The sequence below is a fragment of the Arthrobacter sp. zg-Y769 genome (assembly GCF_020907405.1).
Taxonomy (GTDB): domain Bacteria; phylum Actinomycetota; class Actinomycetes; order Actinomycetales; family Micrococcaceae; genus Arthrobacter_B.
Genome location: NZ_JAJJOE010000008.1, coordinates 1 through 230,686, shown reverse-complemented (window position 1 = coordinate 230,686; position 230,686 = coordinate 1). Strand labels below are relative to the sequence as shown.

Annotated in this window: 203 protein-coding genes, 1 tRNA gene and 1 riboswitch (1 of these 205 cut by a window edge); of the genes, 131 read left to right on the top strand and 73 right to left on the bottom strand. The window is 66.5% G+C overall.

Going from position 1 to position 230,686, the window contains the following annotated elements:
- Nucleotides 1–97, top strand: the 3' portion of a protein-coding gene (locus tag LOC60_RS07660; protein ID WP_230024196.1) for an ABC transporter permease. The gene continues 2,057 nt to the left of window position 1, outside the view; only the last 97 of its 2,154 coding nucleotides appear in the window; its start codon lies beyond the left edge, outside the window; it ends in the stop codon at nucleotides 95–97.
- Between the two features lie 66 nt (nucleotides 98–163).
- On the opposite strand, the gene LOC60_RS07655 is transcribed toward LOC60_RS07660, so the two are convergent.
- Entirely contained in the window at nucleotides 164–1,399 is a 1,236-nt protein-coding gene (locus LOC60_RS07655; RefSeq protein ID WP_230024194.1) for an MFS transporter, read from the bottom strand.
- 252 nt (nucleotides 1,400–1,651) lie between these two features.
- On the opposite strand from LOC60_RS07655, the gene LOC60_RS07650 reads away from it, so the two are divergent.
- The 9 genes from LOC60_RS07650 to LOC60_RS07610 all read left to right on the top strand — a co-directional run bounded on the left by LOC60_RS07650 (nucleotide 1,652) and on the right by LOC60_RS07610 (nucleotide 8,071).
- The gene (locus LOC60_RS07650; protein WP_230024193.1) at nucleotides 1,652–2,380 is read left to right on the top strand and encodes a M15 family metallopeptidase; all 729 of its coding nucleotides are present in this window, start codon (nucleotides 1,652–1,654) and stop codon (nucleotides 2,378–2,380) included.
- A gap of 54 nt (nucleotides 2,381–2,434) precedes the next feature.
- Nucleotides 2,435–2,905, top strand: coding sequence for a hypothetical protein (locus LOC60_RS07645; RefSeq protein ID WP_230024192.1), 471 nt, complete (start codon nucleotides 2,435–2,437; stop codon nucleotides 2,903–2,905).
- Nucleotides 2,898–3,215, top strand: a complete 318-nt coding sequence (locus LOC60_RS07640; RefSeq protein ID WP_230024191.1) for a transcriptional regulator — start codon at nucleotides 2,898–2,900, stop codon at nucleotides 3,213–3,215. The genes LOC60_RS07645 and LOC60_RS07640 overlap by 8 nt, the downstream gene beginning before the upstream one ends.
- 94 nt (nucleotides 3,216–3,309) lie before the next feature.
- Complete coding sequence (locus LOC60_RS07635; protein ID WP_230024190.1) at nucleotides 3,310–4,470, top strand: NAD(P)/FAD-dependent oxidoreductase; 1,161 nt, start codon at nucleotides 3,310–3,312, stop codon at nucleotides 4,468–4,470.
- Complete coding sequence (gene sigJ / locus LOC60_RS07630) at nucleotides 4,404–5,384, top strand: RNA polymerase sigma factor SigJ (RefSeq protein ID WP_230024189.1); 981 nt, start codon at nucleotides 4,404–4,406, stop codon at nucleotides 5,382–5,384. The genes LOC60_RS07635 and sigJ overlap by 67 nt, the downstream gene beginning before the upstream one ends.
- 147 nt (nucleotides 5,385–5,531) lie before the next feature.
- Nucleotides 5,532–5,942 carry a hypothetical protein gene (locus LOC60_RS07625; protein ID WP_230024187.1) on the top strand — a complete coding sequence of 137 codons (411 nt, stop codon included), beginning with the start codon at nucleotides 5,532–5,534 and terminating at the stop codon, nucleotides 5,940–5,942.
- Nucleotides 5,943–6,052: 110 nt separating this feature from the next.
- Nucleotides 6,053–6,592 carry a hypothetical protein gene (locus tag LOC60_RS07620; protein ID WP_230024186.1) on the top strand — a complete coding sequence of 180 codons (540 nt, stop codon included), beginning with the start codon at nucleotides 6,053–6,055 and terminating at the stop codon, nucleotides 6,590–6,592.
- Nucleotides 6,593–6,791: 199 nt separating this feature from the next.
- Entirely contained in the window at nucleotides 6,792–7,619 is an 828-nt protein-coding gene (locus LOC60_RS07615) for an SDR family NAD(P)-dependent oxidoreductase (RefSeq protein ID WP_230024185.1), read from the top strand.
- 62 nt (nucleotides 7,620–7,681) lie between these two features.
- On the top strand, nucleotides 7,682–8,071 hold the full coding sequence (locus LOC60_RS07610) for a hypothetical protein (protein ID WP_230024184.1): 390 nt from the start codon (nucleotides 7,682–7,684) through the stop codon (nucleotides 8,069–8,071).
- Between the two features lie 427 nt (nucleotides 8,072–8,498).
- Here LOC60_RS07610 and LOC60_RS07605 read toward each other — a convergent pair whose 3' ends face one another.
- Nucleotides 8,499–9,041, bottom strand: coding sequence for a DUF4334 domain-containing protein (locus LOC60_RS07605; protein ID WP_230024183.1), 543 nt, complete (start codon nucleotides 9,039–9,041; stop codon nucleotides 8,499–8,501).
- Nucleotides 9,042–9,073: 32 nt separating this feature from the next.
- Nucleotides 9,074–9,982, bottom strand: a complete 909-nt coding sequence (locus LOC60_RS07600; RefSeq protein WP_230024489.1) for a sugar-binding transcriptional regulator — start codon at nucleotides 9,980–9,982, stop codon at nucleotides 9,074–9,076.
- 216 nt (nucleotides 9,983–10,198) lie between these two features.
- Between LOC60_RS07600 and LOC60_RS07595 the strand changes: the two genes are divergently transcribed.
- Nucleotides 10,199–11,974 carry a glycerol-3-phosphate dehydrogenase/oxidase gene (locus LOC60_RS07595; RefSeq protein WP_442860399.1) on the top strand — a complete coding sequence of 592 codons (1,776 nt, stop codon included), beginning with the start codon at nucleotides 10,199–10,201 and terminating at the stop codon, nucleotides 11,972–11,974.
- Nucleotides 11,975–12,090: 116 nt separating this feature from the next.
- Here LOC60_RS07595 and LOC60_RS07590 read toward each other — a convergent pair whose 3' ends face one another.
- Entirely contained in the window at nucleotides 12,091–12,705 is a 615-nt protein-coding gene (locus LOC60_RS07590; protein ID WP_230024182.1) for a malonic semialdehyde reductase, read from the bottom strand.
- A 181-nt stretch (nucleotides 12,706–12,886) separates the two neighbouring features.
- Complete coding sequence (locus LOC60_RS07585; protein ID WP_230024181.1) at nucleotides 12,887–13,378, bottom strand: CarD family transcriptional regulator; 492 nt, start codon at nucleotides 13,376–13,378, stop codon at nucleotides 12,887–12,889.
- 86 nt (nucleotides 13,379–13,464) lie between these two features.
- Here LOC60_RS07585 and hrpB point away from each other — a divergent pair, with 86 nt between their 5' ends.
- Together hrpB and LOC60_RS07575 are read left to right on the top strand one after the other, a co-directional pair.
- Nucleotides 13,465–16,101, top strand: a complete 2,637-nt coding sequence (hrpB, locus tag LOC60_RS07580) for an ATP-dependent helicase HrpB (RefSeq protein WP_230024179.1) — start codon at nucleotides 13,465–13,467, stop codon at nucleotides 16,099–16,101.
- Nucleotides 16,102–17,130, top strand: a complete 1,029-nt coding sequence (locus tag LOC60_RS07575; RefSeq protein WP_230024177.1) for an FUSC family protein — start codon at nucleotides 16,102–16,104, stop codon at nucleotides 17,128–17,130.
- Here the strand turns inward: LOC60_RS07575 and LOC60_RS07570 are convergent.
- The gene (locus LOC60_RS07570; protein WP_269440171.1) at nucleotides 17,111–18,055 is read right to left on the bottom strand and encodes a type I phosphomannose isomerase catalytic subunit; all 945 of its coding nucleotides are present in this window, start codon (nucleotides 18,053–18,055) and stop codon (nucleotides 17,111–17,113) included. The two genes, LOC60_RS07575 and LOC60_RS07570, sit on opposite strands and share 20 nt — an antisense overlap.
- 627 nt (nucleotides 18,056–18,682) lie before the next feature.
- Here LOC60_RS07570 and LOC60_RS07565 point away from each other — a divergent pair.
- The 4 genes from LOC60_RS07565 to LOC60_RS07550 all read left to right on the top strand — a co-directional run bounded on the left by LOC60_RS07565 (nucleotide 18,683) and on the right by LOC60_RS07550 (nucleotide 23,664).
- Nucleotides 18,683–20,263, top strand: coding sequence for a Na+/H+ antiporter (locus LOC60_RS07565; RefSeq protein ID WP_230024175.1), 1,581 nt, complete (start codon nucleotides 18,683–18,685; stop codon nucleotides 20,261–20,263).
- Nucleotides 20,264–20,274: 11 nt separating this feature from the next.
- On the top strand, nucleotides 20,275–20,601 hold the full coding sequence (locus LOC60_RS07560; protein WP_230024174.1) for a hypothetical protein: 327 nt from the start codon (nucleotides 20,275–20,277) through the stop codon (nucleotides 20,599–20,601).
- A gap of 163 nt (nucleotides 20,602–20,764) precedes the next feature.
- Nucleotides 20,765–22,282 (top strand): MDR family MFS transporter, encoded by a 1,518-nt coding sequence (locus LOC60_RS07555; protein ID WP_442860398.1) that lies wholly within the window; start codon nucleotides 20,765–20,767, stop codon nucleotides 22,280–22,282.
- 152 nt (nucleotides 22,283–22,434) lie between these two features.
- Nucleotides 22,435–23,664 carry an acyl-CoA dehydrogenase family protein gene (locus LOC60_RS07550; protein WP_230024173.1) on the top strand — a complete coding sequence of 410 codons (1,230 nt, stop codon included), beginning with the start codon at nucleotides 22,435–22,437 and terminating at the stop codon, nucleotides 23,662–23,664.
- Nucleotides 23,665–23,685: 21 nt separating this feature from the next.
- Here the strand turns inward: LOC60_RS07550 and LOC60_RS07545 are convergent, their stop codons facing one another.
- The 4 genes from LOC60_RS07545 to LOC60_RS07530 form a co-directional block, all read right to left on the bottom strand.
- Nucleotides 23,686–24,507, bottom strand: coding sequence for an SMP-30/gluconolactonase/LRE family protein (locus LOC60_RS07545; protein WP_230024171.1), 822 nt, complete (start codon nucleotides 24,505–24,507; stop codon nucleotides 23,686–23,688).
- Nucleotides 24,508–24,594: 87 nt separating this feature from the next.
- Complete coding sequence (locus tag LOC60_RS07540) at nucleotides 24,595–25,179, bottom strand: TetR/AcrR family transcriptional regulator (RefSeq protein WP_230024170.1); 585 nt, start codon at nucleotides 25,177–25,179, stop codon at nucleotides 24,595–24,597.
- A gap of 74 nt (nucleotides 25,180–25,253) precedes the next feature.
- Nucleotides 25,254–25,718, bottom strand: coding sequence for a GatB/YqeY domain-containing protein (locus LOC60_RS07535; RefSeq protein ID WP_230024169.1), 465 nt, complete (start codon nucleotides 25,716–25,718; stop codon nucleotides 25,254–25,256).
- 47 nt (nucleotides 25,719–25,765) lie between these two features.
- Nucleotides 25,766–26,368, bottom strand: coding sequence for a maleylpyruvate isomerase family mycothiol-dependent enzyme (locus LOC60_RS07530; RefSeq protein WP_230024168.1), 603 nt, complete (start codon nucleotides 26,366–26,368; stop codon nucleotides 25,766–25,768).
- 532 nt (nucleotides 26,369–26,900) lie between these two features.
- On the opposite strand from LOC60_RS07530, the gene LOC60_RS07525 reads away from it, so the two are divergent.
- The 5 genes from LOC60_RS07525 (at nucleotide 26,901) to LOC60_RS07505 (ending at nucleotide 31,620) form a co-directional block, all read left to right on the top strand.
- Entirely contained in the window at nucleotides 26,901–27,329 is a 429-nt protein-coding gene (locus LOC60_RS07525) for a Fur family transcriptional regulator (protein ID WP_230024167.1), read from the top strand.
- Nucleotides 27,330–27,479: 150 nt separating this feature from the next.
- Complete coding sequence (locus LOC60_RS07520; protein ID WP_230024166.1) at nucleotides 27,480–27,800, top strand: hypothetical protein; 321 nt, start codon at nucleotides 27,480–27,482, stop codon at nucleotides 27,798–27,800.
- An 86-nt stretch (nucleotides 27,801–27,886) separates the two neighbouring features.
- A complete protein-coding gene (locus LOC60_RS07515) occupies nucleotides 27,887–29,476 on the top strand; it encodes an ABC-F family ATP-binding cassette domain-containing protein (RefSeq protein ID WP_230024165.1) in 1,590 nt (529 codons plus the stop codon).
- Nucleotides 29,477–29,542: 66 nt separating this feature from the next.
- Entirely contained in the window at nucleotides 29,543–30,847 is a 1,305-nt protein-coding gene (locus LOC60_RS07510) for a cation:proton antiporter (RefSeq protein WP_230024163.1), read from the top strand.
- 38 nt (nucleotides 30,848–30,885) lie between these two features.
- Nucleotides 30,886–31,620 carry a YqjF family protein gene (locus tag LOC60_RS07505; RefSeq protein ID WP_230024162.1) on the top strand — a complete coding sequence of 245 codons (735 nt, stop codon included), beginning with the start codon at nucleotides 30,886–30,888 and terminating at the stop codon, nucleotides 31,618–31,620.
- On the opposite strand, the gene LOC60_RS07500 is transcribed toward LOC60_RS07505, so the two are convergent.
- The 5 genes from LOC60_RS07500 to LOC60_RS07480 all read right to left on the bottom strand — a co-directional run bounded on the left by LOC60_RS07500 (nucleotide 31,569) and on the right by LOC60_RS07480 (nucleotide 38,624).
- The gene (locus LOC60_RS07500) at nucleotides 31,569–32,129 is read right to left on the bottom strand and encodes a hypothetical protein (protein ID WP_230024161.1); all 561 of its coding nucleotides are present in this window, start codon (nucleotides 32,127–32,129) and stop codon (nucleotides 31,569–31,571) included. The two genes, LOC60_RS07505 and LOC60_RS07500, sit on opposite strands and share 52 nt — an antisense overlap.
- A gap of 171 nt (nucleotides 32,130–32,300) precedes the next feature.
- Nucleotides 32,301–34,568 carry an alkaline phosphatase gene (locus LOC60_RS07495; protein WP_230024160.1) on the bottom strand — a complete coding sequence of 756 codons (2,268 nt, stop codon included), beginning with the start codon at nucleotides 34,566–34,568 and terminating at the stop codon, nucleotides 32,301–32,303.
- A gap of 177 nt (nucleotides 34,569–34,745) precedes the next feature.
- A complete protein-coding gene (locus LOC60_RS07490) occupies nucleotides 34,746–35,366 on the bottom strand; it encodes an L-threonylcarbamoyladenylate synthase (protein WP_230024159.1) in 621 nt (206 codons plus the stop codon).
- Nucleotides 35,367–35,493: 127 nt separating this feature from the next.
- Complete coding sequence (locus LOC60_RS07485; protein ID WP_230024158.1) at nucleotides 35,494–37,047, bottom strand: HNH endonuclease; 1,554 nt, start codon at nucleotides 37,045–37,047, stop codon at nucleotides 35,494–35,496.
- A gap of 545 nt (nucleotides 37,048–37,592) precedes the next feature.
- A complete protein-coding gene (locus LOC60_RS07480; RefSeq protein WP_230024157.1) occupies nucleotides 37,593–38,624 on the bottom strand; it encodes a glycosyltransferase in 1,032 nt (343 codons plus the stop codon).
- 96 nt (nucleotides 38,625–38,720) lie between these two features.
- On the opposite strand from LOC60_RS07480, the gene LOC60_RS07475 reads away from it, so the two are divergent.
- The 5 genes from LOC60_RS07475 (at nucleotide 38,721) to LOC60_RS07455 (ending at nucleotide 45,323) form a co-directional block, all read left to right on the top strand.
- Nucleotides 38,721–38,954, top strand: a complete 234-nt coding sequence (locus LOC60_RS07475) for a zinc-ribbon domain-containing protein (RefSeq protein ID WP_230024156.1) — start codon at nucleotides 38,721–38,723, stop codon at nucleotides 38,952–38,954.
- 299 nt (nucleotides 38,955–39,253) lie between these two features.
- Nucleotides 39,254–40,891, top strand: a complete 1,638-nt coding sequence (locus LOC60_RS07470; protein WP_230024485.1) for a ribonuclease J — start codon at nucleotides 39,254–39,256, stop codon at nucleotides 40,889–40,891.
- A 158-nt stretch (nucleotides 40,892–41,049) separates the two neighbouring features.
- On the top strand, nucleotides 41,050–41,496 hold the full coding sequence (locus LOC60_RS07465) for an ester cyclase (RefSeq protein WP_230024155.1): 447 nt from the start codon (nucleotides 41,050–41,052) through the stop codon (nucleotides 41,494–41,496).
- 261 nt (nucleotides 41,497–41,757) lie between these two features.
- Nucleotides 41,758–43,809 (top strand): transglycosylase domain-containing protein, encoded by a 2,052-nt coding sequence (locus tag LOC60_RS07460; RefSeq protein ID WP_230024154.1) that lies wholly within the window; start codon nucleotides 41,758–41,760, stop codon nucleotides 43,807–43,809.
- 167 nt (nucleotides 43,810–43,976) lie between these two features.
- The gene (locus LOC60_RS07455; protein WP_230024152.1) at nucleotides 43,977–45,323 is read left to right on the top strand and encodes an alpha-amylase family glycosyl hydrolase; all 1,347 of its coding nucleotides are present in this window, start codon (nucleotides 43,977–43,979) and stop codon (nucleotides 45,321–45,323) included.
- Here LOC60_RS07455 and LOC60_RS07450 read toward each other — a convergent pair.
- Complete coding sequence (locus LOC60_RS07450) at nucleotides 45,320–46,069, bottom strand: SDR family NAD(P)-dependent oxidoreductase (RefSeq protein ID WP_230024150.1); 750 nt, start codon at nucleotides 46,067–46,069, stop codon at nucleotides 45,320–45,322. The genes LOC60_RS07455 and LOC60_RS07450 overlap by 4 nt on opposite strands.
- The gene (locus LOC60_RS07445) at nucleotides 46,066–46,776 is read right to left on the bottom strand and encodes a TetR/AcrR family transcriptional regulator (protein ID WP_230024149.1); all 711 of its coding nucleotides are present in this window, start codon (nucleotides 46,774–46,776) and stop codon (nucleotides 46,066–46,068) included. The genes LOC60_RS07450 and LOC60_RS07445 overlap by 4 nt, the downstream gene beginning before the upstream one ends.
- Before the next feature lie 196 nt (nucleotides 46,777–46,972).
- On the opposite strand from LOC60_RS07445, the gene LOC60_RS16190 reads away from it, so the two are divergent.
- From LOC60_RS16190 to LOC60_RS07420, 7 genes are read left to right on the top strand one after another with little or no spacing between them, the layout of a single operon-like run.
- Nucleotides 46,973–47,101, top strand: a complete 129-nt coding sequence (locus LOC60_RS16190) for a hypothetical protein (protein ID WP_269440167.1) — start codon at nucleotides 46,973–46,975, stop codon at nucleotides 47,099–47,101.
- A complete protein-coding gene (gene kdpF, locus LOC60_RS16395) occupies nucleotides 47,098–47,187 on the top strand; it encodes a K(+)-transporting ATPase subunit F (protein WP_442860397.1) in 90 nt (29 codons plus the stop codon). The genes LOC60_RS16190 and kdpF overlap by 4 nt, the downstream gene beginning before the upstream one ends.
- Complete coding sequence (gene kdpA / locus LOC60_RS07440; RefSeq protein ID WP_230024148.1) at nucleotides 47,187–48,848, top strand: potassium-transporting ATPase subunit KdpA; 1,662 nt, start codon at nucleotides 47,187–47,189, stop codon at nucleotides 48,846–48,848. The genes kdpF and kdpA overlap by 1 nt, the downstream gene beginning before the upstream one ends.
- Nucleotides 48,849–48,850: 2 nt before the next feature.
- A complete protein-coding gene (gene kdpB, locus LOC60_RS07435; RefSeq protein WP_230024146.1) occupies nucleotides 48,851–51,001 on the top strand; it encodes a potassium-transporting ATPase subunit KdpB in 2,151 nt (716 codons plus the stop codon).
- Between the two features lie 54 nt (nucleotides 51,002–51,055).
- On the top strand, nucleotides 51,056–51,664 hold the full coding sequence (gene kdpC / locus LOC60_RS07430; protein ID WP_230024144.1) for a potassium-transporting ATPase subunit KdpC: 609 nt from the start codon (nucleotides 51,056–51,058) through the stop codon (nucleotides 51,662–51,664).
- A gap of 3 nt (nucleotides 51,665–51,667) precedes the next feature.
- A complete protein-coding gene (locus LOC60_RS07425; protein WP_230024143.1) occupies nucleotides 51,668–54,202 on the top strand; it encodes an ATP-binding protein in 2,535 nt (844 codons plus the stop codon).
- Nucleotides 54,199–54,873: a response regulator gene (locus LOC60_RS07420; RefSeq protein WP_230024142.1), complete on the top strand. Its 675-nt coding sequence runs from the start codon at nucleotides 54,199–54,201 to the stop codon at nucleotides 54,871–54,873. The genes LOC60_RS07425 and LOC60_RS07420 overlap by 4 nt, the downstream gene beginning before the upstream one ends.
- 92 nt (nucleotides 54,874–54,965) lie before the next feature.
- Here the strand turns inward: LOC60_RS07420 and LOC60_RS07415 are convergent, their stop codons facing one another.
- Nucleotides 54,966–55,850 (bottom strand): LysM peptidoglycan-binding domain-containing protein, encoded by an 885-nt coding sequence (locus LOC60_RS07415; protein WP_230024140.1) that lies wholly within the window; start codon nucleotides 55,848–55,850, stop codon nucleotides 54,966–54,968.
- Between the two features lie 3 nt (nucleotides 55,851–55,853).
- Nucleotides 55,854–56,002, bottom strand: a riboswitch (cyclic di-AMP (ydaO/yuaA leader).
- A 557-nt stretch (nucleotides 56,003–56,559) separates the two neighbouring features.
- Between LOC60_RS07415 and LOC60_RS07410 the strand changes: the two genes are divergently transcribed.
- Together LOC60_RS07410 and ligD are read left to right on the top strand one after the other, a co-directional pair.
- Nucleotides 56,560–57,780 carry an MFS transporter gene (locus LOC60_RS07410; protein WP_230024139.1) on the top strand — a complete coding sequence of 407 codons (1,221 nt, stop codon included), beginning with the start codon at nucleotides 56,560–56,562 and terminating at the stop codon, nucleotides 57,778–57,780.
- Nucleotides 57,781–57,827: 47 nt separating this feature from the next.
- Entirely contained in the window at nucleotides 57,828–58,850 is a 1,023-nt protein-coding gene (ligD, locus tag LOC60_RS07405) for a non-homologous end-joining DNA ligase (protein ID WP_230024137.1), read from the top strand.
- On the opposite strand, the gene LOC60_RS07400 is transcribed toward ligD, so the two are convergent.
- Nucleotides 58,847–59,074, bottom strand: a complete 228-nt coding sequence (locus tag LOC60_RS07400) for a sulfurtransferase TusA family protein (RefSeq protein WP_230024129.1) — start codon at nucleotides 59,072–59,074, stop codon at nucleotides 58,847–58,849. The two genes, ligD and LOC60_RS07400, sit on opposite strands and share 4 nt — an antisense overlap.
- A 56-nt stretch (nucleotides 59,075–59,130) precedes the next feature.
- The gene (locus LOC60_RS07395) at nucleotides 59,131–60,186 is read right to left on the bottom strand and encodes a YeeE/YedE family protein (RefSeq protein WP_230024127.1); all 1,056 of its coding nucleotides are present in this window, start codon (nucleotides 60,184–60,186) and stop codon (nucleotides 59,131–59,133) included.
- Between the two features lie 261 nt (nucleotides 60,187–60,447).
- Between LOC60_RS07395 and LOC60_RS07390 the strand changes: the two genes are divergently transcribed.
- Complete coding sequence (locus LOC60_RS07390; RefSeq protein ID WP_230024124.1) at nucleotides 60,448–61,212, top strand: glycosyltransferase family 2 protein; 765 nt, start codon at nucleotides 60,448–60,450, stop codon at nucleotides 61,210–61,212.
- On the opposite strand, the gene LOC60_RS07385 is transcribed toward LOC60_RS07390, so the two are convergent.
- Entirely contained in the window at nucleotides 61,172–62,116 is a 945-nt protein-coding gene (locus tag LOC60_RS07385; protein WP_230024122.1) for an alpha/beta fold hydrolase, read from the bottom strand. The genes LOC60_RS07390 and LOC60_RS07385 overlap by 41 nt on opposite strands.
- Before the next feature lie 169 nt (nucleotides 62,117–62,285).
- Here LOC60_RS07385 and LOC60_RS07380 point away from each other — a divergent pair, with 169 nt between their 5' ends.
- On the top strand, nucleotides 62,286–63,098 hold the full coding sequence (locus tag LOC60_RS07380) for a lysophospholipid acyltransferase family protein (RefSeq protein WP_230024120.1): 813 nt from the start codon (nucleotides 62,286–62,288) through the stop codon (nucleotides 63,096–63,098).
- Between the two features lie 70 nt (nucleotides 63,099–63,168).
- Here the strand turns inward: LOC60_RS07380 and LOC60_RS07375 are convergent, their stop codons facing one another.
- On the bottom strand, nucleotides 63,169–64,008 hold the full coding sequence (locus tag LOC60_RS07375; RefSeq protein ID WP_230024118.1) for an SDR family oxidoreductase: 840 nt from the start codon (nucleotides 64,006–64,008) through the stop codon (nucleotides 63,169–63,171).
- A gap of 33 nt (nucleotides 64,009–64,041) precedes the next feature.
- Nucleotides 64,042–64,695 (bottom strand): SDR family oxidoreductase, encoded by a 654-nt coding sequence (locus LOC60_RS07370; RefSeq protein ID WP_230024116.1) that lies wholly within the window; start codon nucleotides 64,693–64,695, stop codon nucleotides 64,042–64,044.
- A 187-nt stretch (nucleotides 64,696–64,882) separates the two neighbouring features.
- Between LOC60_RS07370 and LOC60_RS07365 the strand changes: the two genes are divergently transcribed.
- Nucleotides 64,883–66,400 (top strand): carboxylesterase/lipase family protein, encoded by a 1,518-nt coding sequence (locus LOC60_RS07365; protein WP_230024106.1) that lies wholly within the window; start codon nucleotides 64,883–64,885, stop codon nucleotides 66,398–66,400.
- A 26-nt stretch (nucleotides 66,401–66,426) separates the two neighbouring features.
- Here the strand turns inward: LOC60_RS07365 and LOC60_RS07360 are convergent, their stop codons facing one another.
- Nucleotides 66,427–67,320, bottom strand: coding sequence for an arginase family protein (locus tag LOC60_RS07360; RefSeq protein WP_230024104.1), 894 nt, complete (start codon nucleotides 67,318–67,320; stop codon nucleotides 66,427–66,429).
- 85 nt (nucleotides 67,321–67,405) lie between these two features.
- Here LOC60_RS07360 and abc-f point away from each other — a divergent pair, with 85 nt between their 5' ends.
- The 9 genes from abc-f (at nucleotide 67,406) to LOC60_RS16295 (ending at nucleotide 78,095) form a co-directional block, all read left to right on the top strand.
- Nucleotides 67,406–69,043 (top strand): ribosomal protection-like ABC-F family protein, encoded by a 1,638-nt coding sequence (gene abc-f / locus LOC60_RS07355; RefSeq protein WP_230024103.1) that lies wholly within the window; start codon nucleotides 67,406–67,408, stop codon nucleotides 69,041–69,043.
- 333 nt (nucleotides 69,044–69,376) lie between these two features.
- Nucleotides 69,377–69,535 (top strand): hypothetical protein, encoded by a 159-nt coding sequence (locus tag LOC60_RS07350; RefSeq protein ID WP_230024101.1) that lies wholly within the window; start codon nucleotides 69,377–69,379, stop codon nucleotides 69,533–69,535.
- 133 nt (nucleotides 69,536–69,668) lie between these two features.
- Nucleotides 69,669–71,186 (top strand): carboxylesterase/lipase family protein, encoded by a 1,518-nt coding sequence (locus tag LOC60_RS07345; protein ID WP_230024099.1) that lies wholly within the window; start codon nucleotides 69,669–69,671, stop codon nucleotides 71,184–71,186.
- A 98-nt stretch (nucleotides 71,187–71,284) separates the two neighbouring features.
- Nucleotides 71,285–72,685, top strand: coding sequence for a dihydrolipoyl dehydrogenase (lpdA, locus tag LOC60_RS07340; protein ID WP_230024097.1), 1,401 nt, complete (start codon nucleotides 71,285–71,287; stop codon nucleotides 72,683–72,685).
- Between the two features lie 37 nt (nucleotides 72,686–72,722).
- On the top strand, nucleotides 72,723–74,309 hold the full coding sequence (locus tag LOC60_RS07335; RefSeq protein WP_230024094.1) for a DUF4389 domain-containing protein: 1,587 nt from the start codon (nucleotides 72,723–72,725) through the stop codon (nucleotides 74,307–74,309).
- A 14-nt stretch (nucleotides 74,310–74,323) separates the two neighbouring features.
- A complete protein-coding gene (locus tag LOC60_RS07330) occupies nucleotides 74,324–75,154 on the top strand; it encodes a hypothetical protein (RefSeq protein WP_230024093.1) in 831 nt (276 codons plus the stop codon).
- 131 nt (nucleotides 75,155–75,285) lie between these two features.
- The gene (locus LOC60_RS07325) at nucleotides 75,286–75,735 is read left to right on the top strand and encodes an acyl-CoA thioesterase (protein WP_230024091.1); all 450 of its coding nucleotides are present in this window, start codon (nucleotides 75,286–75,288) and stop codon (nucleotides 75,733–75,735) included.
- Between the two features lie 83 nt (nucleotides 75,736–75,818).
- On the top strand, nucleotides 75,819–76,979 hold the full coding sequence (locus tag LOC60_RS07320) for a glycosyltransferase (RefSeq protein ID WP_230024089.1): 1,161 nt from the start codon (nucleotides 75,819–75,821) through the stop codon (nucleotides 76,977–76,979).
- A gap of 12 nt (nucleotides 76,980–76,991) precedes the next feature.
- Nucleotides 76,992–78,095, top strand: coding sequence for a glycosyltransferase (locus tag LOC60_RS16295; RefSeq protein WP_230024087.1), 1,104 nt, complete (start codon nucleotides 76,992–76,994; stop codon nucleotides 78,093–78,095).
- On the opposite strand, the gene LOC60_RS07310 is transcribed toward LOC60_RS16295, so the two are convergent.
- Nucleotides 78,079–78,984 (bottom strand): glycosyltransferase family 2 protein, encoded by a 906-nt coding sequence (locus tag LOC60_RS07310; RefSeq protein ID WP_230024086.1) that lies wholly within the window; start codon nucleotides 78,982–78,984, stop codon nucleotides 78,079–78,081. The two genes, LOC60_RS16295 and LOC60_RS07310, sit on opposite strands and share 17 nt — an antisense overlap.
- A gap of 89 nt (nucleotides 78,985–79,073) precedes the next feature.
- On the opposite strand from LOC60_RS07310, the gene LOC60_RS07305 reads away from it, so the two are divergent.
- Nucleotides 79,074–80,180: a glycosyltransferase gene (locus tag LOC60_RS07305; RefSeq protein WP_230024083.1), complete on the top strand. Its 1,107-nt coding sequence runs from the start codon at nucleotides 79,074–79,076 to the stop codon at nucleotides 80,178–80,180.
- On the opposite strand, the gene LOC60_RS07300 is transcribed toward LOC60_RS07305, so the two are convergent.
- A complete protein-coding gene (locus tag LOC60_RS07300; RefSeq protein WP_230024081.1) occupies nucleotides 80,177–82,474 on the bottom strand; it encodes a glycoside hydrolase family 3 C-terminal domain-containing protein in 2,298 nt (765 codons plus the stop codon). The genes LOC60_RS07305 and LOC60_RS07300 overlap by 4 nt on opposite strands.
- Before the next feature lie 182 nt (nucleotides 82,475–82,656).
- Between LOC60_RS07300 and LOC60_RS07295 the strand changes: the two genes are divergently transcribed.
- Nucleotides 82,657–84,315: an ABC1 kinase family protein gene (locus LOC60_RS07295; RefSeq protein WP_230024079.1), complete on the top strand. Its 1,659-nt coding sequence runs from the start codon at nucleotides 82,657–82,659 to the stop codon at nucleotides 84,313–84,315.
- Nucleotides 84,316–84,385: 70 nt separating this feature from the next.
- On the opposite strand, the gene LOC60_RS07290 is transcribed toward LOC60_RS07295, so the two are convergent.
- Complete coding sequence (locus LOC60_RS07290) at nucleotides 84,386–85,732, bottom strand: MFS transporter (protein ID WP_230024077.1); 1,347 nt, start codon at nucleotides 85,730–85,732, stop codon at nucleotides 84,386–84,388.
- 257 nt (nucleotides 85,733–85,989) lie between these two features.
- Here LOC60_RS07290 and LOC60_RS07285 point away from each other — a divergent pair, with 257 nt between their 5' ends.
- From LOC60_RS07285 to LOC60_RS07275, 3 genes are read left to right on the top strand one after another with little or no spacing between them, the layout of a single operon-like run.
- The gene (locus LOC60_RS07285; RefSeq protein WP_230024075.1) at nucleotides 85,990–86,862 is read left to right on the top strand and encodes a shikimate dehydrogenase; all 873 of its coding nucleotides are present in this window, start codon (nucleotides 85,990–85,992) and stop codon (nucleotides 86,860–86,862) included.
- 19 nt (nucleotides 86,863–86,881) lie between these two features.
- The gene (locus tag LOC60_RS07280; protein ID WP_230024072.1) at nucleotides 86,882–88,762 is read left to right on the top strand and encodes a bifunctional sugar phosphate isomerase/epimerase/4-hydroxyphenylpyruvate dioxygenase family protein; all 1,881 of its coding nucleotides are present in this window, start codon (nucleotides 86,882–86,884) and stop codon (nucleotides 88,760–88,762) included.
- Entirely contained in the window at nucleotides 88,763–89,518 is a 756-nt protein-coding gene (locus LOC60_RS07275; protein WP_230024070.1) for an IclR family transcriptional regulator domain-containing protein, read from the top strand.
- Here the strand turns inward: LOC60_RS07275 and glsA are convergent.
- From glsA to LOC60_RS07260, 3 genes are read right to left on the bottom strand one after another with little or no spacing between them, the layout of a single operon-like run.
- Nucleotides 89,515–90,465, bottom strand: a complete 951-nt coding sequence (gene glsA / locus LOC60_RS07270; RefSeq protein ID WP_230024068.1) for a glutaminase A — start codon at nucleotides 90,463–90,465, stop codon at nucleotides 89,515–89,517. The genes LOC60_RS07275 and glsA overlap by 4 nt on opposite strands.
- Nucleotides 90,462–92,090, bottom strand: a complete 1,629-nt coding sequence (gadC, locus tag LOC60_RS07265) for a putative glutamine/gamma-aminobutyrate antiporter GadC (protein ID WP_230024066.1) — start codon at nucleotides 92,088–92,090, stop codon at nucleotides 90,462–90,464. The genes glsA and gadC overlap by 4 nt, the downstream gene beginning before the upstream one ends.
- Before the next feature lie 18 nt (nucleotides 92,091–92,108).
- Entirely contained in the window at nucleotides 92,109–93,488 is a 1,380-nt protein-coding gene (locus LOC60_RS07260; RefSeq protein WP_230024064.1) for a glutamate decarboxylase, read from the bottom strand.
- A 281-nt stretch (nucleotides 93,489–93,769) separates the two neighbouring features.
- Between LOC60_RS07260 and LOC60_RS07255 the strand changes: the two genes are divergently transcribed.
- The 4 genes from LOC60_RS07255 (at nucleotide 93,770) to LOC60_RS07240 (ending at nucleotide 97,897) form a co-directional block, all read left to right on the top strand.
- Nucleotides 93,770–94,180, top strand: coding sequence for an Hsp20/alpha crystallin family protein (locus tag LOC60_RS07255; RefSeq protein ID WP_230024063.1), 411 nt, complete (start codon nucleotides 93,770–93,772; stop codon nucleotides 94,178–94,180).
- 35 nt (nucleotides 94,181–94,215) lie between these two features.
- Entirely contained in the window at nucleotides 94,216–96,225 is a 2,010-nt protein-coding gene (locus tag LOC60_RS07250) for an MFS transporter (RefSeq protein ID WP_230024060.1), read from the top strand.
- 164 nt (nucleotides 96,226–96,389) lie between these two features.
- The gene (locus tag LOC60_RS07245; protein ID WP_230024057.1) at nucleotides 96,390–97,658 is read left to right on the top strand and encodes an inorganic phosphate transporter; all 1,269 of its coding nucleotides are present in this window, start codon (nucleotides 96,390–96,392) and stop codon (nucleotides 97,656–97,658) included.
- The gene (locus LOC60_RS07240) at nucleotides 97,655–97,897 is read left to right on the top strand and encodes a hypothetical protein (RefSeq protein ID WP_231713244.1); all 243 of its coding nucleotides are present in this window, start codon (nucleotides 97,655–97,657) and stop codon (nucleotides 97,895–97,897) included. Before LOC60_RS07245 ends, LOC60_RS07240 begins: the two co-directional genes overlap by 4 nt.
- 82 nt (nucleotides 97,898–97,979) lie before the next feature.
- On the opposite strand, the gene LOC60_RS07235 is transcribed toward LOC60_RS07240, so the two are convergent.
- Nucleotides 97,980–99,047 (bottom strand): alkene reductase, encoded by a 1,068-nt coding sequence (locus LOC60_RS07235; RefSeq protein WP_230024483.1) that lies wholly within the window; start codon nucleotides 99,045–99,047, stop codon nucleotides 97,980–97,982.
- Nucleotides 99,048–99,235: 188 nt separating this feature from the next.
- Here LOC60_RS07235 and LOC60_RS07230 point away from each other — a divergent pair, with 188 nt between their 5' ends.
- Nucleotides 99,236–99,772 (top strand): dihydrofolate reductase family protein, encoded by a 537-nt coding sequence (locus tag LOC60_RS07230; RefSeq protein WP_230024056.1) that lies wholly within the window; start codon nucleotides 99,236–99,238, stop codon nucleotides 99,770–99,772.
- A 144-nt stretch (nucleotides 99,773–99,916) separates the two neighbouring features.
- Here the strand turns inward: LOC60_RS07230 and LOC60_RS07225 are convergent, their stop codons facing one another.
- Entirely contained in the window at nucleotides 99,917–100,405 is a 489-nt protein-coding gene (locus LOC60_RS07225; RefSeq protein WP_230024053.1) for a PaaI family thioesterase, read from the bottom strand.
- 217 nt (nucleotides 100,406–100,622) lie between these two features.
- Here LOC60_RS07225 and polA point away from each other — a divergent pair, with 217 nt between their 5' ends.
- From polA to LOC60_RS07205, 4 genes are all read left to right on the top strand, one after another.
- Nucleotides 100,623–103,256, top strand: coding sequence for a DNA polymerase I (gene polA, locus LOC60_RS07220; protein ID WP_230024482.1), 2,634 nt, complete (start codon nucleotides 100,623–100,625; stop codon nucleotides 103,254–103,256).
- Between the two features lie 36 nt (nucleotides 103,257–103,292).
- Entirely contained in the window at nucleotides 103,293–104,624 is a 1,332-nt protein-coding gene (locus LOC60_RS07215; RefSeq protein ID WP_230024051.1) for a GNAT family N-acetyltransferase, read from the top strand.
- Between the two features lie 267 nt (nucleotides 104,625–104,891).
- Complete coding sequence (gene rpsA, locus LOC60_RS07210; protein WP_227921792.1) at nucleotides 104,892–106,364, top strand: 30S ribosomal protein S1; 1,473 nt, start codon at nucleotides 104,892–104,894, stop codon at nucleotides 106,362–106,364.
- 372 nt (nucleotides 106,365–106,736) lie between these two features.
- The gene (locus tag LOC60_RS07205; protein ID WP_230024049.1) at nucleotides 106,737–107,057 is read left to right on the top strand and encodes a hypothetical protein; all 321 of its coding nucleotides are present in this window, start codon (nucleotides 106,737–106,739) and stop codon (nucleotides 107,055–107,057) included.
- A gap of 89 nt (nucleotides 107,058–107,146) precedes the next feature.
- Here the strand turns inward: LOC60_RS07205 and LOC60_RS07200 are convergent, their stop codons facing one another.
- The 7 genes from LOC60_RS07200 to LOC60_RS07170 form a co-directional block, all read right to left on the bottom strand.
- Nucleotides 107,147–108,163, bottom strand: a complete 1,017-nt coding sequence (locus LOC60_RS07200; protein ID WP_230024046.1) for a LacI family DNA-binding transcriptional regulator — start codon at nucleotides 108,161–108,163, stop codon at nucleotides 107,147–107,149.
- Nucleotides 108,164–108,233: 70 nt separating this feature from the next.
- A complete protein-coding gene (locus LOC60_RS07195) occupies nucleotides 108,234–109,691 on the bottom strand; it encodes a GH1 family beta-glucosidase (protein ID WP_230024043.1) in 1,458 nt (485 codons plus the stop codon).
- On the bottom strand, nucleotides 109,691–110,596 hold the full coding sequence (locus tag LOC60_RS07190; protein WP_442860396.1) for a carbohydrate ABC transporter permease: 906 nt from the start codon (nucleotides 110,594–110,596) through the stop codon (nucleotides 109,691–109,693). Before LOC60_RS07190 ends, LOC60_RS07195 begins: the two co-directional genes overlap by 1 nt.
- On the bottom strand, nucleotides 110,593–111,594 hold the full coding sequence (locus LOC60_RS07185; RefSeq protein ID WP_230024041.1) for a carbohydrate ABC transporter permease: 1,002 nt from the start codon (nucleotides 111,592–111,594) through the stop codon (nucleotides 110,593–110,595). The genes LOC60_RS07190 and LOC60_RS07185 overlap by 4 nt, the downstream gene beginning before the upstream one ends.
- Before the next feature lie 56 nt (nucleotides 111,595–111,650).
- Nucleotides 111,651–112,964 carry an ABC transporter substrate-binding protein gene (locus LOC60_RS07180; RefSeq protein ID WP_230024039.1) on the bottom strand — a complete coding sequence of 438 codons (1,314 nt, stop codon included), beginning with the start codon at nucleotides 112,962–112,964 and terminating at the stop codon, nucleotides 111,651–111,653.
- Nucleotides 112,965–113,261: 297 nt separating this feature from the next.
- Nucleotides 113,262–114,434, bottom strand: a complete 1,173-nt coding sequence (locus tag LOC60_RS07175) for a class I SAM-dependent methyltransferase (protein ID WP_230024037.1) — start codon at nucleotides 114,432–114,434, stop codon at nucleotides 113,262–113,264.
- Nucleotides 114,427–115,104 carry an IMPACT family protein gene (locus LOC60_RS07170; RefSeq protein ID WP_230024035.1) on the bottom strand — a complete coding sequence of 226 codons (678 nt, stop codon included), beginning with the start codon at nucleotides 115,102–115,104 and terminating at the stop codon, nucleotides 114,427–114,429. The genes LOC60_RS07175 and LOC60_RS07170 overlap by 8 nt, the downstream gene beginning before the upstream one ends.
- Before the next feature lie 67 nt (nucleotides 115,105–115,171).
- Between LOC60_RS07170 and coaE the strand changes: the two genes are divergently transcribed.
- The 6 genes from coaE to LOC60_RS07140 all read left to right on the top strand — a co-directional run bounded on the left by coaE (nucleotide 115,172) and on the right by LOC60_RS07140 (nucleotide 120,682).
- On the top strand, nucleotides 115,172–115,792 hold the full coding sequence (gene coaE, locus LOC60_RS07165; protein WP_230024033.1) for a dephospho-CoA kinase: 621 nt from the start codon (nucleotides 115,172–115,174) through the stop codon (nucleotides 115,790–115,792).
- 87 nt (nucleotides 115,793–115,879) lie between these two features.
- A complete protein-coding gene (gene uvrB, locus LOC60_RS07160) occupies nucleotides 115,880–117,958 on the top strand; it encodes an excinuclease ABC subunit UvrB (RefSeq protein WP_230024031.1) in 2,079 nt (692 codons plus the stop codon).
- Nucleotides 117,959–118,122: 164 nt separating this feature from the next.
- Complete coding sequence (locus LOC60_RS07155) at nucleotides 118,123–119,463, top strand: hypothetical protein (RefSeq protein ID WP_230024029.1); 1,341 nt, start codon at nucleotides 118,123–118,125, stop codon at nucleotides 119,461–119,463.
- 5 nt (nucleotides 119,464–119,468) lie between these two features.
- Nucleotides 119,469–120,035: an NUDIX hydrolase gene (locus LOC60_RS07150; protein ID WP_230024027.1), complete on the top strand. Its 567-nt coding sequence runs from the start codon at nucleotides 119,469–119,471 to the stop codon at nucleotides 120,033–120,035.
- 37 nt (nucleotides 120,036–120,072) lie between these two features.
- Complete coding sequence (locus LOC60_RS07145) at nucleotides 120,073–120,540, top strand: hypothetical protein (RefSeq protein WP_230024025.1); 468 nt, start codon at nucleotides 120,073–120,075, stop codon at nucleotides 120,538–120,540.
- Entirely contained in the window at nucleotides 120,503–120,682 is a 180-nt protein-coding gene (locus tag LOC60_RS07140) for a hypothetical protein (RefSeq protein WP_230024023.1), read from the top strand. The genes LOC60_RS07145 and LOC60_RS07140 overlap by 38 nt, the downstream gene beginning before the upstream one ends.
- A gap of 100 nt (nucleotides 120,683–120,782) precedes the next feature.
- Here LOC60_RS07140 and LOC60_RS07135 read toward each other — a convergent pair whose 3' ends face one another.
- Genes LOC60_RS07135 through LOC60_RS07125 form a run of 3 tightly spaced genes read right to left on the bottom strand, consistent with a single transcriptional unit; the run spans nucleotide 120,783 to nucleotide 125,126 of the window.
- Entirely contained in the window at nucleotides 120,783–122,042 is a 1,260-nt protein-coding gene (locus LOC60_RS07135; protein WP_230024480.1) for an alpha/beta fold hydrolase, read from the bottom strand.
- A 47-nt stretch (nucleotides 122,043–122,089) separates the two neighbouring features.
- On the bottom strand, nucleotides 122,090–122,575 hold the full coding sequence (locus tag LOC60_RS07130; RefSeq protein WP_230024021.1) for a GNAT family N-acetyltransferase: 486 nt from the start codon (nucleotides 122,573–122,575) through the stop codon (nucleotides 122,090–122,092).
- 10 nt (nucleotides 122,576–122,585) lie between these two features.
- Nucleotides 122,586–125,126: a DEAD/DEAH box helicase gene (locus LOC60_RS07125; protein ID WP_230024478.1), complete on the bottom strand. Its 2,541-nt coding sequence runs from the start codon at nucleotides 125,124–125,126 to the stop codon at nucleotides 122,586–122,588.
- A 69-nt stretch (nucleotides 125,127–125,195) separates the two neighbouring features.
- Here LOC60_RS07125 and LOC60_RS07120 point away from each other — a divergent pair, with 69 nt between their 5' ends.
- Complete coding sequence (locus LOC60_RS07120; protein ID WP_230024019.1) at nucleotides 125,196–125,975, top strand: trans-aconitate 2-methyltransferase; 780 nt, start codon at nucleotides 125,196–125,198, stop codon at nucleotides 125,973–125,975.
- On the opposite strand, the gene LOC60_RS07115 is transcribed toward LOC60_RS07120, so the two are convergent.
- Together LOC60_RS07115 and LOC60_RS07110 are read right to left on the bottom strand one after the other, a co-directional pair.
- Nucleotides 125,950–127,368: an APC family permease gene (locus tag LOC60_RS07115; protein ID WP_230024017.1), complete on the bottom strand. Its 1,419-nt coding sequence runs from the start codon at nucleotides 127,366–127,368 to the stop codon at nucleotides 125,950–125,952. The two genes, LOC60_RS07120 and LOC60_RS07115, sit on opposite strands and share 26 nt — an antisense overlap.
- Before the next feature lie 91 nt (nucleotides 127,369–127,459).
- Nucleotides 127,460–128,098: an MBL fold metallo-hydrolase gene (locus LOC60_RS07110; RefSeq protein WP_230024016.1), complete on the bottom strand. Its 639-nt coding sequence runs from the start codon at nucleotides 128,096–128,098 to the stop codon at nucleotides 127,460–127,462.
- A gap of 73 nt (nucleotides 128,099–128,171) precedes the next feature.
- Between LOC60_RS07110 and LOC60_RS07105 the strand changes: the two genes are divergently transcribed.
- From LOC60_RS07105 to secG, 15 genes are all read left to right on the top strand, one after another.
- On the top strand, nucleotides 128,172–129,905 hold the full coding sequence (locus LOC60_RS07105) for an ABC transporter ATP-binding protein (protein WP_230024014.1): 1,734 nt from the start codon (nucleotides 128,172–128,174) through the stop codon (nucleotides 129,903–129,905).
- Nucleotides 129,902–131,851, top strand: a complete 1,950-nt coding sequence (locus LOC60_RS07100; RefSeq protein WP_230024012.1) for an ABC transporter ATP-binding protein — start codon at nucleotides 129,902–129,904, stop codon at nucleotides 131,849–131,851. The genes LOC60_RS07105 and LOC60_RS07100 overlap by 4 nt, the downstream gene beginning before the upstream one ends.
- Before the next feature lie 9 nt (nucleotides 131,852–131,860).
- Nucleotides 131,861–132,277 (top strand): GntR family transcriptional regulator, encoded by a 417-nt coding sequence (locus LOC60_RS07095; RefSeq protein WP_230024010.1) that lies wholly within the window; start codon nucleotides 131,861–131,863, stop codon nucleotides 132,275–132,277.
- A gap of 271 nt (nucleotides 132,278–132,548) precedes the next feature.
- Nucleotides 132,549–135,452, top strand: coding sequence for an excinuclease ABC subunit UvrA (gene uvrA / locus LOC60_RS07090; protein WP_230024007.1), 2,904 nt, complete (start codon nucleotides 132,549–132,551; stop codon nucleotides 135,450–135,452).
- A gap of 86 nt (nucleotides 135,453–135,538) precedes the next feature.
- A complete protein-coding gene (locus LOC60_RS07085; RefSeq protein ID WP_230024005.1) occupies nucleotides 135,539–136,237 on the top strand; it encodes an HAD hydrolase-like protein in 699 nt (232 codons plus the stop codon).
- Nucleotides 136,224–136,892, top strand: coding sequence for a lysophospholipid acyltransferase family protein (locus LOC60_RS07080; protein ID WP_230024003.1), 669 nt, complete (start codon nucleotides 136,224–136,226; stop codon nucleotides 136,890–136,892). Before LOC60_RS07085 ends, LOC60_RS07080 begins: the two co-directional genes overlap by 14 nt.
- A 97-nt stretch (nucleotides 136,893–136,989) precedes the next feature.
- Nucleotides 136,990–138,996 (top strand): excinuclease ABC subunit UvrC, encoded by a 2,007-nt coding sequence (gene uvrC, locus LOC60_RS07075; protein WP_230024001.1) that lies wholly within the window; start codon nucleotides 136,990–136,992, stop codon nucleotides 138,994–138,996.
- 81 nt (nucleotides 138,997–139,077) lie between these two features.
- Complete coding sequence (gene rapZ, locus LOC60_RS07070; RefSeq protein WP_230024000.1) at nucleotides 139,078–139,977, top strand: RNase adapter RapZ; 900 nt, start codon at nucleotides 139,078–139,080, stop codon at nucleotides 139,975–139,977.
- On the top strand, nucleotides 139,977–140,999 hold the full coding sequence (locus LOC60_RS07065) for a gluconeogenesis factor YvcK family protein (RefSeq protein ID WP_230023998.1): 1,023 nt from the start codon (nucleotides 139,977–139,979) through the stop codon (nucleotides 140,997–140,999). The genes rapZ and LOC60_RS07065 overlap by 1 nt, the downstream gene beginning before the upstream one ends.
- 10 nt (nucleotides 141,000–141,009) lie before the next feature.
- Nucleotides 141,010–141,990 carry a DNA-binding protein WhiA gene (gene whiA, locus LOC60_RS07060; RefSeq protein WP_227921727.1) on the top strand — a complete coding sequence of 327 codons (981 nt, stop codon included), beginning with the start codon at nucleotides 141,010–141,012 and terminating at the stop codon, nucleotides 141,988–141,990.
- 106 nt (nucleotides 141,991–142,096) lie between these two features.
- Nucleotides 142,097–142,723 carry a superoxide dismutase gene (locus tag LOC60_RS07055; protein WP_146362017.1) on the top strand — a complete coding sequence of 209 codons (627 nt, stop codon included), beginning with the start codon at nucleotides 142,097–142,099 and terminating at the stop codon, nucleotides 142,721–142,723.
- Nucleotides 142,724–142,961: 238 nt separating this feature from the next.
- Nucleotides 142,962–143,966, top strand: a complete 1,005-nt coding sequence (gap, locus tag LOC60_RS07050; RefSeq protein ID WP_230023995.1) for a type I glyceraldehyde-3-phosphate dehydrogenase — start codon at nucleotides 142,962–142,964, stop codon at nucleotides 143,964–143,966.
- Nucleotides 143,967–143,990: 24 nt separating this feature from the next.
- Complete coding sequence (locus tag LOC60_RS07045; RefSeq protein ID WP_230023993.1) at nucleotides 143,991–145,217, top strand: phosphoglycerate kinase; 1,227 nt, start codon at nucleotides 143,991–143,993, stop codon at nucleotides 145,215–145,217.
- A gap of 102 nt (nucleotides 145,218–145,319) precedes the next feature.
- The gene (gene tpiA / locus LOC60_RS07040; RefSeq protein WP_230023991.1) at nucleotides 145,320–146,135 is read left to right on the top strand and encodes a triose-phosphate isomerase; all 816 of its coding nucleotides are present in this window, start codon (nucleotides 145,320–145,322) and stop codon (nucleotides 146,133–146,135) included.
- A gap of 61 nt (nucleotides 146,136–146,196) precedes the next feature.
- Complete coding sequence (gene secG, locus LOC60_RS07035; RefSeq protein ID WP_230023989.1) at nucleotides 146,197–146,448, top strand: preprotein translocase subunit SecG; 252 nt, start codon at nucleotides 146,197–146,199, stop codon at nucleotides 146,446–146,448.
- A 119-nt stretch (nucleotides 146,449–146,567) separates the two neighbouring features.
- On the opposite strand, the gene pgl is transcribed toward secG, so the two are convergent.
- The 6 genes from pgl to tkt are packed head-to-tail and all read right to left on the bottom strand — an operon-like array spanning nucleotide 146,568 to nucleotide 154,832.
- The gene (pgl, locus tag LOC60_RS07030) at nucleotides 146,568–147,392 is read right to left on the bottom strand and encodes a 6-phosphogluconolactonase (RefSeq protein ID WP_230023987.1); all 825 of its coding nucleotides are present in this window, start codon (nucleotides 147,390–147,392) and stop codon (nucleotides 146,568–146,570) included.
- A complete protein-coding gene (locus LOC60_RS07025; protein WP_230023985.1) occupies nucleotides 147,389–148,324 on the bottom strand; it encodes a glucose-6-phosphate dehydrogenase assembly protein OpcA in 936 nt (311 codons plus the stop codon). Before LOC60_RS07025 ends, pgl begins: the two co-directional genes overlap by 4 nt.
- Nucleotides 148,321–149,865: a glucose-6-phosphate dehydrogenase gene (gene zwf, locus LOC60_RS07020; protein WP_230023982.1), complete on the bottom strand. Its 1,545-nt coding sequence runs from the start codon at nucleotides 149,863–149,865 to the stop codon at nucleotides 148,321–148,323. Before zwf ends, LOC60_RS07025 begins: the two co-directional genes overlap by 4 nt.
- Nucleotides 149,866–151,494, bottom strand: coding sequence for a glucose-6-phosphate isomerase (locus tag LOC60_RS07015; protein ID WP_230023980.1), 1,629 nt, complete (start codon nucleotides 151,492–151,494; stop codon nucleotides 149,866–149,868). It abuts the gene before it with no gap.
- Between the two features lie 6 nt (nucleotides 151,495–151,500).
- Entirely contained in the window at nucleotides 151,501–152,616 is a 1,116-nt protein-coding gene (gene tal / locus LOC60_RS07010) for a transaldolase (protein WP_230023978.1), read from the bottom strand.
- A 26-nt stretch (nucleotides 152,617–152,642) separates the two neighbouring features.
- Nucleotides 152,643–154,832, bottom strand: a complete 2,190-nt coding sequence (gene tkt, locus LOC60_RS07005) for a transketolase (RefSeq protein WP_230023977.1) — start codon at nucleotides 154,830–154,832, stop codon at nucleotides 152,643–152,645.
- Nucleotides 154,833–155,268: 436 nt separating this feature from the next.
- On the opposite strand from tkt, the gene LOC60_RS07000 reads away from it, so the two are divergent.
- A complete protein-coding gene (locus LOC60_RS07000) occupies nucleotides 155,269–156,207 on the top strand; it encodes a heme o synthase (protein WP_331460789.1) in 939 nt (312 codons plus the stop codon).
- 549 nt (nucleotides 156,208–156,756) lie between these two features.
- Here LOC60_RS07000 and LOC60_RS06995 read toward each other — a convergent pair.
- The 3 genes from LOC60_RS06995 to LOC60_RS06985 are packed head-to-tail and all read right to left on the bottom strand — an operon-like array spanning nucleotide 156,757 to nucleotide 159,484.
- The gene (locus LOC60_RS06995; protein ID WP_230023975.1) at nucleotides 156,757–157,770 is read right to left on the bottom strand and encodes a COX15/CtaA family protein; all 1,014 of its coding nucleotides are present in this window, start codon (nucleotides 157,768–157,770) and stop codon (nucleotides 156,757–156,759) included.
- Nucleotides 157,771–157,775: 5 nt separating this feature from the next.
- On the bottom strand, nucleotides 157,776–158,519 hold the full coding sequence (locus LOC60_RS06990; RefSeq protein ID WP_230023966.1) for an ABC transporter permease: 744 nt from the start codon (nucleotides 158,517–158,519) through the stop codon (nucleotides 157,776–157,778).
- Nucleotides 158,516–159,484: an ABC transporter ATP-binding protein gene (locus LOC60_RS06985; protein ID WP_230023965.1), complete on the bottom strand. Its 969-nt coding sequence runs from the start codon at nucleotides 159,482–159,484 to the stop codon at nucleotides 158,516–158,518. The genes LOC60_RS06990 and LOC60_RS06985 overlap by 4 nt, the downstream gene beginning before the upstream one ends.
- Before the next feature lie 112 nt (nucleotides 159,485–159,596).
- Here LOC60_RS06985 and LOC60_RS06980 point away from each other — a divergent pair, with 112 nt between their 5' ends.
- The 8 genes from LOC60_RS06980 (at nucleotide 159,597) to LOC60_RS06945 (ending at nucleotide 167,381) form a co-directional block, all read left to right on the top strand.
- Entirely contained in the window at nucleotides 159,597–160,388 is a 792-nt protein-coding gene (locus tag LOC60_RS06980) for a helix-turn-helix transcriptional regulator (RefSeq protein WP_442860394.1), read from the top strand.
- Nucleotides 160,388–161,863 carry a Fe-S cluster assembly protein SufB gene (sufB, locus tag LOC60_RS06975; RefSeq protein ID WP_230023960.1) on the top strand — a complete coding sequence of 492 codons (1,476 nt, stop codon included), beginning with the start codon at nucleotides 160,388–160,390 and terminating at the stop codon, nucleotides 161,861–161,863. Before LOC60_RS06980 ends, sufB begins: the two co-directional genes overlap by 1 nt.
- The gene (gene sufD, locus LOC60_RS06970) at nucleotides 161,863–163,197 is read left to right on the top strand and encodes a Fe-S cluster assembly protein SufD (RefSeq protein WP_230023958.1); all 1,335 of its coding nucleotides are present in this window, start codon (nucleotides 161,863–161,865) and stop codon (nucleotides 163,195–163,197) included. The genes sufB and sufD overlap by 1 nt, the downstream gene beginning before the upstream one ends.
- Before the next feature lie 104 nt (nucleotides 163,198–163,301).
- Nucleotides 163,302–164,072 carry a Fe-S cluster assembly ATPase SufC gene (gene sufC, locus LOC60_RS06965; RefSeq protein ID WP_230023956.1) on the top strand — a complete coding sequence of 257 codons (771 nt, stop codon included), beginning with the start codon at nucleotides 163,302–163,304 and terminating at the stop codon, nucleotides 164,070–164,072.
- A 23-nt stretch (nucleotides 164,073–164,095) separates the two neighbouring features.
- A complete protein-coding gene (locus LOC60_RS06960) occupies nucleotides 164,096–164,425 on the top strand; it encodes a metal-sulfur cluster assembly factor (protein WP_230023954.1) in 330 nt (109 codons plus the stop codon).
- A gap of 94 nt (nucleotides 164,426–164,519) precedes the next feature.
- Nucleotides 164,520–164,879: a hypothetical protein gene (locus tag LOC60_RS06955; protein ID WP_230023952.1), complete on the top strand. Its 360-nt coding sequence runs from the start codon at nucleotides 164,520–164,522 to the stop codon at nucleotides 164,877–164,879.
- Nucleotides 164,880–164,893: 14 nt separating this feature from the next.
- The gene (locus LOC60_RS06950; RefSeq protein ID WP_230023949.1) at nucleotides 164,894–165,454 is read left to right on the top strand and encodes an RNA 2'-phosphotransferase; all 561 of its coding nucleotides are present in this window, start codon (nucleotides 164,894–164,896) and stop codon (nucleotides 165,452–165,454) included.
- 193 nt (nucleotides 165,455–165,647) lie between these two features.
- Complete coding sequence (locus LOC60_RS06945) at nucleotides 165,648–167,381, top strand: HNH endonuclease (protein WP_230023946.1); 1,734 nt, start codon at nucleotides 165,648–165,650, stop codon at nucleotides 167,379–167,381.
- A 137-nt stretch (nucleotides 167,382–167,518) separates the two neighbouring features.
- On the opposite strand, the gene ypfJ is transcribed toward LOC60_RS06945, so the two are convergent.
- From ypfJ to LOC60_RS06925, 4 genes are read right to left on the bottom strand one after another with little or no spacing between them, the layout of a single operon-like run.
- Nucleotides 167,519–168,421, bottom strand: a complete 903-nt coding sequence (ypfJ, locus tag LOC60_RS06940) for a KPN_02809 family neutral zinc metallopeptidase (protein ID WP_230023938.1) — start codon at nucleotides 168,419–168,421, stop codon at nucleotides 167,519–167,521.
- Nucleotides 168,422–168,430: 9 nt separating this feature from the next.
- Nucleotides 168,431–169,084 (bottom strand): energy-coupling factor transporter transmembrane component T, encoded by a 654-nt coding sequence (locus tag LOC60_RS06935; RefSeq protein ID WP_230023936.1) that lies wholly within the window; start codon nucleotides 169,082–169,084, stop codon nucleotides 168,431–168,433.
- Nucleotides 169,081–169,785, bottom strand: coding sequence for an energy-coupling factor ABC transporter ATP-binding protein (locus LOC60_RS06930; protein ID WP_230023927.1), 705 nt, complete (start codon nucleotides 169,783–169,785; stop codon nucleotides 169,081–169,083). Before LOC60_RS06930 ends, LOC60_RS06935 begins: the two co-directional genes overlap by 4 nt.
- Nucleotides 169,785–170,453 carry a biotin transporter BioY gene (locus LOC60_RS06925; RefSeq protein WP_230023925.1) on the bottom strand — a complete coding sequence of 223 codons (669 nt, stop codon included), beginning with the start codon at nucleotides 170,451–170,453 and terminating at the stop codon, nucleotides 169,785–169,787. Before LOC60_RS06925 ends, LOC60_RS06930 begins: the two co-directional genes overlap by 1 nt.
- Before the next feature lie 254 nt (nucleotides 170,454–170,707).
- Here LOC60_RS06925 and LOC60_RS06920 point away from each other — a divergent pair, with 254 nt between their 5' ends.
- The gene (locus LOC60_RS06920) at nucleotides 170,708–172,306 is read left to right on the top strand and encodes an ABC-F family ATP-binding cassette domain-containing protein (RefSeq protein ID WP_230023924.1); all 1,599 of its coding nucleotides are present in this window, start codon (nucleotides 170,708–170,710) and stop codon (nucleotides 172,304–172,306) included.
- An 88-nt stretch (nucleotides 172,307–172,394) separates the two neighbouring features.
- Here the strand turns inward: LOC60_RS06920 and LOC60_RS06915 are convergent, their stop codons facing one another.
- From LOC60_RS06915 to LOC60_RS06905, 3 genes are read right to left on the bottom strand one after another with little or no spacing between them, the layout of a single operon-like run.
- Nucleotides 172,395–173,267 (bottom strand): SURF1 family cytochrome oxidase biogenesis protein, encoded by an 873-nt coding sequence (locus LOC60_RS06915; RefSeq protein ID WP_230023922.1) that lies wholly within the window; start codon nucleotides 173,265–173,267, stop codon nucleotides 172,395–172,397.
- Nucleotides 173,268–173,522, bottom strand: a complete 255-nt coding sequence (locus tag LOC60_RS06910) for a hypothetical protein (RefSeq protein WP_230023920.1) — start codon at nucleotides 173,520–173,522, stop codon at nucleotides 173,268–173,270.
- A 9-nt stretch (nucleotides 173,523–173,531) separates the two neighbouring features.
- The gene (locus tag LOC60_RS06905; protein WP_230023917.1) at nucleotides 173,532–173,918 is read right to left on the bottom strand and encodes a DUF3099 domain-containing protein; all 387 of its coding nucleotides are present in this window, start codon (nucleotides 173,916–173,918) and stop codon (nucleotides 173,532–173,534) included.
- A gap of 146 nt (nucleotides 173,919–174,064) precedes the next feature.
- On the opposite strand from LOC60_RS06905, the gene LOC60_RS06900 reads away from it, so the two are divergent.
- Both LOC60_RS06900 and LOC60_RS06895 read left to right on the top strand, forming a co-directional pair.
- Nucleotides 174,065–174,793, top strand: a complete 729-nt coding sequence (locus LOC60_RS06900) for a beta-ketoacyl-ACP reductase (protein ID WP_442860393.1) — start codon at nucleotides 174,065–174,067, stop codon at nucleotides 174,791–174,793.
- Between the two features lie 123 nt (nucleotides 174,794–174,916).
- The gene (locus tag LOC60_RS06895; protein ID WP_230023915.1) at nucleotides 174,917–175,690 is read left to right on the top strand and encodes an SDR family oxidoreductase; all 774 of its coding nucleotides are present in this window, start codon (nucleotides 174,917–174,919) and stop codon (nucleotides 175,688–175,690) included.
- Here the strand turns inward: LOC60_RS06895 and serB are convergent.
- Nucleotides 175,687–176,592 carry a phosphoserine phosphatase SerB gene (serB, locus tag LOC60_RS06890; RefSeq protein ID WP_230023907.1) on the bottom strand — a complete coding sequence of 302 codons (906 nt, stop codon included), beginning with the start codon at nucleotides 176,590–176,592 and terminating at the stop codon, nucleotides 175,687–175,689. The two genes, LOC60_RS06895 and serB, sit on opposite strands and share 4 nt — an antisense overlap.
- A gap of 82 nt (nucleotides 176,593–176,674) precedes the next feature.
- Here serB and LOC60_RS06885 point away from each other — a divergent pair, with 82 nt between their 5' ends.
- The 6 genes from LOC60_RS06885 (at nucleotide 176,675) to LOC60_RS06860 (ending at nucleotide 181,298) form a co-directional block, all read left to right on the top strand.
- On the top strand, nucleotides 176,675–177,463 hold the full coding sequence (locus tag LOC60_RS06885) for an ABC transporter ATP-binding protein (protein WP_230023905.1): 789 nt from the start codon (nucleotides 176,675–176,677) through the stop codon (nucleotides 177,461–177,463).
- A gap of 13 nt (nucleotides 177,464–177,476) precedes the next feature.
- Complete coding sequence (locus tag LOC60_RS06880) at nucleotides 177,477–178,280, top strand: TrmH family RNA methyltransferase (protein WP_230023903.1); 804 nt, start codon at nucleotides 177,477–177,479, stop codon at nucleotides 178,278–178,280.
- 93 nt (nucleotides 178,281–178,373) lie between these two features.
- Complete coding sequence (locus LOC60_RS06875; RefSeq protein ID WP_230023901.1) at nucleotides 178,374–179,297, top strand: hypothetical protein; 924 nt, start codon at nucleotides 178,374–178,376, stop codon at nucleotides 179,295–179,297.
- A 148-nt stretch (nucleotides 179,298–179,445) separates the two neighbouring features.
- Nucleotides 179,446–179,703, top strand: a complete 258-nt coding sequence (locus LOC60_RS06870) for a type B 50S ribosomal protein L31 (protein ID WP_230023899.1) — start codon at nucleotides 179,446–179,448, stop codon at nucleotides 179,701–179,703.
- A 118-nt stretch (nucleotides 179,704–179,821) separates the two neighbouring features.
- Nucleotides 179,822–180,898, top strand: coding sequence for a lipoate--protein ligase family protein (locus LOC60_RS06865; protein WP_230023896.1), 1,077 nt, complete (start codon nucleotides 179,822–179,824; stop codon nucleotides 180,896–180,898).
- A gap of 61 nt (nucleotides 180,899–180,959) precedes the next feature.
- Nucleotides 180,960–181,298 carry a cupin domain-containing protein gene (locus LOC60_RS06860; RefSeq protein ID WP_230023894.1) on the top strand — a complete coding sequence of 113 codons (339 nt, stop codon included), beginning with the start codon at nucleotides 180,960–180,962 and terminating at the stop codon, nucleotides 181,296–181,298.
- 34 nt (nucleotides 181,299–181,332) lie between these two features.
- Here LOC60_RS06860 and pepN read toward each other — a convergent pair whose 3' ends face one another.
- Both pepN and LOC60_RS06850 read right to left on the bottom strand, forming a co-directional pair.
- Nucleotides 181,333–183,942, bottom strand: coding sequence for an aminopeptidase N (pepN, locus tag LOC60_RS06855; RefSeq protein WP_230023892.1), 2,610 nt, complete (start codon nucleotides 183,940–183,942; stop codon nucleotides 181,333–181,335).
- Nucleotides 183,943–183,990: 48 nt separating this feature from the next.
- Nucleotides 183,991–185,037: a YeiH family protein gene (locus tag LOC60_RS06850; protein WP_230023891.1), complete on the bottom strand. Its 1,047-nt coding sequence runs from the start codon at nucleotides 185,035–185,037 to the stop codon at nucleotides 183,991–183,993.
- Nucleotides 185,038–185,222: 185 nt separating this feature from the next.
- Between LOC60_RS06850 and LOC60_RS06845 the strand changes: the two genes are divergently transcribed.
- Complete coding sequence (locus LOC60_RS06845) at nucleotides 185,223–187,988, top strand: cation-translocating P-type ATPase (protein ID WP_230023889.1); 2,766 nt, start codon at nucleotides 185,223–185,225, stop codon at nucleotides 187,986–187,988.
- On the opposite strand, the gene LOC60_RS06840 is transcribed toward LOC60_RS06845, so the two are convergent.
- The gene (locus LOC60_RS06840; protein WP_230023887.1) at nucleotides 187,967–189,403 is read right to left on the bottom strand and encodes an SDR family oxidoreductase; all 1,437 of its coding nucleotides are present in this window, start codon (nucleotides 189,401–189,403) and stop codon (nucleotides 187,967–187,969) included. The two genes, LOC60_RS06845 and LOC60_RS06840, sit on opposite strands and share 22 nt — an antisense overlap.
- Before the next feature lie 171 nt (nucleotides 189,404–189,574).
- Entirely contained in the window at nucleotides 189,575–190,819 is a 1,245-nt protein-coding gene (glgC, locus tag LOC60_RS06835; protein ID WP_331460788.1) for a glucose-1-phosphate adenylyltransferase, read from the bottom strand.
- A gap of 78 nt (nucleotides 190,820–190,897) precedes the next feature.
- On the opposite strand from glgC, the gene glgA reads away from it, so the two are divergent.
- Nucleotides 190,898–192,103, top strand: a complete 1,206-nt coding sequence (glgA, locus tag LOC60_RS06830) for a glycogen synthase (protein ID WP_230023884.1) — start codon at nucleotides 190,898–190,900, stop codon at nucleotides 192,101–192,103.
- Between the two features lie 93 nt (nucleotides 192,104–192,196).
- Here glgA and LOC60_RS06825 read toward each other — a convergent pair whose 3' ends face one another.
- Together LOC60_RS06825 and LOC60_RS06820 are read right to left on the bottom strand one after the other, a co-directional pair.
- Nucleotides 192,197–194,299 carry an acyl-CoA dehydrogenase family protein gene (locus tag LOC60_RS06825; protein WP_230023882.1) on the bottom strand — a complete coding sequence of 701 codons (2,103 nt, stop codon included), beginning with the start codon at nucleotides 194,297–194,299 and terminating at the stop codon, nucleotides 192,197–192,199.
- Nucleotides 194,296–195,024: a TetR/AcrR family transcriptional regulator gene (locus LOC60_RS06820; protein WP_230023880.1), complete on the bottom strand. Its 729-nt coding sequence runs from the start codon at nucleotides 195,022–195,024 to the stop codon at nucleotides 194,296–194,298. Before LOC60_RS06820 ends, LOC60_RS06825 begins: the two co-directional genes overlap by 4 nt.
- A gap of 94 nt (nucleotides 195,025–195,118) precedes the next feature.
- On the opposite strand from LOC60_RS06820, the gene LOC60_RS06815 reads away from it, so the two are divergent.
- From LOC60_RS06815 to LOC60_RS06800, 4 genes are all read left to right on the top strand, one after another.
- Nucleotides 195,119–196,456 (top strand): acetyl-CoA C-acetyltransferase, encoded by a 1,338-nt coding sequence (locus LOC60_RS06815; RefSeq protein ID WP_230023878.1) that lies wholly within the window; start codon nucleotides 195,119–195,121, stop codon nucleotides 196,454–196,456.
- Nucleotides 196,457–196,458: 2 nt separating this feature from the next.
- Entirely contained in the window at nucleotides 196,459–197,799 is a 1,341-nt protein-coding gene (locus LOC60_RS06810; protein ID WP_230023875.1) for a 3-oxoacyl-ACP reductase, read from the top strand.
- Between the two features lie 242 nt (nucleotides 197,800–198,041).
- Nucleotides 198,042–198,716, top strand: a complete 675-nt coding sequence (locus LOC60_RS06805; RefSeq protein WP_442860392.1) for a MaoC/PaaZ C-terminal domain-containing protein — start codon at nucleotides 198,042–198,044, stop codon at nucleotides 198,714–198,716.
- A gap of 93 nt (nucleotides 198,717–198,809) precedes the next feature.
- Entirely contained in the window at nucleotides 198,810–200,033 is a 1,224-nt protein-coding gene (locus LOC60_RS06800) for a kynureninase (RefSeq protein WP_230023871.1), read from the top strand.
- A gap of 7 nt (nucleotides 200,034–200,040) precedes the next feature.
- Here LOC60_RS06800 and LOC60_RS06795 read toward each other — a convergent pair whose 3' ends face one another.
- From LOC60_RS06795 to LOC60_RS06780, 4 genes are all read right to left on the bottom strand, one after another.
- On the bottom strand, nucleotides 200,041–200,433 hold the full coding sequence (locus tag LOC60_RS06795) for a universal stress protein (RefSeq protein WP_230023869.1): 393 nt from the start codon (nucleotides 200,431–200,433) through the stop codon (nucleotides 200,041–200,043).
- 37 nt (nucleotides 200,434–200,470) lie between these two features.
- Nucleotides 200,471–201,874, bottom strand: a complete 1,404-nt coding sequence (locus tag LOC60_RS06790) for an APC family permease (protein WP_230023867.1) — start codon at nucleotides 201,872–201,874, stop codon at nucleotides 200,471–200,473.
- 87 nt (nucleotides 201,875–201,961) lie between these two features.
- Entirely contained in the window at nucleotides 201,962–203,260 is a 1,299-nt protein-coding gene (locus tag LOC60_RS06785; protein WP_230023865.1) for a hemolysin family protein, read from the bottom strand.
- Between the two features lie 112 nt (nucleotides 203,261–203,372).
- Nucleotides 203,373–203,455: transfer RNA gene (locus tag LOC60_RS06780), tRNA-Leu, on the bottom strand.
- A gap of 193 nt (nucleotides 203,456–203,648) precedes the next feature.
- Between LOC60_RS06780 and LOC60_RS06775 the strand changes: the two genes are divergently transcribed.
- Nucleotides 203,649–204,971 carry a M20/M25/M40 family metallo-hydrolase gene (locus LOC60_RS06775; protein ID WP_230023863.1) on the top strand — a complete coding sequence of 441 codons (1,323 nt, stop codon included), beginning with the start codon at nucleotides 203,649–203,651 and terminating at the stop codon, nucleotides 204,969–204,971.
- Nucleotides 204,972–204,974: 3 nt separating this feature from the next.
- Nucleotides 204,975–206,123, top strand: a complete 1,149-nt coding sequence (locus LOC60_RS06770) for an acyl-CoA dehydrogenase family protein (RefSeq protein ID WP_230023861.1) — start codon at nucleotides 204,975–204,977, stop codon at nucleotides 206,121–206,123.
- A gap of 16 nt (nucleotides 206,124–206,139) precedes the next feature.
- On the opposite strand, the gene LOC60_RS06765 is transcribed toward LOC60_RS06770, so the two are convergent.
- A complete protein-coding gene (locus LOC60_RS06765) occupies nucleotides 206,140–206,373 on the bottom strand; it encodes a DUF5703 family protein (RefSeq protein WP_230023859.1) in 234 nt (77 codons plus the stop codon).
- A gap of 41 nt (nucleotides 206,374–206,414) precedes the next feature.
- Here LOC60_RS06765 and LOC60_RS06760 point away from each other — a divergent pair, with 41 nt between their 5' ends.
- The 3 genes from LOC60_RS06760 to mshC are packed head-to-tail and all read left to right on the top strand — an operon-like array spanning nucleotide 206,415 to nucleotide 208,914.
- Entirely contained in the window at nucleotides 206,415–206,732 is a 318-nt protein-coding gene (locus tag LOC60_RS06760; RefSeq protein ID WP_230023857.1) for a hypothetical protein, read from the top strand.
- Nucleotides 206,733–206,786: 54 nt separating this feature from the next.
- The gene (locus LOC60_RS06755) at nucleotides 206,787–207,611 is read left to right on the top strand and encodes an undecaprenyl-diphosphate phosphatase (protein ID WP_230023855.1); all 825 of its coding nucleotides are present in this window, start codon (nucleotides 206,787–206,789) and stop codon (nucleotides 207,609–207,611) included.
- Between the two features lie 22 nt (nucleotides 207,612–207,633).
- Nucleotides 207,634–208,914 carry a cysteine--1-D-myo-inosityl 2-amino-2-deoxy-alpha-D-glucopyranoside ligase gene (gene mshC / locus LOC60_RS06750; RefSeq protein WP_230023853.1) on the top strand — a complete coding sequence of 427 codons (1,281 nt, stop codon included), beginning with the start codon at nucleotides 207,634–207,636 and terminating at the stop codon, nucleotides 208,912–208,914.
- 16 nt (nucleotides 208,915–208,930) lie between these two features.
- Here the strand turns inward: mshC and LOC60_RS06745 are convergent, their stop codons facing one another.
- Nucleotides 208,931–209,815 carry a PAC2 family protein gene (locus LOC60_RS06745; RefSeq protein ID WP_230023850.1) on the bottom strand — a complete coding sequence of 295 codons (885 nt, stop codon included), beginning with the start codon at nucleotides 209,813–209,815 and terminating at the stop codon, nucleotides 208,931–208,933.
- Between the two features lie 103 nt (nucleotides 209,816–209,918).
- Here LOC60_RS06745 and LOC60_RS06740 point away from each other — a divergent pair, with 103 nt between their 5' ends.
- The 18 genes from LOC60_RS06740 to LOC60_RS06655 all read left to right on the top strand — a co-directional run bounded on the left by LOC60_RS06740 (nucleotide 209,919) and on the right by LOC60_RS06655 (nucleotide 230,597).
- The gene (locus LOC60_RS06740) at nucleotides 209,919–210,647 is read left to right on the top strand and encodes an HAD family hydrolase (RefSeq protein ID WP_230023849.1); all 729 of its coding nucleotides are present in this window, start codon (nucleotides 209,919–209,921) and stop codon (nucleotides 210,645–210,647) included.
- Nucleotides 210,644–211,798, top strand: coding sequence for a site-2 protease family protein (locus tag LOC60_RS06735; RefSeq protein WP_230023847.1), 1,155 nt, complete (start codon nucleotides 210,644–210,646; stop codon nucleotides 211,796–211,798). Before LOC60_RS06740 ends, LOC60_RS06735 begins: the two co-directional genes overlap by 4 nt.
- 77 nt (nucleotides 211,799–211,875) lie before the next feature.
- Complete coding sequence (locus LOC60_RS06730; RefSeq protein WP_230023845.1) at nucleotides 211,876–212,931, top strand: tRNA (adenine-N1)-methyltransferase; 1,056 nt, start codon at nucleotides 211,876–211,878, stop codon at nucleotides 212,929–212,931.
- A 105-nt stretch (nucleotides 212,932–213,036) separates the two neighbouring features.
- The gene (gene arc / locus LOC60_RS06725) at nucleotides 213,037–214,794 is read left to right on the top strand and encodes a proteasome ATPase (RefSeq protein ID WP_230023843.1); all 1,758 of its coding nucleotides are present in this window, start codon (nucleotides 213,037–213,039) and stop codon (nucleotides 214,792–214,794) included.
- Between the two features lie 14 nt (nucleotides 214,795–214,808).
- Nucleotides 214,809–216,404 (top strand): depupylase/deamidase Dop, encoded by a 1,596-nt coding sequence (gene dop / locus LOC60_RS06720; RefSeq protein ID WP_230024475.1) that lies wholly within the window; start codon nucleotides 214,809–214,811, stop codon nucleotides 216,402–216,404.
- A 40-nt stretch (nucleotides 216,405–216,444) separates the two neighbouring features.
- Nucleotides 216,445–216,645: a ubiquitin-like protein Pup gene (locus tag LOC60_RS06715; RefSeq protein ID WP_230023841.1), complete on the top strand. Its 201-nt coding sequence runs from the start codon at nucleotides 216,445–216,447 to the stop codon at nucleotides 216,643–216,645.
- A gap of 3 nt (nucleotides 216,646–216,648) precedes the next feature.
- A complete protein-coding gene (gene prcB / locus LOC60_RS06710; RefSeq protein WP_230023834.1) occupies nucleotides 216,649–217,473 on the top strand; it encodes a proteasome subunit beta in 825 nt (274 codons plus the stop codon).
- A 2-nt stretch (nucleotides 217,474–217,475) separates the two neighbouring features.
- Nucleotides 217,476–218,216, top strand: a complete 741-nt coding sequence (gene prcA, locus LOC60_RS06705) for a proteasome subunit alpha (RefSeq protein ID WP_230023832.1) — start codon at nucleotides 217,476–217,478, stop codon at nucleotides 218,214–218,216.
- Entirely contained in the window at nucleotides 218,216–219,577 is a 1,362-nt protein-coding gene (gene pafA, locus LOC60_RS06700; protein WP_230023829.1) for a Pup--protein ligase, read from the top strand. Before prcA ends, pafA begins: the two co-directional genes overlap by 1 nt.
- Before the next feature lie 149 nt (nucleotides 219,578–219,726).
- The gene (locus LOC60_RS16290; RefSeq protein WP_230023827.1) at nucleotides 219,727–220,704 is read left to right on the top strand and encodes an FKBP-type peptidyl-prolyl cis-trans isomerase; all 978 of its coding nucleotides are present in this window, start codon (nucleotides 219,727–219,729) and stop codon (nucleotides 220,702–220,704) included.
- Nucleotides 220,705–220,740: 36 nt separating this feature from the next.
- A complete protein-coding gene (locus tag LOC60_RS06690) occupies nucleotides 220,741–221,136 on the top strand; it encodes an FKBP-type peptidyl-prolyl cis-trans isomerase (protein ID WP_230023825.1) in 396 nt (131 codons plus the stop codon).
- A 97-nt stretch (nucleotides 221,137–221,233) separates the two neighbouring features.
- On the top strand, nucleotides 221,234–223,204 hold the full coding sequence (locus LOC60_RS06685; protein WP_230023823.1) for a helix-turn-helix transcriptional regulator: 1,971 nt from the start codon (nucleotides 221,234–221,236) through the stop codon (nucleotides 223,202–223,204).
- 43 nt (nucleotides 223,205–223,247) lie between these two features.
- The gene (locus tag LOC60_RS06680) at nucleotides 223,248–223,583 is read left to right on the top strand and encodes a hypothetical protein (RefSeq protein ID WP_230023801.1); all 336 of its coding nucleotides are present in this window, start codon (nucleotides 223,248–223,250) and stop codon (nucleotides 223,581–223,583) included.
- A 32-nt stretch (nucleotides 223,584–223,615) separates the two neighbouring features.
- A complete protein-coding gene (gene tatA, locus LOC60_RS06675) occupies nucleotides 223,616–223,927 on the top strand; it encodes a Sec-independent protein translocase subunit TatA (protein WP_230023799.1) in 312 nt (103 codons plus the stop codon).
- 5 nt (nucleotides 223,928–223,932) lie between these two features.
- The gene (gene tatC, locus LOC60_RS06670; protein ID WP_230023797.1) at nucleotides 223,933–224,760 is read left to right on the top strand and encodes a twin-arginine translocase subunit TatC; all 828 of its coding nucleotides are present in this window, start codon (nucleotides 223,933–223,935) and stop codon (nucleotides 224,758–224,760) included.
- Between the two features lie 71 nt (nucleotides 224,761–224,831).
- Nucleotides 224,832–227,681 (top strand): DEAD/DEAH box helicase, encoded by a 2,850-nt coding sequence (locus LOC60_RS06665; RefSeq protein ID WP_230023795.1) that lies wholly within the window; start codon nucleotides 224,832–224,834, stop codon nucleotides 227,679–227,681.
- Nucleotides 227,682–227,727: 46 nt separating this feature from the next.
- Complete coding sequence (locus LOC60_RS06660) at nucleotides 227,728–229,374, top strand: amidohydrolase (RefSeq protein WP_230023793.1); 1,647 nt, start codon at nucleotides 227,728–227,730, stop codon at nucleotides 229,372–229,374.
- A gap of 494 nt (nucleotides 229,375–229,868) precedes the next feature.
- Nucleotides 229,869–230,597 (top strand): polyprenol monophosphomannose synthase, encoded by a 729-nt coding sequence (locus LOC60_RS06655; RefSeq protein WP_230023791.1) that lies wholly within the window; start codon nucleotides 229,869–229,871, stop codon nucleotides 230,595–230,597.
- The last annotated feature ends 89 nt before the right edge of the window (nucleotides 230,598–230,686 follow it).

Below are 230,686 nucleotides of genomic sequence, written 5' to 3'. Positions count from 1 at the left end.
GGCCGTTATCGACCACTTCAAGCCGCCGCGGACCGAGGGGCACCCGGTTGACGCCGATGCCCCGGCCGGGCAGGAACGGGTTTCGGCAGGCGTCTAACCCGCATCGTAGAAAATTTGCCATGGGCCGCTGCACTGCAGCGGCCCATGGCCGTCTAAACGAACCTCACGCCGCCGCCGGCTGCTGGACTTCCGCCGGCTCGAAGACGCGGCTGGTCCGTGAAAAGCGGATGTACGCAACGCAGGCGATTTCAAGTGCTCCGCCAATGATGAGCACTGCCTTCGCGGCACCGAGCTGGTCCATTCCATCCGCCGTTGCCAGCACATCCACCAGCACTCCGCCCAGCAGGACTGCCACCGGGAAGAGCCCCTGGCCGAGCAGCCGCCGGCAACCGAAGACGATGCCCTGGATCTGTGTTGGTGTCCGTTCCTGCCAGAGCGCCGACAGCGGGGCATTGGTTACCTGCACCATCGCATTACGGATAAACATCCCCGGGATGACCAGCCAGAGGGTGGGAGCCAGCACCACCAGCGCGCGGCCGAAAAGCGACCCCAGGAACGTTGAGCCGCAGACCAGGTTGGCCCGGGAGATGGAGGTGCCGAATCGCGCGACCAGGGCAGCGCCGGCCATCAGCCCCAGGGCACTGGCGATATTGCTTGCGGATAGATTCCATTCCGGCGTCCCGGTACCCGGAAAGGAGAGGATAAAGACAATTACCACCGGTACGCAGAGGCCGCCGGCAAAGTTGTAGACGGCAAAGGCGAGTTGGAGCCGCAGTAAATCACGGCGCTCATTGATGAACCGGAAACCCGCTTTCACATTGCCGCCGAAATACTGCACTTTCCGTGCCCGGGGTTCCTCCGCCGGCCAGGCGAGGAGCAGTACCAGTGCTGCCCCCGCAAGGCTCAATCCGGCGTCGGCCAGGAAGACCGCGACGGGTATCCCGAGCGAATACAGGACGGCCCCGAGCAGCGGACCGAGCAGCACGGGAGCCGAATCAATGAGGCCCAGCATTCCATTGACCTTGGTGAGGTCCTTCTCGGTCCGCAGCACGCGGACGGACGCCTGCAGGGTGAGCGCCAGGGCCGTGGAGCAGATGGCCGTAATGAAAACGAAGACGAGCATCAGGGCCGTGCTGTGGAGGACGGTCGCCCACGCCATTGCCGCCATTGCGCCCGCATTGGCGAGGTTGACGGCACAGATGGAGGTACGGCGCGAAAAGAGGTCGGTCACCCCGCCGATCAGCGGTGCCAGGTAGATGGCGGCCGCCGAACCCAGGAACGTGGAAACGGCAAGAACGGCTGCACTGGCTGAGTTTTCGAAGAGGACGAGGGAGACAGCGAGCGAAGAAGCGGAACCGACTATCGCGAGAATCGCCTGAATGGTCCAAAGCGCGGTCAATGTGGAATTTGTTTTCCCGGCGTCGCTAATGGTGGTCCCTTCGGTGCGGCGGGGCGGAGAGCTGCATTGAATCGAAAAATCAATTTACCGATGGGTATTGCCCGAAACAAGGTTTTTGCTGCCCGGGCTTCCGGGCCTTGGCCCGCGGTGTGTTTTCCTGCGCCGGGGGCTTCGGTTGTAGCCGTGAAAGGAACGCGTCGATCCTCCCGGTCCGCCCGGGCCTGTGGGAAGGTGGGAGGGGAGGGAGGCACCATGCCGCGCCAGCACATCACCGCACACATCGCCATCCTTGGCTGTGTGTGCCTTGGCCTGCAGGCCTACCTCTTCCACCTCGACCAGCCGGTAAACGCCGGGACGGCACCGGCCGGTCAGGATTTCGACTCCCCGGGCAGCGTGTCCGTGGTCGTTAACAAGGAACGGCCGCTCCGGGACCCCGCCTATGTGCCAGGGGAACTGGCCGACGTCGGCGGCGTGGCCCTGCGCCGGGAGGCCGCCGATGCGTTTGCCCGGATGACCGCCGATGCCGCCGGGACGGGAGTTGTCATCACCCCGGTGAGCGGCTTTCGGACGGCGGACGCCCAGGGCGTGCTGCACGCCGACTATGCCGGGCGCTACGGGTCCGAGCTTGCCGAGTCGATTTCGGCCCTGCCCGGCCACAGCGAGCACCAGACCGGGCTCGCCGTCGACATCGGTGCAGCCGATCGGGCGTGCTCCCTGCAGGCCTGCTTCGAAGGGACCGGCGCGGGGGCCTGGGCAGCAGCCAATGCGCACCGGTACGGCTTCATCATCCGCTACCCCGCAGGTGCCGAGGCCATCACCGGCTACGCCTACGAGCCGTGGCACCTGCGCTATCTGGGCCCGGCTGCGGCCGCGGAGATCCACGATGCCGGCATCACACTGGAGGAATATGCGGGGCTGTACCGGCCGCCGGGAAGCCCGACAGCCCCGCCGCTGCATCCGCCGCTGGACGCCCTGCCGTAGGAGCCGCCCGTCAGTCCATTGACACCGGAAACGATGGACCATACTCTTTCCACCATGGAAAGTAACTTCCGCGATCCGAACGAGGCTGCTGCTCATCTCCGGAACCTCGCCGCCGACCGCGACACCCTGGCAGCGGGCGTCACTCCTCCCCGTGCACTGTTGGCGGCCATCGGCGCATTGGCTGCCTGCTGGGTGGCGGCGGCACTGGACACCCGGCCCGGAGCCGACTATCAATCGCCGTCCTGGACCTGGTTGCTCGTGGGACTGCTGTTCGTCATCCTGCACCTGATCCGCCGTGACACCGGGCTGAAGTTCCGCAGGCTGGGTGCGCGGGCGAATGGAGCAATCGCCCTGGCTGCGCTGGTCTGCCTGTTTCTTTTTTCCGTAAGCCTGGGCCTGGTGTCGCTGGGACTCGGCTGGGCCGTGATGCTCACCAGCCTTGCAGCGTTTGCGGCGGTTTACGGACTCACCGGAGTCGCGTTCCGTGCCGCTGTTGACCAGCTCCGCGCGGTTCCCCATGCCTGAGCCCCGGTTTGACGAGGTTGTGCATCCACCGACACGGCTGCGGATCTGCGGGTTGCTGCGTCCCCTGGAGCAGATGGACTTTGCCGTGCTCCGGGACACCCTGGAGGTTTCCGATGCCACGCTCTCGAAGCAACTTCGGATTCTCGGAGAGGCCGGATATGTGCGTCTGGCCAAGACGACGTCGCCCGAGCGCCGGGACGCCCGCCGGATCACCTGGGTGGCACTCACCCCGGCCGGCAGGAAAAGCTTCGACGCCCATGTGCTGGCCCTGCAGGAGATAGCGGGCACGGCTCCCGTCCAACCCGGGTGATTTCTCCGCAACCGGTCACAGAACCGCCTCGGACGGTGTCCCATGTGCAGCCGGCGCGGAAGCCGGAAGACACGCACAAGCAGGGAGTGCACTCATGGGCACCACAGCAGTCGTTCTGGGCGGGGGATACGCGGGGGTAATGGCGGCGAACCGGCTGGCGGCCAGCGGCCGCCCGGGACTCGACGTCGTCCTGGTCACGCCGGAAGAAAGGTTCGTGGAGCGGATCCGGCTGCACGAATACACTGCCGGAACACGCGCCGATGCCACCGTCGATTATGGGTCCCTCCTGCACCCGGGCGTGCGCCGGATCGCCGATGCGGCGGTCCGGATCCGGCCGGAGCGGCGGACGGTTCAACTGGCCGGGGGAACGGGGCTGGCTTACGACTATCTGCTGTACGCCGTGGGCTCGGCGGCGGGGACGGCACCGGACGGTGCGGTTCGGATGGAACACCTCGAAGGGGCCGCGGTGGCGCGCACTCAGCTGGCAGCCCTGCCCGCCGGAGCACATGTAGCGGTGGTGGGAGGCGGGTTGACCGCAGTCGAAACGGCCGCGGAGACCGCCGGGAACTTCGGCTCCTTACAGGTAAGCCTGCACAGCGCCGGTCCCGTGGTGCCGGGGCTCGGCGTCCAGACCCGCCGTTCCGTGGAGAAGAGCCTGCGCCGGGCAGGAGTGGAACTGCACAGCGGGACGCCGGTGCGTACCGACGGGGACGTGCGGACCGGCCTGGGTGCCGACGTCGTGCTGTGGTGCGCCGGATTCGGCGTGCCTGAACTGGCCGCGGCCAGCGGCCTTCCGGTGAACGACGGTGGACGGCTGAGCCTGGATCCGGCCCTGCGGGTACGCGGCCAGGACCGTATTTACGGAGCCGGCGATGCCGCCGTGATTGATGACCCGTTCTACGACTACCTGCGGATGTGCTGCGCGGCCGCCATGCCGATGGGGGCCGAAGCGGCAGGAAACATCCTCCGGGCACTGGACGGAAAGGATGGGATGCGGCACGACAGCGGATTCCGCGGCCTGTGCATTAGTCTGGGCCGCAGTGACGGAGCGGTTCAGTTCCTGTCTGCCGACGATTCACCGACCCGCTTTCACCTGCACGGCAGGACGGCAGCCGTCCAGAAGGAAATCATCTCCCGGATGACGCTGCGGTGGATCCGCGGTGAAGCGAAACGAAGCGGAGCGTACACATGGCCGACAGGTCCCCAGACGGGCAAGGCGACGACGGCCAATACCGCGCCGATGACACGGAGCTGACCGGTGCCCGCCCAAACCACGACGCCGAGTTCCTGAAGCACCGGGGCATGGTCTTCACCATTGCCTATGACGTCCTCGGCACCGTTGCCGATGCCGAGGACGTGGTGCAGGAGACCTATCTGCGGTGGCGTGGCGTGGCCGAACAGGTGGGAAACCCGCGGGCCTACCTGGCCCGGATCGCCTCCCGCCAGGCACTGAATTTCCTCCGCACAGCGTCCCGGCGGCGGGAGGACTACCCGGGTGAGTGGCTGCCCGAACCGCTGCCTACCGGCCCTGCCCGGCTGGCGGCAGATCCGGAGGCAGCGGCCCTGACCGCCAGCGAGGTTTCGACGGCCATGCTGGTACTGCTGCAGACCCTGAGCGGTCCGGAGCGGGCCGCCTTCATCCTGCACGAGGTCTTCGACTTCGGTTACCCGGAGATTGCCGCGTCCCTCGAGATGGGCGAGCCCGCCGTGCGGCAGACGGTTCACCGGGCCCGGACCCGCCTGAGGTCCGGCCCGCCGCGGACCGTGCCGGATACCGGAGAACACCGCGCCGCCGTCGAAAGTTTCCTGGCCGCCACCATGACCGGGCAGATCCAGTCCCTGCTGGACGTGCTGGCTCCGGACGTGGTCCTGGTGTCCGACGGCGGCGGGAAGGTCAGTGCCGCGCTTCGGCCGGTCTACGGCCCTGAGAAGGTGGCACGGTTGATGATCGGGTTGGCGGACAAGTACGGCGCCGGAGCCGTCGCCGAGTTTGTTGAGCTGAACGGGCTGCCGGCGGCCGCCTTCCGGGAAGAGGGAACGGTGACTACCGTGTTCCAGTTGGAACTGGTGGATGGCCGGGTGCAGGCGGTGTACGCGATGCGCAATCCGGACAAGCTGGTCCGGCTGCAGGGTCCGGCGCCGGATACCGGTCGGCTAGATGCCGGTTAGAAGTAGCTCGTGTACCTGACGAACGATTGCTTGAAGACGCGCTTCGAGAGGTATTGAAATGATTCGAGTACGACGTACTGCCGGAGTTTTGGTGCTGCTGCTGAGCCTCGCGGGTGCGCACGCGATTCGCCGGAGGCGGAGGTGGAGTTGACGTGGCAGGAAGCCAAGGCGCGGACGCAGGCATTGGAATTGGAAATCGTCAATTCGATTCCCAAAGAAAGAGTGGCCAAGGGTGATCAGAAGGCGACCGGTGTTTTGCTCGATTGCAGCGATACTCTGGTGAATTGGAACGGGGCAACCATTGTTACTTTGACTGCAGGGACTGATCTGGAGCGAGTCGTTAGGGCGCTTGAAGCGAAGTACCAGGGTAATCGGTTCAACATCAAAACGCGTGACCCCGCTCCATCGGGGGACTATGAAGTTCAGTTGCGTTCTCCAGACACCGCGGAAATCTACTTCATCGGAGCGGGATGGGATCCAGACAGGATCCTTATTACTTCGAGTTCGGAATGCTTCACCTGGGTCGAGAGCTGCAAGTATAAGCGTGGGAAGTTCTAGAAATCGTTGGAGTAGCCCGGTCAGCTACACGGTGCTCGAGTTTTATATGTTGGGGCGATGCCCAGCACGCATTAGTAATTGCTTGAAGACGCGCTCCGAGAGGTAATGAAATGATTCGAGTACGACGTACTGCCGCCGTTGTTGTGCTGCTGTTGAGCCTCGCCGGGTGCGCGGGCGATTCGTCAGCGGTGCCGGCAGATACGAGTTCATCGGAAGGGAAGACAACCGTGGCGGAAGAGTTGACCTGGCAGGAAGCCAAAGTCCGGACGCAGGCTATGGAACTGGAAATCGCGAATTCCCTTCCCGAAGGCAAAGTGGCCAAGGTTGATCAGCTGCCGACCGGTGTTTTGCTCGATTGCAGCGATACTTTGGTGAATTGGCACGGGGCAACCACTGTGACTTTGACAGAGGGGACAGAGCCGGAGCCTCTGGTCAGGGAGCTTGAAGCGAAGTACCGGGACAGCCGGTTCAACATCAAAACGCGTGACCCCGCTCCGGCGGGACACTACGAAGTCCAGTTGCGTTCTCCCGACACCGCAGAAATCTATTTCATTGGAGCGGGACGGGATCCCCATACGATCCGTATCGCTTCTGGTTCTGAGTGCTTCACCTGGGTCGATGAGGGCAAGTACAAGCGGGGGAAGTTCTAGAAATCTCTGGAGTAGCCCGGCTCAGCCCGGCCAGCCCGGCTGAGCCGGTACAGCTGGCTGCATGGCGACTGCGCTGCGGTTTTTGATGCGGCGCTCTTGGATCGGGCGGGTGAAAACCGCCTACCGTGTGTGCGGTACGCGCAGCTAAGGTAGGAACGGTGTTGCCGCCACGGCCGCGCTCTGAGGAAAGCAGGCTTTTGTGTCTCCCAAAACCATCGTGATCACCGGCGCAAGTGACGGAATCGGGGCGGCCGCGGCAAGGCAGCTCACGGAACACGGGCACCACGTAGTGGTGGTGGGACGGTCGCCGGAGAAGACCACCGCCGTCGCCAAGGACACCGGCGGCGAGTATTTCCTGGCTGACTTTGCAGACCTGGGCAGCGTGCGGACCCTGGCTTCGGAACTGCTCCAGCGTTACCCGCACATCGACGTCCTGGCCAACAACGCCGGCGCCGTTTTCGGCAATGAGCGGCAGGTCACGGGGGACGGACACGAAATCACCTTCCAGGTGAACTACCTCGCGCCGTTCCTGCTCACCCAGCTGCTGACCGACCGGCTGCTCGAATCCAAGGGCACGGTGATCAACACGTCCAGCATGGCCAACCGGTTGTTCGGCAACGTGGACCTGGACGATCTGGAGAATGAAAACGGGTACAACCCCAGCAAGGCCTACGGGAACGCCAAACTGGAGCAGATCCTGTTCACGGAGGAGTTTGACCGCCGGTACCGTTCGCATGGTGCAACTTCGACTGCCTTCCACCCGGGTGTGATCGGGTCGAGCTTCTCCAGCGCCGAGGGCTCGGCTATGCGGTCCGTCTACCAGTCGCCGCTGCTGCGCAGGCTGCTCCCGACGCCGGAAAAGGGTGCCCGGACACTGGTGTTCCTGGCCGAGGGAACCCCCGGAACGGACTATCCCACCGGCAAGTACTTTGTCCGGAGCAAGGTCGCGAAGCCCAACAAGCAGGCCGGGGACGCCGCCCTGGCCTTGGGCCTGTGGAACCGCTCGGTGGCGATGCTCGACGGCTGAGCCCGGATACCCGCCTCGGCCGTCTGTTAGGCTTCCCCAGATTATCGGGGGAGAGGCTGGGTATGAAGCAGATGGCGGCAGTGGGCCTATTGGTACTGGGCGCCGTGCTTTCGGGCTGTAGCGGCAGCGGGCACGGCAATGCGCACGACGAAGACGAAGAGCCCGCTTGCGTGGACGGTTTCGAGGGCTGGTGGAACTCCACCCCGGTCTCCGGCGATACCACTGGCCTGCCGGAGGAAACCGTGACCGTCGACACCGCCACCGGGAAGACCATCGACGCCTTCAACCGCAGCCGGAACGACGCCGGCAAGCCCACTGCCGTGTCCGATGTCAGCTTCCAGCCCGTCCGCGACGAAAGCTGGCCCGCCGATTCAGTAGTCGTGATTGACACCTCCACCGGCAAGGTTATTGAGACCATCGCGGTGGACCCGGGCACGCAGCTCTGCCACTAGGTGGCCTGGCCAGCACAGCACAGCGTCCCACGAAGTGGTGCAGGTGTTGCTGCTGGGGTCACCCCTGTCCCTTCCGCCCCAAAGGCTGGGGCGCCGTGCTGGTGGGAGCGGCTTTCCGACACAGCATCCCACGAAGTGGTGCAGGTGTTGCTGGTGGGGCCACCCGAGGTTACTTCCGCCCCAAAGGCTGGGACACCGTGCTGGTGGGAGCGGCTTTCCGACACAGCATCCCACGAAGTGGTGCCGCTGTTGCTGGTGGGGCCACCCGAGGTTACTTCCGCCCCAAAGGCTGGGACACCGTGCTGGTGGGAGCGGCTTTCCGACACAGCATCCCACGAAGTGGTGCAGGTGTTGCTGCTGGGGTCACCCCTGTCCCTTCCGTCCCAAAGGCTGGGACGCTCTGCGGCCTGGGAACGTGCCGGGGCGGCTAGCCGCTCTGCAACGCGAAAAAGAACGGAGCCCCGGGACCACGCAGGTCCATCGCGCCCAGGACGGTCCCGGCGTCGACCCGGCGGAAAACATCCAGCACCGGCAGGGCGTCGTAGATCATGGCCGCGCTCAACACCCCGCGGTACTCGGTCATCCGCAGCCGGGCGCCAGGCCGGCGGGTCCGTGCCAGCCGCAGGGCAGGACGAGCAGCCGCCAAGAGACCAGGATTCCGCAGCAAGGGGCCGAAGCGCAGGACGGCAGGAAGCGGGACCAGCGCCGGATTCACATTGAACTCGCCGCCGCCGGCTGCGGAAAACACCAGCGGGAAGACCTCGTCGGCGCCGTCGAACCGTTTCCCGTGCCAGCCCAGCGGTTCCAGCAGCCCGTCCAGCCGGTGCCCGGTGGGCACTTCGGTGCCCCGCCATGACCCGTACAGCTCCGGCACCTGCACCGGAGGCAGGGAATCAAAGAACTCCAGGGCGGTCCCGGCGTCGGTACCGCCCTGCAGCTCCTGCAATCGGAGGGTGGGTTCGTTATCCATGCTCGTGCCTCCTCGATCAGCTAAACCGGGTCCTACGACGACGCCAGCCGCCGCGCGGAATTCTCGTCCAGGATCAGATCCGTGACCAGCCCGGCACGCAGGGCACCCAGCAGGCTGAGGGTCTTGGTTTCCCCGGCTACCACGCATATCCGGCGGGGGACCTGGCGCAGCGTGGAGAGGTCGGGGCCGGTGCTGCGCTGGTTGAGATTGATCCCGTCCCAGGTGCCGTCGGCCCGGTAGAACATGGTGGCGACGTCGCCCACTACGCCCTCGGCCATCAGTTCATTCAGGTCTTCCTCGTCCAGGTAGGCGCCGTTGTAGACGTGGCTGGGTACGCCCGCCTCCATGGAACCCACCCCGAAAATCGCCGTGTTCATCCGGGCCTGCAGATCCAGCACCCGTTTCACGGGACGTTCCCGCCACATCGCTTCCTTGGTTTCCGCGTGGTCGAAGAACGCCGGTACGGGGAACTGGACCACGCGGGCGCCGTAGGCGTGGCCGAAGCGCTGCAGGATTTCACTGGCGTAGGTGATGCCCGAGGTGCGGAAATTGCCGGCCCCGTTCATCTGCACGATGGTGCTGTCATGGGTGTTCTTGATCGGCAGGTGCTGGCTCACGGCCGTCAATGTGGAACCCCAGGCGACACCGATGATCGCATCCGAATCGATGAGGGGTCCGATCAGGTGCGCTGCCTGCACGGCGACCCGCTGCAGCGTCTGTGCGGGGGAAACGGTTTCGGCCACGGGCACCACATGGGCCTGGATGCGGAAGCGCGAGGCGATCTCCTGTTCCAGCGCCGGTGCCCGGTCCGAGGGATTCCGGATTTCGATCCGGACCAGCCCGGTGCTGCGCGCATAGGAGAGCAGGCGGGAAACGGTGGAGCGGGAAATCCGCAGTTCCCGCGCAATGGCCTCCATGGTCAGGCTCTGCAGGTAGTACATCTGCGCCGCCCGCAGGGCATCCCGGTCGCGGCTTTCCTTTTCGCTCGCTGCCTGGCCCGGTCCGGAGGGATCCGGGAACCTGCCACTGACACCAATGTTCATTTGCCGTCCATCGACACAGCTTCGTACTCCATGAATCCATTATCGCAGGGTGCACGTATGTGCATTGGTTGGGTCCCGGACACCGCAGGCTTCGACCATTGAGAAGATATGGCAATGCAGCCACAGAAGCGTTTGGAGAGATACGTGGACAATTCCGTGAACCCCAGCAAGGCAAAGACCGCCGCCCGGACCCGTCCGGTGGTGCAGCAGCTGAAGGACCGGCCCAAGGCCTCGGTGCTGATCATCGGCGGCGGCATCAACGGCGTCGGCACCTTCCGTGACCTGTCGCTGCAGGGCGTGGACGTAGCCCTCGTCGAGCGCGGGGACTACTGCCAGGGCGCCTCGGGCGCGTCCTCCCACATGATCCACGGCGGCATCCGCTACCTGGAGAACGGTGAGTTCCGCCTCGTGCACGAGTCCGTCGTCGAGCGCAACGCCCTGCTCCGACTGGCCCCGCACTACGTCAAGCCGCTGCAGACCACCATCCCGATCACCACCACGTTCTCGGGCATCACCGCCGCACCGCTGCGCTTCCTGACGCACAAGCAGGGCAAGCACACCGAACGCGGCGCCGTGCTGATCAAGGCCGGCCTGCTGATGTACGACTTCTTCTCCCGCGGCGGCCGCGTGGCCCCCAAGCACAACTTCGTCGGCAAGAAGAAGTCCCTGCAGGAACTGCCGAAGCTCCGCCCGGACGTGAAGTACACCGCCACCTACTTTGACGCCTCGGTCCACAACCCCGAGCGCCTCACCCTGGACGTGCTGCGCGACGGCCTCGAAGCCAACCCGCAGTCCCGCGCCAGCAACTACGTCAGCGCCGTCGGCACCACCGACGCCGGCACGGTGCTGCGCGACGAAGTCACCGGCGAAGAGTTTGTCTTCGACGCCGACGTCGTCATCAACGCCACCGGCGCCTGGGTCGACGAAACCAACGACTCCTTCGGCAAGCGCACTTCCTTCATGGGCGGCACCAAGGGCTCACACATCGTCCTGGACCACCCGGAACTGCTGGAAGCCTGCGCCGGCCGCGAAATGTTCTTCGAGCACACCGACGGCCGCATCGTCCTGATCTACCCGATGGGCGACCGCGTCCTGGTGGGCACCACGGACATCGACGCCGACATCAAGGAGGCCTCGGTCTGCACGGACGAAGAGATCGAGTACTTCTTCGAACTCATCGCCCACGTGTTCCCGACCGTTGACGTCCGCCGCGACCACATCGTGTACACCTTCTCCGGTGTCCGCCCGCTGCCCAAGCACGACGACACGCAGCCCGGCTTCGTGTCCCGCGACTACCGGGTGGAAAAGCGCACGGACTACCGCGGCGGCCGGACCGTCACTAGCCTGTCGCTGGTCGGCGGCAAGTGGACCACGTTCCGTGCCCTGTCCGAGACGCTGGCAACCGAGGCAATGACTGCCCTGGGCGTGCCGCGGAAGACGACGACGGCGGAACTGCAGATCGGCGGCGGCAAGGACTTCCCGCGCACCGAGGCCGAGGAGCGCCTGTGGGTCAACCGCATGGCCTCCGACGTGGCCGACCGGAACCGCGTCCGCGTCCTGCTGACCCGCTACGGCACCCGCGCCGTCGACGTCCTGGACTTCCTGTCCCAGGGCGGCGACCAGCTGCTGGCCTCCACCAACGAGCTCAGCACCCGCGAGCTGACCTACATGGTGGAGAACGAGCAGATCACGCAGCTCGCCGACATCCTGATCCGCCGCACCTCGCTGGCCTTCCGCGGCCTGGTGTCCGACGCCATGCTGACCGAGCTGGCGGACCTGCTGGCCCCGCAGCTTGGCTGGGACGACGCCGAGAAGCGCCGCCAGGCTGAGTTCGCCCGCGACCTGCTGGTCACCATGCACGGCATGAAGATCCCGGCGCTGGCTTCCTAACCGGGGACTAAAGCAACAACGGCAGAGGGCGGACACCGATACGGTGTCCGCCCTCTGCTGCGTTCCGGTCCGACGGCCGCCACTGGTAGCCAGGGCGGCGGTCTGCTGTCTGCGGCCTAGAGCTCGGTGGTTACCGTCGCGTAATCCAGTCGAGGCAGTCGCGGGTGGCGCGGCTCGCCGGCAGGTACACCGATGTTGACGACAAGGAAGGACTGCAGGTTCAGGCCTGCGTGCAGGTCAGCGTCCAGCCCGGCGGCATCGAAACCGCCCATCGGCCCCGCGGCCAGGCCCAGTGCACGGACTGCCAGGAGGAAGTATCCGGCCTGCAGATGCGCATTGTCATTGCCCATCACGGCACTCAGCTCCGGGTTGGCGGCAAAGACTGCGCCCTGCTGTGGAGCCGGCGGGAAAACGGTGGGGAAGTGCTCAGGCCAAGTGCGGTCAAAGCTCAGCACGGCAACCATGGGAGCCGCGGCTGTCTTGGCCTTGTTGCCCTCTGCCATGTGCTGCACCAGCCGCTGCCGAGCCGCGGCGGAACGCACCCAGGTGATCCGCAGCGGCTGGATGTTCATCGCCGTCGGACCCATCTTGGTCAGGTCGTAGATGGATTGAAGCTGCTCGTCTGTGACAGCGGCCGGAGTGAATTCCGAGACCGTACGCGCGTCACGGAAGAGGAGGCCGAGGGCTGCGGCATCGATGGCGGGGATGGACTCCAGAGTGCCGTCGTTCATACGCAGCACACCTCCTTGGGGTAACGGTTCGTGTCTCCAGACACTTGACGCTTCAAGTAAACCGCGAAGGAGGCCAGAATCAGGGCGGCACCTATGGTGATGTCCATCACACCAAAGGGCGCGGAGGCAGCAGAAACGGCACGTCCCGCAGGACATGCCGTTCGGTAACGGACCCGCACGCCTAGGCGACGGCGGTGGACGGACGCCACACGGCGTCCAGTTTCTCCCCGGCCTCCCCTTCAGAGAGCCCGAGCGACAGGGAAATCTCCGTCAGCAGCGGCCGCCGGGCATGCCGGAGCATCTCCCGCTCGGCCTGCGACAGGCCGCGGTCCGCCTCGCGCAGCATGAGGTTGCGGACCACGGCCGCAATCACCATGGGATCACCGGTCGCCAGCTTCTCGGAGTTGTCCTTGAACCGGCGGGACCATTGGGGATCTTCCTTGTCCGCCGGAGCGCGAAGGACGCCAAAGAGCGTGTCAAGTCCCGCCCGGTCCAGGACCGGACGGAGGCCAACATGGTCCACCTGGTCAACGGGCACCCAGACCATCAGGTGGGAGGACTGGACCTCCAGGACAATGCAGTTCTTCTGCATGCGCGGATGCGTTTGGAAGGAGCTGACAACGGCGGGGCCGTGATGGGGGTGGACCAGGATCTGGCCTTTGGAAAATGGCAACTGCTACCTCCAGGGAAGAGGAAGGGCAGGGGCGAGTGACGGAACTCTTACATTTTACCGCTTCCCGCAGGAGGCAGAATGGAAGAGTGACTTCTCCGGCCTCCCCGCACCCAACCGATCCGCCGTTCGACCTTGCGGGCATCGGTGACGGTCTGGTCTTTGCCGAGTCGGTGCCGCAGCTCGCAGCGGTGCTTGGCGGCGGTGCCGGCGAAACGCACGGAGGAGGCACCGCCGTCGTGCAGGCTCCGCCGGGAACCGGCAAGACAACCCTGGTGCCGCCGCTCGTTGCCAACGTCCTGGCCGGCCGCGGCGCCCTGCCGCGGGTGGTGGTCACCCAGCCGCGCCGCGTGGCGGTCCGGTCCGCTGCGCGTCGGCTGGCCGCACTTGACGGCACCGCCCTCGGCGGACGGATCGGCTACACGGTCCGGGGCGAGAGCCGCAGCGGCCCTTCGACGCTGGTGGAATTCGTGACGCCGGGCATCCTGCTGCGCCGCCTGCTGGCCGACCCGGGCCTGGAAGGAACAGCTGCCGTCATCCTGGACGAGGTCCATGAACGGGGGCTGGAAACAGACCTGCTGCTGGGTATGCTCACCGAGGTCCGCCAGCTGCGCGAGGACCTGACCCTGGTCGCCATGTCGGCCACCCTGGACGCCCCGCGCTTCGCCGCACTGATCGGCGCGCCCGACGGCGGCGGGCCGGCTCCCGTGATCGGCTGCCCCTCGGCGCTCCACCCGCTGGAAACCCTCTGGGCGCCCCCGCCGGTGCCGCGGCTCGACGAACGCGGAGTAACCCGCGGGTTCCTGGACCATGTCGCGGACACCGCGCTGGAAGCGCATTCCCGCGCCGTGGCCAAAAACCCCGGGACCGATGCCCTGGTGTTTGTCCCCGGTGCACGCGAGGTCTCCGCGGTGGCGGGCCGGCTGCGTTCGCGGATTCCCGCGGGAACGGAAGTACTGGAACTGCACGGGCAGATTACTCCCGCCGAACAGGACCGGGCAGTCTCCGGCCGCGGCCCGGGCGAGCCGGCCCGGATTATCGTCTCCACGTCCCTGGCGGAGTCCTCCCTGACGGTGCCCGGCGTCCGGCTGGTCATCGACTCGGGCCTGGCCCGGGAACCGCGCCGGGACGCGATGCGCGGAATGTCCGGGCTCGTCACCCTGTCCTGCTCGCGTGCCTCCGCCGAGCAGCGGGCCGGCCGCGCCGCCCGGCTCGGCCCCGGAACAGTGGTCCGCTGCTACGACGACAAGGCATATGGTGCTGCGCCGGCGCACCAGACGCCGGAAATCGCCGTCGCCGACCTCACTGCCGCCGCCCTGGTGCTGGCGTGCTGGGGCGCTCCGGCAGGCGAGGGACTGTCCCTGCCGGATGCGCCGCCGTCGGCCGCCATGCGTGACGCCGTCGAGGTGCTGCGCGGGATCGGTGCCGTGGACGCCCAGGGGCAGGCAACCGCCCGGGGCAAAACGCTCGCTCGCGTGCCTGCCGACCCGCGGCTTGCCCGCGCACTGCTCGAAGGCGCCGGTGCGGTGGGCGCCCGGACCGCAGCCGAGGCCGTTGCCCTGCTCTCAGGGGACAACCGGGCACCCGGAGCGGACCTGACCCGCCTGCTGGCCGGGCTGCGGACCGGACGCGAACCGGGGGAACGGCGCTGGTCCGAAGACGTCAGGCGGTTGGAGCAGCTGGCCCGCCGGGACAAGGGAAACGCGCCGGCCGCGGCGGGGGTTTCCAGCGGCGAGGCCCTCGGCTACGTGATTGCCCTGGCCTTTCCGGACCGGGTTGCGCGGCGGGTTCCCGGGGCGGGACCGGAGCGTTACCTGCTCGCCTCCGGAACCCGTGCCGGTCTGCCGGCCGGCAGTTCCCTCACGGGACAGGACTGGCTCGCCGTCGCCGAGGTCACGCGGGCGGACGGACGCGACGCCGCCGGCACCGGTGCCGTAATCCGCTCCGCCGCACCGCTGGCCCTGGCCACCGCGGAGACAGCCGCCGAACACCTCGTCACGGACAGGGTGGAAGCGGACTTCGCCGGCGGCCGGGTCACCGCCCGCCGGGAACACCGGCTCGGCGTAATCCTGCTGGGCTCCACCCCGGTCCGCCCGTCCGCCGAGGAAGGCCGCGCCGCCGTCGCCCGCGCCCTGACGGCGCAGGGCCTGGACCTGATCGGCTTCTCCGCCGGCGCGGACGCGCTGCGCCGGCGGCTCGCCCTGCTCCACCGGGAGCTGGGGGAGCCGTGGCCGGACGTCAGCGAGCCGGCCCTGCTGGCCCGGCTTCAGGACTGGCTCGGCCCCGAACTGGACGCACTGGCCCGCGGAACCTCCACCAACAGCATCGACCTCACCGATCCGCTGCGCCGGCTGCTGCCCTGGCCGGACGCCTCCCGGCTGGGCGACCTCGTACCGGAACGGCTCGAAGTGCCCAGCGGTTCACGGGTCCGGATCGACTACCCGGATCCAGGGCACGACGACGGCAGGCCGGTGGTGGCGGTCAAGCTGCAGGAGTGCTTCGGCTGGGCCGAAACGCCGCGGCTGGTGGAGGGCCGCGTGCCCGTCCTCTTCCATCTGCTGTCCCCGGCAGGCCGGCCCCTGGCGGTTACCGATGACCTGGCGTCCTTCTGGTCCGGGCCCTATGCCCAGGTCCGGGCCGAAATGCGCGGGCGCTACCCCAAGCACCCGTGGCCGGAAGATCCGTGGTCCGCCAAGGCCACCGCCCGGACGAAGGCGCGAATGTAATTGCCCCTGCAGCACCACATCCGCAGTTTCCTCACCGTGCCGTCCGGGCGCGGCCACCGGGTGCCTGCCGTCCGCGTGGCACTGGGGGTGTTCCTGCCGCTGCTGGTCCTGATCCTGCTGGGCCGCACCGACCTGACCATGTGTGCCGTCTTCGGGTCATTGACCGGTATTTTCGGCCGCGCGGAACTGCACTGGCGGCGGCTGCAGCACCAGTCCCTGTCGGGGCTGCTGATGGTGCTGACAGTGGTGGCCGGCGTGTTCCTGTCCCTTTCCGGGGCGGATCCGTGGACCGTGGTGGGCGCAGGAACCGTGGTTGCCGGACTTATTGCGGTGGCCGCCAGTTATCTCCGGGTGCGGCCCGCCGGCCCGTTTACCTACATTTTCGCGTTCACCGCCACGTCCGCGGCACCGTTCTCCGGCCGGCTGCCGGAAGCGGCGCTGACCGTGCTGGGCAGCGTGCTGCTCGCCATAGCGCTGGGCTTTGCCGGCCGGCTGCATGCCCGGCGGCACACCCCGCGCGCGCTGCCGCCGTACCGTCCGCCGTCGTGGGGGCGGATTCTGCGCCACTCGGGCCGCTACGCCGCTGCGGTAGCTGCCGCAGGATCGGTCTCGGCCGGCCTGGGGCTGGGACACGGATACTGGGCGATGCTCGCCGCCTGTGCTCCGATCGCGGCGGTGGATGCGGCCGGGGGAGTAGTGCGTGCCGTGCACTTCATCCTGGGCACCTACGGGGGCGTGCTGTTCTCTGCGTTGCTGCTTCAGGTTCACTGGACGCCGGCCCGGTTGGCAGTGCTCCTGGCACTGCTGCAGCTGTGCGGGGAGATCTACGTGGCGCGGCACTACGGGCTCGCCATGGTGTTCCTGACCCCGGTGGCGCTGCTGATGACGGATTTCGCGGCTGGCGGTCCGGTGCTGGCGCTGGCCCTGGATCGGGCCGTGGAAACGACAATAGGGGCGCTCGTGGCGGTGGCGGTCATTGCCGCCACCACCCGCCGGGGCTCGAGGGCTGCTAGTTTCTCGACGCGCTGAAGAGCTGTGCCGAGCCCTGCACCTCGGCCGTCGTCGGGTCACCCAGATAGAGCATGCTGGCACCCTGCTCCAGGTACGTGTTCACGTCGCCCACCGTTACCACCGCTTCCCCCAGTGCGGCGAGCACAACGGTGAAACGTTCCAGCGGGATGGATGCGGTGCCGCCGTCGATCACGATCCGCCGCAGGTCCAGATCGTCACTCCAGAGCGGGATGCGTTCCTGGCACTCATCTATCCGCTCCACTTCAAGGGGTGCAGGGCCGGGCTGGCCGTCCCCCAGAACCTGCTGCAGCTCGGCAACGTCCACGTAGTCAGTGGTTAGCCCTGCCTTCAGGGCATTGTCCGAGAGGCCCATAACCACCATCGCCTGCCCGGACAGATAGCAGTGGAGGCAGCCCGCGGGCGTCACCATTGCCTGTCCGGGGTCCAGCTTGAGGAGATTCATGCAGATGGCTATGAGAATCCCGCGGTCGCCCGGGAAAAGCTGTACAAGCCGGCGAAAGACGGCAGCAGCATCTGCGGCAGGCCCCTCGGTTTCGGTCACGGCAGCCATGGCGGCCTTGGTTTCCCGGAGTGCGCGGGCAATTTCGGACGACTGCATGCGGAGGAGGGCGTGCACCGGTATCTCGTGCCGGAACGTCAATAACGCGCGAAGCCACGGAAGGTCCACCGCGTCGGCAATGGCCTGCAGTTCTTCCCTGCTGCGCTGTCCGGACAGGACCCGAAGGGGAGTGAGGGCCACCGCTACTTCGAACTTGGCATACCGGTCCTTATAGTTCCGGTTACCGGCACTCAAGGGGACTCCGCGGGTCTGTTCCCGGACGTAGCCTGCCAGGGCCTGGTCCGGCCTGGGGTGGAGCTGGATCGACTTGGGTACGTCCGCGTCCATGACATGCATCCGGAAAGGGACGGGGTGCACCGGCATTGCGTCCGGGTTGGAGAAATGATGCGGGTGGGCAGCAATAAGCCGATCAAGGGCACCGGGCAAATCATCGGGATCCCAGGCAATGACGGCGCCTGCAGCGGAACCAGGATGCTGTCCTTTGTCTTGGGCGTGCTCCCCGGCGGGGTGGGGACCGGCATTACTGCCTAATGCATTTATCGCAGCTGCCGGATTGTGGGTTTCCCTCACGCGTCCGTAGACGGCAGTCATGGGTGTCGCCCCTCCTTCCTCATGGCGGGAGGGGTCAATGCTGCTGGACGGGAGAAGGCTACCTTCAACTCAATTCACCGGTCCCTTGCCCTGTGCCGTTGCTGGACACCAGGGCGGCTTCCTTGGCACACGAATTTCCGTTCAATTTTACCGGGTTTCGGGTGTGGGGCGAAGGTTCCCCGGCTACCGGTTTTCCGTGATCTCGGTTACGTCCCGCAGAACTTCCCTCGCCTGCGGAGGGGATCATTCGTGCCGCGCCCGCACCGCAAACCTCCCCGTAACTCGATGCACTGAATGCAATAATTGACGAAATACTTACAAATCCGGAAGAAGCAGGGGCAGACATGGACAACGCGGCGAGGTCGGTTCGAAGCAAGCCCCGATCGGACGGCTGAGCCGGTGGATTTCCTGATACTCCTGATAGGACTGCTTTTCGGAACGGTCCTGGCCGCCGGCATCGGTGAACGCATCCGGCTTCCGTACCCCGTACTGATGCTGATCTCCTCGGCGCTCATCGCTTTCCTGCCGATCATTCCCGAGGTGCACATCAACCCGGAACTGATCCTTCCCCTGTTCCTTCCGCCGCTGCTCTTCGCAGCCGCGCAGCGCAGCTCCTGGTCGGTTTTCCGGCTGCGCTGGCGTTCCCTGGTACTGCTGGCCGTGGCACTGGTGGCAGTCACCGTGGCTGTGGTGGCCGGAGTCTCCTGGGCCATGGTGCCGGCGCTCGGGCTGCCCGCCGCAATTGCGCTGGGAGCCATTGTTGCCCCGCCGGATCCGGTGGCCGTGGAAGCGGTCGCCGGGAAGGTCCGGATGCCGCGGCGGCTCATCACGGTGCTGCAGACCGAAGGCCTCTTCAACGATGCCATCGCCATTGTCATCTTCCAGGCCGCCGTTGCAGCGAGCACAAGCGGCGGGCACGTGGGCTGGGACGTGGTGCCGGACTTCCTCATTGCCGCCGCCGGCGCCGTGGTGCTGGGCCTGGCGATGGCCTGGGTTGTCGGCAGCCTGAACCGCTTCGTGCCGAACCTGGTGGCCCGTTCGGCGTCCACCCTCGTTGCGCCCTTCGCCGTTTACCTGCTGGCCGAGGAAGTGCACTTCTCCGGAGTGGTCGCCGTCGTCGTTACTGCGTTGGAACTGGGCCGGCGTGCCCGTCCGCAGGACTCCGAGGAACGCCTGACCCGTACCGCGTTCTGGGACGTAGTGGAGCTGCTGACCACCGGTGCCGCGTTCGGCCTGGTGGGAATCGAGATGCGGTACATCATCGAGGACGAAGGGGCCCAGCTGCTGAGCTTCATCCCCGGGATCCTGGCAGTGTGTGCCGCGGTTCTGCTGGTCCGGTTCCTGTGGATGATGGCGATCTACCGGATGGGCGGGGCCGAGAAGAACCATGTCCCGGGTTCGCTGAAAGAGGTCCTGGTCCTGTCCTGGTGCGGTATGCGCGGTCTGGCGACCCTGGCGCTGGCCCTCGCCCTGCCGGGCACCACGCTCGCCGGCGAGGCACTGCCCGGACGCAACTTCGTGGTGGCCTGCGCGTGCGCGGTCCTGGTGGTGACCCTGGTGATACCGGGATTGACGCTGCCGTGGCTGATGCGGGCCCTGAAGCTGCCTAACGACCATAAAGAGGCCGACCGGATGGAACGCGAACTCGCGCTCCGGGCCGAACGGGTCGCCGTCGAGACCATGAAGCGTTCGGCAGCCATCCAGCAGCTGCCGCCGGACCGCCGCGCCGCCCTGGGCAAGCGGATGGCCTCGCTGCACTTCATGCTGGAGAGCGACGAAGAGGATGAATCGCAGAAAATGCTGGACCGGAAGGCAACCCTCGAGGTCATGGACGTGGTCCAGCGCGAAGCCATGGACGCTGCACGCCGGGAAGTACTCGAGGCCCGCCGCCAGCGCGGCATGGATCCGGAGGCCGTGGACCGTGTGCTGCGCCGCCTGGATCTGCGCACCGTCACCATGGACCGCCCGGATCGCCACTAGACTTCCCCAACATGAGCAAGAACGTGGAATCCTGGCCGCATCTCGGCGTTGCCTGGCTGGTGCAGTCGGCTGCGGCCGCGGTGCTGGCCGTCGCCGTCGTCGTGCTGCAGCTCTGGATCTTTCCCGAAACCGTCCAGGCGATAGTGCTGCTGGCCCTGATCCTGGCCTCGGCCCTCATGCTGCTTGTGTCCGCCCCGCTGGTTTTCGACTGGATCCGCAACCGGTTCCAGCGCCCCTGGGTGTCGCTGGTGCTCACGGCAGCGGCCGCAATAGCGGGCGGCTGCTGGCTGGTGGTGCTGTTTGTGCTGGGGTTCGGACTGCTGGTCACCGGATTCTAGCCGGCAGCCGGTTCAGCGCTGGGCGAATTTCCGGCCGGACACGCCGGGCAAACGGACACGTGGATCCCGGCCGCCGTCGGCCACCGCATAGGATTGCAGGCCAGGCCCGCTGAAGTGCCGTCCGTCCCCGCGCCCGGCGCATCCGCTGCGGCGCCCACGCACCATGAATAGGACTTTCGTTTCCTTGAGTATCGACCCCTCCGCAAAACCCGTGCCCAGTGCCGCAACTTCCCGGACCGCTGCAGCCAAGCCGGGCACCCTGGACCCCCGCACCAAGACCGTGATCGGGCTGCTGCTCGTCTCCTCGTTCGTGGTCATCCTGAACGAAACCATCATGAGCGTGGCGCTGCCCCGGCTGATGGCGGACCTGGAGATCACTGCAGGAACCGCCCAGTGGCTGACCACCGGCTTTATGCTGACCATGGCAGTGGTCATTCCCGCCACCGGCTTCCTGCTGCAGCGCTTTTCCATGCGCGGGCTGTTCCTGACCGCCATGTCCCTGTTCAGTGCCGGAACACTGCTGGCGGCGCTGGCACCCGGGTTCGGCACCCTGCTGGGCGGCCGGGTCATCCAGGCCGGCGGCACGGCCATTATGCTTCCCCTGCTGATGACCACGGTGCTCAACGCTGTTCCGGCACACCGGCGCGGCCAGATGATGGGCACCATTTCCATCGTCATCGCCGTGGCGCCGGCCATCGGGCCCACGGTCTCCGGCATCATCCTCAACGCCCTCGACTGGCGCTGGATGTTCTGGCTGGTTCTGCCCATTGCCCTGCTGTCACTGGCCCTGGGTGCCATGAAGGTGCAGAACCTCACCGAAACCAAGCGCGTTCCGTTCGATGTCCTCTCCATCGTGCTGTCCACCTTTGCCTTCGGCGGCCTCATCTTCGGCCTCAGCAGCATCGGGGAAGCTGCGCAGGGCAAGGAACTGATGCCGCTCTGGATCCCGCTTTCGGTCGGCGTCCTGGCCATGGCCGGATTCGTTATGCGCCAGCTGGTGCTCCAGCGTACCGACAGCGCCCTTATGGACCTGCGCACCTTCACCAGCAAGCCCTTCGTAGTCGCCATCCTGATGGTCCTGGTGTCCATGATGGCGCTCTTCGGCTGCCTGATCGTCCTGCCGCTCTACCTGCAGAACGTGCTGGGCCTGGACACGCTCCACACCGGCCTGCTGCTGCTTCCCGGCGGCGCCGTGATGGCCATCCTCTCGCCGATTGTGGGCAACCTGTTTGATCGTTTCGGTCCCCGCCCGCTGGTGATTCCCGGCGCCGTGGTACTCAGTGCCGCCCTGTGGGGAATGACGCTGCTGACCGACGAAACGCCTGTTGGCCTCGTGATCGTGATGCACTGCCTGTTGAATGCCGGGCTGGGCTTCATCTTCACTCCGCTGTTCACCTCGGCACTGGGCTCGCTGGACAAGTCCATGTACTCCCACGGCAGTGCCATCATCAACACGCTGCAGCAGCTTGCCGGTGCCGCCGGCACGGCCGTCTTCATCACGCTGATGACCACCGGTACGACGGCGGCCCTGGCCGACGGCGCGCCAGCGGCCTCCGCTGCCGCCTCGGGTGTGCACACTGCCTTCTTCTGGGGAGCCGTTGTTTCCCTGGTGGCGGTCGCGGCGTCGTTCTTCGTCCGCCGGCCCACCAACGAACTGCCTGGTGGCGTGGCTATCCACTAAGGATTCTTCCTCAGTGAGCGACAGGGACATCAGGACCTCGTCGCAGTCGCCGTCGGGCAGCCGCAGAGCTGCCGACGGCGCCCCACCCTTGACCTCCCCTGTGACGCCGGTCATACTAACTGAACGATTAGTTAGTGAACCCAGGAGTCCCCATGACCGTCACACAGTCCGAGCGTCCCGCTTTCGATCCCACGGCATTGGACGGGATCGACGCCGACCTCTACCTCCTCGACGAGCTCCTGGACGACGAGGCCCGCGACGTCCGGGACCGGGTCCGGGCGTTTGTGGACAACGATCTGCTGCCCGTCATCAACGACTACTGGGAACGGGCAGAGGTCCCGTTCGAGCTGGTGCCGAAGCTTGCGGCGCTGAACATCGCCGGGGGCACGATCAAGGGGTACGGCTGCCCGGGCCTGAGCCGGATGGCCGCCTCCACGGCGGCCGCGGAACTGGCCCGGGGTGATGGCTCCATCAATACGTTCTTCGGTGTGCACTCCGGGCTGGCCATGGGCAGCATCGACATGCTTGGGAGCGAGGAACAGAAGCAGCGCTGGCTGCCCGCCATGGCCCGGTTTGAGAAGATCGGCGCGTTTGCCCTCACGGAGCCCACCCACGGATCCGATTCGGTGTCGCTCGAAACCACCGCCCGGCGCGACGGCGATTCCTACGTCCTGAACGGCAACAAACGGTGGATCGGCAACGCGAGCTTTGCCGACATCGTGATCATTTATGCCCGCGACGAAGCCGACGGCGCAGTCAAGGCGTTCGTTATGGAAAAGGATGCCGACGGCAACCATCCCGCCGGGTACCGGGCCGACGTGATCACCGGCAAGATCGGCAAGCGTGCGGTGCTGCAGCCCGACATCGTCATCGAAGACCTCCGCATTCCCGCGGCGAACCGGCTTCAAAACTGCAACTCCTTCAAGGATGTGAACAAGGTGCTCGCCGCCACCCGCGGGGGAGTCGCATGGGAGGCACTCGGACACGCGGTGGCCGCCTACGAGATTGCCGTGGCCTATGCCAAGGACCGGGTGCAGTTCGGCCGGCCCATCGCCGGGTTCCAGCTGGTGCAGAACAAGCTGGCGAACATGCTTGCCCAGGTCACCGCGATCAAGCTGACCTGTTTCCGGCTCAACGAGCTCGGCGACCAGGGGAAGATGACCGGACCCATGGCATCGATGGCCAAGATGTTTGCCGCCCGGCAGGGCCGCTGGGTCTGCTCGGAGGCACGCGACATCATGGGCGGCAACGGCCTGCTCCTGGAAAACCATGTGGCCCGGCACCTGACCGACATGGAGGTGGTGTTCACCTACGAGGGGACCGACTCCATGCAGTCGCTGATCCTGGGCCGGCACATCACGGGGCTGTCCGCGTTCGCCTAGGGAGCGTCCCGGGGCAAGGACCTAACGGACCCGCAGGCCCAGGACCTGCCCCGTGCCGGAGGTGCCCGGATCCATCACCTCCGGCCACCGGGCCGTCAGCATAAACAGCAGTCCGCCGTCATTGCCGCCGATGGCGCAGGAGAAGCAGCCCTGGTCCAGTTCCACCGTTTCCACCACGGTCCCGCCCTCCCGGACGCGGACGCAGCGTTCGCCCGGCACCTCGGCGAACCAGATGCCGCCGGTTCCGTCCCAGCAGATGCCGTCCGGTGCGCTGCCGGAGACCGCTGCCCATTCCCCGGCAGGCGTGAGGCCGCCGTCGTCGTCGATGGCGAAGGCTGCGAGGCGGCCGGCGTTGGATTCGGCCACCACCAGCGTGCCGCCGTCGTCCGAAACGAGCATGCCGTTGGGAAATGCCAGCCCGTCGGCCACCTGTTCCACGGAGCCGTCCGGCCGGATGAGTGCAATGAGGCCGCTGGCCTGCGGGGCAGCCGAATAGTCGTAACCCGTGCCGTTGACGTAGATGTTGCCGGTGGGATGGACGGCGATTTCATTCCAGGGATAGCTTGAGAGGCCACTGAGGTCTGCGTGCGGGACCAGCCCGGCATTGGGCACTTCCAGCAGGACCGCTCCATCCGTGCCGGAAACCACCGCCATCCGCCCGTCCGGGAGCCAGTCAAAGCTGATCGGAAAAGACGGCACGGCCGTCACACGCCGCACAGAGCCGCCGGAGTCCAGCGCAGAGATGGTGCCGGCCATCCAGTCAGCGAACCAGAGTTCGTCGCCATGCCAGCGGGCCGATTCGCCCATGCCGATCCCGGAGACCAGCGTCGTCAGTTCAGCCATGCTGCACCTCGATTCCAGTGAGGATCCGGCTTCCAGTATGCCGCCGGTTCCGGGGCACAGGCTAGAGAGACGGGAGGTACTGCCTGATCACGACGCTCCGGCAGCGCCCAGCATTCGCAGCGCCAGCCGGCTGTGGTGTTCGCCGATCTCTGCGGCGGTCAGCCGGCCGTCGCCGCGGTACCAGCGGGCCACATCGACGCAGAGCGAGAGCAGGGCCAGGACGGCCAGGCCGGTGTCCTCGACGTCGAACACGCCTTCCCGGCGTCCGCGGTCGACGACGGCGCGGAACTCCGCGTCCACGGACCGGCGGATCTTCAGCACCTCGGCCCGGTGATCCTCGGTGAGGGCGGCAAGCTCGAAGTTGACCACGCTGGACTTGGTGCGGTTGGCTGCCTGCCACTGCACGAAGTCCCGAACCATGGTCCCCAGCTGCTGCACCGGATCGCTGCTTGAGGCGGCACCGGAGCGGACCAGTTCCAGGGTGCGCTCGTGCCCGTGCCGGGAGATGCTGTACAGCAGCTCCTCCTTGGAGCGGTGATGCACGTAGACGGCGCCGGGGGTTACCCCGGCCGCCGTCGCAATGTCCCGGGTGGTGGTGCCGTGGAAGCCCTTCGCCGCGAAGGCCTCCGTGGCGGAGTCCAGCAGGCGCTGGCCCGTGCCGGTTGCGGGCACCTGTACCTCCGGATTGTTGGATCAGCAGAATGAGCGTTCAGCAACCAGAGTAACAGCGGGGGATCACGCTCCGGTCAGGCCAGGCGGGACCGCACGATTTCGCTCACTGCCTTGCCGTCAAACCGTCCTGCCACCTTGGCGGTGACGGGTTTCATGACCTGTCCCATCTGCCGCATCGAGGGTTCCTCGCCGCCGGCCCGCAGAGCTGCGATGGCCTCCTCCACAATGGCTTCGACGTCGGCGCGGGACAGGGGCGCGGGCAGGTAGGCCTCGATGATCTCCGCCTCCGCGACCTCGGAGGCTGCGCGGTCCGCTTCGCCGGCTTCGGTGTAGATCCGGGCCGTGTCGCGTCGTTTGGCTGCTTCCTTCTGGAGCAGGGACACGATCTGGATATCGTCGAGCTCCACCGGAGATTTGCCCGACTTTTCCCGCGTGGTGATTTCACCCAGCACGTTGCGCACGGTGGTCAGGGCCGTCCGGTTGCCCGCTTTCATGTGCGTCTTCATGTCCGCCTGCAGCTGCTCTTTCAAAGTGCCCATGGTCCTCGTCCTTACGGTGATGTAATGCTTTCCTTTCCCATCGTCCCCTATGCGGGCAGGTCGAGCTCCACCGGGCGCCCGGACACGAAGAGCAGCAGGTCCAGGGCATCGGCTTCGACCTCGGCACCCGCACCCCAGTCCGCCCCGGTGCGGCGGTCGACCAGCCGCAGGCCCGCAGCCCGCTCACGTCCTCCGCCGAAAGCAACGGGGGTGCGGACCTGGTAGGCAAGGGCCTGGATAACGGCAGGTTCCGGATAGCTTCCGACGAGGCCGAGGGGTCGGCGGATGTCCTCTCCGTGCACGATCGCTTCAACAAGGCGGGTTGCCAGGTTGACCGGCGGCGTCCGGGTAAGTTCCGATACTTCCCTCAGTGCGCGGACAGTGTCCTGCGGGTCCTGCCGCTTTTCCCGAAGGACGCCGCGGTGGTTCTGCCGGTCGAAATCAAGGCGTGCCCCGAGCATGCCGCGGACGAACCCGACCCTGCCGGTGCGTGCCGTATCAATGAGATGGGCCAGGACATCGTGGACGCTCCACCCGGGACAGAGCGAGGGTACCTCCCATTGTTCGGGCCGCAGCGGGGAGAGGTCCGCCGCGAGGCGCCGCCGCTCAGCGTGAACGGCCTCCCAGACTGCTGCTGTGGACTTCGGCATGCCGGCTCCTTTGGAGGATAAGCACTCGGTGTGAAAGGAACTAATGGGGTTTTGCCCGTATCAATGCACTCCCGCATCGTACCGGTATGCCATGTTTTGTGGGTCTATGCAGCCGCCGGCCGAAACCGGGTCCCGGGACGCGTAGACACGTCGGCGGAAACAGCTAACCGGGCCCCTACCGGACGGGCCCACCTAGGGGGAAACGTACATGAAGAAGAAAGTTACGGCCGCGTCCGTCGCGGGCCTTGTCTCAATATTCGGTTTGACTGGCTGCGGCGGTCCGCGCCCGCATCAATCGAGCACACCTATCAGATCCGGGACGTGAACCTTGAGTTCGGTCCCCGGACGGATAAGTAACGAACCGCTCGCTAGGGCCTCCCGGGATTCGGGAAACGCCATCCCGGGAGGCCGTCCCGCGTCAGCTCGTCCTGCGGCAGCTCCTCCTGCGCCGCCCGTCACAGCGTCCGGAATCACAGCGCAAAAGGGGCATAGTTGTCTGGAGTGAATCAAAACAACTGGTAGTGTTTTTGGTATGCAGGAAGCGACGGATTCAGCACAAACCCTGGCCGGGAACATCCGGTCAGCGGGGCTGAAATCCACGTCACAGCGGGTTGCCGTCCTGGCAACATTGCAGCAGGCACCGCATTCCAGTGCCGACAGCGTCCTGGCCTCCGTCCGAAGGGAACTTCCGGGCATTTCCGCCCAGGCTGTCTACGGCATCCTGTCCGCCTTCACCGAAGCCGGACTGGCCCGCCGCGTTGAACCCGCGGGTTCGCCTGCACTGTACGAGTCCAGGGTGGGGGACAACCACCACCATCTGGTCTGCATCCGCTGCGGAGCCATCAAGGACGTCGACTGCGTGATCGGCCAGGCACCCTGCCTGACCCCGTCAGACGATTCCGGCTTTACCGTACTGGCCGCCGAAGTAACCTTCAGCGGCATCTGCAGCACCTGCGCATAGCAGGCGGATTCCTCCGCCGGCTAAGAGCGCACCACCGCCCATACCCACGGCGGGCACTATCAACGGCGACGCACCAACCGGGCTCATCCCTGCCCAAAACGACCTCGTCCCGGCCCGAGTCTCAGCCCAAGCATCAACTGAGGAGACACCTTGACCACCCTGATCAACCGAACCACCGCCGCCACCCACACGGCAGCTGCTGAGTCCGCCCCCGCCGCCACCCACACGGCAGCTGCTGAGTCCGCCCCCGCCGTTAGCGCCCCCTCCGTCAACGCCACGGCTGCCCGGACCCGCCGCCGGGGCACGTACACCACCCGCTATGACTGCACGCAGGGAACCCCGCGTTCCGAGGGCAGCTACGTCTCCACGGGCCGCCGCGCCGTCACCCGCCCCCGCAACATGGGCAGCTACGTTGACACCTCCGCGTACCTCAACCGCCGCCCCGAAGCCGGCTACACCCTCTGCGGCTAAGTCCGGGCCGGCAGGCCGGCCGCAGCCGGTAGGATGAATGGTCGTTGTCCCGCGGGGCGAGGAACCAACCCCTTTGAGAGGACACCATGAGCCTGATCCGGCTGCAGGACGTCAACACTTCCTTCGAGAACAAGCAGGTCCTGCGCGAAGCGTTCCTGCGTCTCGAGCCCAAGGACCGGATCGGACTGATTGGCCGGAACGGTTCGGGCAAGTCCACCATTCTGAAGCTGGTCCTGGACCAGGTGCAGCCGGACTCCGGCACCGTGACGGTGGAAGCGGGCGTGAAGATCGGCTACTTCTCCCAGTTCTCCGAACTGGACGGACAGTCCAGCATCGCCGAGGTCCTGGACTCCGTCTTTACCGAGATCAAGGACGTCGAGGCCGAGCTGGCCGGAATTGACGAAGCCATTGCCGCCGATCCGGCGGGCAGGGAAATGGACCGGCTGATCCGGCGCCAGTCGGAACTGTTCGAAACCATGGACCGGCTCGACGGCTGGGACTATCCCCGCCGCATCGACACCGTGCTCACCACGCTCGGGTTCACCGAAGCGCACCGCACCTGCCCCATCGACGCCCTTTCCGGCGGCTGGCGGAACCGCGCGGCGCTGGCGAAGATCCTCCTGGAACAGCCCGATGTCCTCCTGCTGGACGAACCCACCAACTACCTGGACGTGGCCGGCGTCGAATGGCTCGAGGGCTGGTTCCGCGACTTCCGGGGCGCGGCAATCATCGTCTCGCACGACCGGAAGTTCCTCGACGCCGTCGTCACCCGCATTGTGGAGGTGGAGAACTTCCACCTGCACGAATACCCGGGCAACTTTGCCGAGTACGTGGTGCAGAAGCAGTTCCGGCTGAAGAACCTCCAGGCGCAGTTTGTCCACGAGGCCGAACTGCTGGCCTTCGAAGCCGAAGGCATCGCGGACCGCCGCGAGGCCGCCAAGGCAGGCGGGCGGCTGAGCACCCAGCTGGCCCGCATCAAGAAATCCCGTGCGCCGCGGCCGGTGGATGAAATCATCACCGGCATCTATGACGGGCTGCACGTCAAGGACGTGCTGGGCCGCGTCCGCGGTGTCTCCAAGTCCTACGGCGAGAAGGTGCTCTTCGAGGACCTGAGCTTCGAGGTAAACAAGGGGGACCGGATCGCCGTCACCGGCACCAACGGCAGCGGCAAGACCACGCTGCTGCGCGTGCTCACCGGCGAAGAACAGCCCGACGCCGGAGATGTCGCCTGGCCGAAGGGCCCCGCCATGGTGTCCTACAACAGGATGCTGGCGGAACTCGACGACGCCGACACCGTCACCCACGCGGTCAACTCGCTGCCCGGATCCCTTGCCTTCAGCGCCACGAAAAAGTCCGTCAACCGGTTCCTGACGATGTTCCAGTTCTCCGAGGCGGACCTGACCTCCAAGATCGGCAACCTCTCCGGCGGACAGCGTGCCCGCGTTGCAATGGCCCAGTGCCTGCTCTCCGGTGCTCCCGTGCTGCTGCTGGATGAACCCACCAACCACCTGGACATGTCCAGCACCCAGGTCATGGAACGTGCCCTGCTGCATTTCCCCGGCGCCGTCATTGTGGTCAGCCACGACCGGTTCTTCACCGAAAAGATTGCCACCCGCTGGCTCGTGTTCGGGGCCGAAGGAGCGGACCCGGGGCAGGTCACCATCCGCGAGGCGTAGCGGACTCCGGCACCGGTTCCGGCGCGGCATCTGTCGGGGCGCCCGATGCCCCGGTAATGTCGGGGCGTGTTTGACGGACCCAGCCTTGTCTTTTTTGCAGCCGGCCTAGCAGTTTTCCTCGCAGCCGTGCTGCCCAAGGTGCTGCGCAATGTACCGGTTTCCATGCCCATGGTGTTCCTGGGTGCGGGGATCCTGGCGTTCAGCCTCCTGAAGGACCTGCCGGATCCGGATCCGGTGCGCTACGGAGAATTCACCACGCATCTCACCGAGGTGTGCGTGATCATTTCCCTGATGGGCGCGGGACTGGCCTTGGACCGGCCGGTCGGCTGGCGGCGCTGGTCCACTACCTGGCGGATGCTGGGCATCGCCATGCCGCTGAGCCTGCTGGGCCTGACCCTGCTGAACCTCTGGGTCCTTGGAGTCGGCCTGGCGGCGGCCATCCTGTTGGCCGCGGCCCTGGCCCCGACTGATCCGGTCCTGGCTTCCGAGGTCCAGGTAGGTGAACCCGCCGACGATGAGGAAGAGGACTCGGAGGGCGAAGCCGAGGACGAGGTCCGGTTCGGCCTGACCTCCGAAGCCGGGCTGAATGACGGCCTGGCCTTCCCGTTTGTGTACCTCGCCATCGGCATGAGCGTGGTGGGGACGGCGCCGTCGGACTGGTTCCCGCACTGGATCGCCGTGGACGTTTTCTGGCGGATAGGTATGGGCGTCCTCCTGGGCCTCGCCACGGGCAAGGTCCTGAGCCGCCTCTTCTTCTCCGCACGGCTCGAAAGCATCCGCCTCTCCAACCACTCCGAAGGCTTCGTGGCCCTGGCGGCCACCTTCCTGGCCTACGGGATCACCGAGATGCTGGACGGCTACGGTTTCATTGCCGTTTTCGTCTGCGCGGTCACCATCCGTGCCGCGGAACGCACGCACGGCTACCACCGGGTGCTCCACAGCTACGTGGAGCAGCTGGAGCGGCTGATGACCGTAGTCCTGCTGCTGCTGCTCGGCGGCGCCATTGCCCGCGGACTGCTCTCCGGCGTCGGCTGGCGCGAGGTGCTGGTGGCCGCCGCGTTCCTGCTCGTGGTCCGGCCCCTCGCCGGATGGCTGGGCCTGCTGGGCGGCAAGCCGGGCCCCCGGGAGCGGATGGCGATCGCCTTCTTCGGAGTCCGCGGTATCGGCTCCCTGTATTACCTCGGTTACGCGCTGGGTAAGGGGAACTTCGACGGTGCCGAGCAGCTCTGGGGGCTGCTCGGGCTGGTGGTGGCCTCCTCCATCGTGCTGCACGGGATCACGGCGGCACCGGTGATCAACCGGCTGGACCGCATCCGCCGGAAGACGGCCGTGGAACGCTTCGGCGAAGAACGGCCGGATACGGCGGTCTGACTCTTTCCGCCCGGCGGGGGCGCTGCTACTTTGGCGCCATGGAGGCGATTATCCACGGCGTCAAGGATCCCTGGCCCGCCGGTCCCCGGGTGGCCGGGCCCCTGCTGATGGCCCAGACCTGGGCCGCTGCTGTCTTCCTCCACTGGCGTATTGATCCCTCCGCCGCGGCGCCGTACATGCCGCCCGGCGTCGAACCGGATGTCTTCCACGGGTCCACCTGGGTAGGCCTGGTAGGTTTCCGTGCACCGGAGACCCGGCTGATCGGAAGGGTCCCCGTCCCGTATTTCGGCTCCTTCACCGAGGTCAATGTCCGCCTGTATTCACGCGGCCGGGACGGCAGCCGCGGGGTGCTTTTCCTGACCCTGGACGCCTCCCGGCTTGCACCGGTGCTGGCTGCCCGCTCGCTGCACATCCCGTACATCTGGTCCCGCTGCCGTCCCACGCGCTCCGGCTGGGGCCTGGGATACGACGTCGAGCGCTTCGGGAAGCAGGCCCGCTCGACTTTCGCCGTGGTCCCGGACTACGGCCGGCAGGCGAACGACTCCCTGTCCCTGCTGCTCACGGCGCGGTTCGGACTGCACGCGGTTTTCGCCGGCAGGACGGTGTTCATCCCCAACTCACACCGTCCGTGGCCGCTGCATCCGGCCCGGGTGACGCACCTCCACGACGAACTGGTGCCTGCCGCCGGCCTTCCCGTCGAAGGGCCGCCGGACACTGTGCATTACTCGCCCGGCGTCAGGACGCTGTTCGGGCGCCCGCGAAGGGTGGCCTGAGCCAGTTCCCGGCGCAGGCCCCGTTCACCCTGCCGCATAAGCAGCGCGTGGGCGGCGGTGAAGGCCGGCCGGGCCACGGGGGTGAGCACCCGCATCCAGGCCCGGGTGGGCCGGACCCGCCAGTCAATGTCCATCCGGGTCTGCTCCGGCTCCCTGCCTGCCTCGGCGGGATCGGCTGCCGGCACGGGGAACAGACGGATCCGTCCGGTGCCCGCCAGGTCTCCACCGGCGTCGAACTCTATGATCCGCGGCCGGACCGCGTTGGTGGGGCGGATGGTGATGGACAGCCGGTAGCCCAGGGAAGCGCGGAACTGCAGGCGGGCGGTAGTGGCCAGCAGTTCCGCAGTCGGATCTGTTGTTTCGGCGTCCGGGCAGGTGGCAAGTTCCTGGAGCGTGCAGCCGGGCCACCATTGCGGCCAGCTCATTTCCGGGCTGGCGACTGTCTGCCAGACCGCTTCAGGGGTCGCATCGAGCAGCCAGCTGGAGGGAAGGATATAGAGACCGGGCATCCCTTCAGCATGCCATCCGGGCTGTGTGCCGCCGAAACGGGGGGCCGTGCCGGGCGGGCGGCCGTCCCCGCCGGACCCTGCGCCGGACAGGCACGTGCCGGGACCGACGCTTCGGTCCCGGCACGGTGTCCGGTGTTTAGCTGTCCTTTGCTGCCGGAGTCCTTTCGGCACTCAGCGGCCGTAGGCCCGGGGAAGATCGAAGCCCCGCTCCGCCATCACTGCGCGCAGCCGGGTGGGGTAGTCGGTGATGATCCCGTCCACACCCAGGTCGATGAGCCGGTGCATATCGGCCACCTCATTGACCGTCCAGGGGATGACGGGCATCCCGCGCTCGTGTGCCTCGGCAATCATCTCGGCCGTGACCGTGGTGAAGATGGGGGAGAGCACGTCGTAGCCCTGGGCCGCGGCGGCAAGGGCCACGGAACCGCCGAAGTCGTCAATGTCGATCCCGCCCAGCTGCGGGGCCGCCCCCGGCTGGCCGACGCCCAGGTCCTCCGGGGTGCTCGCCAGGGCCACCAGTGTTAGCTCCGGTGCAATCCGGTCAACGAGGTTCAGGGTGGACCAGTCGAAGGACTGAATGGTGGTGCGGCGTTCCCGGTTGGCATCCCGGACCACCTCCACCACAGCCTCCGTCAGGGCGACACTGCGCGGTCCGCCGGCCTGGCCGTCTTCAACCTTTGTCTCGACGTTGAACCGGATGCCGCGTGCGCGGTACTCCCGGGCAAGGTCATAGACGTCGCTCAGCTCGGCAATCCGGTTGCCTTCAGCCACATCCTGCTCCGGGTAGCCCGGCAGCTGAACGTAGCCGCAGTCCAGGGTCTGCACCTGGGCCAGGCTCAACTCCGCCACGCGGTCGCCCACATAGGGGAACTCCGGGTCCCCGGCCGTGGCCGGTGCGGTGTCGGCGCACTTTGCGGCCAGGATGATGTCGTCGTGCCAGACAATCACCCGCCCGTCCTCGGTCAGGACTGCATCCAGTTCCAGGGTGGTCACCCCGAGTTCCAGCGCACGTGCGAAGGCGGTCAGCGATTCTTCGGTGTTCTCACCACGGCCGCCGCGGTGGGCCTGGAGGTCAAAGTCGCGTTCCGTGCCGGAGCGCATGACGGAGACCATCACATCGAAGATGCGGGTGTTTTCGTACACTCCGGTCAGCATCTCGGCGCCCGGTCCCATGGCCGTCAGTGGTACGTCGTCGCCCGTGTGGCCGCCGGTGGTCCAGTCGATCTGGAATTGCTGGTCCGAGTTGGCGACGTCGAACGGCCCTTCCTGCACCGGGCTGTCCGGGTTGGAAGCATCGCCCAGGGGTTCGATGGTCATGCCGCCGGTCTGGTGGTCGCCCACCGTGATCAGCAGGGTGTTCCCGTCCTGCTCGGCGAACTCCTTGGCCAAGGCCACCGAGTTGTCGAATTCGATGCCGGACTCGATGGTCAGCGCGCCGTTGTTGACGTGGCTCATGGCATCGATGCCCTCTTCCTCCACCATCAGGAAGAAGCCGTTGTCATCCGGGTTGTTGTTCAGGACGTCGATGGCTTTCCGGGTCATCTCGGTCAGCGGAACCGTGGGTTCGTAAGCCTCTACGACGTCGTCTCCGTACTGGAACATTTCCTCGTTGGCGAAAAGACCGAGCAGCATGTCGCCCTCTGCCGCCTGCAGGCCGGGCAGGTCCCAGACGTATTCATACCCCAGGTCCTGCGCCTCTTCCACCAGGTTGCCCTCGGTGCCGGCGCTCTCCTCGGACTCGTCCTCCGCGGGGTTGTCGGGCAGCCGGCCCGGGTTGCCCGCCGGGTACCAGTAGTCCTCGCCGCCGCCGAGGATGACTTCCGGGTGGGAACTGCGCAGGTACTGGGCGGCGATGGCGCTCTGTTCGTCCCGGTCCAGCACGTGGGAGCCGAAGGCTGCGGGGGTGGCATCCGTGACCTGGGCCGTGGTGACCAGTCCGGAGGACTTTCCGAGCCGTTCGGCGATTTCGAGGGCCGAGGCCACAGGCTGCTGCTGCAGGTCCACCCCGATGGCGCCGTTGTAGGTCTTCACTCCCGTGGCCATGGATGTGGCGGCAGCGGCCGAGTCAGTAATAAAGGTGCCCGGATCTGCAGAGTTGGTATGGACCCGTCCTACTTCGGGCAGTGAATCCATAGCCAGTTCACCGGTCAGGCCCACCGAGGCCAGCCGGATGGCGTCCCGCTGCGCGGTCCCCATGCCGTCGCCGACCATCAGGATTACGTTGACGGCGTCGTCGTCGCCCTGACCGCCGCCGTCGTCCGTTGGTGACGGGGTGGGGGTTCGAGTTGGTGACGGTGTGGCCGTCGTCGTCGGCGTGCCGGTGGGGGACGAGGTGGGGGACGAAGTTGGAGTTGGGGTGGGCGTGGATGTTTTGGTGGGTCCGGGGGAGCCGGTGGGATTTCCCGTCCCGCCGATCATGCCCGGAAATCCGGTACCCACGCCGCATCCTGCCAGGACGCAGATACTCAATATCGCCGTTGATAGTGTTTTAGCCGTCTTCTTCATGTGGGTTCCCCTGCGAGAGCGTAGCGATGATTCCCCCTTGACGCGTGTCAGACTTCGCGCGCGCCAAGGGAGAGTCAACCGCAGGAACCGATAACGGTTCCGCGTCAGGGGTTACTCGAAGGGTGTCGGATCCCCGGTTCCGCGCCGGACGATCTCGGGGGTATCGCCGGAGAAATCGATGACGGTAGTGGGTTCCGGGCCGCAGAATCCGGAATCGATGACGGCATCCACCTGGTGGTCCAGGCGCTCCTTGATTTCCCAGCCCTGGGTCATGGGATCCTCGTCTCCGGGCAGCAGCAGCGTGCTGGAAAGCAGCGGTTCGCCGAGGCCGTCCAGAATCGACTGCACCACTGTGTTGTCCGGAATACGTACGCCGACTGTCCGCTTCTTGGGCTGGAGCAGCCACTTGGGTACTTCCTTCACCGCGGGGAGGATAAAGGTGTAGCTTCCGGGGGTGGCGGCCTTGATGCTGCGGAACACCGAGTTGTCCAGCTGCACGAACTGTCCCAGCTGGGCGAAGTTGCGGCAGACCAGGGTGAAGTGGTGCTTCTCGTCCAGCTGCCGGATCTGGCGGATCCGTTCCAGCCCTTCACGGTTGCCCAACTGCACGCCCAGCGCGTAGCAGGAGTCGGTGGGGTAGGCGATCAGACCGCCGGATTCGAGCAGGTTGACAATCTGGTTGATAGCCCTGGGCTGCGGGTTTTCCGGGTGTACGTCAAAGTATCTGGCCATCCCTACAGCCTACCTGTGGCCGTGGGACGGGGGACTAAGGGACAGTCGGCGAGCGCAGGTGGGGACAGTATCCAACGACGCGGGACAGTATCCAACGACGGGGACAGTATCCAACGACGCGCCCGGGCTATGCCGCCCAGATCAGGTCGGCCATCACCCTTTCGGCAGCCGAGGAATCCGCCTCGAAGGGACCGCCGATCAACGGCGGCGCCGTGGAGCGGTAGGTATGCCCGGTAGGGGTGGACGTCTCCACGGTATGTCCAGCTACGCCGGGAGGTTTGGTCTCCCGGGCCGTCCAGCCTGGTGCTTCCTTCGCAAGGTTGCACGCCTCGCAAAGTCCCTGTCCGTTTCCGACTCTGGTACGACCCCCTGCACTATGCCGCCGGATGTGGTCGAAGTGCCGGATCGGTGCACCGCACCACGGCATCCGGCAGGTCTGATCCCGTGCAGCTATGAACCGGGCCAGGGAGGTTGGGAACAAACGTGCCCTGGCATCCATTGCAACCAGTTCGCCGGTTTCCGGCGCCGTATAGAGCCGGCGGATGAAGCTTTGTACATTCCTGTCCTTCAAGCGTTTCCTGCTCTGAGCCTGGCGGCTGTTGTTACCCCTGTCCCCGATACCGTCATGTTCCCCGATACCGTATTCCTCGGCGGTGTTGTCGGTGTTGTCGGTGGTGTCCGCTCCGGTGTCGCTGCGGTTCTGTGCCTGGCCCTGGTCCTGCCCCTGGTCTTTGCCCTTGCCGCTGCCCTGATTTCGACCACGGACAAGATCCCTTGCCCACTGTGCCGGAACCGGACCATACCCGGGGACAAAAGCCGGTTCCGACTCTCCGGCGAGCAACGTCCTGTCCGTCATCACCAGCTGCACCTCCACCCTCAAAGCATCCGCGGATGCCTGTCCGGTAATCCGTCCCACTAGGGTGTCGGCCATGATCTGGCCTCGGGTACGGCCGTCCCCGGCAGCTGTAAGCCGGTCAGCCTCGTGCGACAGGGCGGCGTACACGCCCACCCCCTGGGCTACCGGAAGCAGGCCTGTCAGATAGGTCATGGTGTCCGGGGCAGGACGGCAGGAGACGAAACGTTCGGATGCGGCTTTCGCTGCCCGGTTTACGGCGGCCTGCGGATCCAGTCGGTATGCCGCAGTCCTGGCACGGGAAATGATTTGCCTGTCTCCGAGTGTTTCCAGCAGCTCCGGATCGCCGGCCACTTCCCGGTCCACAAGCTGCCGATCCTCGATGCTCAGGCACGCGGTCTCCCGCACAAGCAGTGTCGCGCGCCATTCGCTGATCTTTCCCTGACTCAGTGCATGCAGGGTGCAGGGCATTTCCTGTGTCAGCGCTTTAGCGAAACCCAGCAGCCGACCGCCGCGGTTTGCCGACTCCCTCCGTGCCAGAGCTATCTGGGAGGCCACACCCCAGCCCTGCTTTTCCCTCGGGACTTCCTCCAAAGCCTGTTTCCGCCGCTGGGAGGCATCAAACGCGGCTGCGGCCCGGGCCTGCGCCGCCGATGCCGCTGCCTTCAATTCCTCCAGGGCACGTATTCGGTCGATAAGTTCGGCGTCGGGCTGCTGATTAGAATCGGCGTCTTCTCCAAGCGCCTCAACCCACGTGTTCACCAACGCACTGCTGACCGGGGACGTGTCACGTCCGCCGTGTCCTTCAGAGGCAAAGTATTCGAACATGTGTTCGAGTTTATCGGCCGCAGGCAGGCATAGGAAGGAAACAAATACCCGAAGTACTACCTGTTTTCCGCCCCAGCGGAGCATGTCGAAGCCTTGCGGCAGGGGACGACACCCGCCGCTCCGCTAACCAGCACCGGCGAGGGGTGCCTCTAAGCGGATCCCCGAACACCCAATGGCCTTCGCCGTGGGGGAGGCGTTGCGGTAGGAATTCCGCATAGGTGCGCGGGGACACCAAAATCCGGTACTTGGGCGGACTCCTTGCCGGCGGGATCTATGGTGCGCGGAAACCAGTGCGGGCGGGCACGCGGGAAGCGTTGCGGCAGGGACCCGACACCCCGTCCCTAACGCGGCACCGGCGCGGGTCACATCGGTAACTGGTAACGGACCCGACGCCGCCAGCTGACCCCCAGCTGACCCCGGCGATGACGCCCGACGCTGCCCCGACCCCAACGATGCCATCGCGTTCACGAATGGGTCGGGCACCCATCAGGGCAGATCGCGCATCCATCCCACCCAACCTGGCGGCGCTCGCAGACCCACTGGGCTCAACCCCGAAGCGACCTCCGGATCCAGCGCACCGAATGTGCCGCCGTCTTCAGCCGCGTCCCGGAATACGGCACCCCTCCGCGCAGCCGCCACGCCGCCGCCAACCAGACACACACCGCCCGCTCGAGAACCCACAACGGAGCCCAAAGTGCCGACGACGCCGCGAATACCCGACGGCCGCCGTCGCGCCGGCGGCCGTATTCAGCTGCGGCCGTGACGGAAACGGCAAATGCTGCCAGGCGCAGAGGCTTCCGGGCGCTCCAGCACAGCACCGGAAGCAGGGACAACTCGGCAGCCAGCCGCAGCGGCTGGGCCAGATCGTCATAGGCCTGGCGTACCCGCTGGCGGAAGAATTGAGCCGTGGAGGCAGGAAGCCGGGCAATAAACAGGTCATCGGCGCGTACCTCGGTTCCGCCGGCCGCGCGGACCGTGCGCAGCAGCTCGAGGTTTTCGAACAACGCATCCCCGCTGTAGCCGCCCGTCCGCTGCAGCACCGCGGTCCGCACCGCAAGCGTTCCCGGGTAGTCTGCCCCGAACGCACGGTTCAGCAAGATCCGGCCGGTGTCCCACCGGGCGTGCCAGGGCAGGGCAGGGCGCAGGGGAGGGCGCAGGGGAGAGCGCAGGGCAGAGGGCAGGGGAGAGGGCAGTGCAGCCGGGGAAGCAAAGTAGTTCTGCGGACGGACGACGTCGGCGTCCCCCAGCAGTACGCCCACCTGGTCCAGCTGCTGCGGCGTGTAGCGGACGTCGTCGTCGGCAATGATGAGATATTCACCCTCGGCCAGAGCGATGCCGGTGAGGACGCCGTCGACTTTCCCGTTCCGGCACTCCGGATGCCCGGGCCGGCAATGGCGCACCCCGGCTGGGAAAGCGCGGGCATGGGCCGCAAACAGGTCCTCGTCGGAGCCGTCCACCACCAGGACGCGCGTGTGCCCGCTGAGCAGTCCCAGATAGTCCGCCAGCTCATCCAGCCCGGAGTCCTCGGACCACTTCAGCGGCAGAAGGTACTCCAGGCCGGGGCAGGGGTCTTCCATGCGGGAAAGATATCCAACGGCCCCATTGCTAAGCAACCTTAGTAAAACCCGCGTGTCCCCGTGCCGCTGCCTGCCTCCCGGACGTAGAGTGGTCGGATGTTCGTGCTCATTGGATTCAAAACCGTGCTCCGCACCCTCTTTTCCCGTCCCGCCACCTGCCAGTACTGCGGTGCCTATGCGGAGCAGCGTGTGGAAGAGCGCGCCAACCGGCTGACGCTCTTCTTCATCCCCGTGTTCACCACCAGCCGCCGCTATGCGTTTACCTGCTCCAACTGCGGCCGCAGCACCGGGATCAACCGCTCACAGAAGAACGCCCTCCAGCGGGCCTAAGGCCCCGCGAAACCGGGTTAAAGCCGCGCGGAAAAGCCCCGCAGAAGGCCGGCAGGACACGCTCGGAACGCGCCCGGGACTCTCCGGAAGAGCCCGGTGTCCCCGGCGCGCCGGAAAAGTCAATAGAATGAAAGAAGCACAACAGCTGTCGGCCCTGTTCTGGCCGCACCACAGACTTCCGGAATGCCGCCGTACGGCTGCCGTTCCACCTTGCAATCCGATCCCCAACGAAAGAACCCTCATCCGTGAATAGAACACCTGCCGTCCTGAAAGCCCCCCGGGAACTAGCCAAGGGAACCATGCGCGTCATGAACCTCGGCGGCCTTGGCGAAATCGGCAGGAACATGACCGTTTTCGAATTCGACGGCAAGCTGCTGATCGTTGACTGCGGCGTGCTCTTCCCCGAAGAAGAACACCCGGGCGTAAACCTGATCCTGCCGGACTTCACCGCCATCCGCGACCGCCTGGACGACGTCGTCGCCGTGGTCCTGACGCACGGCCACGAAGACCACATCGGCGGCGTGCCCTACCTGCTGCGCGAGCGCTCCGATATCCCCATCGTCGGCTCCAAGCTGACCCTGGCGTTCATCGAGGCCAAGCTGAAGGAACACCGGATCAAGCCCAAGCTGATCCAGGTCAAGGAAGGCGACCGCCGCACCATCGGCGGCTTCGACCTCGAATTCCTTGCCGTGAACCACTCCATCCCGGACGGTCTGGCCATTGCCATCCGCACCGCGGCCGGACTGGCCCTGCACACCGGCGACTTCAAGATGGACCAGTTCCCGCTGGACCGCCGCATCACCGACCTCACCGGCTTCGCACGCCTGGGCGTGGAGGGCGTGGACCTGTTCATGACTGACTCCACCAACGCCGAGGTCCCCGGCTTCATGGCGTCGGAAAAGGAACTGGCCCCGGCCATCGATACCGTGTTCCGCACCGCTCCGCGCCGGATCATCGTCTCCAGCTTCGCCAGCCACATCCACCGCATCCAGCAGGTCATCGACGCCGCCGAGCGCTACAACCGCAAGGTCTCCTTCGTGGGCCGCTCGATGGTCCGCAACATGACCATCGCGGAGGAGCTCGGCTACCTGAAGATCCCCAAGGGCATCCTGGTCGACTTCAAGTCCCTGCAGCGCACCGATGACCACAAGGTCGTCCTGATCTGCACCGGTTCGCAGGGCGAGCCCATGGCCGCGCTGTCCCGCATGGCCAACAAGGACCACCAGATCCGCATCCACGAGGGTGACACCGTGCTGCTGGCCAGCTCGCTGATCCCGGGCAACGAGAACGCCATCTACGGAGTCATCAACGCCCTGACGAAGCTCGGCGCCAACGTGGTCCACAAGGGCAACGCGAAGGTGCACGTCTCCGGCCACGCCAGTGCCGGTGAACTGGCCTACTGCTACAACATCGTCAAGCCGCGCAACGTTATGCCGGTGCACGGTGAATGGCGCCACCTCAAGGCCAACGCCGCCATCGCGGTGGAGACCGGCATGGATGCGCGCGACGTCGTCATCGCCGAAAACGGCACGACGGTCGACCTGCGCCGCGGCCGCGCCACGATCTCCGGCCAGCACACCGTGGGCCTGGTGTTCGTGGACGGCGACAGTGTCGGCCACACCACCGAAGACACGCTGAAGGAACGCCGGCAGCTCGCCGAAGAAGGTGCCGTCACGGTCCTGGCCCTGGTCGACGCCGACACCGGCACGATCGCAGAGCCCGCCGAGTTCTTCACCAAGGGCTTCACGTGCAAGCCCGAGGACCTGCGCAAGGCCGAGGAAGCGGTGGAGAAGGCCCTGGCCAACGCTGCCGCCGGCAACCGCCGCGGACCCAAGAGCGAGGACCTCGAAGACGTGATTGAACGCGCCGTCGCCAACTGGATGCGCCGCTTCTACAACCGCACGCCGGCAATCACCGCGATCGTCGTCGACGCCTAAACATCCTCACAGCCAGGGGAGGGACCGTAAGCCGCTAGCCCGGCTCGGTCCCTCCCTTTGTTTTGCCCGGCCATGTCCGTTCCCTGCTCCGGTCTTTTCCCGCGGCGTTTCCGCGCCGTATCGTCGGAGAAAAGAAGCAACTACCCTAGGAGCCGGGTATGCACGCGGACAACCTGCCCGAGGGAGTGCAAGTACTGCGGAGGATCCTCTTTGAAGGCTTCGCCCGCGGAGACACCGCCGTGGTGGATGAGCTGTGCGCAGCGGATCTGATTGAGCATCAGTTCGGCCTCGAAGGCCGGGGTGCTGACGCAATTGCCCACGTCAAGAAGGCAATCACGCAGGTCCATGAGGCGATGCCGGACCTGCGCTACGAGCTGGAGGACTGGGCCACCCGGGGTACCGTGTCCTGGGTGCGGTTCCGTGGCCGCGGAACCAACACCGGGCCGTTTTTCGGCCCTCCGAGCGGCAAGCCCGTCGAGCTCACTGTCGTGGACATCGCAGCGGTGGTCGACGGCCGGATCACCGAGCACTGGGGTGTGCCGGACCGCTTCTCGCTGCTGCAGCAGACGGGCGTGCTGGCCCGGCTCCGGCCCGGCGCGCCGTAACGAACACGGGCCCGCCCCGCCTGATTCCGTGTGATTTTTTTCTCGGACGGATGCCTGCACGGCGCCCCCGGAGGCCGCCTGCCGGTGCCCATTACCCGCCCCTCTTCCCAGCAACGGCGCGGATTTTCCGGCAGGGAAGGGCCATGCACACATCACGGGCTTATACCTTCCAGTATCGGCACGGTCAAGACCCTTCCCAGCAAGACTCGATAAATTGGGCGAATGCGTCCCCCCAAACCGTCATTCCTCGAGAGACTCCCCGTGCCCGCACGGTTAGTCGCGTTCCTCCTCGTCAGCGTGCTCGCCGGCGTGCTGGCAGCCAGCACCCTGATTCCCATGGCGGCAGTGGCAGCCACGGGTACGGACATGGCCGTGGGAGTGCTGGACCAGCTGCCCGATGAACTGGAAACCGGGCCCCTGGACGAGGGATCGAAGATCTACAGTGCCGACGGCGTGCTGCTGGCCACCTTCTATGCCCAGAACCGGGTTCCCGTGAAGCTGGACGAGATGTCGCAGAGCATGCAGGACGCCATCGTCTCCATCGAGGACGCGCGCTTCTACGAGCACAACGGCATTGATTTCAGGGGCATCGCCCGCGCAGTTGCCTCCAACGCCTCGGGTTCGAACACGCAGGGCGCCTCGACCCTGACCATGCAGTACGTAAACAACGTGCTTATCAGCCGTGACATCGCCTCCGGCAAGGGCGGCAGCGACCTCACGCTCAGCGGCACCAAGGACCTGGGGGACAAACTCCGGGAAGCCAAGCTCGCCGTCGCCGTGGAAAAGGAGTACTCGAAGGAGCAGATCCTCGAGGGCTACCTTAACATCGTGCTCTTCGGCGGTCAGACCTACGGGGTGGAGGCCGCGGCCCTGAGCTACTTCGGCATCTCCGCCTCGGAGCTCAATCCGGCGCAGTCAGCCATGCTGGCCGGCATGGTGCAGTCGCCCAGCCATTACAACCCGTTCACCAACCCCGAGGGAACGCAGGCACGCCGGGACACCGTGCTCGCGGCCATGCTGAAGAATGACAAGATCAGCCAGGCCGAGTATGACGAGGCAGTGGCAAGCGGGCTGGACCTGAACCCGCAGACGGTGACCTCGGGCTGCACGGGGGCCGAGATGGCCCAGTACTTCTGCAGCTACGTGGAACAGACCATCCTGCAGTCCGAAGCTTTCGGCGCGGATGTCAAGGAGCGTGCCAAGCTCCTGGCCCGGGGCGGCCTGACCATCCGGACCACGCTGGACTCGCGGCTGCAGTCGCAGGCGCAGAAACAAATTGAAGCGCAGGTTCCGGTAGGCGACCCGTCCGGTGCCGGCTCCGCCATAGTTTCCGTGGAACCCGGCACCGGCAAGATCCTCGCCATGGCCCAGAACACCGAATACACCCCGGAGCTTGGAAAGGGCAAAACCCAGCTCAACTTCAACGTGGACGCGGATATGGGCGGAACCCCCTACGGATTCCAGCCCGGCTCCACCATGAAGCCGTTTACCACTGCGGCCTGGCTGGCGGCCGGCCACGGACTCAACGACACCATCGACGCCACCCGCACGTCCTACCCGGCAGGGTTCGACTGGAAGGCCAGCTGTCTCGGCCCGAATGCGGAGTTCGATGAATGGAAGTTCAAGAACGCCTCCGAGGGCTATGAGAAGAAGATGACCGTTGCCGACGGCCTGACCCAGTCCGTCAACACTGCCACCGTGGCCCAGGCTGCGCAGCTCGACCTGTGTGACATCCGGGATACCGCCACCAGCATGGGCGTGCACCGGGCAGTGGACGGGGAACCGCTGGAAGTCACCAGCCCGTCCTTTGTCCTGGGCGGCCAGGAAGTCTCTCCGCTGACGATGGCCTCTGCCTACGCCACCTTCGCCAGCGGCGGCGAGTACTGCGAACCCACCGCCCTGACCGAGGTCACCGACGGCTCCGGAAACACCTATGACGTCCCCGGAGGGGAATGCACCCGCGCCATCAGCGAGGACGTGGCAGCTGCCGTGACGCAGCCGCTGCAGAAACTCGTTGAGGGGTCACCGGGCAGCATCCACCCCATCGGCGTACCGGCGGCAGCCAAGACCGGCACCACCGACATGTCCGAGCAGACCTGGACCGTCGGCTACACCACCGGCATTTCCACGGCGTCCTGGGTGGGTAACTGGAACTCGTACTCCTCCCTGAACAACCAGGCGATCAACGGCGTCACCCGGTCCTACGTGGACGGCTCCGCCATTGCCGGTGCGCAGTGGACCGACTACATGAGCGCCGCCGCGAAGCTTTACGACGCGAAGGCGTTCCCCGCCGTTCCGAACGGCATGCTCTAGCGCTAGATGCGGGTGCCGGTGCAGGGATCACACGATGACTGGCCGGTGGGGACGGCGGCAACACCGTCTCCGCGGAAACCAGCCGGAGGTCGCCCATCCCTTCCAGCGTGCTGATGGCAAACTGTTAGAGGTAATGCTGCTTCACCACGCGAAGGGATGAAAAACGTATGACGACGCCGGACTGGGTGGATCACGTGGTGTGGTGGCAGGTCTACCCGCTGGGCTTTTCCGGCGCTGCGAAGGCCGCGCTTCCGGAGCAGGCGCCCGTACAGCACGGGCTGGCGCAGCTGGTGCCCTGGCTGGATTACCTGCTGGAAATGGGAGCCTCCGGCCTGGCGCTCGGCCCGGTGTTTGCCTCCGAAACCCACGGCTACGACACCACGGACTACTACCGCATCGATCCCCGGCTGGGTGACGACGCCGATTTCGACGAACTCGTAGCGCAGGCCCATGCCCGCGGGATCCGGGTCCTCCTGGACGGGGTCTTCAACCACACCGGCCGTTCCTTCGCGCCCTTCCGGCAGGCACTGGAGCAGGGCCCGGAGGCGCCGACGGCGGACTGGTTCGGTATGACCTGGCCGCAGGGCTGGACGCCGGGCACGGAGCCCGCGTACGAAGACTTTGAGGGCCACCACCACCTGGTGGCGCTGAATCATGCCGAGCCCGCCGTCGCGGACTTCGTGGCCGACGTGATGAAGCACTGGCTGCGCCGCGGTGCGGACGGCTGGCGCCTGGACGCCGCCTACGCGGTGCCGTCACCGTTCTGGGCCGCCGTGCTGGACGAGGTCCGCACCGAGTTCCCCGAGGCGTATTTCGTGGGGGAGTACATCCACGGCGATTATCCGGCGGACGTACTCGCGGGGCACCTGGATTCCGTGACCCAGTACGAATTGTGGAAGGCGGTCTGGAGTTCCCTCGCGGAGGCGAACTTCTACGAACTGTCCGCCGCACTGGAGCGGCACAACACCTTCCTGGACACGTTCGTGCCGTTGACGTTCATCGGCAACCACGACGTCACCCGCATCGCCAGCAGGCTGGAACCCTCCGGCAGGCTCGCCCACGCCCTGGTGCTGCTGTTCACGCTCCCCGGCACGCCGGCGGTGTACTACGGCGACGAGCAGGGGTACCGCGGCATCAAGGAAGACCGCGCCGGGGGAGACGACGATATCCGTCCGTCCTTCCCCGCCTCACCGGAGGACCTCTCGGCGGTCGGGCAGCCGCTCTATCACCTGCACCGGGAACTGATCGGACTCCGACGCCGGCACCACTGGGTGCATGCCGCCCGCACCCGGGTGCATTCGCTGAGCAACGAGCAGCTCGTCTACGAGGTGTACGACGCCGGCCGCTCACTGTTCGTGGCAATGAACCTGGCGGACACGTCGGTCACCGTGCAGGTGCCGGCCGCTGCCCGGGACGTCCTGGCCGGCGCAGGCGGGCTGGACGTCCAGGGCAGGCAGCTGGCCCTGCCGGCGAAGGGCTGGGCCATTCTCGGCCCAGCCCCCGCTGCCGGTTAGTACAGCTTGATGGTGCCGCCGTCGGCCATGAGCGTCTGGCCGGTCAGGTACTGCGAGTCCTCGCTGGCCAGGAAGACCACGATGGGGGCGATGTCCGTTTCGGGGTCGCCCAGGCGGCCCAGCGGAACGCCGTCGACGACTTCCTGGTAGGCCTCCGGGAAAGCCTTGCTCCACTGGACAATCCCCGGCGTGAGGGCAACCGGGGAGACTACGTTCACACGGATGCCGTCCACTGCCCATTCGTTGGCGGCCGTGCGGGAGATGGCGCGGATGGCTTCCTTGGCGGCGGCGTAGGCCACCTGGTTCGGCAGGCCCTTGATGCCGGCGCCGGAGCCGAAGTTGATGATGCTGCCGCGGGTCTTCTTCAGCTCCGGGTACGCCGCGCGCATCAGGTGGAAGGTTGCCATGGTGCCGGTGTTGAAGGACAGGTCCCAGATCTCCGGCGTGGTTTCCATGATGGGTGCCTGCTTGGACGCGTGCGCGTTGTTGACCAGGATGTCCAGGCCGCCGAAACGCTCGACGGTTTCGGCCACAATGGCAGCGGCGTTCTCGGGCTTGGAAATGTCCTTGGCGATGAAAATGACCTCGCCCTTGCCCTCGAGATCGGCCAGCAGCTTGTCGCCCTGTGCCTGGTCGATGTCCACTACTGCCACCTTGGCGCCCTCGGCGAGGAACCGCCGGACAATGCCCTGGCCGATTCCGCCGGCTCCGCCGGTGATAATGGCGGTCTTGTTGCTGAGCTTCATTTTCTTCCTTCCATGAAACCGGGCGTGTTGGGATCGCCCGGAGCTTTGTTGAGGTTCTCTTCGACGCCGGCGATGAAGCTCGCGACGAAGAAGTCCAGTGAACGGCGCGAGCCCGGGTAGCTGATGCCCCGGGCCTGGAACCGCGCTGCCTGCGGGTGCTGCGTGACGGCGTCCTCCGACCAGCGGAGGTTCGAGGCAGCTTCTTCCGGGCCCGCGGGACCCGAGGGGCCCGGTGCGCCGAAGTGTGCCGCGGCGGTGATCGATGCCGTGCCGATCACGGCTGCGGAAATGCCCAGCAGGCAGTCGAAGCCTTGTTCCTCGCTGAGCCCGGCGGAGCTCAGCCGGGAGAGCACCAGCTCCACTTCGGCAGGAGTGGCCATGTTCACCAGCCGGCGCGGAGTCAGGACAACGCGCAGCAGCCAGGGGTGCGCCGAGAAGGCACGCCACTGCGCATCCGCCAGATGTACCAGCGTTTCCTGCCAGCCCATCCCGCGGGCCGGCAGGAGTGCGTAGTCCTGAGTGGCGGCCTCGGCCATCAGCAGCAGCAGCGCGCTGCGGTCTGCCACGTGGCGGTACAGCGCCATGGCGGAAACCCCGAATTCCGCCGACACCCGGCGCATGGACACGGCGTCCAGGCCGTCCGCGTCAGCGATGCGGACGGCGGCCGCAGCTATCGCGGCGGAGCTGAGGGGGAGGTTCCGGGACAAGGCGTTCCTTCGGTGGTGTCAGTTTACAGTGTATACCTCTCGGAGGTCCGCCCCGCGGCAGGCCGGACGACGAGGTCATAAAGCGCTGCGTACATGCATTCCGTAAGGGTTTGGCACCGGTACGTGAGGGAAACATGAGGATGGCATTTGAACTGCCGGGACAGGCATCTAATCGAATGCGGCACAAGGTGTGCCCGTGCTGCCAATGCGGCGGCACGCTGAACGGCTGGGGGCAATTCCCGTGCTTGACGTTTTGTTTGTAGTGGGCTTCGTAGGGCTTTTCGCTGCGTTTGTCCTGATGGCCGGGGCGGTGGAAAAGCTGTGATCGTTTTCAACGTCCTTGCACTCTGCCTCGGAGTGGCCGCCGTCGGCTATCTCCTGGTGGCTCTTATTCGACCGGAGCGGTTCTGATGGGCGGCTGGGTAACGGCCGCACAGGCACTGAGCCTGGTGGTCCTGCTCGCGGCGGTCTACCGCCCGCTCGGTGACTACATGGCCCGGCTCTACTCCTCGGAAAAACACCTCCGTGTGGAGCGCGGCTTCTACCGTCTGGTCGGAGTGGCCGGTTCCTCCGGCCAGGCCTGGCAGAGCTACCTGCGCTCGGTCCTGGTTTTCTCCGGGGCCAGCATGCTCCTGCTCTACCTGCTTCAGCGCGTCCAGCATCTGTTGCCGGGCTCGCTCGGCCTTCCGGCGGTGCCCGAGGCGTTGTCCTTCAACACGGCGGCGTCCTTCGTGGCCAACACCAACTGGCAGTCCTACTCGCCCGAGGTCACCATGGGCTACGCGGTGCAGATGGTTGGCCTGGCGGTGCAGAACTTCCTGTCCGCAGCCGTGGGGCTGGCCGTGGCCGTGGCACTGATCCGCGGCCTGGCCGGCCGCAACTCGTCCACCATCGGCAACTTCTGGGTGGACCTGACCCGCAGCGTGCTGCGGCTGCTGCTGCCGGGCGCTTTCCTGGCCGCCATTGTGCTGATGCTCGGCGGCGTGATCCAGAATTTCAACGGCTTCACCTCCGTCACCAACCTCCTCGGCGGAAGCTCCACCATCCCCGGCGGGCCGGTGGCCTCCCAGGAAGCCATCAAGCTGCTGGGTACCAACGGCGGCGGCTTCTTTAATGCCAACTCCGCGCATCCGTTTGAAAACCCCAGCGGCTGGACCAACCTGGTGGAAATCTTCCTGATGCTCGTCATCCCGTTCAGCCTGCCGCGCACGTTCGGCACCATGGTGGGGGACCGCAGGCAGGGTTACGCCATCCTGGCGGCCATGGCCTCGATCTTCACGGTGTCGCTGGCGGCCATGACCGCCTTCGAATTCGGTGCCGCGGACGGCGCCGCCGGGTCCATGGAAGGAAAGGAACAGCGGTACGGAATTGCCGCGTCGACGCTCTTTGGCTCCACCAGCACGCTGACGTCCACCGGTGCGGTGAACTCGATGCATGACAGCTTCAGTCCGCTGGGCGGCATGATGGCGATGCTGAACATGATGCTCGGCGAAGTGGCGCCCGGCGGCGTCGGGTCCGGGCTCTACGGCATGCTGATCCTGGCGATCATCACCGCCTTTGTGGCCGGGCTCCTGGTGGGACGTACCCCCGAGTACCTCGGCAAGAAGATAGGTCCGAGGGAAATCAAGCTCGCCAGCCTCTACATCCTCACCATGCCCACCCTGGTCCTGGTGGGAACGGCACTGAGCTTCGCGGTTCCCGGCATCCGGGCCGACATTGAGGGCACCTCCATCCTGAACACCGGACTCCACGGCTTCAGCGAGGTCCTGTACGCCTTCACTTCCGCGGCCAACAACAACGGCTCCGCGTTCGCCGGACTCACGGCCAACACTCCGTGGCTGAACACGGCACTCGGTGTGGCCATGCTGGTGGGCCGCTTCCTGCCGATGATCTTCGTGATCGCCCTGGCCGGAGCCTTCGCCGAGCAGGGCAAGGTCCCCGCTTCGGCAGGCACCCTGCCCACGCACCGGCCGCAGTCCGTGACGCTGCTGTGCGGCGTCACCGTGATCGTGACTGCCCTAACCTTCTTTCCCGTACTCGCGCTGGGTCCCCTGGCGGAAGGACTGCAATAACCATGTCCACACTTACCAAACCCCTGGAGTCCGAAGCAGCCTCGGCGCCGGCTCCCGCCGCACGCGGCATCACCGCGGGCTCGCTGGCCGCCGCCCTGCCCGGAGCCTTCCGGAAACTGGACCCGCGGCTGATGGTCCGCACCCCGGTGATGTTTATTGTCGAAGCGGGTGCCGTACTGATCACCGCGATCGCCGTTGCCGAGCCCTTCCTTGGCGGTCCGCAGGACTCCGGCGGCACACCGGTTCCCGCTGCTTTCTCCTGGCTGATTGCCGGCTGGCTCTGGGCCACCGTTATCTTTGCCAACCTCGCTGAAGCCGTGGCCGAGGGCCGCGGGAAGGCGCAGGCAGCCAGCCTGCGCAACAGCCGGGCCACTACCACCGCGTACCGGGTGGAGGGGTACGACTCCGGCAGCGATCCCGCGGGCCTCGGGGCAACCATCTCGGAGGTTCCCTCGGCCGATCTGGGGCTGGATGACGTAGTGGTGGTCGAGGCCGGGCAGATCATCCCCGGCGACGGCGACATCATCGACGGCATCGCTTCCGTGGACGAGTCGGCAATCACCGGCGAATCGGCTCCGGTCGTGCGGGAATCCGGCGGCGACCGCTCCGCCGTTACCGGCGGCACCCGTGTCCTGTCCGACCGGATTGTTGTCCGGATCACCAGCAAACCCGGTGAGACCTTCGTGGACCGGATGATCCGGCTCGTGGAAGGCGCCGCACGGCAGAAGACGCCCAACGAGATTGCGCTGAACATCCTCCTGGCCACGCTGTCGCTCATCTTCATCGTGGTGGTCCTGACGCTCAACCCGCTGGCGAGCTACTCGTCGGCCACCGTCAGCATCCCCGTCCTGGTGGCCCTGCTGGTCTGCCTGATCCCCACAACCATCGGCGCGCTGCTTTCCGCCATCGGCATTGCCGGGATGGACCGCCTGGTCCAGCGCAACGTGCTCGCCATGTCCGGGCGCGCCGTGGAGGCCGCCGGCGACGTCACCACCCTGCTGCTCGATAAAACGGGCACCATCACCTACGGCAACCGCCAGGCCGCAGGGTTCATCCCGATCGACGGCACCGAAAGCACCGACCTGATCGACGCCGCCGTGCTGTCCTCCTTCGGCGATCCCACGCCCGAGGGCAAATCGGTTGTGGAGCTGGCCGCCGCCAAGGGCTGCCGCCCGGAACCGCAGGCCGGCTCCGTGAGTGTGCCGTTCATGGCCCAGACCCGGATGAGCGGCATGGACTTCCCCGACGGGGCGAAGATCCGCAAGGGTGCCTCCGGCGCCATCCTGGACTGGACCGCCGAATCCGGCGGAATAGAGGTGGACGTCCTGATGGCCGTCGAGGACCAGGTGAAAAAAATCTCCACCGGCGGCGGCACTCCGCTGCTGGTGGCGGTGCGGGACGCCGACGGCGGCACCCGGATCCTGGGTGTCATCCACCTTAAGGACGTGGTCAAGGACGGCCTGAAGGAACGCTTCACCCAGCTGCGGGCCATGGGTATCCGCACCGTCATGATCACCGGCGACAACCCGTACACCGCCAAGGCCATTGCCGCCGAGGCAGGGGTGGACGACTTCCTGGCGGAAGCCACCCCTGAAGACAAGATGGCCCTGATCCGCAGCGAACAGGCGGGCGGCAACCTGGTGGCCATGACGGGCGACGGCACCAACGACGCCCCGGCACTGGCGCAGGCCGACGTCGGCGTGGCCATGAACACGGGCACTTCTGCAGCCAAGGAAGCCGGCAACATGGTGGACCTGGACTCGGACCCCACCAAGCTCATCGATATCGTCGGGATCGGCAAACAGCTGCTGATTACCCGCGGCGCCCTGACGACGTTCTCGATCGCGAACGACATTGCCAAGTACTTCGCCATCATCCCGGCAATGTTCGTGGGGATCTTCCCCGGCCTCGCCGCGCTGAACCTGATGCAGCTGCATTCGCCGGCGTCGGCCATCCTCTCCGCGGTGATCTTCAACGCGGTGATCATCGTGGCGTTGATTCCGCTGGCGCTGCGCGGGGTGAAGTACCGGGCTGCCGGGTCTTCCTCGATCCTCAGCCGCAACCTGCTGATCTACGGGGTGGGCGGCGTGATTGCACCGTTCATCGGCATCAAGCTCATTGACCTGCTGATCAGCCTGATCCCGGGGTTCTGATATGGCAACCAACATCGGCACAACACGCGGCACGTCCCTTACTAGGAGCAGGAAATGAACCCCGTCCGTACCAGCATGCGCCAGCTTGGCGTCTCCCTCCGTGTCCTGGTGGTGCTCACGCTCCTGCTCGGCGTCGTGTATCCGCTGGCAGTGGCCGGAATCGGCCAGGCCGCACTGCACGGCCGTGCCAACGGCTCGATGGTCAGCAGCGGCGGCAGCGAGGTGGGATCCAAGCTGATCGGCCAGTCCTTTACGGATGCCGACGGCGCAGCGCTGCCCCAGTGGTTCCAGTCCCGGCCCTCCGCGGCGGGCGACGGGTACGACGGCGGCGCCTCCAGCGGTTCCAACCTCGGCCCCCTGAGCGAGGACCTGGCCGCCGCCGTGGAGGAACGCCGCGCCGCGGTGGCGGAGCTGGAAGGCGTGGCTCCGGAAGACGTCCCCGCCGATGCCGTCACGACCTCGGGGTCCGGACTGGATCCCCACATCAGCCCCGAATACGCCCGGATGCAGGTGGACCGGGTGGCCGCCGAACGCGGGCTGGACCCGGAGCAGGTGCAGGCCCTGGTGGACGACGCCACGCAGGCGCCGTTCGCCGGAATTCTCGGCAGCAGCACCGTCAACGTGTTGCTTTTGAACATTTCGCTGGCGGAGCTGGACACTTAGTCCATGACGCGCGGACAACTGAGGGTATTTCTGGGGGCGGCCCCCGGCGTGGGCAAGACCTACGCCATGCTCGAAGAGGGGCGCCGCCTCCGGGATGAGGGATCCGACGTCGTCGTTGCGCTGGTGGAAACCCACGGGCGTGCCGGGACGGCCGCCGTGGCCGAAGGTTTGGAGACCGTCCCGCGCGCCGTCCTGCACCACCGGGGGCTGGAACTTCAGGAAATGGACCTGCCGGCCGTCCTGGCGCGGGCGCCCGAATACGCACTGGTGGATGAGCTGGCCCATACCAACGTTCCCGGATTGAAGCACGAGAAGCGGTGGCAGGACGTGCAGGCCCTGCTCGACGCGGGGATCAACGTCCTGTCCACCGTGAACATCCAGCACATCGATTCCCTGAACGACGTGATCGAACAGATCACCGGCACCCTGCAGGCCGAAACCGTGCCGGACGCCGTCCTGCGCGGCGCCGAACAGGTGGAACTGGTGGACCTCACGCCGCAGTCACTGCGGGGCCGCCTGGCCGACGGCGTCATTTACCCAGCTGAACGGGTTGACGCCGCCCTGTCCAACTATTTCCGCCTCGGAAACCTGACGGCGCTGCGCGAGCTGGCCCTGTTGTGGCTGGCCGACGAGGTGGACTCGGCGCTGAACCGCTACCGCGAAGAGCATGGCATCAGCCGCAAATGGGAGGCACGGGAACGGGTGGTGGTGGCGCTCACCGGCGGCCCCGAAGGGCGCACCCTGCTGCGCCGCGGAGCACGGATCGCCGCGCGGTCCGCCGGCGGCAAGCTGCTGGCTGTCCACGTCTCCGGAGCGGACGGACTGCGCGGGCCGGAACCGGGGGAACTCGCCGCCCAGCGGCTCCTGGTGGAGAAGCTCGGCGGCAGCTTCCACCAGGTGGTGGGCAACGACGTTCCGCACGCACTGGTGGACTTTGCCCGCAGCGTCAATGCCACCCAGCTGGTGGTGGGGGTCAGCCGGCGTCCCCGGATCGCCGCGCTGCTGTCCGGGCCGGGAATCGGAGCCACGGTCATCCGTGAGTCCGGGGACATCGACGTGCACATGGTCTCCCACTCGGCGGCCGCCCGCACCCTGGTGCTGCCGCAGTTCGGCAGCGCCCTGTCCCTGCGCCGGCGGCTGCTGGGCTTCGGCTTCGCCCTGGTGGGCGGTCCGCTGCTCACGGCCGGGCTGGTCTCGGCCCGAAGCGCGGAAACCATCACCGGGGACGTGCTGAGCTACCAGCTGCTGGTGATCCTGGTGGCCCTGGTCGGCGGCATCTGGCCGGCCCTGTTCGCCGCCCTGCTCTCCGGGCTGACCCTGGACTTCTTCTTCATCCAGCCGCTCTACACCGTCACCGTGGCCACACCGTCGCACATGCTGGCGCTGGGACTCTATGTAGTCAACGCAATGCTCGTGAGCTACGTGGTGGATGCCGCCGCCCGGCGGGCACGCACCGCCCGGCGCTCGGCGTCGGAATCCGAGCTGCTGGCCTCGGTGGCCGGCAGCGTGCTGCGCGGGGAGGATGCCCTGGGTGCCCTGGTGAGCCGAACCCGCGAGGCCTTTAACGTCAGCGCCGCGCGCATGCGGTCAGAGGGCGAGGACCTGTATACCGACGGCGACTGGCCGGACTCCGTCTCGCCCGGCGACCCCGCCTTCACCCGCCTTCCGGTGGGGGAACGGTGCTTCCTGGATCTGTGGGGGCGTGAACTGGCGGCGTCGGACCGGCGCCTGCTGGCCGTCATTACCGCCCAGCTCGAAGCTGCGCTGGAACACCGGGAACTGACCGAAACCGCCAGGGGGCTTGGCTCCCTGGCCGAGGCGGACAAGGTCCGTACGGCGCTGCTCGCCGCCGTCGGGCATGACCTGCGCCGGCCGCTGACCGCCGCAACCGCAGCCGTCACAGGCCTGCGGGCGACAGACGTCACCTGGTCCGAGCGGGACCGGAACGAGCTGCTGGCCACAGCCGAGGAATCGCTGGCTTCCCTTTCCGGGCTGGTCACCAGCCTGCTGGACGTCAGCAGGCTGCAGGCCGGCGTCGTCGGGGTGAGCCTGGAGCCGCTGAACGTCGCGGATGCGGTGCTGCCGGCGCTCGAGGAGCTGGAACTGGGCCCGGCGGAAGTGGAACTCGAAATCCCTGCTGCCCCGCGCGTGGTCCTGGCCGATCCGGTGCTGCTGCAGCGGGTGCTGGTCAACCTGCTGGCCAACGCGGTGCGCTTCAGCCCGGAAGGAACCAGGTGCCTGCTTTCGGTCAGTGAGTTTGCCGGCCGGGTGGAAATCCGTGTCATAGACTCAGGTCCTGGTGTTCCCGAGCAGCGGAGGGGAGAGATTTTTGTTCCTTTCCAGCGGCTGGGGGACATCGACAACTCAACCGGGCTTGGCCTGGGCCTGGCCCTGGCCAAGGGATTCACGGAAGGAATGGGCGGAACGCTGGAAACCGAAGACACCCCGGGCGGCGGGCTGACCATGGTCCTCTCACTGCCGGTTGCCACCCGCCGCGTTCCCGCAGGCGGACTGCCGGACCAGGCGGCGGCCGGATGAAAATCCTGATCGCCGACGACGACGTCCAGATCCTCCGGGCGCTGCGGATTACCCTGAGCGCCTACGGATATGAGGTGGTGACGGCCGAAAGCGGCAGCGCGGCCATCCGCAAGGCGGTGGACACCCATCCGGACCTGCTGGTGCTGGACCTGGGCATGCCGGGCCTGAGCGGCATGGATGTCATCGAAGCTGTCCGTGGCTGGAGTGCCGTGCCGATCCTGGTGGTGTCCGGCCGGATCGATCCGGCGGACAAGGTCCGGGCGCTGGACCTGGGGGCGGACGATTACGTCACCAAGCCTTTCTCCACCGAAGAACTGCTGGCCCGGATCCGTGCACTGTCCCGCCGTTCGCCGTCGTCCGCCGGACCCAGCGAAATCACGTTCGGGGCGGTACGGGTGGATCTGGCCGCGAGGCGTATTGCCCGGCTCGACGACGGCTCGGACATCCGCCTTACTCCCACGGAATGGCGTTTCCTGGCGGAGCTGCTCGCGCATCCGGGGATGCTGATCACCCAGCAGACCCTGCTGACCAATGTCTGGGGTCCGGGGACCACCGACTCGGGGTACCTGCGCCTGTACATCGGCCAGCTGCGGCGGAAGCTGGAGAGTGACCCGGCGGCCCCGGTGCACCTGTTGACGGAACACGGGATGGGCTACCGGTTCGTACCGTGACTGTGCTGGCCCAGCCCGTCGGCTTAACGCAATGAGCGCCCGGCCCCTTGCGGGGTCGGGCGCTCATCTTTGCGCGTTGAGGCTAGGAAGCCTTATGCGCGGTAGAACACGGGGCCGGAGCCGACGTTGACGGACTGGACAACCGTCTGGTTGCCGTTCCAGCCGCTGTGGATGGCTTCGCCGTTGCCTACGTAGATGGCAATGTGGGCCACGCCCATGCCGCCGTCGGCGTAGAAGACCATGTCACCGGGCTCCGGAGTGGAGACCTGGGTGCCGTAGGCGGCCAGCTGTGCGGGACCAAGGTCGCCCACGTTGTGGCCTGCGGCGCGCAGTGCAACCTCAACCAGCACGGTGCAGTCCTGGGCTGCGCCCAGCTGCGCCTGTGCCGAGGCCAGCATGATGGCGTTGGTGCCGCTGGCTGCGGGGGTTGCCGCGGCCGGAGCGATCGAGGTGGACTGCGTGCTGATGACGCCGGTGTTGGCGGCCTCAGCCGGTGCTGCCACCGGTGCTGCTGCGGCGGCCGGTGCGTAGAACGCAGCGGGTGCAGCGGCAGCTGCCGGAGCGGCCTCGCCGGCAACGGTGATGACATCGCCGGGGTAGATCACTGAGGCGAGGGACAGGCCGTTCAGGGACAGGACGGTGTCCAGGCCAACGCCGTAAGCGGAGGAGATCTGGCCCAGGGTGTCACCGGGCACAACGGTGTGGGCGGCAGCAGCAGCTGCGGGGGCAGCTGCCGGTGCTGCGGCAACCGGTGCAGCCGGTGCGGGGGCAACAGCCTGCGTCGGCGTGTAGTTGTCATTGGCGACAACACCGGCGGAGGCCGGTGCGGCCATGCCGAGCATGATGCCCGAACCGGCGACAACTACTGCGGCGGTGCTGCCAATGGTGCGGCCACGGCCGGCGACGGCCTGCGAGATGGTGGTCCGTGCGCCGGTGTTCTCGGCGCGGTGGCGTCCACGAGTCTTGTTGAAAGTCATGTAATAACCTCTCCCGATACCTGCGAGGTGAGCTGTCGGATTCGGATGGGAGACACCCGGCCGCCGGTGGAAACCGGTCGGCTTAACCCCAAGGATTCAAGGAACCCGTAAATGGTTCCCCCGCCTCTGCCGTGGTTGTGCGTTCTGTGGACCCCGGGACCAGCGGCAGAGCTAGGTAACAAGCCCGGGGGAGCCGCATCAGAAAGCGGCATGGGTATAACCGTACAAGATAGTTACGGTTGGATAACCATTGTGTGATCTGCTTCTCTGAGGCGTGTGATCGGGGGCGCGATATGCTACCCGATTCTGGCTTCCCCTGTCACATTGGCAGGCGTCAGTCTCAACTTTAACAGCCCTCTTTCTTCCTGTCGGCGACGGTGGAGTCCCACCCTCAATGCAGCTGTTGCCCATGTGATCCCACCCGCAACAACCGCACCAGCTGCCGGAAAACGAGCTCCCGCCTAGCCGGTCTCCAGGGCAGAAACCCGGCGCGTTGGTGCAGGAGTGAATGTTGTGGTCACTTTGGTCACACGCGCACCACAGAGGCGGGCAAATGTGTCCGGGATCACCAATGCAGCCTCCTGGTTTCCCGTATCCCCGTGCCTCCGGACCCCGTCGCCGGGATTTCCGGGGCGACCGCGGGGGCGCGTAAGATTGTTAGGCAGCCTTTCAATATGGGCTGCCTATTCCGAGCAAACAGGAGAATGCAGTGGCTGGCAGAGGTCAGAAATTATGGACCAGGGGATTTGTGCTGGCGATCATCACGAACCTCTTTATTTCACTGGTGTTCTATCTGTTGATGACCACCATGGCGCTTTATACGGTGCAGGAGTTCTCCGCGTCTGACAGCGCCGCCGGATTCGCGTCCGGATCCTTTGTCCTGGGTGCCCTGGCAGCCCGGGTGTTCGCCGGCAAGTTCCTTGACTTCGTGGGACGGCGCCGCCTGCTGGTCATCAGCCTGGCGGTGTTCGTGGTCGCCTCCCTGCTCTACATTCCGGCATCAAGCCTGGCACTGCTGCTGACCGTGCGGATCCTGCACGGCATGGCGTTCGGTGCGGCGAGCACGAGTATCTCTGCCTCGGTCATGGCCCTGATTCCGGTCCACCGGCGCGGCGAGGGAACCGGCTATTTCGGCATCTCCACCACCCTCGCAACCGCAGTGGGGCCGTTCCTGGCCGTGCTGCTGGCTGAATCCGTCAGCTACCGCGCCCTGTTCCTGTTCGCGGCCGGGTGTGCCGCCGTCGCCCTGGCGCTGTCCCTGGTGCTTCGCCTGCCTGAACGCATCCCGACCCCGGAGGAACAGAAGAACAAGTGGCGGATGCACCTCACCGACATCATCGATCCGTCGGCACTGGCCATCGCTTCGGTGATGTTCATTGCCGGAGCGGCCTACGCCGGCATCCTGTCCTTCCTTAACTCCTATGCCCGGACCGAAGGCCTGGTGCTCGGTGCCAGCCTCTTCTTTGTGGTCTACGCAGGTGTGGTGCTGGTGTCGCGGCTCTTTGTCGGGCGTATCCAGGACCGGCACGGTGACAACGCGGTGGTCTATCCGACCCTGGTGTCCTTCGCTGCCGGTCTGGCACTGCTGGCCTACGCCCCCAATGACGCAGTGATGGCGCTGGCGGGGGTGTTTGTGGGCTTCGGCTTCGGCGCCCTCATGCCGTGCGCGCAGGCGATTGCCGTGACCATGGCCCCGCCTGCCCGGATCGGCCTGGCGACATCAACCTTCTTTATCCTGATGGACGCGGGCGTCGGACTCGGCCCGCTGCTGCTGGGCATGCTCCTGCCGCTGATGGGATTCCACGGTATGTACTGGGTGCTGGCCGCCGTCCTGCTGGCCTCAACGGTGCTCTACCACTTTGTCCATGGCCGGAAGAACTACCGGCCCGGCGCACCGGTGGACGCGGCCGCGGGCGCGCCTGCCGCCTGACACGGTAGCCTCTTTCCCACACGGCTCCGTTGAGGGAAAGCAGACCCATGGCACGCGAGGAAACCACACTGACCGTCCCCGGCCCGGAGGGGGAGCGGCAGGTCCGCATCTCCAGCCCCGGCCGGGTTATCTGGCCGGAACCGGGGATCACCAAACTGGACCTGGCCCGCTACCTGGCGGAAGTGGGCGAGGCCTTCATCCGGGCCAACGGCGGCCGCCCGGTGTCCCTGGAGCGTTTCCCGGAGGGGATCGGCGGGGAGGTCTTTTTCTCCAAGAACCCGCCGCGGGGCATGCCGGAGTGGATGCGCGGCGTCACCGTGAAGTACCCCAGCGCACGTTCGCATCCGCAGGTAGTGCTGGATGAGCCTGCCGCGGCGGTGTGGGCGGCGCAGATGAATACCGTGGTGTTCCATCCCTGGCCGTCGCGGGCGGACAATACCGATAATCCGGACCAGCTGCGGATCGACCTGGATCCCCAGCCGGGGACGGACTTCGACGACGCCGTGCGGCCGGCCCAGGAGCTGCGGTCCATCCTTGGGGAGGCCGGGTTGGATGCCTTCATCAAGACCTCGGGCAACCGGGGCATCCACCACTTTGCACCGATCCGGCCCGAGTACGAGTTCCTGGACGTCCGGCACGCCGTCATCGCGGCGGCCCGGGAAGTTGAACGCCGGATGCCGGACCGGGTGACCACCGCCTGGTGGAAGGAAGAGCGCGGAAAACGCGTGTTCGTGGACTTCAACCAGGCCAACCGGGACCGCACCATGGCCGGTGCATACAGTCCGCGGGCGCTGCCGAACGCACCCGTCTCCTGCCCGATCACCTGGGACGAGCTGGAACGGGTGCATCCTGCGGACTTTACGATGCAGACCGTGCCGGAACGCCTGCGCAGCGTGGGGGATCCCTGGGCGGAGATGTCCGCCCGGCCGGGGTCCATCGAGGTCCTGCTGGGCTGGTGGGAGCGGGACCTGGCCAACGGGCTGGGCGAGCTGCCCTTCCCGCCGGACTACCCGAAGATGCCGGGGGAGCCGCCCCGGGTCCAGCCCAGCCGGGCCCGCCGGAAGGACTAGGCCTTCTGTACGGTGATGGACCACTCGGCCGGGCCGCGCTTGGAGAAATCCGTGACCGGGTAGCCGCTCTCGGCTGCCCAGCGCGGAATCGCGTCCGTAGCCTGGGTGCAGTCGAAGTGGATCACGAGTTCATCACCGCTGGTGAGCGTGGTCATGGCCTCCTTGGCCTCCACGAGCGGGAAGGGGCAGACTGATCCATTGGTTTCCAGGGTTACCTGTGCCATTGCTGTGTTTCCTTTTCTTGCTTTTGGTGGGGGACTAGACGGGGACTAGACGGGGACTAGACGCCGACGGGGATACGCGGCGCGGCGGCCGGCGCCGGACGGCGGTTCATGATGGTGAGCTTCGCCGCGACGCCGGTGCCGAGGATCATGAAGACCAGCGCGGTCCAGCCCTGAAAGGTGAACTGCGCTGTCTGCACCATGGCGTTGCCGATGGTGCAGCCGCCGGCCAGGGCCGCGCCGATGCCCATCAGGGCACCGCCGCCGAGGCTCTTTACGGCTGTGGCCGCGTCGGGGACCCGGACCCGGAATTCACCGCTGCCCTTGGCGGCGATGAAGGAGCCGAGCAGGATGCCGATGACCAGGTAGACGCCCCAGTCCACGAGCTCCGCGTCGCCGGTAACCAGATAGCTGACGAGCTTGGAGGACGGCGTGGTGATGCCCAGGCCGTCTTCACGGCCGGTGGCCCAGCTCAACGGCCAGGCAACAGTGGCAATGAGGCCGATGACGACGGCGGTCGCGAAGGCGTTCCACGGTTTTTCGAACAGGAGGTGCGCCAGTCCGGTCTTCGACGCCGGCAGGGCGGCCATCGCGAACTTCGGCTTGGCGAGGTGATGCCGGACGGCCAGCGCCACGGCCGCCACGAGCACTGCCACCAGCAGCCACGGGGAAATTCCCAGGACCGAGTAGAAATTGCTCTGCTCCACGGTCACGGAGCGCATGGACGTGTTGAAACCCGTCAGGGGCCCGGTTTTCATAATCGCCGCGAACAGCGCGTAGGAGATCAGCGCCAGCCAGCTGCCGACCAGGCCCTCGCCGGCGCGGTAGTAGGTTCCGGTGGCGCAGCCGCCGGCCAGCACGATGGCAAAGCCGAAGATGAAACCGCCCACGATCGTTGCCAGCCAAGGGAACGCCTCGGCCTGCAGGGTGATAACGCCGGCGGCGTCCAGGGCGAAAATCCCCACGCTCTGCACGGCGACTACCACCAGGAACGCGGTGAGCCACCGGGTGTTGCGCGTGACCCAGACGTCCCGGAACGCACCGGTGACGCAGAAGCGCCCCCGCTGCATAACGAACCCGAGCGCCAGCCCAACCAACAGGCCTGAAATAAGCATGAAACTGCTCCTTGGAAGAAAAAACGGATGCCGCGGCAACCTGCCGCAGTTGAGCAACGCTAGTCCCGGCGCTTTCCAGCCGCCAAGGAATGTGGCCCAGCATGTCTGCGGGTTAAGCCGCATGACGCCCGGCTGGACGAAGGCGGTTCCGTCGTTGGGGCACTTCACCGTTGTGCCCGGTTCCGGCCCTCCGGTCCATGGCCGGGGGAGGAATGCGGTGGCAGAATCGGAAGGCAGCGGACAACCGGCAGCCAGGACGCGATGTCGACTATCACAGTGGTAATCCCTTCCCATAACGACGCCGTAATGCTCGCTGCCTGCCTGCGTGCGTTGTCCCGGCAGACCAGGCCGCCGGACGAGGTGCTGGTGGTGGACAACGGCAGTACCGACGCGACGGAGGACGTCTGCCGGGCGGCAGGCGTCCGGCGGGTTTACGAGAACGAGATCGGGGTTGCCTCCGCGACGTTCCGCGGCTTTGACGAGGCGCGTGGTGACTGGCTGGCCCGCCTGGACGCCGATTCGGTGCCTCCGCCGCACTGGCTGGCACGGCTGGAAGCGGACCTCGCCGCGGCAGGAAAGGACACGGCGGTCACCGGGCCGGGCGAGTTCTACGGTTCCGGCCCGGTAATCCGCTGGATTGCCGAGACTCTCTACATCGGCGGGTACCGCTGGTCCATGACCCTGTTGCTGGGCCATCCTCCGCTCTTCGGCTCCAACTTCGGTTTCCACCGCAGCATGTGGAACCGGCTGCGGGACCGGGTGCACCGCGGGGATCCCCGGATCCATGACGACCTGGACCTTTGCTACCAGCTCCGTCCGGGGATGCGGGTCCACTGGGATCCGGACCTGCGCGTCGGTGTATCAGCCCGGCCCTTTGACACCTGGCGCGGTTTGGGCCGCCGGGTGGCCATGGCCTACGACACCTTCAAGGTGGATTTCGAGCAGGAGCCGCCGTGCCGGCGTCGGCGGGAGCGGGGCCGCAGCCTCAGGCGGCTGAACCGTACAGGCGCAAAAGATCGCGGGTGAACTGGTACGGCGATTCCTCGCTGGGGCTGTGCCCGCTGCCGTACGAGGCAAAGGACGCTCCGATGCTCGCGGCGAATTCCCGGTGCAGCCGCAGCGGCCAGACGTCCCGCTCTCCGACGGCAACGAACTTCGGCACGGCGGCGACGCCGAGGGCGGCCCGGAGGTCCGGGGCATGCCGCATCAGCCCCACCATGTCCCGGATGGAATCCTTCCGGGTGAGGGTGAACCGGTGCGCAACGAATGCCATCCGCCCGGGGGAGGCACCGATGAAATTACGCTGCACGCCCCAGACAATCAGGTCTGCGCTGATCCTGTCCCCTATAAAGGGAGCAGCCCAGCCGATGCGGCTCACGCCGCGGAAGCTCTGTCCGCCCCGTGGCGGACAACCGAGCAGGGTGATGCTCCGGAACAGGTCGGGCCGCTGCAGGAGCGTCAACTGGGCAACGACGCCGGCGAATGAGTAGCCAACCACGTGGGCCGGTCCGTAGGCGGACAGCACCGCCGCGAGGTCGTCCGTAAACAGGTCGTAGTCGTACCGGCTGCGCGGGGGCTGCAGATGCTCGGGGCCGGCGTCGGCGGATTCATACTGGCCGGCAAGATCGAAGCTGAAGGCGAAATATCCTGCCGCTGCCAGCTCCGGAAGCATCAGCGAGAAATCCTCCTTCGATCCCATGGCTCCGGGCACGAGGACCACCGCCGGACTGCCCGGATCTCCCATGCTGATGGCCGCCAGCGACCCGCTGGGTGCAGGGAACCGCGAACGGACGCACCCTTCTGGAAGTACGGACCAGTCGACGTCGCCGAGCTGTGCGTCCCTCGCGGCAGCGGGATCAGCTGCCGCAGCCGGTTCGGTGCGTAGCCTGCCGGGAGACCCCCTGCCAGCGAACCTCCCGCGTATCACCATGGCTAAAAAGATAGCCGTCAAACCGCCCGGCGTCTGCTGTTCCCGGCACCCTGGGTGCGGGGTACGGACATTTGCCCGCGGGCGCGGATCGGCGGGACGGAGGCCCGGGCGCCGTCGCGGTAGAATTTCGTTGCCTGCCCCGAAATTCCCCCCGACTCAGGAGCCGACGTTGCCCGCAAAGCGTTCCCCCAACAAGTTCGTCTATCGAGGCATCGTCTTTACGGGCCTCACCGCACGCCGCCTCTTTTCCGTTCCGGTCATTCCGTCCGGCCTGGAAAACCTTCCGGCGGACGAGGAAATCCACGGCCTGAACCGCACAGTGGTCCCCGGCAAGGGGGCCGTGGTGGCCATCACGCATTTCGGATACCTGGACTTTGCCTTTGCCGAGCTGCTGATGTGGCGGAAGCTGAAGGTCCACATGCGGTTCCTCGTCACCAAGAAGGCCACCAAAAAGAAGTTCGTCAAGGCCGTCTGCGACTGGTGCGAGCACGTGGTCGTGGACCGGGCCGACGGCGCAGCCGCCTACAAGGAGTCCGTGGAGAAACTGCGCGGCGGGGATTACCTTGCCGTCCTGCCCGAGGCGGGCGTCAGCCGGAGCTTTACCGTACGGCAGCTGAAGACCGGCGCGGTGCGCATGGCTGCCGAGGCCGGTGTCCCGATCATTCCGGTATCGGTCTGGGGCGGTCACCGCATGCTGACCCGCGGACACGGCCTGAGTGTCAAGGCCGCCTGGAAGAACCCCGTGCGGATGCATGTGGGCGAAATGATCCGCGTTGACGGGGACGCCGACGTGATTCAGGAGACCCTGCGGCTGCAGAAGGAACTGCAGGCCGGAATCGACCACTGCATTGATACCTACCCCGTGACGCCCGAGCCCGGAGCCTGGTGGATGCCGCGCAGCCGGGGCGGCAGCGCCATGGCCGTGGAGGAGCAGGAGGTCCTTGACGCCGCGGACCGCGAAAAGTACAAGATCACCGGCTAAGCCCCGCCCGTAACCCCCAACGACAAACGGCAGCCGCAGGTGCGGCTGCCGTTTGTCGTTGGTGGACCGGTTAGAGGATCGGATTGCCGCCGGTGACTGCAATCCGGGCACCGGAAATGTAGCTGCCGTCATCCGAGGCCAGCAGGACGTATGCAGGTGCGAGCTCCGCAGGCTGCCCGGGACGCCCCAGCGGGGTGTCGGCGCCGAAGGACGCGACCTTGTCCGCCGGCATGGTGGCGGGGATCAGCGGGGTCCAGATGGGCCCCGGGGCCACGGAATTGACGCGGATTCCACGCTCGCCCAGCAGCTGGGAGAGGCTGGCCGAGAAATTGGCAATGGCGGACTTCGTTGCCGAGTACGGGGCCAGCGTGGGGACCGGCATGTCCGAGTTCACCGAGGAAGTCCCGATGATCGACGAGCCGGAGGCCATATGCGGCAGTGCAGCCTTCACCAGGAAGAACATCGCGTTGATGTTGACCTTGAAGGTGTACTCCCATTCCTCGTCGGGGATCTCCTCGATGGTTTCGCGGTCCATCTGGAACGCGGCGTTGTGGATCAGGACGTCCACCTTGCCGAACTCTTCAACGGCCGTGCTGATAACCTTGCGGCACTGCGCGGCGGTGTCCAGGTCGCCCCGGACCAGGACGGCCCGTTGGCCGGCCTCTTCCACCAGCCGCGCGGTGTCGCGCGCGTCTTCGTCCTCGCTGAGGTAGGAAATCAGGACGTCGGCGCCTTCACGCGCATAGGCGATGGCCACGGCACGGCCGATGCCGCTGTCGCCGCCGGTAATGACGGCGGCCTTGCCCTTCAGCTTTCCGCTGCCGCGGTAGCTCTCTTCACCGCAGTCGGGAACGGGCGTCATCTGCGCCTGGGTTCCGGGTACTTCCTGCTGCTGTTCCGGTTGGCTCATGGGGGGATCCTTCGGGGTTGGCATGGGCGGGGATTAGGCGAGTGAGTCCAGGGCCTCGGCCACGGGGGTTGAGCCATTGTTGAACTCGATGGTCCTGCCGACGGTTTCGGGGCGCTCGAGGACCTCCGCAGCCACGTGGGCCACGTCCTCACGGGATACCTGCGTGCCCTCCACGCCGGCACCGGTCTCAATCCGGCCCGTACCCGGATCGAGCGTCAGCGCGCTGGGGCCGAGGATGGTCCACTGCAGGCGGCTGGCGCGCAGGTGCTCATCGGCGTCGGCCTTGGCCTCGGCGTAGGCGAAGAACCCGTCGTCCTCGGGGACACCGTGGTCCTTCCCGGCGCCGAAGTAGGAGACCATCACATAGCGGTTTACTCCGGCTGCTTCTGCGGCGTCCATGGAACGGATCGCGGCATCGCGGTCCACCGCAAAGGTGCGTTCGGGGGTGCCGCCGCCGGCTCCGGCGGTCCAGACAACGGCGTCCTGGCCGCGCAGGAGGTCGGCGATCTGTTCCGTTGAGAGGTTTTCGACGTCGGCTACGACGGCCTCTGCGCCGGTCTTTTCGACATCGGCGGTGTGTTCGGGATTGCGGAAGAGCGAGGTAACCGTGTGGCCGTTGCCGCTGAGCCGCCGCGCCAGGTGCAGGGCGACTTTTCCGTGTCCTCCGATAATGGCTATGCGGGACATATGGCACTCCTTCTGTTGATGACGGTTCTCCTACCATAAGCATGCTTTCGATTTTTTGCAGGGTTGCTCCGCCGCCGTCCGCCAAGGGCTTAGCCGTTCCGCGCAAATGGCTTCCAAGGCATAGCGGGGGCGTCGGGGGCGTGGCTATGATCGCGCTGGGCGCTCAAAAAACCTCGGAAGGAATCCTGTGGCAACAACTACGACTCAGCCGGACCTCACGGTCGCCACCTCGGACGGAATAGTTCGGGGAACCATCGTGGACGGGGTGCGGACCTGGCGCGGTATCCCGTATGCGGCCCCGCCCGTCGGCGCGCTGCGGCTTCGGCTGCCGCAGCCGGTGCAGCCCTGGGACGGTGAACTGGATGCCACCCGGTACGGACCCGTACCCCCGCAGGAACGCGGACTGACGTCCATGGGTGCCGGCCGGAAGACGCCCATGGACGAGGACTGCCTCACCATCAACGTCACCGCGCCCTTGAAGGAGGCGGCGCCGCGCCCCGTGCTGGTGTATTTCCACGGCGGCGCATTCACCATCGGCGCCGCGTCTGCACCGGCCTTTGACGGCACGCACCTCGTGACCCGCGGCGACGTGGTCTACGTCTGCATGAACTACCGGCTGGGTGCGCTGGGCTTTATGGATTTCCGCCGGTACTCGACGCCGGAGCGGCCCTTTGACGTTAACGTCGGCCTTGCGGACCAGGTCGCGGCCCTTCGGTGGGTGCAGCGCAACATTGCCGGCTTCGGCGGGGATCCGCGCAACGTCACGGTTTTCGGTGAATCCGCCGGGGGCATGTCGATCACTGCCCTGATGTGTGTGCCGTCGGCCCGGGGCCTCTTCCACCGGGCCTTCGTCCAGAGCTCGGCGCCGGCCACGGCCTACGGTCCGGGCCTGCCGGAAAAGTGGGCCGGCAGCCTGATGGAACTGCTGGGCGTCTCCCCGGAGGACGCACCGCACGCCCTGGCCACGCTGCCGCCGCGGCGCCTCGTGGAGGCCGTCACCACGCTTACCGGGAAGCTCACCCCGGAGACCGAGCCGGGTGCCCGGGCGGTCGCGCCGGTGGTCGACGGTGATTTCCTGCCGCTGCACCCGATCGACGCCTTCCGGACGGGGCAGGCCCACCGGATTCCGCTCATCATCGGCAACATGTTCCGCGAAGGCGCGCTGTTCGACCGGGTACAGGACATCCTTCCCACCACCGAAGAGCGGATCGACACCATGTTTGCCCGTACGGAACCGGACCTCAAGGAGCAGGTCCTTGCCGCCTACCCCGGCTACCCGTCCAAGCGGGACGCGGTGGACGTGGGCGGCGACGTCGTCTTCTGGCTGCCCAGTGTCCAGGTGGCCGAGGCGCACTCGGCCCACGCACCCACGTGGTCCTACCGGTTCGACTATGCCCCGGGGACGGCTCGCCTGCTGGGGCTTGGCGCCACCCACGGCGTGGATATCCCGGCGCCGTTCGGGAACTACGATGCCGGTCTTGGCCGGTTCCTGACCCTGCTCGGCGGCAGGCGCACCGCGGTGTCCGTCAGCAACCGGTTCCGGGGAGCGCTGCTGCGCTTCGCACGGACGGGGAGTCCGGGCCTGTGGCCCGCCTACGACGCGAAGGCACGGACCACCAAGATCTTCGACCGCACGGACAGCGTGATGCGGGATCCGCACCGCTCCCGCCGGTTGGCCTGGAACGGGTTCCGCGGCTACCGCTGAGCCCCGTCCGCAGCAGACCGCGGGACCTAGACGGGCAGGTCCCGCAGGAGCCCGCGCAGGCGGAGGAGCTCCAACGGTGCGTGCTGGGCCAGCGAGAGGCCGACTATCTCGCCGGCGTCTGAGACGGCATCGATGATCCGCAGCAGGTCCGGAACCCGCATGCCCCGCGTGCCGTTGCCCGTTGCCCCGGTGAAGTCCCGCCGGTCCAGCACATCGAGATCCACGTGGATGGCCAGCCTGGTGGCTCCGGAGAGAGCCAGCCAGTCCAGGATCCGGCGGGTGTCCTCGGGTGTGTCCGTGATGCCCACACTGGAGATGCCCATCCGCTGTTTATTGGCAATGCCGGGATCCTGCCAGTCCCGCAGGCCCACATGGAGCACGTTCGACGGCGCCACTACTGCCGGCAGCGCGGCCAGGAATTCGGCGTCGCCCTCCCCGGCGAGAGTGGCCAGGGACATGGAACGGAACCCGGTGTAGCTGTCCCCGGGAGTTCCGGTGTCCGGGTGCGCATCCACCCACAACACGGCCAGGTCCGGCCCGTACCGTGCGGCCAGGTGACTGAACGGGGCCACGCTCACTGAACACTCCCCGCCGAAGGTGACCACTGACGCCGGATCGGCTTCGGACAGCACCCGCAGCCCGGCACGGAGCTGGCGCAGGACGGCCCGCCGGGCATAGATGCCGTCCACCGTTTCCACTGCGGCATCCGACGTGTCGGTGCTTACCGGTACATAGGCAGTAGGGCCGTCATGGTCCGGGGAGAGCATTTGGAGCAGGGCCGGCCCCAGATGATAGGACAGCTGCGTCTGGTGCGGCTGCCCCGCCGGCAGTGAACCGACGGCGCCTGCCCCGGCAGCTCCCTGCCACTGCGGAAAGATCAGCCGAAGGTTTCCGGGGCCGGATGGATGCATGGAGGTCATGATCGTCCTTTGCTGCGGTTCAGCTGCCACCTTACCGCCGCGGAACCGGGCGGAAACAGGTGCGGGCACAAAATAGAATGGACGAATGACTGCAACCCTCGTCGCCCGGGACCTTTCCGGCGGCCACGCCCACCGCACCCTTTTTGAGCATCTTTCCCTCACCGTCGCGCCGGGGGACGTCGTGGGAGTGGTGGGTGCCAATGGTGCCGGGAAGTCGACGCTGCTCCGGCTGCTCGCCGGGGCAGCCGAACCGCAGGCAGGCACGGTAAGCACCTCACCTGCCGATGCCTTTGTCGGCTGGCTGCCGCAGGAACACGAACGGCTGGCGGGCGAAACCGTGGGCGGCTACCTGGCACGGCGCACGGGAGCAGCGGCAGCCACGGAAGCGATGGAGACGGCCGCGGAAGCACTGGGAGCGGAGCTGCCCGGCGCGGATGACACCTATGCTGCCGCGCTGGACCGGTGGCTGGCCTCAGGCGCAGCCGATCTCGAGGACCGGGCACCGGCGGTGCTGGCGGACCTGGGCCTGCAGCTCGGCATGGACACGGAAATGGCAGGGCTCTCGGGCGGACAGGCTGCACGGGTGGCGCTGGCTGCCCTGCTGCTGAGCCGCTTCGACATAGTCCTGCTCGATGAGCCCACCAACGACCTTGACCTGGACGGCCTGGCGCGCCTGGAACAGTTTGTCCGCGGCCTGCGCGGCGGCGTCGTCCTGGTGTCCCATGACCGCGAATTCCTGGCCCGCTGCGTCACCACCGTGGTGGAGCTGGACCTGGCACAGAACAGCACGGCGGTCTACGACGGCGGCTACGAGGCATACCTGGAGGAACGCGCCGTCGCGCGCCGGCACGCCCGCGAGGCCTACGACGAGTTTGCGGACAAAAAGGCGGATCTCGTCTCCCGCGCCCGCACCACGCGGGAATGGAGCTCGCAGGGCGTGCGCAATGCCATGAAGAAAAACCCCGACAATGACAAGATCCGGCGTAAGGCCAGCACCGAGTCTTCCGAAAAGCAGGCACGGAAAGTACGCCAGATGGAGTCGCGGATCGCCCGCCTGGACGAGGTCGAGGAACCACGCAAGGAGTGGCAGCTGCAGCTGCGTATCGGGTCCGCACCCCGCTCCAGCTCGGTGGTGTCCACCTTGAACGACGCCGTGCTGGCCCGGGGCGCCTTCACCCTGGGTCCCGTTTCGGTACAGGTGAACGCCGGGGAGCGGATCGGCATCACCGGTCCCAACGGAGCCGGCAAGTCCACCCTGCTGCGGCTGCTGCTGGGACGCGAGACGCCAGACGCCGGCACTGCCTCACTGGGTGCCTCGGTTGCCGTGGGGGAGATCGACCAGGGCCGCGGCCAGCTCCCACCCGGCCTGCCGCTGGGTGAGGCCTTTGAAGCTGCTGTTCCGGACCTCTCGTCCGCGGAAGCGAGGACCCTGCTGGCCAAATTCGGGCTTAAGGCGGATCAGGTCGCCAGCCGGGTCGATGCGTTGTCCCCGGGGGAGCGTACCCGTGCTTCGCTGGCCCTCCTCCAGGCCCGCGGCGTGAACCTGCTGGTCCTGGACGAGCCCACCAACCACCTGGACCTGCCGGCCATCGAGCAGCTCGAAGAAGCGCTGGAAAGCTACGAGGGCGCTCTGCTGCTGGTCTCCCACGATCGCCGGCTGCTGGAGAACGTCCGCCTCGACACCCGCTGGGAAGTGAAGGACGGGAAGATCCTCCCGGGCTAGCTCCCGGGGATCCCCTGTCCTTCACGGGACTTCGACACGGCAGCAGCTGTCCGGATGTGATAGAAAGTATGCTGTGACGCATCCTTGGGAGGTGTGGAACGTAGGTCTCGGGCGATTTCACGGAAGAAGTGTCCTCCTCATGGCTCCACGGATGGAAGATTACGGCTGCGCTGCAGCCACAGCGCAGGGCGGCAGCGATGGCCGCAGCGCAATGACGGTACGGCACGGGCTCGCGGTGAATACACGCACCCCGTTGAGGTACGTCCGGACTGCCAAGTGAAGGCGCTGAAGTCGGCGGAAGTGCCGGTCCTTCTCCTTGTCTGGATGTTGTGCGTGGGAACCGATTGGTCAACCGGCACCAAGATTGCCCTTAACGCTGCAGCGGTTGCCCTGCTTTGCCTGCGGGAAGTCATCCTGCACCGCAGGAGCGGCACCCGCCCCGTGCATGGGCGGCGCAGCGCCGGCGCACGGCCGCAGCTCGCCGCCGCCTAGGCAGCAGCCCGGACGCGGGCTCCGGATGTTGGGCCTGCACGGCCGGCAACCGGCCGGGCATCTGGCGGCCCCGTTGGCGCACGCCTATCGTAGGTAGTCGCACGGGGCGGTTCCCGGCTGAAAAGAGTCGATCGTGGCTATTGATGTTGCGTCGCTGGTGGTTGAAACCTGTAACGGGCTGGTGCAGGGCATTGTGGATCAGGGCGTGCGTACGTGGCGGGGCATTCCCTATGCGGCTCCGCCGGTTGGCGGGCTCCGGCTCCGGGCACCGCAGCCGCCGCGGAGCTGGAGCGGCATCCGCAGTGCCGGCAGCTTCGGAGCGGTCCCTCCGCAGTCCAAGGCACCGAGCCTCACCGGAACCCGGCGCAGGGTGCCCATGGATGAGGACTGCCTTTCCCTCAACGTTTCCGCACCCCTGGAGCCGGCTGACGGGCTGCTGCCCGTCCTGGTCTACCTGTACGGCGGCGCTTTCAGCTCCGGCTCCTCCGCGGAGCCGACGTACCGGGGAACCAGGCTGGTCCGGGACGGCGGCGTCCTCTACGTTTCGCTTAACTACCGCATCGGCGCGCTGGGATTCATGGACTTCCGTGCCTATGCGACGGCTGAGCGGCAGTTCGACGCAAACATGGGCCTGCGGGACCAGGTTGCCGCCCTGGAATGGGTGCAGCAGAACATCGAAGCCTTCGGTGGGGACCCGGACAATGTGACCCTGTTCGGTGAGTCCGCGGGCGGCCTCGCCGTAACCTCGCTGATGTGCATTCCCAGCGCCCGGCAGCTGTTCCATCAGGCCTATGCGCAGAGCCCGGCCCCGTCCGCCGCCTACTCTCCGGACATGCACGCCGCCTGGGCCGCTGACCTGCTGGAGATCCTGGGCGTTCCGCCCTCAGCCGCCGCGGAAGCCCTGACCAACATGCCGGCGGCGAAACTCGTCAATGCCACCCGTAAACTCACCACGAAAATAGGCCCGGTCAAGCAGCCCGGGACCCTGAGCGTCTCACCCGTCATCGACGGCGACTTCCTGCCCAAGCACCCGGTCGACTCGTTCCTGGACGGTGACTCCAATCCCGTTCCCCTGGTGCTGGGCACCATGGCGAGGGAGGGGGCGTTGTTCGCCAAGATTTCCAACATCCTTCCGTCCACGCCCGAACGGATCGAGAAGATGTTTGCCGGCACCGATCCGCAGGCCCGGGACCGGGTGGTGGCCGCCTATCCGGGGTATCCCTCCCGACGGCGGTCGGTGGACATCAGCGGTGACCTGGTGTTCTGGTATCCGAGCCAAATGGTGGCCGAGGGGCACTCACGCAAAGCCCCCACGTGGGTGTACCGCTACGACTATGCGACACCCGCAATGAACCTGCTCGGTTTCGGTGCCACCCATTCCTTCGATGTGCCGGTTATGTTCGGGGATATCGGCACCGGGACGGCGAAGGCCCTGACCCTGCTGGGCGGAGGGGATGAACTCAATGCCCTGTCCAGGCGCTTCCAGGGCTCGCTGCTGAGCCTGGCGCGGCATTCCCACCCCGGCAGTGACTGGCCCCCCTACGACGAATTCCACCGCCACACCCGGGTGTTCGACAAGCTGGACCGGATTGAGTCGGATCCGTTTCCGGAACGGCGCCGGGCGTGGTCCGGCTACCGGGGCTACCTCTGAACGTGTCCGGGCACCCGTGCCCTTGGCGGCACCTCGTGAGAGCCTTAAACCGGCTGAGAAATTTTCCCGCACCTCCCAGGCAAGGAGAGTTGGTTCCCATGAGCGAACATTACGACGTCGTGGTCCTCGGGGCCGGACCAGGTGGATACGTGGCAGCCATCCGTGCAGCCCAGCTGGGTTTGAAGACGGCGGTGGTGGAGGAGAAATACTGGGGCGGCGTCTGCCTGAATGTCGGGTGTATTCCATCCAAGGCACTGCTGCGGAACGCCGAACTGGCGCAGATCTTCACCAACCAGGCCAAAACCTTCGGCATGAGCGGTGAGGTCACCTTCGATTACGGGACGGCCTTCGACCGCAGCCGCCAGGTGGCCGACGGCAGGGTCAAGGGCGTCCACTTCCTGATGAAGAAGAACAAGATCATCGAGTACGACGGCCACGGCGTCTTCACCGATGACCACACCCTGGAGGTTTCCCTGTCCAAGGGCGGCAGCGGGACCATCACCTTCGACAACGCGATCATCGCCACCGGCACCTACGTACGCCTGCTGCCCGGCGTCGAACTGAGCGAGAACGTGCTCACCTACGAAGCCCAGATCCTGGACCGGGACCTGCCGAAGAAAATGGTGATCGTCGGCGCCGGAGCCATCGGGATGGAGTTCGGCTACGTGCTGCGCAGCTATGGCGTGGATGTCACCATCATCGAGTTCCTGGACCGCGCCCTGCCCAACGAGGACGCGGACGTCTCCAAGGAGATCACGAAGCAGTATAAAAAGCTCGGCATCCCCATCCTTACCTCCACCAAGGTGGAGACGGTTAAGGACAACGGCTCCTCGGTCACGGTTACTTATACGGATAAGAACGGCCAGCAGGGGAGCATCGAAGCGGACCGGGTAATGATGTCGATCGGCTTCGCCCCGCGCACCGAGGGTTACGGGCTGGAAAAGACCGGCGTGCAGCTGACCGACCGCGGCGCCATCGGCATTGACGACTACATGCGCACCAACGTCCCGCACATCTACGCCATCGGCGACGTTACTGCCAAGCTGCAGCTGGCCCACGTGGCGGAGGCAATGGGAGTGGTGGCAGCCGAAACCATCGGCAAGGCGGAAACCCTTCCGCTGGGCGACTACCGCATGATGCCGCGGGCTACGTTCTGCCAGCCGCAGGTGGCCAGCTTCGGACTCACCGAACAGCAGGCCCGCGACGAGGGCCATGACGTACTGGTCAGCACCTTCCCGTTCACCGCCAACGGGAAGGCCCACGGCCTGGGTGAACCGGTGGGATTCGTGAAACTGGTGGCCGACGCGAAGTACGGGGAACTGCTGGGCGGGCACCTGATCGGCCCGGATGTCTCCGAACTGCTGCCGGAACTGACCCTGGCGCAGAAATGGGACCTGACGGCGGCCGAACTCGCCCGCAACGTGCACACCCACCCGACCCTCAGTGAGGCACTGCAGGAAGCCTTCCACGGACTGACCGGCCACATGATCAATTTCTAGCCGGGGTTCCGCTTTCCGGCGAGCGAAGGGCAGTGCCATGAATGCAGGCAGAATCGTTCTGATTGTCATTGGGTCACTGCTGGTCCTTGCCGGACTGACAGCCGGGGCCGGTGCTGCCGCCCTGGGAATCCTGGCGGCGGCCCAGCGCGGAGACGGCTACCTCTCCATTCCTGAGGAAACCTACAGCGTCGGTTCCTACGCACTCACCAGCGAAAGCATCGATGTGGATCCGGGCGTCCGGGCGGAGGACAATGTCGGCACGGTGCAGGTCCGGGGAACCGATCCCGACGGCGAGCTGTTTATCGGGATTGCGTCCGAGGACGACGTCGACCGGTACCTGGCAGGGGTTGCCCGCACTGAGCTCGAGGGCGTGACGTTCGACCCGTTCTCGGCGGAGTACCGGGAAACGCCGGGGACGTCCGCACCGGCGCCGCCGGGGGAGCAGGACTTCTGGGCCGCGTCCTCTGCGGGATCCGGCACGCAGGAACTGGACTGGCAGCTGGAACAGGGTGAATGGATCATCGTCGTGATGAACGCCGATGCCTCCCCCCAGGTCACGGCTGATCTTCAGGTAGGTGTGCGGTCGGATCTCCTGGTCCCGCTCGCCTGGTGGCTGGTAGTCGGTGCCGTCGTCCTGGTGCTCGGCGGCGTGGCACTGATCCTCGCGGGAATCCTGACCGGGCGGAAGCCTGCCGGAGGGTACCCCGGACCCAGCGGCGGGCACGGTCCCTACGGTTACGCAGCGGCCCCGGTTTCCGCTTCCGCAGCGGCTTCCCCGGATGCTGCGCAGCAGTCGGGCGCGCCGGTGCTGTCCGGCGCCCGGGCGGCGCAGCTAACCGCCGGAGGAGGCGGGACGCCGTATCCGGCCCGGCTCTACGGCGAACTGGACCCGGGGCTCTCCCGCTGGCTGTGGCTGGTGAAGTGGTTCCTGGCCATCCCGCACTTTATCCTCCTCGCGTTCCTCTGGGTTGCCTTCTGGGTGGCGACAGTCGTTGCCGGTTTCGCTATCCTCATCACTGCCCGCTATCCGCGGGCCCTTTTCGACTTCAACGTCGGAGTGGTCCGCTGGAGCTGGCGGGTGGCGTTCTATGCCACCTCAGTGCTGGGCACGGACCGGTATCCGCCGTTCAGCCTGGACCGGACCGACTATCCGGCGGACTTCGATGTCGCCTACCCCGAACGGCTCTCGCGCGGGCTGGTGCTCGTGAAGTGGTGGCTGCTGGTGCTTCCGCAGGCACTGATCGTGGGGGCTTTCAGCGGTTCGGGCTACGTGGTGGTGCGGCAGGCCGGTCCGTTCGGCGGCTGGGACCGGAGCACGGGCGGCGGCTGGGACGGAGCGGTGAACTGGGCGACGGACCCGGCGGGCGAAGGCCTGCGCTCGGTCGGCGGATGGACAGCGGGCATTTCACTGCTGGGCCTGCTGGTCCTGGTTGCCGCCGTCGCACTGTTGTTCACCGGCCACTATCCGCGCCCAATCTTCGACTTCGTGATGGGACTGCAGCGGTGGTCCTACCGGGTCCTGGCCTACGCAGCACTGATGCGTGACGAGTATCCGCCGTTCAGGCTGGACCAGGGACCGGTCGATTCCCATGACCTGCCGCCGGTCCGCAGCAGGGTTCCGTAAGGCATACTGGCCGCATGACGAGGTTGGAAGGGCCGCTTGCCGACCCGGAGGCAGGTGCCTGGATCGCCGGACGGCTGGCCCGGGCCGGTACCGTCTCCGGCACCGTTCCGGAAGGATTCGAGGCCTATGCCAGAATCTTCCATCCGATTCGGGCGCAGCTGCTGAGCTGGCACCGGGAGGTGCCGGTGCCGGTTGAGTCCCGCACCATGAGCTGGGTTCAGCTGGCGGCGTCCCGCGGCACGGTCGCCCACCCGCTGATGCAGTGGGAGTCCATCCTGGCCGGTTACCGCAACCCGGTGTGGAATGAACCGGGATGGCACTACGAAGATCCGCTGGTGGGCTCGCTGCCCGCCGCGACGCTGGCCGGGGTCAGCCGTGTCCTGGCCGCGCACACTGAAGCCCCTCGCCGGTGCCTCGCCGGTCTTTGGGACGGCTACGGCTGGGTGACCGGCAGCGGGGAAAGCATTACCTTTTCCGCGGACGGGACCGTCACCCATGAACCGCTGCCGCAGCCCTTCCTGGGGTACGACGGCGTCGGGACTGCTTCCCGCCTCGAGCTCCCGAACCGCGGGTACCTGCTGTTTGCCGGGGACCTGGCGGTCTTCGCGGACCCGGAGTGGCAGGGCCGCAACGGCTGGGATCCGCTGCAGAGCCCCAACCTGCTCTGGCCGGCCGACCGGACGTGGTTTCTCGCTTCCGAGATCGATTTCGACTCCACGCTGGTAGGCGGGCCGGCCGGACTGATCGACGATCTGCTCCGGGACACAGCGTTCGAGGCCATGGAAGTTCCGCCGGACGGTGACCTTACCCATCTCGGCGACCTGCTTAATGAGGACCCCGACTAAAGCGGTGCCGCCGCAGCGGCCACTGCGCCGGGAGCGCTGTCACAGCAGCGTCAGGCACCTAACAGGGGTCTGTGAGCAAGGCATCCACGGATCCGGCGGGTGGGCCGGAAAGCTGTGGATAAGCTGAATATATGCCCCTTGAGAACATCAATTTCCACACCCGCAAATGGGTCCGCCCCGAGGACCTGAACGCCAACGGAACCCTGTTCGGCGGCAGCCTGCTGCGCTGGATCGACGAGGAAGCAACCGTTTATGCCATCCTGCAGATGGGCAACGGCCGGGTGGTCACTAAATTCATGTCGGAGATCAACTTCGTCAGCTCGGCGGTGCAGGGCGACCTGATTGAGATGGGGCTCACCGCGACCAAGTTCGGGCGTACCTCCCTGACCATGCAGGCCGAAGTCCGGAACATGATCACCCGCCGCAGCATCCTGACGATCGACAAGATCGTGTTCGTCAACCTGAACGAGGAAGGCAAGCCCGTCCCGCACGGCTACAGCACCATCAGCTACGACCGCGACCGGCTGCCCTCGCACCACATTCCGCCGGTGCCCTTCGGCGCGGAGCCGTTCTCGGCCTAGCGGCCCCGGCAGCGTCCGCCCCGTCCGCCGGCGCCCGGAGCCCCTCCCGGCCCGGACCCGCAATCCAAGGCATACTTACTAATATGAGTTTGAACTTCCCCCTGCCGCAGGGGCACGCGGCGGGCGGGGAGCGCCTGCGGATAGCGGTCCTGTCCCACCTGCACCACCCCGTCTCCAGCCCGTTCCTCGGCGGACTGGAAATGCACACTTCGCTGATGGCTGATGAATTCGCCTCCCGCGGCCACGACGTCACGCTTTTCGCCAAGGCCGGCTCCGTGTCCGGGGGCCGGGTGGTGGAGGTCCTCGCGGAAGACTTCGAGTTCCGGCGGGGCCTGGCTCCGGAAGAGATGCACCGCCAGCAGCAGACCCTGGATGCTGCCCTGGGTTCTGCCATCGCTGCCGTCCGGGACGGCGGGTTCGACGTAGTCGTAAACAACTCGCTGAGCCTGCTGCCCTACCTCAGGCTGGCCGATCAGCCGATGCTGACCATCCTCCACACCCCGCCGCTGCCGTGGATCCTGGACGCCGTCGAGGACGGCCGGGCACCGCTCTCCCCGCTGCACCGCTTCGTCAGCGTTTCCGCCCGCAACACCACCGGCTGGTCCACGCATCTGCCGGACCTGCACGTCATCCACAACGGCATCCGGCTCGCGGATTGGCCCGCAGGCACCGGGCGGCGCACCGGAACGGCCGTCTGGGCCGGCCGGGTCACCCCGGAAAAGGGTCTGCACATTGCGATCGACGCCGCGCGGATGGCGGGCATGGAACTGCACTTTGCCGGGCCGATCAGCGATGCCAGGTACTTCGACCGCACGGTCGCGCCGCACCTTGGCCGGGGAGTTCAGCACGTTGGCCACCTCGACCATAGGGACCTGGCCGACTTTCTCGGTTCAGGGGACGTCTTCATCGCGTCGCCGGTGTGGTCGGAGCCCTTCGGACTCACCGCCCTGGAGGCCATGGCCTGCGGTACGCCGGTGGCTGCCCTGCCGCTGGGCGCGATGCCGGAGATCATCGACGCCGACGGCGGCCGCCTGGCCGAAGGCCTTGGAGCCGATGCCCTGGCCGCGGCCGTCACCGCCGCCCGCGTCCTGGACCGGGACCGCGTACGGAAATCGGCGGCCCGCTTCAGCGCAGCGGCCATGGTGGACGCCTACGAGGACCAGGTGCGTTCCCTGCTTGATCCCGACGGACTGCCGTCCACCCGGCCCGATGCCGGCCGGCCCGGCGCAGCCCTCGTGCCCTAACCGGAGCCGTACGTGACTTCCTCCCGCCTGCCCCGCGTGGCTTACTACGCACACCACCACGGCACCGGACACCTGCGCCACGCCGCGAACATTGCCCGGACGGCTGCCGTGGACCTGCTGGTTACCGGAACACCCCCGGCCGGGGGAGCTCCGGTGCTGCCGGGCGGCGCGCGGTTCGCTCCGCTGCCGCCCGACGTCGGCCCCGATGGTCCCTTTCCCCCGGGCCCGGGCGGGTTCCTGCACTACGCGCCGTCCGGGCCGGCCCTGCAGGCTCGGTTCGCCCGGCTGCACCGGCTATGGGAGGACTTCGCTCCGGACGTAGTGGTGGTGGACGTGTCCGTGGAGACTGCGGTTTTCGCCCGGCTGGCCGGCTATCCGGTGATCCACCGCCGGATGCACGGAGACCGGACGGACCTGCCCCACCGGCTGGCCTATGACTCCGTTTCGCAGCTGATCGCGTACTTCCCGGAATCCGTCGAAGACCCGGCCCACCTGCAGGCGTACGGGGCCAAAAGCACCTACCTGGGCATGCTGGCTCCGCACACCGCGCCGACCGCGGGAAGCATCCCCGTGCAGCCCCGGACCGTTGCGGTGCAGACCTCCCTGGGCGGCAGCGGCGTGGCCCTGGACGATGTCCTCGCAGCGGCCCGCCGGACCCCCGGGTGGCGGTGGGAAGTCATGGGACACACTGCCGGTGCGGCGGGAACGGTTCCGCCGAATGTGTCGCTGCTGGGCGTAGTGGCTGATCCGGGTCCCCGGCTGGCCGCCGCGGATGTCATAGTGACGTCTGCCGGGCACAACGCGGTTGCCGCGGCCGCTGCTGCCCGGCGTCCGGCACTGCTGGTCCCGGAGCCCCGGCCCTTCCGGGAACAGGCCGCCTTCGCCGAGTCGCTGGCCGCGGCGGGGGCAGCCGACGCGGCAGGCTTCGCCGCAGTCCGGGACTGGCAGCACACCCTGGAGGAGCTGCGCGGAACGGATCCGGACCTGTTGGCCCGGACCCTGCTGGTTTCCGAGGAGGAATTCCGGCACCGGTTCCTGGCTGCCGTGGACGCGGCGGTGTCCGGCGGCTACACAGACGCTGTGTCCGGCGGCAGGGACGTCAGTACGGCGCGTTGACCCTGGCCGCCGCAAGCTCGGCGGAACCGGGGCGGCGCAGCAGCTTCAGTTGCGCGGCGTCACGGTCCCAGGACACGTAGCCGTCCCGGGCAAAGGCCTCCAGCCAGCCGGTCATCGGCCAGCTTCCCCATTTGCGCCGGAACGCCTCGGCGTTAACCACTATCGAGTCCAGGTGCTGCAGCGGCGGCCGGTGCACCCCGTGGTGCTGGTGGAACATGGTTGCCGCGGAGAAGGCCAGGGGGACGCCCCGGAGCCGGGCGGTGAAGGCAAAGTCCGTATCTTCGCCGCCGTACCCGGCAAAGGATTCGTCAAAGCCGCCGATCCGCTCGAACGTCTCCCGGCGTACGGCGAACCCCAGGGACCAGAACAAAGCGTAGTCCTCCGACGCCGCCGCCGGCTCTCCCGGCGCCGGTGCCAGGGCGGCGCGGGCGTGGTGGGGCACGGAATCCCGCACCAGCACCCCTTCACCGCCGTCGGACGCCCAGGCCCGCACATCCGCGTCCGCCGTGAGGTAGCGGGGCGCAGCCATCACCAGGCCGCCGGTCCGGTCCAGGTCAGCCAGCAGCTGCCCGAACATCTCCGCGCCCGGGATGCAGTCCACGTCCAGGAAAACCAGGGTGTCGAACCGGGCGGCGGCGGCAGCGGCATTCCGGGCCGCACCGAGGGGGAGCGGTTCACCGGGGCGCCCGGCCACGTGCACCACCCGGAGCGGCAGGGTGCCGGGCGGAGGAACGGCTGAGGGCTGGCCCATGTAGCAGACCACGATCTCGGCGGGCGGCCGGGTGGAACGGCAGATCCCCCGAACCGCATTGGCTAAATGTGCGTCCCGTCCGGAGCTGATGATAAGCACCGAAAACGCCTGATCGGAGCCGGTCTGCTGCGGCTGCATTGGTTCCTTCCGCCGGGGGCACCCTTCGCGGACGCCGCAAAATACTAAGTATACTGAACAAGGTTTTTTGCAGCGAAGAAGGAGTAGGCGTGGGCACGGCGGCAGATTCGATCATCAGGGTGGCGTCAGTGCCGCACAGCCAGGTCTACATCCGGCACACCGGGGCGGTTCCGGGCGGGGAAAACCATGTGGTGCGCCTGCCGGACCCCGACCCCCGCAACCCCGGCCAGTCCACCGAGGCGAAGTGGTGGCCGCCGGTCATGCTCGACGCCGGCTGGATCCGGGACAACGCGGACAGCTTCGACCTTATGCATATCCATTTCGGCTTCGACGCGGTTTCCCCCGGGGACCTGCGGGCCGTCACCGAAGAGCTGAAGTCCCGGGGCAAGCCGCTGGTCTACACGGTCCACGACCTGCGAAATCCGCACCACCTCACCCCGGACGCGCACGACGCGCAGCTGGATGTGCTGATCAATGCGGCGGATGCGCTGATCACGCTCACCCCCGGGGCGGCCGACGTCGTCGAGCGCCGGTGGGGACGCCGCCCGCAGGTGCTGCCGCATCCGCATGTAGTCGGTCTCGACGAACTCGACCGGCGCCAGGCCCGGCGTCTCGCCGCCGGTCCCCGCGGGGAGTTCCGCGTCGGGGTGCATCTGAAGAGCCTGCGCCCGAACATGATGGACGGGGCGATCCTGCCGGACCTGCTCGACGCCGTGGAGCAGCTGCCCGGCGCAGTGCTGCAGGTGAACGGGCATCCGGACATCCTCACTCCCGGAGGGGCGAAGTTCCGTCCGGAGCTGCACCGCTGGCTCACGGAAGCGGCCGATGCCGGGCGGCTCGAGCTGCAGGTCCGCGACTATTTCGACGAACCTGCACTGTGGGACTACCTCTCAAGCCTGGACGTGTCCGTGCTGCCGTACCGGTTCGGCACCCACTCCGGCTGGCTGGAGGCCTGCACGGATCTCGGCACGGCCGTGCTGGCCCCGTCCTGCGGCTTCTACGCCCAGCAGCGCGCCGCCGTCACCGAATTCGTCCATAACGAAGAGGGACTTGACGCCCAGTCCCTCGCCAACGCACTCAAGCAGGTGCATGCTTCCCGGCCCTGGCCCGGAATGGGTCGGGAGGAACGGACCGCCGAGCGCCGCCAGGTAGCCGCCGCGCACGAGGCAATCTACCGCTCCCTGCTGTCCGCCTAGGCGGATTCCGCTTCGGACGGTCCGGGACTGCGCAGCGCCTGTTCCAGGCCGTCCAGCCGGTCCGGCGTCAGGGGGCTGCCGGGGAACCGGGCCAGCCGGCGCAGGGGCATGCTGCCCATGAGCGCCAGCGCATCAGCCATGCCGCCGGGGCCCATGCCGTCTTCGCGTCCGCTGCCGCCGGCGCCTCCGCCGCCCAGCAGCTGCCGCCCCAGCGGATGGGCCAGCCACTCGGCAACAGTGGAGTCCAGCGTGAGCGGGACCGCTGCGGCGCCGCCGGTGCCGGGCAGTTCGATGGTTCCACTGAGCCGGATGTCCCGCGAGGAGGACCCGACGTCGATCCGGTAGGTGCCGGCGTCGGTAATCCACCGGTGCGACGCCGGATCGAACCGTGCCAGCGCCGGCAGCGGTACGGTGAGGGCAACCGCAGCCGAGGCGCCGGGCTCAAGGAACACCTTTCGGAAGGCCCGCAGCTCGCGCGGCGGCCGAACCGCAGGTCCGTCCGGTGCACCTGAGTACACCTGCAGGACTTCGGCGCCGGCCCTGGTGCCGCTGTTCGTAAGGGTCGCCTCGACCGTCAGGGCAGGGCCGGTCTCCGTTTCCGCCAGGCCCAGGGCCAGGCCACTGAACCCGAAGGTGGTATAGGACAGCCCGTGCCCGAAGGCGAACGCCGGTTCGATGTCCCGAGCGTCGTACCACCGGTATCCCACCAACACCCCTTCGCCGTAGCGGACCGTTCCTGCCTCGCCCGGGTAGTTCCCGAAGGCGGGGGTGTCCTCGATCCGGCGCGGAAAGGTTTCGGCCAGCTTCCCTGAAGGGTTGACCTCGCCCAGCAGCACGTCGGCGAGCGCTTCCCCCGAAGCCTGGCCCGGCAGCCACGCCTCCAGGACCGCCGGAACCTGCCCGGCCCACCCGGTCTCCACGGCACCCCCGTTGAACAGGACCACCACCGTCCAGGGGTTCGCCGCGGTCACGGCGCGCAGCAGGTCCAACTGGTTTTCCGGCAGGTGCAGGTCGGGGCGGTCGAACCCCTCCGACTCCCGGTCCGGGGGCAGGCCCAGGAAGAACAGCACCGCGTCGGCAGCGGCGGCAACGGTTTCCGCTTCCGCCACCAGCGCCGGGTCCGGGGTTCCGTCCAGCCGGTAGCCGGCGGCGAAGGAAGCCGCAGCGGTCCGCTCGGCCAAAACCTCCAGGGGAACGCTGACCCGGGTGGGCGTGACCCGGGAGGATCCGGCGCCCTGGTACCGGGGGGTGCGGGCCAGCTCGCCGACCACGGCCAGCCGCAGCTCCGGGGAGAGCGGCAGGATGCTGCCTTCGTTCTTCAGCAGCACCATGGACGCCGCAGCGGCCTCCCGTGCGAGCTGGTGGTGCTCTACAGGATCCACGGCTCCGCCCGCCGGTGAAGCGGTGCGGTCCGCCAGCTGCAGCAGCCTCGCCACCGATGTATCCACCATGTCCCGGTTCACGGTGCCGGCAGCCAGGCCGGCCTGCAGTTCACCCGGCCCCAGGCCGCCGCTGGCGGGCATCTCCAGGTCCAGTCCGGCGTCGAGCGCCGCCGCCCGGTCCGTGACGGCACCCCAGTCGGACATCACCAGGCCGTCAAACCCCCACTCACTGCGCAGGACCGTGTCCAGCAGCTCCGCGTTCTCTGCGGCGTGGATGCCGTTGACCTTGTTGTAGGCCGCCATCAGGGTCCACGGGTGTGCGGTCCGGACCACCGTTTCAAAGGCCTTGAGGTAAATCTCGTGCAGGGTGCGTTCATCCACCACCGCGTCAATGCGCATCCGGTCCGCTTCCTGGTTGTTCGCGGCGAAATGCTTGGGGCAGGCCGCGACCCCTTCGGACTGCAGTGCACGGGTCCACGCGGCACCGAGTGCTCCGGCCAGCAGCGGGTCTTCGGAGAAGTATTCAAAGTTGCGTCCGCACAGGGGAGTGCGTTTGATGTTCAGTCCGGGACCCAGTACGACGTCGACGTGCGCCGCTGCGGCTTCCTTCGCGGTCGCCGTGCCGAGGCGGGCCAGAAGCTCCGGGTCCCAGGAACAGGCCGTGAGGCATTCCGCCGGGAAGCAGGTTGCCGGCAGGGCGTCATCGATTCCCGGCTCGGAGTCGCTGCGGGGGCGCCGGATACCGTGCGGCCCGTCCGAGAGCACCAGGGAACGCAGCCCCGCCGCCGGGGCAGCGGCGGTAGTCCAGAAGGACGCCCCGGAGAGCAGGACGGGTTTTTCGGCCTGCGGGACGGCGGATACCCGCTCCCGCAGTGCAGCACCGGACGGCTGGTCAGGCATGGACGTAGGCATGTGCCGGAGTCTAGGGGTCCGGCGGCCTCTCCCGGAAGGGCACCGGGTGCCTGAACCGCTGGCGGTGCCGTGCCTGTGTGCCCGGACCTGTCCGCGGTACACGCCCTGCCGCTAGTGTTTCGGTAACGAACCCCGGCCCGGAACAGCGCAGAACCGGGTTCCTCGTGGACGGAGCAGAGAAAATGATCAGCCAGCTGGACCGTTACCGGCAGATCGCGGAGATCCTCTACCGCAACGGACTGGGTTTCCTGGTGTCCGCCCTCGGCCTTGAGGGCAGGCTGCCGTTCCGCCGCCAGCAGGAGCCGGACCCGGGCGGACGCCCGCGGACCCGTCCGGAGTACCTGCGCATTGCCCTCGAGGAGCTCGGCCCCACGTATGTGAAGATGGGCCAATTGCTCTCCACCCGTCCTGACCTGCTGCCTCCGGACTACCAGCGGGAACTGGCGAAGCTGCAGGACGACGCCGAGGCGGTGCCGTGGGCGCAGATCGCGGACGAGCTGAGCCAGGAACTGGGCGGGGACCCGCTGGAGGTATTCCGGTCCTTCAACACCACGGTGATGGCGAGTGCCTCGATCGGTCAGGTCTATGCCGCCACCCTGAACGACGGCACCGACGTGGTGGTCAAGGTACGCCGGCCCGGCATTGCCGCCCAAGTGGACCAGGACCTGGAAATCCTGCAGAACCTTGCCAATGCGGCCGGTAAACGCTGGGAAGCCGCCCGGGACTACGACATCACCGGACTGATGGATGAATTCGCCGCCACGCTCCGCTCGGAGCTGGACTACCTCCAGGAAGGCCGCAACGCCGACCGCTTCCGGGCCAACTTCGAAAACGACGACGCAATCACCATCCCCGCCGTGTACTGGGAACACAGCACCTCCCGGGTCCTCACGATGGACCGGCTCAGGGGTATGAAGGTCACCGATATCCCCGCGCTCGACGCCGCCGGGATCGACCGTCCGGCACTGGCGGCGGCTGCGGCGCGCGTTGAAATGAAGATGGTCTTCGATGACGGGTTTTTCCATGCCGACCCGCATCCGGGGAACCTGTTCGTGGAGCCCGGCGGGCGGGTGGGGCTGATCGACTTCGGCATGGTGGGGGAGGTGGACGAAAAGCTGCGCAGCCAGCTGTCGGCGCTGTTCATCGGCATTGTCCGGAAGGACCCTGAAAGGATCACCAATGCGCTGGTGCGCATGAACGCCTCCGGGACCAGGGTGAACCGGGTGAAGCTCAGGATGGACCTGGGGCCGCTGATCCGCCTGTACTCAGGCAAGGACCTGGGCACGGCGCCGGTGGGACCCATCATCAGCACCGGACTGGGCATCCTGCGCACCCACCACATCCAGCTCCCGCGCCAGATGGCCCTGCTGCTGAGGATGCTGATCATGACCGAAGGCATGGGTGAGGTGCTGGATCCGGAGTTTCGGCTGGGCCCCACACTGGGCCCTTATGCGCGCAGGATGGCTGTGCTGCAGCTGAACCCCGTCAACTATGCCCGCCGGCTCGGCCGCGCCGGCACGGAGGTCCTGGAGCTGGGCGCGGAACTGCCGGACCAGGCCCGCCGGCTGCTCAACACCCTGGAAATCGAGGGAGTGGAGGTCCACCTGCGCGGCGAGGAACTGCTGCCGCTGGTGATGAGGCTGGAGCGCGTGGGAAACCGGCTGGTGGCGGCCATCTTCGCGTCGGCGTTCATCCGGGGAGTGGGGGAGCTGACACTGGGCGACTCCTCGCGCTGGAAATCGTGGCAGGCTCCGCTGATGAGCGCCGGACTGGCGTCCACCGGGGCATTGGGCGGATACATCGCCTGGACTTCGCGCCGCGCCCGCCTGCGCGGGATGTGAAACAGGTCCGGGGCTGGAAAAGCTCCAGCCCCGGACCTGTTGGTGATGCGTGTTCCGCTATGCGGATTTCCTATGCGGTGGCCGGGCGCACCGGTGCGGCGGCCTTCTTCAGGTCCAGACCGAGTTCCGCCGTCGGGGTGTGCGCGGTTTCCTTGGCCGTGAGGGCGGAAATGGCTGCAATGGCGCAGATGACGGCGGTGAACATGCTGGTCACCACCCATCCGCCGGGTTCCAGCCCGCCGATGGCGGCAACGATGGACGGCGCAAAACCGGCCATCAGGAAGCCGAGCTGCGTGCCGATGGCCAGGCCGGAGAAGCGGACCTTGGCGCTGAACATCTCACCGTAGAAGGACGGCCAGACAGCGTTCGCCGCGGCATAGCCGCAGGAGAAGACGGCAACGGAGAGGGCGAACTGCAGCAGCGTGTTGCCGGACTCCATGGACAGCAGGTAGAACGGCATGATCACCGCGCTGGAGACTGCGCCGTAGACGAAGACCGGTCGGCGCCCGATCCGGTCCGCAAGCCGGCCGAACAGCGGCTGCGTGAACAGTGCAAAGACGTTGCCGGCGACCACGAGCCAGAGCGTAATGTTCGCGTCCACGTTGCCCACCTCGGTGCCGTACTTGATGGCCAGCGTCCCGTACACGGTGGAGACCGCCGCGATGAAGGCGCAGCAGATGACGCGCAGCACGTCGCGCCAGTGGTCCTTGAGCAGGACGCCCACCGGCAGCTTCGCGATCTCGTTGCGCTCCTTGGCCTCCGTGAAGGTGGGGGTTTCGTGCAGCGAGCGGCGGATGAAGTAGGTGACAATAACGACGACGGCGCTCAGCCAGAACGGGATGCGCCAGCCGATGCCGTACTTGATGTCATCCGGCAGGGCAACCACGGGGATAAACACCAGTGCGGCAAGGATCTGACCGCCCTGGGTGCCGGTCAGCGTCCAGGAGGTGAAGAACGAGCGGCGGTTATCGGGTGCGTGTTCCAGGGTCATGGAACTGGCACCGGCCTGCTCGCCGGCGGCGGAAAGGCCCTGCATCAGGCGGCAGAAGACCAGCAGGACAGGTGCCCACCAGCCAATCGTGTTGAAGTCCGGCAGGCAGCCGATCAGGAAGGTGGACGCGCCCATCAGCAACAGGGTGAACATCAGGACCTTCTGGCGGCCCACCCGGTCACCGAAGTGACCGAGGATGACGGCACCGACCGGCCGGGCAATGTAGGCGAAACCAAAGGTGGCGAGCGACATAACGCTGGCCTGGGTGTCGGCGTCCGGGAAGAACACGCGCGGGAAAATCAGCGCGGCCGCGGAACCAAAGATAAAGAAGTCGTAGTACTCGACGGCACTGCCCATAAAGCTGGCAGTGGCGGCCTTGCGCGGGGTTTTGCCCGTCGCTGATCCGGCGGGGGCGGATGCGTCCATTGCATCTCTCCTGACGTGGGGCTGGGGTAGGGGGTGTGCAGGGGCGGGCTCTGCGGAAGCTGCTGCGCTGTGCGGGCCACGTGTGCGGTGTTTGTGCGGCGTGTGCGCCGTGTCTGTGCGGAATGCGCACTTGTGTGCATTGTCCGTACGCTTGAAGTAATGTAGCCCACAGCTAAGGGCCGGGCAAGCTGCGGCGGAATCCGTCCACCGTTCGAAGGAACCGGCCCGCCCACGTATGCACCGGAAGGAACATCGCCATGAGCGGCACCGAGGAATCATTCGTTGTCGGATTGATCGGGGAAGGTATCACGGCTTCCCTCACTCCTCCCATGCATGAAAGGGAAGCCGATCAGCAGGGCCTGCGCTACATCTACCGGCCCATCGACCTCACCGCACTGGGCCGCCCGGGCTCCGACGTCGGAGCCCTGCTGCGGGCAGGGCGGGATCTGGGGTTCAACGCCTTTAACGTTACCCATCCCTGCAAGCAATTGGTCCGGGCAGAGCTGGATGAAGTCTCCGACGACGCCGCCCGGCTGGGTGCAGTCAACACCGTCCTGATCCGGGAGGGCAGGTTCATTGGACACAACACCGATTTCTCGGGCTTCGGCGGGGCGCTGGCCAGCGGGCTTCCGGATGCCGCACTGGACTCGGTGGTCCAGCTGGGCGTGGGCGGGGCCGGCGCGGCCGTGGCCTATGCCCTCCTCAAGGCGGGAACCGGCAGGCTGACCCTGCTGGACCTGGACGCCGATCGTGCCGCAGAACGGGCAGCCGCGCTGTCCGGGCTCTTCCCGGACCAGCAGATAACCGCCGGTACCCCGGCGGACCTTCCCGCCGTCCTGCCCGGCGCGGACGGACTGGTCCATGCCACGCCCGTGGGGATGCATTCGCACCCCGGCATCGCAGTGGATCTGGACCTGCTCAACCCCTCGCAGTGGGTGGCCGACGTCGTTTACCGGCCGGTGGAAACGGAACTGATCCGCGGCGCCCGGGAACGGGGCTGCCGGGTGCTGGACGGCGGCCGGATGGCAGTGGGCCAGGCAGTGGATGCCTTTGAACTGATTACCGGCATCCGGCCGGACGGCGTCCGCATGCTGGCCCACTTCCACGAACTGATCGAACAGGGCCGCTGAGGGCCTGGACCGGAGCATCATGCGCACTTCAATTGCCACCGTCTGCCTGAGCGGGACGCTCGAAGAGAAAATGCGGGCCTGTGCGGACGCCGGTTTCGACGGCATCGAAATCTTCGAGCCGGACCTGCTGGTGTCCCCGTCCAGTCCGGAGCAGATCCGCGCCCTGGCGGACACCCTCGGCCTGACCCTGGACCTGTACCAGCCGTTCCGTGATTTCGAGGGTGTGGAAGGTCCCCAGCTGGAGGCCAACCTGGACCGGGCCCGGGCAAAGTTCGAGCTGATGAACCGCCTGGGGATCGGGACCATGCTGTTGTGCAGCAACGTGGGCACGGCGACCATCGACGACGACGCCGCCGTAGCGGAGCAGCTGCGCCGGCTGGGAGAGCTGGCGGCGGGCTACGGAGTGAGAGTTGCCTACGAGGCCCTTGCCTGGGGGCGCTATGTCAGCGACTTCGAGCATGCCCAGCGCATCGTGGACCTCGCCGACCACCCGCAGATCGGCACCTGCCTGGACAGCTTCCACATCCTTTCCCGCGGCTGGGACCCGGCCGCCATCGAGAAAATCCCGGCGGAGAAGATCTTCTTCGTCCAGCTCGCCGACGCTCCGCAGCTGTCCCTGGACGTTCTCTCGTGGAGCCGGCATTACCGGGTCTTTCCCGGCGAGGGCGCGTTCGACCTGGTCCGCTTTATGGCCCACCTGGTCCGCAGCGGCTACGACGGACCGGTCTCCCTGGAGATCTTCAACGACGTGTTCCGGCAGACCGCCGAGGACCGCACTGCGGTGGACGCCATGCGGTCGCTGATCTGGCTGGAGGAGCGCACGGCGTCGTACCTGGCCCGCCACGACGGCGCCGCGGGCTACCCGATGTCGCTGGCCACCCTGCCCGGCGTTGCCGAGCCCACCGGATTCAACTTCGCCGAGGTGAAGGCCGAAAACGCGGAGACGGTCTCCGCGCTCCTGCACCAGCTGGGCTTTACCTTCGCCGGGCGGCACCGCACCAAACCGGTGCAGCTCTGGACCTCCGGTGCGGCCCGGGTGATCATCAACGGGCAGCAGGCCGGCGGCATGGAGCCGGGCATCTCCGCGCTGGGCCTGGATGTGCAGAACCCGCAGGCCGCGGCCTCCCGGGCGGTACAGCTGCGCGCGCGGCCGGTAAGCCGGCGCAGCCAGGCCGACGAGCAGGTGCTGCAGGCCGTCTTCGCCCCGGATTCAACGGAGATCTTCCTCTGCGAAGCCACAGCCGACGGTACTGCCGCGTGGGCGGACGAGTTCGGCCCGGCGGTCCCGGCGGAACCCGGGGAAAGCTCCGCGGCGCCGCCCCTGATTTCTTCCATCGACCACATCAACCTGTCCCAGCCCTGGCAGCACTTCGACGAAGCGGTGCTCTTCTACGAGTCCACGCTTTCCCTGACGCCCATTGCCTCGCAGGAGGTCCCCAGCCCCATGGGCCTGGTCCGCAGCCAGGTGATGCGCAGCGCCGACGGCGGGGTACGGCTGGCATTGAACATCGCTCCGTTGATCGTGGAATCCGAACCCGGCGGCGCGGAATACCCCCAGCATGTGGCCTTCACTTCCACTGACCTGGTCGCCACGGCCCGCCTGGCGGTCGAGCGGGGGCTGCGGTTCCTGCCGGTGCCGGCCAATTACTACGAGGACCTGGCCGCGCGTTTCCGGCTCGATCCGGGCTTCCTGGCCGAACTGCAGGACCTGAACCTGCTCTATGACCGCGACGGCGACGGCGAATTCCTGCACTTCTACACGGGCACGGTGGGTAACGTGTTCTTCGAAGTGGTGGAGCGCCGCGGCGGCTATGAAGGCTACGGTGCGCCCAATGCACCGGTGCGGCTGGCCTCCCAGTACCTCGCGTCCCGGGGTGAAGCGAAACCGAAGGCGGGCTAAGTGGAGGCCGCAGACGGCTATTACGTGAAGTCGGTGGAGAAGGCCTTCGCCGTGCTGGGAGCCTTCACCCTGAACGTGCCCGAGCATACGGTCAGCTCGGCCGCCGCTGCCGCCGGGATCAGCCGGGCTGCCTCGCGCCGGTTCCTCCTCACGCTCCGGGACCTCGGCTACCTCGGTTTTGACGGGACCACCTTCCGGCTGGCGCCGCGCACCCTGGACATCGGATCCTCGTTCCTGGCGCACCTGTCACTGCCGCATGCGGCCGAGCCGCACCTGAAACAACTCTCCGCGGACCTGGGCGAGACGACGTCGCTGTGCATCCTGGACGGGGCCGACGTCGTCTACGTTTCGCGGGTCACCTCTGCGCGGCTGGTACGGGTGGCGGTGAACGTAGGGACGCGTTTCCCGGCCTGGGCCACCTCCATGGGCAGGGTGCTGCTGGCGTCGCTGCCCGAGGCGGAACAGGAGGCCTATTTCAGCACGGTGGAACTTCAGCCCTTCACCGCGCACAGCGTCCGCACCGTCCAGGAACTGCGGGCGTCAGTGCGCGAGGCCGGCGAGCAGGGCTGGTCACGCGTGGCCGATGAGCTGGAGGACGGACTGCGGGGCGTGGCCGTTCCGGTCCGCAGCGGCGACGGCACAGTGGTGGCCGCCGCCAACGTGTCGCTGCAGCTGCACAGCTCGGAACGGGCCCAGGAGACGGTGGTCCCGCCGCTGCGGGCCGCCGCAGAGCGGATAAGCCGTGACCTCGGCTAGTCGCTGTACTCGCTGGCCTTGTAGATGCTCAAGCCCAGTGCCGCGGCAACCTGGGCCACCGCCCGCTGTGCCTTGACGCTGTTGCCCGCGTCGTCCAGCGGGGGCGCGAAGCCGGCAATGGCGAGTTTGCCGGGCATAACCGCCAGGATGCCCCCACCCACCCCGCTCTTCGCCGGCAGCCCCACCCGGTAGGCCCAGTCGCCGGAGGCGGTGTACATCCCCTCCATCGTGATTTCGGCGAGCATTGCCGGGATGTTCCCCGCCTGCACCACCCGGTCCCCGCTGAGAGGGTTCACGCCGCGGTTCGCGATGGTGGCTCCCATGGCTGCCAGGTCCCGCGCAGTAACGAGGGTGGAACACTGCCGGGTATACACGTCACAGGCTTCCATCGGATCGGAGTACATGGTGCCGCCCGAATACAGCAGCCAGGCAATGGCCCGGTTATGGAAGTTGGTTGACTGCTCGGAGTCATTCACCTCGTCACTCAGCCTGATTCTCCGGCCGGCGAATGCACTCTGGACCTGCAGGATCGCCTCCCACTTATCCTCGGCATTATCGCCGGGAATCAGGGAAACCGTGGACATGGCCCCCGCGTTGACCAGGGGCGAGACTGGAGTGTCACCGTGGAGCGCAACGGAGATCACCGAGTTGAACGGCTCCCCGGTAGGATCCGCACCCACCTTTTCCTGGAAGGTTTCCAGTCCCACCTGTTCCATCGCCCACGCCATGGAGAAAACCTTCGAAATGGATTCCAGGGCGAACTCGAATCCCGTGTCGCCGGCTTCGAACAGCTGGCCGTCAGCGGTCATCGCGCAGACCCCGAAAAGATCCGGGTTCACCGACGCCAGATACGGGATGTAACCGGCGTTCCTGCCTCCCGAATCGTTCCGGTGGTCCGCATACGCTGTCCTGACGGCGGATTCAATGGCGGCGGCATCGAGTTTCATACCGCTGAACTCCCGCCCTGCCTGCCGCCGTCGTCGTGCGAGAACATCACCGGCGAACCGGAGGACTCGGCTTCCCGCGTCAGCTGCTGGGTGGAGATGCTGGACTCGGTGACCGTCCCGGGATGCGTGTGCTCAATCTGCCAGGTGAACGGAACGAACTCACTGCCCTGGTCCCGCCAGTGCGGCTTGCGGAACGCGTAGATAACGAACGGCAGGATCACCATCACCGCCGCTCCACCCACGAGGATGCCGACATACACCGCCGGGGAACCGACCGAAATCTGGTCGGGCGGGATGAAGCTGAAGGCAAAGGCCATCAGCGAACCGAGGAATCCGACGCCGCCGATGATCCACATTCCGACGTCGCCGCCCGGCACCCGGTAGGGCCGCGGGCGGTTCGGCTGGCTGTAGCGCAGGTAAATCGCGGCAGCGAACATCAGCATGTACATGATGAGGTACAGGATCACCGTCAGCTGGCTCAGGATCTGGTAGGCGGCCTGGACCGAGGGAAGCACCACGTAGGTCAGGCCCAGCGCAGTGACCATAAAGGCCTGGAAGAACAGGATGTGGGTGCCCATTCCGTTCTTATTGGTGTGCTGCCAGAAGCGGGGCAGGTAGCCTGCCTTCGCCACGGCAAGCATGCCGGTGGACGGACCGGCGACCCAGGTCACCACGCCCGCGAGTACGCCGATCAGCAGCATAAAGGCGACTATGGGCCCTGCCCAGCCGATGCCGGCCCATTCGAACATGTCGTTGTAGGAGGTCAGCAGGCTCTGGGTGAGGTTGATATCGGCCTGCGGCACCACGAACGCGATGGCCAGCGTTCCCAGCACGAAGATAATGACCGTCCCTGCCGCCGCAGTCAGCACGGCGATCGGGTAGTCCCGGGTGGGGTTCCTGACCTCTTTCACGTGGATCGCGTTCATTTCCATGCCGGCGTAGAAAAGGAAGATCGACGCAGCCAGTACCACGTTGGAGAAGTTGCCGAAGTCGGGAAGGAGTTCGCCCCAGCCCATCTGTATCTGCGGGGTATTGCCCGCAAAGAAATAGGCGAAACCGAGCACAATCAAAATCACGGCCGGGATGATGGTGCCGATGATGCCGCCCCACTGGCTCACCCGGGAGAAGGCCTTCGCCCCCCGGAAGGCGATAAACGTCGCCAGCCAGTACACCACCAGGACCACCACGAGGACGAACAGCTTGTTTCCGGCGAGCTGGGCGTCCAGGTTCTGGTTCTCCCCGGTATAGGCCAGCGACACCGCGCCGAACGTCAGCACGGTCGGGAACCAGATGGTGACCTCGATGAACAGCATAAACATGGCCAGGAAGGCCCAGCGCGGGCCGAATGCCTCGCCGACCCAGCGGAACACCCCGCCCGTCTCCGGCCAGCCCGTAGCCAGTTCGGCGGCCACGATGGACACCGGAATCAGGAACACGACGGCGGCCAGGACGTAGTAGAAAATGGAACTCAGCCCGTACTCGGCCTCCGATGGAAGACCGCGGAGACTGACCACGGCGACGATGTTCATCACCGCCAGGGCGCCGATGGTGATCTGTGCATTCTGCTTCGACTTCGCCCGCTGTGTTTCTGATGCGGAGGGATTTGCTGCCTTCGAATCGCTCATTTTAACCCACCTCCTGGATTAGTGATGGAATCCGGGGTGCTCCGCCTCGCGGGGCATCGGGGCGCTCAGCCGCTCGAGGTACGTCGTTTCGCGTCGGATGTCCGCCAGCAGCTTTTCCGCGAGGTCCATGCTGAGGCCGTTGCGGACCACAATCCGTTCCACCGTGAGGTTGGAGAGATCGTCCGGCAGGGGATAGGCGGGCACCAGCCAGCCCCGGGTGCGGAGCCGGTCCGCCAGGTCATACAGGTTCCACTTGTCCGTATGGCCTTCCTTAAGGCGCCAGGCGAAGACCGGGATGTCGGAACCGTCGTTCCACAGCTCGAAGGGGCCCATTTCCGAGATCGCGCCGGACAGGTGCAGTGCAACGTCCTGGGATGCCTGTTGGATCCGCGCATAGCCGTCGCGGCCCAGGCGCAGGAACAAGTAAAACTGCAGGACCACCTGGGCGCCGGGGCGGGAGAAGTTGAGGGCAAAGGTCGGCATGTCACCGCCGAGGTAGCTGACGTAGAAAATCAGGTCCTCCGGAAGCCACTGCCGTTCCCGCCAGACCACCCAGCCGAGGCCGGGATAAACCAGGCCGTATTTATGGCCGGAGGTGCTGATCGAGTGGACCCGTTCGAGGCGGAAGTCCCACTCGAGGTCCTGCTGGATGAAGGGTGCGATCATGGCGCCGGACGCCCCGTCCACGTGGATGGGAATGTCCAGGCCGGTGGAGGACTGGATCTCGTCCAGCTTGGCGGCGATCTGCTGTACCGGCTCATACATGCCGGTGTAGGTCACGCCCATGATGGCAACGACGCCGATGGTGTTTTCGTCAACGTAGTTTTCCAGCTCGAAGCCGTCCAGGCATTTGTGCTCCTCGCTGATGGGCACCAGCCGCGGCTCGACGTCGAAGTAGTTGCAGAACTTCTCCCAGCACACCTGTACGGCTGAACTCATCACGAGGTTCGGCTTGTCCGTCGGTTTTCCCTCGCTGCGGCGCCGGTGCTGCCAGAGCCGCTTAAACGCCAGCCCGCCCAGCATGCAGGCTTCCGAGGAACCGACGGTCGAGGTGCCGATGGTTTGTTCCGGCGAGGGTGAATGCCAGAGATCGGCAAGGATCCGCCAGCAGTTCTGCTCTATCTGCGCGGTCTGCGGGTATTCGTCCTTGTCGATCATGTTCTTGTCGAACGTCTCGCTGTAGAGCCGGTTCGCGTGGTCGTCCATCCACGTGCTAACGAAGGTCGCCAGGTTCAGCCTGGCGTTACCGTCCAGCATGGTTTCGTCATGGACAATCTGGTACGCGGTCTCCGGGAGCATCTCGCCGTCGTTCAGCCGAAACTTCGGTGCGGCGGTCTCCTCGCCCGGACGGGCAAAAAGCGGGTTGACGGAAAGCTGATCGGGATTGTTCTGCGCCATTTTGGAAGCCTCTCATCGACGGCATGCTCGCCGGCATCAAGCCGTAGTGGACGGCGGTCGGAATCCTCACAGGGCTGCGCGCAGAAAAAACTATACGCACGCCGAAAACCCATGACTAGGCTTCGGACGCCGACAGCCGGGACCAGTGGCAAAACGGCGGGAAAGCCTGTTCCCGGCCCGGGTTTCCCCGGTTTTCCATTGAGGACCGCCGGGCCGCGGACGTACCCTTGCGGCACCGCTTGTTCCGCCCGGCGGACCGGGCACCAGAGAAGGAGATATCCATGGCTTCCCTTGCACGGCGCGAGCGTTTTGAACTGCCGGACCAGGTCCGCAAATTCTTCGAAGGGGACTGGGAGGTTCCGGCCTTCCCCGTCGAGGAATACCAGGACGGCTCCAGCATGGTCATCCGGGCAGAACTGCCCAACATCAATCCCGAACAGGACCTGGACGTCACGGTCAGTGACGGTGTCCTGCACATCAAGGGGGAGCGGAAGGAGCAAACGGAGCACAAGGGCCGGCACGGCTACCGGTCCGAGTTCCGCTACGGGTCATTTACCAGGGAGATAGCGCTGCCGTCCGGTGCCAGCCAGGACAACGTCACGGCAACCTATAACGACGGCGTCCTGGAAATCCGCGTGCCGGTCCCCGAGGTTGGACCGACATCAACCAAGGTTCCCATCTCGCGGGGCTAGGCCTGCCTTCCCGCCACGGGGCACCAGGGGTCCATATGGCTGTCCAGTCCGCAGAACGCAGGAGCAGGAGGAAGTTCCCGGACTGGCTGTTGGTTGCCACCCTGGGATGCGGCGGGATTGTGGTCTCGCTCGAAAAGACGGCGGTGGTTCCGCTGCTGCCGGAATACCCCCGGATTTTCGGCGTCACCACTGATGATGTGTCCTGGATGGTGACCGTAACGCTGCTCTCCGCCGCGGTGGCCACCCCCATTGTTTCCCGGCTGGCGGACATGTACGGGAAACGCAGGATGCTGCTGGTGGCAATGGTCCTGATGGTTGCCGGTGCCTTCACGGCCTCGATCGGAGGGACGTTCACCTGGGCGCTGGTCGGCCGCGGGCTGCAGGGTGCCGCCGGTGCCGTGATTCCGGTGGGGATCAGCATCCTCCGGGACGCCCTGCCGCAGCAGAAGATCGCCGGAGCGGTTGCGCTGATGAGCGCCAGCTTCGGCATCGGCAGCGCCCTGGGCCTGCCCCTCGCCGGGCTGGTCTACCAACGGCTGGGGTGGCAGGCCACGTTCTGGGTGGTGGGGGTCATCGGCGTTGTGCTGATAGCCGCCGTCGTCCTTTTTGTTCCGGAGTCGAAGGTCCGTACCCCGGCACGGTTCGATTACGCCGGGGCCGTGCTGCTGTCTGCGGGGATGACTGCGGTGCTGCTGGCCATCACCAAGGGCGGGGTCTGGGGATGGACCAGTTATCCGGTCCTCGGCCTTTTTGCCGCGGCGGCCGTTTCCTTCGCTTTGTGGTTCCCCGCAGAGCTACGCAACGGCCAGCCCTTGGTGGACCTCCGGACCTCCGCCCGCCGACCGGTGCTGCTGACCAACATCGGAGCGGTCCTGGTCGGGTTTTCGATGTACGCCAACATGCTGGTCACCACGCAGCAGCTGCAGCTGTCGGGGGAGACCGGATACGGCTTCGGCCTGAGCGTGCTGGCGGCCGGGCTGACCATGATCCCGTCAGGGCTGGCGATGGTGGCGGCTGCACCGGTTTCCGCCAGGATCACCAACACGTACGGAGCCAGGGCAACCCTGGTGACGGGCTGCGCCGTTATGGCTGCCGGCTACCTGGCACGTGTCCTCTTCGTGCATTCGGTAACCGAAATCATTGTGGGAGCGGTCATCGTGTCCATCGGCACGGCAATCTCCATGGCCGCCATGCCGACCATCATCATGAGCAACGTTCCGCTGACGGACACGGCCGCGGCGAACGGCCTCAACACCCTGCTCCGCTCCGTTGGCACCTCCACCTGCAGCGCCGCCGTGGCGACCATCCTCGCCTCGCTGACGGTGAGAATTTCAGGCAGCACCTTCCCCGGCCTGGACGCCTTCCGAACCATTTTCGTGTTGGCCGGTTTCGCCGCCCTGGCTGCCACCGGCGTCGCCTGCCTGATCCCGTCCGCCCGCCGGCACGAGGCCACGCATCCGGACCTGCACGCCGTTCCCGGCCGGCCGGAGCCGCAGCGGGCGGATGAAAAGCGGGAGATTATGGTCCGCGGACGGCTGCTTGCGGCACCGGACGGCAGGCCCGTGGGCCGGGGGACCGTCACCGTTGTGGACAGTGACGGGCGGCCGGTGGACTGGGACCGGGCGGACGACGACGGCCGGTACGCGGTCCTGCTTCCCGGAGAAGGACGCTACGTCATGGTGGCCAGCCACGTCCGCTGGCGGCCCGTTTCCGAAGTGCTGGCTTTCCCCGATGCTTCCGCTGACCATGACATCCACTTCCGCCGGCCCATGCTTCTCACCGGCCGGGTCCGGCACGCCGGCAGGGCCGTGCCCGACGCGCTTATCATCCTGGTCCGGCCGGGAGGAGCGGCGTCCGCATCCACCCGATCGGACACCGGCGGCAACTACGAGCTGGCCCTGCCCGGACCCGGCGTCTATATCCTCAGCGTCCTCGAGCCGGACGGTCAGACCACGCACAGCCGCAGGGTGGTGCTGCCCGCGCCGGACACCGTGATCGACGTCGATCTCGGAGGCCGGGAGCCGCGCACCGGCCTGAAGATCTGAGCCCGCGCTGCCGTACGCGAGATCAAGGGCACATCCGCCGCTTTGGTGCGCGCCCGCCCAAGCGCATACGATCAATCTGGCGTAAAGCGGGCGCCGGCAGTTCTACGTGCCGGGGCATGACCCGCTGCGCGGATTCTTTCACTCGTCTTTAGATAGGGTATTTGGTGGACCTCACCCTCATGGTCGCGCTGGTGATCGCGCTAGCACTATTCTTCGACTTCACCAACGGTTTTCATGACACCGCCAACGCGATGGCCACCCCCATCGCCACCGGTGCCATCAAACCAAAAACCGCCGTCGCACTGGCGGCCGTGCTTAACCTGGTGGGTGCCTTCCTCTCCACGGAGGTAGCCAAAACCATTTCCGGCGGACTCATCAAGGAAGGTGAAGGCGGGATCCAGATAACCCCGGTCATGATTTTCGCCGGCTTGATGGGCGCAGTCATCTGGAACCTGATCACCTGGCTGCGGGGACTGCCGAGCAGTTCCTCCCACGCCCTGTTCGGCGGCCTCATCGGTGCCGCCATAGTCGGTGCCGGATTCGGTTCGGTTGATTACTCCGTGCTGATGTCCAAGGTTGTCCTGCCGGCGCTGATCGCTCCGTGCATCGCCCTGTTCGTGGCTTACCTCGCCACCAAGCTGGCGTACCGGATCACCCGCCGGCATGATCCCGACTCAGGCAACAAGCTTCCCCGCAAGCGCGGCGGCTTCCGTTACGCCCAGATCTTCTCCTCCTCCCTGGTCGCCCTGGCACACGGCACCAACGACGCCCAGAAGACGATGGGCGTGATCACCCTTGTCCTGGTTGCCGGCGGCCTGCAGACCTCCGGGACCGGCCCCGAGTTCTGGGTCATCGCAGCCTGTGCCATTGCCATTGCCGCCGGAACCTACGCCGGTGGCTGGCGCATTATCCGCACCATGGGAACCGGCCTGACCGAGGTCAAGCCGGCACAGGGCTTTGCTGCCGAAACCAGTACGGCCGCTGCCATCCTGGCGTCATCCCACCTGGGCTTCGCACTGTCCACCACCCAGGTCGCCTCCGGCTCCGTCATCGGTTCGGGCCTGGGCCGCAAGGGCGCCGAGGTCCGCTGGGGCACTGCCGGCAAGGTCGGCGCCGGCTGGCTCCTCACGCTTCCCGCCGCCGCCGCCATGGGTGCCATCTCGGCGCTCATCGCGTCCATCGGCACTGCAGGCGTGGTCGCAATCACCATCCTCGGAACCCTCACCGTCCTGGGCATCTTCCTGTGGTCCCGCCGCAGCCCGGTGAACCACGACAACGCGGTGAGCGACATTGAAAATGCCGGCGAAGTGGTTCGCATCAAGAAGCGCCGCGGCAAAAACACCGACAAGGGCAAGAACGGCAACAACGGCAACAACAGCAACTCCGGCAGGAACGGCAGTGCCGCTGCCAAGGTCAAGGAAGGTTCCAAATGAACATCCACTGGATGGACTACCTGACGGTCTTCGGCGTCACACTGCTCGCCGCACTGACCGTGGTCTGCATCTATTCGTTCGGGGTCCGCCTGTACGCCGTCTCGCTCGATGCGGATACCGCTTCCACCCCGCGCAACCGCGTCGCCCTGGCGAAGGCCGGAGCGTTCGCCTGCTTCGCACTCAGCGCTGTAGCCGTACTGTTCGGAATTTACCTGATTGTCCCGGCGCTGCACGGCTAGGATTTCAGCGCCGGCAACACTTCCGGCATAGCAAAGGCCCGCAGGATCATTTGATCCTGCGGGCCTTTTACATTGGTGGAGCCTAGTTCTGCGAAGGAGCCTCGTAGAACGGGTAGTCCGTGTAGCCCTCGGGACCGAATGAGTAGAACGTCGCGGCGTCCGGCGTGTTCAGCGGCAGGTCTTCCTGCCAGCGGCGCACCAGGTCCGGGTTGGCAATGGCAGGACGGCCCACGACGACGGCGTCGCCCAGTCCGTCGTCCATCATGGCCAGGGCTTCCTCGCGGGTGGTGAGGGGGCCGAAGCCGGTGTTGAGCAGCACCTTGCCGCCGAAGCGGGTGCGCAGGGCCTGCACCAGGTCACCGGCGGGATCGCGGTGCAGGATGCTCAGGTACGCAAGTCCGAGCGGAGCCACGGCATCCAGCAGGGCGCCGTAGGTGGCGAGCACATCCTCTGCGTCCATCTCCAGGCAGCCCTGGACATTGTGTTCGGGGGAAATCCGCAGGCCCACCCGGTCGGCGCCGATCTCGGCCGCCACGGCCTGAATCGTTTCGATGACGAACCGGGCACGGTTCTCCGGGCTTCCGCCGTAGTTGTCCGTACGCTGGTTAGCTACCGGGGAGAGGAATTCGTGCAGCAGGTAGCCGTTGGCTCCGTGCAGTTCCACGCCGTCGAACCCGGCATCCACCGCTGCCCGGGACGCACGGACGAAGTCTGCGGTGACGGAAGCCAGTTCGCCGGTTTCCAGCGCGCGGGGCACCGTGTACGCCTGCTTACCCTCGTAGGTGTGGGACATTCCGTCCACGGCAATGGCGCTCGGAGCCACCAGGTCCAGCCCGCCGTTGATGTTCGGGTGGGTCACCCGGCCCGCGTGCATTACCTGCGCAACAATGCGGCCGCCCGCTGCATGCACGGCGTCGGTGACCTTCCGCCAGCCCTGAAGCTGTTCCGGATCCACGAGTCCGGGCTGGCCCGGGAAACCCTGCCCTTCGCGGCTGGGGTAGGTGCCTTCGCTGACGATCAGGCCGAGGGAGGCCCGCTGGCTGTAGTGCTCAACCATCATCGGGCCGGGGATTCCGTCGCGGCCGGCGCGCTGGCGGGTCAGCGGAGCCATTACGAGGCGGTTGGACAGCTCAAAGCTGCCCGCGGTCATCGGGGAAAACAAGTTCACTAAATAACTCTTCCTATAGTTTGCCGCCGCCGGGACCGCTGAGGCAGGCCCGGGAACGGCAGTCATGTTCCACAGGCGGCAACCGGGACCCTGCTGAACCTATTCCGCCCGGGGCGTGTTCTGTGGTGCAGCCCATATCTGTCCGGCCGCCGGATGGCTAGCATGGCGGCATGGTCCGGACTGTGTATTACGCCTCGGTTTCCCTGGACGGCTTCACCGCTGACGACGTCACCGGCCCGGAGGAAAACCGCGGGTTCCGGGTGGCCGAATCACCGGCCAACGCCGGCGCCGTCGTTATGGGAGCAGGTACTTACGGCCGGCTGCAGCGGCAGGTGGAAGAGACCGGTTCCCCCGTGTGGGACTGTCCGCCCGGCCCGGTCTGGGTTTACACCCACCACGAATTTCCCGGCATCCCCGGCGCGGACATCATGTTTGTCCGGGGTCCGGTGGATGAATTCGCGGCGGACATCTCGGACTCGGCCAACGGCGGGGACGTCTGGCTGCGCGGTGCCGGCCTGGCCGGCCAGTACCTGCACCACGGGTTGCTGGACGAACTGCGCCTGGTGGTGCATCCGGTCCTGCTGGGGCAGGGCCGTTCGCTCCTGCCCCCTGCGGCTGCACGCTCGGCGGTGCTGCTCAGCTCCCTGCCGTCCGCTGACGGCAGCGTACGGCTGTGTTACGGGATCCGCGCCGGGCGGGAGCGCTAGGCAATGCTGCCGGCCCTGCGCCTTCCGGACAGCTAATGCCGCCTGCCCTCCGCCTTCCGGACAGCTAATGCTGCCTGCCGGACCGTTAGGGCGCATCAGCTGTACGGAAGGTGGAGATTTCGGGCCGACCCCCAACGGTGCCAGCTAGCGGGACTCGCGGATCATGTTCGTAATGCGGGCCGTGGACAGCCTGCGGCCATCCTCGTCGGTCATAACCACTTCGTGGGTCGCCAGCGTATTGCCCAGGTGAAGGGCGGTGGCCGTGCCGGTGACCAGCCCGGAGGATGCGGACCGGTGGTGCGTGGCGCCGATTTCAATCCCGACCGCATGCCGCCCGGGTCCGGCATGTATTCCGGCTCCAAAGGAACCCAGGGTTTCGGCGAGGACCAGATGCGCGCCGCCGTGCAGGATGCCTGCCACCTGTTCGTTGCCCTCCACCGGCATAGTGGCAACCAGCCGCTCGGGGGACATCTCCAGGAAACGGATGCCCATCTTTACCACCAGCCGGCCGACGCCGTGGGCGGACAGCCAGTCATGCATCTCCTCCGGAACGCCGGCGTCGATCAGTTCCTGCTTGTGGGGGTTGGTATCGGCCCCGTGGCCGGCTGTGCCCGGCGTGAAAATCTCGCTCATGGCCACTAGGCTTGCACTTGTGAGTGAATCTACCAAACTGGCCGCAACCCCCCTTAGCACCAACATTACGAGCGACACGGAAGACGGCGCAGGCAGCAGCACCGGGAACGGCACTCCTGCCGGCGAAAACCAAAGCACCCCGCCTGCAGCGGCCGCTTCCCTGGGAGCCGTGAATGCCGGGGGCCACAACCGGCTGCTGGTGATTGACGGGCACTCCATGGCGTTCCGGGCCTTCTATGCGCTCCCCGCCGAGAACTTCTCCACGGACACCGGCCAGCACACCAACGCCGTCTACGGTTTCACCTCCATGCTGATCAACCTGATCAAGGAGGAGAAACCCACTCACGTTGCCGTCGCGTTTGACCTGGACACGCCTACGTTCCGATCCGAGGAATACACCGAGTACAAGGGCGGCCGAAATAAGACGCCCGAGGAGTTCCACGGGCAGATTGACCTGATCATCAAGGTCATGGAAGCCATGCGCATTCCCACCCTGTCCATGGACGGCTATGAAGCGGACGACATCCTGGCGACGCTGGCGGAAAAGGCGTCCGCCCTGAACTGGGACGTCATGGTGGTCTCGGGCGACCGGGACGCCTTCCAGCTGGTGGATGACCACGTCACCGTGTTCTACCCCAAGAAGGGTGTTTCGGACCTGCCGCGCATGGACGCCGCAGCTGTGGAAGCCAAATACCTGGTCCCCCCGGACAAATACTCCGACCTCGCCGCCCTCGTGGGCGAGAGCGCCGACAACCTGCCCGGCGTCCCGGGCGTTGGGCCCAAGACCGCTGCGAAGTGGATCAAGCTCTACGGCGGGCTCGAAGGCATCCTCGAGAACCTGGACTCCATCAAGGGCAAGGTGGGCGACTCCCTGCGCGAGAACATCGAGGACGTCAAACGGAACCGGCGCCTGAACCGGCTGCTGCGGGACCTGGACCTGCCCGTGGACCTGGAGGCCATGGCGGCCCGGCGGCCGGACCGGGAAGCCATCGAGGAACTCTTTGACGCCCTGCAGTTCAACGCGCTGCGCAAACGGCTCTTCGACGTCTACGGGGAAGATGAAGGCGAGGCCGCCGCGCACGCCGAAGTGGCCGCCCCTGAACACAGCATCATCACCGATGCCGCGGAGCTGGACGGCTGGTTCCGTGCCGCCAACCAGGCCCGCACCGCCGTGCAGCTGGTGACGGAGGGTGCCGCCGGGGCGCGCGACGTCGTCGGCATTGCCCTGGTGACGGACGCATCGGCCGCGTACGTTCCCCTGACCGAGCTCGACGCCGCCGCCGAGCAGGTACTGGCGGCCTGGCTGGCGGATCGGGATGCACCCAAGGTGGTGCACGATTTCAAGGAGGCCTACAAGGCACTGGCTGCCCGCGGCCTGCACCTGGCCGGCGAGGTCGATGACACGGCCATCTCCGGCTACCTGATCCAGCCGGACCGCCGCAGCTACGAGCTGGCGGACCTGGCGCAGTACCACCTGAAGATGAACATTGTTCCCGCGGCGGCCGCCACCAACCAGCTTGAACTGTCCCTCGGGGACGAAGACGCGGCAACACCCGCCGTGTCCAAGGCGTTTGCCGCCCTGCGGCTGAGCGAGCACTTTGCCGGCCAGCTCGTGGAGCGCGGCGCCAACCAGCTGCTCGGCGGACTGGAACTTCCGCTGTCCGAGGTCCTCGCGGAAATGGAGCTCGCCGGTATTGCGGTGTCCTCCGAGAAGCTGGACCGGCTGCTGGACGATTTCAGCGCCACCATCACCCGCGCAAGCGAGGAAGCGTTCCGGATCATCGGCAAGGAGATCAACCTCGGGTCCCCGAAGCAGCTGCAGGCCGTCCTCTTCGACGAACTCGGCCTGCCGAAGACGAAGAAGATCAAGACGGGGTACTCCACCGACGCCGATGCGCTGACGGACCTGATCGTCAAGACCGGGCATCCGTTCCTGGAACAGCTCCTCGCCTTCCGCGACGCGTCCAAGCTGCGTTCCACCGTTGAGGGGCTGCGGAAGTCCGTGGCCGACGACGGCCGCATCCACACCACGTACGCCCAGACGGTGGCCGCCACCGGACGGCTGTCCTCCGTCAACCCGAACCTGCAGAACATCCCGATCCGCTCCGAAGAGGGCCGGCGCATCCGCGAAGTGTTCGTGGTCGGTGAGGGCTACGATTCGCTGCTCACCGCGGACTACTCGCAGATCGAAATGCGGATCATGGCCCACCTCTCCGGTGACGAAGGGTTGATCTCCGCCTTCAAGGCGGGCGAGGACCTGCACCGCTTTGTCGGATCGCACGTGTTCAATGTGGCTCCCGAAGAAGTCACCAGCGCCATGCGTTCCAAGGTCAAGGCCATGTCCTACGGCCTGGTCTACGGCCTGAGTTCGTTCGGCCTGTCCAAGCAGCTGGCCATCCCGGTGGACGAAGCCCGCACCCTGATCCGCGACTACTTTGAGCGTTTCGGTGCCGTGCGAGACTACCTGCGCGGCGTCGTCGAGCAGGCACGCAAGGACGGTTTCACCTCCACCATCGAGGGCCGCCGCCGCTACCTGCCGGATCTGTCCAGCGACAACCGGCAGCTGCGCGAAATGGCGGAACGTGCCGCACTCAACGCGCCCATCCAGGGCTCCGCGGCGGACATCATCAAGAAAGCTATGCTCGGCGTTGACGCGGAACTGAAGGCACAGGGCCTGAAGTCCCGTATGCTGCTGCAGGTCCACGATGAACTGGTGCTGGAAATCGCCGCCGGGGAGCGGGATGCGGTGGAAAAGCTGGTGCGGGCACAGATGGGCTCGGCCGCGGATCTTTCCGTTCCGCTGGACGTCTCCGTGGGCGAGGGCATCAGCTGGCACGAGGCAGGGCACTAGGCGGGAGGGACCCGCAGCATAGCCACAGGGGGAACCATGGGTACGGACCAGGGCAGCGGCAGCACCACCGACGGGCTCCGGTTTGAGTCCTTCCCTGCCGGGTACGACGCCGCGGACCCGGCGAAGGCCGACGACCTCACGGCCAGATGGTTCGATGCCGTCAACCTTGGCTTCCACGAGGACCGCACCAAGGAAGAGCGGCTGCCGGCCCAGGTGGAGGGCTACCTGCGGGACGGGCGCATCCTGACCGCGGTGTACGACGGCGACCTGCCGGAGTACGCCTGGGATCCGGCCGTGCCTGTTGCCACCTACGGGACCATGGTCAATGACCTCAACGTAGGCGGGAGCGAACTGCTGCCCGCGCACCTGGTTACTGCGGTCACCGTCCGGACCACGCACCGGCGCCGGGGCATCCTGCGGCGGATGATTACCGCGGACCTCGCCCGGGCCAGGGACGCCGGCCTGGCGCTGGCCGCGCTCACGGCGTCAGAGGCAACCATTTACGGGCGGTTCGGGTTCGGAGCCGCCACCTCCACCGCCGCCGTCGAGCTGGACACCCGGGGCGGACTGGAGTTCACGGCGCCGCCCCGCGGAAGCATTGCGGTGGCGGACGCCGACAAGCTCCGCGGGCTGGTACCCGAAATCTTCCGGGCACACCTGGAGCGCACGTTCGGGGCACTCGGCCGGCAGCATGCCTATGCCATGCGTGCTGCCGGGACCTGGAGCGGGGAAAGTACGGAACCGGACCCGGCCGTGCGCAGCGTTCTCCGGTACAACGCGGACGGCGTTCCGGACGGCTATGCGGCCTATAAGTCGCTGGGCTGGCGGAACCAGCCGCACACTATGAAGGTCATCGATCTGGTGGCTGCCGGCGATGAAGCGTACCGGGAACTGTGGCGCTACCTCGGGTCCATCGACCTGGTGGACCGGCTGACCTTTTCCGAGGCCCCGGTGGAGGATCCGCTGCCGTGGATGCTTACCGATCGGCGCCGCTACAAGGTCCGGCACGTCGAAGACGTCCTGTGGCTGCGGATCCTGGATACCGCGGCAGCACTTGCTGCCAGAGGGTACTTCGGTGACGGCTCCGTGGTACTCGAGGTCGAGGATCCGATGGGACTGGCGGCGGGAACGTTCCTGCTGGAGGTACGCAGCGGCGCCGCAACCGCCCGTCCGGCCGCGGCCGGTGAACACGCGGACACGCCGCGGGCGGAAATCACTGCGGAAGGTCTTGGTTCCCTCTACCTGGGTGCCGTGAGCGCACGGACGCTGGCGGCCGCCGGGGGAGTGCGGGCTGACGAAAGTGCCCTGGCTGTCCTCGACGCACTCTTTACTGCCGGTCCGGCGCCCTACTGCAGTACGCATTTCTAACCACCTGCGTGGCGGGCGGGTATTTTTTTGCCGGAGGCGTACCCGCCCCTTTGACCTGCGTTGGCGCGTCCGGCTAGACTGATCGGGCGCGTAATAGCGCGAGTTATTACCAATCCTGTCCATCTCCGGGCAAACAAGCTGTTCGTCGCAGGCATCTACGTGCCTTCGTCATTCACTTGGGCAAGTATCTTGCCTGCGGGTAACCCCGCCGGTTAGTGGAAACCAGTCCGGAATACAAAACAACTTCCACATCGGAGTCCCAACTACATGACCATCACCACCAACGAGAAGTCCGGTACCCCGCAGGTCGCCATCAACGACATCGGTACTGCCGAGGACTTCCTCGCCGCGATTGACGCAACGATCAAGTACTTCAACGACGGCGATCTCGTCGAAGGTACCGTTGTCAAGGTTGACCGCGACGAGGTCCTGCTCGACATCGGTTACAAGACCGAGGGTGTCATCCCTTCCCGCGAGCTCTCCATCAAGCACGACGTTGATCCCGGAGACGTTGTCTCCGTCGGCGATCAGGTCGAAGCCCTGGTGCTCACCAAGGAAGACAAAGAAGGCCGTCTGATCCTCTCCAAGAAGCGTGCTCAGTACGAGCGTGCCTGGGGCGACATCGAGAAGGTCAAGGAAGAAGACGGCGTCGTTACCGGTACCGTCATCGAGGTTGTCAAGGGTGGTCTTATCCTCGACATCGGGCTGCGCGGCTTCCTGCCGGCATCCCTCGTGGAGATGCGTCGCGTCCGCGACCTGGCTCCGTACATCGGTCAGCAGATCGAAGCCAAGATCATCGAGCTGGACAAGAACCGCAACAACGTTGTTCTGTCCCGCCGTGCCTGGCTCGAGCAGACCCAGTCCGAGGTTCGTTCCACGTTCCTCAACAAGCTGGAAAAGGGCCAGGTTCGTCCGGGCGTTGTTTCCTCCATCGTCAACTTCGGTGCCTTCGTGGACCTTGGCGGCGTAGACGGTCTCGTCCACGTTTCCGAGCTGTCCTGGAAGCACATCGACCACCCCTCCGAGGTCGTTGAAGTTGGCCAGGAAGTCACCGTTGAGGTTCTGGAAGTTGACCTTGACCGCGAGCGTGTCTCCCTGTCGCTGAAGGCTACGCAGGAAGATCCGTGGCAGACCTTCGCCCGCACCCACGCCCTCGGCCAGGTTGTTCCGGGTAAGGTCACCAAGCTGGTTCCGTTCGGTGCGTTCGTTCGCGTCGAAGACGGCATCGAAGGCCTGGTCCACATCTCCGAACTGGCTGTCCGCCACGTGGAGCTCGCCGAGCAGGTTGTCTCCGTTGGTGACGAACTGTTCGTCAAGGTCATCGACATCGACCTCGAGCGTCGCCGGATCTCGCTGTCCCTCAAGCAGGCCAACGAGGGCGTCGATCCCGAGGGCACCGAGTTCGATCCGGCTCTGTACGGCATGGCCGCAGAGTACGACGAAGCCGGCAACTACAAGTACCCGGAGGGCTTCGACCCCGAGTCGAACGAATGGCTCGAAGGCTACGAGACCCAGCGCGCAGCTTGGGAGCAGCAGTACGCTGACGCCCAGGCCCGTTGGGAAGCCCACAAGAAGCAGGTCGCCCAGCACAACTCCGAGGACATTGCTGCTGCTTCGGAATCCACCGATTCCGGCACCACCAGCTACTCCTCCGAGCCGGCCGTTGCCGAGACGGGTGCCGGCACGCTGGCTTCCGACGAAGCCCTGGCTGCACTGCGCGAGAAGCTCACGGGAAACTAATTCCCACTGGTTCCGCTGTTCGGTAAGCCGGACCGCGTAACTGACTAAAGCGGGCCTCCACTTCGGTGGGGGCCCGCTTTTGCGTGCCGGAAGGGCCGGGTCATGGTCCTCCGCGAGGGTTCGCTTTGCTTCCGGGCGTGTCCGGGTGCGGACCGGCGGGCGGCCACTCTAGGGTAGGGCCGGAGAACGGTTTTTGATGGCGATCAGGGGGAGATCATGGCGGAACAAGGGGACAGACCGGAGCAGGGGGCGTTTGTGCCGCAGCAGCAGCCTTATCCATACCCGCAAGAGCCTTATGCGCGGCAGCCTTTCCCGCAAACGCCTTACGGCCGTCCGGCGAAGGCCAGATCCGGTGCTGAGTTTGCTGCCCTGATGACCGCCTCGGTGCTCACCGGCTTCGCTGGTATCTATGGCGGGCTGGTGGCATTCGTTGTTTTTATCGGTCTCGGCATGACGCAGAACTCCAGCTATGAACCGGGGGAGGAGGAGCGGTACACGGTTATGGCCCTGCTTCTGTGCCCGGGACCGTTCGTGGCCCTGGGCCTCGCGTGGGTCGGCTATGCCGTGCTCCGCCGGATGAAGCATAAGACGGCAGCCAGGTATTGGTTCGCCGGGGTCCTGCTCGTCTGGTTCGCTACATTCCTGCTGTGGCTGGGTCCGGAACTGGCGTTCCCCATGTCGGATTCGGCATGAGGAACGCCGCGTCCGAACAGCGGCCGGGGTGAACAGGGGAACCCGGAGCTGAAGGGCGCAGGAAGGATGCCGGACATCCGGGGACGTGCCTAGGCCGAGTCCCGCAGCACCAGGGAAGTGGGCAGCCGGTAGACCCGTGCTGCCGGCTTGCCTTCGATGAGTTCCACAAGCAGCTCCGCCATCTTTTCGCCCAGGGCGGCGATGGGATGGTGGATGGTGGTCAGGGCCGGGCTAACGCTCGTGGCGTAGTAGTCGTCGTCAAAGCCGACGACGGCTATATCCTCCGGAATCCTCAGCCCCTTCTCCTTGATGACCGAGTACGCTCCGGCCGCCATCTGGTCATTGGCCGCAAAGACCCCGTCGAGGGGCTTGCCCCGTTCGAGCAGGCGCCTCATGGCCGCAGCCCCGGAGGTCACGGTGAAGTCCCCGATTTCCACCAGGGCGTCATCGAGTCCGCCGGCTGCCAGTGCGGCCCGCCAGCCGGCCAGGCGGTCCACGCCCGGGGGCATGTCCTGGGGTCCGGCGATCGTGGCAATATGACGCCTGCCGCCCTCCACGAGGCGGGCTGCGGCTGCCAGGGCGCCTTCCTCGTTGTCCACCTCCACGTAGTAGCTCTCCCCGGCGTTCACCAGCGGCCGGCCGGCGAACACGACCGGCAGCGAGTGCGTCAGGCTGGCCCAGGAGTGGTCCCCGCTGTGGTGGGAAACCACGAGGACGCCGTCCACGTTGCCGCCCATCAGGTACCTGCGGGTCTTCTCCGGGTCCGACTCCGAGGAGGTCACAATGTTGAGCATGTAGTCGGTGGTGTTCAGGTACCGGGTGACCCCTTCAACCACGGTGGCGAAGAACGGATCGGCGAACACCTTGGACGTGGACTCCGGAACCAGCAGCGTCACTGTATGGGTTCGCCTGCTGGCCAGGGTCCGGGCTGCCCGGTTGGGCACGTAGTTCAACGTGCGGACGGCTTCCTCGACTGATTCGGCCAGATGCGGAGCAACCGATTGGGCACCGTTGACTACCCGTGACACTGTGGCACGGGAAACGCCCGCAAGGGCGGCAACCATTTCGAGGGTGGGGGCCGGCCTGCTACCGGGCTCAGCACTCATGTTCTCTCCCTGTACTGAATTCGGTTCCGCTCGGCGGAAATTCCGGTCCGGCCCCCAGTTTACGGCCCACTCAGACAACCGGTGCGGTTTCTGCTGCCTCGAGGTGGCGCGTCCCGGTGGTCCGGGTTTCGGAGATCAACCGGCTGTAGGCATGGCCGCTGTCCTTGATGGTCCGTTCCTGGGTGTCGTAGTCCACCCGGACAATTCCGAAGCGCCTGCTGTATCCCCAGGACCATTCGAAGTTGTCCATCAGCGACCACACGAAGTACCCGCGGACGTCGGCACCGGCGTCGATTGCCTGTCCTACCGCATTGATGTGGTCCAGGATGAACCGGGTGCGTTCGGCATCCGGCACGCTCCCGTCCGCACTGAGGACGTCGTCGTAGGCAGCGCCGTTCTCGGTGATATACAGCGGGGGCAACGCCGGGTACTCCTCGCCCAAACGCAGCAGCAGAGTACGCAGCCCGTCGGGGTTGACCTCCCAGTCCATGGCGGTGCGGGGCAGGCCCCGGCTCGGGAACGTGATGTGTTCGGCGCCGATCCAGGGGGAGGCCACGGGCCGCCCGGAGCCGCCGGAATGGCCGTCGGCGCCGCTGGTGTCCGGGTGTCCGCTGATCTGGTCATCGTGGTAGTGGTTCACTCCCAGGAAATCGATCGGGGTCCCGATGATCTCCAGGTCGCCCGGACGGATGGCCTCGGCCAGGCCGAACGGCTCCAGGTCCTTCAGTGAATCCTCCGGATAGGCGCCCCGCAGGATGGGGTCGAGGAAGATACGGTTCTGCAGGGAGTCAAAAAGCCGTGCCGCTTCCAGGTCCACCGGGTCGGAGGCATCCCGCGGGATGGAGTTGCTGAGGTTCAGCGTGATGCCGAGCTGCTGGGCACCGCGGGAACGGAGTTCGTTGACAGCCATGCCGTGGGCGAGGTGCTGATGGTGGACCGCTGCGATGGCCGCGCGGGGTTCCTGCCGGCCCGGAGCGTGTACCCCGGACCCGTACCCCAGCAGGGACGAGCAGAACGGTTCGTTGAAGGTGGTCCAGTGCTGCACCCGGTCCCCAAGGGCCGAGTAGACATCATTGGCGTACTCAACAAAGCGGTACGCGGTGTCCCGGTTCGCCCAGCCGCCCTTCTCTTCCAGGGCCTGCGGCAGGTCCCAGTGGTAGAGGGTGAGCCAGGGCAGGATCCCGGCGCCCAGGAGTTCATCCACCAGGCGGGAGTAGAAGTCCAGCCCCGCACTGCTGGTGCCGCGGTCTCCCGGCCGCACCCGTGCCCAGCTGGTGGAGAAGCGGTAGGAGTCCAGGCCAAGGTCCTTCATCAGGGCGACGTCGGCGGGCATGCGGTGGTAATGGTCCACTGCGACTGCCGGGGTGTCGAGATTCTTCACGTTTCCGGGGGTCCGGGCGAACGTGTCCCACACGGAGTCTTCCTTGCCGTCCTCCCATGCGGCTCCTTCGACCTGGGCCGCCGCCGTGGCGGATCCCCAGATAAAGCCCGCTGGAAAATTCCTTGGCTCCGTGGCGTTGTTCGTCATTAACCCTTCACTGCTCCCTGCATGATTCCGGAAATAAGTTGTTTGCCTGCCACCGCGAAAAGGATGAGCAGGGGAATGGTTGCCAGCACGGCGCCTGTCAGGACCACCGCGTAGTCGGTATACCGGTTGGACTGCAGCTGGCTTAGTGCGGTCTGGAGGGTGGGGTTGCCGGCGTCGAGTACAAGCATCGGCCACAGGAAGTCCGTCCACGCAGACATAAACGTGAACAGGCTGAGGATGGCCATTGCCGGCCTCGCCGCGGGCAGGGCCACATGCCAGAACGTCTTGATCATGTTGGCGCCGTCCATCCGGGCGGATTCGATCAGTTCGTCCGGAATGACGTCCACCAGGTACTGGCGCATAAAGAACACGCCGAAGGCCGTCACGAGCGTCGGGATGATGACGGCGCCGATATCCCCTGTCCAGCCGTAGTGCCGCATAACCATAAACAGGGGAATGATTCCGAGCTGGGTCGGAATGGCCATGGTTGCCACCACTGCGACCATCAGCCCGTTGTTCCCGCGGAAACGCAGCTTCGCGAAGGCGTATCCCGCCAAAGTGGAGAACATCACCACGGAAACAGTGATGATGGTCGAGATCAGGATGCTGTTCCACAACGCCGTCCAGAACGGAATGGTGTCGATAACCTCGGCAACGTTGGTCCAGAAATTTCCGCCGGGCAGCAACGGAGGCCAGGTAAGGCTCAGCGCTTCATTGGACCGGCTGCCCACCACTGCGGACCACCACAACGGGTAGGCGGACCCGATGAAGAAAGCGAGCAGCAGGCCGTAGGTCAGGTAGCCGGGGCGAAGGCCGTTCCCCAGGATCCGGTGCCGCAGCGCCGGGCGGCGGCGCGGAGCCCGCGGTTCGGTCCTAGGCGCGGTTTTTTGTTCGACGATACTCACTTTTGCTTCCCTTCAGCTGCCGGCCGGCGGCGCTGCCGTTTGCCGTCGGATGACGCTATCCGCCTGGACAGGGCCAGATTGAGGACTCCGAAAAGAATGATGATGAGGAACAGCAGCCAGGCAATGGCCGATGCCGCTCCGAAGTCCTGCCGTTGGAAGGCCATCTCCCACAGGTACAGGACGGTGGTCTGGAACTGGCGCTCCGGGCCGCCGGCATACGTGGGATCGAAGAGGCGCGGCTCGGTGAAGATCTGCAGGCCGCCGATCGTGGAGGTGATGACTACGAAGATCATCGTTGGGCGGATGCTCGGCAGGGTGATGCTGAAGAAACGCCGGACGGCGCCCGCTCCGTCGATGGCTGCGGATTCGTAGATATCGCGCGGCACTGCCTGCATGGCGGCCAGGAGGATCAGCGCGTTGTAGCCGGTCCACCGCCAGTTGACCATGGATGCCACCGCCACGTGGCTGGGGAAGGTTTCGGTCCGCCACATGATCGGATCAATGCCGAAGTTGCTCAGGACACTGTTGAAGAGGCCATGCTGCTCGTTGAACATGTAGGTGAAAATCAGGGCTACGGCAACCGGCGTGACAACGTAGGGGATGAGCACGCTCATGCGCCAGAATGTCTTGCCCCGGATGTTCTGGTCCAGGACCGCCGCTATCACCAGGGCGCCCGCCAGCTGCGGAATCGCTGAGAGCAGGAAGATGCTCATCGTATTGAAAAGCGAGTTCCAGAAGAAGCGGTCGGCGAGGACCTCGGTGAAGTTCCCCAGTCCGATAAAGTCGCCCTGGCCCTTCAGGAGGTGCCAGTCGTACAGCGAAACGTAGAACGTGTAGACCAGGGGAAACAGGCCCACCAGCGCGAAGAGTATGAAAAACGGCGAAATGTACAGGTAGGGAGAGGCTTTGACGTCCCAGACGTTCAGGCGCTGCCTAAACGTGGGTTTGATTTTCTGCGGCGGCGCGGCGGGCGCGGGCGGCTTTATGGTTACGGTCATATCGATTCTCACAGTCCGTCAGGGGGCCTCCGGATCCCCGGAGGCCCCGCTGGCTGCTAGTCCTTGACGACCAGCTCATTCAGCAGCTGAACCGCTTCGTTCCAGGCGCCCTCGCCGTCGACCTTGCCCGAATCAAGCTGGGTCAGTGCCACGCCGAAGACCTTTTCCTGGATTACCGAATCGTCCGGGCCCTTGAACTGGGCAACCACGCCTTCGGCCCGGGATGCCAGGATGGCTCCGGTGGGGGCGTTGTTGAACATCGGATTGGGAGTTGCGTCCTCCGCCAGCTGCTTCTGTGCATCAATGGTGCTGGGGAAGTTGTTGGCTGCGGCAGACTGCTTCACCTGCTGCTCGGGGGCGGTCAGCCACGCAGCGAGTTTCGCCGCTTCTTCCTTGTGCTCGGAGGTTTCCGGGACCGCGAGGAACGCTCCGCCCCAGTTGGAGGCGCCGCCGGGGAAGACGTCTGCGAAGTCCCAGCCCGAGTCCGCGCCGCCGCCGGCCGATTCGAGCTGTTCCTGGATGGTGCCCAGCATCCAGCCCGGGCACACGAAGGTGGCGAAGGAACCGTCGGTGAACGCCTTGCCGGTTCCCCAGTCCCACTTGGTTTCGTTGGCGGAAAGCCCTGCCTCGGTTCCGGCAGCAAGCTGCATGAACTGTTCCTTCATGGCGTCGTTGCCTTCGATGTTCAAGTCACCGTCGGCGGTGTAGTACCCCTCCTTCATCTGGTTCACCATGGAGTTCCAGACGAATCCGGACTGGTCGTACCAGGCCTCTCCGGTCTTCTCGTGGTACTGCTTTCCGAGTTCGAAGTAGGTGTCCCAGGTTGCGTTGTCGCCGCCGAAGAGCTCGGCGACTGCTTCACGGTCGCTGGGCATGCCGGCTGCCTCGAAAAGCTTGCCGTTGTAGCACAGGCCCTGCGGTCCGATGTCGGTGCCGTAGCCAATGACGCGGCCGTTGGCGTCGGTGCCCTGCTTGAACTTCCAGTCGACCCAGCGGTCCTGGATATCGTCTGCGCCGTACTCTTTCAGGTCCACGAACTGGTCTGAAACGTCCATGACGGCGCCGAGCCAGCCTTCCTCCAGTGCCACCACGTCGCTGACGCCGGAACCGGCCGCGAGCTTGGTGAAGAGGTCCGTCTGTGCATTGGCGCCGCGGTCAATGTTGTTGGCCTTGATATCGATGCCGGGGTTGGCTTCTTCGTATTCGGCGTACAGATCGTCGTATCCGAAGGTTCCGAAGGTAGTGACGGTCAGCTCGAGGGGATTGTCTTCACTGGCAGCTTCGCTGTCGCCGCCGCCGCAGCCTACGGCCAGCAGCGCCACTACGGCGGCACCTGCAATCGCCGCCGCGGGATGTCGGAAATTCTTCACGGTCACTCCTTTGTGTGTGGGTAAAGCGGGTAATAATCCCGGGCAGTGGACCGTGGCCGTTATGGTGCTCTGGGGCGGAGATCCGATGGAGGGGACTTGGATTTAATGCTGGAACAGGCCAGACGCCCAGCCGGATCGGATTCCGCAACCGAGAGAGCGCTCTCTTGACTTGAACCACAGCCTAGGAGTGATGTGCATCACTGTCAAGAGAGCGCTCTCTGGACGTATTTCACGCGGCGGAGCGAGTCGCCGGGCCCTCATCTGCGCCAGCGGTGCGGGTTCTGCGCACCGGGCGGCTTAGCGCCGGGTGCTGACCGTGACCGTGAACTTCGGGTTGCGTGCCACTTCACGGGTCGGTCCGACCAGCCTCGTCAGAGCGGGCTTGTATAACAGGTGGCTGTTCCAGACGGTCCACAGTTCCCCGCCGGGAGCCAGGACACGCCCGGCATCGGCGAAGAGCTTCAGGGCGATGCCCGCATGTACCGCGGCTCCGATATGGAACGGCGGGTTGAGGACCACCAGTTCTTCGGAGCTGTCCGGAAGCGGATCCAGGGCATCCGCCCGGGTGACGACGGCGCGGTCCGCCACGCCGTTCGCAGCCAGGGTCAGGGCGGCGGACGCGGCGGCAGCGGCCGACTGGTCCGTGGCCAGGACCCGGAGGTCCGGACGGGTAAGCGCGAGGTACGCGGCTATGGTGCCGGTCCCGCAGCCAAGGTCCACGGCACGGCGTGCCAGACGGGCTTCGGCCAAATAGGGCAGCAGGAACCGGGTTCCGGGGTCCAGCGCTGCTCCGCCGAACGCTGCACCGTAGGCCCGGAGCTCCAGCGGCTGCGCCAGCCCGACGTCGTGCTGCTGGGACACCGGGAAGGCCGGCTCCGGGAGCTGCCCGGGCGGAAGCGGCGAACGGGCGGTCAGGACCCGGGATTTCTGCCGGCCCAGCCCGGCGGTCACGGCGCCGAAGTAACGGGCCAGGACCTCGTTCATGGCCGTAGTCATGTGCTTGACCCGTCCGCCGGCGTACACCGTGACGTCCGGTGCGGCGGAGGCTGCGATCAGGGCGGCTATCTCTTCCAGGGCTGCCAGTGAGCGCGGGAGCCGCAGCAGGACCACGCGGGCCCCCTCCACGAGCGGTGCTGCAAGGGGCTGGTGGGTGAAGACGCCGGGCAGCCCCAGGTCTGAGGCGTTTGCATCCAGCGCCTGTTCACCGCTCAGCGGATCCTGGTGCACACGGATGCCGCGCAGTCCGTGGCGGGCCGCCGCGCCGAGCGTCAAGGCACCGTAGGAATCTCCGATCACGGTGATGCCGGGACGCGCGGGCTCCGATGCCGCGGCCGAAAGGTCCGCTGCGGCCGTGTCGAGCAGGAGGGCGTCGGCAGCGTCCCAGGCCTGGAGGTTGGGTGCCTCGACGTCGGGGCGGCGGCGCAGGCGGGAAAACTCGAAGCCGGTCCGGCCCGGGGCGGGGTCAGTCAAGGTCGATCCATTCTGTTCCAAGGGGGACCGGCTCGGAGGCTCCGGCGGTCAGGGAGGCGAGCCGTGCATGGAAGGCGCCCAGCGCCTCGGGGGTATCCGGCAGTGCCACCCTGATGGCGGCACCGGCGGCCGAATAGTCCGTGCCCAGCACGCTCACGCCCGCTGTCCGGAGGTCGTTTTCCAACCGCCCCGCCGCGGAGTGCCCGGCCGGAATGCCGTAGAGCTGCATCCGGCGGCGCCGCAGCAGGGGAGCGGCGGCGAGGGCAGAGGAGACGGACTCGGAGTAGGCACGGACCAATCCGCCTGCACCCAGCAGGATGCCGCCGAAGTAGCGCACAGTCACGGCGGTGATGTCGCTCAGATCGGTGGCTCCGTTGAAGGTCTCCCGCTTGGTGAGTGCCTCCAGCATCGGAATGCCGGCAGTGCCGGAAGGTTCACCGTCGTCGCTGGAGCGCTGGACTTCGCGCCCCGGTCCCAGCACGAAGGCACTGCAGTGGTGCCGGGCGTCATGGAATTCGCGGCGCAGGTCCGCCACGAGGCTGCGGGCCTGTTCCTCGGTTTCCGTGCGGCGGAGCACGGTAATGAAACGTGAGCGTTTTATTTCCAGTTCGGTGCGGTGCTCTCCGGCGATGGTGGTGTAGCGCCCGGCCGCCGCGTCGATGTCACTCACCCTTCCAGTCTAGTCGGCGCATCCGGACGTCCCGCGGACCGGCCGGGGGCGGCGGTAGGGTGGGGGCATGCTCAAGGTTGGACTCACCGGCGGGATCGCCGCCGGAAAATCCCTGGTCGCCCTGACGCTCGTGGACTGCGGCGCGGTGCTGGTGGACGCCGATGCCCTGGCCCGGGAGGTGGTGGAGCCGGGCACGCCGGGGCTGGCCGCCGTCGTCCAGGCATTCGGCCCGGACATCCTGGCCGCGGACGGTTCCCTGGACCGTCCGGCGCTGGCCGCCGTGGTCTTCGGCAATGAGGAGCGCCGTGCCGTGCTGAACGGCATCATCCATCCATTGGTCCGGGCCCGTGCGGCGCAGCTGGCCGCCGAGGTGCCGGAGGACGGCATCCTTGTGCAGGACATCCCGCTGCTGGTGGAAACCGGCCAGGCCGGGAACTTCGATTTTGTCCTCGTGGTCGAGGCGCCCGAGGAGGTACGCCTGGAACGCATGGTCCGGGACCGGGGAATGGAGCTGGACGCAGCACAGTCACGGATCGCCGCGCAGGCCACCGCCGAACAGCGGGCCGAAGCGGCCGACGTCGTCCTGCACAACACCGGTACGCCGCAGGAACTCGCGGCCGCGGTACGCAGACTCTGGGAGACCAGGCTGGTGCCGCTGAACGAGGCCCGCATCCGGGCGGCAGAGTAGGAAGGACCCGCATCCACCGGTTATTCCCCGTTCAGCCCCTAGCAAAGCGGACCGCGGCTGTCCGCATAGCGGAGTAGTTTTATAGGCATGAGTCTTGCGCAGGACATCAAGAGAGTAGTGGCACCGTTTGAGGTCATCAGTGACTACAAGCCCGCCGGTGACCAGCCCACCGCCATCAAGGAACTGGCCGAGCGGATCAACGCCGGCGAGAAGGACGTTGTCCTCCTGGGCGCCACCGGTACCGGTAAGAGCGCGACGGCGGCCTGGCTGGTGGAGCAGGTGCAGCGGCCCACGCTGGTAATGGTGCAGAACAAGACCCTGGCCGCCCAGCTCGCGAACGAATTCCGGGAGCTGCTGCCCAACAACGCGGTGGAGTATTTCGTCTCCTACTACGACTACTACCAGCCCGAGGCCTACGTCCCGCAGACGGACACCTTCATCGAAAAGGACTCCTCCATCAACGAGGAAGTCGAACGCCTGCGCCACTCGGCCACCAACGCCCTGCTGACGCGCCGTGACGTGATTGTGGTGGCGACCGTGTCCTGCATCTACGGCCTGGGTACGCCGGAAGAGTACATCGAAGCAATGGTCACGCTGCGCCGCGGCCAGCAGATGAACCGTGACGACCTGCTGCGCCGGTTCGTCGCCATGCAGTACGTCCGCAATGACATGGACTTCCACCGCGGCACCTTCCGCGTGCGCGGGGACACCGTGGAAATCATTCCGATGTACGAAGAGAACGCCATCCGCGTTGAATTCTTCGGCGACGAGATCGAGAACATCTACACCCTGCATCCGCTGACCGGCGACGTCATCCATGAAGAGAACGAAATGTACGTCTTCCCGGCGTCGCACTACGTGGCCGGCGAGGACCGGATGCACCGTGCCATCCGCCAGATCGAGGATGAGCTGCAGGTGCGGCTGAAGGAACTTGAATCCCAGAACAAGCTGGTGGAAGCGCAGCGGCTGCGGATGCGCACCACCTATGACCTGGAAATGATGCAGCAGATGGGCTTCTGCAACGGCATCGAGAACTACTCGCGGCACATCGACGGCCGCGGCCCCGGCACGGCCCCGCACTGCCTGCTGGATTATTTCCCGGACGACTTCCTGCTGGTGGTGGACGAATCCCACGTCACCATTCCGCAGATCGGCGCCATGTACGAAGGCGACATGTCCCGCAAGCGCACCCTGGTGGACCACGGCTTCCGGCTGCCCTCGGCCATGGACAACCGCCCGCTCAAATGGGACGAATTCCTGGAACGGATCGGCCAGACGGTGTACATGTCCGCGACGCCGGGCAAGTACGAACTGTCCAAGTCGGACGGCTACGTGGAGCAGATTATCCGTCCCACCGGCCTGGTGGATCCGCAGGTGGTGGTGAAGCCCAGCAAGGGACAGATCGACGACCTCCTCGGCGAGATCCGCACCCGCACCGAGCGGGACGAACGCGTCCTGGTCACCACGCTGACCAAGCGCATGGCGGAAGACCTGACCGGCTACCTGCTGGAACACGGGATCAAGGTGGAGTACCTGCACTCCGACGTCGACACCCTGCGCCGGGTGGAGCTGCTCCGCGAGCTGCGGATGGGCACCTTCGATGTGCTGGTCGGCATTAACCTGCTGCGGGAGGGCCTTGACCTTCCCGAGGTGTCGCTGGTCAGCATCCTCGACGCCGACAAGGAGGGCTTCCTCCGCTCGTCCACGTCACTGATCCAGACCATCGGCCGTGCCGCCCGTAACGTCTCGGGCGAGGTGCACATGTACGCGGACCGGATCACCGATTCCATGGCCAAAGCCATCGACGAAACCAACCGCCGGCGCGAGATCCAGGTCGCGTACAACAAGAAGCACGGCGTGGACCCCCAGCCGCTGCGGAAGAAAATCGCGGACATCACCGACCAGCTGGCCCGCGAAGACGCCGATACCAAGGCCCTGCTGGAGGAAGCCGCAAAGAAAAAGACGAAGGGCAAGGGCAAGGGTGTCCGGAAGGACGGCCTGGCGGCTGCTCCGGCCGAAGACCTCACCACGCTCATCGCCTCCATGACCGAGCAGATGCACGCTGCTGCGGCCGAGCTGCAGTTCGAGCTCGCGGCCCGGCTCCGCGACGAGGTGGGGGACCTGAAGAAGGAACTGCGGCAGATGCAGTCCGCCGGGCACGCCTAGGCCGGCGCTGCCCGGTAAATCTTCGGGGCTTCGGCACGCAATTTCAGTCATCGGAAAGAGCGCGCTTATGGTTGTGACTGAGCCGGGAGGAACCGCCCCCCGAATGAACCCGGGGGAGGCAGGGCAGCAACGTGGCTGACGCTGACGGTTCACAACCACTCCAAATGAAGCGGACCCTGGTTTTCGATTTCGATACCGTGGAGCAAAAGAACACTTTCCGTTCATTGGTCTCCGATGAGGCACTCTTTGACGACCCGGAAGCTCCGGCTGCACCGGAAACCCGGGTGTCTTTTGCGGGCATGCTGCGCGCAGCCGACCTCCTGAGCCGGGAGATCCTCCTGTTGGATGTGCAGCTCCTCGACGGCGCCTTCTTCCTGGACCGGGGACCCGACGCTGTGCGGACGCTTCTCGCGCGCACCGGTTCATTCGATCAGACGTTCTCCGTGGTAGCGCGGAAACCGTCCCTGGAAGAGAGCCTGCGCTTCCTCCTTCTGGGCCCGGACCCGTTGAGTCCGGTTCTGGCGGAATTCGAGTTCTCTTCGCTGGCGATGTTCTGGGAAGCTCCGCGGCCGTTGGGAGCAGCCCTTCACGCCAGAAGCAGTGCCCGGCTTCGCAGCTGTGCCGTGTCCGAGGTTGCGCGGACGGTGGCGGCCGAGCTGCAGGCTGCCTGGGAGGGCCTCGGCGCAGACCAGCATGTCCCGGTTCCCACGGGACCTTTTGCCCGGCTCGCCCAGGCCTGGGAAGCGTGGTTTTCCGAGGCCGCGGCAGGCCGGATACGTGTCCGTGAAAGGACGCGGGAAGCATTCGACCTGATGGGGGCGTTGTCCCGCCGGGCTGCTGTCGTGCGGGAGGTCCGCGCTACGGACCCCGCGGCCGACGCAGCCGTGCAGTTCCTGTCCGAAACCGTGGTCCGTACTACAGCATTGTCCTATCTTGATGCACACGGGGATCAACTGGACGGCAACGTGAGCCTCCTGCAGGACTGGTGGATGGGCGCGTATTTCGATGCCCTGGCCGAGCAGCACGAGACCAACTGGCTTCGGTTCCGCGAGGACACCGCCATGGAGGATACGCAGCGCCGCGGACGGGACCTGGCCGGGGGTGAGGCCATCCAGTTCCAGGGGAGCCTGGTGGCTACGCTCCACGATATGCCGCCGCAGGTCTACGCAGTCCTGCGCCATCAGGCCCGGTCCGCCATCCACGACTGGCAGACCCGTCCCAGCCAGAAAACCTCGGACGGGCTTGCCTATGCCGTCGCCAGGTCCAATGCGGCGGTCAGCCTGTGGGAGGACCGGAAAGCGATGTGGATGAGGATTGCGCTTACGGTCCTCCCGGCCGTCGTCGGCACCTTGACGGCCGGCTTTTTCTCCAACCTGCTCGCCGGCGTCGGTTCAGCCATTGCGACTGTTGTCCTGGGTGTTCCCCTGGTGGAGTTTGCCGAGTTGCACGCAACGCGAAAGAAGAAAATGAGAGCACATATCCACTTCCCGGCAGTCCCGCGGTGATGCCGGTGCCTTTACCGGGTCAGCGGCTGGTTTATGCGTGGCCCGGACCGCCAAGCCTTGAACTTTGGACGGAAGAGGTCACCCGCAACGGAAGATCCTGGCTGCAGCACCGGCTTGTTGCGGAACACGGGACGCCCGGCGTGGTGATTGTCGCCGTCGCCGACGGCCACTTTGCCATGGTGGAGCACTTCAGGCCTGCAGCCGGGCGCAGCTTTCTGGAGTTTCCGCGGGGGTTCGGAAGCCCTGCCGGCCCCGGAACGGACCAGGAGCCGGCCCTCCATGACGCAGGACGTGAGCTGGAGGAGGAAACCGGGCTGCAGGGGACCCGCTTCCGGGTACTGGGCTCCGTCTGGGCAGACAGCTCGCTTTTGCAGGGCCATGCCGTGGTTGTCGGGGCCGCTGTGGCCAGGTCCGCGAAACCGCTCGCGCGTGACGGCGAAATAGATAAGTTCCGCTGGGTCCCCGTGGAGAGCTTCCCGGACCTGATGGCGGCAGGGGAGATAGCCGACGGACTGACGTTGTCCGCCTACGCGTTCTGGACGGCGGCTGGACCGCCGGCTGGCAGCACCTAAGGCCAGGAGTGTCAGAGGCGGCCGCTAAGGTGTGGATATGTTCTCTCCGCCACCTACGCCGCCGCCTACCCTGCCATCGGAGGCGGCTGCGGCTGCTCCGGCCGGCAGTGCGCCCTGGTGGGAGATCCTCGCCGCCCTGGGCCCGCTGGCCGTCCTGCTCGCCGGTGCCCTGACCTTCTTCGTGGGCTGGAAGACACTGGAGCAGCGCCGGAAGGCGGATCAGCGGTCGGAGTGGTGGACCCGTGCCCAGTGGGCCATCGAGGCCTCCCTGTCGGATGATCCCCGGCGGCAGGAAACGGGACTGGGTGTCCTGGACCTGCTGGCCCAGAGCGACCTGGCCGGAACCGAGGAAGCGGCGATCCTCAGCATCGCGTGGGCGCGCCCCCTGACGGCGATAGTGGACTCGAACGGCGATATGAGCCAGAATGAAAGCATCACGAGCGCACCCGGAACGGAGGAGGCTGACGATGACAACAGCAGCACTGCCGCTGGTACGCGGTTCTAAGACCCCCGCCGATCAGGCTGAACGTGATCGGGACCGCGAACGGGTACAGATCCGGGCCGCACGGCTCCGCCTCACTACCGACCGCAAGCTCGGCAAGCCCACCCCGGAATGGGTCCGGAAACTGGCTGACCGTCCGCTCTAGCGGCCCCGGGACACCACAGAAACAAACACAGACTCACGCAGCAGGTCCCCGGCAAACTGAACTGCCGGGGACCTGCTGTTGTCTGTTTTGTCTATGGGGCCTATCCGCCCCCGCCACGGACCATGCCCAGCAGGCGGTTCAAGATCGCTTCGCCGTCGTCGGCAATGCCGTCGTGGTGGAAGTCAGCGCTTTCCCAGACCTGCAGTCCCTTGACGGATGCCGCCGTCTCCAGCGACAGGTCCCGGTCCACGTAAATGTCATCCGTGTAGACGGCGGCGGCCACGGGCACGGTGTTGCGTGCCAGCTGCGCAGTGTCGTACAGGGGACCCCAGTCGGATTTGCTGGCCAGCAGCTCGGCCGTTTCCCGAAGCGGGAGCAGCGCCGGGTCCTCCTCGAAGTACCAGGGGTAGACCATCTCACCGGTGTACAGCGGTTCTGGCGCCGTGGGTTCGAACTCGGGGAAGGACTCCAGCACGCGCTCCGCAGCCCAGTTGGTGGCCTCGCCCTGCCCGTAGATGGACTCGTGCATCAGCGCGTACAGCGGATTCGCCGCCCGGCTGACCAGCCCGTGGACTGTTTCCAGGAAGGTATCGGAGAGGCGTTCGCCGTCGGGGGCGGGAACGAAGGCTTCCCGCAGCAGGTAATGCAGGCCGTCTATCCGGGTGTTGCCGCCCAGGTAGGAGCCGGCCATCTGGAAGCGCCGCACACTCAGGCGCTCCCCGGACGGCAGGAACTCCGGGACCTCAGACAGGTGCCGGGCAATCCGCGTGGTGGTCTCCCGGTCTTCCGGGTAGCGCTGGAAGTACTCCGCGTTGCGTGCGGCCACGCGCCGGAAGGTTGCCTCGTAGACCCGGTCCGCGGGACCCGTCAGGGGTGCCAGGCCGCCGGTGATGAGGCATTCGCGCAGTCCCTCGGGGGCGAAGGACAGGTAGGTCAGGGTGCAGAAGCCGCCGTAGCTCTGCCCGTAAGTGCTCCAGGGTCCGGAACCGAGCGCCTGCCGTATCAGTTCGGCGTCGGCGACGATGGAATCGGCCCGGAAATGGGTGAGGTACTCCGCCTGCGCCGGGGCGTCCCCGCGCAGCGGCAGGGTCTGCCGGTCCGCCGGAGTGGAGAGCCCGGTGCCGCGCTGGTCCAGCATCAGGATGCGGAAGTGCTTTGCCGCTGCCTTCGTCCAGCCGCCGAACTGCAGCAGCCGGCTGCCCTTGCCGCCCGGCCCGCCCTGCAGGTACAGCAGCCACGGCAGCTCCCGCGCTTCGGCGAATTCGGCGTCGACGTATTCGCGGGCAAAGACGGTGATGGTCTCACCGTCCGGAACCGCGTGGTCCAGCGGCACCGTAAACCAGTGGTCCGTCACGTTCATCCCGCGCACCGGGTACGTGCGCGACGCCGTGTGCGGAACGGGTGCCGTCACTCCGCCGCCCCGGGACTGCCGAAGGAGGCCAGCGCGTCCCCGGTGAGCCGGAAGGTGGTCCAGTCGTCCTGCGGGACGGCACCCAGGGATTTGTAGAAGCCGATGGAGGGCTCGTTCCAGTTCAGCACGCACCACTCGACGCGGGCGTAGCCTCGCTCGACGGCGGTTTCCGCCAGTGTGCGCAGCAGCGCCTTCCCGATGCCCCTGGCCCGCGCTTCGGGCCGCACGTAGAGGTCTTCGAGGTAGATGCCGTGCACGCCCTCCCAGGTGGAGTAGTTCAGGAACCAGAGAGCGAAGCCCTGCACCGTGCCCCGGTCAACCGCCACATGGGCGAAGATGGCCGGATGCTCGCCGAAGAGGTTCGCTTCCAGTGCCTGGACGGTGTTCTTCACCGCGTGCGGCTCTTTTTCGTAGATGGCCAGGTCATGGATCAGCTCGAGGATGACGGGGACGTCTTCCCGGCGTGCGGGACGGATCTGCATGGGTTCCAGCCTAATCCAGCCGTCCGGCGGTGATCACCTTGATGACCGGGCTGCCGGCCTCGTCCGACGCCGCCAGGTCCACTTCGGCGGTGATGCCCCAGTCCAGGTGGTTGGCCGGGTCCTTGAAGATCTGCCGGACTTCCCATTTACCGGGCAGTTCCTTGATGATCAGCAGGTTGGGGCCGCGGCCGTCCGGGCCGTCGTCAATGTCCTCGTGCTCCTCGAAGTAGGCGTCCAGCACGTCGGCCCAGCGGTCGGCGTCCCAGCCGGCGTCGCCGTCGAGCTCGCCGAGCGCGCGGTCGTCCTCGTCGGCGAAGAGCTTCACCCGCGAGAACATCTCATTGCGCACCATGACCCGGAAGGCCCGGACGTTGGCGGTCAGCCGGTCCGGCACCGGAGGCAGCAGCGGTTCGTTGGTGGCGTCGGGGTTGATGCCGCTGGTCAGCTCTTCCCATTCGTCCAGCAGGGAGGAATCGGTCTGGCGGACCAGTTCGCCCAGCCACTCGATGATGTCTTCCAGGTCTTCGCGCAGCCGTTCCGGCGGGACGGTGTGCAGCAGGGCCTTGTAGGTGTCCGAGAGGTAGCGCAGCAGCACGCCTTCGGAGCGGGCCAGCGAGTAGAACTGCACGTACTCGCCGAAGCTCATGGCCCGCTCGTACATATCCCGGACAATCGACTTCGGGCTGAGTTCGAACTCGCCCAGCCAGGGGGCACCCGAACGGTACACCTCGAAGGACTGCTCCAGGAGCTCGGCCAGCGGCTGCGGGTAGGTGACTTCCTCGAGCAGGGCCATCCGCTCGTCGTACTCGATGCCCTGGGACTTCATGGCAGCGATCGCCTCGCCGCGTGCCTTCTTCTCCTGGGCGGAGAGGACCTGCCGGGGCTTTTCCATGATCGCCTCGATCACGGACACCACGTCCAGGGCGTAGGACGGGCTGTCCGGGTCCAGGATCTCCAGGGAGGCCATGGCAAACGGGGACAGCGGCTGGTTCAGGGCAAAGTTCGGCTGCAGGTGCACCTTCAGGCGGACGGTGCGGCCGTCGGCGTCGGGCTCCGGCAGTACCTCCACAATCCCGGCGGTCTTCAGCTCCCGGTAGATACTCAGGGCCTTCTTCATCAGGGCCAGCTGCGAGGACCGGGTCTCATGGTTGTTCGTGAGCAGCTTCTTGGCGGCGGTGAACGGATCGCCCGGACGCTCCAGCAGGTTCAGCAGCATGGAGTGGGTGATGTTGAAGCTGGAGGTCAGCGGTTCCGGGGTGCCGTCCACGAGCTTCTCGAAGGTGGGCTTGCCCCAGGACACGAATCCGGCCTGCGGCTTCTTCTTCACCACCTGGCGCAGCTTCTTCTGGTCATCGCCGAACTTCGCCTGCGCCTTGGCCATGGCCTTGACGTTTTCGATCACGTGTTCCGGTGCCTGCACGACGACGGTGCCGGCCGTGTCGTAGCCGGCCCGCCCGGCGCGGCCTGCGATCTGGTGGAACTCGCGGACCTTCAGGGGCCGGGTGCGCGTGCCGTCGTACTTCGACAGTGCCGTGATCAGCACGGTGCGGATGGGCACGTTGATGCCCACCCCCAGGGTGTCGGTGCCGCAGATGACCTTCAGCAGGCCGGCCTGGGCCAGCTGCTCGACCAGGCGGCGGTACTTGGGCAGCATGCCGGCGTGGTGCACGCCGATGCCGTGCCGGACCAGCCGGTTCAGGGTCTTGCCGAAGCCGGGGGCGAACCGGAAGCCGGCAATCAGCTCCGCGATCCGGTCCTTTTCCTCGCGGGTGCAGACATTGATGCTCATCAGGGCCTGGGCCCGGTCAATGGCTTCGATCTGGGAGAAGTGCACTACGTAGACCGGCACCTGCTTGGTGGCCAGCAGTTCCTCCAGGGATTCCTGGACCGGGGTCTCCACATAGTAGTAATGCAGGGGAATGGGCCGCTGCACGGAGGAGACCGTGACGGTGTCCCGGTTGGTGAGTTCACTGAGCTCGTTGGCAATGCGGGTCATGTCGCCCAGGGTGGCGGACATCAGCAGGAACTGCGCCTGCGGCAGCTCCAGCAGCGGAACCTGCCAGGCCCACCCGCGCTGCGGGTCCGAGTAGAAGTGGAACTCGTCCATGATGACGGTGCCCAGGTCAGCGTCCGCGCCTTCGCGCAGGGCAATGTTGGCCAGGATCTCCGCAGTGCAGCAGATGATCGGGGCGTCCTTGTTTACGGAGGAGTCGCCGGTGACCATGCCTACGTTCTCGGCACCGAAGATCTCGCACAGCGCGAAGAACTTTTCCGAGACCAGGGCCTTGATGGGGGCGGTGTAGTAGCTGCGTTCATCGTGCGCCATGGCGTAGAAGTGTGCGGCGATGGCGACCATGGATTTACCGGAGCCGGTGGGGGTGGCCAGGATGACGTTGTTGCCCGTCACCAGTTCCATCACGGCCTCGTCCTGCGCCGGGTACAGCGACATGCCCCGGCTTTCCACCCACTCCAGGAAGGACGTGTAGGTCTCGTCGGGATCAACGGTACGGGTGCTGGACGGGCCGGAGGCTAGCTGCTCAAGAAGTTTCATGTCCATACCAGACTAACGGGGCCGTGCCGGTCCCGTTTTCCGCGGGGACCGGCGGATAGGCTCGGGGCCATGAAATGGGACCCGGAAAAGTACACGCAGTTCTCCTCGCACCGCGACCGGCCGTTCTTCGACCTTACGGCCCGGGTAGCGGCTTCCTCTCCGGCCCGTGTGGTTGACCTTGGCTGCGGCTCAGGTGCCCTCACCGCCGCGCTCGCCGCCCGCTGGCCGCAGGCGCAGGTCACCGGCATCGATTCCTCGCAGGACATGATCGGCTCCGCCCGCGCACTGGAGGGTGCGCCGTCGAACCTGGACTTCGTGCAGGGCCGGATCGAGGACTGGGAACCGGAACCCGGTACGGACGTGGTGGTGTCCAACGCCGCCCTGCAGTGGGTTCCGGGCCACCGGGACCTGCTGCGGCGGTGGGCCGGGCAGCTCGGCGACGGCGCCTGGCTGGCCGTGCAGGTGCCGGGCAACTTCGGCGCACCCTCGCACGTGCTGATGCGGGAGCTGGCGGCGAGCGCCGCCTGGGCTCCGAAACTGGACGGGGTGCTCCGCCATGCCGACGCGGTGGATGAGCCCGCGGACTATCTAGCCCTGTTCACCGAGGCCGGGTTCGAGGCGGATGTCTGGGAAACCAGCTACCAGCAGGTGCTGACCGGGGAGGATCCGGTCCTGGAATGGGTGCGCGGCACGGCCCTGCGCCCGGTCATCGATGCCCTGTCCGCCCAGGACTTCAGGGCGTTCGAGGCCGAATACGCGGCGCTGCTGCGTACGGCCTACCCGCAGCACGCGTGGGGGACGGTCTTTCCGTTCCGGCGCCTGTTTATGGTGGGCCGGAAGGCGGCCTGACCTTCCGCCGCCCGCCCTGCCGCCGGTCCGGGCGGCGGGCTGCGGACATCAGCGGCGTGCCCAGGCTGTCGATCTGCCTGTTGGCGTGCAGTTGGGTGCCGGCCCCGCCGCGCTGAAGATGCCTTGCGAAGTAGAGTGCCGCACCTAGGCCGGTCAGCAGGAAGCCGGTGACCAGGGCAGGCGGGTTCAGGGACGGCAGCTGGGCGGCAGCGGCCAGGGCTGCCAGGATCGGGACCGCCGGTCCCAGCGGCAGCCGTGCGCCTTCTCCGGGCCATTTCCGGTATCCGAGCACTGCCGCTGCCACGCTGACCACCACCATGGCGATGATGGCCGCGACGTTGGCCACGGAAACCACAAAGGTGGTGTCGTTGAGGACCACCAGCAGGACCGTGATGGCAGCAAGCAGCAGGACGCTCACGTACGGATGCCCGTGACGGGTGTGCCGTCCCAGTACCGGCGGCACATCCCCGCGCGCCACCATGCGAAGCATGATTTCCGACGCGCCCAAGACGTTCGCGTTGGCACCGGAGAGCGTTGACAGGCACGCCGCGAAGGCCACCAGCAGCCCGCCCCAGGCCCCCATGACTATCTCAGCTGCCTGTGAGACACCGGTGGAAGTGAACCGGGTGATGCCGCTGGCTGTCATGGCCAGCACCGTTCCCAGATAGACAAGTCCGGAGACCAGGATGGTCAGCATGATGGCGCGCGGCACCGTCCTGCGGGGGTCTTTTACCGAACCGGCCATGTTCGTAATGACGTTGAACCCGGTATAAGCCGTGAACAGTAGGGCGGCGGCCGAAAACACCCCGCCCGCCCCCTCGGGCAGCGGACGCTCCAGCTGGGGTAGCCGCAGCTGGAGCAGGCCCCAGACGGAAAACAGCACCAGCAGCGCCAGCTTGATGCCGACAATCCAGGTCTCCGCCCTTGCCACCATCGCCGTCGGCCCCAGGTTGAGCGCAGTCACCAGGCCGGTGACGGCGAGCGCCAGCACCAGCGTCCCGGCGGCGGGCAGGAAGTACTCGTTCAGGTAATCGCCAAAGGAAACGGTCAGATACGCAATGATCGTGGCGCCGTTGAGGTAAAAGGCCCACATCACGATGAACCGCCAGAACGGGCTGAGGATCGACCCCACGGGCGCATAGCCGGATTCGCCCTCCCCGGCGCGGGTGGAGACCACGATGAAGGACAGTGCGCACAGGAACATCACGATGCCGGCCAGGAGATAGCTGACTGCGGCGGCCGGACCGGCCAGGTTCACGGCGGTTCCGGAGAGCGTGAAGACGCCGCCCCCCACCGTGGTGCCCACCCCGAAGGCAACGCACGCCACCAACCCGATCTGCGGCCGGGCTGCCGGACTGGACGGTAACGGTGATGACGACGACGATTTGGCCACGGCTATCCGCTCTCATCCCTACGGCAGGCCCCTCTTGGAGGCTAGGGCGCGGACCCGGTGCCGGTCAATCGCCCGGGATGGAACGCGGCAGCTACCAGCCGCGTTCCTTCCATTCGCGCAGATGCGGCCGCTCGGCACCCAAGGTGGTGCCGGCGCCGTGGCCGGGGTGCACCACCGTGTCATCCGGCAGGTAATCGAACACACGTTCGAATACGTCCCGGTAGAGCTGCGCGAACCGTTCGGGATCCTTCTGCGTGTTGCCCAGCCCGCCGGGAAAGAGCGAATCCCCGGTAAACAGGTGGGCCGGGCCGTGGGGATCCCGGTAGAGCACGGCCACGGAACCGGGCGTGTGGCCGCGCAGGGAAATCGCCTCCAGCTCGAAGTCGGGGAACGTTCCGGTGTCCCCGTGCTCCAGGGAAACGACGGTAGGCACCTCAATGTCGGGGATGTCCGCCGTTCCGGCCGCGGTACGCGCCCCGGTGGCCGCTGCCGTTTCGGCGAGCGCCCGCACATGGTCCCAGTGGCTGTGCGTGGTGATGATCAGTTCCAGCTTCGCCGGAACCGCGGCGTCCTGCGCCCCTTCGGCCAACAGGCGCGCAATGGCCGGGAAGTCGGCGGCGGCATCGATGAGCACCTGTGCGCCTGAGGCTTTCCCGGTGAGCAGATAGACGTTGTTGTCCATTTCGCTGACGGACACGCTGCGGATAGTGATGTTCTCCAGATCCTCCATGCCGCCAGTCTAGCGAGGCACCCGGCAGGAGGGGTCTATTGTCTGCGCTCGCAGACGGGCGTACCTTGCAAGGATGCTCCTGAGGCTGGTCCGGGAAAACCTGGCACCCTACAAAGTCCCCGTGGCCGCCGTCGTTCTCCTGCAGCTGCTGCAGACCGTCGCCACGCTGTACCTGCCTACCCTGAACGCCGACATCATTGACCGCGGCGTGGTTACCGGGGACACGGGCGTCATTATGCAGGTGGGCGGATGGATGCTCGCGGTTACGGCAGGGCAGGTCCTGTGTTCCATCTCGGCCACCTATCTGGCGTCCCGCGTCGCCATGAGCGCCGGCCGCAATATCCGTGCCGCCCTGTTCACCAATGTGGAGACCTTCTCCTCGCGGGAGGTCGGGCTGTTCGGGCCGCCGTCCCTGATCACCCGGACCACCAATGACGTGCAGCAGGTGCAGATGACCCTGCTGATGACCTTCACCATGATGGTTTCGGCTCCGATCATGGGGGTGGGCGGCGTTCTGCTGGCCCTGAACCAGGACATACCGCTCTCCGGCATCCTGCTGTTGATCCTGCCGGCACTGTTCCTGGTGATCGGGCTGGTGCTCAAGCGCCTGATTCCCCTGTTCCGGCGCGCGCAGCGGCAGATCGACCGGGTCAACTCGGTGCTGCGGGAGCAGATCATGGGGATCAGCGTCATCCGTGCCTTTATCCGGGAGCGGTCCGAGCAGGACCGCTTCGCCGGCGCGAACAAGGACCTTACCTCCACCCAGCTGCGGATCAGCCAGCTGCTGGCCCTGCTGTTTCCCGCCGCCATGCTGGTGGCCAACCTTGCCACGGTGGCCGTGGTCTGGTTCGGCGCTTTCCGGATCGACGCCGGACAGATGCAGATCGGTGCGCTTACGGCGTTCATCGCCTACATCATGCAGATCCTGATGGCGGTGATGATGTCCATGTTCATGGTTATGATGCTTCCCCGCGCCGCAGTCTGCGCGGACCGCATCTTCGAGGTGCTGGACACCCGCACCAGCGTCGCCGATGCCCCCGGGGCGGGGGAGCTGGCGTACGACGGCGGGCGGATCACCTTTACCGACGTCGGCTACAGCTACCCGGGCGCCGAGGACCCGGTGCTGTTCAACCTCAGCTTCGAAGCCCTGCCCGGGGAGACCACCGCCATCATCGGTTCCACCGGGGCAGGGAAGACCACACTGCTGCATCTGGTTCCGCGGCTGCTCGACTCCACATCGGGCAGCATTGCCGTGGACGGGCAGGACATCGCCGGGGTCACCCTCTCCTCCCTGCGCCGCGGTATCGGCCTGGTACCGCAACGGGCCTACCTCTTCAGCGGCACGGTCGCCTCGAACCTGCGCTTCGGCCGGCCGGACGCCACCGACGAAGAACTCTGGGAGGCACTGGAAACCGCGCAGGCTGCAGACTTTGTCCGGGTTTCCGAGGGAGGGCTGGAGCACCCGGTGGAACAGGGCGGGGGAAACTTCTCCGGCGGGCAGCGCCAGCGCCTGGCCATTGCCCGGGCACTGGTGGTCCGGCCGTCCATCTATCTCTTTGACGACAGCTTCTCCGCCCTTGACTTCGCCACCGATGCCCGGCTGCGTGCGGCGCTGAAACCGCAGACCCGGGATGCCACCGTCATCGTCGTGGCCCAGCGGGTGAACACGATTATCGACGCTGCGCGGATCATCGTGCTGGAGGAGGGGCGGATAGCGGGGCAGGGAACCCATGCGGAGCTGATGGCGTCCTCGGACACCTACCGCGAGATAGTGGCCTCCCAGCTGACTGCGGAGGAAGTGGCATGAGTACGCCGGGAGTACGGGGGCGCCCGGGAGCTCCGGCCACAGCCAGGCCGGAGAACTTCGCGGCCAGTGTCCGCCGGATCCTGGTGCTGATGGCCCCGGACCGGTTACGGGTGGCGGCAGTGGTGGCCGCCGCCGTCGTTTCCGTGGCGCTCGCGGTCAGCGCGCCCCGGATACTGGGGGAGGCCACCAACGTCATCTTCGACGGGTTCATCGGGCAGTCCCTGCCGGCGGGGATGTCCAAGGACGCCCAGGTGCAGGCACTGCGGGACTCCGGGGAGCGGGAACTGGCCGATATGCTCTCGGCAATGGATGTCATCCCCGGGCAGGGACTGGACTTCGCCCGGCTCGGCGGCATCCTCCTCGGAGTGCTGGGAATCTACCTGGCGGCCTTCGCCTTCGGCTGGTTCCAGGCACGGGTGACCGCACGCATTGTGCAGAACGCCATGTACCGGCTGCGCCGCGACGTGGACGGCAAACTGTTCCGCCTGCCCATGTCCCATTTCCAGCAGCAGTCACGCGGGGACGTCCTGAGCCGCGTCACCAACGACATCGACAACCTGGCCCAGACCCTCTCGCAGAGCCTGACCCAGATCATCACCTCGGTGCTGACCATCGTTGGCGTACTGGCAATGATGGTCTCCATTTCGCCGCTGCTGGCACTGATCGCCGTGATCACCGTGCCCGTCTCGGCACTGGTCACCGTGCTCATTGCCCGGCGCTCGCAGGCAGAGTTCAAGACCCAGTGGAAATCCACCGGCGAGGTGAACGGCTACATCGAGGAAATGTTCACCGGCCAGGACGTGGTGAAGGCCTTCGGCCAGCAGGAACGGGTCATCGAAGGCTTCGCCCCGGCCAACAACCGCCTGTACCGCTCCGCCTTCCGCGCCCAGTTCGTCTCGGGCATCATCATGCCGGCAATGATGTTCATTTCGAACCTCAACTACGTGGCGGTGGCCGTGGTGGGCGGCCTGCAGGTAGCGGGCGGGCAGCTGTCCATCGGCGGCGTGCAGGCCTTTGTCCAGTACAGCCGCCAGTTCAGCCAGCCGCTGGGCCAGCTTGGCGGCCTGATCAACATGCTCCAGTCCGGCGTCGCGTCCGCCGAACGCGTTTTCGCCCTTCTGGACGCGGAGGAACAGGAACCGGACCCCGACCGGCCCGAACACCTGAAGGCGGTGCGCGGGCGGGTGGCCTTCGAGGATGTCTCCTTCAGTTACAGCCCCGACGCCCCGCTGGTCCGGCACCTGTCCTTCACCGCCGAGCCGGGACAGACGGTGGCCATCGTGGGACCGACCGGTGCCGGGAAGACCACCCTGGTCAACCTGCTGATGCGCTTCTACGAGGTGGACGCGGGCCGCATCACTATTGACGGCGTCGATATTGCCCGGCTCCGCCGCGAGGAACTGCGCAGCCACATCGGCATGGTGCTCCAGGACGCCTGGCTGTTCGAGGGCACCGTGCGGGAGAACCTGGCCTACGGCGCCCCGGGTGCCACGGAGGAGCAGATTGTGCAGGCCGCGCAGGCCACCCATGTGGACCACTTCGTCCGGTCCCTGCCGGAGGGCTACGACACCGTGCTCGGATATGACGGCGGCGCGCTGAGCCAGGGCCAGCGGCAGCTGCTCACGATCGCCCGGGCCTGGCTTTCCAATCCGTCGATCCTGGTGCTGGATGAGGCCACCAGCTCGGTGGATACCCGGACCGAGATCGCTATCCGGCTGGCCATGAACGCCCTGCGGCAGGACCGCACCAGCTTCGTGATCGCCCACCGGCTCTCCACCATCCGGGACGCCGACGTCATCCTGGTGGTGCGGGACGGGCAGATAGTGGAACAGGGAACGCACGAGGCGCTGCTGGCGGCCGAGGGCTTCTACTCCGAGCTGTACCGGTCCCAGTTCGCCGGCCCGGCGGAGACCGCGGAGGAGCCGGCCGACCCGGCCGGGCACTAGCATTGCAGCATGACCCCTGACACATCCCCCGGAACCGAAGCAACTTCCGCCGGCAACGACGCCGGTGTATTGGCGGAGGTCCGGATAGACGCCTCCAGTTCGGTTCCGCCGTACGAACAGCTGCGCCTGCAGATCCTGGACGGCGTGAATGACGGGCACCTCGCCGTCGGCACGCGGCTGCCTCCGGTCCGCGCGCTGGCCGGACACCTCGGCCTGGCAGTGAACACGGTGGCCAAGGCGTACCGCGAGCTCGAACAGGCGCAGGTGGTCACCACCCGGTCCCGCGCCGGCACGGTTGTCGCGGCGGGCGGTGACAGCGGCCGCCGCCGGGTGGCCGCAGCCGCCGCCGCGTATGCCAGGTCGGTCCGGGCCAACGGCGTCTCCGAGGACGAGGCCGTGTCCTTCCTGCGGGCGGCGCTGCACTAAACGGTCACTGAGCTTCCGGTTTGAGGGGTTTCCTCTGATCGATCTCCCTGCTCTCCCGCACACAGCACAGCATCCCACCTGATGGTGCTGCTGGTGCGGGTGGGACCTCAGGACGTACCAGCCGCCCCACACCGTGGGATGGCGTGCGATGCTTCCCCGGCGGCTCCAAACGCAGGCAGCGGGGAGCGCCGCACCCGTGCCGCTTCGCCCGCGGCGAAACCCGGGGGGTCGAATACTTTTTCGAATCCGCGTTTGAACTACAGTTGAAAACGTGCCTAAATCGACTCTTCCGACGGCTGACACCACGTTCGTGCCGCATAAAGCCAATGACCTTTCCCGCCTCGTAGTGAAAGGTGCGCGCGAGCACAACCTCCGCAACGTTGACCTGGACCTGCCGCGGGACGCCATGATCGTGTTCACCGGCCTGTCCGGCTCGGGCAAATCCTCCCTTGCGTTCGACACCATCTTTGCGGAAGGCCAGCGGCGTTACGTCGAATCGCTGTCCGCCTATGCGCGCATGTTCCTTGGCCAGGTGGACAAGCCCGATGTCGACTTCATTGAGGGCCTCTCGCCCGCGGTCTCCATCGACCAGAAGTCCACCAGCAAGAACCCGCGGTCCACGGTGGGCACCATCACCGAGATCCACGACTACATGCGCCTGCTCTGGGCCCGCGTCGGCCGTCCCTTCTGCCCGGTCTGCGGCGAGCCCGTCAGCCGGCAGACGCCGCAGCAGATCGTGGACCAGCTCCTCGAACTGGAAGAAGGAACCCGCTTCCAGATCCTTGCCCCGGTAGTCCGCGGCCGGAAGGGCGAATTCGTCGACCTGTTCAAGGAACTCGCTGCCAAGGGCTACTCCCGTGCCCGGGTGGACGGCAAGCAGGTCCAGCTGTCGGATCCGCCGAAGCTGGGTAAGCAGTACAAGCACAACATCGAAGTGGTTGTGGACCGCCTGGTGGCCAAGGACGGCATCCGGCAGCGCCTCACGGACTCCGTGGAAACCGGCCTCGGCCTTGCCGACGGCCGCGTGGTGGTGGACTTCGTTGACCTGCCCGAAGACAGCAGCGAGCGTACCCGCACCTTCTCCGAGAACCTGGCCTGCCCGAACGAGCACCCGCTGGCCATCGACGAAATCGAGCCGCGGTCCTTCTCCTTCAACAACCCGTTCGGCGCCTGCCCGGTCTGCACCGGCATCGGTTCCCGGCTGGAAGTGGACGAGGACCTGATCATTCCGGATCCCTCCAAGTCCCTGGCCGAAGGCGCCATCGCCCCGTGGTCCCTGGGCACCGCGACCACCGAGTACTGGAACCGGCTGCTTGAAGGCCTCTCCAAGGACATGGGCTTCTCCATGGACACGCCGTGGAAGAAGCTGCCCGCCAAGGCACGCGAGGCCGTGCTCAACGGCAAGGACCACAAGGTCGTGGTCCAGTACCGCAACCGCTTCGGCCGCGAACGCAAGTACAGCACCGGCTTCGAAGGCGTCATCCAGTACATCCACCGCAAGCACGGGGAAACCGAATCGGACCACGCCCGTGACCGGTACGAAGAGTACATGCGGGAAATTGCCTGCCCCGAGTGCGGGGGAGCGCGGCTGAACCCGGCGTCCCTGTCCGTACTGATCAACGGCCGCAACATCGCCGAGATCAGCGCCCTGCCCCTGCGTGAAGCCGCAGACTTCCTCAACACCCTGGTCCTCACCGGACGCGAAGCACAGATTGCCAACCAGGTGCTGAAGGAAATCCAGGCCCGCCTGACCTTCCTGCTCGACGTCGGCCTCGAGTACCTGAGCCTGAACCGCCCGGCCGCCACGCTGTCCGGCGGCGAAGCCCAGCGCATCCGCCTGGCCACGCAGATCGGTTCCGGACTCGTGGGCGTACTGTACGTCCTGGACGAGCCGTCCATCGGCCTGCACCAGAAGGACAACCGGCGCCTGATCGATACCCTGATCCGGCTCCGCAGCCTGGGCAACACCCTGATTGTGGTGGAGCACGACGAAGACACGATCCAGGAAGCGGACTGGATTGTCGACGTCGGCCCCGGCGCCGGTGAGCGCGGCGGCGAGGTGGTGCACTCGGGACCGTTGGCTGAGCTGCTCACCAACGAGCGGTCCATCACCGGAGCGTACCTGTCGGGCCGGAAGAAGATCGAGATTCCGGCGAAGCGGCGCAAGGTGGACAAGACCCGCCAGCTGAAGATCGTAGGGGCGCGGGAAAACAACCTGCAGAACCTGAACGTCGACGTTCCGCTGGGCGTTTTCACTGCCGTCACGGGCGTCAGCGGTTCCGGCAAGTCCACGCTGATCAACGACATCCTCTACAAGACGATGGCGAACAAGCTCAACGGCGCCAAGCACGTGGCCGGCCGGCACACCCGCGTGGAGGGCCTGGAGCAGCTGGACAAGGTCATCCACGTGGACCAGAGCCCGATCGGCCGGACCCCGCGGTCCAACCCCGCCACCTACACCGGTGTGTGGGACCACATCCGCAAGCTCTTCGCCGAGACCAACGAGGCGAAGGTGCGCGGCTACCTGCCGGGCCGTTTCTCCTTCAACGTCAAGGGCGGCCGCTGCGAGGCCTGCCACGGCGACGGCACGCTGAAGATTGAAATGAACTTCCTGCCGGACGTGTACGTGCCGTGCGAGGTATGCCACGGCGCCCGGTTCAACCGGGAAACCATGGAGGTGCACTACAAGGGCAAGAACATTGCCGAAGTGCTGGACATGCCAATCGAGGAAGCAGCGGAGTTCTTCGCGGCCTTCGGTCCCATCTCCCGGCACCTGAACACCCTCGTGGACGTTGGCCTGGGCTACGTCCGGCTGGGCCAGCCCGCCACCACGCTTTCCGGCGGCGAAGCGCAGCGCGTGAAGCTCGCCAGCGAACTGCAGAAACGTTCCAACGGCCGCAGCATCTACGTCCTGGACGAGCCCACCACGGGCCTGCACTTCGAAGACGTCCGCAAGCTGCTGGAGGTGCTGCAGGGGCTGGTGGACAAGGGCAACACGGTCATCACCATCGAGCACAACCTCGACGTCATCAAGAGCGCCGACTGGATCATCGATCTTGGGCCCGACGGCGGCACCGGCGGCGGCAAGGTGGTTGCCTCCGGCACTCCGGAGAAGGTTGCCAAGGTCGAGGGCAGCCACACCGCCACGTTCCTGGCGGAGATCCTCACCCCGTAGCTCTCGGAAGATACCTGCCCGGCACATATACTGTGCCGGGCATATCTTTTTCCCTTAGCCCGCCCGGATATGCCAAACTAAGGCCCGTGACTTCTCCCCGGCTCTTGGTGCTTTTCGATCTCGATGGAACGCTGGTTGACCCGGCAGGTGCCATCACCGGCGGCATCAGCTCCGCGCTGGCGGCCTGCGGCCTGCCCGTGCCCTCCGATGCCGACCTGCACCGGATGGTCGGCCCGTCACTGGTCACCTCCCTGCGGGACATCGCCGGCGTGCCGGAAGACCGTCTGGAAGCCGTCATCCGCCACTACCGGCAGGGATACCGGCAGTCAGGCATGGCGCAGAGCCGGCCGTACCCGGGCATTGCCGGCGCCGTCGAGCGGCTCCGGCAGGAGCACACCGTTGCCGTGGCCACCCAGAAACCGCAGCACCTCGCACTGGAACTGCTCGGGGTGCAGGGCATGGGCAGCCTCTTCGCGTCGGTGCACGGCTCACCCGCCGATGAGCAGGCTGCGGCCGCGCTCAACGGAAAAGCCTCCATCATCCGCGCCGCCCTCGAAAGCCATGCAGGCTCCTACGACCGGGCCGTGATGATCGGTGACCGCCGGCACGACGTCGAGGGCGCCGCCGCCAACCGGATCGACTGCATCGGCGTCTCCTGGGGTTTCGCCGGCGAGGGCGAGCTCGAAGCAGCCGGGGCCGCCGTCGTCGTCGGCAGCGCGGACGAACTCAGTGACGCAGTGCTGGAGTTTGAACGGAAGGGGGTGGCACTGAATGGTTCTGTATAACCTGACCCGGGCAAGCACCCGCGGCCTCGTCGCCGGTCTGTGCCGGCCCACGATCACCGGGCTGGAGCATGTCCCGGCCAGCGGGCCGTTCATCGTCGCCTGCAACCACCAGTCCTTCCTGGACAGCGTCCTGGTCCAGGCGCTGCTGCCCCGCCGGGTGGGTTTCTTCGCGAAGGCGGAATACTTCACGGGTACCGGCCTCAAGGGCCTCGCGATGAGGAGCTTCTTCGAGGGCGTCGGCTCCATTCCGGTTCAGCGGGACCAGCAGGCCGCCAGCGTTGCGGCCCTCAAGACCCTGCTGGACATCCTCGAGGAGGGCGGCGGCGTCGGCATCTACCCGGAAGGCACCCGCTCACGCGACGGCCTGCTCTACCGGGGCCGCACCGGGGTCGGCTGGCTGGCGCTGACCTCCGGGGCACCCGTGGTGCCGGTCGGGCTCATCGACACCGACAAGCTGCAGCCGGCCGGAAAGAAAACGGTCAAACCCGGGCACTTCACCCTGAAGGTGGGGCAGCCGCTGTACTTCCAGAAGACCGGCCCGGAGCATGCGCTGCCGGCCCGCCGCCAGGCCACCGACCGGGTGATGGAGGCCATTGCGGAGCTCAGCGGCCAGCAGCGCTCCGAAAGCTACAACCGGAACCGGCCCGAGGGATAGGCAGACGTCCGGCGGGTGCTGGCCCCTCCGGTTCAGCGGCCCGCGAAACCGCGCGCCGGCGTCCGGGGGCGGGGGACAGCGAACGTAGGATGGAGAAGTGGCAGATCCAGCAACCTACCGGCCGAAAACAGGGGAGATCCCCACGGCGCCGGGCGTATACCGCTTCCGGGATGAACACGGCCGGGTCATTTACGTGGGCAAGGCCAAAAACCTCCGCTCCCGCCTGAATTCCTATTTTGCGAACCCGCGCGGGCTGCTGCCCAAAACCCGGGCCATGGTGCACACCGCCGCCGGCGTCGAGTGGACGGTGGTCGGCACCGAACTCGAGGCACTGCAGCTCGAATACACCTGGATCAAGGAATTCAATCCCCGGTTCAACATCATGTTCCGGGACGACAAGTCCTACCCGTACCTGGCCGTCACCATGGGGGAGAAGTACCCGCGGGCCCAGGTCATGCGCGGGGACCGGCGCAAGGACACCCGCTATTTCGGGCCGTTCTATCCGGCCAAGGCCATCCGCGAAACCCTGGACACGCTGCTCCGGGTCTTCCCCGTCCGTACCTGCAGCAGCGGCGTCTTCAAGCGGGCCGAACGCACCGGCCGGCCCTGCCTGCTCGGCTACATCGACAAGTGCTCCGCCCCCTGCGTCGGCCGGATCAGCCCGGAGGACCACCGCGACCTTGCGGCCGAGCTCTGCGACTTCATGGCCGGCGAGGGCAAGCGTTTTATCTCCAGCCTGGAGAAGGAGATGCAGGCCGCCGTCGCCGAACTGGACTACGAAACCGCCGCCCGGCTCCGGGACGACATCTCCGCCCTGCGGAAGGTGTTCGAACGCAACAACGTGGTGCTCAGTGAAGACACCGACGCAGACATCTTTGCCCTCGAAGAGGACGAACTCGAAGCCTCCGCCCAGGTGTTCCACGTCCGCGGCGGACGCATCCGCGGCCAGCGCGGCTGGGTGGTGGAAAAGGTGGAAGACAACGACACGGCGGACCTCGTGGAACACCTGATCCAGCAGGTCTACGGCGAGGCGAACTCCACCGACCGCATTCCGCGGCAGGTCCTGGTGCCGGTGCTGCCGCCGGACGCCGAGGAACTCGCCGAGTGGCTGGGCGGACTGCGCGGGGCCCGCGTGGACATCCGCGTGCCCATGCGCGGAGACAAGAAGGCCCTCATGGAGACCGTGGCCCGCAACGCAGCTGACGCCCTGCGGCTGCACAAGAGCCGCCGCGCCGGGGACATCACCACCCGTTCCGCCGCACTGCAGGAACTGCAGGAGGCCCTCGATCTGCCCTCGCCGCCGCTGCGCATCGAGTGCTACGACATCTCCCATGTGCAGGGCACCAATGTGGTTGCCTCCATGGTGGTGGCCGAAGACGGCCTGCCGAAGAAATCGGACTACCGCAAGTTCTCGATCACCGGTGAGGCCGCCCGGGATGACACGTCCTCCATGTACAACGTCATCTCCCGCCGTTTCCGCAACTACCTTGCGGAGAATGCCGATCCGGCCGCCGATCCCGATGCCCCGGTGGACCTCCCGGACGAGCGGGGCGGCGACGCAGACGTCCAGCCGCTGACGGACACCCTGACCCCGGCGCCCAAGGCCAGGTTCGCCTACCCGCCGAACCTGGTGGTGGTGGACGGCGGCCAGCCCCAGGTCGCGGCAGCTTCCAAGGCCCTCGCAGACCTGGGCATCACCGACGTGCAGGTGGTCGGACTGGCCAAGCGCCTGGAGGAGGTCTGGGTTCCGGACAGCGACTTCCCGGTGATCCTCCCGCGCGCCTCGGAGGCTTTGTTCCTGCTCCAGCGTGTCCGGGACGAGGCACACCGGTTCGCCATTACGTTCCACCGGCAGAAGCGGGGCAAGTCCATGACCGCGTCACTGCTCGACGAGGTCCCCGGACTGGGGCCGTCCAAGCGCCAGGCACTGCTCAAGCACTTCGGATCGGTGAAGAAACTGCGCGCCGCCACCGAGGAGGAACTCCAGGAGGTTCCGGGCATCGGCCCGGCAATGGCCGCTAACCTGCGCAGCCGGCTGGCCGATAAGGATCTGGCGGGGGTTCCGGCAGTCAATATGGCCACCGGCGAAATCCTGGAAACTTAGCTAGGCTGGGAAACCGGCGTGTCGGCTTCGAACCGTTCGGAGTTCTGAAGAAGCAGGGACAATCAGGATGGGATCACAGCAATGACGCAAGAGGACGGCTTGACCGTAGTCAAACCGGAGGAATCGGAGCTACTCGTAGTCACGGGTATGTCCGGTGCCGGGCGCAGCACGGCGGCCAACGCCCTGGAGGACCACGGCTGGTACGTCGTCGAGAACCTGCCTCCCCTGATGCTGGGTACCCTCACCGAGCTGGTGTCCCGGATGCCGCAGTCCATCCCGAAACTCGCCGTGGTGATCGATGTCCGCAGCAAGGAGCTTTTCCAGGACATCCGCGAAGCCCTGCGCAACCTGCGCTCCGCCGGCGTTACCTACCGGCTGCTGTTCCTCGACGCAGATGACGCCACCCTGGTCCGCCGTTTCGAACAGGGCCGACGCCCGCATCCGCTGCAGGGCGACGGCAGCATCCTGGACGGTATTGCCGCCGAACGCGAGGTCCTGACCGAGCTGCGCGAGTCCTCCGACGTCGTTGTGGACACCTCCAAGCTGAATGTCCACGCCCTGGCCACCACCGTCACGGAACTCTTCACGGAGTCCGGCCCCATTGTGCTGCGCCTGAACGTGATGAGCTTCGGCTTCAAATACGGGCTGCCGGTGGACGCGAACTACGTTGCCGATGTCCGGTTTATCCCCAACCCGCACTGGGTGCCGCAGCTGCGCCCGCACACGGGGCTGGACGAAGACGTCCGCGGCTATGTGCTCCAGGCCAAGGGCACCGCTGAGTTCCTGGACCGCTACGTCGAAGCCCTTGAGCCCGTGATTGACGGCTACCGCCGGGAAAACAAGCATTACGCCACCATCGCCGTCGGCTGCACGGGCGGCAAGCACCGCTCCGTTGCGGTGACCGAGGAACTGGCCAAGCGCCTTGACCAGCTTCCGCACGTGACGGTCAGCTCCCACCACAGGGATCTGGGGCGCGAGTAATGTCCTTCCTCACCGGACCGCTGCCCCTGATTCCCGAGGGCAAGGGCGGACGGGAGAGCGACGGCCAGGCAGGATCGATCGTCGCCCTCGGCGGCGGACACGGCCTGTCCTCCTCCCTCTCGGCCCTCCGCCTGCTCACCACCGATCTCACGGCCGTAGTGACGGTTGCCGACGACGGCGGCTCCTCCGGCCGCCTGCGCCGGGAACTGGGTGTCCTTCCGCCCGGAGACCTGCGGATGGCCCTGGCGGCACTCTGCGACGACACCGACTGGGGACGTACCTGGCGGGACGTTATGCAGCACCGTTTCCGCTCCCAGCCCGGAGTTGAAGGATCCCTGGACGACCACGCCCTCGGCAACCTCCTGATTGTCACGCTCTGGGAGCTGCTGGGGGATCCTGTTGCCGGCCTCCAGTGGGCCGGTGCGCTGCTGGGCGCCCGCGGCCAGGTGCTGCCGATGTCCACCCTGCCGCTGACCATTGAAGGCGATGTCCTGCGGCGCACAGCCGGGGGAGACCTGCTGGAAACCGTCAGCGGCCAGGCCAGCCTGGCCGCCGCCGGTGCCCGCAGCAATGTCTCCGATGTACGGCTCCTGCCGGTGGACGCCCCGGCATGTCCGGCCGCGCTGGAAGCCATCGACCGTGCCGACTGGGTGGTCCTGGGACCGGGTTCCTGGTACACGTCGGTGCTTCCGCACCTGATGCTGCCGCAGCTGCGCGATGCGTTGTGCGCCACATCCGCCAAACGCTGCCTGACCATGAATCTCAGCAACGAAACCACTGAAACGTCCGGGATGAGCGCAGTGGACCACTTGGCGGTAATCCGCCGCTATGCGCCGGAGTTCAAGGTTGACGCGGTGCTGGTGGATCCGTCGGTGGTGGCGGACCGGGCGGCCTTCGAGGACGCCGTAGCAGAAATGGGGGGCCGTCCGGTCTTCGGTAAGGTGGGGGCAGCATCGGGGCGTCCGATCCATGATCCGCTCCGCCTCGCGACCGCCTTCCACGATATATTTGGGGAGAATTAGGAGTGTTTTTGTGGCGTTAACCGCAGCAGTAAAAGAGGAACTGTCACGTCTGGACGTGAAGAAATCCTCAGTCCGCAAGGCCGAGGTGTCGGCAATGCTGCGTTTTGCCGGCGGACTGCACATCATTTCCGGCCGGATAGTCATCGAGGCGGAGGTGGATCTCGCGTCCACGGCCCGACGGCTGCGGGCAGCCATTGCAGAGGTTTACGGTCACGCCAGCGACATCATTGTGGTGTCCGGCGGCGGGCTGCGCCGCGGCAACCGCTACGTGGTCCGCGTGGTCAAGGACGGCGAATCGCTCGCCCGGCAGACGGGGCTGCTCGACGCCCGCGGCCGTCCGGTGCGCGGCCTGCCCTCAGTGGTGGTCAACGGTTCAGCGGCCGACGCCGAGGCCGTCTGGCGGGGTGCCTTCCTCGCCCACGGGTCGCTTACCGAACCCGGACGCTCCTCCTCGCTCGAAGTAACCTGCCCCGGTCCCGAAGCGGCCCTGGCGCTGGTCGGTTCCGCCCGCCGGATCGGCATTGCAGCCAAGGCACGCGAGGTCCGCGGCGTGGACCGCGTAGTGATCCGCGACGGTGACACCATTGCGGCCCTGCTCACCCGGATGGGCGCACACGACGCGCTTATGGTCTGGGAAGAGCGCCGGATGCGCAAGGAAGTGCGGGCCACAGCCAACCGGCTGGCCAACTTCGACGACGCCAACCTGCGCCGCTCCGCGCAGGCCGCCGTCGCCGCCGGCGCCCGGGTGGAACGCGCCCTGGAGATCCTCGGCGAGGACGTCCCGGAGCACCTGCGCTACGCCGGCGAACTGCGCGTGGCCCACAAGCAGGCCAGCCTGGACGAGCTGGGCCACCTGGCTGACCCGCCCATGACCAAGGACGCCATTGCGGGGCGGATCCGGCGGCTGCTGGCAATGGCGGACAAGCGGGCGGCGGAACTCGGAATCCCGGGTACCGAGTCCAGCGTCACTCCGGAAATGTTGGATGAATAACGTTATTGCATAGGATGGACTAAGCCTGCTGCCTTTCGGCGGCACGTCGAGTTTCCGGATGGGAATTCCGTCCGGAATATTGATCCGACACCAACGGAGGATTTTCGTGAACGAATACACACTGCCGGAACTGCCGTACGACTACGCCGCCCTTGAGCCGCACATTTCCGCGCGCATCATGGAGCTGCACCACGACAAGCACCACGCAACCTACGTGGCCGGCGCCAACACCGCCCTGGCCCAGATGGCGGAGGCCCGCGAAAAGGGCGAGTTCGGAACCATCGGCAAGCTCTCCAAGGATCTGGCCTTCCACCTGGGCGGCCACACCAACCACAGCGTCTTCTGGAACAACATGTCCCCGGACGGCGGCGACAAGCCCGAAGGCGAACTGGCAGCAGCCATCGATGAGTTCTTCGGTTCGTTCGACGGTTTCCGCGGCCAGTTCACTGCCGTGGCCAACTCCATCCAGGGCTCCGGCTGGTCCATCCTGGCCTACGAACCGCTGGGCAAGAACCTGGTCATCGAGCAGCTCTACGATCAGCAGGGCAACGTCCCCGTGGGCACCATTCCGCTGCTGATGCTCGATATGTGGGAGCACTCCTACTACCTGGACTACGCCAACGTTAAGGGCGACTACGTCAAGGCATGGTGGAACATCGTGAACTGGGCCGACGTCGCCGCGCGTTTCGACGCCGCCCGCACCGGCGCCAAGAGCCTGATCGTCCCGGCCTAGTCACCGCTCCTGCCGCACATTTGTGCGGGTGCCCCGGTTCCTACGGAGACTGTGACGCGTAAGATAAATCCGTAGGCCCGGTCCCGCCAGGTGCTTTCCGGCACCGGCGGGACGGGCCCACGGCGCCGCGGCCGGAAGGGTTTCCCAAGCGGAAGTGTCAGGCCGCAGTCAGTCCGGTGGCTTCTTACCCTGAGGTCACACAGCTCTCGATTGAACCCCTACTCAAGGAGACAGAACAGTGACTACTCGTGTTGGAATCAACGGATTCGGGCGTATTGGCCGCAACTACTTCCGGGCGGCCCTGGAGCAGAACGCCGACCTCGACATTGTCGCGGTAAATGACCTCACCAGCCCCGAGACCCTCGCCCACCTCCTCAAGTACGATTCCGTCACCGGACGCCTGGGGGCCGACGTCGAAGTCAGCGAGGGCAACATCGTCGTCGGGGGCAAGACCATCCGGGTCCTCGCCGAGCGGGATCCCTCGAACCTCCCCTGGAAAGATCTGGGCGTGGATATCGTCATTGAGTCCACCGGATTCTTTACCAAGGCCGAAGACGCCAAAAAGCACATCGACGCCGGCGCCAAGAAGGTCCTGATCTCCGCGCCGGGCAAGGGCGCCGACCTCACCGTGGTTATGGGGGTCAACGACGGCGACTACGACCCCGCGTCGCACAACATCATTTCCAACGCCTCCTGCACCACCAACTGCCTCGGCCCGCTGGCCAAGGTCCTGCACGAGGCGTTCGGCATTGAACGCGGCCTGATGACCACCGTCCATGCGTACACCGCGGACCAGAACCTGCAGGACGGCCCGCACAAGGACCTCCGCCGTGCCCGCGCCGCCGCCCTGAACATCGTGCCGACCACCACCGGCGCCGCAAAGGCCATCGGCCTGGTCCTGCCGGCCCTCGACGGGAAGCTGGACGGCTTCGCGCTGCGCGTCCCGGTGCCCACCGGTTCGGTCACCGACCTCACCGTGACGGTTTCCAAGGAAGCCACGGTGGAGCAGATCAACGATGTCTACAAGGCCGCAGGCAACGGACCGCTGGCAGGCATCCTGCGCTACACCGACGAGCCGATTGTCTCGTCCGATATCGTCACCGATCCTGCCTCGTGCATCTTCGACTCCGGCCTGACCCGCGTTATGGGGAACCAGGTGAAGGTCGTGGGCTGGTACGACAACGAGTGGGGCTACTCCTGCCGTCTCGTGGACCTCACCAAGCTTGTTGGCTCAAAGCTTTAATCAACCGAGTACGCAAAGGTAGACATGACTGTCAAAACTCTCCCCGACCTGATCAGCGAAGGCGTCGACGGCAGGTACGTCCTGGCCCGCTCGGATCTGAACGTACCGCTGGACGACGGCCGGGTTACCGACGACGGACGCATCCGGGCGTCGATTCCCACCCTGCAGACCCTCGTGGAGCACGGTGCCAAGGTCATTGTGATGGCCCACCTCGGCCGCCCGAAGGGCAAGCCTGATGACAAGTACTCGCTGCGCCCCGCCGTCGACCGCCTCGAGGAACTCTCCGCCTTCCCGGTGGAGTTCGCCGAAGACGTGGTGGGCGACAGTGCCCGCAGGCTGGCAGGCTCACTGGCCGCCGGGTCCGTCCTGGTGCTGCAGAACATCCGCTTCGATCCGCGGGAAACCTCCAAGGACGACGCCGAACGCCAGGCACTGGCGGGGGAGCTGGCAGCCCTGACCGGCGGCAACGGTGCCTATGTTGATGACGCCTTCGGTGCAGTGCACCGCAAGCATGCGAGCGTCTACGATGTTGCCGAGGCGCTGCCCGCCTACGAAGGCGGGCTGGTGCACACCGAGGTCGAGGTGCTCAAGCGCCTCACCGAGAACCCGGAGAAGCCCTATGTGGTGGTTCTGGGCGGTTCCAAGGTGTCCGACAAGCTGGCAGTAATCGAGAACCTGATGGACCGGGCGGACTACCTGCTGGTGGGCGGCGGCATGGTCTTTACGTTCCTGGCTGCGCAGGGCTACAAAGTCGGCGCCTCGCTGCTCGAGACGGACCAGATTGAGAACGTCAAGGGCTACCTCAGCCGCGCCAAGGAGGTCGGCTGCGAATTTGTCCTGCCCACCGACATTGTGGTGGCGGATAAGTTCGCTGCGGACGCCGATGTCGAGACCGTTCCTGCCGAGGCTATGGAGGACGGCCGTTTCGGTGCCTCCGGCCTCGGCCTGGATATCGGTCCCGATTCCGCGGCAGCCTTCGCCGAGCGGATCCGCGGCGGGAAGACCATCTTCTGGAACGGCCCCATGGGTGTGTTCGAGTTCGAAGCCTTTGCCAACGGCACCCGTGCCGTTGCCCAGGCCTTGAAGGAGTCCAGCGGCTTCAGCGTGGTCGGCGGCGGCGATTCGGCAGCTGCCGTCCGGAAGCTCGGCTTCTCGGAAGACGACTTCGGGCACATCTCCACCGGCGGCGGCGCCAGCCTCGAATATCTGGAAGGCAAGGCCCTCCCGGGCCTTACCGTCCTCGACAAGTAAAACCGAAGGTGCGGGTCCGCTTGCCTAAGCGGGCCCGCACCCGCATGTCCCATCCCGCCCGGCCCCAGCGGCCGGTGCACCGAGTAAGAAACCGGAGCAACCATGACCACCTCCACGAACGGCAAGTTCGACCGCACACCCCTGATCGCCGGCAACTGGAAGATGAACATGGACCACGTCCAGGGCATCACCCTGCTGCAGAAGCTGGCATGGACGCTGAGCGACGCCCGTCACGACTACGGCCGCGTGGAGGTTGTGGTGTTCCCTCCGTTCACCGATCTGCGCAGCACGCAGACGCTGGTGGCCGGAGACAAGCTGAAGGTGGAATACGGGGCCCAGGATCTTTCACCGAAGGATTCCGGCGCGTTCACAGGTGACATCTCCGGACAGTTCCTCGCCAAGCTCGGCTGCAGCTACGTCCTGGTGGGCCACAGCGAACGCCGGTCCGTCCACGGCGAGAGCGACGAGCTGTTGAATGAAAAGCTCAAGGCCGCGTACCGCCACAATCTGGTACCCATCCTCTGCGTCGGCGAGGGCCTCGAGGTGCGGCAGGCCGGGGACCATGTACTGCATACCCTGGAGCAGGTCCGCAAGGACCTCGCCGGCCTGGACGCCGAGCAGGTTTCCCGGCTGGTCATTGCCTACGAACCCATCTGGGCCATCGGCACGGGTGAGGTTGCCGGTCCGGAAGACGCGCAGGAAATGTGTGCCGCCATCCGTGCCGAGATCGCTGATTTGTACGACGACGCCGTGGCGGCCAAGACCCGCCTGCTCTACGGCGGCTCCGTCAAGGCCGCCAATGCGGCAAGCATTCTGGGCGAACGCGATGTGGACGGCGTGCTGGTTGGCGGTGCCAGTTTGGATGTAGGCGAATTTGCTAATATTGTCAGGTTCGAACAACATCTGGTGACTGACTGAACTGCAGCTGAAGGGCGCCGCAGCGGCGTCTCCAATCCATGAGTCACCCGAAAGGCCGTAAGTGGAAATTCTGAAGACCGTCCTGCTGGTGCTCCTTGCCGTCACGAGCCTGCTGCTGACGCTGCTCATCCTGCTCCACAAAGGCCGCGGCGGCGGTATGTCGGATATGTTCGGCGGCGGCATGACCAGCAGCCTCGGATCCTCCGGCGTTGCCGAAAAGAACCTGAACCGCTTCACGGTGGCACTGGCCCTCTCCTGGGGCGTAGTGATCGTGGCTCTCGGACTGATCCAGCGCTTCTCCGGCGAAGCCTAGGCAGGCAGTGCTCCGGTAGCAGTACCGGTATTAATACGTAATGGAAATGGCCCCCGGATTTCTCCGGGGGCCATTTCCTTGTCTAAGACACGGGCTTGTCTGAGACATGCGCTAAAGCGTTAGTCCTCATCGTCCGGCTCGTGGTCGTCGGAGTCGAAGAGGCGCCGGGACAGCTGTGACGCTGCCGCCTGGTCAATCAGCCAGCGGGTCTTGGTCCGGCCGCGGGCACCGGCGGCCGGAACCTGGATCTCTCCCGCGCCGGCCAGTGCCAGGCCGACGGCACCGGCCTTGTCGTTGCCCGCAACGCCCAGCCAGACCTCGGAGGCCGTGTTGATGCTTTCCAGGGTCAGCGAAATCCGCTCCGGCGGCGGCTTCGGGGCATCCCGCACACCGACGGTGGTCTGCCCGACGGTGCGTACGCCCGGGGTCTCGGGGAAGAGGGACGCAATGTGCGCGTCCGGTCCCACGCCCAGCAGCAGGACGTCGAAACGCGGCAGCCGGGGGTCCACCGCCGCGAACCTGGCCGGGAGCTGCTCGGCGGCAGCCGCATCAGCCAGCTGCCGGGCATAGTCGGCCGCGGCGTCCTCCACCGAGTCGACTTCGCCGGCGGTGGCAACAGCGTGGATCCGTGCAGCAGGAACGCCGAGCGGGTCCAGCATTGCCTGCCGGGCCTGAAGGGAATTGAGTTCAGCATCTCCGGCCGGGAGGAACCGTTCGTCACCCCACCAAAAGTTGACCCGGGTCCAGTCCACCGCAGTGCGGGCGGGGTTGGCGGTGACGGCCTCGAGCGTCGCGATGCCTACCGTGCCGCCGGTCAGCACCACCGTGGCCTCCCCGCGCCGGCTCTGGACATCCACGAGCTTGGTGATCAACCGCGCCGCCGTAGTCGATACCAGCGCCTGGGGATCCGGGTGGATGCTGACACCGTTGGGGGAGTGCTTCACGCGTTCGCCCCTTTCTGGGACAGGCATGCGGCCAGCCCCTCAGTAAGTACCTCTCCGAACACCTCGTCCGGATCCAGCCGCCGCAGCTCTTCCGCCAGGCAGTCCCGCAGGGTGCGCCGCGGAAGCGCGATCTGCTGTTCCGGCTGCCCCGGCTGGGTCAGATGGGCGGTGACCTGGTCAGGCCGGGCCAGTTCCACGTCACCGTCGGGCCGCCTAAACACTACCCGGTGGATACCGGTTCCCGCGTCCCCCTCGATGATTTCCAGCGGTACATCCAGCGCTTTTTTCAGCCAGGCGGCCAGCAGGAAGGTGCTGGCCGAATCCGAGGCGCCTTCGACGACGACGGACTGGACCGGTGCGGCTCCCGCACCGTCCAGGACCGCTGCCAGCTGGACCCGCCAGTTGGTCAGCCGGGTCCAGCTAAGGTCGGTGTCTCCGGCCGCATAGCTGTCGGCCAGGCCCAGCAGGGCCTTCTTCGGGTCGTCCTCGGTGGCCGCGTCGGTAATCCGGCGGTGTGCAATGCAGCCCAGCGGGGTTTTTGCCGGGTCCTGCGGAACTCCGTGCGGCCACCAGACCACTATGGGTGCGTCGGGCAGCAGCAGGGCCGAAACCAGTGACTCGCTTTCCCCGGACAGTTCTCCGTGCCCGGACAGGACAATCACTTCGGAGGCCCCGGCGTCGCCGCCCACACGGATCTGCGCGTCGAGGCGCGTGTCGTCGTCCGGGCTGCCCTCGGCCAGCACGATGATGCGGCAGGGGTGTTCGCGGCTGGCCTCGTTGGCGGCGGCAATGGCCTCCTCGACGAAGTCCGGCTGCGTATCCACCACCAGGGTCAGCACGCGGCCGAGGGTGACCACGCCGCCCTTTTCACGCATGGCAACAATTTCCTTGGACACCTTGGACGTGGTGGTGTCCGGCAGTTCAACTATCACGGCCTTCTCCAGGTCCTTCCGTCTTGGGCGAGCAGCTCGTTTGCAGAGTCCGGTCCCCAGCTCCCGGGGGCATAAGGCTCGGGCTGGGTGTCCAGCGATGCCCAGTATTCTTCGAACGGGTCCACGATTTTCCAGGACAGCTCGACTTCCTGGTGCCGCGGGAAGAGCGGCGGCTCGCCGAGGAGGACATCCAGGATCAGCCGTTCGTAGGCCTCGGGGCTGGACTCGGTGAACGAGTGTCCGTAGCCGAAGTCCATGGACACGTCACGGACCTCCATCTGTGTGCCCGGCACCTTGGAGCCGAAGCGGATGGTGGCGCCTTCGTCCGGCTGCACACGGATGACGACGGCGTTCTGGCCGAAGTCGTCGTCGTTGTGTTCGCGGAACAGCAGGTTGGGGGAGCGCTTGAAGACCACGGCAATTTCCGTGACGCGGCGTCCCAGCCGTTTGCCGGCCCGCAGGTAGAACGGAACCCCGGCCCAGCGGCGGGTATTGATGTCCAGCCGGATCGCCGCGAAGGTCTCGGTCTTGGATTCCGGGTTGAACCCTTCCTCCTCCAGGAAACCGGTAACCTTCTCGCCGCCCTGCCAGCCGCCCGTGTACTGACCCCGGGCGGAACTGCGCGAGAGGTCCTCCGGCAGCCGGACGGCGGCCAGTACCTTCTCCTTTTCGGCACGGAGGTGGTCCGCGTTGAAGGAGATAGGCTCCTCCATCGCGGTCAGCGCCAAGAGCTGCAGCAGATGGTTCTGGATCACGTCGCGGGCAGCGCCCACGCCGTCGTAATAGCCCGCACGCCCGCCGATCCCGATGTCTTCCGCCATGGTGATCTGTACGTGGTCCACGTAGTTGGCGTTCCAGATCGGTTCGAACAGCTGGTTCGCGAAGCGCAGCGCCAGGATGTTCTGGACCGTTTCCTTGCCCAGGTAGTGGTCGATTCGGAACACCGAATCGGCGGGGAAGACCGACTCGACCACGTTGTTCAGTTCCCGGGCGGACGCCAGGTCGTGGCCGAACGGCTTTTCGATCACCACCCGCCGCCACTTGCCCTCGGAGGTCTTGGCCAGCCCGTGCTCGGAAAGCTGCTGGCAGACCTGCTCAAAGGACTTGGGCGGAACGGAAAGGTAGAACGCATGGTTGCCGCGGGTACCGCGGCGTTCATCCAGGTCCTCAAGGGTCTCCTTGAGGTTCCCGAAGGCCTCACCGCTGTCGAAGCCGCCCTCGACAAACCGGATGCCTTCGGCCAGCTGCTTCCACACACCCTCGTCGAAATCGGTACGGGCATGCGCCTGCACCGATTCCTTCACCTGTGCGGCGAACTCCTCGTGGCTCCAGGGCCGGCGGCCGAAGCCCACCAGCGAGAAGCTGGGCGGAAGCAGGCCGCGGTTGGCGAGGTCGTAGACGGCCGGAATGAGCTTCTTCCGGGCGAGGTCTCCGGTCACGCCGAAGATCACCAGGGAAGACGGACCGGCGATCCGGCTCAGCCGGCGGTCGCGTGGATCCCGAAGGGGGTTACCCGTTCCGGCCTTCTCCTCGGCGGGCATTTACTTGCCGTTTCCTTCTGCGGCCAGTGCCCGCACAACGTTTTCGATTTCACGGACCCCTTCGTCGCGGTTCAGCAGGTGCAGCCGCAGTACCGGGCGGCCCTGGTCTGCGAGGACCTGCGCGTCACCGGCAGCCTGGGCGCTGATGAGCTCGCCGAAGGTGAAGGGCCGGTCCGGAATGGAGACGTCTTCCGCGGCTTTGCCGGTGATCTGCAGGTAGACACCCTGCGCCGGGCCGCCCTTGTGGAACTGGCCGGTGGAGTGCAGGAAGCGCGGACCCCAGCCGAAGGTCACGGGCCGGCCGGTGGCGGAAGCCAGCTCGGGGCGGATGCCGGCGAGCTCGGCCTGGCGGGCGCGGTCGAGGTAGGCCTGGATGCTGAGGTAGCCGTCCGTGCCGAGGGTGCGGAGCAGGGCAGCCAGCGCGCCGCGGAGGGTGTGCGCCGTGCCGAGCAGGTCAGCGGGGCCGCGCACCTCGACGGACCCGTCAACGAAGGACGGTTCCGTGGCTTCGGGGGTGGCGTCCAGGAGCCCGCGTGCTGCCTTCTTCGCAGCCTCGACGTCCGGCTGGTCGAACGGGTTGATGTTCAGCAGCCGTCCCGCCACGGCGGTGGCAAATTCCCAGAGCATCATCGAACTGCCCAGGCTGCCGGACACAACCACCTGGTCTCCTTCGGGGAGGGCCTCCGAGTCGACGGGGACCAGCCGGACGGTAAGCACGTCGCCGGCACCGGAAACCAGCTCCGGCGCGCCGGGTTCGACGGCGACCGGCAACAGGCCGGTGCCGAGCTTGCCGGTGGATTCTGCAATAAGCTGTTCGGCCCAGTCGGGGAAGCCGGCCAGTCCGGAGCCTTCGTCCACGATCACGATCTTGTTGCGGAGCGGCTCGGTGCCTCCGAGCGCGGCGCCCAGTTCCAGGCCGATGTTGTCCGGCGCGTCGTCCCGCAGCATTTCCACTGTCAGTTCGGCGTCATCCAGAAGGGTTTCAATGTCCGCTCCGGCCAGTCCCGAGGGCACCAGGCCGAAGGCAGTCAGCGCCGAGTAGCGCCCGCCGACGTTGGGGTCGGCGTTGAACACGGCGCGGTAGCCGGCCTCGCGGGCCGCCGCGTCCAGCGGCGACCCCGGGTCGGTGACGACCACGATGCGGGACTTGGCGTCGATGCCGGCATCGGTGAAAGCCTGTTCGAACACCCGGCGCTGCGAATCGGTCTCCACCGTGGACCCCGACTTCGAGCTCACCACGATGACCGTTTCGGCCAGGCGGTCGCCCAGGACCGCCGCAACGACGTTGGGGTCGGTGGAATCCAGGACGGTGAGGTCCACGCCCGCGGACCGGGTAATGACCTCGGGCGCCAGGGAAGAGCCGCCCATGCCGGCCAGGACCACGCGGGTCACCGACTCGGCGGCGAGCTCTTCCCGAAGCGCCGCGATCTGTCCAACGAGCGGCCGGGAGCTTTCTCCGGGATTGAGCCAGCCCAGGCGAATGGACGCCTCGGCTTCGGCATCGGGTCCCCACAGGGTGGGATCCTGGGCCACGAGGCGGGAGGCCACTTCATCTCCCACGAGTTCGGGCACCTTGGCGTCGACGGCAACGCTTGCCGCCCCGGCTGCTTCAAAGGACAGTGTGGTCATTTTTTCCTATGCCTCTTTCGCGGTATCCAGTGCGGCCTGAACGGTCTGGAGCAGTTCGCCCCAGCTGGCCACGAACTTATCGAGGCCTTCGGTTTCCAGCAGCTCCACAACGTCGTTGTAGGAGATGCCGAGTCCGTCCAGCTGGTCCAGGACCGCGTTGGACTCCTCGTACGTGCCGGTGACCGTGTCTCCGGTGACCTCGCCGTGGTCGGCTGTGGCTTCCAGCGTCTTTTCCGGCATGGTGTTCACCGAGTCCGGAGCCACGAGGCCGGTGACGTAGAGGGTGTCCGGCAGGGCCGGATCCTTCACGCCGGTGGAGGCCCAGAGCGGGCGCTGTGCGTTCGCCCCGGCGGCGGCCAGGACCTGCCAGCGCTCGGTGGCGAACTGCTCTTCGAAGACCTGGTAGGCCAGCCGGGCGTTGGCCAGTCCGGCCTTGCCCTTCAGTGCCTTGGCGTCATCGGAGCCGACGGCGTCGAGGCGCTTGTCGATCTCCGCGTCGACCCGGGAAACGAAGAAGGACGCCACCGAGTGGATGGTGGAGAGATCGTGCCCGTTTTCCTTTGCCTGCTCGATGCCGAGCATGTAGGCGTTGATGACCTCGCGGTAGCGCTCGAGCGAGAAGATCAGGGTCACGTTCACGCTGATGCCCGCGGCCAGCGTGGCGGTGATTGCCGGCAGGCCTTCCTGGGTGGCGGGAATCTTGATCAGGACGTTGGCGCGGCCAACCTTGTCGAAGAGTTCCTTCGCCTCGTTGATGGTGCCCTGGGTGTCACGCGACAGGCGCGGGTCAACCTCGATGGAAACGCGGCCGTCAACGCCGTGGGTTGCTTCGTAGACCGGTGCAAAGAGGTCGCAGGCCTGGATGACGTCGTCGGTGGTGATTTCGAAGACGGACTTGTCGACGTCGGCGCCCGAACGCGAGAGCTGCTGCACCTGGGCGGCGTAGGACGCGCCGTTGGCCAGGGCGGCTGCGAAGATGCTCGGGTTCGTGGTCACGCCGACCACGTTGCGCTCATCGATGAGCTTCTTCAGGGAACCGGAAACAATCCGTTCGCGGGAGAGATCGTCGAGCCAGATGGAGACTCCGGCTTCGGAAAGCCGGGCGGTGGGTGTGGAAGTCATTGTTGGTACTCCTTTAAGTAAGGGGATTACTGCTGGTCGCCGGTCTCGGTGGACTGTGCTCCGGAAGACGCGCCGGTGGTGCCGGCGGGGGCGGATCCGCCGCCGCCGACAGCGGCGAGGGAATCCCGGGCAGCCTGCGCCACGGTGTCGGCGGTGATGCCGAATTCGCGGAACAGCGTCTTGTAGTCGGCGGAAGCGCCGAAGTGCTCCAGGGAGACGCTGCGGCCGGCGTCGCCGACAATTTCGCGCCAGCCGAGGGCGACGCCCGCTTCCACGGATACCCGCGCACGGATGTCCTTGGGCAGCACGGACTCGCGGTATTCCTTGTCCTGCTTGTTGAACCATTCGATGCTCGGCATCGACACCACGCGGGCGGCTACGCCTTCGGCAGCGAGGGCTTCGCGGGCCTCAACGGCCAGCTGGACCTCGGAACCGGTGCCCACCAGGATGACGTCGGGCGTCACTACGCTGCCGTCGCGGACGGCTTCGGCAAGCACATAGCCGCCGCGCGCCGCACCTTCGGCGGAAGCGAACTCGGTGGCCGTGGCAGCACCCTCGCCGCGGGCGTAGGTGGGGATGTTCTGGCGGGTCAGCACAATGCCGGCCGGGTTCTCGGTGTTCTCCAGGATGGTCCGCCAGGCGACGGCCACCTCATTGGCATCGCCCGGACGGACGACGTCGAGACCCGGGATCGCACGCAGCGAGGCGAGCTGCTCCACCGGCTGGTGGGTGGGTCCGTCTTCGCCGAGGCCGATGGAATCGTGGGTCCAGACGTAGATGGCCGGCACGCCCATGAGTGCGCCCAGGCGGATGGCCGGACGCTGGTAATCACTGAAGATCAGGAACGTACCCGAGAAGGCCCGGGTGTTGCTGTGCATGGTGATGCCGTTGACGATCGACGCCGCGGCGTGTTCGCGGATACCGAAGTGCAGCACGCGCCCGTACGGGTTGCCGGACCAGGCGTTGGTCTGCTTCCCGGCGGGAATGAAGGAGGGGGAACCTTCGATGGTGGTGTTGTTGGACTCCGCGAGGTCGGCGGAGCCGCCCCACAGTTCCGGCAGTGCCGGGCCAATGGCGGAGAGGACCTTGCCGGAGGCGGCACGCGTGGACATGTCCTTGCCGGCTTCGAAGACGGGCAGCGATGCTTCCCAGCCTTCGGGGAGTTCACCCTTTTCGAGGCGGGCCAGCAGGGCGGAGCCTTCTGCGTTGGCCTCTTCCCAGGCCTTGAAGCCCTCGTTCCACTGCTTGTGGGCCTCTGCGCCGCGGGTTACTGCCTGGCGGGCGTGCTCGAGGACCTCGGGGTCGACGTCGAAGGTCTTGGCGGGGTCGAAGCCCAGCGTTTCCTTCAGTGCCGCCACTTCGTCGGCACCCAGGGCGGAACCGTGGATCTTGCCGGTGTTCTGCTTGTTCGGTGCAGGCCAGCCGATGATGGTGCGCAGGGAAATGATGGAGGGCCGGTTGGTTTCGGCCTTGGCTGCCATCAGTGCGTTGTAGAGCTCGTTAACGTCTTCGACGTATTCGCCCGTCTTGGTCCAGTCCACCCGCTGGGTGTGCCAGCCGTAGGCTTCGTAGCGCTTGAGCACGTCTTCGGTGAAGGCGATGTCGGTGTCGTCTTCGATGGAGATGTGGTTCTCGTCATACACCACCACGAGGTTGCCGAGTTCCTGGTGGCCGGCCAGCGAGGAGGCCTCGGCGGTGACGCCTTCCTGCAGGTCGCCGTCGGAGGCGATGACCCAGATGGTGTGGTCGAACGGGCTGGTGCCCTCGGCGGCGTCGGCGTCCAGGAGGCCGCGCAGGCGGCGCTGGGCAAAGGCGAAGCCAACGGAGGACGCGAGGCCCTGGCCCAGCGGCCCGGTGGTGATTTCGACGCCGTCGGTGTGGCGGTACTCGGGGTGGCCGGGGGTCTTGGAACCCCAGGTGCGCAGAGACTGCAGGTCTTCGAGTTCCAGGCCGTACCCGGAGAGGAAGAGCTCAATGTAAAGGGTCAGGGAGGTGTGCCCGGGGGAGAGGACAAAACGGTCGCGTCCGATCCACTGCGGATCGGACGGATCGTGGCGCATAACCTTCTGGAACAGAAGGTAGGCGGCCGGGGCCAGGCTCATGGCCGTGCCGGGGTGGCCGTTGCCGACCTTCTCCACGGCGTCGGCAGCCAGGACGCGGACGGTATCCACTGCCTTGCGGTCTGTTTCGGTCCAGATCAGTTCTTGCTCTTCCATATGTGGCACGTTTACCGGGCCCCTCTCTCTGCAGACAACCGGCGCCGTACAGCGCCGGACATGCCCGGAAGCCCCCGTAAACGGAGTGCGTCCGGTTCCTTTACCACTACAACCAACCGCAGACGCAAATCCATACCGCGTTCACGGCATAACTTGTTCCGCGTTCCGCGGCGAACGCCGCGGATACTGCTTAATACTGTTTGCTTCTTTACCCGTGCCGCAGCGAAATTCGCCGCGGGAAAGGTCCGTTCCAACCTTATCCTCTAAGGCTGCTTCCTGCCCGCCCTTCCCGTGCGTTGGCGGCCTGCGGCCCGGAGCTGTTCCGGTTCCTGCAGGCGTGCGGGCGCATGCGTATTCCATGCTTCGATTTCTACAGCCGATAGAGGTTATGATTAGGACGGATTTTTCGTTCCAGATTGGATAAAGTGATCGCTTCGTGACTACCCAGCATGCCGAGTCTCCGGTCCACACGGGGAAGATGACGGCGGGCCGCAAGGTCCGGGCTTACGTGGCGCTCACGAAACCGCGCGTCATCGAACTCCTGCTCGTGACTACCCTTCCCACCATGATCTTCGCCGAGCAGGGGCTTCCGTCCCTGGGCCTGATCCTGGTCACCATGATCGGCGGCGCACTGGCAGCAGGCAGCGCCGGTGCCTTCAACTGCTATATCGACCGCGACATGGACAAGCTGATGAAGCGGACCAAGAACCGTCCGCTGGTCACCGGCGAGGTCTCCCCGCGAGAGGCAATGATCTTCGCCTGGGTGCTGGGGATTGTCGCCATTGCCCTGCTCTGGATCGGGGCCAACCCGCTCACCGGACTGCTCGGCGTCGGGGCCATTTTCCTGTACGTGGTCTTCTACACCCTGATCCTCAAGCGCCGCACGACCCAGAACATCGTCTGGGGCGGCGCCGCGGGCTGCATGCCCGTACTCATCGCGTGGGCTGCCGTCACCAACAAGGTGGAATGGCCGGCCTTCATCCTGTTTATGATCATCTTCCTCTGGACGCCCCCGCATTACTGGCCGCTGTCCATGAAGTACGGCGAGGACTACCGCAACGCCAGCGTGCCGATGCTCGGTGCCGTGGCCGGTGCCAAGCTCGTCTCCGTCCAGGTGGTCCTGTACGCCTACGCCACGGTGGCCTGCTCGCTGCTGCTGGTTCCCGTGGGCGGTGCGGGCTGGGTCTACACCATTGCCGCACTGCTGTCCGGCGGCTGGTTCGTGGCCGAGGCGCACAAGCTGCACTCCCGGGCCCAGCGTGAAGAGCTCAACGACAAGTCGGCCATGAAGGTCTTCCACCTCTCCATCAGCTACCTGACGATCCTTTTCCTGGCCCTGGCCGTGGACCCGTTCGTGGGCAGCGCCCTGGTCTAGCGTTCCGCCTTACAACGGCCGGATCCCTTCGGGGGTCCGGCCGTTGCTGTTTCCGGGGGGTCGACGCGCGCTCCGGGTGTCTGGGGGCGGGGCGGCGCTCTGGGCGTTCCGGAACGTCCTGCGCGCCTGTTGCAGCAGCCCCTGCGTCATCTGGTGAGTAGATAACGGGCTTGAGCAGACCGGATAACCCCGTTATCTGCTCAGTAGATGGTGACAGCCGGGCGTGGTGGGGCTTCGGGCTAGGGACAGCCCCCTGCGTGCACAGCATCCCAGGGAATGTGGCGCTTGTTGCCGGTGGGTTCACACCCGCAACAGCAGTACCAAAGTGTGGGACCCCGTGCGGCGGACAGCCCCCTGCGCGCACAGCATCCCAGGGAATGTGGCACTTGTTGCCGGTGTGTTCACACCCGCCGCAACAGCAGTACCAAAGTGTGGGACCCCGTGCGGCGGACAGCCCCCTGCGCCGCACCGCCAAGCCAGCACCCCCGGCACACAAAAAGGGCCGGACCCCGTGGGGAGTCCGGCCCTTCCGCCGGGAACCGCGCGGCGTTACTTCCGGGCTGTGCGGACCTTCCGGCCGCCGCGGATCTTCCGGTCCCTCCGCGCCTGCGCCACGGCAACGGCAGCCCCGCCGGGAACCTGCTTGTTGAAGCCGATGTAGACGGCCTCGGCGGCTGCGGCCGTCAGCAGGCATGCACCGAACATGTGCAGTGCCACCAGGGCAATGGGCAGGTGCAGGAAGTGCTGCACGTAGCCGATGGCGGCCTGGGCCAGTACGACGGCGGCCAGCACCAGCACTGCCTTGCGCACCCGGGCGTCACTCGCCCGGCGGAACACCAGGTACAGGGCCACTGCCAGCGCAAAGACCAGCAGGTAAACGGGAACCACGTGGATGCGGGTGATCAGGTCCGGGTTCAGGCCGTTGCGGGCCGCTCCATGGTCTCCGGCGTGCGGGCCGGACCCGGTCACTACAACGCCCAGCACCACGGTCAGCGCCGACAGGACACCGATGGCACCGAGCACGGGACGCAGGCTCTTGTCCGCCAGCGGTGCATGGCGTGCCTGGAGATCCAGGGCGGAAAGCCGGGACCGGTTGAGCATCACCACGGCCACCGTAATCATCACCGTCGAGGCGAGGAAGTGCAGGCCCACCACCCACGGGTTCAGGTCGGTCAGGACGGTGATCCCGCCGATAATGGCCTGGGCGGGAACGCCGGCCAGCAGGGCAACGGAAAGCCACCAGAGATCGCGGCGTTCGGACCGCAGGCGCCACACGGAGAAGACCATCGCAAAGGCAATGGCCGTCAGCACGAAGGTGAGCAGCCGATTGCCGAACTCGATGACGCCGTGCAGCCCCATCTCCGGCGTCGTCACCAGGGAGTCCGCCGTACACAGCGGCCATTCCGGGCAGCCGAGGCCGGATGCCGTCAGACGGACCGCACCGCCGGTCACCACAATGACGATATTGGCCACCAGTGACGCCACGGCAAGGTTGCGGACGAGCTTTCCTGCAGCGGGGCTGGTGATTTGCCGGGCGGGGACCCCGGCCGAGGTCTGTGACACGGTTTCTAACTCCATTTGAACCAGCGGACAGCACCCAGGCCGCCCAGTATTGTCCACGCCAGAAGGATGAGCGTGGCGGAAATATTGAACTGCGAATCGATCAGGGCCGAACGCAGGGCGTCGCCCAGGGCAGCAGAGGGCAGGACCTCGATAAACGGCTGCAGCACCTCGGGCAGGTTGCCCACGGGGATGATGATACCGCCGGCCGCAGCCAGGAGGATCCAGAGCAGGTTCGTTATCGCCAGCGTCGCCTCAGGCCGTACTGTTCCGGCCACCAGCAGGCCCAGCGCCGTGAACGCCACCGCGCCCAGGACCAGCTGGATCAGCGCCGGCAGCAGCCCGCTCAGCTCCGGCCGCCAGCCGAAGAACAGGGCAACTACGGAAACCAGCACCACCTGGATGGCCAGGACGGCCAGGACCGCAATCATCTTTCCGGCAATGAGGCCGGCGCGGCCCAGCGGCGTGGTGGAAAGGTAGCGGAGGACGCCGTAGCGCCGGTCAAAGCCGGTGGCGATGCCCTGCCCGGTGAACGCGGTGGACATGGCGCAGAGCGCGAAGATGCCCGGAGTTGCCATGTTGATCCGGCTGGTTTCGTAACCGTCCAGCAGGGGAGTGACCACCAGCGCCACCATGGCCAGCAGGGGCAGCACCACGGCGAGGATCAGCTGTTCGCCGTTGCGCAGCATCGTGATGGCCTCGTAGCGGCCCTGGTTCAGGATGCGTGCCGGCAGTGACGCGGGAGCGCTCAACGGATGGTCCTTCCGGATAGGTCGAGGAAAACGTCCTCGAGGGTGCGGGAGGCCATGTGCACCGAGGAAGGCAGGATGTCCCGCGCCGCCCACCAGGCGGCCACCTCGGCAAGGTCCTGCGGGCTCAGGGCACCGCGGACCGCATAATGGCCGGGTGCGGCTTCGGCCACCTCCAGGTGGTGCAGCCGCCCGGAAGCGAGGGCGGCGACGTCGAGGCCGGGCTCGGCGTCGAACGTCAGCAGGCGCTGCTCGGCCGCGGAACCTGTGGCGGAGGTCAGCTCGGCGACGGTGCCCGAGGCGACGGTCTTGCCGGCGTCGATGATGTAGACGTAGTCCGCGAGCTTCTGCGCGTCGTCCATCAGGTGGGTGGTGAGGATGATGCCGAGCCCCTCCGCACGCAGCTCGGAGATCAGCTCAAAGACAATCTGCCGCGACTGCGGATCCAGGCCGGCGCTGGGCTCGTCGAGGAACAGTACTTCCGGCCGGCCGATCAGCGCTGCCGCCATCGCCAGCCGCTGCTTCTGCCCGCCGGACAGGCGCCGGATGCCGGTGTTGGCAAAGCTGCGGATGCCCAGGCGGTCCACCAGCTCGGCAACCGGACGAGGGTCCTCATACATACGGGCAACATGCTCAAGCAGGGCAACGGGACGGGCCGACGGCGGCAGGCCGCCGTCCTGCAGCATCACACCGACCCGGCTGCGCAGCCGGGCATCGGCCCGGTAGGGATCCTGTCCGAGCAGGCAGATTTCCCCGCCGTCAATGGGCTGCAGGCCCTGGGCGCATTCCAGCGTGGTGGTTTTACCGGCACCGTTGGCACCGAGCAGGGCGGTGACGGAGCCGCGGCGGGCTGTGAAGTCGACGCCGGCCAGGACACGGATCATTTTGCCGTCGAGACCAGCAACCGGGCCGCAGTCCTTGATCAGACCTTTAATGGTCAGGCAGGGTTCATCGATAGGCACCTGCATATTCTACGTTAGGTAGTACAGGGCATCGGCACCGGCCAATCCGGCCCGTGACCCGGCGGTGGCAAGCCTTGCCTTAGTGGAATCGGGGAACAGATTAGGTCATGCTTGTGTTGTGTATTCTGTGAGCAACTCTGAGACTAAGGCAGCGGCCGTGCCGAGTGCTGCCCGCGAAGCGGAGGAGCGTACCCGGGACAAAGTGCTGGGTGCGGTTCTGGAACACGGCCCTGTCAGTGCTGCGGAGCTGGGGGAACGGCTGGGCTTCACGCCCGCCGCTGTGCGCCGCCACCTTGACGCCCTTTCGGGGAAGGGCCTGATCCAGGTCAAGCTCGTCCGCAATTCCTCTTCCGGAGCCGGAAGGCCGGCCCGGCGGTACGTACTGAGTCCGCAGGGGCAGGCCCATCTGGGCAATGACTACCTCGACATTGCGACCGAAGCGCTGCGCCAGCTCGGCGCCGCCCTCGGCCCGCAGGCGATCGAAGCGTTTGCCGCGGACCGGTTCGGCCGGATGGAGGAACGCTACCGTCCCGTCGTCGAAGCGGCAGGGCCCGACGTCGCCGACCGCGCCGAGGCGCTGGCCGCCGAACTGACCAAGGACGGCTTCGTTGCGTCGACCACCATGATCGGCGCTGCAGCGAAGAACAGCACGCTGCTGAGTATCCAGCTGTGCCAGGCGCACTGCCCCATCCAGGGACTCGCCACGGCCTACCCCGTCTTCTGTGACAAGGAGACCGAAGTTTTTGCCCGCCTCCTCGAGGTGGACGTCCGCCGACTGTCCACTCTCTCCCGGGGCGGCCACGTTTGTACGACCCACATTCCCGTGGGTCGGACCCGATCCGCGCCGCAGGTTCCACTGCACGCTGAGACCAACCAGTCCACATCCATTCATCAGCAAGAAAGGCCGTGATGACGGATCAAGTAACCCAGAAGCCAACGGCACCTTCATTGGTGCCGGAGTCTGTTATTTCAGACATCCTGGAAAAGAACCCTGAGCTCGAGGGCATCGGTACGTACGAGTACGGATGGGCCGACTCGGACGTCGCCGGTGCAACTGCCCGCCGCGGCCTGAGTGAGGAAGTTGTCCGCGACATTTCGGCTAAGAAGAACGAGCCGCAGTGGATGCTGGATATGCGCCTGAAGGGCCTGAAGTACTTCGAGCGCAAGCCCATGCCGACCTGGGGCGCAGACCTCTCCGGCATCGACTTCGACAACATCAAGTACTTCGTGCGCTCCACGGAGAAGCAGGCGAACACCTGGGAAGACCTTCCCGAGGACATCCGCAACACGTACGAGAAGCTCGGCATCCCCGAAGCTGAGCGCGGCCGCCTGGTTTCCGGCGTCGCGGCGCAGTACGAGTCCGAGGTTGTCTACCACCAGCTCCGCGAGGACCTGGAACGCCAGGGCGTTATCTTCCTGGACACGGACACCGCGCTGAAGGAACACCCGGAAATGTTCCAGGAGTACTTCGGCACCGTCATCCCCGTCGGTGACAACAAGTTCGGCTCGCTGAACACTGCCGTGTGGTCCGGCGGTTCCTTCGTGTACGTCCCCAAGGGCGTCCACGTCGAGATCCCGCTGCAGGCCTACTTCCGTATCAACACGGAGAACATGGGCCAGTTCGAGCGCACCCTGATCATTGCGGACGAGGATTCCTACGTCCACTACATCGAGGGCTGCACCGCGCCGATCTACACGTCGGATTCGCTGCACTCCGCCGTCGTCGAAATCATCGTGAAGAAGGGCGCCCGCGTCCGCTACACGACCATCCAGAACTGGTCCAACAACGTGTACAACCTGGTGACCAAGCGCGCCATTGCACACGAGGGGGCCACCATGGAATGGATCGACGGCAACATCGGCTCCAAGGTCACCATGAAGTACCCGGCTGTCTACCTGGTCGGCGAGCACGCCAAGGGTGAGACCCTGTCCATCGCCTTCGCCGGCGAGGGCCAGCACCAGGACACCGGATCCAAGATGGTCCATATTGCGCCGAACACCAAGAGCTCCATCATTTCCAAGTCCGTGGCCCGCGGCGGCGGCCGTGCCGCGTACCGCGGCCTGGTCCAGGTCCGCGAAGGCGCCACGCACTCGGCCAACACCGTGCGCTGTGACGCCCTGCTGGTGGACACCATCTCCCGCTCGGACACGTACCCGTACGTGGACATCCGCGAAGATGACGTCACCATGGGCCACGAAGCCACTGTCTCCCGCGTCAGCGAGGAGCAGCTGTTCTACCTCATGTCCCGCGGCCTTCCCGAGGACGAGGCAATGGCAATGATCGTGCGCGGCTTCATCGAGCCGATCGCCCGTGAACTGCCGATGGAATACGCCCTTGAACTCAACCGCCTCATCGAACTCCAGATGGAAGGAGCCGTCGGTTAATGTCGAAGCTTAACGACGTCGTCGAAACCGTGACCGAAAAGGTCAGCAATGTAGTGGAGGAGGTCAAGGCGAAGGTAGGTTCCCCCAAGGAAACCAACCGTGTGCGCATTGACGGCTTCACCGAGGAGGGCGAAAACCTCTCCCCGCTGAACGAGGAATCCTCACCGCTGGGCGGCGACAGCAGCAAGTCCCACAGCCACGGTGGCGGAGAGGGCATCCCGGACAGCTCACGCGCCGGCCGCACCACCTCCTTCCACCGGGCTGACTTCGGCAAAATGACCGGACGTGAAGAAGACTGGCGGTTCACCCCGCTCAAGCGCCTGCGCGGCCTGCACACCGCGGACCTCGACGGAACGGCTCCCGAGCTGGCCGTCGTCGCGCCCGACGGCGTGCGTGTGGAGAGCATTGCCCGCACCGACGCCCGCATCGGCTCCGCCGGCATCCCCGAAGACCGGGTTGCCGCAGCCGCGTGGGAAGACTTCCGCGAGGCAACTGCCGTAACCATTCCCGCCGAGACCGTAGTTGACGGCAGCGTCACGCTGACCATCAACGGTGTCAGCAAGGATCCGGCCGCGCAGCACATCGTCATCACCGCGGAGAAGTTCTCCAAGGGTGTTGTGGTCCTGGACCACAAGGGTTCGGCCGTTCTGTCCCAGAACGTGGAAATCGTCGTCGGCGACGGTGCGGAACTGACCGTCGTCTCCGTCCAGGACTGGGACGACGACGCCGTGCACGCCTCCGCGCAGTACGCCAAAATCGGCCGCGACGCGAAGTTCAAGCACGTCGTCGTCAGCCTCGGCGGCGACCTGGTGCGCGTCACCCCGTCCTCCAAGTTCACCGCCACCGGCGGCGACGTGGAGATGTTCGGCCTGTACTACGCCGACGCCGGCCAGCACCTGGAACAGCGCCTGTTCGTCGACCACGCGGTCGCGAACTGCAAGTCCCGCGTGATGTACAAGGGAGCCCTGCAGGGCCGCGACGCGCACACCGTGTGGGTTGGCGACGTCCTGATCCGCAAGGAAGCAGAAGGCACCGACACGTACGAAGTCAACCGCAACCTGCTGCTGACCGACGGCGGCCGCGCCGACTCCGTACCGAACCTGGAGATCGAAACCGGACTGATCGAGGGTGCCGGCCACGCCAGCGCCACCGGCCGGTTCGACGACGAGCACCTGTTCTACCTGATGGCACGCGGTATCCCCGAGGACACCGCCCGCCGCCTGGTGGTCCGGGGCTTCCTCACCGAGATCATCCAGCAGATCAAGGTACCCGCCCTGGAAGAGCGTCTCACCGACGCCGTCGAGCGCGAGCTCGAAGCCTCCGGAGCCTACTGAGACGAAGTCCGGGTGCCGGAGTAATCCGGCACCCGGACCCTCTCGCCTTCCATCCCCAAAGCTTAGTAACGCACCCGCGGGTGCAAAGGAGAAAGCCAACTCGCATGTCTACTCTTGAGATCAAGGATCTTCACGTCAGCATTGAGACCGAACAGGGCCGCAAGCCGATCCTGAAGGGTGTCAGCCTGACCATCAACACCGGTGAGACGCACGCCATCATGGGCCCCAACGGTTCCGGCAAGTCCACCCTGGCCTCCACTATCGCCGGCCACCCGCGCTACAGCGTGGACAGCGGCTCCATCACGCTGGACGGCGAAGACGTCCTGGCCATGAGCGTGGACGAGCGTGCCCGCGCCGGCCTCTTCCTGGCCATGCAGTACCCGGTCGAGGTCCCGGGCGTCACCATGACCAACTTCCTGCGCACCGCCAAGACCGCGCTCGACGGTGAAGCACCCTCGCTGCGCCACTGGACCAAGGACGTCAAGGCGGCCATGGCCGACCTGCGCATCGACGCCGACTTTGCCCAGCGCAACGTCAACGAGGGCTTCTCCGGCGGCGAGAAGAAGCGCGTGGAGATCCTGCAGATGGAACTCTTCCACCCGAAGATCGCCATCCTCGACGAGACCGACTCCGGCCTCGACGTCGACGCCCTGAAGATTGTTTCCGAAGGCGTCAACCGCGAGCACTCCAAGGGCGGCATGGGCACGCTGCTCATCACGCACTACACGCGTATCCTTCGTTACATCAAGCCCGACTATGTACACGTCTTCGTTGACGGCCACATCGCCGAGCAGGGCGGCCCCGAACTGGCTGACCGCCTCGAAGAAGAAGGCTACGACCGCTTCACCGGCGCCAACGCCGCAGCCGGCGCGTAGTAAAGACAGCTGAAGGAGCAAGTATGAGCGACTCCGATCTGGCCTCCACGTCCCTTGCGGACGTCGAAGAGGCCCTCAAGGACGTCATTGACCCCGAACTGGGGGTGAATGTCGTTGACCTTGGCCTGCTCTACGGCCTGAAGTACGCCGAGGACGGCGCACTGCTGATCGACATGACACTGACGACGGCGGCCTGCCCGCTGACCGATGTGCTTGAGGAGCAGACCGCCCAGGCCCTGGACGGCGTCGTTGACGAGTGGCGCCTGAACTGGGTTTGGATGCCGCCGTGGGGACCTGACAAGATCACCGACGACGGCCGCGACCAGATGCGGGCCCTCGGCTTCAACATTTAGCAGGTTCTGCCGCTGAAAGGGCCGCTTCCCGATACGGGGGGCGGCCCTTTTGCGCGTGCTAGCGTTTGCGCCATGGGGAACAGCACACACTTTCATGACCAGTTTCGGGGGGCCCAGGGTGCTTGAGCATGCGCTGCCAGCCCTTTATGACCACATGATTGAGTGCGGGGTGGTGGATCTGGATCCGTGGCACCTGCTCCGCGGGGAAAAGCAGGTGAGGCGGGCGGAGCACATCGAGGAGGTTCTCCCGGGGTGGGGGATCGTTCCCTTTGCCCGAAGGACCGACAACGACGACGTTGCGTGCTGGACGGGCACCAGCGTTGTGGTGATCGATGACTGGGACGTGTGGTCGACCGATGGAAAGCCGATACGCCACGTTCAGGATGAATACCCCTCGATGGAGGAGTGGCTTTTGGCTGCCGTGCGTGACTTCGTTGAGTTCGACTGGAGCTGAGAAAAGTGACATCGATGCCGAAGCGGCCGAGCCGGACAGAGATCAGCCGGGTGTTATCCCATGCGCTGCGTCATGCTCCGGGAGAGTATTCGCTGGAGTTGGATCTCGAAGGATGGGCGCCGGTCTCTGACGTGCTGGCTGCGCTGCACCGGCTGGGACCGGAGTGGGAGTCCGTTGACGAGGCGGTGCTTCACGAGGTGCTTGAAGCGGCGGAGAAGAAACGGCACCAGATAAGGGACGGCCGGATCCGCGCCGTGCACGGCCACTCCGTACCTGTGGAGCCGGTGGGGGAGCCCGGATCACCGCCCGCGGTGTTGTTCCATGGGACCTCGCCTGCTGCTGTGCCGCAGATCCGCGCAGCCGGAATTCTGCCCATGCGGCGGCAGTACGTCCATCTGTCGGACTCCGTGCAGCAGGCTTGTCAGGTGGGACAGCGCAAGGACGCCGATCCCGTGATCCTTACGGTGGATACCCGGGTGGCCGTGGCCCAGGGGGTATCTTTCTACCAATCGGATTCGGGAGTCTGGCTGGCCGCAGCTATCCCTGCGGCTGCTGTGGGGATGCCGGAAGCCTGAGCTGAAGTGCCGGGGATTGGCCGGGTTTAGCGGGACCGACGCGCGGGTGGATGGTCGTGAACAGGCCAACGGAACTGGCTTGTCTGACGTAGGTAGTTGCCTTCGAAAGACGGGTATTTCCGGTCCCCGGATCAGCCTGGTTTGGGCCTGTTTTCGGCCCGGAAATGTCAGTGCCGGGTGAAATTCTGAGGGTATGGATCAGCTCGGGAACATCGGACGGACAACCGAAGAACCAGCCAGTGAAGACCCCCAGCCGGAAGGCATGGCGGGTGAAGCGGATGCGCCCCGTGCAGCCTGCACCCTGGCGGTGTATCGGGCGGAACTGGACGCCGAGCCTTCCGTGGCCGCTGATGGCGAGCCCGGCACCGAGCCAGCTGACCGTGCCATCCCTGACGAGGGCCCCGCCCCTGCCGGTCCCGCCGAGGCCGACAATCCCGGCACTTCCACCTCCTCCGTTCCCGATCCTGACTCTGGCCCCAGTGCCGCCAGCGCCGCTGACCTCGGTGCCTCCGATGCCGGGAGTCCTGCCGGCGGGTATCCGGACGGCTTCACCGGGACGTTGGCGCTTCAGAACCTTGAAGCCTTCGATGACCACATGGTCGGCGATGCCCTGTCCCGGATGGCGCATTTGATGTCCTGGGTGCAGGCGCAGGAAGCACGTCTAATGGTCCGGATGCAGGAGATCTTCCGGGACAGCTATCATGCCGCTTCGGGGCGGCTCGAGCCCGGGATGGCGTTCAGCCTGGCAGCGTCAGAATGTGCAGCCATCCTGAACATTCCGCAGGTCACCGCTCAGCGCATGATGTTCGAGGCGGGCAAGCTCTGCAGTACCCATGCCGCCACCCTGGCCGGGCTGGAAGAAGGGCAGCTGTCCTACCAGCACGCGCAGGTGGTCTTGGACCAGTGCCAAAGCGTTCCTCCCGGCCAGCTTCCTGAGTTTGAAGCAGATTTGCTGGCCGCCGCGCCCGGCCATACCCGGGCGCAGTTCTCCTGTAAGGCCCGGCGGCTGCGCGAAAGGAAATTTCCCGACACCATCACCAAACGGCACCTGAGCGCCTTCGAACAGCGCAAGGTCACCCTGGATCGCGAAGAGGATGGCATGTCCTGCCTGTCTGCGCATCTACGGGCGGCCGAAGCCCAGGAGATCTACACGACCCTCAGTACCGCGGCGCGGGGTGAACAGACGGCCGGGGATTCGCGGACCACGGATCAGCTGCGTGCAGACATCCTGGCGCAGCTACTGATGGGCGGCCTCGGCTCAACCCATCTCAGAGATGCCGGCGGTGCCAACGGTGCCAGCCGCACGAGGGACGGGGTGGAGCGTGATCCTGGCGCAGGAGGTGAGACCAAGTCCGCCCACAATGACTCAGGACCGGACGAGGGAATCATCCCGAAGGCGGAAATCATGGTCCTGATCAACGCAGAAACCCTCTTCGGAGCCGACGACAAGCCAGCCGAGCTCCATGGCTACGGACCCATCAGCGCAGAAGCAGCCCGGAGGCTGGCCCGCAACGCCGCCGGGTGGACCGGATTGGCACAGGACCCGCGAACCGGAGAAATCCTGGGTGTGGGGCGGCGGCGGAAAGTTCCGGCCGGGCTCCGCCGCTGGCTGCGTGCCCGGGACGGAACCTGTAGGTTCCCCGGTTGCAGGGTCAGTACTGCGGTTTCGGACATTGACCACACAGTTGACTGGGCAAAGGGTGGGCCTACGGATCACGGAAACCTGGAGCATCTGTGCCGGCGGCACCACCGGTTCAAGACCCTGGGCTATTGGAAAGCCTGCCAACCCGTACCGGGGGTCATCGAGTGGACCTCGCCCACCGGCCGCGTCTACCGGACCGAACCCTTCCTGGAACTGGGGCGTCCGAAAGCTGGACCGCCGGACCCGGCGACGGGAGATGGACAGGAGGCAGCAGCACCATTCTGATCCGGACTGGCATGGTGGAACGCACGTCGTCCGGCAGGACATACCCGTGGGGCAGTTGTTCGGGCGGACAGCTGGCTCAGGCGCCAGGGCGGGACGGGCGTTGCCTTGGGCGCCGGTGGCAGATGTTCCGCCGGCCCTTACGGGTGGGACAGATCCGCAGCGCTGAAGGTATCGCATGTTTCCAGGCTGCCGCCGTCGTTGTAGCCGGCAAGGAACCAGGCCTGGCGCTGGGCGCTGGAGCCGTGGGTCCAGCTCTCCGGGTTGACCTGTCCGGTGGCCGAAGCCTGGATCCGGTCATCGCCGATGGCGGATGCCGCCGAAAGGGCATCGCTGATGTCGGTCTCGGTGAACGGAGCCAGGAACGGCACGTCCGAGCCGGGCGCGGGCTGGTCCGCGGCATGCCGTGCCCACAGGCCCGCATAGCAATCTGCCTGCAGCTCGGTGCGTACCGAGGCGGAGTCTGCGCCCTGCGGGTCCGCGTTCCGGCCCGCACTGGAGCCGGTGATCTGCTGGATGTGGTGGCCGAACTCATGCGCGACCACGTATTCCTGCGCCAGCGGACCGCCGGAGGACCCGTAGTTGGTGACCAGGTCGGAGAAGAACGCGGTGTCGTAGTAGGTCTGTTCGTCCGCCGGGCAGTAGAACGGTCCGACGGCGCTGGTGGCAGCGCCGCAGCCGGTATTCGTCCGGTCGGTGAAGAGGACGACGCCGGGCTCCGTGTAGGTCAGGCCGTAGCCGGCCAGGTACGGCTCCCAGAAGCTGTCGAGGCTTTCGGCAGTGCCGAGGATGCGGCAGTCCAACCGCTCGTTGGCATCTTCGCCGTTCAAACAGGTGTCGATGCTCTCAGACTGTGCCTGGCCGGCAGGTACGCCGGATCCGTCGCTCAGGCCCAGCCCGTCAATCACGTCCGATCCGAAAAACAGGGACAGGATCAGCAGCAGGCCGCCGCCCAGTCCGCCGCCTACGGCGATGCCTTTGCCCTTGCCGCGCCGGTCACTGACACGGGAGGAATCCAGACGCGCGTTGGTATTGAAACTCATGTCATCAGGTTATCGGTTGCCTTTGGCAACCTTTGTTTCGGACCTTTCGCCGATGCCGCGCGCCGCAAGCGCGTCGCCGGTCTGGCGGGCATAGGCCACCGCCCGGATGACGACGGGAACGGTGAGGGCCCGTGGATTGCGTTCCAGCCCGCGCGCCATGGCCGATTCCCGGACATCGCGGGCGGACCCAAGCAGGAACGGAATGCTCCGCAGCATCAGCGCCAGGGTCAGCCCAAACCGTTCCGGATCCGCGCCGAGCGGCCGCAGCGGACGCGCCAGCGACACCAGTCCGTCCAGCAGCTCCTGCGGGGCAGTGGTCAGGGTCAGCAGCCGGGCCGCCGTCACGCAGACGGCAATATTGCCGGTCACCATGACGGCGGCCTCTACGCCGGAAGCCCACCACTGAAACACGCCAAGCAGCACCAGGACCGGCCACATCAGCCTCAGGGGCACCCAGGACTCGCGCAGCAGCCCGGCGGCGGCATAGGCGGTAAGCACCAGAACCGCAGCAAGGGCCAGCAGCACGGGGGAGCGCAGCGCCAGCACCGCCACGGACAGGACAACCAGGACTCCGGCCTTCAGCCCAAGGGGCGCCGCATGCATCGAAGAGGTCCCCGGCCGGTACGCACCCAGCAGGTCCCCTGCCCCGGCAGAGCGTCTCATCCCACCCCCAACGCCAGCGCCCGGTAGGCGGCTATGCCCTCACGGGGACCGCCGTCGAATACCACCGCGCCGCCGTCCATTACCAGCACCCGGTCTGCATCGGCCGCGAAGTCCAGGTCATGCGTGGTGTAGATGACCTGCTGGGGGAGCGAGGCAAAAATCCGCCGCAGCCAAGCCGTATTGCGCAGGTCCAGGAGGGTGCTGGGCTCATCTGCCACCAGCACGGCGGGTTCAACCGCCAACACTGAGGCCAGCGCCATCAGCTGCCGTTCGCCGCCGGAGAGGTCGTAGATGCTCCGGTCCGCCAACTCCAGCAGCCCGAGGGCCTCAAGCCGCGCTTCGGCCGCGGCACGGCGCTGGACCCGGTTCCGGACCGAGGCACGCAGGGACAGCTCGACGTCGTCCCGCCCGGTGGGCATCACCAGCTGCGAGAGCGGATCCGTGAAGACAAACCCGACGCGCCGCCGCACGGCCGCTCCGTGCCTGGCAGTATCCAGGCCGTCCACACTGACCGTGCCGGTGTCCGGCAGCACGAGTCCGTTCAAAAGTTTGAGCAGCGTTGACTTGCCGGAGCCGTTGGCGCCGACGACGGCGGTGCGCGCAGTGTCGAGCTCCAGTGACAGCGGGTGCAGGATCGGTGCATGCGTCCCGCCGTCCCCGGCGGGCAGCACGCTGGCGTCCTGCAGCAGGATAGAGGGCATCAGCGGCTCCGGCGTACCGGGGAAGCCATTGACGGGAAAGCCTTGAAAACGCTGACGGCCACCACGGCGGCAAGCAGGTTCTTAATCACATCTCCGGGCCAGAAGGCCATGTCCACCGCCAGCGCGGCCGGGAAGGATAGGTGTCCGTTGAGCATCAGCCCTGCAATGCCGGCCGGATGCACCACGGCGAAACTCGTGGCCAGGGCCGCGGCGAAGAGCAGCACCGTCCGGTCCCGCCGGGTGCGCCGCAGCACCAGCCCGGCCAGCAGCCCGACAACGGCGGCTGCCACGGGGAAGGAGAGCAGATAGCCTGCGGACGGCCCGGCAAGGACGCCCGGGCCGCCGCGGAAACCGCTGAACACCGGCAGCCCGGCCAGGCCCGCCAGCAGGAAGAGTCCCACGGCGGCAGCCCCGCGTCCGGGGCCAAGAAGCATCCCGGTAAGCATCACCGCCAGTGTCTGCAGCGTGATCGGCACACCCGCCCCCAGCGGCACTCCGGGAAGAATCGAGAAGACCGCGGTGAGCGCAGCGAAGACGGCAATCAGGGACAGGTCCGCGGACGTCCACCGGCGGCGGGCACGCAGCCGGGCGCCGTTTCCAGTGCCGGTGGACCCGGAGCCGCCGGTGCCGCGGGCGGGGCGCGGCGCGTCGGCCGAAGTGTTCTTCATCGCTGCACTTTTCCTTATAGGGGAAGAAAAACGGGCGGGATTGCGTTTCGAACATTAGCTGCGGTGAAGCGGGATTCCATTGGAGGTTTTCTACAAATGGACTATGGCGGCTAGACTGGAAGGGCTGTTCCGGCCAACCAGGCCTCCATGACCGGTCACTGTGACCCTTCCCGCCTCGGTGGATTTCCACCGTTTCAAGGCCCGCGCACCGCGCAGCGTTTCTGCAATACAAAAACCTTCGAAAGGTCCACTGAGTGATTTCCGTATCTGGTCTCGAGCTGCGTGCAGGCGCACGGCTGCTCATGGAAGCGGTTTCATTCCGTGTTGACAAGGGAGACAAAATCGGGCTGGTAGGCCGCAACGGCGCCGGCAAGACCACCCTGACCAAGGTCCTCGCCGGCGAAGCCCTCCCGGCTGGAGGCACCGTGAAGCGGGTAGGCGACATCGGCTACCTGCCCCAGGATCCGCGCACCCCGGACATGGACCAGCTGGGCCGTGACCGTATTCTGTCCGCCCGCGGCCTGGACGTGGTTTCCGCACAGCTGAAGAAGTGCCAGGACGAGATGGCCAGCGATGATCCGAAGGTCTCCCAGAAGGCGATGAACCGCTACGACCGGCTGGAGTCGGAGTTCCTCTCCGCCGGCGGGTACGCCGCGGAGTCCGAGGCGGCCACCATCTGCGCCAACCTGGCCCTGCCGGACCGGTTGCTGAACCAGCCCCTGAAGACACTCTCCGGCGGCCAGCGCCGTCGTGTGGAGCTGGCCCGCATCCTGTACTCCGACGCCGAGACCATGCTCCTCGATGAGCCCACCAACCACCTCGACGCCGATTCCATCGCCTGGCTGCGGGAGTTCCTCAAGAACCACACCGGCGGCCTGATCGTGATCAGCCACGATACCGAGCTGCTTGAAGCCACCGTGAACAAGGTCTTCAGCCTTGACGCCAACCGCGCCACCATCGACATCTACAACATGGACTGGAAGCGTTACAAGATCCAGCGTGAGACCGATGAGCGCGCCCGCAAGCGCGAACGTGCCAACACCGAGAAGAAGGCCGGCATCCTGCTGGCCCAGGCCAACAAGATGAAGGCCCGCGCGTCCGGTGCCTCCGCGGCACAGAGCATGCTCAAGCGCGTGGACCGCCTGATGGGCGGCCTGGACGCCGTCCGCGCCAATGACCGCGTGGCAGCCCTCCGCTTCCCGGATCCGGCCCCGTGCGGCAAGACCCCCATGACTGCCGAGGGCCTCAGCAAGAGCTACGGTTCGCTGGAAATCTTCACCGACGTGGACCTGGCCATTGACCGCGGTTCCAAGGTGGTCATCCTGGGCCTGAACGGCGCGGGCAAGACCACCCTGCTGCGGATGCTGGCCGGCGTCGACAAGCCGGATACCGGCAAGGTCATCGCCGGGCACGGGCTCAAGGTGGGCTACTACGCCCAGGAGCACGAGACCCTGGACACGGAGCGGACGGTTCTCGAGAACATGCGTTCCTCCGCGCCGGACATGGATGACGCCGAGGTCCGCAGCGTGCTGGGTTCCTTTATGTTCAGCGGCGACGACGTCGAGAAGAAGGCCGGCGTCCTGTCCGGCGGCGAGAAGACCCGCCTGGCCCTGGCCACCATCGTTGCCTCCTCCGCGAACGTCCTGCTCCTGGACGAACCCACCAACAACCTGGACCCCGCCTCCCGTGCGGAGATCCTCGGGGCCCTGAGCAACTACACCGGTGCCGTGGTGATGGTCAGCCACGATGAGGGCGCTGTAGCGGCACTGAACCCGGAACGTGTGGTGCTCCTGCCGGACGGCGACGAGGACCACTGGAACGAGAACTACCTTGACCTGGTGACCCTGGCCTAACCTCCGGCCCATCCCGCGTACACCAGCGGCCCTGCTCCAATCGGAGCAGGGCCGCTGTCGTCTGCGCAGCCGAAGCCGGCAGGAGGGCCTAGAAGCCCTGTGCGTCCAGGATTGCGTCCTCTTCCTCTTCACCCGTAGGCCCGCGCTTTTTGCGGCGCGGGGGACGACGCCGGGAGGGAGTCGGGTGGGCGGCGATGATGTCGTCGTCGTCATCCTCATCGTCGATGCCGTCGTAGTAGCGGTTCAATGCTTCCTGGCGCGCGGCATAACCCAGGCCAATGAACATCATCAGCGCGAACCCGTACCACTGCAGTCCGTACGAGAGGTGCAGGCCCTCATCCACTTCCGGACGCGGGGCGCCTTCGGGCGCGACGGCGGCACCCGGGTCCTCGCTTGCCATGAGCCCGTAGGACCCCTGGTGCAGCGGATAGTCCAGCTGCTCCGCGAAGGCTCCCAGGTCGATCGAGGGCAGCTGCCCCTCGGGTGCGCTGCGCGTCAGGGTGGGTTCGGCGGGTTTGATCCGGGCCACCACGCTGACCCTGCCCTCGGGGGCGGCGGGGATGCTGTCCGGACGGCCGGCCTCGTCGTCTCCGATCGGCAGCCAGCCGCGGTTGACCGCCACGCTGGTGCCGTCGTCAAGCTTCAGCGGCACCAGGACCTCGTAGCCGGGGCGGCCTTTCAGCGGGCGGTTGCGGATAATGCGCTGCTCGGCGGAGTCGTACGTTCCCTCAAGCTTCACGGGCAGCCATTCGGCGGATTCGTCGTAGGTGTCGAAATATTCTTCGGCCTCGTCGTATGGAACCGGCGCGGCGTCGTAATTGGATTCGATGCGGGCACTGTCGGCCAGGGAGGCTTCGCGGCGGTCCATCTGCCACTGGCCCAGGCCCACGCACGCGGCTGCCAGGACGCAGACAAGGACAAACCAGCCGAACCAGCGGGCGGAGAGGAGGAAGCGGTACATCTACGCTGTACCGCCTTCAGTGCTGCCGTCCAGCGGGAGGGTTTCCTTCCAGAGGCCGCGCGTACGCAGGTAATCCTCCAGCCAGTCCCGGTGCTCATCGCAGGCAAGCCAGGCCTTGCGCCGTTCCGGGGTATGGATGCGGGGGTTGTTCCACAGCAGCTGCCAGCTTGCGTTGAGCCTGCAGGCCTTCCGGGAACACACCGGGGTGCCGGTGCCTGTGTCCGAGTTGCCGGAGAGGGAATCGAGGAGGTTCATGCTGCGCGGTCAGGCCTTGTCTTCGTCGTCGTTGTCTATGATCTCGCCCGGCAACACGGTGGTTTCGGGAGTTTCAGCGGTTTGTTCTTCCGCCGCCCGCGGAGCGTCCAGCGCGGTGGCCGGCGGACTGTCTATCATCGCATCCGAGGCGGTCATAAGGCGGGTATCCGAGCCTCCGTTGGCGATGATGACCGCGAAGTAGGGGAGCACCACCGCTCCGGCAATCACCACCCACAACAACCAGCCGTGCACGAAGAACATCAGGAACAGGCAGACCACACGGATGCCCATGGACACGCTGTACTTGATCATGCGTGTGCGCATTTCGTCGGTGTGCGGGCTGGGTGCGTCGGTGATTCTGGGGACGCTCTCCCCGCGGTTTGTGTCCCTAGCCATCAGTAGCCATCAGTAGCCATCGGTAGTCTTCCTCACCCTCCAAACAGGTCCGTTCATTCTCTCACTAGCGGCCGCGTTGCAGAAGTTGAATCCGGCGCACGTAGGATCGAGGCAACCCCCATCGCTGGCTGAAAGAAGGAATATCCGTGCAGAACACGACAGAGAACGAGTCCGGCCGCAGCGTCCTGGTGACCGGAGGAAACCGCGGAATCGGGCTGGCAATTGCCCAGGCATTCCTGGCCGCAGGCGACCGCGTGGCCATCACGTACCGCAGCGGCGAGGTTCCCGCCGGGATGCTGGGCGTCAAGGCGGATGTGACGGATATGGCATCGGTCGACGCCGCGTTCACCGAGGTCGAGGCCGCGCACGGCCCCGTGGAAGTCCTCGTGGCCAACGCCGGGATCACCCGGGACATGCTGCTGCTGCGGATGAGTGAAGACGATTTCTCCGACGTGATCGACACCAACCTCACCGGTGCCTTCCGGGTGGTCAAGCGGGCCTCCAAGGGCATGCTCCGGATGAAGAAGGGCCGGGTGGTGCTGATCTCCTCCGTGGTCGGACTCTACGGATCGCCCGGACAGATCAACTACGCCGCCTCCAAGGCCGGCCTGATCGGCATCGCCCGTTCCCTGACCCGTGAACTGGGCTCCCGCAACATCACGGCCAACGTTGTGGCCCCGGGATTCATCAACACCGACATGACCCGCGCCCTGCCCGAAGATACGCAGAAGAACTACCTTTCCTCCATTCCCGCCGGCAGATTCGCCGAGCCGGAGGAAGTTGCCAACGTGGTGCGCTGGATTGCCGGCGATGAGGCAGGCTACATTTCCGGTGCCGTCATCCCGGTCGACGGCGGCCTGGGCATGGGGCACTAGCCCCCGCCAACGCGCAGCTCCCCAAATCCTTGGAGGTTTCCTCAACTGCCGGCCGGTGCGCCGGCTGGCAGGATGGGTTCGGAGAGCTGACTGCTTAGATACTTTCTACAAAAAGGAGATCCCATGGGCCTGCTGGATGGCAAAGCCGCGATCGTCACCGGATCATCGCGCGGAATCGGAGCCGAGGTGGCCCGCTTCCTGGCGGCCGAAGGTGCCGGCGTCGTCGTCAATTACCGCCAGAAGGCACCGCGTGCCAATAAGGTGGTCGCTGCCATTGGGGAAGCCGGCGGACGCGCAGTGGCCGTGGGCGCTGACCTCACCGTCGCGGAAGGCCCGGCTGCGCTCGTGGCTGCGGCGCAGGAGAACTTCGGCGGGCTGGATGTCCTGGTGCTCAATGCCTCCGGCGGCATGGAAACCGGTGTGGAGGAGAACTACGCGCTGAAGCTGAACCGGGACGCGCAGGTCAACATGCTGACCGCGGCGCTTGAGGTGATGCCCGCCGGTTCGCGGGTGGTCTTCGTCACTAGCCACCAGGCCCACTTCATCCGCTCGGTGCCGACCATGCCGGAATACGAGGCCGTGGCCCTCAGCAAGCGGGCCGGCGAAGATGCACTCCGGGCTCTGCTCCCGCAGCTGGAGGAAAAGGGCATCACCCTGGTGGTGGTCTCCGGGGACATGATCGAAGGCACCGTCACGGCAACCCTGCTGGACCGGGCCAACCCCGGCGCCATCGAAGCCCGCCGCGAGGAAGCCGGCAGGCTCTACTCCGTGCAGGAGTTCGGCGCCGAAGTGGCCCGCATGGCCACTGCCGACGTTCCGTCCGGGCACACCGAATACGTGGGCGGTGCGGACTACCTGACCGCCGGCGCAGCAGACACTGCCGGCGACCCCGCCTAGAGCTTCACGAAGTGCTGAACCACGTCCAGTTGGGGCAGGTTCAGCACGGCATCCGCGGCGGCCTGCACTGCGGGTTTGGCATTAAAGGCCACTCCCAGTGCGGCCGCCGCAAGCATGTCCAAATCATTGGCGCCGTCGCCCACCGCAATGGTGTGCCCGGGTGCCACACCCAGCCCGCGTGCCCACCCAGCCAGCGACCTGGCCTTGACCGCACGGTCCACCACTTCACCGGATACAGCGCCGGTCAGCACCCCGTCCTTGATTTCCAGCAGGTTCGCCCTGCGGAAACTGAGCTGCAGGCGATCGGCCAGCGGGTCCAGCACCTGGGTGAATCCGCCGGACACCACGGCAACTCCGTGTCCGGCGGCAAGGAACTCCTTCACCAGCGGTTCCGCGCCGTCGGAAAGCTCAATCCGGGCTCCGACCTCGTCAATCACTGATGCAGGCAGTCCGGCAAGCGTTTTCACCCGGGCGTGCAGGCTGGCGGCAAAATCCAGTTCCCCGCGCATGGCGGCCTCGGTTACGGCGGCCACCTCTGCTTCCCGTCCCGCGTGGGCCGCCAGCAGCTCGATGACTTCCTGCTTGATCAGCGTCGAGTCCACGTCCATCACCAGCAGCTTCCGGGCATCTTCAAGCAGCGACGGCGGCACCACGGCGCTGTGCTCGCCGCCTGCCTTCACCGGCACCGCTGCCGCCGCCGCAGCGACGGCGCGCCGCAGCCTCGGGAGGCCGCCGTCGTACCCCACATAAAGCTTGGACACCGTGAAACCGTTCCCCGCGGCGTTCTCCAGCTCCAGGATCCGCGCACCCAGGCCGGAAACCGCACCCTGCACGGCGCCTAGGTAGGCGTCGGAAAGGTCCCGCCCGTAGCTGACGACACTGTATTCGGGGGAGTTCGGCATGGTTTCCGTTCTGCTCGTTGGGCGGGCCGCTGCGGCGCATCGTTTCGCCAATGCCCCTTTCTTTAGCCTAATGTCTAGTGCTATGAGTGATGTTCTTGAATTTGCCGGCGTAAGTGTTGTCCGCGGCGGAAAAACCCTGTTGGACGGCGTTAACTGGCAGGTCAAGGAGGGTGAGCGTTGGGTGATCATGGGTCCCAACGGTGCCGGGAAGACCACGCTGCTGCAGATTGCCAGCGGCCGGATGCACCCCACGCGCGGCGTAGCCGGAATCCTCGAGGAAGTCCTCGGAGCCGTGGACGTTTTTGAACTCCGCCCCCGTATCGGCCTGGCCTCCGCTGCACTGGCGGGTCAGATTCCGGAAGATGAAACAGTCCTCAACGTGGTGCTTACGGCCTCCTACGGGATGACCGGACGCTGGCGTGAAAAGTACGAAAAGCTCGACGAACGCCGTGCCTTCCACCTGCTGCACGAATGGGGCATGTCCACCTTCATGAACCGCCGGTTCTCCTCCCTCAGCGAAGGGGAGCGCAAGCGCGTGCAGATTGCCCGCGCCCTGATGACGGACCCGGAGCTGCTGCTGCTGGACGAGCCGGCCGCCGGCCTGGACCTGGCCGGCCGCGAGGACCTGCTGTTCCGGCTCGGCGAACTGGCCCGGGACGAGGAAGCACCCGCCATGGTGCTGGTCACCCACCACCTGGAAGAGGTCCCCACCGGGTTCAGCCATGCCCTGCTGCTCCGCGACGGAGGCGTGGTCGCGTCCGGTCCCATCGAAGAAGTGTTCACCGAAGAGCACCTGAGCACCGCCTTTGACCTGCCGCTGGACCTGCGCCGCGAGGGCGGCCGGTACTCAGCCACCGCCCTGCGCGGCTAGGAGCAGGCACCGGGTGAACCTCCAGTACCTCGACTCGGCCAACGATCCCCGTGTTCTCGACTACACCTCCCTCACGGACACTTCCCTCCGGAGGCGGCGGGAGCCGGAGGAGGGCATGTACATTGCCGAATCCTCCAAGGTCCTGCGCCGCGCGGTCGACGCCGGGCACCGCCCCCGGTCCTTCTTCCTGGCCGAGAAATGGCTTCCGGACCTGACTGACGTCCTGGAGCGGTTCCCCGAGGTCCCCGCGTTCGTAGGCACGGCGGAGGTCCTGGAAGAGATCACCGGGTTCCACCTGCACCGCGGTGCGCTGGCCGCCATGGAACGGCCGGCGCCGCTGGAACTGGGCGCCCTGCTGGGTACGGCCCGCCGCATTGCCGTGCTGGAAGACATTGTCGACCACACCAACATCGGGGCCATCTTCCGTTCGGCCGCCGCCCTGCAGGTGGACGCCGTCCTCGTGACGCCCCGCTGCGCGGATCCGCTGTACCGCCGGGCCATCAGGGTGAGCATGGGTACCGTGTTCCAGGTTCCCTGGGTACGCCTGACGGACTGGCCGGCGCAGCTCCGGCAACTCCGGGAGGCAGGCTTTGTCACGGCCGCCCTGGCCCTGCGGGAGGATTCCCTGACCCTGGACGAACTCAGCGCCCGCCGCGACGAGCGTCTTGCCCTGGTCCTCGGCACCGAAGGCGATGGCCTGGCCGAAACCACCCTTGCCGGCGTCGACCTGGCGGTGCGTATCCCGATGAGCGGAGGCGTGGATTCGCTGAATGTGGCTGCCGCCAGCGCGGTGGCTTTCTGGGAGTGCCGGCCCTAACCCACGCGGGCGGTCCACTGCCCTTACCCTGCAGCTCCCCGGGTGCCAGACTGTGCCAGGTCACCCATCGATGAGGACACCAGCGGAGCTGCCATGGAATCCCGTGCAAGGACCCGGCCAGGAACTGTCCTGGCACTGTGCACGGGATTGCTGCTGACCGTTTCGGCCTGCGGTCCCACCGCACAGCAGCTGAAGGAACGGACGGTGTCCGCTTCGCCGGCACCGTCCGCTCCGCAGGCACCGTCCGCTTCCGGACCCGTCGCGGCGGAACCCACGCGCACCTCCGTGCCCACCCGGCCGCCGTCGCCCGTTCCCGAAACAACTGCCCCGGCGCCAAGGGTCGGCGTCACCGGCACCCAGGCAGGGATGCCGCAGCCGGTCCAGGATGCCTGCCAATGGCTGATCCGGCGGGATCCGGACCCCGTCTCCGGAACCGAAGCGGGGACCTGCGTCTCCACCGCCATGGCCTCGGGCGGGGGCGGCATCCAAACCCTGCAGACCGAAACCAGCTGGCTCCCGGCCGGCACCTACAGCGTCCGGTTCACCACCAGTCCCGACTTCAGCATGACCCTGCAGGGCACCGACGAAGACCTCGCCGTCACCATCCGCGACGGACAGCGGGTGCTTCGTAAAGGCGGCCAGGACATTTCCGCAGACCCGGAGGGATCAGCCGAAGAGGCCTCTGCGGCAGTCCTTGCCGATGCCGCCGAACTGACGGTGCGGCCGGAAAAGGTGGCGGCGCTGCTCGCGCCGTCGTCAGAGGTGGCGGTTCGGTACGGTGCGCTCCTCAACGGCCTGCCCTGCACGCAGATCAGCGGCAGCTTCGACACCGCGGATGCCCGGGCCGGAAACCAAACCGGCCCGGCGTCCACCTCAGCCGCGGTGCTTCCCGCCGGGTCCTTCTCGCTGTGCCTGGATCAGTACTACCGTCCCCTGCAGATCGAAATCACCGGCCTGAACCAGGGCATTACCTCTAGAATCACGGCCGTCAACGCGCAGTGGGGCACCGGCCCCTGACCCGTTGCGATACCCGGGCAGGCACCCGCAGCGTTTCCTGCCGGCCCGCGAAATGCGCTAGTATGGGTTGCTGGCCGAATGTACGGCCAATAAAGCTTTCAACCACACTGTGCCTGGCAAAATCCAGGCACCAAAAGAAGGTAAAACTGTGAAGTCTGATATCCACCCCAAGTATGCTCCGGTTGTCTTCCGTGACCTCGCGTCCGACACCGCGTTCCTGACGAACTCCACCGCCACGTCCTCCAAGACGATCGAGTGGGAAGACGGAAACACCTACCCGCTCATCGAGGTGGAAATCTCCTCCGCATCGCACCCGTTCTACACGGGCAAGCAGCGCATCATGGACTCCGCCGGCCGCGTGGAGCGCTTCAACGCCCGCTTCAAGGGCTTCGGCGCCAAGAAGTAGCCAGTTCGGAAAACACAGCAGTATTTGGAGAAAGGTCCGCCGGCATCAGCCCGGCGGGCCTTTCCCCGTAAGGGGGGACCATCCGGTCCCGGCACCGGTTCGGAGCAGAGGAGTCTTGATGGCAAGCACGGATAAGAGCGGACGCCGGCACGGAGAGTACAAAGTGCCCGGCGGCAAACTGGTTGTTGTGGACCTGGCCGTCCGTGACGGCCGGCTGGCGGATGTTTCCCTTGGCGGCGACTTCTTCCTGGAACCGGATGAAGCGCTAGGGGACATTAATGCCGCACTCGAGGGGCTTCCTGCCGAGGCATCGTTCGGCGATATAGCCGCAGCAGTCTCCTCCCGGCTGTCCCCGGACACTGTCCTGTTCGGCTTTTCCCCCGAAGCCGTGGCCACCACGGTCCGCCGCGCACTGGGCAAGGCCACCGGCTGGGGCGACCATCAGTGGGAGATCATCCCGCCCACTCCGTTGTCCACACACATGCACGTAGCCATGGACGAGGTCCTGGCCGAGGAAGTCGGTGCCGGAAAGCGCAACCCAACCCTCCGGTTCTGGGAATGGGAGTCGCCGTCCGTAGTGATCGGCAGCTTCCAGTCGCTGAAGAACGAGGTGGACCCCGAGGGCGCGGAACGGCACGGCGTCACCGTAGTCCGGCGCATCACCGGCGGCGGAGCGATGTTCATGGAACACGGCAATGCCATCACCTACTCGCTCTACGTTCCCCAGTCCCTGGTTGACGGGCTCAGCTTTGCGGATTCCTACCCGTTCCTGGATGCCTGGGTGATGGAGTCCCTGAAGAAGCTCGGCATCTCCGCCTGGTATGTGCCGCTGAATGACATGGCTACGGACCAGGGCAAGATCGGCGGTGCCGCCCAGAAGCGGTTCAGCAGCGGCGGGATGCTGCACCACGTCACGATGTCCTACAACATCGACGCGGACAAGATGGTGGAGGTCCTGCGGATCGGCAAGGAGAAACTCTCGGATAAGGGCACTACCAGTGCCAAGAAGCGGGTGGATCCGCTCAAACGGCAGACCGGGCTGTCCCGCGAAGACATCATTGCAACCATGATGGACACCTTCGCCACGCGTTACGGCGCCGTGGAGGCAGGGCTCTCCGATGAGGAGCTGGCCCTCGCGGAGCAGAAGGTCGCCGACAAATTCGACACTTCCGAGTGGTTGAACCGCGTTCCGTAGCCTGCAGGCCTGCGGACCTCCGCGCTACCCGGGCGGCGGTCCGTAGGCCTAGACTGCGAAGATGGAGAAAAAGTCGCTGACCGCCCTTGCCCGCAGACATCTGGAATCCTCACGGCAGGCGGCCAGCGGACGCAGCGCCTCCACCGTCTACGGCGGCCACGAGCACGTGCTGCGGCAGACAGTGATCGCCCTTCGGGCCGGCTTTGTTATGGACGAGCATGAGAACCCCGGCGAGGCAACCGTCTATGTACTCAAGGGGCGGGTCGCTTTATCGGCGGAGGGCAACACCTGGGACGGGTCCGCCGGAGACCTGCTGATTGTTCCGCAGGCCCGGCATTCCGTGAAAGCACTGGAAGACTCCGCGATCCTCCTCACCGTGGCCAAGCCGCAGCTGGCCTGACCACGGTAAGGCGCCGGGCACCCGCACAGCGCAATTACAGTGCGGCCGCCTGGACCCGGAGCGACCGGAGCAGCTGGTCCTGCTGCTCGATGATGATCCGCCGCAGCGCGGCCGGCGCGTGGGGGTGCAGCTCCAGCCATTCCACCGATTCCTGCACCACCGGATGATCGGCCGGCGCCGTGCCTGCCGCCGCGTCCTGGTGTCCGGGGTAGAGCCCGCCGACCACACGGGAGGCCAGCTCGATGCTGCGTCCGGACCAGACCTCGGTGAGGGAAGCGAAATATTCCGGCAGGTAAGCATCCAGAAGCTCGTGGCTGCCGAGGTTGAACCCGGTTATGGTCGCTGAGAGCAGCTCATTGGAGAGAACATTTGAGTGGACCGCTGCCTGCCACGCGGCGGCCTTGACCTCCGGATTTGGGAACGCCGCCGCGGCAGTCGTGTGGCCCACGCGCCCCGATGCGGTGGTGTCCCGTTCCAGTTCCGCATCCAGTTCAGCACGGGTGGCGGAGTTTGTTGCCGCCAGGGCGACCCAGAGGCGCCAGCGCAGATCGGAATCCACCGCCAGGCCGTTGATGCCGGCAGTGCCGTCCAGCAGTCCGCGCAGGAGCGGGGTGTAGCTGCTGCTGCGCCGCCCGGCGCCGGCAGCTGCCCGGGCCCAGATGATCTGCCGGTCGCTTCCCGGTGCTGCCGCCTTCAGCTGCCCGGCAATGTGCCCGTAGAACTCCTCACGCAACGCGCTCCGGCGCGGTGCCGGAGCGTAGTACTCAATGGCGCTGAGGGCGTTGTCCAGCAGTACCTGCAGTACACCGGCCCCGCTTTCCTGAGGCGTGACCCGCTGGACCAGCCGGACATAGTCCTTTGCGCTCAGGACGCCGTCGCGGACGCTGTTCCACAACGCTGACAGGGAAATCGCCCGGGCCAGGGGGTCGCTGAGCTGATGCAGGGACTCGAGCAGTGTGGCCAGCGACGCATCGTCGAAGCGGATCTTGGCGTAGGTCAGGTCCTCGTCATTGAGCAGCAGCAGGGCCGGACGCTGCCTGCCGACCAGTTCGGGCACCTCGGTCCTGGGACCGGCGACGTCCAGTTCCACGCTGTCAATGCGGACCAGTGCACCGGCGGCGTCGAAGTCGTAGAGCCCTATGCGGAGCCTGTGCGGCCGGGGGACCTGCTCGCCGCTGACCGGATCCGGGGCATTCTGGGAGATGACCACCGATGTGTACGCTCCGGCGTCGTCGGTTTCCGTTGCCGGAACCAGGACCGGAACGCCGGCGGTCTGCAGCCACCGGCTGGACCACAGGGCCATGTCCCGGCCGGACGCCGTCTCAAGCGCAGTCAGGAGGTCCGCGAGGGTGGTGTTGCCGTAGGCATGGGTCCGGAAGTAGCCGCGGGCCGCTTCAATGAAGGTATCGAACCCCACGTAGGCCACCAGTTGCTTGAGCACCGAGGCGCCCTTGGCGTACGTGATGCCGTCGAAGTTCTGCTTGGCTGCCTCCAGGTCCGGAATGTCGGCAACGATGGGATGCGTGGTGGGCAGCTGGTCCTGGACGTAGGCCCAGGCCTTGCGCCGGTTCGCAAAGCTGACCCACGAGTTGGTGAAGTCCGTGGCGCGGTCCACCGCCAGGGCACCCATGTAGTCGGCGAAGGATTCCTTGAGCCACAGGTCATCCCACCACTGCATCGTGACAAGGTCACCGAACCACATGTGCGCCATCTCGTGCAGGATGGTGTTCGCCCGCGCCTCGTACTGCGCCTCGGTGGCCCGGGACCGGAAGACATACGCTTCCGTGAACGTCACCAGGCCGGGGTTCTCCATGGCGCCCAGGTTGTACTCCGGGACAAAGGCGGAGTCGTACTTCCCGAAGGGGTACGGGAAGTCAAAGAGCTCATGGAAGTAGTCCAGGCCGGCCTTGGTGACCGCAAAGATGTTCTCCGCGTCAAAGAACCCGGCCAGGGAGGAACGGCAGTACGCAGCCAGGGGGACCCGCAGGTCCGAGCCGTCCTTTAGCCGGATGGACCACTCGTCGTCGGCGCGGTGGTAGGGGCCGGCCAGAACGGTGGTGATGTAGGTGGAGATGCGCTGGGTGGGGGCGAATTCCCAGCGGCTGAGGGTACCGTCACCCAGTGCCGTGCGCCGCGTTTCGACGCCGTTGGAGGCTACCTGCCATCCGCTTGGCGCCGTCACGGTGAAGCTAAAGGACGCCTTCAGGTCCGGCTGCTCAAAGTCCGCAAAGACGCGCCGCGCGTCGGCGGGCTCATACTGCGTGTAGAGGTAGGTCTGCCCGTCCGCCGGGTCCAGGAAACGGTGGAGGCCTTCGCCGCTGCGGCTGTAGAGGGCCGTGCCCTCCACGGTGACCGTGTTCTCCGCCTGAAGGCCGGGAAGGTGGATCCGCGATTCGTCCACGGCCGCCGTCAGGTCCAGCTCGGTACCGTTCAGTACCACTGAGGACACCCCGCCGTGGATGAAGTCCAGGAACGTCGCGGCGCCCGGCTCGGAACAGCTGAAGGCAATGGTGCTGCGGGACCGGAAGCCTGCGGCATCCGGATCCTGGGCATTGCCCAGGTCCAGCTCGACGTCGTAGGAGGTTACGGACAGCAGGTGGGACCGCAGAGCGGCTTCGTCACGGCTCAGGTTCTGGTTAGGCACCTGTTCATTCAATCACTTCTGCCGCCTGCGGCGTTGCCCTGTGACGGCTTATCCGGCCAGCAGCACCGCGGCGGCTAGACCCAGTCCGGAGATAAGCACCCAGGAGGCCAACGCGGCCGCCGCGGCACGGACACCGGAGGCGAAGAGCGTCCGGACCCGGACGCCGGCACCCAGCGCGAACAGCGCGGCGGTAAAAAGCAGTTCCTGCACCAGGCCGGCGGTGTCCAGTGCCGCTTCGGGCAGCACACCCGAGGTACGGACCAGGATCATGGCGAGGAAGCCCAGGACAAACAGGGGGACCAGCGGCGGCCGCTTACCTGCCGCCGTGCCCCTCGCCTCGGCCCGGCGTGCGGCCAGCCCGGCAGCGGCGGTCATCGGTGCCAGCAGGATTACACGGGCCAGCTTCACGACGACGGCGGCAGCCAGTGCCGCGGTTCCTGCGGTCTGCGCCGTGGCCACCACCTGTCCTACGTCATGCACCGAGGCCCCGGCCCAGGAGCCGAAAACCTCAGGCGACAGCTTCAGGAGGCTGCCGGCCAGCGGCAGGGCCGCGATGGCCAGTGTCCCGCAGAGCGTCACCAGGGCAATCGGCACGACCGTCTCTTCGGTGCGCGTCCTGCGGACGGCAGCCACGGCGCCGATGGCGGATACGCCGCAGATGGAAAACCCGGCGGCGATCAGCACCGGTTCGTCGCCCGGCAGGCGGAACAGCCGGCAGATGCCGTACGTCCCCGCGAAGGCGGCCAGCACCAGGACCACAATCAGCACCAGTGCTGTCCAGCCCAGTCCGGCAATGGCGGCCAGCGAGACCTTCAGCCCCAGCAGCACTATTCCCAGCCGCAGGAATTTCCGCGCCGCCACGGCGAGGCCGGGCTTCCAGGTTCCGGCGGCCCGCACCGCCACACCGGGCACATTCGCAGCCAGCAGCCCCAGGAGTACCGCAGCCGTCAGGACGGGCACTGCCGGCAGGAGCTGGTGCAGCAGGTAGGCCGCGGCGACGGCGGCCGCCGAGACGAGCAGTCCGGCAGCAGTGCCGCGGAGGCGGGCGGACCCGGATGAGGGCGCGGGGGAGGAAGCAGCGGGGGAATCTGGCACGTCTACACCCTGCCCCAGCAGGGGCGGTAATCCAAAGCGGGCCGTCTTTCGCTGCCGCCGGACGGTGCAGGTCCGGTTGCCGTACTGCTGGCCACCCGCCCGTTGTTACCATGGGGGCACCATCCTCAACCGGGAAGCACCCCATGAGCCTGCACAGCAACAGTGGAAGCGTCCCAGGCGTTTCCATGCAGCAGCAGATCAAGTCCCCGTGGTTGTTTCCCGCCGCCGAAGTCGCTGCGGCGCTGGGAACCGCCCCGGAGACCGGGCTGGACGCCGGCGAGGTGCGGGACCGGGAAGAGCGTTACGGACCCAACTCACTTGCCGAGGGCAAGCGGATACCGGCCTGGCGGAAGGTCCTGCGGCTGCTCTCGGACCGGCTGACCATCATCCTGATTATCGCCGCAGTCATCAGTGCCGTGGTGTCGCGGGAATGGGAAACCCCGGTGGTGATCCTGCTCGTGATCATCCTCAACACCGCCTTGAACTACGTGCAGGAGCAGCGGGCCGAGAACAGCCTCGAAGCACTGCGCAACGCGTCGGTCGACAGCTGCCGGGTGCTGCGCTCGGGATACACGACGACTGTGGAGCGGTCGGAACTGGTGCCCGGCGACGTCGTACTGCTGGAGGCAGGGGACAGCGTGCCGGCGGACGGCCGGCTACTGGAAGCCGTACGCCTGCAGGTGGCCGAGGCGGCGCTTACCGGCGAGTCCAAGCCCACCAACAAGATCACCGCTCCGCTGCCGGATGCGCAGCTGCCGGTCGCGGACCGCACCAATCTGCTTTTCATGGACACCGATGTCACGCGCGGGCGCGCCGTCCTGCTGGTCACCGCGACCGGCATGGACACGCAGATCGGCACCATCGCACACCTCCTGGGCAGTACCACGGAGGAAAAAACCACCCTGCAGCGCAGCATCGACCAGCTTGCCCGGGTCCTGACCTACATTGCCTTCGCCGTCGTCGCCCTCGTCTTCGTGCTGGGACTGCTGCGCGGGGACAGCTGGGAGGACCTGTTCCTCACCGCCGTGTCACTGGCCGTGGCCACCATCCCCGAAGGCCTGACGGCGGTAGTCGCCTTCACGCTCGCCATGGGCGCCTCCCGGCTCGCAGCCCGCGGTGCGATCATCAAGCAGCTGGCAGCTGTGGAGACCCTGGGCAGCACCTCGCAGATCTGCACCGACAAAACCGGCACCCTCACACTCAACGAGATGACGGTGCGGAGGCTGTACTCGCCCGCGGGGCACCGGTTCCGGGTGACCGGGAACGGCTATTCCACCGACGGCAAGATCCTCAGCCCCGACGGCCGGGCCGCTCCCTTGCCCGCCGACGCGTACCTGGCCATGGCGCTGTGCAATGACGCGTCCGTGGAGGACGGCAGGCTGACCGGCGATCCGACCGAGGGAGCGCTGGTGGTGCTGGCGGAGAAGGGCGGCATAGATGTGGCAGGTGCCCGCGCCACGCACCGGCGCCTGGCCGAAGTGCCGTTCGACTCCGACTACAAGTTCATGGCCACGTTCAACCGTGCGGACGACGGCGCCGCCGTCTCCTGCAACGTCAAGGGCGCCCCCGGCGTGGTCCTGGACCGGGCAACCTTCCTGCAGACCCGCGACGGGCTGGTGCCCCTGGACCCGGAGGAACGTGCCCGGATCTCCCGGGATGTGGAGTCCCTGGCCCACGCCGGCCTGCGGACCATGGCAGTGGCGGGCCGGGTCCTGGACGCACCGCTGCCGTCCAGCCCCGACGGGCTCTTCGCCGAGGCCGCGAACCTGGTGCTGTACGCCGTCGTCGGAATCCTGGACCCGCCCCGGCAGGAGGCCGCCGAGGCCATCGCCCGGGCTCGCTCCGCCGGAATCGACGTGCACATGATCACCGGAGACCACCTGGTCACGGCATCGGCAATTGCCCGGGACCTCGGAATCGAAGGCCGGGCAGCCGCGGGCACCGCACTGGACGCCATGGACGATGAACAGCTGCGGGAAGAGGCTCCGCATCTGGGTGTCCTGGCCCGGGTTTCGCCCGAGCACAAGATCCGGATTGTGAAGGCGCTCCAGGCTGACGGCTACATAGTGGCGATGACCGGCGACGGCGTGAATGACGCCCCGGCGCTGAAACGCGCGGACATCGGCATCGCCATGGGCATCACCGGCACCGATGTGTCCAAGGGTGCCGCGAAGATGATCCTCACCGACGACAACTTCGCCACCATCGTGGCCGCCGTCGAAGAGGGCCGCGGCATCTATGACAACATCCTGAAGTTCGTCCGGTTCCAGCTGACCACTGCCTGGGGGTTTGTGCTGATCTTCCTTGCGGCGGCGGCCTTCGGCTTTGCCGGCGGGGCACCGTTCACGGCTCTGCAGATCCTGTGGGTGAACATCATCATGGACGGCCCGCCCGCCCTGGCACTCGGCGTGGACCGGACGGATCCCGACGTGATGAAACGGCCGCCCCGCCCGGCCGCCGAACCCCTGCTGACGGGGCGGCGGATCGCGGTGCTGACGCTGCTGGGGATCGTGATGGCTGCAGGCACCTGCACGGTGCTGGTGAACGCCCCGCGGTGGTTCCCGGAGAGCGCCGGCAGCGCGAACTTCGCCACCACCATGGCTTTTACGACTTTCGTGTTCTACCAGGTGTTCAACCTGCTGAACGTCCGCTCGGAAACCGGCACCGTCTTTACGCTCCGGACCTTCACCAACCGTGCCATCTGGGTGTCGCTCGCGGCCGTGGTGGTGCTGCAGGTCCTGGTGGTGCAGCTGAGTGTCTTCGGCGGACTCTTCGACACCGTGCCGCTCACCTCGGCGCAGTGGCTGCTGTGCTTCGCCGTCGGTGCCACCGTGCTGGTGGTTTCCGAGATCGGCAAGGCGGGGCAGCGCCTGGCTGCCCGGCGCCGGTCCGGAACCGGGAAGGCGCCCGGTACACGGCCGTCAGCGTCCTACCAGGGCGAGGGCTTGTAGTCCTTGAGGAAGACCCCGTACTGGTCTTCGCCGTTTTCGCCCATGACGATCGGGTCATAGACCCGGGCCGCGCCGTCCACCAGGTCCAGCGGTGCGTGGAAGCCTTCCTCGGCCAGGCGGACCTTGGTGGGGTGGGGCCGCTCGTCAGTGATCCAGCCTGTGTCCACGGCGGTCATCAGGATCCCGTCGGTTTCGAGCATTTCCTCGGCGCTGGTGCGGGTAAGCATATTCAGCGATGCCTTGGCCATGTTGGTGTGCGGGTGGCCCGGACCCTTGTAGCGGCGGGAGAACTGGCCCTCCATCGCGGAGACGTTGACAATGTATTTCCGCCGCGCGGAGGAAGCGGCCATTGCGGGGCGCAGCCGGTTGACCAGCAGGAACGGCGCCGTGACGTTGCACAGCTGCACTTCAAGCATCTCCAGCGGGTCCACCTGGTCCACCACCTGCGTCCAGCTGTTGATCGGTGCCGTGTCCGGCACCAGCCCGCCGGCGTCGATGGCGGTTCCGGCCTCCATGCGTGCCAGCGAGGAGGACCCGGCAGTCAGCGCCAGCGCGGTGACGGCGTCGGCAGCCAGCACCGGGTGCGCAGCAACGGATCCGGCCAGTGCCGTGGGGTGCGCGTCATAGGTGTGCCCGAAGGTGACCAGCTCGGGCATGGGACCGTCCGGCAGCGGGGCCAGTTCGGCGTCGGTCAGCGGGCGGTACGCGTTGGAGGAGCGCCGGACCGTCTGGGCGGCGTTGTTGATCAGGATGTCCAGGGGACCGGCCTCCGCGACGGACTCGGCCAGGGAAATGACCTGGGCGGGGTCGCGCAGGTCAATGCCGACAATGCGCAGCCGGTGCAGCCAGTCCGCGGAATCTTCCATTGCGGCGAAGCGGCGTGCGGCGTCCTTGGGGAAGCGGGTGGTGATGGTGGTGTGCGCGCCGTCGCGCAGCAGCCGCAGGGCAATGTACATCCCGATTTTCGCCCGGCCGCCGGTCAGCAGCGCGCGTTTGCCGGTCAGGTCTGTCCGGGCGTCGCGCTTGGTGTGGCTGAAGCCCGCGCAGTCGGGGCAGAGCTGGTGGTAGAAGGCGTCCACCACGGTGTAGGGCTGCTTGCAGATGTAGCAGTTGCGCGGCTTGAGCAGCGTTCCGGCGGACGGTCCGTGGGCTGCCGTGGTGAGCTGCGCACCGCGGGTCTCGTCGTCGATCCGGTCTGCGGCACCGGTGGCCGTGAGGGCGACGACGGCGCGGTCCGCCTCGGCCACGGCCGTGCGCTTTTCGTTCTTCCGGTGCTTCTTCACGGACTTGAACATCTTGGCGGTGGCCCGCCGGACGGCCACGTAGTCGGGGTCTTCTTCGTCCAGGACGTGGATGGAAGCCAGGACCCGCAGGGCGGTCTGGATTTCTTCCGGGCTTAGTTCAGGGGTGCTCATGGGGGCCTTTACGCTCATCGACACCGGAGGATCCACGGTGCAGGCGCACCGGGTGCGCCTTCCGAGGATACCGGAGAAGGCCGCAGGCACCCGTATCGGCAGCAGGGGCGCCGGGATATCTCACACCCGGCGCCCCTGTTCCTAGCTGTTTCTTCAGGCCTCGCGAGAGCTTCAGGCCTCCGGGACGCGCTGTCCCTTGCTGAGCACAGTGAGGCCGGACTCGGTCACGGTGAAGCCGCGGCTGAGGTCCAGCTCCCGGTCCACGCCCACGGTGGCACCGGCAGGGATATGCACGTTCTTATCGATGATGGCCCGGCGGACCACCGCACCCTCACCCACGTGCACCTTGTCCATCAGCACCGAGTCGGTGACCTCTGCGTTGGAGGCAACGTAGACGTCCTGCGCCAGCACGGACCCCGTCACCTTGCCGCCGGAGATTACCGTGCCGTCGGAAACGATCGAGTCGAAGGCGGTTCCGGCCTGGTCGGAGGCGCTGCGGACGAACTTGGCGGGCGGGGAGATGCTCTGCCGCGTGTAGATGGGCCACTTCAGGTTGTACAGGTTGAACGCCGGCAGGGGCGAGATCAGGTCCATGTTGGCGTCGTAGTAGGAATCCAGGGTGCCGACGTCGCGCCAGTACTGGTGGTCGCTGCCGGTGGCGCCGGGGATGATGTTGCGGGTGAAGTCGTAAACGGCAGCATCGCCGCGTTCCACGAAGTAGGGAATGATGTCCCCGCCCATGTCGTGCTTGGTGACCAGGCGTTCCTCGTCCCACTGCAGGGCCTTAACCAGGGCGTCGGTGTTGAAGACGTAGTTGCCCATGGAGGCCAGGAAGCTGCCCGGATCATCGGGCAGGCCGGGGGTGGTCTCCGGCTTTTCCACGAACGCCGCGATGCGCTCGGGGTTCTCCGCATCCGTTTCGATCACGCCGAACTGGTCCGCCAGGTGCAGCGGCTGCCGCACCGCGGCAACGCTCACCGACGCGCCGGAGGCAATGTGCGCCTCCACCATCTGGGAGAAGTCCATCCTGTACACGTGGTCGGCGCCGATGACGACGACGATGTCCGGCTGGGCGTCCTCGATCAGGTTCATGGACTGGTAGATGGCGTTCGCACTGCCGAGGAACCAGCTCTTGCCCACGCGCTGCTGGGCGGGAACCGAGGCAACATAGTTCTGCAGCTGGGTGGAGAGCCGCCATGTCTCGGAAATATGCCGATCCAGGCTGTGGGATTTGTACTGGGTCAGCACCACTATCTGCAGGTACCCGGAGTTCACCAGGTTCGATAAAGCGAAATCAATGAGGCGGTAGCGCCCGGCAAAGGGAACCGCCGGTTTCGCGCGGTCTGCCGTGAGCGGCATCAGCCGTTTACCTTCGCCGCCTGCAAGAACTACTGCCAGGACCTTCTTTGGCGCCATTGTGTTGAACCTCTTCCGAAAATAAGTCTACTGACTTCAGACTAGATCACTCGTTGCCCGGTGCACTACGTTGGTTTAGTGCGAGTAGATATTGTGTCGAAGGAATTCCCGCCGGAAATCTACGGGGGAGCAGGCGTTCATGTCGCCGAGCTCAGCCGTGTCCTGGCCGGAGAAGTAGATCTCCATGTGCATGCCTTCGGGGCCCCGCGCCCCGAAGATTTCCACGGAGCCAAAGTAAAGAGCTATGCGGTGCCGGCGGAACTTCAGTCCGCGAATCCCGCGGTGCAGACGCTGGGAACCGACCTCGAGATCCTGGGCGGACTGGCCGGGGCGGACCTGGTCCATTCGCATACCTGGTATGCGAACATGGCCGGTCATCTGGGGTCGCTGCTGCACGGCATTCCGCATGTCCTCAGCGCCCACAGCCTGGAGCCGCTGCGCCCGTGGAAGGCCGAGCAGCTGGGCGGGGGATATGCCGTTTCCTCCTGGGTGGAGAAGACCGCGTATGAGTCAGCCGCCGCCATCATTGCCGTCTCCGAGGGCATGCGCCAGGACATCCTGCGCAGCTATCCGGACGTGGATCCGGACCGGGTTCGGGTAGTCCACAACGGCGTCGATGTCCAGCAGTGGCAGCCGGATATCGACCCCGACGGCGTCCGCGCCTTCGACATCGATCCGGACCGGCCCAGCGTGGTCTTCGTAGGCCGGAACACCCGGCAGAAGGGCGTGCCCTACCTGCTCCGCGCGGCTGCGCTGCTGCCGCCCGAGGTGCAGCTGGTGCTGTGCCTGGGTGCCGCGGACACCCCGGAACTCGCGGCGGAAACCGCGGTGCTGATCGAGGAGCTGCGGCGCACCCGCACCGGAGTCATCGTCATTGAACGCATGCTTCCGCGTGCCGAGCTGATCAAGATCCTTTCCATCGCCACCGTCTTTGCCTGCCCGTCGGTCTACGAGCCGCTGGGCATCGTGAACCTCGAGGCCATGGCGTGCGGCACCGCCGTCGTCGCCAGCGCCACCGGAGGCATTCCGGAAGTGGTCGATTCCGGCGTCACCGGCCTGCTGGTCCCCATTGACCAGGTCACCGACGGAACCGGTACTCCGCTGGATCCGGAGAAGTTCGTGCGGGACTTCGCCGACGCGCTGATCTCGGTGGTTACTGATCCGGCGCTGGCTCAGCAGATGGGCGAGGCGGGCCGCGTGCGGGCCACCGAGCAGTTCTCCTGGGAGTCCATTTCCGAGGCCACCCTGGCTGTCTACCGGTCCGTTCTGGACCCGAAAGACTAACGCCGGAAATCCAAAGGGCGCCGCCGCACAGTGCGACGGCGCCCTTTCGGCTACTCGGCTACTTGGCTAACCGGCTGCCCGGACCGCGGAAAGCTACTTCCGGCCGGACTTCTTCTGCTCAGCCTTCTTGCGGGCGATCAGGACCTTTTCGTCCACCGGAGCGGCACCGCTGGCGCGCAGCAGGCGCTGGTACTCCATGGCCTCATCCTGGCGGGCCTTCTCTGCCCCCGAGGCAATCTTTGCCCGCAGGTGCTCCTGGCCGTAGCCGAACGAGTCCACCAGGTCCAGGGCATGCGGTCGGATCTTGGCCAGCAGGCGGTTGATGTACGGACCCAGGGTGCGGGCACGCTGGGCGGACAAGCGGCCGTTCATGAGGTACCAGCCCAGGTTCTTTTCGATCAGGCACAGCCCGAACAGGTCGCGGACCCAAGTCATGACCTGCCGGGTGCCGGCGTCCTGAATCCGGTCAAGGCCCCGGGTGAAGGCTTCCCACTGGAGCAGTTCGGCATGGGCGCGGGCGGCCTGGATCAGGGCGTGCTGGTTCTCGTTGAACACCGCCGCCCCCTTGTCCTTCGGCAGTCCACGGGCTTCCTTGAGTGCCGTGGCCACCTCCGCCACCATGGTGCCGACGCGGTCTGCCAGCAGGTCATGCTGGGTCCGCGGATCGCGCAGGGCAATGGCGGATTTCTTCTCCGAGCCGGAGTCGCGGAAGGACTGCGCAATCCGGCGCAGGCCGGTGCGGTGAAGGGTCACATCAGTGGCCTGTCCCACCACGTAGCGGGCCAGGACGCCGAAGTCCGCACCGGCGAACTCCTTGCCGTAGTCCGCCAGCAGTCGCTTGGCAACCAGCTGCAGCAGCACCGTGTTGTCGCCCTCGAAGGTGGCGTAGATGTCCAGGTCCGCACGCAGTGCGGTGAACCGGTTCTCGGCCAGGAACCCGGCGCCGCCGGTGGCTTCGCGGCATTCCTGCAGCGTGTCCAGGGCATGCCAGGTGGAAAGGGACTTCAGTGCTGCAGCAAGGGTCTCCAGGTCCTGGCGGTCTTCGTCGGTGTCATGCGCACCCGAGAAGACGTCGTCGAACTTGTGCAGCAGTTCCTCGTGCGCGAAGGTTGCGGCGAACGTGGTGGCCAGCAGGGGCAGCAGGCGGCGCTGGTGCTGCTGGTAGTCCATCAGCACCTCTTCCTTGATGTCGGAGGCCCCGGTGAACTGGCGGCGTTCGGTGCCGTACTGGATGGCTGTCTTCAGGGCCAGCTTGCTGGCGTTGACTGCTGCGCCGTCGAGCGAAACACGGCCCTGCACCAGGGTGCCGATCATGGTGAAGAAGCGGCGTCCGGGGCTGCTGATGTCCGAGGTGTAGGTGCCGTCGGCGGCAACGTCGCCGTACTTGTTGAGCAGGTTGGTCCGGGGGATGCGCACATTGGAGAAGTGCAGCCGGCCGTTGTCGATGCCGTTCAGCCCGCCCTTGATGCCGTCATCCTCGCCGCCGATGCCCGGAAGGAACCCGTTGTCGTCGCGAAGCTCCACATAGAACGCGTGCACGCCGTGGTCCACGCCCTGCGTGATGAGGTGGGCGAAAACGACGGCGGCCTTGCCGTTGACGGCGCCGTTGCCGATGTAGTCCTTCCAGGCGGCACGGAAGGGGGTGTTGATGATGAATTCCTCTGCCGCGGCGTCATACTCGGCAGTGGTGGCGATACTGGCAACATCGGAACCGTGGCCGGTTTCGGTCATCGCGAAGCAGCCCGGGATTTCCAGGCTCATGATGCCCGGCAGCCACTTCTCGTGGTGTTCCCGGTTGCCCAGGTGCATCACGGCGGAGCCGAAGAGACCCCACTGCACGCCTGCCTTGATCTGCAGGGACGGATCGGCCACCACGAGTTCCGTAAAGCCGGCGACGTTCGCGCCGTGGCTGTCTTCGCCGCCCACGTACCTGGGGAAGGCGCCGTGGACGGACTTGCTGTCCACCAGGATCTTCAGCTGGTCCATAACCCGTTCGCGGTGCTCGGTATGCGTCAGGCCCGCGGGGGTATGCATGGCTTCCATGCCGGCGAGCTTGCGTGCCGCGAGCCGCTTGTCGGCCCACTTGCCGAGCAGGACACGGCCAAGCGATTCGACATCCACCACAGCGGCGTCGTTGTCGCTGATAGCGGCGCTGGCCGGGAGCTGGCGTTCGGTCGGGGAAAGTGTTTGCGTCATTGCGTTTCCTTCTCGTGTTGGGTGGAGGACGAAGATGAAGGGCCCAGGGGCGAATGCCCCCGGTCGTAGCCGATGCCGTCAAAGAGCCAGGCGGTCAGCTGGTCGGTCATTTGTTCTTCGGTCGGCTTCCCGGGACCGGGGGGAGCGGCAATCCAGCGCTCACCGGCAGCCCGGATCATGCCAAGGGCCGCCGTGGGCCAGTACTGCGTGGCAGCGCTGGCCTCGGGCGGAACCTCCCGGCCGGCCAGGTAGTGGCGCATGGCCGAGTCCATCATTGCGGTGATGGTTTCGAAGAAGGAGGAGAGGGTGCTGTCGATCTGTGCCGGCCCGCCGTCGGCGAGCTGGCCGGTGACGAAGAGGTAGACGTTGGGGGACGTTTCGGCCATCTGCAGATAGGCGGAGACCATGGCGCGCAGGCCGGACCGGGGGGACTCTGCCGTGCGGCCGGCAGCCAGGATCTTTTCCTGCATCCGGGCCACCGCCATTTCACCCATCGCCTTCTGCAGCCCCGCCTTGTCTCCGAAGTAGCGGTAGAAGACGGACTTGGACGTGCCGGAGGCTGCGGCGATCTCTTCCATCGATGCCGCGCAGCCGAGGGTGTGCACTGCCCGCCGCGCGGTCTTGATCAAGGTACGACGGCGCTCGGCACGGTGCGCTTCCCAGCGGAGGGCCCGGCCGTCCGCCGCGGGAGAGGACGCGGAAGGATCATCAAGTGCGGTGTTCACGATACTGAGCGTATCAGGTACGCTGGGTAACAGTAACTAGCGTCACACTAAACCCCCATGGCCTCCCAGGCGGCCCCTCCAAGGAGAACGACGAATGGCTGCACAGCCCGAACCCGCACGAGCAACCCCCACGAACTCCGGCACCGGGTCTTCGGTGCGCAAGGCGGTGGTGATCGGCGGAAACCGCATTCCCTTCGCCCGCTCCGGCGGCAAGTACACCTACAGCTCCAACCAGGACATGCTTACGGCGGCCCTCGACGGGCTGATTGCCCGCTTCGGCCTGCAGGGCGAGCGGATCGGCGAAGTAGCCGGCGGAGCCGTCCTCAAGCACTCCCGTGATTTCAACCTGACCCGCGAAGCGGTCCTGGGCTCGGCACTGTCGCCGGAAACCCCCGCCTATGACGTACAGCAGGCCTGCGCCACGGGCCTCGAGACGGTGGTCAGCCTGGCCAATAAGATCAAGCTGGGCCAGCTGGAATCCGCCATTGCCGGCGGCGTCGACTCCGCTTCCGACGCACCCATCGCCGTGAGCGAAGGCCTCCGCCGGGCATTGCTGGACCTGTCCCGCGCCCGGACCACCAAGCAGAAGCTTGCGGCCGTCGCGAAGATCCGTCCCAAGGACCTTTCCCCGAACGCGCCGTCCACCGGCGAACCGCGCACCGGACTGTCCATGGGTGAGCACCAGGCCCTGACCACCGCTCAGTGGAAGATCACCCGCGAGGCCCAGGACGAGCTGGCCTTCAACAGCCACCGCAACATGGCCGCCGCCTATGACCGCGGTTTCTTCGATGACCTGGTGACCCCGTACCGCGGCCTGGCCAAGGACGCGAACCTGCGTCCCGACACCACCATGGAAAAGCTGGCCAAGCTCAAGCCGGCCTTCGGCAAGAGCCTGGGCGATGAGGCCACCATGACCGCCGGCAACTCCACTCCGCTGACCGACGGCGCTTCCGTGGTGCTGCTGGGCTCCGAGGACTACGCCCGCGAGCACGACCTGCCGATGCTGGCGAACATCGTGGATGCAGAAGCCGGCGCCGTCGACTTCGTGCACGGCAAGGACGGGCTGCTGATGGCTCCGGCTTTCGCCGTACCTCGCCTGCTGGCCCGCCACAACCTGACCTTCGACGATTTCGACTTCTTCGAAATCCACGAGGCCTTCGCCGGCACCGTCCTCTCCACCCTGGCCGCCTGGGAGGATGAGGAATTCTGCCGCACCCGTCTGGGCCTTGAGGCGCCGCTGGGCAGCATTGACCGCAGCAAGCTCAACGTCAACGGCTCCTCGCTGGCCGCCGGGCACCCCTTCGCCGCCACCGGTGGACGAATTGTCGCCTCGCTGGCCAAGATGCTGCATGAAAAGGGTTCGGGCCGCGGCCTGATCTCCATCTGCGCTGCCGGCGGCCAGGGCCTCGTCGCAATCCTCGAGGCGCGCTGATCATGAGCGATACCTACCTGAACCTCGTAAACAGCGGTTTCACCAAGGAGCTGTCCAAGAAGCTTGGCCTGCCCCGGCCGGCCATCCTGCGCCGCTTTGACCCGTCCAAGCCCCTGGTGCCGGGCCCGGTGCTTGTGCTCGGCAGGAGCACTGCCGCCGATGAGCTCTCCCGGCTGCTCCTGGGCTGGGACCAGGACGTACGCCGGCACGCCACGCCGAAGGAAAAGCTCGGCGCCATCCTGATTGTGCTCGACGACGCCGCGGCACCTACGGACCTGGGCGAACCGACCCTGGCCGCCGGTGCAGCGCTGCGGGACCTCGCTCCCGGCGGACGCGTCATCACTGTTTCCCGGCCCGCCGCGGAGGCACAGGACCCGGCAGCCGCCGCGGCCCGCCAGGGTGTCGACGGAACACTGCGTTCCATTGCACACGAACTGCGCGGCGGTGCGACGGGCAACGGCATCGTGCTGGCCAACGGAGTGCAGGCCACTGCCCCCTCGGTGGCGGCTGCACTGCGGTTCCTGCTCTCGGGCAAGAGCGCCTACGTCAGCGGTCAGTTCATCACCGTCGGTTCCGACGCCGGTGAGCTTCCCCAGGACTGGAACGCACCTCTCGCCGGCAAGGTCGCCGTCGTCACCGGCGCCGCCCGGGGCATCGGTGCCGCCATCGCCCGCGTGCTGCACCGCGACGGTGCCTCCGTGATTGTGGTGGACGTGCCCGCCGCGGGGGAGCAGCTGGCGAAGGTAGCCAACGAAATCTCCGGTACCGCCCTGCAGGTCGACATCACCCGCGAAGACGCTGCAGACCGCATCCTGACCCACGCCGTCGAACGCTACGGGCACCTGGACATCGTGATCCACAACGCCGGCATCACCCGCGACAAGCTGCTGGCCAACATGGACGAAGCCCGCTGGGGCTCGGTCATCGCCGTCAACATCGCCTCGCAGCTGCGGATGAATGAAACCTTCCTGGCCTCGGGCGGCTTCAGCCCCGAAGGCCGGATCGTTTCGCTGGCGTCCACCAGCGGCATTGCCGGCAACCGCGGCCAGACCAACTACGCAGCGTCCAAGGGCGGCGTGATCGGCATGGTCCGCGCCACCGCACCGCTGCTGGCACCCCGCGGGGGCTCCATCAACGCCGTTGCGCCGGGTTTCATCGAAACCGACATGACCGCTGCGATTCCCGCACTCACCCGGCAGGTGGCACGCCGGCTGTCCAGCCTGCAGCAGGGCGGCCTGCCGGTGGACGTGGCGGAGACCATTTCCTTCCTGGCCTCCGATTCCGCGGCCGGCGTCAACGGCCAGGTAGTGCGCGTCTGCGGACAGAACATGGTGGGCGCATGACGGATACCCAGTTGAGCGAGATCCCCGCGCTCGGGCGGCTTTATGCCGGTGCGGTGGGCAGCGCGGCGAAGTCGCGCCTGTCACCCTCCAAGGGAACCGGCGCCCTGCCCGCTGACCGGCACGTGGTCCGCGGGGCGTCCGTGGACCTGGCCCGGCTTACCGATTTCCAACGCCTGGTCCTGCACAGCGCCAGCGACTACCTGCCCACCGGATACGTGCACACGTTCGCGTTCCCGGTGGCCATGAGCCTGATGGCGCGCGAGGACTTCCCGCTGCCCCTGCTGGGGATGGTGCACCTGCGCAACGAGGTGCAGCACTTCAGGCCGATCCACTACGGCGAAGCCCTCACTGTTACGGCGTGGGCGGAGAACCTCGCCGGGCACCGGGCCGGCACCCAGGTGGAACTCGTCGCGGAGGTCACCGTCGAAGCCGACGGCGGCACGGAAACCGTTTGGCGGGGCCGTTCCACTTATCTGGCCAAGGGCGTTTTCCTGCCGAAGTTCGACCGCCCGGACAAGTCTGCGGTGCGCGCGGAATTTGTTCCCCCGCTCCCGACGGCGCTGTGGCGCCTGGGTGCCGACGCCGGACGTAACTATGCCCGGGTCTCCGGCGACTTCAACCCCATCCACCTGAGCCGCCTGTCGGCCAAGGCCCTGGGCATGAAGCAGTCCCTGGCCCACGGCATGTACCTGGCCTCGCGGGTGGTCGCGGACACCGTGCAGACCCACGAGGGACCGTTCCAGTGGAGCATTGACTTCGAGGCCCCGGTGTTCCTGCCGGCCACCGTCGCCGTGGCCATCTCGGACGACCAGGCATCCGGCGGATGGAGCGGCTCCACCTTCACCGGATGGAACCCCCGTTCGCAGCGCCGGCACTTCACCGGTGCAGTAACTCCGCTGGCCGCAGCCCGGACCTGATCCACCGCAGGCCACACCCGGCCCAAGCCCGTCCGCCTCCGGCAGCACCCGGAAGCGGACGGGCTTTTGCGCTCCAACTGCTAAGGTTCCCTCATGATTAATGCTGCCGGTCTGCTGGTTTCCGCCAAGGAACTTGATGCAGCGGATCCCCTCGCCGGCTACCGGGACCGGTTCCTGCCGGCAAACGGAGTCCACGCTTATCTGGACGGGAATTCGCTGGGCCGTCCGCTCCGGGCCACCGCCGAAAACCTGCAGGACTTCGTCTCCCGCCAGTGGGGCGAGCGGCTGATCCGCGGCTGGGATGAACAGTGGCTTGAGCTGCCCGGCCGGATCGGCGACGAACTCGGTGAGGTGGCGCTCGGAGCCGCCCCGGGGCAGTGCATCGTGGCGGACTCCACCACCGTGCTGCTCTACAAACTGGCGCGGGCCGCCGTCGCCGCCCGCCCAGGCCGCACCGAGATCCTGCTTGATGCCGACAATTTCCCGACGGACCGGTACGTCCTGGAGGGCGTGGCCCGCGAATGCGGCCTGACCCTGCGCTGGGTGCCCGCGGACTACGCCGGCGGAGTCAGGGCCGAAGCAGTGGCCGCCGCCGTCGGCCCGCAGACCGCGCTGGCCGTGTTCAGCCACGTGGCCTACCGCTCGGGGTACCTGGCCGACTCCGCGGCCATCAACGAAATCGTGCACGACGCCGGCGGGCTGGTCCTGTGGGACCTGTGCCATTCGGTGGGCGCCGTACCGGCGGAGCTGGACGCCGAGGGAGCGGACTACGCCGTCGGCTGCAGCTATAAATACCTCAACGGGGGACCGGGCGCACCGGCGTGGGCCTACGTGGCCTCCCGCCACCAGGCCGACTTCTCCCAGCCGATCCAGGGCTGGCTGGGGTCCGGCGACCCGTTCGGCATGGCCCAGGGCTATGTTCCGGCCGAGGGTATTCGCCGCCTGGTCTCGGGCACCCCTCCCATCCTCGGCATGCTCGCCATGCAGGACATGATTGCCCTGATCCGCGAGGCCGGCATGGATGCCGTCCGCGCCAAGTCGCAGGCGTTGACCGAATACGCCGTCACCGCCGTCGACGCGCTGCTGGCTCCGCACGGCGTCGTGCTGGCCTCGCCGCGCGATCCGGAACGCCGCGGCAGCCACATCACCATTGACCATCCGAAGTTCAAGGCGGTCAACGCCGCGCTCTGGGAGCAGGGCATCATCCCGGACTACCGGAATCCGGACGGCATCCGGTTGGGCCTTTCACCCCTGTCCACGTCCTTTGCGGAGACCTTCACCGGGATCGAAGCAATCCTGGCCGGGCTCCAGGGCTAGCCAGGACTCACGCCTGTCCCGCTTTGACCGCCAGCACGGGGCAGGCAGCCTCCAGCAGCACGCGCTGGGAAGTGCTGCCGAGGAAAAGCTTCCCTACCGGTGTCCGGTGCCGGATCCCCAGCACCACCAGCCGGGCACCGTGGTCCTGGGCCGCCTTCAGGATTTCCTCGGCGGCATCAAAGTCCCCGATGGGGTGAAGCAGGACATGGGAAACCCCGCTGCCCTCCAGGACGCCCGTCAGCGTCTGGAGATAGTCCGGGGTGTGTTCCGGCCGGGGCTTGCGGGTGCTCTGCACATTGACCACCACGAGTCCGGTGGCCAGGTCCCGGGCTGCCCGGAGCGCGGCGCGCAGCGCTGTTTCCCCCTCCGGTGTGGGTACGTATCCGACGACGACGCTCATGGCTTCCTTCTTTCCGCCTGCTTCACCGCTGGCTCGTTCAACTCAGCTGGGAGGGATCGCTGAAACGGGTTTTACGCGCCTTGACCGCCCGGTTCCAGATCCAGGTGAGAACCCACAGTGCCAGGCCGAGCAGCAGCAGCAGCCCGGCAATCCGGTACTCGATGGCGTCCTGCGCCCACGGGCCCAGCAGGAAGGCACAGGTTCCGGCACCGATGAAGGGCATGATGCCGGGGGAGCGGAAGTGCGGCCGGTCAATCGGCGTTCGGCGCAGGACAATGCACGCGATGTTCACCACCGTGAAGACGGCGAGCAGCAGCAGGGCGGTGGTCCCGCCGAGTGCCGTCACCGTTCCCCGGCCCATGAAGTTGGTGACCACGATAATCAGGCCCACCGCAATCGCCGTCGTAAAGGCAATGGATGCCCACGGCGTGCGGCGTCCGGGCAGGACCGCCGACAGTCCGCGGGGCAGGACATCCTGCTTCGCCATGCCGTAGAGCAGGCGGCTGGCCATCAGCATATTGATCAGGGCCGTGTTGGCGACGGCGAAAATCGACAGGAACGGATAGATGACGTCCACGGGCAGGTTGGGCGCGCCTGCACGCACCACTTCCAGCAGCGGGGTGCTGGACTCGGACAGCTGGCCCACCGGAACCACGGCGACGGCGGCGATGGACACCAGCAGATAGACGCAGACGGTAATGGTCAGCCCGGTAAGCATCACCTTCGGGAAGATCCTCGTCGGGTCACGGGTTTCCTCCGCCATGTTCACCGAGTCCTCGAAACCGACCATGGAGAAGAACGCCAGGGCGGTGGCACCGGTGAGGGCGAGGAACACGCTCTTACCCGCTTCGGTTTCAAACACAACCACCCGGGAGAAGTCCGCGTTGCCCTGGCTCATGGCCCAGAAACCAATGGTAATCACGATCAGCAGCCCGGTCAGTTCGATTGCGGTCAGCACGATGTTGAACTTCACGCTTTCCGCGGCACCCCTTAGATTGACGGCTGCCAGCAACAGCATGAAGATGACCGCGATCCAGGTGACTCCGGTCTGTCCCCACTCGAGCTTGAACCCGACAATAAAGTTCTCGGCAAGGAACTTCGACGCCGTCGAGGCGGAAGTGATTCCCGAGCAGAGCACGGCGAATGTCACGAGGAAAGTCAGGAAATGTATGCCGAAAGCCTTGTGTGTGTACAGGGCAGCGCCCGCTGCCTGCGGATACTTCGTGACCAGTTCCAGATAGGACAACGCGGTAATGGCTGCCACCGCGAATGCGAGCAGGATGGGTGCCCAGGCAGCACCGCCGATTTCTCCGGCCACCTGCCCGGTCAATGCATAAACGCCGGTGCCCAGGATGTCGCCGACAATAAAGAGCAGCAGCAGCTTGGTGCCCATGACCCGCTTGAGTTCGGGCTGGACGGTTTCCGCTTTGATGTCAGCCATGGCTGTCCTCCCGTTGTCCTGGGATGCCGCGTTGGACGGTATTCTGCGCGGTGGACGTCTGGTCTGGCAATGGGCTGCCGCGACGGTTTACCCGGGTGCCTGTGGAATCACCCGGACGGCGCCGATCCGCCTCCGCCGCACGCCCAGGACCTCCAGCCTGCAGTTCGGGGCCGGCACAGTGTCGCCGGGGCGCGCCATCCTGCCGAGCTGCTCCAGGATGTACCCCGCGACGGTCTCGTACTGGCCCTCCGGGAGGCCGACGCCGGTCAGCCGCTCGAATTCCTGCAGGATCAGCGCACCGTCCACCACCAGCTGGCCCTTTTCCCTGCGGTAGCGGTCTTCAGGGTCCCGCCCCGTGTCGTATTCGTCGTAGATTTCCCCGACAAGTTCCTCGACCAGGTCCTCCAGCGTCACTATGCCGTCCGTCCCGCCGTATTCGTCCGCCACAACCGCTATGTGGCTGTTCCCGCGGCGCATCCTGCCCAGTGACGGCAGGACGACGGCGGTGCCGGGCAGGAACAGGATGGGGCGGAGGATATCGGCCACGGTGCGTCGATCCGGTTCGGGGACCTCCGGGTCCGGCATCAGGTCCCGGACGTGGATGAACCCCAGGATGTCGTCCACCGATGCACCGGTTACCGGATAGCGGGAATAGGGCTGGTTCCGCACCCGGCGCCGGGCCTCTTCCAATGGAAGGTCCGCCCGGACAAACACCACTTCGGTCCGGGGACGCATCACCTCCTGTACCAGTCTTGTGCCTGCAGCAAAAACGTCCGAAAGGATCCGGCGGCTGTCCTCGGCCAGCATCGGACTTGCCGCCACCATGTCCAGGAGTTCCTGGCTGCTGACCGGCACGGTCTTTACCTGCGGATTTCCGCCCAGCAAACGCACCACGGCGTCGGTCGAGAAGGACAGGAGCCGGATGACGGGGCGCATCAGCACCGCAAACACGTTCAGCGCGGGGGAGAGGATCCGGGCGTAGAGGACGGCGTTCTGCATGGCCAGGCGCTTGGGCACCAGTTCCGAGAACACCAGGGAAAGGTAGGCCACAACGAGGGTCAGCAGGATGAACGCGGTTGCCTCAGCCGCGGACTCGGACAGTCCCCACCGCCGCAGCAGCGGAACAACCGCCGGTGCCAGGGCTGAAGCACCGTAGGCCGCTGAAAAGAAACCGGAGAGCGTCACGCCGATCTGGATCGCAGCCAGGAACAGGTTTGGGTTGCGGGCCAGGTGCGCGGTACGCCTGCCCTGCTTTCCGCTGCGCTCGATGCCGCTGATCTGGCTCTCGCGGAGGGAGACCAGCGCCATTTCCGCGCCGGCGAAGATCCCGCCCAGCAGGATGAAGAAAACCACGAGCAGGAGATTAAAAACTCCACCGCCGTCCATAACCCGAGGGTACCGGTGCAGGCCGGCGCATTGAGGGAAAGATCACACCGGGGTAGTTGGGGAAAACAAAAAAGTCCTCCCGGAATCCGTGGATTCCGGGAGGACTTCACTGTGCGCGGAGGGGGACTTGAACCCCCACCCTCGTTAGAGGACTAGCACCTCAAGCTAGCGCGTCTGCCATTCCGCCACCCGCGCTTAGGTGGTTTCCACCAGCTCTTTAGTTGTTCAAAAGCTGTGGAAGCAACGGGAAAAACTCTAACACGGTTTAGGCGCGAACCACGAATCGGCCCAAGCCGCAGCCAGATCGGCGTCCCGGGAGGGCGCAATACGGCCCATTGCACCGCTGCTCTGGCTAAGCTGGCTGCACAGTTCACCGAAGGAGAAGCCCATGCCTACAGATGTCCGTTCCGAGCAGCCGCGCGCCGAAGACGAGGTCACCCGGATCTGCCAGGAGCTCATCCGCTTTGACACTTCCAACTTCGGTGACAACTCCGGCCCGGGGGAGCGTGCGGCTGCCGAGTACACCGCCGGGTTGATCGAAGAAGCCGGATTGTCGGCCGACCTCTTCGAATCCGCCCCGGGACGTGCGTCAGTCGTGACCCGCATGGAGGGCACCGACTCCTCCCTGCCCGCCCTCGTGGTCCATGGCCACCTCGACGTCGTGCCCGCACAGAAAGAGGACTGGACCGTGGACCCGTTCAGCGGGGAGGAACGGGACGGACTCATCTGGGGCCGCGGCGCCGTGGACATGAAGGACATGGACGCCATGATCCTGTCCGTGATGCGCTCCATGGCACGCACCGGTACCCGGCCGCGCCGGGACATTGTCTTCGCATTCTTCGCCGATGAGGAAGCAGGCGGCGACTACGGCGCCCGCTGGGCCGTGGAACACCGCCCGGAACTGTTCGACGGCGCCACCGAGGCCATCTCCGAGGTGGGCGGTTTCTCGGCCACCATCGGCGGGAAGCGGACATACCTGCTGCAGACTGCCGAAAAGGGCATCTCCTGGCTGCGGCTGGTGGCCCACGGCCGGGCGGGGCACGGCTCCCAGATCAACACCGACAACGCCGTCACCCGGCTGGCCCGCGCCGTCGCCAATATCGGCAGCCACCCCTGGCCCATTGAGCTGACGGACACCACCCGCGCCTTCCTGGACGGCGTCACCGAACTGACCGGCGTCGAGTTCGATCCGGACAACCCGGACCGGATTCTCGCCGAGCTGGGCACCGTGGCCCGGTTTGTCGGCGCCACCCTGCAGAACACGTCCAACCCCACCGTGCTGAAGGCGGGGTACAAGCACAATGTCATCCCCGGCACCGCCGAGGCCCTGATCGACGCCCGGACCCTGCCCGGACAGGAGGAACAGGTGCTCGCCACCATCCGCGAACTTGCCGGCGAAGGCATCGACATCAGCTACGAACACCAGGACGTGTCCCTCGAAGTACCGTTCAAGGGCAACCTGGTCGACTCGATGATCTCCGCCCTCCAGGCCGAGGATCCGGGCGCACCGGTGCTGCCCTACACGCTTTCCGGGGGCACGGACAACAAGTCCCTCAGCCGGCTGGGCATTACCGGCTACGGCTTCGCCCCGCTGCGCCTCCCGGCGGACCTGGACTTCACCGGCATGTTCCACGGCGTGGATGAGCGGGTCCCGGTGGACTCGCTGAAGTTCGGCACCCGGGTACTGTCCCGCCTGCTGACGGATTACTGAGCCGTGCCGGCCACCGACATCCTCACTCCCGAACTGCTGGAGCGCCTGCGTTCCCGTGCAGCCGGCTATGACGAGTCCAACAGCTTCTTCACACAGGACCTGGAAGACCTGCGCGCAGCGGGCTACCTGGCCCTGTTCACCCCCCGGGGCGAGGGCGGGTCCGGGCTGGGGATTCCCGACGTCGTCTCCTCCCAGCGGCTCCTGGCTTCCGCCGCGCCCGCGACGGCGCTGGCAGTGAATATGCACCTGGTCTGGTGCGGCGTCGCCCACCTGCTGTCGTTGAAGGGCGACAACTCGCTGGACTTCGTCCTCCGCGAGGCGGCCGCGGGGGAGCTGTTTGCCTTCGGGGTGTCCGAGCCTTCGAACCCGGCGGTGCTCTTCGATTCGCACACCGAGGCCCGTCCGGCCGGCGACGGCGGCTACGCCTTCACCGGCACCAAGATCTTCACCAGTCTGTCCCCGGCCTGGACCCGGCTGGGCATCTTCGGTAAGGACTCCTCGGACCCGGAGGATCCACGGCTGGTCTTCGGGTTCGCCGACCGCGGGACCGGAGGCATCACCATTGCCGATGACTGGAACACCATGGGCATGCGGGCAAGCCAGTCCTGCACGACCCGCCTGGACGGTGCCGTGGTGCCTGCGTCGCGGATGGTCCGTACGACGCCGGTGGGGCCGCACCGGGATGCCTTTGTCTTCGGGATCTTCGCCTTGTTCGAAACCCTGCTGTCCGCGGTCTATACGGGGATCGGGGACCGCGCAGTGGAACTGGCGGTCGATGCCGCGCAGGGACGAAGTTCGCGTGAGGGCGTTCCCGCGTCGGCGGACCCCGCTACCCGCTGGAAGATTGCCGACGCCGCGCTGCGGATGGACGGCGTGCACCTGCAGCTCGGCGCAGTGGCGCGGGATCTGGAGGAAGGCACCGATCACGGGAACTACTGGTTCCCGCTGCTTTCGGGCCTGAAGTACCGCAGCACCGAAACCGCGCGCGGCGTGGTGGAAACCGCCGTCCGGGTGGCGGGCGGCCGCAGCTATTTCCGGGGCTCCGAGCTGGAACGGCTCTACCGCGATGTCCTCGCCGGGATGTTCCACCCCTCAAGCGAGGATTCGGTGCACGCGAGCGTAGCCAACGCGGTTCTGGGGCCGCTGGAGTAAGGCGCCCGGGCCGGGCCTAGGCGGTCCGCTGGACGCGCAGGATTCTTCGGCGCAGCCAGAACCGCCGTCCGCCGCCGCTGTAGATCCGGCTGCGGTGCAGTTCCCATTTGCCGTATTCGGCGTGCTCCACCAGGCGGCGCCTGGCATCGGTCAAAGATTCGTGTGGATCCACCGACACCACCAGGTACTCATAGTCCCGGGAATTTTCGCGTCGGCGGGAGACATCGGGTGCAAGAATTTGTTCGCGCATTTCCCTCCAATTTTCCCTAGTTTACCGATAACGTCTAGGGCATGAGCATAGATCCGCGCATCGCGCTCCAGTCACTTGTCACCGCGTTCGAGGAGCATCTCGCGGCCGCGGCCGCCCGCCGCGGTGATAAGGATCCGGTGGTCGAAAGTGCGTATCTGGCCATCGCCGATGCCTTCGAACTCTATGAGGAAGTCCTTTACGACGCCTACGGCGAGGTCACGCCGCTGGAAATCTACGAAGACGATGAGGACGAAGGCGACTACGACGGCGTGGACGAGGTCGACGAAGTCCTCGAAGACCCCGGTGCCGCCGGGGACCAGGACAACGGCAACCCGCTGGGCCGCTCCGCCAACCGGTAGCGCTGCCGGCCCGGGTGAACGGCTGCGTCGCAGGAGTCAATTAGAGTCTTAGGTGTGAATTGGTTTGAAGCGATCTTCCTTGGCCTGATCCAGGGCCTGACAGAATTCCTCCCCATCTCCTCCAGCGCACACCTGCGCATCGTGGGGGAGCTGCTGCCCGGAGCCCAGGATCCGGGGGCGGCGTTTACCGCCATCACCCAGCTGGGCACCGAAACCGCCGTCGCGGTGTATTTCTGGAAGGACATTGTCCGGATCATCAAGTCCTGGTTCGGCTCCCTCTTCGGCCGGGTGCCGCGCAGTGACCCGGATGCACGCATGGGCTGGCTGATCATCATCGGCACCATCCCCATCGTGGTCCTGGGCCTGCTCTTCCAGGACCAGATCGAAAGCACCTTCCGCAGCCTCTGGATCGTCGCAACCATGCTGATTGTCTTCGGCATCATCCTCGCGGTGGCAGACGCCGTCGGCCGGCAACAGCGCACGCTGGATAAGCTCACCTACCGGCACGGCATCCTGTACGGGTTTGCCCAGGCACTGGCCCTGATCCCCGGCGTTTCCCGGTCCGGCGGCACCATCACCGCCGGGCTGTTCATGGGCTACACCCGTGAAGCCGCCGCCCGGTACGCCTTCCTGCTCGCCATTCCCGCCGTTTTCGGCAGCGGCCTGTTCCAGCTGGTCAAGTCACTCGACGAGCCCATGCCCTACACCGGCCTGCAGACCGCCGCCGCCACCGTTGTCGCCTTCGTAGTGGGCTTCATCATCATCGGCTGGTTCCTCCGGTACGTTTCCACCCGCAGCTACCGCCTCTTCGTCTGGTACCGCATCCTGCTCGGCGTCTGCATCTACCTCCTGCTGGGCTTCGGCGTCCTTACCGCCTAGCCGTGCCCGTTAGAGTGGAAGGGTGATTGCCTGGAAATCTTCATCCCTGCCCTCCCTGCCCGGCAAGTCGGACGACGTCCGGCTCTATGACACGGCCGCGCAGGCCCTGGTGGCCGTGCGGCCCGCCGGCGAGGCGAGCATGTACGTCTGCGGGATCACCCCGTACGACGCCACCCACATGGGACACGCCTCCACCTACGTGGCGTTCGACCTGCTCAACCGCCAGTGGCGCGACGCCGGACACACCGTCCGCTACGTCCAGAACGTCACCGACGTCGACGATCCGCTGCTCGAGCGTGCCAACGCCACCGGAGCGGACTGGCGCGAACTGGCACAGGAGCAGACCCAGCTTTTCCGCGACGACATGGAAGCCCTGAACGTCCTGGCACCGGACCACTACATCGGTGCCGTCGAAGCCGTGGAGTGGATTGTCCCCGTGGTGGAGGACCTCATGGACCGCGGCCTGGCCTACCGGGTCCCCGGCACCGGCGAGGAGCCCGACGGCGACCTCTACTTCGACGTCGATGCGGCCTCCCGGCTGGCCGACGGCGATCCGGACGCCTGGTGGCTGGGGCAGGTCTCGCACCTGACCCGCGAACAGATGCTGCCGGTCTTCGCCGAACGCGGGGGAGACCCGCAGCGCCCCGGCAAACGCAACGCCCTGGACCCGCTGCTGTGGCGCGTGGCACGCACCGGCGAACCGTCCTGGGACGGCGGCCGCCTCGGCACCGGACGTCCGGGCTGGCATATCGAGTGCTCGGTCATTGCCCAGCGTTTCCTGCCCCGCCCCTTTACCGTCCAGGCCGGCGGCTCGGACCTGGTCTTCCCGCACCACGAAATGAGTGCCGGCCACGCCTTTGCCTGCGGCGGCACCCCGTTGGCTTCGCACTACGCCCATGCAGGCATGGTGGGACTCGACGGCGAGAAGATGAGCAAGTCGCTGGGCAACCTGGTCCTGGTTTCCAAACTGCGGGCCGAGGGAGTGGAACCGGCCGCCATCCGCCTGGTGCTGCTGTCCCACCACTACCGCACCGACTGGTTCTGGACCTCCGACCAGCTGGGCGCTGCAGAGGAACGCCTGGTTTCCTGGCGGCGTGCGCTGCAGTCCACCAACGACGAGGCCGCCGACGCGCTCCTGCAGCAGATCCGCGCTGCACTGGCGGATGACCTGGATGCTCCGGCCGCGCTGCGCGCCGTAGACGCCTGGGCCGGCGCGGCAGCTCTTCGTGGAACCCCGGGAACCCAGACCGGAGCCGAACTCGTCTGCGCCGCGCTGAACGCGCTGCTCGGCGTCCAGCTCTAGGGCTCGGTTCCGGCGCTCAGTCCCGGCGGCGGCGCTTCAGGTAGCGCTCAAACTCGCGGGCAATAGATTCGCCGCTGGCCTCGGGGAGGTCGGCGGTGTCCTTGGCCTCTTCGAGCTGGCGGACATACGCCGCAACCTCCGGGTCCTCCGTGGCGAGCTCATCGACGCCGCGTTCCCAGGCTTCGGCCTCTTCCGTCAGCAGATGGGTGTCCAGGGGTGCCTGGAGCAGCTCCTCGATGCGGTTCAGCAGAGCCAGCTGCGCCTTGGGTGAGGGCGCCTGCCCCACATAGTGCGGCACCGCGGCCCAAAGCGAAATGGAGGGAATGTCCGCCAGGCCGGCCATTTCGGACACAACGCCGACGATGCCGATGGGCCCCTCGTAGGAGGACGGCTCCAGGCCCAGGCTTTCCTGCAGGTCGGCCTCCTCGCAGGAAGCACTCACGGGAATGGGACGGGAATGCGGGACGTCCGCAAGCAGCGCCCCGGCCAGGACGATGCAGTCCACGTCGAGCTCCTTGGCCAGGGCAATAAGCTCGGCAGTGTAGGCACGCCACTTGTATGAGGGCTCGACTCCCGTAACGAAGATGACGTCCAGGTTGCTGTCCGGAACCTCGGCCCGGGAAATCCGCGTGGTGGGCCACTTGATCCGGTGGCCGCCGGAGGCCGTCCGTTTGAGGGACGGTCTGGTGAACTGGAAGTCGTAGTACTCGTCGGCGTCGATACTGGCTATTTTTTCGCTGTCCCAGTGCCTGCTCAGGAATTTCAGGGCGTCGGAGGCTGCTTCACCTGCGTCGTTCCACCCTTCGAACGCGGCCAGCATCACCGTGACGCGCTCGGGGGACGTCTCGTCGCCAAAAAATTCCTGGAGGCCTGTGGCTTCAAAGCCTTCGGTATTGCTCACCACTTCACACTAAGCCCCGTCCACCCCGCATGTCAGGAGCGGGTCACGCGCTTCGCGGAGAGCAAAAGAAACACCGGCTGCCACCGCCCCTTAGACTTAGGACATGCCCCTCCTCACCGCAGACGATTCTTCCCGCAGCCGATCAGACACAGCACTGCAGGCGGTTTTCTGGGACATGGACGGCACCATTGTCGATACCGAGCCGTACTGGATCGCCGCCGAGAAGGAGCTGACCTCCGCTTACGGCGTCGAATGGACGGATGCCCAGGCCGAGGCCATGGTGGGCCAGGCGCTGGAAACCAGTGCCGGAATGCTCCAGCAGGCAGGGGTTCCGCTGGCGACCCGGGAGATCATCGACCGGCTGATCGGGCAGGTCGCCGCGCAGGTCCGCCGCGAAGTGCCCTGGCGTCCGGGGGCCCGCGAGTTGCTGACCGAGCTGCAGGCAGCCGGCATCCCCTGTGCCCTGGTCACGATGTCCGAGCCGGTGCTGGCGCGGGAAATCATCCAGGCACTTCCCGCCGGGACATTCGGCGTTGTGGTGACCGGTGACATGGTCAGCCAAGGCAAGCCGGACCCGGAGCCGTACCAGCTGGCCTTCGACACGCTTGCCAAGTCGGTTCCGGATCTGGACAAGACCCGGGTGGTCGCCATTGAAGACTCCCTGCCCGGAGCTACTTCTGCGCAGGCGGCCGGCCTGGTGACGCTGACCGTACCGAACTTCGTTCCGTTGCCGCCGGGTGCCTTCGAGCATCAATGGGAGTCCCTCGCCGGCCGCGGAACAGACCAGCTGCGCCGGCTGCTTCCGGGGTCCGTCCTGGAGTCCGCCAGGTGAGCAGCAACGGTCCAGCCGGAACCGAACGCCGGGAAGGCATCCCGCTCGGCAGCATTGCCGGGGTACCGGTGACCCTCGCGTATTCGTGGTTCCTCATTGCGGCACTGATCGTGGCGGTGTTCGGGCCGCAGGTGCGCGAAGCCTTCCCGCAGCTGGGCGCCGGCGCCTTTGCCGTTGCCCTGGGCTATGCGATCCTGCTCCTGCTCTCGGTCCTGGCCCACGAGGCAGCGCACGCCCTGACCGCCCGGGCCTACCACTGGCCTACCTCCAGGATCGTCCTCACCCTGTGGGGCGGGCACACCCAGTTCGGGGACCTGCGCTCCACCCCGGGACGTTCCCTGCTTGTTGCCCTGGCCGGCCCGGCAGCCAATTTCCTGCTGGCGGCAGCCGGATTCGGTGTCCTGCAGCTCGTCCCCGAGGACAGTGTTGCGTGGCTGGTGACCTTCATTTTTGTTTCCGCCAACGCGCTGATAGGCATTTTCAATGTCCTGCCCGGGCTGCCGCTGGACGGCGGACGGATTGTGGAAAGCGCGGTCTGGAAGATCACCGGCTCGCAGGAACGCGGCACCGTTGCCGCCGGCTGGGCCGGACGCATTATCGCGGTCCTGCTCCTGGCAGCCGTCCTTGTTCCGCCCTACCTCCGCGGAGACGAGCCCTCACTGAGCCTTGTCCTGCTGTCCGCCCTGCTATGCAGCTTCCTCTGGATGGGAGCAGGGGCCGCCATCTCGAACGCCCGGGTGCGGCTGCGCCTGCCGCAGGTCAGTGCCGGAGCCCTGATGGAACCGGCGGTGTCCCTGCCCGGCGGAGCAGCCGTTGCCGAGGCGCTCCAGCTGGCCCGTGAGCATCCGGCAGCCGCGGTGGTTCTCACCGCCGCCACCGGCCAGCCGGAAGCCGTCGTGGACCGCGGGGCATTAGCCTCCGTTCCTGGCGAGCAGGTCCGCCAGGTGCTGGTAAGCGCAGTAGCCCGCCCGCTGGCGGCCGGTGCGTACGTTCCCGAAGCGGCAGCCGGACAGGAACTCGTCCAGTACCTGGCGAAACTGCAGGGCAGCGAATACGCCGTCATTGACCGCGACGGAAGGGTCACCGGCCTGCTGCGCCAGGACGCCGTCGTCGCCGCCGTCACCGGAAAAACCGTCCGCCCCGGCCGCTGACGCGCCTCCAGCTTTTACCGCCCGCCGGCTGAAGAACGCCGGCACCCACAATCCCGCAAGAGAACCAAAGGAATACCATGAACTCCGATAACCAGGAGCAGCCCACCGCTGCTGCACCCCACGGCGCCGAAATCCGCAGGGGACCGCTGCGGCCCGGGGAACGGGTCCAGCTGACCGATGAGAAGGGCCGCCGCAACACCATCACCCTCACGGAGGGCGGCGCCTTCCACACCCACCGCGGCTACCTGCAGCATGACACCGTTATCGGACTGCCCGAAGGATCCGTAGTCTCCAATACCGCGGGACACCAGTACCAGATCCTGCGCCCGCTGCTCTCTGACTTCGTTCTGTCCATGCCCCGCGGTGCCGCCGTTGTCTACCCCAAGGACGCCGCCCAGATTGTCACCATGGCGGACATCTACCCGGGTGCACGCGTGGTGGAAGCCGGCGTCGGATCCGGCGCCCTCAGCATTTCGCTGCTGCGCGCCGTCGGCGACAACGGCAGCCTGCACTCCTTTGAACGCCGCGAGGAATTTGCGCAGATCGCCCGCGGCAACGTGGAGACCTTCTTCGGCGGGCCGCACCCGGCCTGGAACATCTCCCTTGGGGACTTCCAGGATGAAGTGGTGAAAACGGAAAAGCCCGGCAGCGTGGACCGCGTGGTCCTGGACATGCTTGCCCCCTGGGAATGCACCGACGCCGTAGCCACCGTGCTCGCCCCGGGCGGAGTGTGGATTTCCTACGTGGCCACCGTTACCCAGCTCTCCCGCACCGCGGAAGCCATCCGCGCCGACGGGCGCTTCACCGAGCCGGACGGCTGGGAATCCATGGTCCGCGGCTGGCACCTCGAGGGCCTCGCCGTTCGTCCGGACCACCGCATGGTGGCCCACACCGGCTTCCTGCTGACCGCGCGCCGGCTTGCCGAAGGCGCAACCGGGCTCGTGGCCAAGCGCCGCGCTTCGAAAACCAACTTCAGCGAAGAGGACCTCAACGCCTGGACTCCCGCCGCCGTCGGTGAGCGCGAAGTCTCCGCCCACAAGCTGCGCCGCGCGGCTAAGGATGCGAGTTCCACCGTGCAGCGCGGAGCCCTCGAAAACGCCGAAAAATTCCAGCAGGAAACCGACACCCCATAGCGGGGGTAACCGGCTAAACACAAGACGCCGGACCCCGTGTATCTTCCGCAGCGCTGGGTTACTGTCATTGGACAGACCCAGAGCTACGTGAAGGCGGTCGGTATCATGGCTGAACCCGAAAACGCTGGACCCGGGACCGGGGGATCCCGCCCTGTGTCCGCAGCGGCTGCAGCAGGCACCGAAGCACGCCAGCTGAATGTCCTGCGGGACAAACTCCGTAATCTGGACCGGCAGCTCGCTGCCCTGACCCACAACAACGCGCGGCTCGTCACCATGCTGGAGACCGCGAAAGCCGAGATTATCCGGTTGAAGGACGCCCTGGAGAACGAGGGTGCGACGCCCTTCAGCTTCGGTACGGTGATCGGTGTGAACCGGCGCCGCGATGCGGAACCCGGTGTAACGACCATCGCGGCCGTGCAGGAAAGCCTGGACATCATCCAGTCCGGCCGCAAGCTCCGCGTTGCGGTTTCGCCCCTCCTGGACCTGGGACAGATAGTCCCGGGCCAGGAGGTGCTGCTGAACGAATCCCTGACCGTCATTGCCGCCCTCGGCTTTGAACGCGCGGGGGAACTGTTTACGGTGAAGGAGCTTCTGGATCCGGACCGGGTCCTGGTGATCGGACGGGCCGACGACGAACGCGTGGTCCGGCTCAACGGCCCCCTGGGCCGGGAAAAGGTCCGGGTGGGGGACGCCCTCACCGTCGACACCCGCATCGGCTACGCGCTGGAGAAGATTCCGCGCAGCGAAGTGGAGAACCTGGTCCTCGAAGAGGTTCCGGACATCTCCTACGCCGACATCGGCGGGCTCGGCCCCCAGATCGAGCAGATCCGGGACGCCGTCGAACTGCCGTTTATGCATCCGGACCTCTACCGCGAACACGGACTGAAGCCGCCAAAGGGCATCCTGCTCTACGGCCCTCCCGGCTGCGGCAAGACGCTCATTGCCAAGGCCGTGGCGCACGCCCTCGCGGCACGGGTGATGGAGCAGACCGGCACCCTCGGTGCCCGCAGCTACTTCCTGAACATCAAGGGCCCCGAACTTCTGGACAAGTACGTGGGGGAGACCGAGCGCCACATCCGGCTGATTTTCGGCCGTGCCCGGGAGAAGGCCTCCGACGGCAGCCCGGTGGTGGTGTTCTTCGACGAAATGGACTCGCTGTTCCGCACGCGCGGCACCGGGGTGTCCTCCGACGTCGAAACCACCATTGTTCCGCAGCTGCTCAGCGAGATCGACGGCGTCGAAAAGCTTGAGAACGTGATTGTCATCGGCGCCTCCAACCGGGAGGACATGATCGATCCGGCGATCCTGCGTCCGGGCCGGCTGGACGTGAAGATCAAGATCCAACGGCCCGACGCCGAAGGCGCTGCGGAAATCTTCGCGAAGTACCTCACTCCGGACCTGCCCCTGCACCGCGACGACCTGGCGGAACACGGCTACGATCCGGTGGAAACGGTCAGCGACATGGTCCGCCGCACAGTGGAGAAGATGTACGCCGAAGACAAGGCCAATGAATACCTGGAGGTCACCTACGCCAACGGCGACACCGAGATGCTCTACTTCAAGGATTTCAACTCCGGCGCCGTCATCCAGAACGTGGTGGACCGGGCCAAGAAATACGCCATCAAGGACCTGCTGCAGCTGCATCAGCGGGGCCTGCGCATCGAACACCTGATGCGCGCCGTCGTAGATGAATTCCGCGAGCATGAGGACATGCCCAACACCACCAATCCGGATGACTGGGCACGCATCTCGGGGAAGAAGGGCGAGCGGATCACCTACATCCGTACCATCGTCCAGGGCAAGGCCGGCCAGGAACCGGGCCGGACCATCGAAACGGCGGCCAACCCGGGACAGTATCTGTGACCGTCCGCCGTGTCATGGGGACGGAAACCGAGTACGGCGTGCTCGCACCGTCCCTGCCGTCCGCCAACGCCACCGTCCTCTCCAGCCAGATCATCAACGCGTACGCGGCCACGCTGCGGACCGGGGCGGGCAATCTGTCCGGCACCCGCTGGGACTACACCGACGAGGCGCCGCTGAACGATGCCCGCGGATTCGCGGTGCCCCGCGCCGCGGCGGATCCCACCCAGCTCACGGATGAACCTCCGGTGCTGGATGCCGAACAGATCGCCATGGAGGGCAGCGGCCCGGCTGCCCTCTACGGGGAGCAGACGCAGGATAACCCGGTGCTGATGAACATGGTCCTGGGGAACGGTGCGCGCCTGTACGTGGACCACGCCCATCCCGAGTACTCCTCCCCGGAAGTGACCCGTCCCCGTGACGCCGTGCTCTGGGACAAGGCGGGCGACGCCGTGGTGCTGGCCGCGATGCGGCACATCACCAGGATGCCCGGATTCGCACCGGTCAACCTGTACAAGAACAACACCGACAACAAGGGCGTCTCCTACGGCTCGCACGAAAACTACCTGGTTCCGCGCAGCGTCCCGTTCGGGGCACTGGTCAGCGGCCTCGTGCCGTTCTTCGTGTCCCGCCAGGTCATCGCGGGATCCGGCCGGGTGGGCATCGGCACCAACAACCAGCGCCAGGGGTTCCAGCTGAGCCAGCGGGCGGACTTCTTCGAAACGGAAGTAGGACTGGAAACCACCATCCGCCGGCCCATCATCAATACCCGGGACGAGCCGCACGCGGTGGCGGAAAAGTACCGGCGGCTGCACGTCATCATCGGGGACGCCAACCTCAGCGAGGTATCCGCCCTGCTCAAGATCGGCACCACCTCGCTCGTCCTGTCCATGATTGAAGCCGGTACCGCCCCCGCCGTCGAGCTCCGCGACCCGGTAGGAGCACTGCAGGCCATCAGCCACGACCCGTCGCTGGAACAGCTGGTGGAACTGACGGACGGCAGGATGGTCACCGGCTTGGACCTGCAGGAGATCTATTTCGAGGCAGCAGCCGCGCATTCCCGGGCCGGCGGCGGCACGGACGCGGATACCGAGGACATCCTCGCGCGCTGGTCCGCACTGCTGGGCACCTTGAAGCGCGACCCGCTTGAGGCCGCGGCTTCCGTGGACTGGGTGGCGAAACTGAAGCTGCTGCAGGCCTACCGCGAGCGCGACGGGCTGGCCTGGTCCGACGCCCGGCTGCATCTGGTGGATCTGCAGTACTCGGATATGCGCCCGGAGAAGGGACTCTATTACCGGCTGGCTGCCCGCGGGCAGATGGAACGGGTGCTTACCGACGAAGAGATTGTGCGTGCCGTCAGCTCCCCGCCGGACGACACGCGGGCCTACTTCCGCGGGAACTGCCTCAAGCGGTTCCCGAAGGAGGTCATCGGGGCAAGCTGGGACTCGATCATCTTCGAGCTTCCCTCCCGTCGGCGGCTCCAGCGGATCCCCACCCGCGAGCCGCTCCGCGGTACCCGGGCGCTGACCGAGGAACTGTTCAACGCATCTGCCGATGCGGAGGATTTTGTCACCAGACTCCTGACCGGTTCAGACGCCGCCGTGGCACCATAGGACTAGGATTCAACCCCCGGGCAAGAAAGGGCTAGGCATCATGGCAACCCAGGACCGCAAAACCACCGGAACGCATCCCGTCGAAGAAGAAGAAACCGAGGCCGTTACTCCCCCCGCAGCTGAGACCGAAGCCTCCGCCGAGACCGAGGGCGTAGACGACCTCCTGGATGAGATCGACGGCGTGCTGGAGAGCAACGCCGAAGAGTTTGTCCGCGGCTTCATCCAGAAGGGCGGTCAGTAACGGATGGCCCCCCGGGACCCCGCCGCCTCCATCCACCAAGCCCCGTCCTCTTCCTTTACCGACCACCTCTCCCGCCACCGCCCCGAACTGCTGCCGTCCTCCCGTTCCCTCGGACCGGCGTCGCACGGTTCGGCGGGCGAGCTGGCCCCGCAGGCCACCACCATCGTGTCGCTCACCTACGCAGGGGGAGTCCTGATGGCAGGTGACCGGCGTGCCACGATGGGCAACATGATCGCCAGCCGGCACATCAGGAAAGTCTTCCCCGCGGACAACTTCTCCGTACTCGGGATAGCCGGCACGGCCGGGCTCGCCCTGGACATGATCCGGTTGTTCCAGGTGGAACTGGAGCACTACGAAAAAATCGAAGGAACGCCCATGAGCCTGGACGGCAAGTCCAACCGGCTCGCGGCCATGGTGCGCTCCAATCTTCCGCTGGCGCTGCAGGGACTGGCCGTGGTCCCGCTCTTTGCCGGGTTCGACACCCAGCGGCGGGCGGGGCGGCTCTTTTCCTACGACGTCACCGGCGGCCGGTATGAGGAATACGAGCACCACAGCGTCGGCTCGGGGTCGGTGTTCGCACGCGGCGCCCTGAAGAAACTCTGGCAGCCCAACCTGGACGAGGAGGACGCGGTCCGGGTGGCCGTGGAGTCCCTTTACGACGCGGCCGACGACGATTCGGCCACCGGCGGCCCGGACATGGTGCGGCGGCTCTGGCCGGTGGTCTACGTGGTCAACAGTGCGGGCAACCGGGAGATCCCCGAGCGGGAACTGCAGGAGCTCTCCCGTGAACTCATCTCACGGCGCACAGCTGCCGGATTGGAGGCGTAGCCGTGACCCAGCAGTTCTACGTCTCACCCGAACAGCTGATGAAGGACCGGGCGGACTTCGCCCGGAAAGGCATAGCCAGGGGGCGGTCGGTGGTGGTGCTGACCTGCCGGGAAGGCATCGCGCTGGTCGCGGAGAATCCGTCACCGTCCCTCCACAAGCTCAGCGAGATCTACGACCGGATCGGTTTCGCCGCCGTCGGGAAATACAACGAGTTCGAGTCCCTGCGCCAGGCGGGCATCCGGTTCGCGGATGTGCGCGGCTACTCGTATTCCCGCGACGACGTCTCGGCCCGCGCCCTGGCCAGTGTCTACGCACAAAGCCTCGGGTCGGTCTTCACCACCGAGGGAAAACCGTTCGAAGTCGAGCTGGCCGTGGCCGAGGTGGGGGAGGACCCCTATTCGGACCGCTTGTACCGCCTGAACTTCGACGGCTCGATTGCGGATGAAAGCAACTACACCGTGATGGGCGGACAGGCCGAAATAGTCAATGAAGCCCTCAGCCGGACCTGGAACCAGGACGCGGATTTCGGCTCTGCCATCCGGACGGCGGTTTCGGCCCTTTCCGCCACACGGTCAGCGGACGGTTCCGGCAACGGACAGGGGCCCGAACCCCTGGGTGCCGGACTGCTGGAGGTAGCCGTCCTGGACCGGGACCCGCTGTCCTCCCGCGGCACCGTCAGGGCGTTCCGCAGGATAAACACCGTTGAGCTGGACCGTCTGCTGTCCAGCGCGGAAGGAGACTGATGGACCGCAGGATCTACGGGGTGGAAACGGAATTCGGCATCGCCTATTCCGGCCCCGATTCCCGTCCCCTTTCCCCCGAGGAAGTAGCCCGCTACCTCTTCCGCAAGGTTGTCAGCTGGGGCCGCTCATCAAATGTTTTCCTGACCAACGGCTCGCGTCTCTACCTCGACGTCGGGTCGCATCCGGAGTACGCCACCGCAGAGTGCGACGACCTGGCGCAGCTGGTGGCGCACGACCGGGCCGGCGAGCTCATCCTGGAGGACCTGGTGGGGGAAGCGGAGGACAGGTTGAAGGCCGAAGGCTTCAACGGCAGCGTCTACCTCTTCAAGAACAACACCGATTCCGCCGGCAACTCCTACGGCAGCCACGAAAACTACCTCATTCCGCGCCGGCTCGAGTTCTCCCGGCTGGCCGATGTCCTTATTCCGTTCCTGGTGACCCGCCAGCTGCTGGTCGGCGCGGGCAAGGTACTCAAGACACAATCCGGTTCCCTCTATGCGTTTTCCCAGCGGGCGGACCACATCTGGGAAGGCGTGTCCTCGGCCACCACCCGGTCCCGGCCGATCATCAACACCCGGGACGAGCCGCACGCCGACGCCGAACACTACCGCCGCCTGCACGTGATTGCAGGCGACTCCAACATGTCCGAGACCACCATGCTCCTCAAGGCCGGGTCCGTGGACCTGATGCTGCGGATGATCGAGGCCGGCGTGCTAATGCGGGACCTGCGGTTGGAAAACCCGATCCGCAGCATCCGGGAAACCTCCCATGACCTCTCCGGGCGGCAGCCGCTGAAACTGGCCAACGGTTCAACCATGACGCCGCTGGACCTTCAGCGCATCTACCTGCAGCGGGTCCAGGACTTCGTAGCAGCCAACGGGGAGCATAACCGGCACGTGGGCCGGGTGGTCGATTTGTGGCAGCGCACCCTGGACGCCATCGAATCCGGCGACCATTCCGGCATCGATACGGAGATCGACTGGGCCATCAAGAAGAAGCTGGTGGACCGGTACGGAGAGCGGCACGGACTCGAGATGTCGTCCTCCCGCCTGGCCCAGGTGGACCTGACCTACCATGACATCTCCCGGCGCCGCGGATTGTTCTATCTGCTGCAGGCACGCGGGGAAACGGCCCGCGTAGTGGAGGACAGCGACATCAAGGAAGCCGTGGACCAGCCGCCGCAGACTACCCGGGCGAAGCTCCGGGGCGACTTCGTGCGGCGCGCCAAGAACGCCAACCGCGACTTTACGGTGGACTGGGTACACCTCAAGCTCAATGACCGGGCCCAGCAGACGGTGTTGTGTAAGGACCCGTTCGCGTCCGTCGACGAGCGGGTCGAGGCGCTGCTGTCCACCCTCTGACCTGACCGCCGCCTCCGCGCGTACCTAGGCTTCATCCAGCCGGACCGGCTAGTCTGGGGCAGTTGCGGCCGCGCGGCGTAGACCTGCCCGGAAACACCGGCAGCCGCCAAGGGCCGCCCTGCTCACTGTCCACCACTGAAAGAAGTAGTGTGCGTAAAGTACTAGCCATCCTCCTGCCCTTCCTGCTGTTCCTCACCGCCTGCTCCGGCGGCGACGCCGGTTCCTCCGGCAAGGAAGCCGGCCAGGAAGGTGTATTTGATTCCGTAAAGGTCACAGTCAAGGACCAGGAAACACCCCCCGAAGTCGAGTTCGAGGCACCCCTGGACATCACTGAAGGCTCCGCCAAGGTAGTCCACACGGGCGACGGCGAACCCGTTGCCGAGGGGCAGAGCGTCAGCTTCAAGTTCGTGGCACTGAACGCCGAAGATGCCAGTGTCCTGGGCGACACATATGCCCGGGATGCCGTTTCACTTGCCGTAAACGATTCGCTCAAGGAGCAGGACCCGGCGCTGTACGAGGTTCTGCTCGGCACCAAGGTCGGCTCCCAGATTGCCTACGCCTTCCCTGATGCCCAGGACGCAGCCGGCAGCGGCGACCAGCCCACGCAGGTGATGATCCTGAACCTGCTGAGCGCCGAGGACACCGTCCCGACCCTTACGCCGGACGAAGCCGCTTCCCGGGACGCCGACGGCACCCTCCTGATGAGCAGTGAAGACGTCGAAGCCCTCGAGGCCGACGGAAAGCTGCCCGAAGTTTCCTTCGCCGAAGACGGAACCCCGTCCATCACCGTCCCGGAAGGCGCCGAGGAGCCGGAGCGCCTGGTCGTGAAGGTCCTTGAAGAAGGCGACGGTCCGGCGCTTGAATCCACCGGCACCGTCGTGGCGGACTACCTCGGCGTGAGCCTGCGGGACGGCACCACCTTTGATTCCAGCTACGAACGCGGCGAACCCGCCGAGTTCCCCCTGGGCAACGTTATTCCGGGCTGGACCTACGGGCTGGAAGGACAGAAGGCCGGCTCCAAGGTCCTGCTGGTCCTGCCGTCCGAACTGGCCTACGGCGATCCCGCCACCGGCACCAGCCCCGGAGGTCCGCTGGTCTTCGTCGTGGACATCAAGGAAGTCAAGTAGCCTTAACACCTGACCCAACAGACACAAGGAGCACCAATGTCATTCGGAAAGCGCGAATACGACCGCCAGAAGCCGGAAATCGATTTCCCGGCCCACGATGCGCCCACTGACCTCGTCATTGAGGACCTCGTGGTCGGCGACGGCCAGGAGGTCAAGGTCGGAGACACGGTTTCCACCCATTACGTGGGCGTAGCCTTCTCCACCGGCGAAGAGTTCGACGCGTCCTGGAACCGGGGCGCGCCCCTGGACTTCCGCGTGGGGGTCGGCCAGGTTATCCAGGGCTGGGACCAGGGCCTGCTGGGCATGAAGGTCGGCGGCCGCCGCCGGCTGGAAATCCCCTCCTCCATGGCCTACGGCGACCGGGGTGCCGGTTCCGCCGTGGCCCCGGGCGAGTCGCTGATCTTCGTAGTGGACCTGCTCGGCGTCCGCTGATCCGCACCTCCTGCAAAAGGGCGGGACCGCTGTCACTTAGGACGGCGGTTCCGCCCTTTCGCATGTCGCGGCCCGGAAGGAAGGTAGATTAGCTCCCGTGTCCGCCAAGAGAACCGAACGCCTGCTGAACCTCGTCATTGCGCTGCTGTCCACGCGCAGGGGCTTTACCAAGCACGAGTTGTTCGAAGAGATTGAACTGTACTCGGAAGCCTCCACCGCCGACGCGCGGGAGAAGCTCTTTGACCGGGACAAGGCGTTCCTGCGCGAGCAGGGGATCCCGGTGGAGTCCTACAGCGAAGAGACCCTGTTCGAGGACAACACCACCCAGCGCTACCGCATCCGGCAGGATGCCTACCGGCTTCCGGGCGTCCGGTTCACGCCCGAGGAATCCGCCGTCCTCACCCTGGCCGCCCGCATGTGGGACCAGGCTTCGCTGGGCTCGGCCGCCGCCCGCGCCCTGCGCAAGCTCTCCGCCCGGGGCGTGCTGCCCGACGACGCCGGCACCATCCCCCTCCAGCCCAGCATCCGCACCAACGATGCGCATTTCGATGAGATCTGGCGTGCGGCCACCACCCGCACACCGGTGACCTTCGGCTACCGCCCGGTCGGCAGCACGGTGCAGTCCGTCCGGCAGGTCCAGCCCTGGGGCATGGGCAGCCGCTTCGGACACTGGTACCTGGTGGGCTACGACCTGGACCGCGGAGCCGAACGGATCTTCCGGCTTTCACGCATGGAGGGCCCGGTCCGGCTGCGGCCCGGCACCTACACCGTCCCGGCAGGCTTTGACATCGACACCTCGCTCGCTTCCCTGGATGACGTGTATGTTCCGCAGCCGGCAGTGGTGGATGTACGCCCCGGCTCCGGGGCAGCCCTGCGCCAGCAGGCAGAATCCGTCGAAGCCGGCACTGCGGGCCGGGACCGGCTGCACCTGCGGGTCCGTGACCTGGACGCGCTGGCCGCGGACACCGCGGCACTGGGGGCAGCCGCCGTCGCCGTCGACCCGCCCGAATATGTGGACGCCGTACGCACCGCCCTTTCGCGTGCCCTGGCCACCCAGCGCGTGCCGCTGCCGGGCTTCGAACTGGCCGAGGCCCCCGCCCCGGCACGCCGCCCGGCCTCCGGGGCCCAGGACCACCTCACCCGCCTGCTGGACCTGGTGCCGTATGTGCTGGCGAACCAGGGCGCAGACATGGACGAGACCGCCGCTGCCTTCGGCGTCAGCAAGGAACAGCTGGGAAAGGACCTGGACCTATTGTTCGTGAGCGGGCCAAGGCATTACCCCAACGGACTGATGGACGTCAGCTTCGAGGACGACAGGATCTACATCGAGAACGCCGAGGACCTTTCCGAGCCGGTGCGCTTCGGCATGGACGAAGCCGCGGCGCTGATCGTGGGGCTGGACACGCTCTCGGCGCTGCCGGGCATCGGCGCGTCCGCCCCCGTAGCCAGCGCCCTGGAGAAGCTGACCGAGGCGGCAGGGGAGGCCGGCGGCGTCGGAACCGCGGTCGCGGCACGCCTGGACGATGCAGCCGGGGGCACCGTCCTGGCCGAACTCCAGCAGGCCATCACCGGCACGCGCCAGCTCGAACTGCGCTACCTGGTGCCGCGGCGCGACGAAGTGACCCTGCGCACCGTCGACCCGCGGCGGCTCTTCTCGGTGGACAACACCTGGTACCTGGAAGCGTGGTGCCACCGGGCGGAAGCCCCCCGCAATTTCCGCGTGGACCGCATCCACGGCGTGCGGGACACCGGTCCGGCACTGACCCATGCGCCGGAGCCCGGGGCCGCGTTCCCCGCCAGTCTTTTCACGCCGGGTCCGCTGGACCTGAGGGTAACGCTGGTCCTGGAACCCGCGGCCCTCTGGGTGGCGGAGGCCTACGACGCCGAGCGGCAGGCCCCGCTGCCGGACGGACGGACGGCTGTGGAACTGCGCACGGCGGATGCCGGCTGGATCCCGGCGTTCACGGCGCAGCTGGGCGGAGCCGCCGCAGTTGCAGCACCGGACGATCTGCGGCACGCCACCCTGGCCTGGCTGGAGGAGGCCGCCGGGAACTATCCCTCCGCCTAGCCCCCGGTCCGTCCGGGCAGGCAGACTCCACTATGCTGGGAGTATGCCTTGGTGGTCCTGGATACTCATTTGGTTTGCCCTAGCGGCAGGCGCCGCGGCCTTCTACGCCCTGATCGGCTACCGGCTCTTCCAAAGGTTCCTCGGGATTCTCCGGGAATTCGAAGCTGCCTCTGCGAAGCTGTCCTTCCAGCCGCGGGACACTGTTCCGTCCACCGTCCTGGAAGAGGAACCCGCCGGCATCTTCACGGAGCCGGCCGAGGCGCGCAGGGCCTACGACGCCGGCAAAACCGCCCGCCGCGAGGCCCGGCGCCAACGCCGCATCGAGCGCCGCATTGCCAAGGGGCAGCCGCGGGCGTGGCGGGATTTCCCGGAACTCTGACATAGAATATTCTCCAACGAAAGGACACCGCCATGAGGCTTGAAGGCTGGCAAATCATCGTCATTGTTGTACTGGCCATTCTGCTCTTCGGCGCTCCGAAGCTTCCGGGCTTGGCAAGGAGCCTGGGGCAGTCCCTTCGCATCTTCAAATCCGAGGTGCGCCAGATGAAGGATGAAAGCCCTTCATCAACTCCGGCTGCCACCGATCCGGTGGAGGGGAAGGTAGTGCACCCCGAGCCGCACACCAAGGCAGCCGAGCAGACGTTCTTCCCCGGGCAGACCCCGCCGTCCGGCACTCCGGGGGCTTCCCCGGATTCTGCGGGTAACCCGCCAACCAGCCGCTAGCAGCCGTGGCGCTGCGCAAAGGGCGCAAATCCAACCCCGAAGGGCGGATGGCCCTCAAAGAGCATCTGCGGGAGTTCCGCAACCGGCTCTTCAAATCCGGCGTCGCCGTCCTTCTGGGAACCGTTGGCGGGTTCTTCCTCTACCTGCCCGTTTTTGAGGCGCTGACCCGGCCGCTCCTGGATGCGGGCAACGCCGACGGCCGGTTCACCACCATCAACTTCGAAGGCGTCGCGACGCCCTTCGACCAGATGATCCAGGTCTCGGTCTTCATCGGCCTGCTGGTTTCGAGTCCGGTCTGGCTCTACCAGGCCTGGGCGTTCGTTACCCCGGGCCTGAAAAGCAAGGAGCGCCGTGCCGCCCTCGGCTTCCTGGCCGCCGCGGTGCCGCTGTTCATCGGCGGCGTTTACCTCGCCTGGCTGATCCTGCCCCAGGCGGTCCGGGTACTGACCGAGTTCACGCCCGAAGGCGGCTCGAACGTCATCACCGCATCGGTCTACCTGGCCTTCGTGCTGCGGCTCCTCCTGGCCTTCGGCATTGCGTTCCTGATCCCCGTGTTCCTGGTCGGATTGAACCTGGCCGGCCTGCTGTCGGGACGGACCATCATCAAGTACTGGCGGATCACGGTCTTCCTTATCTGCCTCTTTGCTGCCATGGCCGCCCCCGGCGCCGACGCGCTGAGCATGTTCTACCTGGCCGCGCCCCTGCTGGCGCTGTTCGCCCTGGCGGTGGGCATCTGCCTGATCAATGACCGCCGCCGCGCCCGGAAGCAGGCCGCCCGGGAAGCCGCCGTCGAGGCCGACGCCGACACGGCAACCCCTATCGACAAGCTGTAGGGCCCCGGGGTGCGCGTTCGCCCACCGATGATATGGCGTCCGGGGGCGGGCGCAGCGCATAGGCTGGATCCATGACTTCTCCTTCGGAGCGGTACCTTGCCGCAAAACAACGTTCCGAACATGCCAAGACGCAACTGGGGGTCTTCGAGCAGTCGCTGGGCTTCGAACTGGACGCGTTCCAGTCCGAGGCCTGCCGGTCCCTCGAAGCCGGCCGCGGCGTCCTGGTGGCCGCTCCCACGGGGGCCGGCAAGACGGTGGTGGGGGAGTTCGCCGTGTACCTGGCCCTGCAGCAGGGCCTGAAGGCCTTCTACACCACGCCCATCAAGGCGCTGAGCAACCAGAAGTACAGCGAGCTGGCCGCAGCCTACGGCAGCGACCGGGTGGGCCTGCTGACCGGTGACACCAGTATCAATCCGGACGCCGACGTCGTCGTCATGACCACCGAAGTGCTGCGGAACATGCTCTATTCCAACTCGGATACCCTCATGGACCTCGGTTACGTGGTGATGGACGAGGTGCATTACCTGGCGGACCGGTTCCGCGGGGCGGTGTGGGAGGAAGTCATTATCCATCTGCCGTCCGATGTCCTGGTTGTCTCGCTCAGCGCAACCGTGTCCAACGCGGAGGAATTCGGCGCCTGGCTGGATACTGTCCGCGGCGACACCGACGTCGTGGTCTCCGAACACCGGCCGGTTCCGCTCTGGCAGCACGTGATGGTGGGCCGCGACATCTTCGACCTGTTCGAATCCGATGTGTCCTTCGACGAGGCCGCCGATGAGCAGCCGGGCATCAAGGAACGCTACCGGGTCAACCCCGAACTGATGGAACTGGCGCGCGCCGAGTCCCGCGTCAGCCAGCGCGGCCACTGGGGCGGGCCGCGCGGTTCCTCCCGCGGCGGCCGCCGTGATTCCTCCCGCGGCGGACGTCCCGGCGGGCATGGCGGCCCGCCGATCACGCGCATCCAGCGGGCCTCCCGCCCCCAGGTCATCGCCCAGCTGGAGCGCAACGGCCTGCTGCCCGTCATCACGTTCATTTTCTCCCGCAACGGCTGCGAGGGCGCCGTCCGGCAGTGCGTGGACTCGGGGCTTTGGCTGACGGACGAAGACGAACGCCGGGAAATTGCCCGCGTGGTGGACGAAGCCACCCAGGACATCCCCGAAGAAGACCTTGAGGTTCTCGGCTTCTGGACCTGGCGCGAAGGCCTGGTGCGCGGTTTCGCCGCCCACCACGCCGGGATGCTGCCCACTTTCAAGGAAGTGGTGGAACGCCTGTTCGCCGCCGGGCTGGTGCGCGCGGTCTTCGCCACCGAAACCCTGGCCCTGGGCATCAACATGCCGGCGCGTTCGGTGGTGCTGGAAAAGCTGGACAAGTTCAACGGCGAAGCGCACGTCGACATCACCGCCGGTGAATACACCCAGCTGACCGGCCGTGCCGGACGCCGGGGGATCGACGTCGAGGGCCACGCCGTGGTCCTCTGGCAGCCGGGCACCGATCCGGCGGCCGTGGCGGGACTGGCGTCGCGGCGCACCTACCCGCTGAACTCCAGTTTCCGGCCCACCTACAACATGAGCATCAACCTGATTGCGCAGTTCGGGAGGGAACGGGCCCGGGAGATCCTCGAGTCCTCCTTCGCGCAGTTCCAGGCGGACCGCTCCGTCGTCGGCCTGGCGAAGCAGGTCCGGTCCCGTGAGGAATCTCTCGCCGGCTATGAGAAGGCAATGACCTGCCATCTCGGGGACTTCAACGAGTACGCCGCCCTGCGCCGGCAGCTCTCGGACCTGGAGACCGCTGCGTCCAAGACCAAAGCCCGGAACCGGCGCAGTTACGCCGCCGCGTCGTTGGAGAACCTGCGTCCGGGGGACATTGTCTTTCTTCCCGGCGGCCGGAACTCCGGCCACGCCGTCGTGCTGGACGTGGATGCCTCCGCCCGCGAGGTGCGGCCTGCGATCCTGACCGAGGACAAGCAGATCCGGCGCATCAGTGCCGCCGATCTCGATGACGCGCTTGAGCCGGTCTCGCACATCCGCATTCCGAAATCCTTCAACGCCCGCTCGCCCAAGGACCGGCGCGACCTGTCCTCCTCGCTGCGCAACGCCCTGCACGACCACCGGCCGCCGCGGCCGGCGTCGGCCCGCGCGAATGCCATGCTCACGGCGGGTGCGGAGCGGCAGGAGAAGGCGATCGCCGAGCTGCGCCGGAAGATGCGCGCGCACCCCTGCCACGGCTGCAGCGAACGTGAAGACCACGCCCGCTGGGCTGAGCGCTGGTGGAAGCTGCGCCGGGAAACCGACAACCTCGTGGGACAGATCCGGGGCCGCACCAACACCATTGCCAAGACCTTCGACCGGGTCTGCGAGGTGCTCACCCGCTACGGGTACGTTGCCCCGGATGAGTCCGGGCTGGACGCCGTAACACCCGCCGGACAGAAACTGCGGCGGATCTACGGCGAAAAGGACCTGCTCGTGGCCCTCTCCCTGGAAAACGGCGCCTTCGATGACCTCGACCCCGCCGAGCTGGCCTGCCTGGCCACCGCCCTGGTCTACCAGGCCAAACGCGAGGAACGCGGGCTGCGGCCCAAGATGCCGAGCATTTCCCTGGAATCGGCAGTGGACACCGTCATCCGCCAGTGGTCCGAACTCACCGATCTGGAAGAGGCGTCCCGGCTGCCGCAGACCGGGGAACCGGAACTCGGCCTGGTCTGGCCCATGTACAAGTGGGTCAAGGGCAAGCACCTGCGGGTCGCCCTGGACGGCACCGAACTGGCTGCGGGGGACTTCGTCCGCTGGGCCAAGCAGGTGATCGACCTGCTGGACCAGCTGGCCAAGGTCCCGGACCTGCCGCCCGGCATGCGCCGCCGCTTCCTGGACGCCATTTCCCTGGTGCGGCGCGGCGTCGTCGCCTACTCCAACGTCGGCGACTGATCCGCCGCCCCCAACCCGCAACGTCCTACAGAAAACAGGTGAGTCCTTGAACGGCAGTCCCATCCAGAGCGCCCGCACCCTGACGCTCTACCGCAACGGTTCGGTCTACAGCGCCGGCGATCCCTTTGCCACCGCAATGCTGGTCGACGGCGACACCGTCGCCTGGGTGGGCTCGGAGCAGGCCGCCACCTCCATCCAGGACAGCAAAATGGACGTGGTGGACCTGCAGGGCGCACTGGTGGCCCCCGGATTCGTGGACTCCCACGTCCATACCACCGAGCTGGGTATGTCCCTGGCCACGCTGGACCTGAGCGCATGCACCTCCCTTGAGGACCTGCTGGACACGGTCCGCCGGCACGCCTCCGAAACCTCCGGCCTGATCCTGGGTTCCAACTGGGACGAGTCACGCTGGCCGGAACGCCGCGCACCCACCGCTGCCGAGCTCGACGCCGCCTCGGGCAACCGGCCGGTCTACCTCTCCCGCTCCGACGTGCACTGTGCTGCAGTCTCCGGCACGCTGGCCGCCGAACTGCGGCTGCAGGAATACGACGGCTGGGACAACGGCTTCGTTGTCCGCGCCGCCCACGACGCCGCCCGCACGGTAGCGCGCGACGCCGATCCGGGCCAGCGCCGCGCGTTCCAGCTCGCGGCCCTGAAGCATGCGGCGTCCCGGGGCGTGGTGGCCGTTGCGGAAATGGCCGCACCCCACATTGCACCCCCGGAAGACCTGCGCGTGCTGCTGGGCCTGGACGGCCCCCTGCACGAGGAGGCACTTCCGCAGATCCTCCCGTACTGGGGCCAGCTGGTGGAAACCGAGGCCCAGGTGGCCGGGCTGGTGGACTTTTTCGAGGGCCGGCTCCTGGGACTGGCCGGAGACCTGAACATTGACGGATCCTTCGGTGCCCGGACCGCTGCACTGCGTGAGCCCTATACGGACCGGCCCGACACCACCGGAACCCTGTACCTGACCCCGGAGCAGGTGGGGCGGCACCTGGAACTGTTGACGAAGGCCGGGCTGCAGGGCGGCTTCCACGTTATCGGCGACGCAGGGATGGACACGGCACTGGCCGGGCTGCGCCTCGCTGCCGATGCGGTGGGGGAAGCCGCTGTCCGGGCAGCCCACCACCGGCTGGAGCACGCGGAGCTGACCGACGACGCCGCCATCGCCGAGCTGCTGCGCTTCGGCGTCAGCGTCAGCCTGCAGCCGGGCTTCGATGCTGCCTGGGGCCATCCCGGCGGTCTGTACGAACAGCGGCTGGGGGATAGGCGGGAGAGCATGAACCGCATGGCTTCGCTGCTCTCGGCCGGTGTGCCGGTGGCACTGGGCTCGGACACTCCCGTCCTCCCGCTGGACCCCTGGTCCGGGGTGCGTGCCGCCGTTTTCCATTCCAACCCGAAGGAGCGGGTCTCGGCGCGGGCTGCGTTTATCGGGCACACCCGGGCGGGCTGGCGTGCGGCCGGGGAGAGGAACTTCATGCGGGGCCAGCTGGCCGCCGGAGCGCCGGCGTCCTTCGCCGTCTGGGAAGTGCAGGAGCTGATGGTCCAGACCCCGGATGCCAACGTCTCTGCGTGGAGCACGGATCCGCGCGCCGGAACACCGCTGCTGCCCGCGCTGGACAACGGCGACGAGCCGCGCTGCCTGCGCACGGTCCATAACGGCCGGGAGCTCTACCGTGCTCCGGATCGGGCCTGAACGGCAAAACTACCTGCCTGACCCGGCTCGCCCGGCACTGCCCCTGACCTGCATGGACATGTAAACGTCCTAGTCAGGGGGCTTATTGACAGGTGCCCGCCAGCACGTAGGCTATGAGGAACGTAGTCGGGACCGGCTTTTTGAGGTATGCCGGGCGCTGTCCTGGATCTTTTTCCAGGCAGCGCTTCGGGCTGTCTCGCCGGGACTGTGCTGCCATGGCCCGCCCTACGCGCACCGGAGGAAATGCTCCCCGGGTGCCGGTCACCGGGTCCAGCATTACACAACCGGGTGGGTTCAACCGTCAGTAGAAAACAGGGCCGGCACTGCGCCGGAACTGGCCCGAAGACGGCTGGACCCGCCCGGTTGCGCTGCCTGGGGGCGCACTGAGCTGACCCGCGGCGCCGCATACTCCCATATACTGGATAGTCTGCCGGGGGAGTAACCCCGTCCCGGCCGCGAACACCGCGGCGTGCGTCCGCTGAAAGGCTTACCGAGTGCGTGTCCTGACCATCATCCCCACTTACAACGAGATCGAGTCGCTGCCCATCACCCTGAAGCGGCTGCGGGACGCAGTTCCCGATTCGGATGTACTGATTGCGGACGATAACAGCCCGGACGGCACCGGTGCCTACGCCGACGAGATCGCCGCGCAGGACCCGAAGGTGCACGTGCTGCACCGCAAGGGCAAGGAAGGGCTCGGGGCGGCCTACATCGCCGGCTTCCGCTGGGGCCTGGAACGCGGCTACGACATTCTGGTCGAAATGGATGCTGACGGCTCGCACCGCCCGGAGGAACTTCCCCGCCTGCTGGAAGCCTCCAAGGCAGGCGCGGACCTCGTCATCGGTTCCCGCTGGGTCACGGGTGGTTCCGTGGTCAACTGGCCGCTTCACCGCAAGCTGCTTTCCCGCGCCGGAAGCACCTATTCGCGGTTCATGCTGGGCATTCCCGTCCGCGACATCACCGCCGGCTACCGGGCCTTCCGCCGCGGCACCCTCGAGCAGCTGGACCTGGGCGCCGTCGAATCCGTAGGCTACGGCTTCCAGGTGGACATGACATTCCGTGTGGCACGCCAGGGCCTGTCGATCACCGAGGTGCCGATTACCTTCGTTGAGCGTGAACTCGGTGACTCCAAGATGAGCGGCAACATTGTGGTCGAGGCGATGGCGAACGTGACCCGCTGGGGGCTCACCGCCCGCTGGCAGAAGCTCACCGGACGCGGCTGAGTTAAACACAAAGCGGGGGGGGGGGGGGGGGGGGGGGGGCCCCGCCGGGTGGTGTGGGGGTGTTTTTGTTTGGTGGTTTTTTGTTTTTT

Coding starts and splice junctions, on each gene's coding strand:
- LOC60_RS07080 (WP_230024003.1), top strand. CDS start 136,224: ATGGTTCTGTATAACCTGACCCGGGCAAGCACCCGCGGCCTCGTCGCC.
- LOC60_RS06910 (WP_230023920.1), bottom strand. CDS start 173,522: ATGAACCTCCTCGATTCCCTCTCCGGCAACTCGGACACAGGCACCGGC.
- LOC60_RS07530 (WP_230024168.1), bottom strand. CDS start 26,368: ATGCCGAAGTCCACAGCAGCAGTCTGGGAGGCCGTTCACGCTGAGCGG.
- LOC60_RS06875 (WP_230023901.1), top strand. CDS start 178,374: ATGGAATCCCGTGCAAGGACCCGGCCAGGAACTGTCCTGGCACTGTGC.
- LOC60_RS07185 (WP_230024041.1), bottom strand. CDS start 111,594: ATGACCGTAACCATAAAGCCGCCCGCGCCCGCCGCGCCGCCGCAGAAA.
- LOC60_RS07125 (WP_230024478.1), bottom strand. CDS start 125,126: ATGAAACTTCTTGAGCAGCTAGCCTCCGGCCCGTCCAGCACCCGTACC.
- LOC60_RS07230 (WP_230024056.1), top strand. CDS start 99,236: ATGGTCCGGACTGTGTATTACGCCTCGGTTTCCCTGGACGGCTTCACC.
- LOC60_RS07065 (WP_230023998.1), top strand. CDS start 139,977: ATGTCCTTCCTCACCGGACCGCTGCCCCTGATTCCCGAGGGCAAGGGC.
- polA (WP_230024482.1), top strand. CDS start 100,623: ATGGCGTTCCGGGCCTTCTATGCGCTCCCCGCCGAGAACTTCTCCACG.
- LOC60_RS07310 (WP_230024086.1), bottom strand. CDS start 78,984: ATGCAGCCGCAGCAGACCGGCTCCGATCAGGCGTTTTCGGTGCTTATC.
- tatA (WP_230023799.1), top strand. CDS start 223,616: ATGAGGCTTGAAGGCTGGCAAATCATCGTCATTGTTGTACTGGCCATT.
- LOC60_RS07155 (WP_230024029.1), top strand. CDS start 118,123: ATGAAGCGGACCCTGGTTTTCGATTTCGATACCGTGGAGCAAAAGAAC.
- tal (WP_230023978.1), bottom strand. CDS start 152,616: ATGACTTCCACACCCACCGCCCGGCTTTCCGAAGCCGGAGTCTCCATC.
- LOC60_RS06690 (WP_230023825.1), top strand. CDS start 220,741: ATGTCATTCGGAAAGCGCGAATACGACCGCCAGAAGCCGGAAATCGAT.
- LOC60_RS07400 (WP_230024129.1), bottom strand. CDS start 59,074: ATGGCACAGGTAACCCTGGAAACCAATGGATCAGTCTGCCCCTTCCCG.
- LOC60_RS07390 (WP_230024124.1), top strand. CDS start 60,448: ATGTCGACTATCACAGTGGTAATCCCTTCCCATAACGACGCCGTAATG.
- LOC60_RS06985 (WP_230023965.1), bottom strand. CDS start 159,484: ATGCAGGTGCCTATCGATGAACCCTGCCTGACCATTAAAGGTCTGATC.
- dop (WP_230024475.1), top strand. CDS start 214,809: ATGGGGACGGAAACCGAGTACGGCGTGCTCGCACCGTCCCTGCCGTCC.
- LOC60_RS06680 (WP_230023801.1), top strand. CDS start 223,248: ATGCCTTGGTGGTCCTGGATACTCATTTGGTTTGCCCTAGCGGCAGGC.
- LOC60_RS07360 (WP_230024104.1), bottom strand. CDS start 67,320: ATGACCTCCATGCATCCATCCGGCCCCGGAAACCTTCGGCTGATCTTT.
- LOC60_RS07425 (WP_230024143.1), top strand. CDS start 51,668: ATGACGCGCGGACAACTGAGGGTATTTCTGGGGGCGGCCCCCGGCGTG.
- LOC60_RS07240 (WP_231713244.1), top strand. CDS start 97,655: ATGAACATCCACTGGATGGACTACCTGACGGTCTTCGGCGTCACACTG.
- LOC60_RS06935 (WP_230023936.1), bottom strand. CDS start 169,084: ATGAGACGCTCTGCCGGGGCAGGGGACCTGCTGGGTGCGTACCGGCCG.
- ypfJ (WP_230023938.1), bottom strand. CDS start 168,421: ATGAGTTTCAATACCAACGCGCGTCTGGATTCCTCCCGTGTCAGTGAC.
- zwf (WP_230023982.1), bottom strand. CDS start 149,865: ATGCCCGCCGAGGAGAAGGCCGGAACGGGTAACCCCCTTCGGGATCCA.
- sufD (WP_230023958.1), top strand. CDS start 161,863: ATGTCGAAGCTTAACGACGTCGTCGAAACCGTGACCGAAAAGGTCAGC.
- LOC60_RS07545 (WP_230024171.1), bottom strand. CDS start 24,507: ATGGCTGAACTGACGACGCTGGTCTCCGGGATCGGCATGGGCGAATCG.
- LOC60_RS07535 (WP_230024169.1), bottom strand. CDS start 25,718: ATGGGCACTTTGAAAGAGCAGCTGCAGGCGGACATGAAGACGCACATG.
- prcB (WP_230023834.1), top strand. CDS start 216,649: ATGGCCCCCCGGGACCCCGCCGCCTCCATCCACCAAGCCCCGTCCTCT.
- LOC60_RS07605 (WP_230024183.1), bottom strand. CDS start 9,041: ATGGATAACGAACCCACCCTCCGATTGCAGGAGCTGCAGGGCGGTACC.
- LOC60_RS07145 (WP_230024025.1), top strand. CDS start 120,073: ATGTTCTCTCCGCCACCTACGCCGCCGCCTACCCTGCCATCGGAGGCG.
- LOC60_RS07470 (WP_230024485.1), top strand. CDS start 39,254: ATGCGCGTCATGAACCTCGGCGGCCTTGGCGAAATCGGCAGGAACATG.
- LOC60_RS07420 (WP_230024142.1), top strand. CDS start 54,199: ATGAAAATCCTGATCGCCGACGACGACGTCCAGATCCTCCGGGCGCTG.
- LOC60_RS07120 (WP_230024019.1), top strand. CDS start 125,196: ATGAAATGGGACCCGGAAAAGTACACGCAGTTCTCCTCGCACCGCGAC.
- LOC60_RS07385 (WP_230024122.1), bottom strand. CDS start 62,116: ATGGTGATACGCGGGAGGTTCGCTGGCAGGGGGTCTCCCGGCAGGCTA.
- LOC60_RS06885 (WP_230023905.1), top strand. CDS start 176,675: ATGAGTGATGTTCTTGAATTTGCCGGCGTAAGTGTTGTCCGCGGCGGA.
- LOC60_RS07640 (WP_230024191.1), top strand. CDS start 2,898: ATGCCTGAGCCCCGGTTTGACGAGGTTGTGCATCCACCGACACGGCTG.
- LOC60_RS07590 (WP_230024182.1), bottom strand. CDS start 12,705: ATGAACGACGGCACTCTGGAGTCCATCCCCGCCATCGATGCCGCAGCC.
- LOC60_RS07645 (WP_230024192.1), top strand. CDS start 2,435: ATGGAAAGTAACTTCCGCGATCCGAACGAGGCTGCTGCTCATCTCCGG.
- LOC60_RS07595 (WP_442860399.1), top strand. CDS start 10,199: ATGCAGCCACAGAAGCGTTTGGAGAGATACGTGGACAATTCCGTGAAC.
- LOC60_RS07620 (WP_230024186.1), top strand. CDS start 6,053: ATGATTCGAGTACGACGTACTGCCGCCGTTGTTGTGCTGCTGTTGAGC.
- LOC60_RS07045 (WP_230023993.1), top strand. CDS start 143,991: ATGACTGTCAAAACTCTCCCCGACCTGATCAGCGAAGGCGTCGACGGC.
- LOC60_RS06895 (WP_230023915.1), top strand. CDS start 174,917: ATGGGCCTGCTGGATGGCAAAGCCGCGATCGTCACCGGATCATCGCGC.
- abc-f (WP_230024103.1), top strand. CDS start 67,406: ATGACTGCAACCCTCGTCGCCCGGGACCTTTCCGGCGGCCACGCCCAC.
- gadC (WP_230024066.1), bottom strand. CDS start 92,090: ATGAGCGATTCGAAGGCAGCAAATCCCTCCGCATCAGAAACACAGCGG.
- LOC60_RS07370 (WP_230024116.1), bottom strand. CDS start 64,695: ATGTCCCGCATAGCCATTATCGGAGGACACGGAAAAGTCGCCCTGCAC.
- LOC60_RS07570 (WP_269440171.1), bottom strand. CDS start 18,055: ATGCCGGTGCACCCCGTCCCTTTCCGGATGCATGTCATGGACGCGGAC.
- LOC60_RS07550 (WP_230024173.1), top strand. CDS start 22,435: ATGACCGTCACACAGTCCGAGCGTCCCGCTTTCGATCCCACGGCATTG.
- pafA (WP_230023829.1), top strand. CDS start 218,216: ATGGACCGCAGGATCTACGGGGTGGAAACGGAATTCGGCATCGCCTAT.
- LOC60_RS06665 (WP_230023795.1), top strand. CDS start 224,832: ATGACTTCTCCTTCGGAGCGGTACCTTGCCGCAAAACAACGTTCCGAA.
- arc (WP_230023843.1), top strand. CDS start 213,037: ATGGCTGAACCCGAAAACGCTGGACCCGGGACCGGGGGATCCCGCCCT.
- LOC60_RS06765 (WP_230023859.1), bottom strand. CDS start 206,373: ATGCGCGAACAAATTCTTGCACCCGATGTCTCCCGCCGACGCGAAAAT.
- glsA (WP_230024068.1), bottom strand. CDS start 90,465: ATGAAACTCGATGCCGCCGCCATTGAATCCGCCGTCAGGACAGCGTAT.
- LOC60_RS07610 (WP_230024184.1), top strand. CDS start 7,682: ATGAAGCAGATGGCGGCAGTGGGCCTATTGGTACTGGGCGCCGTGCTT.
- LOC60_RS07285 (WP_230024075.1), top strand. CDS start 85,990: ATGAGCGGCACCGAGGAATCATTCGTTGTCGGATTGATCGGGGAAGGT.
- LOC60_RS07100 (WP_230024012.1), top strand. CDS start 129,902: ATGAGTACGCCGGGAGTACGGGGGCGCCCGGGAGCTCCGGCCACAGCC.
- LOC60_RS06955 (WP_230023952.1), top strand. CDS start 164,520: ATGACCAGTTTCGGGGGGCCCAGGGTGCTTGAGCATGCGCTGCCAGCC.
- LOC60_RS07500 (WP_230024161.1), bottom strand. CDS start 32,129: ATGCCCGGTCTCTATATCCTTCCCTCCAGCTGGCTGCTCGATGCGACC.
- LOC60_RS06945 (WP_230023946.1), top strand. CDS start 165,648: ATGGATCAGCTCGGGAACATCGGACGGACAACCGAAGAACCAGCCAGT.
- LOC60_RS07105 (WP_230024014.1), top strand. CDS start 128,172: ATGCTCCTGAGGCTGGTCCGGGAAAACCTGGCACCCTACAAAGTCCCC.
- LOC60_RS06925 (WP_230023925.1), bottom strand. CDS start 170,453: ATGAAGAACACTTCGGCCGACGCGCCGCGCCCCGCCCGCGGCACCGGC.
- LOC60_RS06730 (WP_230023845.1), top strand. CDS start 211,876: ATGAACTCCGATAACCAGGAGCAGCCCACCGCTGCTGCACCCCACGGC.
- LOC60_RS06915 (WP_230023922.1), bottom strand. CDS start 173,267: ATGTACCGCTTCCTCCTCTCCGCCCGCTGGTTCGGCTGGTTTGTCCTT.
- LOC60_RS07295 (WP_230024079.1), top strand. CDS start 82,657: ATGATCAGCCAGCTGGACCGTTACCGGCAGATCGCGGAGATCCTCTAC.
- LOC60_RS07555 (WP_442860398.1), top strand. CDS start 20,765: ATGAATAGGACTTTCGTTTCCTTGAGTATCGACCCCTCCGCAAAACCC.
- LOC60_RS07195 (WP_230024043.1), bottom strand. CDS start 109,691: ATGACGAACAACGCCACGGAGCCAAGGAATTTTCCAGCGGGCTTTATC.
- kdpB (WP_230024146.1), top strand. CDS start 48,851: ATGTCCACACTTACCAAACCCCTGGAGTCCGAAGCAGCCTCGGCGCCG.
- LOC60_RS07215 (WP_230024051.1), top strand. CDS start 103,293: ATGGGTACGGACCAGGGCAGCGGCAGCACCACCGACGGGCTCCGGTTT.
- LOC60_RS07330 (WP_230024093.1), top strand. CDS start 74,324: ATGACGAGGTTGGAAGGGCCGCTTGCCGACCCGGAGGCAGGTGCCTGG.
- LOC60_RS06760 (WP_230023857.1), top strand. CDS start 206,415: ATGAGCATAGATCCGCGCATCGCGCTCCAGTCACTTGTCACCGCGTTC.
- rapZ (WP_230024000.1), top strand. CDS start 139,078: ATGACGCAAGAGGACGGCTTGACCGTAGTCAAACCGGAGGAATCGGAG.
- LOC60_RS06715 (WP_230023841.1), top strand. CDS start 216,445: ATGGCAACCCAGGACCGCAAAACCACCGGAACGCATCCCGTCGAAGAA.
- LOC60_RS06775 (WP_230023863.1), top strand. CDS start 203,649: ATGCCTACAGATGTCCGTTCCGAGCAGCCGCGCGCCGAAGACGAGGTC.
- serB (WP_230023907.1), bottom strand. CDS start 176,592: ATGCCGAACTCCCCCGAATACAGTGTCGTCAGCTACGGGCGGGACCTT.
- LOC60_RS07095 (WP_230024010.1), top strand. CDS start 131,861: ATGACCCCTGACACATCCCCCGGAACCGAAGCAACTTCCGCCGGCAAC.
- LOC60_RS07325 (WP_230024091.1), top strand. CDS start 75,286: ATGCCCCTTGAGAACATCAATTTCCACACCCGCAAATGGGTCCGCCCC.
- lpdA (WP_230024097.1), top strand. CDS start 71,285: ATGAGCGAACATTACGACGTCGTGGTCCTCGGGGCCGGACCAGGTGGA.
- LOC60_RS07260 (WP_230024064.1), bottom strand. CDS start 93,488: ATGGCGCAGAACAATCCCGATCAGCTTTCCGTCAACCCGCTTTTTGCC.
- sigJ (WP_230024189.1), top strand. CDS start 4,404: ATGGCCGACAGGTCCCCAGACGGGCAAGGCGACGACGGCCAATACCGC.
- LOC60_RS07485 (WP_230024158.1), bottom strand. CDS start 37,047: ATGTTCGAATACTTTGCCTCTGAAGGACACGGCGGACGTGACACGTCC.
- LOC60_RS07280 (WP_230024072.1), top strand. CDS start 86,882: ATGCGCACTTCAATTGCCACCGTCTGCCTGAGCGGGACGCTCGAAGAG.
- LOC60_RS07225 (WP_230024053.1), bottom strand. CDS start 100,405: ATGAGCGAGATTTTCACGCCGGGCACAGCCGGCCACGGGGCCGATACC.
- LOC60_RS07395 (WP_230024127.1), bottom strand. CDS start 60,186: ATGCTTATTTCAGGCCTGTTGGTTGGGCTGGCGCTCGGGTTCGTTATG.
- LOC60_RS07250 (WP_230024060.1), top strand. CDS start 94,216: ATGGCTGTCCAGTCCGCAGAACGCAGGAGCAGGAGGAAGTTCCCGGAC.
- glgC (WP_331460788.1), bottom strand. CDS start 190,819: ATGGCGCCAAAGAAGGTCCTGGCAGTAGTTCTTGCAGGCGGCGAAGGT.
- LOC60_RS07110 (WP_230024016.1), bottom strand. CDS start 128,098: ATGGAGGATCTGGAGAACATCACTATCCGCAGCGTGTCCGTCAGCGAA.
- uvrB (WP_230024031.1), top strand. CDS start 115,880: ATGAGTCTTGCGCAGGACATCAAGAGAGTAGTGGCACCGTTTGAGGTC.
- LOC60_RS07375 (WP_230024118.1), bottom strand. CDS start 64,008: ATGAGCCAACCGGAACAGCAGCAGGAAGTACCCGGAACCCAGGCGCAG.
- LOC60_RS06800 (WP_230023871.1), top strand. CDS start 198,810: ATGATTAATGCTGCCGGTCTGCTGGTTTCCGCCAAGGAACTTGATGCA.
- LOC60_RS06905 (WP_230023917.1), bottom strand. CDS start 173,918: ATGGCTAGGGACACAAACCGCGGGGAGAGCGTCCCCAGAATCACCGAC.
- LOC60_RS07255 (WP_230024063.1), top strand. CDS start 93,770: ATGGCTTCCCTTGCACGGCGCGAGCGTTTTGAACTGCCGGACCAGGTC.
- LOC60_RS07235 (WP_230024483.1), bottom strand. CDS start 99,047: ATGACCGCGGGCAGCTTTGAGCTGTCCAACCGCCTCGTAATGGCTCCG.
- LOC60_RS06790 (WP_230023867.1), bottom strand. CDS start 201,874: ATGGCTGACATCAAAGCGGAAACCGTCCAGCCCGAACTCAAGCGGGTC.
- LOC60_RS06865 (WP_230023896.1), top strand. CDS start 179,822: ATGGCAAGCACGGATAAGAGCGGACGCCGGCACGGAGAGTACAAAGTG.
- LOC60_RS06960 (WP_230023954.1), top strand. CDS start 164,096: ATGAGCGACTCCGATCTGGCCTCCACGTCCCTTGCGGACGTCGAAGAG.
- sufC (WP_230023956.1), top strand. CDS start 163,302: ATGTCTACTCTTGAGATCAAGGATCTTCACGTCAGCATTGAGACCGAA.
- LOC60_RS07650 (WP_230024193.1), top strand. CDS start 1,652: ATGCCGCGCCAGCACATCACCGCACACATCGCCATCCTTGGCTGTGTG.
- LOC60_RS06785 (WP_230023865.1), bottom strand. CDS start 203,260: ATGGACGGCGGTGGAGTTTTTAATCTCCTGCTCGTGGTTTTCTTCATC.
- tpiA (WP_230023991.1), top strand. CDS start 145,320: ATGACCACCTCCACGAACGGCAAGTTCGACCGCACACCCCTGATCGCC.
- LOC60_RS07505 (WP_230024162.1), top strand. CDS start 30,886: ATGGAGGCGATTATCCACGGCGTCAAGGATCCCTGGCCCGCCGGTCCC.
- LOC60_RS07300 (WP_230024081.1), bottom strand. CDS start 82,474: ATGCCTACGTCCATGCCTGACCAGCCGTCCGGTGCTGCACTGCGGGAG.
- kdpC (WP_230024144.1), top strand. CDS start 51,056: ATGAACCCCGTCCGTACCAGCATGCGCCAGCTTGGCGTCTCCCTCCGT.
- LOC60_RS06805 (WP_442860392.1), top strand. CDS start 198,042: ATGAGCCTGATGGCGCGCGAGGACTTCCCGCTGCCCCTGCTGGGGATG.
- LOC60_RS06795 (WP_230023869.1), bottom strand. CDS start 200,433: ATGAGCGTCGTCGTCGGATACGTACCCACACCGGAGGGGGAAACAGCG.
- LOC60_RS07130 (WP_230024021.1), bottom strand. CDS start 122,575: ATGCAGATCCGTCCCGCACGCCGGGAAGACGTCCCCGTCATCCTCGAG.
- LOC60_RS06740 (WP_230023849.1), top strand. CDS start 209,919: ATGCCCCTCCTCACCGCAGACGATTCTTCCCGCAGCCGATCAGACACA.
- ligD (WP_230024137.1), top strand. CDS start 57,828: ATGGCACGCGAGGAAACCACACTGACCGTCCCCGGCCCGGAGGGGGAG.
- tkt (WP_230023977.1), bottom strand. CDS start 154,832: ATGGAAGAGCAAGAACTGATCTGGACCGAAACAGACCGCAAGGCAGTG.
- LOC60_RS07135 (WP_230024480.1), bottom strand. CDS start 122,042: ATGAACGTGACGGACCACTGGTTTACGGTGCCGCTGGACCACGCGGTT.
- LOC60_RS07635 (WP_230024190.1), top strand. CDS start 3,310: ATGGGCACCACAGCAGTCGTTCTGGGCGGGGGATACGCGGGGGTAATG.
- rpsA (WP_227921792.1), top strand. CDS start 104,892: ATGACCATCACCACCAACGAGAAGTCCGGTACCCCGCAGGTCGCCATC.
- LOC60_RS07140 (WP_230024023.1), top strand. CDS start 120,503: ATGACAACAGCAGCACTGCCGCTGGTACGCGGTTCTAAGACCCCCGCC.
- LOC60_RS06930 (WP_230023927.1), bottom strand. CDS start 169,785: ATGCCCTCTATCCTGCTGCAGGACGCCAGCGTGCTGCCCGCCGGGGAC.
- LOC60_RS07450 (WP_230024150.1), bottom strand. CDS start 46,069: ATGAAGCTCAGCAACAAGACCGCCATTATCACCGGCGGAGCCGGCGGA.
- LOC60_RS07455 (WP_230024152.1), top strand. CDS start 43,977: ATGACGACGCCGGACTGGGTGGATCACGTGGTGTGGTGGCAGGTCTAC.
- LOC60_RS07560 (WP_230024174.1), top strand. CDS start 20,275: ATGAGCAAGAACGTGGAATCCTGGCCGCATCTCGGCGTTGCCTGGCTG.
- LOC60_RS07320 (WP_230024089.1), top strand. CDS start 75,819: ATGAGTTTGAACTTCCCCCTGCCGCAGGGGCACGCGGCGGGCGGGGAG.
- sufB (WP_230023960.1), top strand. CDS start 160,388: ATGACGGATCAAGTAACCCAGAAGCCAACGGCACCTTCATTGGTGCCG.
- LOC60_RS07200 (WP_230024046.1), bottom strand. CDS start 108,163: ATGAGTGCTGAGCCCGGTAGCAGGCCGGCCCCCACCCTCGAAATGGTT.
- LOC60_RS07525 (WP_230024167.1), top strand. CDS start 26,901: ATGCAGGAAGCGACGGATTCAGCACAAACCCTGGCCGGGAACATCCGG.
- LOC60_RS07335 (WP_230024094.1), top strand. CDS start 72,723: ATGAATGCAGGCAGAATCGTTCTGATTGTCATTGGGTCACTGCTGGTC.
- LOC60_RS06950 (WP_230023949.1), top strand. CDS start 164,894: ATGCCGAAGCGGCCGAGCCGGACAGAGATCAGCCGGGTGTTATCCCAT.
- LOC60_RS07465 (WP_230024155.1), top strand. CDS start 41,050: ATGCACGCGGACAACCTGCCCGAGGGAGTGCAAGTACTGCGGAGGATC.
- LOC60_RS06810 (WP_230023875.1), top strand. CDS start 196,459: ATGAGCGATACCTACCTGAACCTCGTAAACAGCGGTTTCACCAAGGAG.
- LOC60_RS06815 (WP_230023878.1), top strand. CDS start 195,119: ATGGCTGCACAGCCCGAACCCGCACGAGCAACCCCCACGAACTCCGGC.
- LOC60_RS07205 (WP_230024049.1), top strand. CDS start 106,737: ATGACCGCCTCGGTGCTCACCGGCTTCGCTGGTATCTATGGCGGGCTG.
- LOC60_RS06840 (WP_230023887.1), bottom strand. CDS start 189,403: ATGAGCACCCCTGAACTAAGCCCGGAAGAAATCCAGACCGCCCTGCGG.
- kdpA (WP_230024148.1), top strand. CDS start 47,187: ATGGGCGGCTGGGTAACGGCCGCACAGGCACTGAGCCTGGTGGTCCTG.
- LOC60_RS07600 (WP_230024489.1), bottom strand. CDS start 9,982: ATGTACTACCTGCAGAGCCTGACCATGGAGGCCATTGCGCGGGAACTG.
- LOC60_RS06825 (WP_230023882.1), bottom strand. CDS start 194,299: ATGACGCAAACACTTTCCCCGACCGAACGCCAGCTCCCGGCCAGCGCC.
- LOC60_RS07480 (WP_230024157.1), bottom strand. CDS start 38,624: ATGGAAGACCCCTGCCCCGGCCTGGAGTACCTTCTGCCGCTGAAGTGG.
- LOC60_RS06860 (WP_230023894.1), top strand. CDS start 180,960: ATGGAGAAAAAGTCGCTGACCGCCCTTGCCCGCAGACATCTGGAATCC.
- LOC60_RS07515 (WP_230024165.1), top strand. CDS start 27,887: ATGAGCCTGATCCGGCTGCAGGACGTCAACACTTCCTTCGAGAACAAG.
- LOC60_RS06845 (WP_230023889.1), top strand. CDS start 185,223: ATGCAGCAGCAGATCAAGTCCCCGTGGTTGTTTCCCGCCGCCGAAGTC.
- LOC60_RS07290 (WP_230024077.1), bottom strand. CDS start 85,732: ATGGACGCATCCGCCCCCGCCGGATCAGCGACGGGCAAAACCCCGCGC.
- LOC60_RS07015 (WP_230023980.1), bottom strand. CDS start 151,494: ATGACCACACTGTCCTTTGAAGCAGCCGGGGCGGCAAGCGTTGCCGTC.
- LOC60_RS07490 (WP_230024159.1), bottom strand. CDS start 35,366: ATGGCCAGATACTTTGACGTACACCCGGAAAACCCGCAGCCCAGGGCT.
- LOC60_RS07415 (WP_230024140.1), bottom strand. CDS start 55,850: ATGACTTTCAACAAGACTCGTGGACGCCACCGCGCCGAGAACACCGGC.
- LOC60_RS07475 (WP_230024156.1), top strand. CDS start 38,721: ATGTTCGTGCTCATTGGATTCAAAACCGTGCTCCGCACCCTCTTTTCC.
- coaE (WP_230024033.1), top strand. CDS start 115,172: ATGCTCAAGGTTGGACTCACCGGCGGGATCGCCGCCGGAAAATCCCTG.